A 230,686-nucleotide genomic window follows, 5' to 3' on the forward strand; every position below is an offset into this window, starting at 1 on the left:
GTTTCCATTTTAACCGACATTCACGGAAATGTTTACAGGAGTTCCTTATGACAACACCAAATATCTTCAAGCGTATAAGCATTTGAACGTTCCAGATAAAGATTTTATTTTAAAAGCATTTCATGGGAGTCGACTGTCGACTCGAAAAAGAAAATAATTAGCGAACAGGGGCGATCTGCTGAGATCGCCTTCTCTCGTTCAGTATAGGAGGAAAGAAATATGATATTTGGCATAATTATTTGTTTACTCATACTTTTGGTTTTAGGTCAATATGTCATCAAGACGGCTATTGATACTTCAAAAAAATACGAAGCATACGAAAGAGATTTTGGAGGAGTTGAAGGAAATTAAGTCTTTATTGAAAGAGAGACAGTAACGATAGCCTAATGAAGAGGTGAGGGTATGATTCATGATTTAAAAGGGGAGGACAATATGTCTTCTTTGACGGGTATGCTTTTCGCCGCGGTTAAAGAGAACAGTGATCGCCTGAAATTTATCACGGATTTCATGTCACAGGAGGAGATCGATTACAAAGGGCCTGGTAACCTATACAACAGCACAGCGCAGTTACTGAGACATATTACTTTCGTTGACCTGAACTGGGTGTATCGTATCAAAGGACAAACGATTCCTTACGATATGTTGGAGCAATATGGTCCCATGATTGATAAAAATAACAAACTTCCGTTCATGGAGGGGGTATCCAGAGACACACTTATTTCACAACATCAGTTGATAATGAACATGCTGCAGGAAACATGCACAAATCTTACGGATGCGGATATGGATATCGTGGTCACTTTCGGCCATAGGAGTGAAAAGCAAGCTTCTGTTCGCTGGGGACTTTGGCATATGGCTGACCACAATCGTTATCATCAGGCACATATAAATCAGTTGCGGAAATGGTTCCACACCCATACATCTGATCAATGAAGGGGAGGCCGCCATTGGATAAATGATAAAATAGGTTGTAACTAAAGTTCAATTCAGTTTGTTTTTATTATAAGAACAGTGGGAGCCCGTTGAAACGTGGAACAGCAGATTATTGAACATCATAATTCGGTGCTGAGCATGTTTGCTCATGTGGTGGACATGACACACATTACGAGGTGATGGAGGATGAATAACACACGTAATATTAAACGATTCTGGTTGGTTATGGGTACTGTAGCTGCTGCTTTAGCCCTGTACTTCTCGTTTATGAACAATCGGTTCGTGAATATCGATACCCCGCTCTCCAGTGCGGAGGTTGTCCGTGCAGACACGAGTAAAACGATATATACCAAGGGTGGCGGCGGGGCTTATATTCGTTTTGAGGATGCTATTTTAAATGAAGAGGAAGTAAACAAAGTTGTTGATTGGGTGAATGAAGCTCCAGCGTCTGCGAAGACAGCTGTGGATCACATCGAGGGTAGCATTCATATGGGCATCGCTTTGAGAATGAAGCATAACACTCAGGTCATGATACAATACAACGGCAAACAGATATACGTTACGAAGATTGGCCGTTTTAGCAAAAATTCGAGGTATTCGCTGCAACATCAGGCGTTGGAGAATTATCTGGATCAAGAGCTGGAAGGAACCTATTACGGAGGAAATCTGGCGAAGGAGGAACAGTAGGAGACGTAATGAAGATACACCAAAAAATATTGAACTGGTCCGCTTGGCTTGCTGTATTGGCTGTCTTTTTTCTTCCAGGAACGCTGAATAACGATAACAAAATTTTACGAACGGAATATGGATTCCCGCTTCGTTTTTTGACAGATTATCATGTCTCGGATTCGAACGGATCAATCTGGTTTATATCCGATATGCATATTAATGTACTGATATATTTCGTGAATGTTCTATTTATTTATGCTGGAATGCATGTGATTGTGTATATCAAAAAAAGATTAACTAAGAAATCAGTGGAGTGAATAATAATGAAGCATCTTCCTTCAAGCTGGAAATCAGAAAGGCTAATTATTTCAGATGTAAAGCCTTTCGAGATTGTTGAACTTCAAAAATTATATGATACAAGCCGTTATATACAGGAATGGGATGGACAAGAAAATGATATAAATTACGTTAAGAATTGTATAGAACAAGGAAACCTTCCCCCAGGTGGAATATTAGCCAATTATAGAATTCAAAGTATACGTACGCTTGAGGGAAATCAAACGATCGGGATGTTAAGTGTATATCATGGCTACCCTGCTGAACATGTATTGTATTTGGAATTTTTATATATTCGGAACGTTGTTCAGAAACAAGGATACGGCCAGGAAATGATGTCTGCTTTAACTAATCAGCTGACCATTCTGGGTTATGATGAGATTAGAATTAATGTCGCACTCAAAAATTGGCCAGCCTTACGCTTCTGGTTTAGGTCGGGTTTTAGCCAGATCGGCGGCATCTATGGTGATGAGAAACATTCATCAAACAATTTTGCAAATATAGAACTGATTAAGAAGCTGTAATCAGCTGATTACAGCAGAATAGGAGGCTAGACTGATGGAAGTCTTTTTTCGATACAACTGGATCGTGCGTGAACAGTGGTATGCTTGGTGCGAAGAACTGCCAACAGAAGAATTGCTTCGTCAACGTACAGGTGGCGTAGGAAGTATCCTGAGAACTTTTTTTCATGTCATCGATGTGGAGTGGAGCTGGCTTCAACTGCTACAAGGAAAACCGGATACTGCGGAGGATTTTGCAAACTACCAGACGCTCGAAGCCGTTCGTGAGCTGGACCGTAAGCTGCATCAGGATGTAGAAGCATTCGTATTAGCTTGGGAGCCGGGCATGGAGAAGAGAACTTTCATTGACCGCCGGAGTGATGGACGCGTGGATATCGATGCTTGGGGTGAAATTATGCGTCATGTCATTGCGCATGAAATTCATCATATGGGACAGTTATCCGTATGGGCTAGAGAACTTGGCCGAGAGCCCGTATCTGCTAATGTCATAGGTAAAGGATTGATCGAGCCAAACCATGATGAAGGGCCGTGAGTATAAGTGATACAACTTAGCTGTATCCACTGGGTTCAACTGGATGAAGCGATTCGGCAGGGAATAGGACAGGAGCATCGGATGATCCCGCTTAAGCCTGGATTGGAAGCGGATGTTACGCGTGTTGAACTCAATGATCAGCCGTATGTACTGAAGATCTGGAATAAGGAGTCTCGTCCGAATATTGAACAACAGTATCAGTTATTGCAGAAGCTGATTCAAAGCGGGATTCAGGTATCCAGGCCGTATGGCTGGGGGATAGATCAGCATCGGAATCAAGTATTGCTCACAAGTTACGATGGTGTGCCGGTTACCCGGCTAGATCAAGAAATATTAAGACAAATGGCTCAGACTTTACATGATATCCACCAGTATCCAGTCCGTGTTAAAGAGCCGCAAACAGAAGAAGCAAAACAAGATTATATTCCTCGGTACCATTTTGTCGACTATTTCTTTCCTCAGGTTGCCAAGCACCAAGATATCCATCACATTGTTCATAACTTGATAAAGCAAGTAAAGATCAGACAGGATCACTTCATTCATGGCGACTATAATCTGGGGAATATCGTAGAGATGAATGGAAAATACACCATTATAGACTGGACCAACGGACAGTACGGAGATCCGAGATATGATGCGGCATGGTCTGTTTTTCTAATCACGATCTATAACGGAGAAGAGTATGGAATGTTTTATCAATCCGAATTACAAGCGGTCGCCGGCAACATGCTGGATGAGGAAGAGGGCTTTGAAGCATTGGCCTGGTTACGCTGGGTGTTACTTTCGCGTGAAGGCGATGTTCCGAGAAATTCAGAAGTTATGCGGCGTGTGCAGCATATAGCTACTCATAACTTTTACCTACAAGCCTGTCCTAAATTCTCATCTTCTGCATACCTATGGTAGTAGAGGAGCGTGATGAGTAATGGAACAGAAGGTACAGGCTTACTTCGAACTGAAACAGCAGCAGAAAGAGATCGAACAACAGTTATGTGTATTGAGAGACGAGATTGTGGCGTACTGTGCGCAGCAAGGCGTATATGAGACCGAAGTAGGCGGATATAAGGTGAAAACGGTACTCCAGCACCGCAAGGAATATGACGATCAGAAGCTGTACGCATCGTTGCCTGACCCGGAGATCTGGAGGCTGCTGTCCAAGGTGGACAGCCATAAGCTGAAAAGCCTGATCAAGCTTAATGTTCTCTCTGAAGAACAAGTGAGCCCAGCATGTACCGTGAAGCAAGTGACTTTGCTGCAGATAGACAAGTTATAACGTATATTGTTGTAATTCTTCTTTTTGTGCTGAAATTGGTAGAATTTCAGGGGGGAGAAGGTTTATTTTGTTCAGGGAAAGCGCATTCATTATCCGTTATGATGAAGAAACAAATCTGCGAGGAGGAACCAGGATGTCTACCGAAATTCCGTCCCTACATACTGCTTATGCCGATGCGTTTAAAATAGGTGCAGCAGTACATACGAGAACGCTACAATCCGAAGGGGAATTTATTGCAAAGCACTATAACAGTGTTACTGCGGAGAATCAGATGAAGTTTGAAGAGGTTCATCCGAGAGAGCATGAATATACATTTGAGGCAGCAGATGAGATCGTTGATTTTGCCGTTGGCCGTGCGATAGGTGTTCGGGGTCATACCCTGGTATGGCACAACCAGACGCCAGCGTGGGTGTTTGAGGATGCTTCTGGCGGCCCGGCTTCGAGAGAACTGATGCTGTCCCGGTTGAAGCAGCATATCGATACCGTCGTTGGTCGTTACAAAGGACAGATCTACGCATGGGATGTGGTGAACGAGGCCATCGAAGATAAGACCGATCCGGTTATGCGAGATACAAAATGGCTGCAATTGCTTGGAGAAGATTACCTGGCGCAAGCATTCAATATGGCTCATGAAGCCGATCCTGACGCACTGCTGTTCTACAATGATTACAACGAGACTAATCCGGTCAAACGGGAGAAAATATACAATCTGGTTCGATCCTTGCTGGATCAAGGGGTTCCGGTTCATGGGATTGGCATGCAGGGACACTGGAATACTCATGGTCCGTCCATTGAAGAGATCCGTGAAGCCATTGAACGTTATGCTTCACTGGATGTGCAGCTTCACGTCACTGAATTGGATTTATCTGTGTTTCAACACGAGGATCGGCGCACTGATCTGACAGAGCCAACGCCTGAGATGGCGGAGCTTCAGGAGAAAAGGTATGAGGACATTTTTAGGTTGTTCCGGGAGTATAAATCCAATATCACTTCTGTAACATTCTGGGGTGCGGCTGATAATTATACGTGGCTGGATCATTTCCCGGTACGCGGCCGCAAAAACTGGCCATTTGTGTTCGATACCAAGCTGCAACCCAAGGATTCATTTTGGCGCATTCTCGGGCAAAAGTAAGAAGAAGCTTCGGCATAAGCTCAGGCTCAATTGAGGTATAAGTTCAGTTAGGCATACAGCGCTCTCTGACCGTTTCGGAATTACAGCCTTACATGTAGACCCCAGAAAAAGGGTTAAACATGTAAGGCTTTTTTGAAGTATCTTATATAGAGAGCAGATTTATTTGAATCTTAGCATTGTCACATGGACGGTACGATGCCATACTGGAGAAAAAAAGGGGAAATGGCAGGTGAATCCAATGTACAAGGTCATTGTAGCTGATGATGAGCCGTTTATGCTGGAAGGTTGGAAAACGATGATCGATTGGCAAGGCTGCGGATATGAGTTGTGTGGAACTGCGACCGATGGAGAAGAAGCACTAGATCTGATCAATCATGTAAATCCGGATTTGGTGGTAACCGATATACAGATGCCGGTGCTTGATGGACTGGGCTTGATTCGGACCATGCGTGAAGAGTTGAAATATGATTCCCAGATCGTGATCGTAACCGGTTATTCCGAGTTTGGTTATGCGCAGCAGGCGATACGATATCGGGTGAATGAATATGTGCTCAAACCTTTAGTGCCAGAAGAAATTCACGAGTTATTACGGAACCTGATCATACCGCTGGATACACAGCGACAGGAAATAGAGATCAAGCTTGCGGAAGAACAATATGACGCCATGGAGATGTTGGACACAACTATGGATGAGGGCGGCATGCTGGATGAGGCGGATCTGGAGAAAATGGCATCGCGCGCCCGGCAGTTTATCGCTTTAATCGAGGCAGGAGATGTAACAGGCGTTGCTCGCACTGTTGATGATATGCTACAGGAGATGCAAGAATCACGGGCCGTGATGATCTGGGCTCAAAGCGCAGTTAGATACATCCATGGAGAACTGCTACGCAGATACAGCATGATCGGAGCAGATCAGACTGTTCTCCAAGTGCGGACCTGGCATCATACAGAGAGCTGGTTCATGGGAGACTTGAAGAAATTGTTTATTCGGATTACGGAAACTTTTGCCTCGATGGCTCAGGCCGACCCGGGTTCCAGTGGGCTGGTGGCAGAGGCTGTCCAGTATCTGAAAGAGCACTATCGCACAAAAATCAAACTGCAGCAGCTCGCCAATCACATTCATGTCAATGCGGCTTATCTAGGCCAGCAGTTCAAACGTGAGATGGGAGTCAGCTTCAGTGAGTATGTTCATCGTCTTCGTATTGAAGAGGCACGCAGGATGCTCCGCCGAACCAATATGAAAATCTCAGATATTGCATTCGAATTGGGCTATCATGATGCGGAGTATTTTACAGAAAAATTTAAAGCGCTTACAGGAGAACTCCCATCTCTATATAAAAACAATAACCAAGGGTGATTATGTGCATAAGAAAAAGAGGACTTTTCATACGGTAAACGACATCCCCCTTCGATATAAATTTTTGCTGATCTATGTCGTCAGTATTCTTCTTCCGATTATTGCGATTAATTTGTTTTTTTATCAACGAACATCTGCAGATATCAAAGTGCGGGAACAGGAAAATCTGCGCAAATCGATTGACAGGGCTGCAGGAGAATTGGTCGGTATGATTGATGAGAGCGTGGCGCTAAGCCGTATGATTGCAGCGGATGATTCCTTGTATGAGGCCTTGGATCGTACCTACGCGTCACCTGTGGAATATTACAACGAGTATCATGTTTTCTTGCGTGACAAATTGACACGGTATATGTCGGCCAATATTTTGGAAGTCCGAATTTATACGAATAACGATACCATTCAGACGGGCAGTCACTACATCGTCATGAAGGACAAAACGACATCACTGCCGGGCATGGAGCAGTTAAATCAAGCAAACGGCGATATTTTAGTTATTGATTACGAAGAACAGTCTGGATTTAGCCGAGGGAAGCGAATTAGTGTCATCGGGAAAATGAAGACCTTTACTTCATATGCTAACTATGCGAAGTATTCCAGAATTGATCTCGAAGTGAATCGTATTTACAGCATCCTTAATCGGGAGACAAACAGCCTGCAGCTCAGACTTGTGGACGGAAACAGCCGTCCGGTTGTTTCCAGTGCGCGCTTCCCGGCAGAGGGATGGTCTTCCGATGTGAATTCCGAATATATCATGGAGAAGTCACTTGGTAATCTGGCTTACCTGGACGGCTGGAAGCTGATTGGTGTTGCGGATACGCGGCATGTAGATCAGTTGTTGGACGAAGCGCGTAATTCTATTTTGTGGCTGGCGGTCATCAGTGTCATCGTACCCTCGGTGCTCATTTACTTTATTCTGCGTTCGTACCACTACCGTATCCGTAAATTGTCACGGCATATGGAGAAAGTGCGGAATGAACGTTTTGACCTGATCGAGATCCAGGAAGGCCGGGACGAGATTGGCGGGTTAATTCGCACTTTTAATATGATGATCAGCAAAATCCATTCCCTGATTAATGACGTATACAAACTGGAGATCAGGCACAAGGATCTGGAACTGGATCAAGTCCGAACGGAGTTATCTATGCTCCAGAGCCAGATGAATCCACATTTTCTGTTTAATACACTGAACGCACTGCTCGTCGTGAGCACTAAGAACGGCTATACCGAAGTATCTGAAATTATTAAAAGCTTATCATTACTCATGAGACAGTTGCTCAGCAGATCAGACAACCTGATTCCACTCGAAGAGGAGCTGCAGTTCACAACACTTTATCTTCAAATTGAGAAGTTCAGGTTCGGAGAATTATTTGATTATACTCTGGATATTGATCCAAAGGCTGCAGGCAAACGTATTCCACGTATGAGTATTCAGCCGCTGGTGGAAAATGCGTGCAAACATGGATTGCAGGCACGCAAGACTGGACGATTGATTCATATTACCGCAAAGCTAGGTGAATCCGGACTGGTTATTCGTGTCATCGATAACGGGATCGGGATGGAACAGGATAAACTGCGGCAATTAATACAGGACGTACGCTCGGATCAGGCGAAGGACGGATCACATGTGGGCATTCGTAATGTCTATCGTCGCCTGGAATTATTTTATGAAGGAGATGCAACGTTCACGATTCGCAGTGAGAAGGGTAGCGGTACAGAAGCCGGATTCCATATTCCCACAGATAGACTGTGACTGATGAACAAAGGGGGACAGCAAGATGTATAAAGTACTATTGGTGGATGATGAGCCGTTTGCGATTGAAGGCTTGCAGTTGTTAATTGATTGGCGAAAATTCGGGTTTGAAATTAACGGTGTGTGCACCAATGGAGAAGAGGCAGTCGAAGCGATCCGTACGAGTAAACCTGATCTGGTTGTCACGGATATTCATATGCCAGCGATGAACGGGCTCGAATTGATTGAAGAGGCACGTCGTCTGGGGCATGATTCCACAATGTTTGTCATTACAAGTGGTTACAGCGATTTCAATTACGCAAGGCAGGCCATTCGTCTTGGCGTAAGCAATTATTTAACCAAACCTGTGGATACGTTGGAAGCGGACGATATGCTGGCGCGACTGGCGCAGGAGTTGAAGGAGAAGCAACTGCGCGCGAGTGTTCGTGAACAGGCCAAAGTGCAGGAAACCCGGCATGTTTTGGCTGTACTGGTCACCGGACAGGAAGTTGATGATGCAGAACAGATGGCTCACGATATCGCTCATTTGTATGAACAAGCTCAGAGGTGGACGTATGTGAAAGTAAGATTTCAGCGTGCTGATTCTGGTCAGATTCGCTCGATGATTCATGAGACCGTAAGCCGTGAACCGTGCTGTTATGTGGTGGAAAATGAACTGGATACCTGCGGCATTGTATGGGGTGAAGGTTCTTCAGGGCCAGAATCATGGCAGGGAAAAGGCCATCGGGATTTTGCGGAAAGGTTGTTGTCTGACTTAAATGAAGTTATTCCAGACGGAGTTCAGTTTGCCGTCGGTTTACCTGTGCAGCAACCGGAAGCTTTATCTCTTTCCAGAAGTATGGCTGTCGAGACGGAGCGTTTTTTGTTTCTGCACCAGGGGAATTTGCTATTCGCCGAAGATATTCAGGAACAACGACTGAGGTTTAATCCCGAATCTCTCCGTGAAGTGGATCTCATTATGGAGCACCTGGAGAACGGTTCGCCAGAACAGCTCAGTCTGTCGATTAGAGAGGCATTCCATCAATTTGTAATGAACAAGGCTGCACCTGAATTCGTACACATATTCATGACCCAGATTTTATTCCGTGGTTTTTCTCTATGCAAGGAGCTTGGAGGAGAAACGAAGGATATGTTGCTAGATACAGCCTTTGATTCTGATGACCGGTACCGCTGGAACATCGAAAAATCAGCGAGTATGCTGGAAAATTTTTGCCTGAAGTGTCAAGCTGCGGCATCATCTCTTCGTCAAAAACAGCTCGGCGGAACACAGGCGATGGTAGCTGAGTATTTGCAAGAGCATTTTAGAGAGACGTTTACCATTAAGGAGCTTGCCGAACGATTCTTCATGCATCCTGTTCATCTGGGCCAATCTTTTATGCGCAAATATGGCAAGGGTGTTCTCGATATGGTGCATGATCTAAGGATAGAGGAAGCGATGAGACTGCTAAGAGATTCCGACGATGCTTCATGTGCGATTGCAGAGCAGCTTGGTTATAAGAGCTACCAGCATTTCCTAAAACAATTTGAGCGTAGAACAGGGATGAAACCGGCTGAGTATCGCCTTAAGCATGCTAAGTAGAGCACACATAAGGAGGTATAAGCCGGTTCAAGACCTCCTGCAATTAAGGGGGGGAGATGCTTAAATCTGTTTATTTTGAAACCGCATACATTTCTTCATAATGAAATCAGTAAGGAAAACCACTTCCAAGGAGGCGCAATACATGGGGGGATTGAAGAAAAAGAAACTTTGGGGTTCCGTTTCTCTTGTTATGGCATTAACTCTGGCACTGGCAGGATGCAGTGGAGAAGAAGCCAAAACGACGACACCCGATGGTAAGGAAATATTAAACATCTCGGCATTTATTAGTGAGCCGAATCAGGCACCGGCAGCGGATAACCGGATATACAAAAGGATTGAAGAAGAGCTGGGTGTCAAACTAAACATGGAGTTTCTGGTCGGTGACCTGCAACAGAAGCTGGGGGTTATGATTGCGGGTGGAGATTACCCGGATCTGATCACGGCAGATACCAAATTGGTTGCGGCTGGTGCGGTGATCCCGCTGGAAGATCTGATCGAGGAACATGCACCAAACCTTAAAAAGCATTATGCAAAAGATTGGGAACGGATGAAAGATTCCAGTGATGGGCATATTTACTGGTTGCCTAACTACGGTGTATATACTGGTGAATTCATTAGTAACTATTATTCCGGACCTGCGTTCTGGATTCAAAAGCAGGTGCTGAAAGAAGCCGGATATCCAACACCGAAAACACTTGATGAGTACATGAAGCTGATTCGTGATTATGCGGCTAAGCACCCGACGACATCGGATGGTCAACCAACCATTGGTTTCACAACACTGGCTTCTGACTGGAGAACATTCCCTCTGCTCAATCCGCCAGAGCACTTGACCGGTCATCCAAATGATGGTGGTGTTGTTGTAGATGACAAAGGTGTTGCAACCGTATTCGCGGATAAAGACATTTCAAAACGATACTATAAAGAGCTGAACAGTCTCTATAACGATGGACTGCTCGATAAAGAAGCCTTCGTTCAGAACTACGACCAGTATTTGGCGAAAATTTCTTCGGGCCGTGTTATCGGCATGTTTGATCAGCACTGGAACTTCCAGCAAGGGGAGGACCCGCTTGTAGCTCAGAACAAAATTGCTCAAACATATGTTGGCTTTCCGCTGGTTTATGACACAAGCATCAAGGATCATTACCTGGATCGTCCGGTAATTAACTTGAACAACGGTTTTGGTATCAGTAAAGATGCTAAAGATCCTGTTGCAATTCTGAAATTCCTGGATAAGTTGATGGATGAAAAGTATCAAAAGTTGCTGTCCTGGGGTGAAGAGGGCGTAGACTACATGGTTAACGATAAAGGCAGATTCTATCGTACACCTGAACAACGTCTTCAACAGGACGACCCGGCATGGAAACTGGCTAACAAAGCGGAAGGTTTCTACAAAGCATCACCGAAGCTGGAGGGAACTTTTGAGGACGGTAATGCTGTAGGAGCGCTAAACCAGCCTGAGGAATTCTACGATAGCTTGAAGCCGGAGGATAAAGAATTGCTGGATGCATACGGTTTCAAAACATGGAGTGATTTCTTCTCTCCTGCACCTGAAAACCCAGTGTATTATCCAGCGTGGCAAGTGGACTTGAAAGAAGGTTCAGATGCTTCGGTAGCCAACAAACAAATGACCGATACGTCGCTGAAGTACTTGCCTAAAGCAATCATGTCCAATGCAGATCAATTTGATTCGATCTGGAGCGAGTATGTGGACGCTTACAAGAAAATCAACGTGAAAGCGTATGAAGACCGAATCAATGAGCAATTACTATGGCGGATTCAGAACTGGACCGTGAAATAAATAAAAGCGGTTGTTAGATTGGCTCGGAAGGTGTCAGGTACATGAATATAAATCATGCCCTGTGCCCTTCCGAACAATTTATCCTCAAAATCCGCTGTACGTTGATAGGAGGAGTGAAAGATGGCGAATACGCCAGGAGCCATACAGGAAAAATCTGCTCCAACCGTTGTGACCAAGACGCCTCTGATGAAGCGCCTGCGCAGTCAAAAACAACTGATGTTTATGTCTCTGCCCATCGTCGCTTATATTTTGGTTTTCTCGTATTATCCGATCTGGGGCTGGGTTATGGCGTTTCAGAATTACAGTCCAGCGAAGAAATTCTCGCAGCAGGAGTGGGTCGGACTTAAGCACTTCAAGTTTCTGCTTACGGACGACGCGTTTCTGAACGTGCTTCGCAATACGATCGCGATGAGTTTAATTAACATGATTCTTGGCTTTGTGACAGCCATTGTTTTTGCGATTTTGCTGAATGAAATCAAACACAAGCTGTACAAGCGCACGATTCAAACGATCTCATATCTGCCTCACTTCCTGTCATGGATCATCGTTACGGGCATTGTAGCCAGTTCGTTATCTGTTGATGGCGGGATTGTGAACGTGGTACTGATGAAGCTCGGATTCATTAAAGAACCCATTATGTGGCTCAGCGTTCCAGAGTATTTCTGGGGTATTGTCGGTGCATCACACGTATGGAAAGAAGTCGGCTGGAATGCAATCATCTATCTGGCGGCGATCACTTCCATTGACCCTTCACTCTATGAAGCGGCTGAGATTGATGGAGCTAACCGGTATAAAAAAATGTTGTATGTTACGTTGCCCGGCATCAAGTCCATCGTCATTATCTTGTTGATTATGAATATGGGATGGATTCTGGAAGCCGGATTCGAAGTACAGTACTTGCTTGGAAATGGTGTAGTTGTTGACTGGTCTCAGACCATTGACATCTTTGTCTTGAAATACGGGCTACAGATCGGTAACTATTCACTTGCTACCGCAGCCGGTATATTCAAAACCGTCGTCAGTATCACCCTGATATTTGCAGCTAACTCAATATCCAAACGATTCGGCGAAGACCGATTAATATGAGGAGGACACATCGATGGGAATAAACAAATCTCGAGTTGAGCCGATTGTCTTCCACACATTTAACGGCTTGCTGATGATCTTTATTGCAGTAGTGACCTTGTATCCATTTTTGAACACACTGGCTATTTCTTTTAATGCGGGTAACGATACGATTCGAGGCGGAATCTACTTGTGGCCGAGGGAGTGGACCAGCCAGAACTACAAAGCCGTATTTGCGGGTGGAACCATATTCGCGGCTTTCGGGATCTCGGTTGCCAGAACTGTACTAGGTACTGTGCTCAGCTTGTTCCTCACTTCCATGTTGGCGTATACGCTCAGCCGCAAAGACTATATTCTGCGTAAACCGATTACGATTATCGTTGTAATGACGATGTATTTCAGTGCAGGTCTCATTCCAACGTACTTCCTGATCAAAGATTTGCACTTGCTTAACAACTTCTTGGTATACATCATTCCGGGTCTGATCAGTGCGTTTAATATGATCGTTATTCGGACGTATATCCAGACGTTGCCTGAAGGACTGATTGAGTCAGCCAAGATTGACGGCGCGGGCGATTTCAGAACGTTTATGTCGATCATTTTACCACTCTGTCAGCCGGTACTTGCGACTGTCGCGTTGTTCATTGCGGTAGGGCAATGGAATTCTTGGTTTGATACGTTCCTGTATGCTTCATCCAAGCAAAACCTGAGTACGTTGCAGTACGAGTTGATGAAACTGCTGTCCTCTTCTATGAACACCAACAGCAGTGCTGCGGTATCCAGCGGAGCAAATATGGGGCAAGCGCGTAACATGGTTACGCCAATATCAATCCGGGCAGCGATCACCATTGTTGCAGCATTGCCAATCCTCGTCGTGTATCCGTTCTTGCAGAAGTACTTTGTACACGGATTGCAACTGGGTAGTGTGAAGGAATAGTAAGAAGCAGCAACGATGAGTTATCATCGTTAGGAAGCGAATGATTGTAGGATCTAAAGAAGTCGGCCGAATGAGGTCGGCTTTTTTGGTATACGTAGGTAACGGAAAAATGAGTAGAAAAAGACATCTAATCATTTGCTGTATATGTTATAATTTTCAATAATACGGCGTGGTCTTGTGAGTCAGCGGTCAAGCATTCGATAGGTGCTAAGTTTCTAGATCTGCAGCAATTTCCTGTCTCTGTTCATATTCAATGGAATGAAGATCGAGCCGAAACGATATATCCTCAAGGGTCATAAATCTAATTCAAGATGGAGTTGAAAAAGATGGAAAGCATCCGTAATAATGCGTTACGTTTATAGGGAATTTCGCGATGGCCTATTTTATTTTTGGAGAGGGAACAATCGGTAAGCCGCTAATATTTGCGTTTTGGATGCTTATGTTGATGATGGGGTTGGACTGGTACAAGAGTAGGAAGAGTCACACACTAAATTAGCATACGGTACCATGGAGCCGGTTCTGGCAGAGGATCGGCTATTTGATGTACAATTTTGGAGAGGAGGTGCTGGATTGCTGTCACGACCGCTTTCGCTTGACTCATTCCGATGCTGGATGCAACGGAAACAGGAACAGCTGCAGGTGCTCCAGATCTCAACGGAAGAGAGAAAAGAGAATCCTGAAGATGAGAAGAAGTGTACTTCCGATCCTTTCATTGGATATGTTCATGAATCGGAGAGAGCTATGGGGCAGGTCACCTTATGGGCCTCTCGGCAGATGGAATTTGAGGTAGTAAACATCGACACAGAAGAATGTTTAATATGGACGTATGTTGAGCAGATTGAAGAGCAAGAAGACTATTTCGAAACGATATTGGAGCCTTACTTTGGCGCTTTGCAGTCTGGGGTTAAAGTCTAACAAAGCTTGTGACAACGGTGTATCGAGGAGAGAATGAGGACAACCATTTACATCCGAGCCTTTGTTCATTACACTTGATAAGTAATGCTTATAAATAGGATATACGTAATATCAATTCAGATGATCGGGAGGACGTTATTATGCATCAATCAGCACACATTCAGGAAGCACGCGATTACATATTAAACCGGATCAACACCAAGCCAGTAGTAGGTATGATTCTGGGTTCAGGACTGGGAGCACTTGCGGACGAGATTGAGAATGCAACAGTGATCCCTTATACAGAGATTCCATATTTTGCTCAATCCGAGGCTATCGGGCATGCCAATGAATTGGTGATTGGAGAATTAATGGGGAAGACAGTTGTAGCCATGAAAGGCCGCCTTCACTACTATGAAGGTTTTACCTTAGATGAAGTAACGTTCCCGGTTCGCATTATGAAGGCACTGGGCGTTGAACAACTGATCGTCACCAACGCTTGTGGTGCAGTCAACACCAGTTTTGAACCAGGCCAGCTCATGCTGATTACGGATCATATTAATCTGGTTGGCAACAATCCGCTGATTGGACCAAATAATGCTGATCTGGGTGTGCGCTTCCCGGATGTGTCTCAAGTATACAATCGTGAATTGCGCAGTATCGCACTACAGGTTGCCGAAGAGCAAAATGTAAGCCTGCAACAAGGGGTATACGCGTGGTGGAGTGGCCCAGCTTATGAAACACCTGCGGAGATTCGCATGATTCGCACGATGGGCGCGGACGCTGTAGGGATGTCTACTGTACCTGAGGCGATTGTTGCCATTCATGGCGGCATGAAGGTGCTCGGTATTTCCTGTCTGACAAACATGGCTTGCGGTATTCTGGATCAACCGCTCAGCCATGATGAAGTTATTGAGGTAGCCGCGAAAGTGAAGACAACTTTTATTGGCTTGGTTAAAGGCATTTTGCAAAAAATGTAATACAGCATCGCGCTATACTAGTAGAATCCATTCGCAGGCATTGTCTCATCAGAAACCTCTGGTGGGGCAATGTTTTTTTTTACAGAAAAGAGGATGCAGGAATATATCCCTGCATCAGATTGTGCCACTCATAATTTATAAGTGGAAATATGTAAATAGGTATAAATTAGCCGATCCATAGCGGTCATACGACCTACTTTATTTAATTCATGAGAATGACTCTTCTTTCTTGAGTTTTGATAAATCTCCATCCAAAAATTTCAGATTCGGCAGGAAGGATGCGGCTATGGAGCAGAATATAGGAAGCAATCCAATCGTTAGCAATAGCGTGGGGATTCCGAATCTCTCTGCTATTGCTGCACCTGCAAAAGCACCCACAGGCTGTAACCCCCCGCCGATCAAGAAGCGAATTGAATTCACCCTACCTTGGAGCGAGACAGGTACAAGTGTGCCATGGAGTGAGGAACTAAGCACACCAAAAAAAGGTCCTGCTGCCCCAGCGATACATAAAATAAGAAGTGCAAATGGATAACTGGGAAATGCCCCGAGTAAAACGTAGCTGAGCCCAATCGTAGCTAAACTGCAAAGCATAACGACTCTTCTCTTTTTAAACTCACCTAGCTTGGATATGATCAGTAACCCGCCGAGGGTTCCGAATGCAGAAGCTGAGGTCAAGGTACCCATCGTCGCAGCATTTTTATGTAGCACTTCACGCACAAAAGGGATCATCATCGTCCAGACAGCTATAGAAGACATATTACTTATGGAAACCATGGCCATGATGGTTAACATTGCGGGGAACTTTCGATAGAAGGAGCAAGCTTCGCCAATATCTTGGATATATTTTTTAAATGAAAATGTAACGTTAGAAACGGCTTGTTGATGGATCGTAGGCATATAGAGCAGGGCAGTTAATGCTAAAAGGTAACAGGCAGCATTGACGCCCAATGTGGGTAAGGAACCTGCAAGTGCGATCAGAGCTCCAGCCAAAGCGGGGCCGATCAAGGCAGAAGCATTACGGGCGCCATCGATTACAGCGAAAGAGCGTATCAATTGATGCTTGTCTACTACACCAGGAATCACAGCCATGGCTGTTGGCATAAACAGTGCAGAACAGGCACCGCTAAGTGCTGCTGCTATGAAGAGATGCCAGATGTGCAGGTGGCCAGCAATACTCATGGTCAATGGAATCAGAAGAGCTGCTAGTCTAATGACTACAAGTCCGCTCATGAATTTCCCACGGTTCAGCCGATCGGATAATGGTGACCCAAGCAGGCGGAATAAAACCTCAGAAATACTGAAACATAGTGCCATAGCACCCATAGCCAGTTTGGAAGCTGTTAATTCATAAACGATCCATTCCATGGCCAAGAGACCAAAAACGTCTCCGAAGGAGCTTAGAGTAACCGTGGCTAATAAATAGTAGTAACTTCGCTTCAGCATGAAAATTCCTCCGTAGATGTCAAATAGAGCTTAGTAAGCACGAAACAAATGAAATGGAGAATGCTTAGTTATGAAAATAGTCGTCGATCTGCTGAGGGAGTTTATTCAAGGCCTCCAACCGCAAGCTATATTCCGTATTTTTGTGATCATAGTGAACGAGAACTAGACCTGCAGCTCGCAGAAAAATCAGATGATAGTGTATTGTGCTCTTCGAAAGCTTGACTTCACGGACGATCTCGGAAAAGGATAGTTGCTTACCCGCAAGCTGACGTAAAATAACTAATCGCGTCTCATCGGACAAAGCTCTTGTTAGACGCAGCAATTTAGGATCAGGCCGTCCCGGTTCTGTTGGCATGATGTCACAAGCGTAATTCGTGAAAATGACCTCGTCAAAGATGGTTGACGTGACAAAAGGACGAGCATGGTATTGGGGAATCATAATGATCTTTTTCAACTTAGAGGTGGGATAAATGCGCATGCCTTGTGTTGCATCTTCATACACCTCTTTATCATTAGTACCATCAAGGAGGGCACGTCTTTCCTCTGCTTCGCGAATGAGCTCATCTATGATGACTGAATGAACTTGACTGAAATACTGGCTATTCCATTCTCTTAGCACCTCTAAAGTTTGGCTGCGAAGTGACGATAAATTAGAGGGCACAGACATGTGAAACTGGGATGCAATGTCGAATAACTCTCCTGTTGACAGGTTCTCAAGCCAATCCATAAACCCATTCACCGAGCGTTCTCCAGGACAAGTCCAAATGTAAGGTGCAAGAGTAAAGTGGTCTGTCGCTTTCATCATATCGCGCATCAGTTGAAGCTTGGCTGGGGTGAAACGATGCTGGACGTCACGAATCCAAGATTTCCCCGCGTCAAGGGCATTATGATTTTGTTTGTTCGTAAAAGCAATCAGGCTGTTTACGCACTCGTACATCGGAGAGAAATCAACCTCGACTTTATATTCCATAAATGTAGAACCTCCTATTTGTTCTATAATTATAGAACTAATTGTTTTTCATATTATATGATCCAGAGTTTTTTTTCAACTGGCATTTCGTATATATGGAATAAGCACGTGAAGGGCGAAGGGATGATTAAGGAATTGACCAAGGCAGGACTTGGCAAGCTGGAGTCAGATGAACAATATACTACGTATGCATCCAGGTATGGTTTTGGGGCAGTTGATTTGAATCCGCTCTCATTCGTACAGACGTATGGCATAGAACAAGCGCAGCATTTGCTGGAAAGCAATCAAGTTATCATTGGCTCAGCGGATTTTCCAGTGGAATGGCGTTCAGCCGATGAACAATTCGGAGAGGGGCTGCCGAACCTGGTATCGATGGCCGAAGCATCTGCCGCACTGAATGTAGACAAGTGCTGTACCTACATTCTGCCCTCTACGGATTATCCTGCTGCTACATTTATGGCTGTAGCGACCAAACGACTAAGACTTTGTGCTGATATTCTGGATGCTTACGTTATACGGCTCGGACGCGCATGATCTGCCCATTGAGGAATTGAAGGATGGCGAACGGCTTTATCCGGGAGCAGGTGTCATTGATCTGAGTGGTTTTCCGAACAATCTGAAGGCCATCGGTTACAACCATGTTGTGGCTCAGGAAGTGCTGGCACCTGTATCCGAACTGGATGTGGAGTCACGGTTTGCCAAGTCGAAGAAATTCATTTGATTCAGTCGTTTTGTATTTTATTTCAGGATAATGCGCGTCATGTTCAGTGAATGTTAAGAGCGCCCTTGTATTATTAAAACGGTATGGAAGTACAGATTAAGGAGGAGACATTTTGAGTCTACAGATTGGTAAAGGTTCTCAGATAAAAGGGAGATGGAAACTTCTGGTGCTTGTCATGACCTTGCTTGCCAGTGTGATTTTTTCATCATCCACTGCCATGGCTGCCGTAGTTCCTGTCACATTAAATCAACCTAAAGACATTCAGTTTTTTAAGATGGATGCTGGTGAAACGGAGATGCTCATCGCAGATAGCGGCAATAATCGTGTTATCCGGGCAACAACCGAAGGAAGAGTGCTTGCGACTATGGAAGTCCCACATTTGACGGCGGCGACAATGGGGAGTAATGGGCTGATTTACGCTGCTGAATCAGGTGCGGAAGCCAAGGTACATATTTTTAATCCTGACGGAACTGAGCATGCGCCACCTATAGACATTATGAGTAAATTCTCATTAACTGCTGGTACAGATGAAAATAAACAACCCTATATTAAAAGTATGGTTCTATTCACAAAGAACAATAGTGAGCAGTTGGCCATGTTCTACAGCACATATGTCGTGTTTATGAATGCTCAACAAAAAATGATCACCCTGGCGACAATCAGATTGGATAGTTCGGGGTACGGATCATCGGGCGGAGGATATTCAGAAAACTCAAATGTCATATTAGGAGATAACAATGAGTTGTGGTATACACAAACAACGGGATTAGTTCTTAACAACTTAACCAATGCATTCAACTCATCTGATGATTACGGAGATTTGGCAATAGACCCGGATAAGAAGTTGTTATATGTTGTGAACCGTAATCAGATCATGCGAACAAGCTATGAAGGAGTCTCTTATTATAATCGGCCTGTACTGAGCCCATGGTTGAGTTCAAGTGACAATTACCCTATAGATATTAGCAATTCAATTGCAGTTGGCCCAGGCGGAGAAGTATATATGGCTGATACAGTGAGGAATAGGGTAGTTATTTTCAATTCGGATGGAACCTATAATCGGCTTTTAAGTCTTATAGAAATTACTACCCCCAAGCCTGTTACTAGTCCATTTTCCAAAACGATTAAACACGGGGCTCCATTGGTTTTTAGCGCTACGGATTTTGTTAGTAATTATGCCGATCCGGAGAATCAGCCTATGACAGATATTCGCATCATATCTTTGCCTGACAGCGGTAAGTTACAGTTGAATGATACGGACGTTGTGAAGGATCAGGTTATTCCTGTTACGGAACTAGAGAGGTTGAGCTTTATTCCTTCTTCGGTTTACACGGGGATGAAGACATCTTTTAGCTGGCAAGCCAAGAATGGATCTGTTTTCTCAAGTAGCGCGGATGTAACGATTGCTCTTCGAATTAAAGGAGATGCGAACGGGGATGGTGTGATTACTCCGGCAGATGCCTTGTTAGTCAATAAATATATCAAAGGTTTAATTACTTTACCCCCAAGTCAGATTGAAGCATTGGACATGAACGATGACGGTGTGCTTGATGCTGAAGATTCAGCCCTAATTATGGGCATTTACTTGGGAATCAAATCATAGAACCTGGGAAGGAGTGAATACTTTGCAAAACAATAAAGGGTATCTTTTTTCAGCAAAATACAAACGTTCAATGAATTCGCTTCTGGCTGTGCTGCTTATGGTTTCCATGATTTTTTCGTGGCTTCCTCAGGCAGACGCCAGTATAGATGCTGTTATTCATATCGGAGAAGTATCCGGAAAAAAGGGAGACAGCATTGAAGTGCCTATATCCTATGATTCAAAAGGTACAAATTTTTCTTTTTATCAATCTGAACTGTCCTTTACCTATGACCCGGCAGTGCTTGAACTGGTGAATGAGGATGAGGTCGTAAACAACCAGGCGTATGCCAAATATCAGGGAGTCAGCCTGACCCAAAATACATCCACTTCTGGTGTCATTCGGATTACGATGACGACGCAAAGACACATTGATGAACCTGGAGCATTGTACTCCCTTCATTTCAAAATCAAGGAGAATACAACAGTCGTCGGGGAAAGTTCAGTGAACCTCGGTGAAAGCACATGGTTTCAGGACGGTGATCCGCTTCCGGTGACGGGAGAAAACGGGAAAGTTACAGTGAAGGCAGATGAAAAACCGGTTGGGAAAGCGGTTGTCTACATCGGATCTGTAAAGGGAAAAGCAGGTGAGAAGGTAACGCAATCCGTTGATACCGTGTCGCTGGATCAGCCGATTGGCTCTTACGGGGTACACTTAAAGTTCAATCCGGCTGTCCTCAGGGTGACAAATGTTACGGGAAACAGATCAGGAGTACAGTACAACGTGAACAATGAAACAGGATCGCTCATCGTGGGCTGGAGTGATGCGGATGGCGGGCTTAATCCTATTCCAGCATCAGAGATCCCACAGACACTGTTTAAAATTGAATTCACAATTGCCTCTGGTGCTGTGGCAGGAGAATATCCGGTGCAGACCATTGATGCAACTGTACCTGAACACTTTACGGTGACGGATGTCGATGCGATTGAAATGAACAAGCAGTTTGTACCGGGCAGTATTACAGTCCTTAGCGCTCCGGTTACGCCAACAACGCCAACAACGCCAACAACGCCATCAAATCCAGGTTCATCCAATTCGGGGACTTCGTCCTCTGGCTCTGCAACGCCAACAACAATACCGTCTGCAAGCACTTCCGAGAAGATTACGGTGAATGTGACGAACGAACGGAATGTGGGTGCCATTGTATCGGCAACGACTATTGAAAGAACAACTGGTACAGATGGACGCAAAAAGGATGAGGTGAACCTGACGGCTGAACAGACCTCAAAAGCAATTCAGAGTTTGAAGCAGGCGGCTTCAAACATCGCCCGAATCCTGATTCCGGACGTAAAGGATGAGGTATCCGAACTGAACGTGAAACTTCCGGCTGAGTCTACCTCGCTGATGGCCAATGAGAAGATGAATCTGTATATCGAAACGGTTAATGCTTCATTGCAACTTCCGGCGAGTTCTTTACAGGGACTGGGATCGGATGTATTCTTTCACCTTGTGCCGATCAAAGATGCCACAGAGCGTGAAATGGTGAAGCAACGAATCCAGAACGATCCATTGTTAGCTCACTCATCGGCGAATACAGCGGACTTTCGCTTGGCAGGTCGTCCAATGACGATAGAAACCAATATGAGCAATCGTCCGGTGACGGTTGTACTGCCAATCACAGAACCAAATCTGACACCGAAAGAACTGGATAAGCTGCAGGTATTTATTGAACATAGTGATGGAACCAAAGAACTTGTTAAAGGGAAAATCGTCAAGTTTAATGGAACAGACCAATCGGGGATTGAGTTTGAAGTTACCAAGTTCAGCACATTTTCCATTGTTCATATTAATGATTCCAAAGGAGCCTCTTATATTCAAGGGTATGCGGACGGCATGTTCAGACCCAATCAGACTGTGCAACGTGCTGAAATGGCTGCCCTTATATCTCGTGCACTCCTATCTGACAACAGTGGGCAAATACCCGCTATTACTTATAAGGATGTGCCTGCTGCCAGCTGGGCTCGCGATGCCATCACAAAGGTTTCACATGCAGGATTGATGAATGGCAATGCGAACGGCATTTTCATGCCGGGACGTTCCATTACACGGGCTGAGATGGCTGTAATTATTGATCGGGTTCTGAAAAAACAGGAGTCGCCAGCTACTGCGATGACCGATGCTACACAAACTGACGGTGCAATCGATGCTTCTGACATTACACAACATTGGGCGAAAGAGGCGGTTCAGCACGTAGTAGCCTCCGGTATTATGACTGTGTCTGGGCAAGGCAAGTTCCGTCCAGAAGATGCCGTTACACGGGCAGAAGCTGTGACCATGTTGAATCGTTTGTTAAACATTAAATCTGATGGTGATAATTCTCCTATGTGGAAGGATGTCCCTGTAAGTCACTGGGCGTATGGAGCAATCCAGGCTGCATCCCAAAATTAGCACGAAGTTTGCTGACTCTCTCAGTCTGTTCATCCATGGTAGATCATTCTATTAGGGCAGATGGTATTACGGAAGGCATTTGCGAAGGCATCCTCGGATGCCTTTTTTCCATCTTGTATGCAGATTATCTGAATAAGCATAGACAGTTTCAGGTATGAGTGCGAAAATAACGCTAGATTGCTATCGGTAAAGATAGATGTTACTGGAGAAAGAGAGATGAAGGTCATCAGAAAGGATCGATTTTTGTTAGGAATCGGATTCATGACTTTGTTGCTCGCACTGGTGGTCGTGTGGCAAACTACATCTGAACAGGAGAGGCCAGAGGCTAAAAAGGGCGTGATGGACTTGACAGGTCTGGAGTGGACAAACAGGTCCGTTATCCCGCTGGATGGAGAATGGGAGTTCTACCCGAAGCAACTGCTTACTCCCCAGCAGATTCATCTCGCACATATAAAGCCGATCATGATGCAGGTTCCGGGGAATTGGGACGACAAAAGCAACAGTCACGGATCGGTAATGAACGGTAAAAGTTATGGGACCTACCGTTTGCTCGTGCGAAACGTGCCTCAAGGAGAAATGATGGCCATCGCCAAACGATATGTTCGCTTCTCGGATGCAATGTACGTTGATGGAAAATTAATGAATCGGTCCGGCATCCCGGGAGAATCCGCTGCCTCCTATGTCCCGAGGAATGAACCGTACATGGTCTATTTTCATCCGGATCGTTCTGAGATCGAAATTGTGTTGCAAGCTGCTAATTTTGATTTTCGCAGCGGCGGAATCTACAATTCGATTGATCTGGGTCAAGGCCGATATATGGAGAACAGGGCAATGATTCAAGCGGGGCTTGAGCTGCTGATCATTGGGATTTTGGGGATTTTCAGCTTATTATTCATCTATTTATATGTGCGTTTGCATCGGGATGGCATTCAACTTCTGTATGCATTGTTCTTTATCGGTTTTGCCTTGACCGTGGTAACCAACGGTGAGCGTTTGCTGTTACATCTGGTGCCGGAACTTTCTTTTGAACTGGTTTACAAGTTGAAATATATAGCTGTGTATGGCCTATCCATCATTGCAAGCTTGATAACCTGGAGACTTGTTCCAGATGATCGAGTATGGTGGAAAAAGTGGAAGAAGATCCCCAGTGGAATGTTGACTGTGTATCTCGGTTTGATCACCATATCTCCATTCCGCGTATATTCATCGATCCAGGAAGTGATGTATGTCGTTAATGTAGGCTCCTATGCAGTGGCTTTCTTTGTCATTCTTCGTCAGTATATTCGCACAAGTGATGAAAAACGGACCCGATCTGAGGCTCAGTTGCTGATTGTCTGCATCTGGCTCATGCTGGTCAATTATGTTCTAGGCATCATCGTAACGTGGTATCCGGTCAGTCAGGTACTATTGAACTGTACAACCATCGTGATCCTGGGCACATTTGCAATGCTGCTGATCTATCAGTATGTGCAGGCGTATGCATCCATGCAGCGCCTTACTCTCCAGCTTCAACTGGCGGATAAGGCAAAGGATGAGTTTTTGCTGCTGACTTCACATGAGTTAAACTCCCCGCTGCACAGCATTATTCATCTATCCCGTTCTCTTTTGACGATGTCCATGAAACGAACGAATGAACTGGAGGTCAGGTCCAAGCTTCAATTAATCCGGAATACGGCTTATCGGATGTCCAATCTGGTTAACGATCTCATCGATGTGTCAAGGTTCAGGGATGGTGTAGTGAAAATCTCACTGGGTACCGTTGATCTGGTTTCATGTCTCTCGCTTGTTACAGAGGTGTTAGGGTTTCTGGCGTCCGGCAAGGAGATCATCATCGTCCGAAGAATGGAGCCTGATGCAAGGTACATTACAGCCGATGAGAATCGATTGCTGCAAGTGTTGTATAACCTGGTCTATCACATGATGGGACAGTATTATAATGGAGAGTTGATTTTTTCCAGTGAACGAGATCAAATGGTCATTCGAATTACGCTGCATATGAAAGCAGAGAGGGGATCAGGTTCTCGGCTGGGTCCAGGTGGTCTGGATACTACTTCAGCACAGGCAGAGCGAACAGCTGCCGGATTGTCAGCAGCATACGAGATTGTCAGTGCAATGGGAGGAAAACTCACAATTAATGAAGAAAAAGCATGGATTACCCTTGAGCTTCCGCCGGCTGCAGATGCTGACATGATTCTATTAGAAGCAGCAGTTGGTGAAGATACATATATGGGAGAGGAAAAAAAAGTGGAGAGCATGAATTCAGGTCACGTATTCATTGCAACATCTGATCTCGTAGACCTTGAACAGCTAAATACATTGCTTTCTGCGGAAGGATTTCAACTGAGCTTTGCAGACAACCATACCAAAGTGCGCTCTGTTCTGGCTGGCGGCAGACAGCCAGACCTGGTGATTCTGGATGCCATGCTGCCTGAAATAACAGGGTATGAGATGTGCAGACAGATACGTATGGAGTTTAGCCAGGCCGAGCTACCGGTGTTGTTTATAAACACGCGGAGTACACCAGCGGACATTGAGGCCTGCATTCAGGCTGGCGGTAATGATTTTATTACGCGTCCATTGGATGCCGGGGAGATTCTGGTTCGTATCCATATGCTGCTAGGCATGAAGCAGCTTGTGAAGCAGGCTGCGAATAACGAGATGGCTTTTCTGCGTTCGCAGATCAAACCGCATTTTTTATATAATGCTCTGGGAACGATTATGTCCCTGTGTTTTACAGATGGACCAAGAGCTGGAGAATTGCTTGGCAGTTTCAGTCGTTATCTGCGAATTTTGTTTCATCTGGATAATACAGAAGAGCTGATTCCACTTCGTCAGGAGATGGAGCTGATTCAAGCTTATGTCGAGATTGAACAGGAGCGTTTTGGCTCACGTCTTCAGGTGGAATTGGATGTGGACAGCACGCTGTATCTCTGCAAAGTGATGCCGCTTCTGATTGAGCCGCTGGTGGAGAATGCCATTCGTCATGGTGTATCCAAAAAAATTGATGGCGGTAAAGTGACCCTCTCCATTCGTAAACATCAGGAGCAGGTTCAGGTTGTAGTAGAGGATGATGGTATAGGCATGTCGCAAGAGCAGGTTACACTTGTTCTAAACAGAAACCAATCGGATCAAGGCATTGGCCTGCAAAATGTGCAGAGGCGCCTGAAACACTTGAACGGGCAAGGGCCTGTGATTCAGAGCGAGCTTGGTCAGGGCACTAAAATCAGGATTGAATTTCCTTATCAATAATAGAAGGAGGGAGGATTATGTTACAAGCCTATTTGGTGGACGATGAGCTGCATGCGCTAAATATGCTGGAGATGTTCCTGGACAAAACAGGGGAGGTTCATGTAGCTGGCCGCTGGATGAATGGTTTCGAAGCCCTGAAGGCCCTGGACAATGCACGTCCTGACATCTGGTTCGTGGATATCGAGATGCCAGGCATGAGTGGATTGGAGCTCGCAGCCAACATTCATGAGGTAGATCTGGATGCGGTTATTGTGTTTGTCACCGCGTATGATCAATACGCTGTTGCTGCTTTTGAACATGAGGCACTGGACTATCTGCTTAAACCGATCGAGATGGGACGTTTATCTCGCACGATTGAACGAATTTTAAGAGAAACTGAGAAAGAGAATGGAAAGCAGAAACAGAAGCAGACTACAACCTTGATTGATTCAGCCGAACGCGATGCGAATCGGCAAGATGCAGACAACCGTGAGGAAGAAAACTACTTATTTGTACAGATGTTCGGAAAATTGCGAGTGACGCCGACGAGTGGTGATTCAGTCATGTGGCGTACAGCGAAGGAAAAGGAGCTGTTTGCTTATCTTCTTTTGCAAGACCCTGACGCCAATGAAGTTCACAGGGATCAGATTATAGAACATTTGTGGCCAAATGAGCGTTATGAAAAGGCCAAAATTTATATGCATACCTGTGTCAGCCTGCTGCGTAAAAACCTCAAGAAGCTGGGTTTGGAACAGATGATCAGTTATAAGAATGAACAGTATATCATAGACAAAAAGAGAATCCGTGCTGATATCTATGATGTGCTGGATGTTCTGCAGCGTATGCAGCGTGAGGGGCATGTGCCGCTGGAGCAGATGGATCGGACCTTGTACCTGTATCAGGACGAACTTCTGGCGCAGGAAGATTATCCATGGGTGTATGAGCTTAGTCAGAGGCTGGAGCGAAATGTCCTGGAACTGCTGCTGAACCTGTCGGAAAAGCATTTGGCGCTGGGGAATGGGAGGAAAGCAACGGAGGCAGCCGAGCGGGCTATGGTACATTCGCCTTATGAGGAAGAAGCCTATCGGTTCGCTATGAAAGCTTACTTATCCTTGGGAAAGCATGATCAGGTGCTGCGAATTTATCGCGATCTGGAAGCGAGGCTGAGCGAGCTGCACATCGCCCCTTCAGCGGTAACGAAACATTTATATGAACAAATTAAAGTCTAAGTTGTGAGGGGGAATCTTGCTAATACAGCATTATATACAATCAGACGAATTCAATAATACGATCCAATAGTTGAATAGAACGTGTCCGGATGAAACCATTTCACCGGCACGTTTTTTTTTATGGAAATATTGACATTACGTTAACAATTCCAAGATTTCCCGTTTACAAATCCCTCCTATAATTACAAACGTGATAGGTCATTTTTACTATGAACGTGGATAGTTTGGGGGGATGAGGCGAACAAGCTCTCATATAGACGATACATGCAAGCATACCAAGCAGGGCACAGCAGCATCAGGCAAGATTATATGGAGAAAAGAAGGGTGACAAGAGCCAATGTCAATGAAAAAAGTGCTTGTAGTGTCCATGGTAGCCACAGCGCTAACAACTTCTGTGGTTGGTGCAGTATCGGCTGCTCCTGCAGCAAAACCTGCGGCTAGTACGAGTGCAGCACAGGTGAAAAACTCCACGTTTACCATAAACGGTAACAGTGTCATGGTACGTTCCATTGTGAAAAATGGAGAAACCCTGGTAGCGGTTCGCGATGTTATCCAAGCGATCGGTGCTCAAGCTGAAGTTGCAAACGGGGCGACGGTGATTCAATGGAATGGTCACACAGTCAGCTTACAAAACAAGTCCAAACAACTTGTCGTAGACGGTACAAAGGTAAATTTGAACCAGCCGGTTACGATCATTGGAGGAGTGAGCTATGTTGCACTTCGTCCGTTGGTATCTGGTGTAGGTGGAACGGTTGGTTTGAAAAACGGTCAGCTTGAAGTCAGCACGATTGCTCTGATTGAAGGTACAGAGAACCCGCGCTTTGCCGGAGCAAATGAGCTAATCGTCTCCAAAAATGACGATGAGGGCAGAAGTGATTATCTCGTGAATACAGCCACTGGAAAATATGAGCTGTTGTTAACGACTGAAGGTGGTTCAGACCTCGTTGTGTCCCCAAGCGGCAATCAAGCAGCCTATACGAATGCAGAAGGAGCCGTATACGTTATCGACCTGACAACGAAGGCTTCCAAGCTCATTACGAAGGACACAAGCATCAAACCGGAACTGGTCTGGTCTGCGGATGAGAGTTCAATCTATTTCCTGCAAGGAGATAAAGGCTCGGTGATTGCCAACCTGAATCTGGCGGACGGCTCCATCAAGAAACTGGTGGAAGATAAAGTGGATTATAAAGAGAACCTGAATGTGTCGCTGAGCGGCAAACGATTCATCTATACCGTAACTACTCTGGGTAAAGTAACCGCAGATTCGACGAATGTAGATGAAGACAATGTGGACATTGATTTCTCGGCAAATCAACAGCAGTTATTTTCGTATAACAACGGTTCTGACAAACCGGTGGCGGTGAAGTTAACTACTTCAACGGATGATAAAGTATTTATTTATTCTGCAGATGGTCAGAAAGCCTACTACGTGAGTGTACCGTCCGAGGATGGTAATGCTGCACTGATGTCTGTAGATGCATCCCAGAAACCAGTTACGGTGTATAACGAACATGATGTAGAACAAGCCGTTTTGTCAGGCGGTAACTTGTATCTGCTTGCTGCGCAGGATGACAAGAACAGCATGATTCTGTCGATCGATACGCTAACCGGCCAACAATCCAAGCTATACACGGTATCCTCTGACGTATCGTCCATCGTTGTGAAGGGTTCACAGCTTGCTGTCGTTGAGAACGGTCGAGTACTGGTGCAAGCGGATGGCAGCTGGAAAGCTGTAACGAAGTAAAAACATACATTTTGATGCGTAAGTAAAATGAATAAGCGTAATTAAAAAAATGAAATGAATAATAAACCGCGAAATTCGAGAGGAGCTTTTTACAATGAAAAAATGGATCAAACCGTTCACAGCGATGCTCATGGCTGTATCCCTGGTTGGAGGACTTGGTGGTGCAATGACAGCATCGGCTGCCAAAAGCACGGAGAAAGGCAAAATTATCATCAATGGATCTTCCGCATTGCTTCCATTGACGCTTCAAGCTGCAAGTGAATTCAAGAAAGACAATCCAAAAGTTAAAATCTCGGCATCCGCTGCGGGTTCCGTCACTGGCCCACAATCTGTTCGTAAAGGCATCGCAGATATCGGCGCGGTAGACTGGGATGCATCCAAGGATGTTCCTGGCTTCAAAAAATTCGACGGACAAGTTGCTCACCCGGTAGCTGTAACCGTGTTTACAGCGGTAGTAAATACAAACGTAGGTGTAACGAATCTGACTACCAAACAACTGCAAGACATCTTCTCCGGTAAAGTAACGAACTGGAAAGAAGTTGGCGGTTCCGACGGTAAAATCGTTGTGGTTAACCGTAAGTTCGGATCAGGTACACGTGTTAACTTTCAACAAAAAGCACTCGATGGCAAAGACTTCATGAGCAAAGGTGACAACTACAAAGAAGTAGGTTCGAGCGGTGACATGAAAACGACCATCGAAACGACGCCTAACGCGATTGGTTATATCGATCTGCCGTACGTAACAAGCAAAATGAAAGCTGTATCCATCAATGGCGTAGCTCCAACAGAGAAAAACGTGCTGAACAAAACATACAAAGTATGGGGTATCGGATACTACATGACGAAAGGTCAACCAACGGGTGCAACGAAAGCATTCATCGAATACATCCAAAGCAACAAATTCCAGAACGGTTCTCTGAAAAAGCTGAAATTCATTCCGCTGGCAGCCGTTAAGTAAAACGTTCAGTCTGGTGCTGATCAGACTTCAACTCAACATCCTGCAATTCCATAAGAAAGGGATAGCCAGCTTCCGCGCGTGGTCGCCAAGCTGGCTTCTCTATGTGAAAGGAAGAGTCCTCTATGATGGAAATGAATCCACCGGCGAACAGCCCGGCTCCGAATGAGCTGGGTTCAAGTCTTGGCAAAGCGCCCGAGAAGAGACGACGTTTTGACCGTAAAGCCCGGCTCCGGTGGTCTAACCGCATGTTTCGCATCCTCTGCAATAGCAGTGCGGCCTTTGTCTGCCTCGTTCTGTTCTGTATTTTGGTGCTTATGCTTCGCACAGGTGTCCTCACTTTTGCAGACGTCTCGCTGAAGGAATTCTTTTTCTCTACGAACTGGGACCCGGAAAATGAGCACTATGGTGCGCTGACCTTTATTCTGGGTACGTTTGCTCTCACTGGACTTACGATGCTGATGGCGATCCCTCTATCCGTAATCATTGCTGTATTTCTGGCGGAAATGACACCAAAATGGCTTCGTCGCCTGTTGCGTCCGGTGCTGGATCTGCTGGTGGGTATCCCGTCCGTCGTATACGGTTATCTTGGTTTGACGGTATTGATCCCATGGCTTAGAGACTTGAGTGGACGTGATCTGGCAGATGGTCTGCTTGCGGCGTCTATCGTGCTCACCATCATGGTGCTGCCGACAATTAGCCGAATTAGTGATGATGCCATCTCCGCCGTGCCGAACAAATACCGGGATGCGGCGTATGCACTCGGTACGAATCGGTTTCAAACGATTACCCGGGTTGTGCTTCCTGCGGCAAGAGGCGGGATCATGTATGCAGTCATTCTGGGCATGACACGAGCCATTGGTGAAACGATGGCGGTGGTTATGGTCATTGGGAATACAGCGCAGCTGCCGACGAGTCTGTTCACACCAACCGCCGTGCTGACCAGTAACATTGTGATGCAAATCTCCAGTGTAGAATTCGATTCGATCTGGAATCATGGCTTGTATATGATGGGCTTTATTTTGCTGGCAATCTCCATCCTGATGATTGTTGCCGTGAGAATGCTGCAGAAGAGAGGGGGACGTCACCTGTGAGTGTGAAAAGAGAGGTTCATCCGGGTACCGCGTATTCCTTTGGCAAACGGCGAGCATCCTCGGCATGGATGGATCGGCTGTTTACGGGTACGGTGTGGGGCGTAGGTATTATCGTTATTTTATTTATTGTGGGATTGTTGTTCCTGTTGCTGCAAAAAGGGTTGCCGATGCTCAGCTGGGATTTCCTGTACGGTGTACCGAGTGAGATTGAGGAGGGCGGAGGGATTGGCCCGGCACTCTTTAACTCTTTTTACGTGTTGATTCTGTCCCTTCTCATTTCGATTCCAATCGGACTTGCAGCAGGCATTTACCTGGCTGAATTTGCGCCAAACAACAAACTGATTGAGGTTGTACGTATTTGCGTGGAGGGACTATCGTCCGTGCCATCGATTATTTTTGGTTTGTTCGGGATTGCACTGTTCGTGGAGTATTTCGAGATTGGTCTGACCATTCTTGGAGCCGCGGTTAGCCTTGCCTTCCTGAACTTGCCTGTGTTGACCCGGGTGACAGAGGAATCGGTTCGTGCTGTACCAACCGAGCTTCGCAATGGTTCATTTGCACTGGGTGCAACGCATCTGCAGACGATTGGGCAGGTGGTTCTTCCCGTTGCGCTGAACGGAATCATGACAGGCATCTGTCTGACCGCAGGCCGTGCTTTTGGCGAAAGTGCCGTTATTATTCTGACTGCGGGTGTATCCACGTCCGGCGAGATGTGGGATTTCAATCTGTTATCGCCAGGCGGAACGCTGGCGGTGCATCTGTGGTATATCCAGTCCGAGGCCATTGTGCCGGATGCGGAGCAGATTGCCCAGAAATCTACGGCGGTGCTGATCTTTGTCGTGTTGCTGATCAATATTTTGTTCCGTGTGCCACTATGGTTTAATTCTCGTAAAAATCAAATGTAACGTAGAACTAAAGTCTGTGCGGGCAAACCTGTTATATCTGCTAGATTCGGGCTCAGGATAAGGATACGGCGTATGTTCTAGAACTGATCATGACAGAACTGAACCGCAAAGAGCACGATAATCTAAACAATCGGTTTACAGCACTCGATGCAAAAATAGTATATTTTAATTCATCGCCAGGAGGACACATGGTGCAATCGATTATTGAAACGAAGAAGCTGAACTTATTTTACGGTACCTTTCAAGCATTGAAAGACGTTTCTATTGAAATCCCGGAACGTGCCGTTACGGCATTTATCGGTCCATCCGGCTGTGGCAAATCCACCTTGCTGCGCACCCTGAACCGTATGAATGACCGGATACCTGGCACGCGAATTGAGGGAACCGTGGCTGTTGGTGGAACAGATATTTACAGTGGTGACGTGCATGTAGAGACACTGCGCAAGAAGATCGGCATGGTCTTCCAGTCACCGAATCCTTTTCCGAAATCGATCTATGACAATATTGCGTTCGGACCAAGACAGCACGGGATTCATGGCAAAAAAAAGCTCGATGAGATCGTTGAACGCAGCCTGCGTTCCGCCGCTCTCTGGGACGAAGTGAAGGACAATCTGAAGCGCTCGGCGCTTAGTTTGTCAGGTGGACAGCAGCAGCGTCTATGCATCGCTCGTGCTCTAGCGGTCGAACCGGATATTCTGCTGATGGATGAAGCGACAGCCTCTCTTGATCCGGTCTCCACCTTCAAGATTGAGGAATTGACGCATGAATTGAAGGAACGTTACACCATCGTGATGGTTACACATAATATGCAACAAGCCGCTCGTGTTTCCCAACAGACCGTGTTTTTCCTGAATGGCGAGGTTATAGAATATTCAGCTACGAAAAGTATGTTCTCCGAACCCGTCGATGCGCGCACACAGGATTATATCAGCGGCCGATTTGGTTGAGCTGAGGTCGTTGGAAAAATTAAAGGTGCAGTCTTTCATAAAATGTCTGAACGCTAAAGGGCTGTTCCCCAGAAGGAATGGCCTTTTAGCGTTCAGTGCTAGTGGAGAAAATTAGACATCATTCAGCCGCAGAAAATCCTATTCCTCCTGTTCTGTAATCTCGACATCTGTTTTATTGGAGGACAGAAACGAAGGCAGTAGGCTACCATTGGGCAGAGCAAAATAGAATTGAAGTGAAGCCTGATTCACCAGCCTGTAGTTCTCAGATATGCTATGAACCAACACATTAAATTGAACGTCAACGGTTTCACTTGGGGGAATGGTCCCCAGTGACAGACCTTGGGTAATGTCAGCATCCGGCTTGAGTTGCCCGTTTACCACTATACTTCCCGCGATAAAAACAGATTCTGCTTGAATGATATCCCTTAACGTCACCTCGGTTGCAGATAATGAACTTTCGTTCTGAATGAGAATTTTATAACGCAGGTGAGTGTTGACCTCGACTTCTGGTTTGTTCACACTTTTCACAATCGTTAGTTGAGGCAATCGGCTTGATATCACCACAGTATTGGATTGAAGCGACCCTGTTACGGTTTGGCCCTGGCCCTGAAATACAGCTGTGAATTGATTAATGATATTTCCGCTCACAGGCTGATTGATTACAATGACCTGGAACGTCACATTAGCTATCCCACCGGGCTGAAGGGATGCAATGAAGATGCCTGCAGCCGGATTGGCTCCAGCAAGCGGCTGTCCATTCAATCGTACACTTCCTTCAACAAATCGGGTTCCAGCCGGAATCGGATCGGTGATCGTAACCTGAACGATTGTATTTCCTGTATTGGTAACGGCGGCTTGATATGTGATGGTGTCGCCTACAACAACCGAAGTTTTGTCTGCTGCTTTTTGAAGCGTAATCTGTATAGTCGAAGTGGACGTCACGAGCACGCTGACCGGATTGGATTGGATGGTAAAAACCGTCTGTCCCAACGCATAGCGAAGTTTCGCCTGATTGATAATCGGTGAAAGAGTCGTGCTCGCGTTCACGCTGACTTGAAAGGACACGGTCACAGTGCCTCCTGGCGGAATGATACCAAGATTGATTCCATTCGCAGGGTTTCCTGACGGGGCGGCTACTCCGTTAACGACAACACTGCCTGTTACCAAGGATGTCCCTGGGGGAATTGAATCAGTTAATATAACGGAACTTATAAGCGATTGATTATTGTTGCGTATAAGTATGGTATAGGTAATGACATCGCCAGGTAAGGCATCAGGTCTGTTCGTCGTTTTGTTAATAGATACATTGGGATTATTTACATAGAGGATTATTGGATTCGATTGTGAGTTGTCTGTGAGTGTTCTTCCGTCTGCGGTAAGGAAAGTAAAGGTTGCAGTCGCTTGATTTATAATCTCCAGATTCGGAGGTATGGAGGTAAGAGTCACCGAGAAGGCTACTTCAATCTGCTGCCCCGGAGCAATTGTTCCCAAAGGAATGCCGGTAATCGGATTTGCTGAAGGCAAACCGATGCCATTGGATACGACACTGCCCTCTACAAAGGCCGTATTGGAAGACAGTGTATCGAACAAGGTCACCTGAGCTGGAATCTGCCCTGAATTACTGACGGTAAACAGATACTGAACCGTATCTCCAAACTGTACATTCTGAGAGCTTGCCGCTTTGACAATTGTGATACCCGGAATATCCACAGGTGTTGTCACTGGATTGGTCTGCACGGTGTCTGTGAAATTTCCTGAAGTGAATTGAACTTGGGCCTGATTGGTTACAAGGACAGGCACAGGCTCGTTAAGAACAATTTCATTAACAATAATTTGGAAAGTGACACTGACGGTGTCATTTTGCATGATTGAACTGATCGCTATGCCTGCAGCCGGATCGGCGTCGGGGATAACCGTGCCATCTATGGCAACACTTCCGGCAACGAATGTGGTACCGGCCGGGATCGGGTCCGTAAGCACAACATCTATAATTGGTGTTGATACATTATTTTGGATCAAAATCGTATAGATGATGGTTTCCCCAATCTGAACATGCTGGGCAGGCGTTGATTTCACTACGGATATAATATTATCAGCCGTAACCGGGATCGAGACAATATTGGATAATACACTGTCACTGAGGATGCGGCCGTCTGGCAGAAGAGCAATATAGTCAGCTCTGGTTTGATTGTTCAGCACAGGCGGATCAGGAAGTGAAGTGACTGCAGCCTGGAAGGTGACATTTACAGGGAATTCACGAGATATCGTACCTAGAATAATGCCTGTCAAGGGACTGGTTCCGCTCCAACGATTGCCGTTAATGAATACACTGTTTTGCACAAACGTCTCTCCCGGCGGAAGCGGGTCAAACAATATGACATCTGCATTCAGATTCCCTGTGTTGGTGATGAGTAAAGAGTAAGTAATGGTATCTCCCACAACTGCAATGGATTCGGAAGCGGATTTCTCGATCGTAATTATTGAACTATATACGGGGATGGTCACGATATTGGACAAGTTCTCGATAGCGGTTGTTCCAACAGTAAAATTGATGGTTGCCTGGTCTATCAAGTTAAAAGGATTGGGCAGAGGCACGGGCAGATCGGTAACACTGACCTGAAAGGTAACGACAACCTGGCTATTGCCGGGAATGCTGCCGATATTAATACCGACGGAAGGATTAGCTCCCGGAATGACTGACCCATCCAGGGTTACACTATCTGGAACAAGTACGGAGCCGGCTGAAATCGAGTCTGTAAAAATAACATTATTGACTACGAAGCTTTCAATATTGTCGATAATAACGGTGTAAGTGATCACATCTCCGTCCACAGCATCGATCACATCAGTGCTTTTGGTTACAATCGGGTCCGGGGCAGATATTGGTATAATGATCTCATTGGATGGGGAGCTTCCCGAAATGACCCGGCCATCCGGTGGACTAAATGTATAATCCGTTGCTGCCTGATTGGTTAACAGCTGATTGGCAGGCAGTGTATTCACGATGATTTGAAACGTAACGAACAGGGATTCTTCCGGAGCCAGCGTTCCTAACGGAATGCCAACATTAGGATCAGCTGCGGGCAATGGAATGCCATTAGATATCACAGTTCCCGGTACAAAGGCAGCATCAGGAGGAATTACATCTGTCAGTGTCGAGACTGCGGCAATATTGCCGGAATTCGTGACATTGAATTGGTATGTCACCGTCTGACCGACAGTAGCAAAGGTAGGATCGGAGCTTTTAACTGTTGTAATGATGGGCTGATATACAGGGATTACCAAAGGATCAGAGAAGGATGCTTGCTCGAACGGTCCACTCGTAAATGTAACCTGTGCCTGATCAGCCAGCTCGGGTGGCTCAGGTAAAGTAATAACGTCAGTGCTGAATGTGACGGTGACAGATATACTAGGATCAATAGTCCCAAGACTAACTCCTGTGACCGGATCTGCTGTCGGCTGCACAATTCCATCAATGGTTACACTGCTTGGAATAAATGCCGATCCGGTTGGAATGGCATCTGCAAATATAACGTTGTCAATTGGATTAGTGTCTGAATTTGTAATAACAACGGTGTAGGTTAGTATATCTCCAACAACAGCATCAATGGTATTGGCTGTTTTGGTGACACTAACCAGCGGAGTGGATACAGTCACTGTTACGATGTTGGAAACGGATGTGTCTGTAATCACACGCCCATCAGGCAGTTGAGACGAATAGTTGGCCGTACCCTGATTCGTTAAATCAAACCCGCGGAGCAGTCCATTCACCAGTACCTGGAATGTGACGGTTACCGTATCACCAATGGCGACATTTCCAACATTGATTCCAGCAACGGGATCATCTGCGGGCTGCACAGTCCCGTTAACCGTAACGCTCCCAGGTACAAAGCTGGAGCCTTCCGGAATCGGGTCAGTTACTGTGGTGACCGCATCAATATTTCCGACATTCGTTACGACCAGCGTGTACGTAACCGTGCTGCCAACTAGTGCATTGGCTGTATCTGCGCTTTTCACAATCGTGATGTCCGGTTGAAAGACGGGGATAGTGACCGCATTAGACGGAGCCTCATTGGAGATGATGGGGCCATCCGGAACGGTAGGAGCTGTATAACCTACTTTCGCCTGGTCAAACAGACGAGGTGGCGTAGGCAATGAGGTTACCTGCACCTGAAATGTAACGACGACCGAGGTTCCTGCCGGAAGATTACCGACGAAAATGCCGGTTATGGGTTCAGTTCCTGGCTGGGAGACACCGTCAATCGCCACACTGTCAGGGATAAACGAGCTTCCCCTTGGAATATTGTCGAACACAACTACGTCCGTAGCGTTCGAAGCGGAGGTGTTCTCTACAAGAACTGAATACGTAATAATATCTCCAACAATGGCGTCCTCTTCACTTGCTGTTTTCGTAGCAGTGATCACAGGAGTATTAATATTGATCTGCAGCGCAAAGGAATCGACCAAATAACCGTCACCCGATGTGGTCAGACGCAATAAAGCTGAAGTCTGGGTGTTTCTTAAAGTACTGCTCACATCTACATTTGTAATATCCCAGCCTTGACGTCCACCAACAATATCTGTACCCGGTGTACCGTTAATCTGGTTCCGATTGCCAAAGGTGCCCGTGGTGTCGAGTGCCCCGGTGTCTCCGTTGATCTGGGAAGCGAAGAAATTGGTAGCAAAATTGTTAGGACCGGATAACGCCGTGAGATTTGACACCGTAGGACCAAAGAGGGCTTGATCTCCTGTTATTCTTGCATCTCCCTCTTGTGCTCCGAGTAAGGCTCTGCCTGCTAAGGGACCAGAGAAGGGGGTCGCGAAGCCCTCGATCGGTGTAGTAACAGGACCTGATGTGGCAAGAATAACCTCGGCTCCTACTCGAATCGATAGATTACGCAGGGGAAGAGAGGGGTTACGATAAATAACGCCAAGAGTCCAACCCGCATGATTGGAATTAGGGTCCGGTATAGACAGTGTCCCTACAACACCACCTGTGACATAGGTACCCCCACCTCCGGCTCGAATCAAATCGGTAACGTCGGATGACCTTACGTAAGCGAAGGTTCGTGGAAATCCAGATGCCGTTGATAGTAAAACTTCTCTAGCTGTGGCTGGATCGGGAGAGACGGTGGTTACACCTACAGGCGTTGTTAGAATGACATCTTTGTTAATAAACGCCGAATTGTTCTCCTGATTATCAATATACGTTCCACCCCAGATTAATTCGGCATAGAGAACGGTGCTGCCTGCAGGCAAATTCAGAATGGCAGCGGAGCTATTGTTTTGAAAAAGATTAGTTGTTCCAAGGGGATAAGAGCCAAATTGTATGCTGGTATCCGTGATAATATAAGCACCAATACTGTCCACCGTACCCGGAACACCAACGGTATTGGATCGACTTAGCCCCAGCGTATTTCCTGTAAAAGTAATAGCACCGGTATCATTGATTACATATCTTTCAATGAAAGCCACTATTTTCACACCCTTCATCATAAATTCCACTCTAATCAATATATTGAGTCGAAAAAAATTTATGTGGAAGGTACAGGCCGATTTTGGGCAGGAATGCAATACGTACATTATGAATAAGGTTTAATTCACAAAAATAAAGAACGCGTTGCTATGATAAAAAGGGTTAAGTCTGGGTGAGGTTATAAAGTAGGATTTGTAGAATGACGTTAGAAAAGTTGAGTGGGACGGGGAGGCGTATACCTAGGCTAATACAGTAGAATTTATGTAGTATGTCGCCTATCCAGTGAGCCTGTGTACGAGACGAAAGCCTTTCAGATGTAATCCGAAGGGCTCTTTTATCGTTTACATTTTCCAGGGGAGATGAGGGTATTTGTAACGAAAAACGGTATTATTCTCATATTTAACATAAATCCATGGAGGTGGTACAGGGGTGCCGATGGCTTTGTATAAAGTTATTCCGTCATCACTTGTCGAATATGCTTCTATGCTGTCCAGAATGTCCTCTGCATGCATTCTTCCTTGATAAGACAGGGTCTGCCCTTGCGTGCTAATATGAGGTGCATCTGAGATGAATCGGTAGGTTGTATTGATCAGGCCAACCTTTTCGGAAGACAACATCATGAATTCGCTCAGGAGTAGTATGCTGATGAAAAGCATAAGAATTACACTTACAATCCAGCGTTTTTTCTTCATTTGCTGACCTCCAGTAGGATGATTTTATGTCTGGTTTAGCTAATTTTCTCTCACCAGTATGTATTAGAGGAAGAGGAATTGTAGAAGGATCGAGAGTATTCTTGTACTACTTCCGTTCTGATCATACCAAAGTCAGGGTAACAAGTGCTGTTGAACACTTAGCTCATTGATAAAACCAACCGATATATAAACAAGAATCACAATACTTCCGTTGGGGGTTGAAGATCATTAAAATTTGGATGGTTGTGCCTTCACATAAGGCGATGAGAATTGGGCTTGAATCTTATGATCGGGATAGTGACAGGATGGAGGCTTATATTAAGGGAAAGAACGAGCATTGGGAACCGCCAGTCTTTGTAACGCAGCGAAAGGGTAACAAAAGTGATTGCATTAAATACTCGATTACCTTTCTGGTTTTCTCAAAAAAAGCAAAGGAGATTCTCACACCGTTAATCGGAATGGATGTCGAATTTCTCCCATTAATCCACGCTGAACAAGAGATGTTCGCTGTTAAGGTGAACCGGATACAAGATTTTATTGATATGAGTAATCCTATTGAGCGAAAGACGGGATACGGTTTTTTCTCAGAATACGTACATATTCTGCCGGAGCGTATTGAAACAGATGCACACTTGTTTTGTTTACCGCAGCATCATCACCTTCAATTTTATGCCACAGATACATTTAAACAAGTGGTGGAGGAAAATAAACTTAAGACTTTTGAATTTATTGAGCTATGGGATACAGAAAACACAGAAGATATGCAAAAAGAACGTCTAAAGGCTTATGATACATATTATGCAGACATTGCTGCAAGGCAGCAGGTGTCTTATGAAACGGCGAGAAGCATCGTTGAATCAGGAAATATTTGTCGTCATGATGATCACATTTTAATACAGAGTAGCGGCCAGTTTCTGATTGGGAAAATACTTGATAATGAATCAATTCAGTGGATAAGTCTAACACATATCCCGCCGATCTATTTAGTGTGGCAATGGTACGTATATGAGGCTACTGAACTGGAGAGAGTGAAACAGGAATATTATGCAGAAGTTTCTTACAAGGTTCACGGGCCTAGAGGGAACAAGGTTTCTTTCAAGGACGAACACTTGGAACAGGCTATTCGGTCTAAGCTTCAAGTGTTTAAAGAAGATTTGACGGATATGAACCTGCTGGAATTGAAAGATATCATCAGCTATTACTTCAAAGGACCAGTGTATCATCTGGATGGCATTCAGTATGCCAAAAATCTGCGAAGTTACAGTGTGGAAGAAAATCCGGATTTTGATCTTGCAGAACTCTGTTATCTGCCTGAGAGTGTCGAAACATTATGTATCAACAATATGAAATTGAACAGTATATCGGAATTGACCAGGCTGACCCATCTTTCTAATCTGGAAACTATTAACATTGAGAATAACAAGCTGGTCGACTTGTCTCCATTGTTGACATTTCCTCATCTAGACTGGATCAGAGCTGATTATAACCAGATAGAGGATATCACGCCACTTAATCAGCTCAAGAAATTACGTAATTTGATATTGAGTCATAACCCGATCAAGAATATTCATTTGTTAGCTTTACCGGAGCTTCTCAACTTGCGCATTGAGGGAGTGCTTACGGAAGACTGGGAATTTTTGCTTACACAGTTTCCAAAACTGGAGTACTTGGAAATTTCGCAGAGTGGCATGTCAGAGGCTTCGCTTAAAAGTATGAGAGCGGTCATCAAAATTAAGAAGTTTGAGGTTGAATGGGGATTGGCTGGTGGGGGGAGTAGGAGGTATAACCGGAAGAGATAGAGGTGAAAATTTTGCTAGATTTTTGACATTCTCTTTTTTCTTTACCAAATGAATACCTTGTTGTAGCCGTTTACGGCAACGATGGTTTCATCCATGATATGATTAAACATGTACCGGAAGCATGGAAGTAAACCATAGGGGACTGAGTTAACATGAACAAAACAGAGCGACAGCTCGCCATTACCTTGGAACTACAACGAACAAAACTGATCAGGGCGGAGGATCTGGCCGCTCAGTTTGAGACAAGTGTTCGTACAATATATCGTGACATTCAAGCATTAAGCGAGGCTGGAGTGCCTATTGCAGGTGCACCGGGTCATGGGTACTCTCTGATGGATGGATACTTTCTTCCCCCGGTTAGTTTTACTGCGGAGGAAGCCGTGTCGCTGCTCATGGGAGCGAAGTTTATCGAACAGAGATGGGATACCGCGTATGGTATTCAGGCTAAGTCTGCACAGCGTAAGATTGAAGCGATTTTACCAGAAGCTGTTCGCAAACAGTCCACACGTGTACAGGAAACGATGCGTGTGCTTCATCCGATGGGGCCTGATACAACCGGGATGGTGAGAAGTTACCTTAACGATATACGTAATGCCATTCTGGAGCAACGCAAAATCAGCTTGATGTATCTGAAAAAAATGCCGGGAGCGGATGGGAAACGCTCGAATCAGCGTGTGGTGTCTCCCTACGGGCTCACCTTGGTGAGGGAAAATTGGGTGTTGATCGGAAGGTGTGATTTGCGGCAAGACATTCGTCATTTTCGTTTATCACGCATGTCTGAGCTTTCTGTTCTGGAAGAGAAATTTAGTCTGCCGCCAGATTTTGATCTGAATCGATATCAGCCGCCGGAAGATCGTAGCGAACATGTGATTGTTCGAGCAAAATCAGAAGTTGCTGACAAAATGATGGAGGCACTTCATTTTTATATCGATCACGTGGAAGATCAAGAGGACGGCATTCATTTCCACTTTCGTGTCCGCTATCCTGAGGAAATCCTGCCTCATCTACTTGGCCTAGGTGGAGATATCGAAGTGATGGAGCCGGAATCACTGCGTGCTGGTATGCGGGAGATGGCGACAAATATCTTGAAGCACTACTGACATACCCTTGTCAGTAGTGCTTTTTTATACTGGAATTAATCAAGATGAAGAGGAGTTGTTTGTAGGATGAAGAGCACAAATGAAATATTACAATCTTTCGAGACTACAGTAGAGAGGTATGTAGCAGAATTAAATCTTTTGAATATGGATGAGTTACTACGAAAAGAGGATGAAGAGGAATGGTCGATCGGGCAGATGTACATGCATTTGATTCAATCGGCGCTGTTCATGCAATTGCGTAACATCGAGCATGGTTTGGCCAAGAATGAGAACACAGTAGATTTTGATGCTGAAAAAACAGAACTGGGCAGTCAGGTATTCGAGGCAGAACAATTCCCTCCTGTTCGGGTTAAAGTACCTGCTTCTTCGCAATATACACCATTGCAACCCGAAAGTAAGGAACAACTGGCCCAGGGGCTTCAGCAGGTTGTGGATCGGATGCGAAGTACAGCTTCTGTTCTTGCGCTAGAAGAATCGGCCACAGGCTCTAAAGTGCCTCACCCCCGTCTTGGAGCGCTAAATGCTCATGAGTGGTTCCACTTGATCGAAATGCACTACAAACATCATTTGTTACAGCTGGATCGCTTGAAAATGAATCTGGGAAAGTGAATTTAATAACTAGTACGGATTGGAGTGAATTGTCCTTGATTGAGTTCGGGACAGAAAGAAGGGGATGGTTAAGCGTTGTCGAATGAAGTAGTAATACTTCAAAGGAGTTGTCAGTTTATGCGTTATGATCCGGATGTATTAACGGCTCAGGATGTTTTTGAATATGAGTCTCATGAGGTAAGAAGTGTGTTACGGTCTGTTAAATATAGCATAAGGGTAGGAGACCTTTTTTTTATTATTACTCCTTACGACGATAAAATGTATGTTGTAGAAGAGATCGAGGAACATTATGACAGTTGGACTATTATCTATAATGGTGGAAGAAGAGTAGCAGAGAAAGATGTATTTCCCCTATTCACCGTGGGTTCATTAATAAATATGTTGTCTTATGATAATGATTTTGATTTACGGACTGCTGGGGCTAAGTGGATTGTAATTATTGATCATTGCCATGAGTATGCTTCAGAGGAAAGTGAGCTTCTTGTTACATTTTTATGGTATGTGCTTGTTGATTTGAGTGTACGAGGACTAATTAGTCGTGATTAAGCAGACGAGAGGAAGATACCTGTGGCAGTCCAGAATACCAATCCCAAAGTAGATGCGTATCTAAGCAAAATCAAAACGTGGAAGGATGAATCTGTGAAGCTGAGAGAGATCATCCTGGATTGTGACCTGACCGAAGATTACAAATGGATGCATCCGTGTTACACGGTAAAAGGGAAAAACGTAGTGCTGATTCATGGCTTCAAGGAGTATTGTGCGATCATGTTTCTCAAAGGCTCTCTGCTCAAAGACCCGCATGGTATTCTGATTCAGCAAACGAATAATGTGCAGGGAGGTCGCCAGATTCGTTTCACCAACCTGGAGCAGATTATTGAACAGGAAGAAATTCTGAAAGCTTACATTCGGGAAGCGATTGAAGTGGAACAAGCCGGATTGAAAGTGGAGAAAAAGGAAGTAGAACAATTCGCTGTTCCAGAGGAACTTCAACAACAATTCGATGCAAATCCTGCCTTCCAGGAGGCATTTGAAGCGCTAACCCCTGGACGCCAACGGGCGTATCTATATCACTTTTCACAGCCAAAACAATCCAAGACCAAGACATCTCGCATTGAAAAATGTATGCAGCCTATTATGGAGGGCAAAGGGTTGAATGACTGATTAATACTCCCAACACTAACTCTATTCTAATCTGTTTAGACTGCTTCATCCACCTTGGCGACACTCACGCTGGCTGATTTCACTCGCTTGATGGTGTAGTAGATTAATCCTGCTGCAATCCATCCTGCACCCAGCATCAATGAGGAAAGGTCGAGTAACATGATGAGATAAAGTACAAATCCTGCACCGACTAACGGACAAAGCAAACGTATGAACAGATCCCGAGAAGCGCGCTGCTTTTTATGAATAATATAGTGGAAAATGACCGACAGATTAACGAACAGAAAAGCGGTTAATGCGCCAAAATTAACGAATTTGATCGCCGTCCCCAGACTAATGAACATGGCGGATAATGAAATGACGCTCATGAGTGTAATGTTGAACGCCGGCGTGCGGTATTTCGGGTGAATAGATGCAAATACACGTGGTAACAAAGACGTTCTTCCCATTACAAACATCAATCGGGTTACGGTTGTCATAGAGGACATGCCTTGGGCAAGTACGGAGAAAATGATCACAAACGTGAAGATGGAGGAAAGTATGGGACCGCCAATCACTTGCATCAGTTCAAAGCCGGCAGAATCCACATTGCTTGATTTAATGGACGGGTACATCTGCTGAATCAGATAAGCCGTGATGAAGTACATCACACCTGCCATCAGCACAATGATCAGAATGGCGCGGGGGATGGTTTTCTTGGGATGTTTGGTTTCCTCAGTCATTGTGGTAATGGAATCAAAACCGAGGAAAGAAAAGCAGACCAGTGAAGCCCCGGCGAGAATTGTCGAAAACGGTACACCTTCCTTCACAGCTAACGGGTTCCAGCCGGCAGTAAATCCATCTTGAAGCGCTCTATATACAAGCAGGGCGCAGAAGCCGGCAATGAAAACAATCTGCATTAGTACAAATACTTTGCTGACGTTAGCCGAAGTTTTGATCCCCACAATATTAATGATCATTACGATAAGGGTACACAACAGGATCCAGACAAAAGAGGGAATTGAGGTGAACTGGGCATGAAGATTAATGCCAAACATGAGTACCGCGATGATACAGGAGAAGAGATAATCGAGCAGTATCGCCCAGCCGACGAGGAAGCCGATGAAGGGGTTCATGGACTTCGTTACATAGGTGTAAGCCGAGCCTGACACAGGGAATGCCTTGGACATCTGGGCATAACTAAGCGCGGTGAAAAGTATGGCGATAAATGCAAGTATATATGCAGCAAGCAGCATACCCTTTGACCCTTCATGAAGAACGCCAAAGCTGGTGAAGAAAATCATGGGAGACATCCAGGATAAACCCATGGTCACGACATGAGACAACGATAATTCTCTTTTTAAAGTAAGTTTATCTGACATATTATCTTCTCCTGATTTCGGAATGAGGAAATGTTTTCTAAATCATTAACGTGACACCTCACATTTAACCAAGGTTTCTCAGAAAGTACAAGCTTTTTCGTAAAAAGCGTCAACAATCCAATGAAAAATGATACGAGATGGTTTAATTTTTACTTGACGCTGACTTCACCACACGGCATTAAGAACCTCATCTACCTCTTTGATGCGTGTCACGGAGGGAGTCTGGATCAGATTGCCTTTGACCATAACCATTGACATGTTGGATAAAGCTTCGATTTGTTCTAGCGGATTGTGATCCAGTACAATCAAGTCGGCCTGTTTGCCGATATTCAACGTACCTGTCACGTCGTCGATCCCGAGAATTTTGGCATTGTTGCGGGTAACCATGTCGATGACTTCTTTATTGGTCAGTTTGGTCTGTCTCATGTAATGATCCATTTCTCTCCACATATCATAGTGGGTCACGTAGGACATGGCCGCATCGTTTCCAATTCCAATAGTGATGCCGCTGTCTATTGCCTGTTTCACTCCTTTGAGCATGGAGTCGTAGACCAGTCTGGCGTTTTCTTTTACCGTCGCACTTAACTTCGTCACACTTGGATCGAGCGAAGCGGATGGATAAGCGGCTTGTAGGGTAGGGATTAATGCGGTGTAACCATGAAGGGCCTTGGGGTTATTTTTATACAAACGAATAATCTCGTCATCCATCTCAGCCCCATGCTCAATCGTATCCACGCCCCCTCGAAGCGCAACACGCACACCTTCCGTGCTCTCCACATGAGCGGCAACCTTCATTCCAATCTTATGTGCTTCATCGCAGACCGCTGCGACCTCGTCCACCGTCATCTGCAGACGCCCAGCTTCACCAACCATTTTCGCATCCGTTACGCCACCCGTCACACAGATTTTAATCCAGTCCACACCGTTCTTCACATTAATCCGTGTATTCTTGCGCATCTCCCAAGGTGAGTCACCCACCAGTGCCAAGTAAGGAGCACCATGTCCACCTGTGACACTCAGGAAAAATCCCGAAACAAGCAGATTCGGACCCACCCACTCCCCACGGTTAATCTCATCTCGCAGCTGCACATCGGTATAAAAGAATTCGCCCACACTGCGCATGGTTGTCACACCCGAATGGAGTGCGGTAAGAGCATTGCGTTTCATACGTTTTTTCAAAACATTTCGACCAAATCGGGTATTCAAAATCCGATGATAGGCAAAATCGAGCAATCCTTCACTGACGGAGAGCGTGAGCGGTTTACCATCTGCAAACAGATGCACATGTGCGTTGATCAGCCCTGGCATCATGTATTTTCCAGTAAGGTCGATTGTTGTATAGTGACTGGGGATATGCAGTTCCTGATCTGGAGCGATGTTCTCGATAAGTCCTTGTTCGTTGACGAGAAGGGTCATGTTTGGCTGCAGATGACGGCTTGCGTCGCCGTGGATCAGGTTAACATTTTTCAAAGCATAAGCGGTGTTCATGGGGTGTTCCTCCTTGGGTGTGGGTGGTGTTACATGATGCATCAGTTGAGTGATACGGTTCTGTGCTATTTGGTTTCTCGGTGAAAAGTATTCTGGTGGTCTAAAAGTGAATTTATAATTCATTTTTGGATTAAAAAAATAGATCGGCTTGCCTATGCTTATTTTTTGCGTGCAAATCAGAGGAAAGTACAACTGATCTGCACGCTGTGTGGTGCGTAGTGATCTATGGTAAAATGGATTTTTGCTTTGCAGCGACCAAGCACTATTCCTTATTCGTTCAAGCTTTTCATGCCGTACAGTCGGTATATATACAACGCTTCAAAGATTTGCTTCCGGCTGTCCTCGCTCATATCTCGTTTCAATAAATCCAGATTCATGTCGATGACGTTATGTGCCAGAATGTTCAGCAGAATCAGGTTCTCCTCGGTGCCGATCTCATAGTGTTTGTATTGATTTTTGAGATAGGCTTTCTTCGTTTCGATCATCAGCTCAACCAGCTCGTTTTTGGCGTTGGTGTAGATGGTGCCTTTGTTCTTTTCAAAAATAATAACGATCTGATTCCGATACTTCCGTAGCACATCTATCTGTTCTTGCATAAGGACGGATCGCTCCTCACTGTTCGTTTCCACAAACGCGTTCTGGTTATCAAAATGAATCGTCTCCACCAGTACCTTTTTCAGATAATCCACCAAATCCGGCGGAACAACGGCGTAGAAAAGCTCTTTCTTGTTCTTGAAATAGGTATAGATGTTGCCGACCGATATATTGATCTCGTTCGCAATATCGTTCATCTTGGCATCCGCATATCCCTTCTCAAAAAAGACCTTAAGCGCCGCGTATTCAATCTCTTTCCTGACTTCGTCTTTCTTGGCCTGCACCATCGGGAACGACTCCTTAATAGTGAATGGATGATTCGTTATTAGGATAGACCTTTTTGGAGGGGGTGTCAAATTCCCATATATGGAAAAAAGATTTTGTGTTATCATTTGATTACACTAAATCAATGATTGTAGGTGAAGTAATGATAGAAGATGAGAAAGACACAATTGATATTATTGAACCGAAATTAAATATTAAATTATCTAATACAGATTTACTATTAGGTAAGCCTATCGAACCAATTAATAGACTTCAAGTTATTTCTGACACTGATTTTGAAGATTTAGTTAGAGAATGGTCATGTGATTATTTGAAAAGTATATATAAAAAAGTAAGAAGATGCGGTGGCGCTGGCGATATGGGCAGAGATGTTGTTGCTTATGTAAATGAAGGCAAAGGAGAGGAGTTAGTATGGGACAACTATCAGTGTAAGCATTATAATGCACCATTGTCTCCAAGTTCTATTTGGATTGAAATGGGAAAGTTGTGTTACTATACTTTCGAAAAGAAATATCCAGTACCGAGAAAATACTATTTTGTGACTCCTAAAGGTGTATCCACAAAGCTTTCAAATTTAATTGATAATCCAGAGGAGTTAAAACAAGGACTAATTAAAGAATGGGTAAATAAATGTGAAAGTAATATCACGTCTGGAAAAAAGATAGAATTGGTCGATGAGTTCCTTACATATGTTGAGAATTTTGATTTTTCTATTGTTGATGACGTTGACCCTCAAGAATTAATTCAACAACATTCACAAACGAAATATTTTTACTATAGATTCGGCGGAATTCACAAAACACGTCCGGAAGCTATTGAACCTCCGGATAGTATAGTTCCTGATGAATTACTTTATGTGAAGAAATTACTTGAGGCATACTCTGATCATCATAAATCTGTTATAGAAGATATTTCCAATCTATCTACTCATTCTAATTACATTAATCATTTTAATCGGCAACGCAAATGTTTTTACTCAGCGGAGTCTTTGATGAAGTTTGAAAGGGATACTCTACCTCCAGGGGTAGAGGCTTTTGAGGATTTAAAACAAGAGGTTTATGATGGGATAATTGATATTTTAGAATCAGATCATTCTGATGGGTTCGAGAGAGTTAAAGAGGTGTGTAAATCCGCTAGAAATCTTAATATACCGAGTTATCCATTATACACTTCGATAAAAGGAAATGACTTAAACGGATTATGTCATCACTTAGCGAATGAAGATAAAATAAGTTGGGTGGATTAAATAATGAATATTGAAAAATCAAAATATAGTGAAGGATATAATTCTCCTTTCGAAGTCGGGTTACGGGCTTTAGCGATCATTATTGTAAATTCACCAATGAGTCTTAATCTTCAAAGGCTTATTTATTATGATTATTTAATTTTGCATTCCAATGATATTGGCGTGGAGAATTGTCCCCCGTCGTTACATCCTGATATTCCTCATAGATCAGGAGGACTTCTTATTAGAAGAAGAGCAATGCAACTCGGTTTAGATTTAATGTACAGTAAGAGCCTTATAGATATTATTTATGATGATGATGGAGTCTCGTACGTAGCTTCTCAATTAACCGAGCCATTTTTTGATTTGATAGACTCAAATTACAGCAATAGACTCAAGAGAAATGCTTTATGGGTTATGAATTATTTCTCAGCATATTCAGAAGAAGAAGTTAAAAATTTCATTGACAGTAACATTGAGACATGGGGTGGAGAATTTATGTATGAAGCTTACGTTAGGAGTGGTATTGAATGACAATGACTACCAAAGGCTTTTTTATTAGTAGATTGCGTCTAATTAATGAGAATAGAGTATATTCAGAGATTAAGTTTCAAAAAGGCTTAAATGTCATAGTCGGTCCAACAAATACAGGAAAGTCTTTTATATTTGAATGCATTAACTTTATGTTTGGCGGAAAAGATGTCCCTGAACCTATTGAAGAAGTTGTTACAAATGATTACAATGTTGTCCTTTTAGAAATAGTAAATGCAGAAGGACATACATATACAATAGAGAGAGATATCGAAGGTAAAAATGTAAAAAAATATAATTGTTCTATGGATGAAATTTATGATGGGGTCGCCCCTGAAGTGCTCTCCACTAGACATAGCAAGAATAAGGAAAGCATCTCAAACTTTCTTATGTCTTTATCGGGTTATCAAAACACCGATTTATTCATTAAGAGGAATAAATCTAATAAATTGAACAGATTTACATATAGAAACTTTAATGATTTTATCCTAATAGACGAAATTAATATAATTTCTAAGCAGTCGCCGGTTCATTCAGACAATAATAAGACTAAAACATCAGAAGAATCTGCCTTTCGGTTAATATTAACTGGAACAGATGATAGTGGTTTAATAGAAAATATGGAGAATAACAGTTTAGATTCATCTTACCTTGAACAGATCGGATTAATAGAAAAATTAATTGTTGATTTGCAATTGAATGCACCTAAGGTCACAGAAGAAATAGAAGCAAACCTAGAAAGACAAATAAAGGAATTAGTTTTAAAAAGAGGCGGTATCAGTTCTGAAATTGAACAGTTATCTAATTCAAGGAGCACTTTGTGGAAAGAGATTCAACAAGTAAATTCAAAGATTTTATCCACTAAAGAATTATTAAATAGGTTTCATTTGCTAAAAGAACAGTATGAGACTGATATAGAGAGAATGCATTTTTTAATAGAAGGAGAACATTATTTTTCATTGTTAAGTGTAGAGAGATGTCCACTTTGTCTTCAACAAACCGATAATTCAGAACTAGAGTGTTCCCATTACGAATTTGACCAGAGGAGAGAATCCTATAAAATTGAACTTAATAAAATATTGATTCATCTTGTGGATTTAAAAAATACTATCATTTCAATGAATGAAGAATTAGAGGTTCTAGCGAATGAATTATACACAAAGGAAGTTAGCTATACAAAAATAAGTAGCAAACTAGATGAGCAATTAGCACCTCAAAATTATATCCTAGAAGAAGAAATGCGAAGTGTTTTAAAGTCTCAGCAAGATATCAATGAGTTCAAACAAAAACATATGTTTTTGACGAAATTATTAAACGAGAAGGGTAGAATAGAAAATATACTAGGGGGAGAAGTAAAATTATTATCAGAAGAAGAATCAATAGAATCAACGTTAAATGATCCAATTAAAAATTATGAAGAGCTTTCAAAGTCTATTAAACATTATTTAATGGGGTGGGAATACCCAGGTTTTGAGGAGATTAGCTTTGATATTAAAGAAAAAGATATAATAATTTCGGGTAAGCCTAGAAGGTTATTTGGTAAAGGCTATCGTTCTATATCTTACAGTGCTTTTATATTAGGGTTAATGCGTTATTGTGACATTAAAAACCTTCCACATCCTGGAATAGTGGTTCTTGATTCACCAGTAACTTCTTATAAAGAAGAAGATGATGTCGAAGATAAAACATCTGAGGATTTGCAAACTAAATTTTTTGAATTTATTTCAGAAGATGTTACTTCAAAACAAGTTATTATCTTTGAGAACAAGACCCCTCCTAAACAAATTATAGATAAAATTAATTATATTGAATTCACAAAAAATCGAAATAAAGGAAGGTATGGTTTTATATAGAGCTGTCATTGAAAATAAACTAGTAGTTACGAATCTCAATAATCTCCCTAATATCATCAATATCCAACGCTTCCGCAATCCGCTCAATATGAGCAAAGTTGATATTCTCACGTTTTCCGGATTGCAGCTCACTTAGTGCGGCATGGCGGATATCAGCTAACCGTGCTAATTCTCGCAGTGAGATGTTATGTTTCTCTGTGAGTTTGTGAATATTGACCACTACCTTCTTCGCCATCATAAATCACTCCTAAAATTTCCATATGGTCTTGACGTTACGCATGAGCGTACCATATACTTTTTGTATATCTGGTACTCTTATGCGTACCAATTTTAGGAGTGGTGACATGACAAGTACCCACAGCGAAGAGCTTGCTTCGCAGTACGCACAACTCGTAAAGCAAGAAGACGATTACGTCGATCAACTGGTCACGTGTAACAAACTCATCCTGGATGCCATGGACATTATCGCGAAGCGGGCAGGGGTGTTGCATATGGACACGGTAAAACAGGCGGCGTATCACCTTCACGCGATGGAACAGGATCTGAACCGCAAGTTATTTGAAGTCAGGCTGGAGAAGAGCATCTTGGCCCATCACATGAGCCAGTCTACATAAACAGTTGAACCAAAGGACAGCAAAGGAGTATCGCCAATATGATCCTGCCTGTCCTTTTTCTCTTTTTACCTGCCCTCAAACCATTACCAAATAAGCATTGACTTTCCACACCATTCCCCCTAAACTTCAATTATTAAAATACTTTTAAAAACTCCCCTCCAATACTTTCTCGAATACGCGATCGCCCTCACACATACAAAACGAAAGGAGGCACCAAACAAACAATGTTACCCACTTCCCACAACACCCAACAGGTCAAACGGATTAACGTTGAAATTGTAAAAAATACACTTCGGTCGATGGGTGTAGGCACGAAAGCTTCCATCGCAAACCTGACCAAACTCAGTGTGGCGACATGCGGCACAATTCTGAACGAATTACTCCAGACAGGGGAGATCATTGATCTCGGCCCGGATGAGTCGAGTGGGGGCAGACCGGCAAGTCGGTATCAGTTTAATGCGGACTATGCGAGTGTGCTGTGTCTGATTATTCGTACGGAAGGCGGCGTTCACTCCATCACGCATACATATGCCAACCTGAACAGAGAGATGGCGGACGAACAGACGCTTGTTTTGGAAGAGATTAACGTCACGGTGGTGGAGGAACTCATTGCCGGGCTGATTGAGCAGCATCACAATGTGCAGGCTATCGGAATCGGGATACCGGGGGTGGCCCACAATGGTGTGATCGGTATCTGTGACGTACCGGAACTGGCTAACCAGCCGCTCGGTTTAAGGCTCAAAGAGCAATATGAAGACATCGAGGTGGTCATTGGCAACGATATGAATCTGACGGTGTACGGACTGTACAATGAACAGCAATTTGAGGAAGAGAAGAACTTTGCGGTGGTGACGTTCCCTGAAAATCATTATCCGGGGGCAGGTTTTATTATTGATGGTCGCCCACTTACCGGGAATACGCAATTTGGGGGTGAGGTATCATTTCTACCCTTTGGCGTGTCACGGGATGAGCAGCTGCGCATGTTGCAAACGAAAGACGGATTGCAGGAACTCGTCGTAAAGACGCTGGTCTCCATTATTGCAATTATCAACCCGGCGGCCATTGTAGTGACGGGTGACACGATGGACCCGGCCATGCGGGATGACCTGTTAAAAGGTTGCCGGGATCACCACATTCCACAGGAGCATATGCCTGAGCTAATCATTCGCCGCGACACCCGGCGTGAGTATGTTACCGGGCTGGTAGCCGTAACGCTGGAAAGCCTGACCTACCGTATACAGGTAGTTGAGAAGCAGTGGTAGGAACGACTTATTATGAAGTGAAGTTAAGCAAAATTTTTTACACGAGAGCGGAGAGGGCAGAGCCAATCTGGAGAACGCCTTTATCACTGTATTTTCACCTTTAGAAAGAAATTCAAAAAATACAGAGATAACAGCGGGCGGAAGATGGCACTGCAATCGGAGGTACAGCGTGTAACCATTTTTCTGGACACAATGGGGGAACTTATTTTGAATCAACAAGCAAATACGCAAGGCAACAAACGAAAGTTTAACAAGCTGTACGCCATGCAGCTGGCAACGATCTTTTTAGGATTTATCGTATTTGGCATCTCGGAAAATATTAAAGGCCCGGCCATTCCGCGCATTCAGTTTGACTTCAATCTGGATGAGAAACAGCTTGGCACGTTGTTGTCCCTGAATGCTCTGGGATATCTGATCGCCTGCTCGTTCACGGCTATATTGGTTCGCAAATGGGGCATCAAGGCGGTCAGCATCATTTCATTTGCCTCGATGATTCTGTCGGGTGTGTTCATCTATGTATCCCATACGTACCCGCTCTTTGCGTCATCGTACTTCTTCATGTACATCGGCAACGGGATGTTGGAGATTGCGCTGGCGATTCTCGGGGCGCGAATTTTTGTGAAAAATACAGGCACGATGATGAACCTGTCCCATTTCTTCTATGGACTCAGTTCAACGGTGGCGCCATTGCTGGCGACAGGTGTCATGTCGCTGACGGTATTTGGGTACCTACTAGATTGGCGCGGTATGTATCTGGTCATGCTGTCACTCTGCCTGCTGCCAATCATTGCGGCACTGCGCAGTACATTCCCCGGAGATGATCTTGCCCATGAAGATCGAACCTCGCTCAAGACGTTAACACGTGATCCGGCGCTGTGGCTGATGGTGCTTATTCTTTCTTTTGGCGTGGTATCCGAACTGGCGGTTGGTGGTTGGCTTGTTAACTTTCTGGAGAAAGCCTACACATGGGATACGGTTAAAGCTTCGGGACTATTGTCTGCATTTTTCCTCACATTCTCACTTGGACGTTTGCTGCTTGGACCGTTGACGGATCGCATCGGATTTGTACTTTCGTTGATCGTGTTCTCGGCTTTCTCGGCGGTATGTACATTTGTCGCGCTTGCTGGTGGAGAGAGTCTGGCGATCTTCTTCGCGATTTCGGGCGCAGGTATTGCGATGATCTATCCAACGGTGATGGCCTTTATCGCGCGAAGATATCCGAACGGCAGTGATACAGCAATTACGTTTACGGTCACGCTTATGGGTGTCGGCAGTGTGATCGGGAACTATGTGATTGGCTGGGTCATTGAAGGCGTGAAGAACATGTACGGTGCCACTACTCAGCTCGGCTTGCTACGCGGACTTCAGGCGGGATATGGATTTATTGGCTTATGCGCGGTCATCTGTGCGGCATCTGGTGTGGTGTTGTATGTGTATTTGAAAAGAAGAAGGGAACTGATCTAGAAAAATCGGTTTAAGTTAGGAAATGAACTAGTTGCTAAGCTGATTTAATAACAAGCAAACATGGTTTGAACTCTCTCTTTTACCTTTGTGTGGAAGAGAGTTTTTAGTTTATAAACTCAAAAAATAGGACTGTGATTTTTATTATAGAAAAGTTGACAAACATTATTTATGCATACATGATTAGGAATAATAGTATAAAGGAGAGTGAGCGCAACATGGAGAAAAAATTAGAGATTCAAACTCCCTCTATTCAAACATTTTTAAATCATGCATACCCGCTAGCAATATTAGAGAAGGACGAAGCTTTCTTAGGTTGGTATTATACAAACTACACTCAGCTTTATACTTTTAACAATAGGAAAAACCCCGTAGGAGACTTTAAAATCGATTTCTATTCTCACAATGGAAAATACCCTAATATCCCTTTTCTTGCGTCTGCCAATATGGATGGACATATTATCAGAACCTTCGAAAAAAGTATTCTGGATATAGTAATAGAAAATATTGACTTGAATTACTATTTAGAAGTCGGCATCGATGAATATTACTGGTCTAATAAAAAAAGTTATATGCAGGAACATTTCCATCATGACAATTTAATATATGGTTACAATGATAATGATAGAGTGCTGTATTATCTTGGATACAATCAAGACATGATATTTGGTCAGTATTCTGTTTCATATGAAGAGTTTGTTTCATCATTCACAGAAGATCCGGACTCAACGATTAAATTCATAAAAAATATAACTCCTGAATTAACAAGTACGACTACCAAATATGTTTATCATTTTAATTTAAATTTTGATCTGGATATTTTCCGAATTTATTTAGAAGACTTCCTTCAATCCAGAAATTCTTTCCTTACACATAGAGGCAGTGAAGACTCTGTTTTCGGATTAGCAATATATGATGAGTTGATAAATAGATTTTCTGATGACATCCTTCTCAGTAAGGATATGAGATTATATAGAATAATATGGGAGCACAAGAACGTTTTCAATAAAAGAATAGATTATTTGAATTCTAAAGGGTATTTGAAAACCGGGAGTTATGAAAGCTTATCAAGTAAGTCTAGATCCCTCTGTAATGAGAGCTTGTTGTTAAAAAATTTATCAATGAAATATTCCATTACTAATGATATGAAAGTTTTTCTGAAAATCTCAAACAAATTAAAGGAAATACAATTGTTTGAAGAACAATTGGTAAACGATTTATTAGTATCTATTACATAGTCGTTTTTTGGTTTATCTGAAAAGCTCATATGCAAAATATTTTTGGTTCAGTATCCAATGTTACATAAGAAGAGATCTACTTATAGCGGAGATGCTTCTTCTTTTTTTTTAAAACAAAGGCCCCGCCGATTCTCACAATCGCCGGGGCTTTACTATTATTCTAACAAGTTGAAGGTTAAGCTAACCGTAACGTCCCATCGCCCTTCCTTACTTCAACAAGCCTCTGCCTTGTCTAAGCCGGTCTTTTTTTCCAACGTTTCAACAGCATGTACAGTCCAAAACCAATCAGGAAGATCATGCCTGCCGGGATGACATACGGTTTAACAACTTCGCCGACTTCTTCCCATTGTGCGCCCAGTTTGTAACCGAGGTAGACGTAGATGGATGTGATCGGAAGCATGGCCAGGAAGGTAAAAATACTGAATTTGAATACGTTCATCTTCGCCATTCCGCAAGGGATGGAGATGACGGTTCGAATGCCGGGTACGAAGCGTCCATAGAAAGCGACTCCGCTGCCGTATTTTTCGAAAAACTTATCGGAAGCCTCAACATGGTGGGGGCGAATGAGGAAGTATTTGCCGTACTTCTCGACCATCGGTCTGCCGCCGTAGCGTCCAAGTGCATATAACGTCAATGGGCCAAATGTGCCGCCAACGGTTCCTGCCAGAATAGCCAACCACAGCTTCATATCCCCGAGATATACCCAATATCCCGCCATGGGCAGAACGAGTTCAGCAGGGACAAATTCAAAGGACAAGGCAATAACGAGACCTGCGTATGATAAATCTTTAAAAAAAAGTATAAATTGCGTAATCCATTCCGTCATGCTTTCCCTCCACGAATCTATCTATTTTTGATATAAGTAGATATTGCTCTCTTCAGAGTAACAAGGGTGAATAACGCTTGTCAAAACTCACAGGCGAGGCCATTTTTTCTTTCACCACCGGATATGTTAGCCTATACATAAGCCTGAGAGAGCCCCTAGATAGATACGGACGACCACGGTCTAAGGTTTCTTATTTACTTATAATCGTTCTAGAGCCAATATGAATCTATGAGACGAAGACGCTCTGAAAATGTTTCCAAATATAGTATGATAAGACTATCGCTAGATTTGCTACATATAACCTTGATTACTTCAATAGCGATCAGACGAAGGCCAGTTAGTGTTCACGAAGACCATCCTATACATATAGAGAAGGAGAATGGAACATGAACGTACAATCACAAACGATCATCGATCAGATCCGCATTGTTGAATACAACGCTTCTTATGCCGCCAGCTTGGCAGATATGTGGAATCGAAGTAATGAGAGCTGGGGAGGCGGCACGAGGCAGCGGACAGAGGAAACGATTCGCCAGGAGATGGAAAATTCATCTAATTTGCATGTGTTTCTGGCTGTTCATGAGGAAGAGGTCGTCGGCTTTTGCAGCTTTGCCCATTACCGTTTTGACGAGAATGCACTATATGTACCACTACTTAACGTACGCCCGGACTACCACGGGTACAAGATTGGCCGCAATCTGATCTTAAAAGCAGTGGAGAAAACAGTCGAGGCCGGATGGCCGCGCCTGGATCTATTCACATGGCCGGGCAATATGAAGGCGGTGCCGATGTACAAGAAATGCGGTTTCTTTTGGGAGAAAAAAGACGACAGCGTACATCTCATGAACTTTATCCCGACCGTACTACAGACGGAGGCGCTGGTACCGTACTTTGAAACATTAGATTGGTATGCCGACAGCACCCGTGAACTGGTGATCGAGCCGGATGGACGTCAGGACAACGGGTTTGATTTCTTGGATTATACATGGGAAAAAGGGGAACTCTCCCTGCGGGCAACTTTTGAAAAAACAGGCCGCGGCTTGGCCGCTCTCGAAACGCCGGATTACCACATCCACACCGAAGTAGATCATCATGATCTGGTGTTTGGTTCGAGTTACCCCGTGCGTTATCATATTCAAAATAAATCCAATTTCAATCTTGAGTTCGAGATCAAAGGACAGGACGACAAAAATATCCGTTTTGCTATGGATGTCGCGCAAACGTTGCAACCAGGCGAAACGATTACCGTAGAAGGAGAATTTTACCTCGATCCGGTGACCGAAGAACAGAACAAGAACAAAACACATCCAGTCATCTGTAGTGCTTGGCTTATTGGCGGCAAGAAAGCTCAGTTCCGTCTCGGCGTTCATCCTAAATTCCCTGCGAAGATTACGCCAGTTCTCCCCGTAAAGGAACTATATCCGGGTACTTCAGCAGAGCTGATCCTGAACGTGGAAAACAATGTGAATACAGAAACAGAATTCGTTATGGAACTGCAGGCAGACGCTTTTCTAGACTGGACTGAGCACACACTGCGCTTCACTGTACCTGCGAAGGGCAAACGCTCCGTGTCCGTTCCGTTTACATTGCATTCGTATGGAATATATGCCCAGGACGTGGAGATTACCGCTGTTCCGGCGGGGGGATCAGAGATTACTTTTACAAGAAAACTGTCTGTACTGATGAAGGGCATTGAAGGCAGGTATGGCGGAGAGGCGAATGGACAATGGATTGCGGTGAACGGGGCGTACTCCCTCCATATGAATAAACATGATAATGTCATGTGGATCGAATATCCGGGGTCGCGTCACTCCTTCTGGTGGAACTATCCGAAGCTAGGGAAACCGTACTCGGAGGAGTTGTCCCTGAAAGAAGCCAAAGAAGTACAGATTGTGGCTGAGGGGAATCATCAGGTTATGGAAGCGGTCTATGAATTGGAAAATTTCCCGGGATTACGGCTGAAGACGGTTGCCAAGCTGTCCGCTAACGGAATCGCTACGTTCTCTCACGAGGTTGTGAATACACGTGATACGGCATGGGAGGAAGAACTGTTCCTGATGGATCACTTCGGTTTCTTCGGCAATCGGCTCATTCTGCCCTATCAGGGTCGTTTTGTGGATATGGGGGATGATTATGCCGGCGATCCGAACCATTGGGATACGGGACAGATTACGGAAAACTGGCTGTTTTGCAAGGAAGAGCATGGTGCGTGCGGCATCTACTGGGACCCTTCGCTGAAGCTGATTAAGCCTGAATATACATTGGCATTACAGCATGAGCTGGGACGTTTGGAAGCCGGAGCTTCGGTAGCCACGAAGGAAACGGTATTTGCGCTCAATACGTTTGCCAAGTGGTCGGATTTCCGCGCTTTCGCCCGTAAACAACCTAATGGGATTATTCCGATGCTGGACAGTCATCTGGATGTGACGCTGAATGATGGCGATCCATTTGCTGCGGATGTACTTCAAGCTGAATTAGTCGAGCGTAAGCTTGTTCCGCTTGTAGGTACATTGGAGCTGTACGTACAGCAGGGTGGTGATTCGGAGATTAAAGCTCGTACGATAGAATTTAATGCGACGGAGCAGTCGAACTCGGTTAAGCTGGAGTTTTCACCTGAGGATACCGAAACGGCAGATGATATAAACAAGCGCATGAACGGCTGGAAAGTCCGCGGGGTCTATCGTGGAGAGGATCGGATTCAGGAACGAACGTCTCTTTGGTTTCCGAAGACACGATCCGAGGTGCAACAAGGGATTGAAGAAGGAAAAGAAGGATCAGGGACGTTATATACCGTAAACAATGGTGTGTTATCTATTACGGCTGATCCAGCATTCGGGGGGATTGTACACTCTCTGAAAGTTCAAGGCGAGGAATGGCTAGACAGTTCATATCCTGAACCTACTGCTCGTTCGTGGTGGAATCCTTGGTACGGCGGGATGGCTGTCGATATTCCAGGTATGAACGGATTTAGCCGTCAATTGGAGCAAACGGGTCTATCCTGGTCAGAGCAGAAGGATCAATTCGGTAATGTGTGGAAAGGCTTGAAGGTGACTACCCGCATTGAGAAACATGAGGCGAACCGGGGACTGACCATTCATCAGCATTATCTGATGTTACCTGGGGTTCCTGTACTCTGTACCTTGCTGGCTGTGACCAACAAGTCTGGTCTCACACGAGCGAATTATGCTCTTACAGAAGGTCATTTCTTCAAACCTTCGGATGTGTATACAGAAGGTTGGATCGAGCAACCGGGTCAAGATCGTTTTCCGCTCGGCAAAGTAGACATTGGCCTGCCTTTAAAAGATATTTTTCGGACAGGCTCGCTTTCACGTCAAAACATGCTGCATGCGGTGAATCGTTACCCGAACCAGAATGCCTGGGCTTTTGCTAACAATTTGGTGACAGGACATAACGTAACACATGAGCTTACGATGCAACATGGCGAAACCGTCTGGACGGAGCCAACCTATCTTGTTCTGGGGCCGATCCCACTCGATACGGGAGATGTACATGATCTGTTGAAGCTGAACTTTGTAACATCAACAAGCGAAGAGGAGGCCTCCGATGCCCATCATTGATATTCACATTCATCTATCGGATATCGACAGCTTTCACCGTACCGCAATTGACCTGTCCAAAGTAGACTACAGCGCGGCGGGTCTCAAGGCGGAATTTGACCGAAATGACGTCATTCTTGGCATCGGCATGGGGGTGAGCGAGCAGACGAAGGGTGCCTTCCCCGATTCCAGTTCGCCTAACCCGATGGGTCTGGATCTGGAAGAACAGGTTCCATCGTTTCTAATGGAGTGTGTTGGAATTAATCCGAACAGGCTGGGTGGTAAACAAGCTCAAGACGAACTGGACAGGATCGAAGCCAGATTGCAGTCGCCCGAAGTTGCTGGAATCAAGCTGTATGCTGGATATTATCACCACTATGTGTATGACAAAATCTATACCCCGGTCTATGAGCTGGCGGCAAAATACAATCTGCCTGTGGTCATCCATACCGGAGACACCTACTCCATGAACGGGCTGCTCAAATATTCGCATCCGCTAACGGTGGACGAGCTTGCGTTGCAACAACGAGGTGTAAACTTCATGATCTGTCATCTGGGTGATCCCTGGGTCATGGATGCTGCTGAGGTGGTTGCTAAGAACCCTAATGTGTACGCAGATTTATCTGGGCTTGTAGTGGGGGATCGCCCTCACTTCGAACGCTTTATGAACGAACCGCTGTTTATGGATCATTTCCGCCGGGCGTTGGTCTACTCGGATCATTATGAGAAAATGTTATTCGGAACTGACTGGCCGCTTGCGCCTATCGATCTGTATGCCGAATTCGTCCGCAGGCTTGTGCCGGAGCAGCACCATGAGAAGGTTTTTTACGAGAACGCATTTGGCCTGTTTCCTCGTATTGGGAAGCGTATTGCGAATCTATAGCCCCCGAACAAGCTCTTGCCATTTTGCGGCAGGAGCTTGTTTTCTTTTTAAATAAGAGAAATTGCTGTTCATTGAGTTCACTACCACCATTCATTCCAATTTGTAATAAATTTAGATCGTTAAAATTTTTTTTGTACAAATGCTCCATTCACTGTCAGATTATTGGATTCATGCCGATATTAAAATATCAAATATTATATGGGTTCATACAAAATCAGGATGGATGGTGGAGGTATTCATGTTTTTTGCAAAAGCAGGACAGCGACTAAGAAATATGTCTTTTCGGGTCAAATTACCATTAATGATCAGTCTTCTCGTGTGTATCGTACTGACCGTAACAGCTGTGCTGTGTTATAAGATAGCTGAAGGCATTACTCAGGATAAAAGTAAAGATGAAATTCATGCGAATTCTGATCGGATTGGAGCAGGGCTGTTTACTTCCTTGCAGTTGTCTAAGCAAGCGGCATTTCTCATGACCAAACATAAGGCCTTTGAACAATTGCTTTCCATACGGAGTGCAAATGAAGGACAGGAAGCAAATGTCTTTTTTGAGGAAAATCAAACTCTAATCAATGAATCTAATGATATCTTAGCCCAAAGCTTGGAAGGCATTGAGGGCGCCGTTGTGCTTATGCTGATTGATAAGAATGGCACGGTAGTCGCAGCGAACGACCCGAAGACCGTAGGCGGAGATCGCGCGGATCGAGGCTACTTTAAGGAAGCGATACAAGGGCGTCAGGTGATCAGTGATGGTATCATTTCCAAAACGCTGGGTACACTTGGCACTGTATTTGCTTCCCCGATGTATGATGAGAATAAGCAAGTAAACGGGGTGCTCATTGCCACGATATCCACTTCATTTTTTGTGAACCAATTGCAGAACGTCAAGATTAACGATGAAGGTAAAGTGATTGTTCTGGATCGGGTGGGTAAAGTGATGTATCACTCGGCAGATGCAAATCTGGCAGGGAAACCGCTGGAAACCGGGGAATACAAGTCTCTTGTAGATTTGCCTCCAAGTAATGAATTACAACAGGGCGAGGTAAGCACGGACGAGAAAGTGGTGTTTTATTCCAAAATTCCGCAATCGGACTGGACGATTATTGTTGAGGATTCCTACGTCGATGTCAATCAGCCTCTAACAAGCATGGCGAATAAAATGTATATCGTTCTGTTCAGCTCCATTGCCTTCTCTGTCATTGTGGGTATTCTACTCTCACGGGTGATGACAAGACCGGTTACATCCATTACCGCACTGTTTAAACAGCTTGCGGGGGGAGACTTGACGGTACAGGCGAAGGAAAAATACAGCGGGGAGTTCAGCGAACTGGCGGATAGCTTCAACACGATGGCTGAAGGGAACAGACAGCTAATCGCCAGTATGAACGCTTCTATTGGTGTTTTGAATAAAAGTACTGCGGAACTGGATAAGTCTGCACAGCAGACAGCTGCATCGATTACCGATACCACTGCCACTGCACTTGAAATATCCCGTGCAATGGAGTCGCAGGCTAACGATACAGAGGCGATCGTGGATCAATTTATGAACGTGGGTAGCAAAATTGTAAAAGTCAACGGGATGTCCCAGTCTGTCATGGCTAAGGCTGATGAGATTACGGATGCATTCCGAGATAATCATGAAGTGATCGATGCCCTCATCGCCGTTAATGATCGGAATGAAGCAGAGGTAAATAACATCTCAAAGATTACGGTTCAACTTGCAGCGAGCTCATCCGGTATTCAACAGATCACAAGCACCATTGCCGAGATTGCGAATCAGACTAAACTGCTTGCGCTGAATGCGTCTATTGAAGCGGCACGGGCAGGAGAGCAGGGGCGTGGATTTGCCGTCGTGGCCTCCGAAATACGCAAGCTCGCCGAACAGACAACGGCGCAGTCCGAAGACATTAACCGTATCGTCATGCAGACGATTGAACATGTGGAGCAGAATAACCAGAGTGTACAGGCCATTGAGGCCATTGCCGAGCAGCATAAGAGCAGTGTGATGCAAACGAAGGAAACCTTTAATTTTGCGACGCGAAATATGCAAAATATGATGAATCAGGTGCTGGCGATTGCCTCCGAGATTGAGTCCATTGAACGGGATAAGGACGAAGTCCTTGGCGCTGCACAGAACTTGTCCGCTTCGGGTGAGGAAGTATCTGCATCCATTGAAGAAGTCACCGCAACGATGGAGGAGCAGTCTGGAATGACCGAGCATTTGGCCGAACTTGTGCAGACCATCGATGCTTTGACTAAACAGCTCGCTGAGGAATCGGCACGGTTTAAAACGAGCTAGTAAGGATTGAATGAAGCGAACCTAACTTAATACTTCAATGACTTGTCATTAAACGATTAAACCTCCTATCTATTACAGTAGATTGGGAGGTTTTTTATTCTGGTACCATAAGAATAGTAACAATACCAAGGGATCAAATCTCATTTTTTGACAAACTCCGATACCAGCGTGAAGTTATTGATGAACCCTTCTTTTTGTAAAAAAACAGTCTCAATCTCGTCCGTTTTCATATCATAATAGCGCCAACGAAACTACGGTCAAGGGATATTGAGAGTTATATGGCAAGTCAGTCATTTTATCGAGAGCTTTGGACTGTAAATCATAAGTATATACATTCATTTTCATTCCATCAGTTGAATCTGTCCCATTGACGTATTCGGTATTAGTAATGGAAAGGTATTCACGTTTCTGTGCTTCACCAGGCTTAATTGCTGGTGGAGGGACTTTAATGCTGCTTTCACCACTACTGCATCCTGATATCAACATGAGTGAGATTATGAGTACGAAAATAGCTGGGTATAGAATATAGCGCTTCCTCATCGTTAGTCCTCTTTTCTTTGGTCGTACCGTGTTTAGGGAGTTTGTAAAATAAACGTTACAAGTTGGAGAAGGGTTTGGTTATCAATCAACATAACAATATAAAGAACTTGCTCTGGAATTTGGTTAATAAACAAATTCACCAACAAAACCTCCCTTTCCGCAAAATTGTGGGAGAGGGAGGTTTTGTTCCTAATCTTCATAAATGCAAACTGACTATTTAATAGACCATTCCGTAGATTCGGACGTTACATTAGCTACATCCCGGAGATCATGTACCTTTACGTTGTTTCCGTAAATCGTCGAATCACTGCTCAGACGGAAGGAAGGGAAGTTATTTTCGGTTTGAAGACGTAAACAGGGTTCAAAGTGAATTTTTTGCTCTTTATTAATCACAAACGGAAGCGAACCTGCCTCAATAGGCACGTCATCACTGTCTCGTTCATTTAAGATCAGAAGTACCGCAATTCCATCACAGCCGCAACCATCGGTATCATAAAACAATTTGAAAAAGCCGGGCCGTTCGCCCAGTTGCTCCATAAGTCGTGCTTCTGCCTGCGGACTCACTTGAATGATCATGGCGTCGTCACACTCCTTTGTTTCCCAATGAATTCGCTTACAACTTAATATATGGACCATAATTGCCGATTAGAAGGTAAAATAATATATAAGGAAAGGGGAGAGCTAATTTGAAAATACGGCGACTAAATGATGATCCCATTGAACATTATGCGTATTGGAATGCGATTCCTGGCGGCGAGGTCATTCAGGCTCAGCTGCCGATCTATCATGGCACATTAGCTGGCTTGCCAGACGGCCTCGATGCACTGATTGTCACTTCAGATTTGCAGGGAATTGTACCTGTAATGGAGAAGGAATCTGATGCCGCCTCTGACACGGGGGCCACGGATAAGCTTTTGGGTGAGATGTTGCCTGCCTATATTCGCCTACTGATGGAGGTGGAATGGCCTGAGCTCGATCCGCATAAGACAGGTGTGCTGTTATGTGGAGATATGTATGCCCTGCGCGGGAAAAGAGGAGCGAGCGGCAATCCGGTTCCCGTCTGGCTTGCCTTCAGGGAAGCCTTCGGCTGGGTTGCCGGCGTCCACGGCAACCACGATATAACCGATGATGCAGACGCTCATCGGTTACACCGCAGCGAGGGCATCCATTGCATGGATGGCCCAGCTGCAATTATCAGCGCTGGCCCCCTACCGGGTGGCCTTGCGCCCCATGCCGCAAGGCTCGGCCAGCTGCGCATCGCGGGCCTTGGCGGCATCATCGGCAGGCCGGACAAGCCGAACCGGCTGCCGGCAGAGCCGTACCTGCAATCCGTACGCAAGCTGCTGAAGCAGCAGCCGGATTGCTTGCTTTTGCACCAAAGCCCGGGCATCGCCGAGCTTGGGCTTAGGGGTGAACCGCTCATCAGGCAGGCCTTGGAGGCCGGGCCGGATACGCTTGTGTTCAGCGGGCATACCCATTGGGATATGCCTTTGGTTCAACTGAGCAACGGCACACAAGTGGTGAATGCCGACAGCAGGCTGTTTATTTTCACGCGCTAAGCAGTTTATAGAATGAAATGCATTTCATTCGTGATATCTTATCTGGTATGATAAGCAGGTAAATAGAGAAAAAAGGAAGGTTTCCCCCCTATGACATCGATCACCATATATGATATTGCGAAAGAAGCAAATGTATCTGTATCGACCGTCTCCCGGGTGTTGAATGATACGGCTCCGGTTCGTGCCAGCACGCGAGAGAAGATCATGTCGATTATCGAGAAACATCAGTTTCAACCGAACGCTCAGGCACGCAGTCTGATCAAGAAAGAGACGGGAACCATCGCTATCATCTTGCCGGATATCACCAACCCCTTTTTCCCAGAAGTGTTCTGGGGGGCAGAGAATGAAGCACGTGGACTCGGGTATACGTTCTTTTTATGTAACACAGCGGGGGACTCTAATCGTGAGTCCGAATATCTCTCCATTTTGCGGGAGAAACGGGTGGATGGAATTATCTTTCTCGGCGGACGTATTAACTTGCAGGTCTGTCCGGATAATATGGCACAGGAATTGATGGATATGAGCAGGCATATGCCCATTGTGCTGGTCAACGGTAACATTGCCAAGAGTGGACTTCACCGGGTATACACAGATGAGGGAGCCGGAGCAGCTATGGCTGCAGAGCATCTACTTGAGCTGGGGCATCGGGAGATTGCTTTTGTCGGGGGATTGAAGGAGTTATCTACCACGATGGTTAAGGTGAAAGCAGTACAGAAGAAATTACGTGAACATGGGATTGAAATACCGAAAGAACGCCAGCTGTTAGGTGGTTTCTCGATTGACGACGGCAAGCGGGAGATGTCCAAACTTCTGCAGCAGGACAATCCGCCAACAGCAGTGATTTGTGTCAACGACAATAGTGCGATTGGTGCAATTAAATCGACCATTGAGTATGGTTTGTCGATCCCGAAAGATATTTCGATCATCGGTTTTGATGATACACCGCTAGCGAGTGCCGTGATCCCTGAGCTGACAACGATATCCCAGAATACGTATCAACTGGGCAAACAGGCCGTGGATGTGTTGCATGAGCTGATCAATCAAGGCAAACCGAAGAAACAGAATGTATTGGAACCTAGGCTGATTATCCGCCAAAGTACAGGACCTGCCGCCCGGTAGTGGGTCTGGTTCTCAAAAAAAGAAAGCGTTGACATTTCTTTGAAGCGTGAAATATAATGAGGGCGTAAATGAGACCCTTTTCATCCTGTGGAACGGGTTTTAGTTTTCGATCTAATGAAACCCATTTCATGAAATCGGTTTCAAAAAGTTTAACTAACAAGAACAATTTCACAAAAGGAACTACATCAACTTAGAAGATCAATGGATCACGAAAGAAGGAGTCACGATGGCACATCATGAACAGCGTTTCAGGGGCAGACGAGGTTTGGTATTCGCAGGTACAGCTTTGCTTGCCTTGGTGGCGGTAGGAGGAATGGCTATCAATCATTATATGAATTCATCTCCCAAGACACTTGTATTCCAGGAAGATCCGGTGCATCTCAAGCTGGAGCAGTCGTATGATCATTTTGAAGGCTGGGGTACCTCACTGGCTTGGTGGGCGAATGATCTCGGCGGCTGGAAGGATCAAACGAAGGTGGATGAGGTTATGGATCTGATATTTGACCCTGCCAAAGGTTTAGGACTGAATATCGTTCGTTACAATATTGGCGGCGAAGAGAACCCAGAGATGAACGCGCTTCGTCCAGGCGGTGACGTTCCAGGTTTTCAGCCTGAGCCAGGCAAGTGGGACTGGGAAGCGGATGCGGGTCAGCGTTCCGTCATGCAGGGTGCGATCAAACGCGGAGTCAACATCACGGAGGCCTTCTCCAACTCACCTCCGTATTGGATGACAATTAGTGGTTCGGTCACTGGTTCTGAGGATGCCGGTAATAATCTGCGTGAAGATCAGTATGATGCGTTCGCTGACTATTTGACTGAAGTGGTGAAGCATTATCGGGATACGTGGGGCATTACATTTCGTTCCCTTGATCCGCTGAATGAACCTTCTGCCAACTGGTGGAAAAAGGGCAATCAGCAGGAGGGCAGTCATTTCAGTACCGAGAAACAGGCCGAAATTATTAAGAAAACGGCCGCCTCGCTCCAAAACAAAGGACTGGATGGCACGGTAATCAGTGCTGCGGACGATAACAGCATCGATGAGACCGTATTTAATTTCAGCTTGTATGACCAGGACACGCTTGATGCGGTGCAACAGATTAATACCCATTCTTATAACGGCAGCAAAATGGATGAACTGCGTGCAATGGCTGATAAACTCGGCAAAAAGCTCTGGATGTCCGAATATGGTACCGGCGGCAGTGAGCCGCACAACCATGAGGACATGACCTCGGTACAGGAACTGGCAGACAGGATCATGTTTGATCTCAAAATCATGCAACCGTCCGCCTGGGTATACTGGCAAGCTGTTGAAGACGAAGGAGCGAACAACAACTGGGGCTTCATTCATGCGAATTTTAACGGTGATGAGCAATACGAGTTGACCAAGCAATATTACGGCATGGCCCAGTTCACGAAGTACATTCGTCCAGGTGCGGTCATTATTCCGACAGATGAAGGCAGAACACTTGCGGCTTATGATGCCAAGGCACAGCGGCTTGTACTGGTGATTCGGAATGAGCTGTCAGCGGAAAACAAAGCATTTGACCTGACTGGCTGGGATGTTGCCAAAACAGGCTCGGCCCAGGTGTACCAGACATCACCGGAACTCAATATGGAGAAGCTGGAGGATATCCCGGTATACGCCAACGGTATTGAAGTGCCAACCGCAGATAACTCCATCACTACTGTCGTGCTTGAAGGTGTTATGCCATCTGCAGAGTAATAGCACAGAATAACAGCGATCTGCAAGTTATTCTGGCATCGGAGTGCTCCGTGTAAATTCGCAGTTCAATAGAGAGCGTTCTTTATTCATAAAAAGAGAAGGAGGGAATTACGTTGATAGAACCAACATCCCTTTTGTTTCAGGAACAAGAGAATAACAAACTTAGCAGCAAGGATGATGTTCAAACGGAGCTGACGTATGATGCACGCAGCTTTTATCTAAACGGTGAACGTATCTTCCTGAATAGTGCGACCATTCATTATTTCCGTATGCCCAAGGAAGAATGGCGTGATGTACTAATGAAGGCCAAGCTGGCAGGCATGAACTGCATTGATACCTATTTTGCATGGAACGTGCACGAACCGGAGGAGGGACAATGGTCCTTCGAAGGAGATAACGACTGCGGTGCATTTCTCGATCTATGTGCAGAGCTGGGCATGTGGGTTATTGCACGTCCAGGACCGTTTATCTGCGCGGAATGGGATTTCGGCGGCTTTCCATACTGGTTGGGTATGAAGGAGGGCGTAAAATTCCGTGAAAATAACGAAACGTACCTTCATTATGTGCAGCTTTACTTTGATCAGATCATCCCGCTGATTCGCAAGCGTCAGTTGTCTGCCGGAGGTACGGTAATCCTCGTCCAGGTCGAAAATGAGTACGGTTATCTGATGGATGATGAAGCCGCAAGCCCACATATGAAAATGCTTAGGGACGGGATACTGGAACGTGGGATAGACGTCCCGCTTATTACTTGTGTTGGCGGAGCGGAAGGAACGATTGAGGGGGCGAACTTCTGGTCTGGTGCGGATGGACATTATGCCAACTTACGAACGAAACAGCCAGACACACCGAAAATCGTTACTGAATTCTGGACCGGCTGGTTTGAAAATTGGGGAGGACCTTCGGCAATCCAGAAGACGGCATCTCTGCTGGATCGAAGAATCATGGAAATTCTGAGAGCAGGATATAGCGGGATCAGTTATTACATGTTCTATGGGGGAACTAATTTCGGCGGATATGGTGGAAGAACGCTGGGTGACAGCGATATTTTCATGATCACATCGTATGATTACGATGCTCCGCTAAGTGAATATGGACGCGTTACGCCGAAATATGCAGTGACGAAAACCCTCTCTTATTTTGTGCGTGCGTTTGGATCACTGCTGATGGAATCTGAGGAAATTGCTGCTGAACAGATTCAGGTTCGGCACCCGGGCGGCATTTCTGTGCGCGGGAGGAAGGCGGGGGAAGAAAAAATCTGGTTCGTGGAGAGTCACAAGGATGAGCGTGAGACGGTGAACGTTACGCTTGAGGAAGGCCGTACGTTGCCGATATCGATTCATCCTGGACAGATTGTTCCTTTGCTTGATCGCGTGCAAATTGCAGAACAAGTGTACCTTACCGCAGGAGCTTTAATAACTGGTAATGAGATGATTAATGGAGAACTGACGTTGTTCATCACAGCTGACAGAGGACAACGCTCGGTGATTGAGCTGGAACTGGGTACAAAGGGGAATGCGATAGCAGGAGGTTTTCTCCTGAAAGAAAGCACGATGCAAGTGCTAATTGAAGAGGATGCGGGGAGAAATGCATATCGTTTTGACATGTTTCATTTTCAGGAGCCAGGCATGATGCGTTTCGAAGCGAGTGGTACCGCCATCCGTTTCATCATCCTGGATCGTGACACGATGAACCGCACATGGCGTGTGGAAACGGCTGATGGCCAAAGCTTGCGTTATGCCATCGGTTTTGACGATGTGGATGTCACGGCGTCCGGTCAAGTGCAGGGAATGGTCTCTGATCCTGAGCGTACAATGATGTTGCTGGGCGACTGGCGAGATGGCGAACGGACACAGACTGGACGTGAGTTTTTTAATCAAAAAGTGAAGGCACAGACTGAATCGGCGTCTATTGCAGTTAAAGATCAGCCTGCTTGGGTGGTTTCCACTGCGCCGCTGGCTCCGGTGTTGTCTAAATCTCCTGACTTCTCCCGTGTTACATTAACGGCAAAGCAACGTTCAGCGAGCGGGTATCCGATGGATTTTTCGGAGTACGGTCAGGACTTTGGCTATCTGCTGTATGAATGTGATTTCGACAGTGCGGTGGGTGGAATGATGAATCTCGTGCTGCCCAAAATACAAGATACTGCGAGAATTATTGTAAACGGTGCCGAGCAAGCACTTGTGCGTCAGGTCGGTGCTGCAGTTGTTCCCGTTCAGATAATTCAGGGGCAGAATAACTTGCAAATGCTTGTACAGCATATGGGCCGACTGAACTTTTCACCGTATCTTGGGGAACGTAAAGGTGTGGCTGGACCGGTGTACCTTGGTGGGCAAGTACAGGATATTCGCCGGAATTGGCATATGGAGTCAGAGACAGGGAAAGAAGGAGGAACAGGAACAGGTACAGGTACAGGAACAGGTACAGGTACAGGTACAGGTACAGGTACAGGTACAGGTACAGGTACAGGTACTATTCATTTGGACGAAGTCAACTCGATTCAAGGAGGAACGGTGCTCCGTCGCAGCTTTACGCTGGATGGTATGGATCGGGCAGTGCTTGTGGGGGCCTTGAGCAAAGGTTTGCGTATTAACGGCATTGAAATTCCGATGCCTGCTTATCAGGACTGGTTTGCGTTCCAGACGCTGGAGCTATCCAGCTACGTTAAGCCTGGAGTTGCAAATACGCTTGAGATGCCATATAGTCGGTCACCACTCACTCGGCTTGAGCTGATTACTTATCTGCATGAGGGTGAGCTTCAGGATTGGCGAATGGCTGGTACGGATGCGCTACTTCCTGCGTCATGGGAGTCATATGATCTCACAGAGGATACACCAGGAGTGACTTCACCGGGCGCTTCATACGGTCAGCCGGTATGGTATCGTTGGCGTTTTGCCAAACCTGTCACAGCCGGACATCACAAAGTAAACCTGATGCTTCGCTTGACGGGCATGAGCAAGGGATCGATCCATGTGAATGGCCATCATCTGGGTCGATACTGGCAGATTGGACCACAGGAGGATTACAAAATTCCTTTTGCCTGGCTGAAGGAAGAGAATGAACTGCTCATTTTTGATGAAGAAGGCAGAACACCGGAACGGGTACGATTGCTGCTGGACGAGATGTCACGATATCCGTGGATCACAGTGGGGAAACAGAAATAGCAACTAAAAACAGCAACTTAAAATAGCTTGTAGAGATAAAAGAAAAAATAAAAGTGAAATATAGAAGCAAGAATAGAATTAAAAATTAGAAGTCTATTAAAAGCCATTGCATCTAAGATGTATGTAATAGAGCAAGTATAAATAACATTAGATAGCGATAACCCTAGGAGTTAGCAATAGCCTTAGACCGTAGGAAATTTCCCCTCATTCTTATATAGACCTGAATCATTGAGGAGAGTTTGGTATAGATAGCGACTCTTGTTTCAAACTGGTTTTATAGGAGAATGAGGGGATTTATACGAATTCATAAAGAAAGAAAAGTAGCAGCGCTTCATCTCTATGTTCAAGAGAGAGACCAATGTCACGTTTTGTAAGCGTATACATAAGGCGGATATATCTGTAAAGGGGGTGATGTTTCATGTAAATGGGACGGGAGCAGATACCGTAAGGTGCTTCTTGGCAAGAGGAAGTATGTTTAAGCACACACTTCGTTCAGTCAGAAGGCAGTCCAATATGATCTTATGCAAGATAAGGAGTTGGGTTCATGTTAAGCAAAAGGAAAGGCAGGGCACAGCGATGGGGCAGACATAGGGCTGTACTCCTACTCACGTTAGGATTGTTGATGATATTCACGGTCACATTCCCGAATACGGTGAAAGCAACAACCAGTGTGTATACGATGACGGCCTTTACGAACACAAGCGAGTCCAACATGTATATCTATGAGTCATATAACGCGAAACATTACGGTTTGCTGAAAGGTCCAGCGTATACCCCACCTGCGGCGGACTTGATTCGCGATCCCAGCATCATGAAGCACACGGATGGTTTGTACTATGTGGTGTACACCACAAACTGGTCAGGCAATACGATTGGCATCGCGTCCAGCCCTGACAAGATGAACTGGACGTTTGTCCGCAACATTACGCTGTCTACCACAACCCCGATCGCCCATGCCTGGGCACCGGAATGGTTCAAAGACACGAGCGGCAGTGTGAGCATCATCGTATCCCTCTCTCCTGGCAATTATCAGAACTTCAAGCCACATGTCATCACCGCATCCGGAAGCAATATGGCATCCACACCGTGGTCTGCACCTGCGGTGCTTACAGGACTTGCTCCCAACTATATTGACACCTTTGTAGTAAAGACAGGATCGACCTATCACGCGTTTACGAAGAACGAAACGACCAAATACATTGAATATGCCACGTCCAACTCGCTGAAAGGGCCATACACGTTTAAAGGCACAGGTAATTGGGCCGGCTGGGGTTCCGGGGTAGAAGGGCCGGCATTGATCCAACTGGATAACGGTTCCTGGCGAATTTATTTTGATGGGTATGCAGATCACAAATATTATTACAGCGACTCGGGGGACCACTTTCAGAGCTGGAGTGGCAAACAGGAAATCGCGGGTTTATCCGGTATGGTTCGCCATATGACGGTGCTGAAAGAGTCCGGTCAGCCGGGGTATATTCGTAAGCTGGAATCGTTTAACGTGCTGGGTAGTTTCATTCGCCACTTCAACTATCAAGCTCGGATTGATGCCAGCGTGAGTCCGGTAGAAGATGCTGAGTTTCGTATCGTTCCTGGTCTGGCGAATGCGATGGGCATCTCGTTTGAAGCGATGAATTATCCTGGTTATTTCCTGCGCAATAATAATGGTAATGTCGTGCTGGTTAAAAATGACGGCAGTGCTGCGTTCCGCAATGATGCGACGTTCAAACGGGTCAAAGGGCTGGCGAATGCAAGCTGGACTTCGTATACCTTATTTAACAATCCGAATCTGTATCTGAGACACTACGATCAAGTGTTACGATTGCAATCTGTTGTCACGGCTCTGGATAAATCCGATGCAACTTTCCGGGAGATCACTCCATAGCTCTTGGCAAGTGTCGAGACTCAGCAGACGATTTCGGTTTTAATCGTAATGGATTGTACCCGAATGTTTTTACCCAATGACTTATCTAAAAATGTCTAAGGAGTGAAGTAGATGAAGTGGTTGAAACGAGTGAGTGCGGTGCTGCTAAGTGGAACACTGCTGGTCGGAAGCTTGGGTTCAGGGTCCGAAGTATCGGCTGCTGGAGCTTATACGGCTGTGGCTGATCCATCGAAACAATATCAGACGGTGGAAGGTTGGGGAACATCGCTGGCTTGGTGGGGCAAGGTCGTTGGTGAATATTCAAATCGGGATGAATATGTGGAGAAAATGTTTAATCCTGCGACAGGAATTGGCATGAACATTCTGAGATATAACATCGGAGGCGGGGATGATCCTTCATCCAATGTCCTTGAATATCGTAAAGCGGTTCCTGGTTTTCAACCTACTCCAGGCGTATACGACTGGACTGCCGACGCAAATCAGCGTTATATGTTGCAAGCTGCCAAGGCACAAGGGGTCAACATCATTGAAGCTTTTGCTAACTCCGCACCTTACTGGATGACGATCAGTGGCAGTGTCTCGGGTGCGGCGAATGGCGGTAATAACCTCAAGCCGGATTATTATGATGATTTTGCTGATTATTTGACGGAGGTTGTGAAGCATTTCCGGGATCATTGGGGCATTACATTTGATACGGTGACCCCACTGAATGAACCCATCTCGAATTGGTGGAAGCAAGGGAATGATCAGGAAGGCATGCACTTCGGCCTTGCTGAGCAGAATTCGATTCTAAGTCAGGTTCAGGCATCTTTGATTGCCAAAGGACTAACCACCAAGCTGAGTGCACCGGAAGAAAACAATCTGGATGATGCCAACACCTCCTATAAAAGCTACAGTAATGCCGTCCAGTCAGCAATCAGCCAGATTAATACACATACGTATAATGGCAGCAACCGAACGGCACTGCGTAATACGGCAGCATCTGCAGGCAAACATCTATGGACATCCGAATATGGAGATGGGGATGCAAGTGGTCTTACCATGTCACGTATCATTCTGAAGGATATGCGTAACATGGGCGCTACGGCTTGGGTGTACTGGCAGGCCGTAGATAGTGCGGAAGGCTGGGGATTTTTCAAAAACGTGCTGAACAATACGAAAACGACCAGTTATACCGTAAATCAGAAATACTATGTCATGGGAAATTACAGCAAATTTATTCGTCCGGGTTATAAAATCATCGGCATGAGTGATGCGAATACACTTGCGGCGTATGATGCAACCTCCGGCAAAGTGGTATTGGTTACGACAAACTCGGAATCTACCGATACTTCGGTAACCTATGATTTGAGCCGCTTCTCAAGTGTAGGCTCGTCCGTACAAGTGTACCGCACTTCGGGAACGGAGAAATTACAACAGCTTACGAACATATCAGTTCAAAACAAAAAGTTTACAACGACGGCTAAAGCGAATTCGGTAACCACTTATGTGATCTCTGGCGCATCCTACAGTGGCAGCACAGGGTATGAAGCAGGGGCTATTTACAAGCTTGTTAACCGTAACAGCGGCCTTGTATTGGATGTGAATGGTGCTTCATCAGCCGGAGGAGCGACCATTATTCAATGGAGTGATAACGGAGCGGCCAATCAGCAATGGAAGCTGGAGCCTGCAGGTAACGGGTATTACAACATTCGGAACGTTGGCAGCGGACTGTTGCTTGATGTCAATTCCGGTTCCACACAGGGCGGAGCATCGCTGATTCAGTGGCAGGCTAACGGAGGTTATAACCAGCAGTGGCTGCCGATTGATGTAGGCGGATATGTCGTTTTGGCGAATCGTAACAGCGGCCTAACCGTAGATATCAACCAAGGATCGATGAACGCAGGAGCGTCCACCATCCAGTGGGAAGATAACGGAGGAGCGAATCAGCAATGGAGTTTAGTTAAGGTGAACTAGAATATGATCTCCCCGGTAATAGCATGATGAATGAGGAACAGCTTGCTTATAGCAGGCTGTTTTTCATTTGAGAGGATTTACTGGAATAGCAATTGCGGGATTGGACAACTAATCCCCATACTGTGCAGTCATGGCTTGTAACTTGGTGCGAATCTGGTCACGAACCTGAGGAGGATGTGTCACATGGGCATCGGTTCCCAGGCTGAGAAAGAAACTGACCACCCATGGAGTATAACTCGTGGCCATCTGAGCGTGGATTGTTCCTGAGCCATCTTCGTTAACCTTTATGTACTGCGATAACCACACATCAGATTGACATCTTCGGACGCCTTCTGGTGACAGTAACACCTTAAGCTCCAGTGGAGTTTCCTCATCATTTCTCATGATCCATCCTTGTATGTTCTCTCCAGTCAGGTCTACTTTTTGGCTTTGATCCACTTCACGTTGCAGTACGCTAATCCGGTCAATACGAAATACACGATAATCCACTGCACGGAAACAATAGGCCCTGCAATACCATAAACCATTCATCGTATACAGCCCAAGAGGTTGAATCAATCGTTCCTGCGCTGCGCTTGCTTCATAGCAAATCTGTATGATTCTCTGTTCTAAAGCCGCCTCCAATAGATCCTTCAAGTAAGGAACATCGAGTTCATGCGGGGGTACCCAGAAGGTGAGTCTTTGTTGCATGCATTCAATTTTACGTTTAAGGTCACTAGATAAATAATGAAAAAATTTGCGTAACGCACTTTGTACTTCATTGTTAAAAGGAAGGGATTTATAGTTCTGTAAAGATTGAGCGGCAAAAAACAAAGCCATAGCTTCATGCTCGGAAAAACTGATGGGTGGGAGCACCTTTTCTCGTAAAACACGATAACCACCATGAGGACCAACTTCGGAATAAAGGGGGATGTCCAGCTCGCTTAATTCCCCAAAATCTCGAATCATGGTTCGGCGTGATACTCCGCACTCATCAGCCAATATGGAATCGCACAGCGACAAGAGCAGATTCCATTGTTGAAAAAGGAGCAGTACTCACATCTACGGCAGCTGAAGCGATTCGTGCTAGTCAAATATCGATTATCTGTGTGTCTGATTACAAGACTTCATATGAAGTACTGGATGTAGAAGACGTACATGCGGCCTTGTCGGGACGAGTGCTCATCCAACTTACTACAGGAAGCCCTGAACAGGCCCAAAAGCAGGAAATCTGGGCAAACACCCATGGTGCTGCATATATAGATGGAGCAATAGCGGCTGCCCCTACCCAGATCGGTGGATCTCATGCGACCATTTTCACTTCTGGATCGATGGAAGCTTTTGATAAAGTAAAGCCGGTTCTCCGTGAACTAGCAGGTCATGTTCCTTATTACGGAGAACAAGTTAGTGCGGCTGCTTCAATTGACCTGGCATTCCTGTCTTATCTGTTTGGGTCATATCTTGGATTCTTCCACGCATCACGAATTCTTGAGTCCGATAAATGGAAGAAATTTCGCATGTAAAGGAGAATACGTATGAATATATTATTTGAATTTGACACGTTTCCGCAAATAGAAACAGAGCGATTTGTGCTCCGTGCAGCAACAGATCGTGACAGTGGAGATCTACTGGCACTGTACTCAGATGAGACGGTTGTCGAATATATGCCTCTCGATCCCTTCGAATCCGAACAGGATGCCCTTGACGAAATGAGCTGGTACAGGAAGATTTTCAAGGAACAAACGGGTTTACGCTGGATGATCGAAGATAAACAGTCTCATCGAGTCATTGGAACGTGCGGATATCTGGGGTATGAAGAGGGACATCATCGCGCAGAGATCGGTTATGATCTGCTTTCATCATGCTGGGGCAAAGGTGTGATGACAGAAGTTGCGCGTGCTGTGCTGGAATTCGGATTCAACCAGATGCAATTAAACAAAATTGAAGCGAAGGTGGACCCGGGGAACGAGGCGTCCATTCGTTTACTGTACAAGCTTGGTTTCCAGCAGGAAGGTCTGCTGCGGCAGCATGAGTTTGAGAAGGGCAGATACGTCGATCTCGCTCTTTTCTCGAAGCTACAGAGTGACAACTAGCCCATGTGTTCCTTCTTCAACCTCATCTACATGTTCATTTCCCATCTCAGTCCTCGTATCCAACATGTGATGTCTTGTCCCGTGAATTAGGCTCATGTTATATTGGAGAGATGTGAGGGGATGAGAATATGAAGCTGGTGTCCTGGAATGTGAATGGACTTCGAGCGTGTGTGAATAAAGGATTTATCGATTATTATCAACAAAGCGAGGCCGATATTTTCTGTCTTCAGGAGACGAAATTACAGGCTGGACAGATCGAGATGGATTTGGGCGAAGACGTCTATCAGTATTGGAACTATGCGATCAAAAAAGGATACTCCGGTACGGCTGTATTCAGCCGCATCAAGCCATTGTCTGTGTATTACGGTATGGAAGAGGACAGTGAGCCGGAAGGCCGGATGATTACGCTGGAGTATGATGCCTTTTATCTGATTAATGTATATACACCTAATGCCAAACGTGATCTGACCCGGCTGCCTTACCGTCTGGAGTGGGAAGACCGATTCCGTTCCTATGTCCTGCAATTGGAGCAGACGAAGCCTGTAATCATCTGTGGGGATCTGAACGTGGCTCATCAAGAGATTGACTTGAAAAACCCGAAGCCGAACATGGGCAATTCCGGATTTACGGATGAGGAGCGCGGCAAGATGACCGATCTGCTTGCATCAGGATATGTGGACAGTTTCCGTCATTTGCATCCAGATCAAACCGATGTGTACAGCTGGTGGTCGTATATGCCTAAGGTTAGAGAGCGGAACGTGGGCTGGCGCATTGATTATTTTCTCGTGTCTAATCAGCTTGCACCAAGTGTAGCCGAAGCCTATATCGACTGTCATGTCATGGGCAGTGATCATTGCCCGGTAGGCGTGAAGCTGAAACTGTGAGAACACACACTTAGCAAGCAAGCAGAACCTGACAACCGTTTGTATCCCGAAAAAGGGATGCAGGCGGTTTTTTACGTCATACTGTGCCTCAGAGGTAGGGGAGAGGAACTGGACTTTGGTAGGGGAAAGGACTGGACTCCGGATTGTTTCAATCCCGCCATTTCTTGGGTACGATTGAAGCATACATATATTATAAGTTGATGATTCATTGATACAGAGCGGAGAATAAAAGCATGGGACTATCCCGTGTGAAAAATATGAAATAGTTCAAGCAGTTCAAGCGTAAACAACCTGTATATAGAAGGAGGAGGGTTGTATGAAAAAGCTCAAAGTCATCACCCGATTCCTATCGATCCTTGCAATAAGCTGCCTGTTATCCTTGACGGTGTTATCGTTGTCGGTCATCTGGATTGACATACCGTAGAAACGTACACGTTATTCAGCAGACAAGGGAGTTCGACTAAACGAAGGAGGGATGTGCAAGTTGCATATAAGCGTTCTTCTGAAGTACGAATGTGATTTTGAAGAATGACAACATAAAACAACTAAAAGGAGTGATTTTAATGGCGAAAAAGAAAAAATATTTGCTGGCCTGCGCTGCGCTGGCTATGATGGTGGCATTAAGTGCGTGCAGCAGTGCTGCTGACCAGCCCAAAGGTGAATCTGAGAAGGTAAATAGCGAGGCAACATCTGGAACCTCCAAGCCAGCTGTCACAGAAAATACAAACGAAGCTGCGACAAATACAGATACAGAAGCCTCATCCACGCCGGCAACTTCGGAAACATCTGCAAGTAAAGGTGAAAGTAGTACGGCGGAAGGCATGCCGGAGTACTTGCCTAAAGATTTCCCATTACCAGACGATGCAAAAATTACTACAGCGACTTCCGGAGAGGATGAAGGGAAGAAGTCAGCCATGATGATCTTCACCACGGAACAGGGCATGAAGACGGTATCGAAGCTGTACAAAGATTATTTTACAGACAAGAAACTGGCAGACTCAGGACAGCTGATTGATGAAAAAAATATTGTTATTCAAGGGACTGAACCGGACACGAAGCAACATTGGTCTTTGATCGGTGGAGCACTGTCGAGTCAGGAAGGTGTCGTTGAACTCACGTTAACCTGGTCCGAATCGTAAAAAGTTGCCGCCTGAATGTCAAAGCTTTCTTTGATAAAATAGAATCTTTATACATGAAATTGTTTATTTACCCATACCTTGTGGCAGTACAGCGTTAAAGCTGTCCCTCTGCAAGGTATTTTTGATTTGCATCTGGAAACCTGACAAGTTACATGGTATGTTATATCCTTAGATAGACTTATAGACAAAAAGATTCAGACAGGGAGAGGATTAAATATGATTAAAGTTGGTATCGTAGGTTACGGTAACTTGGGTAAAGGTGTTGAGAAAGCAATTGCACAGAATGATGATCTGGAGCTGATTGCCGTATTTACACGTCGTAATCCAGAGCAAATGGTGGCTGAAGGTACAGAAGTTCGCTTTGAGCATATCTCTGCGGCTGAGCAGTACATAGGCAAAATCGATGTCATGATTTTGTGTGGGGGGTCTGCAACCGATTTGCCGGAGCAGACACCTGTCATCGCCAAGCTGTTTAATACGGTAGATAGCTTCGATACCCACGCGAAGATTCCGGAGTTCTATGAAGCGGTGAATGCGGCGGCTGAGCAAGGTGGGCATGTAAGTGTGATCTCAACAGGCTGGGATCCGGGCTTGTTCTCGATGAATCGTCTGCTGGCACAATCTATTTTGCCGGAAGGGAAAGAGTATACGTTCTGGGGCAAAGGAGTTAGTCAGGGTCACTCCGATGCCATTCGTCGTGTACCCGGCGTGAAAGCTGGTGTTCAGTATACGGTTCCTGTAGAAGAAGTGATTGATCGCATTCGTTCAGGCGAGACACCGGAACTGTCGACACGCGAGAAACATCTGCGTCAGTGTTATGTTGTGGCAGAAGAGGGTGCGAACCAAGATGAGATTCGTGAAACGATTGTGAATATGCCTAACTATTTCTCGGACTACGATACGACAGTTACCTTCATCAGTGAAGAAGAACTGAAATCCGAGCATGCAGGTATGCCACATGGCGGTTTCGTAATTCGCAGCGGAATTACAGGTAACGGGCAGAAACAAATTATCGAATTCGGTCTGAAGCTGGACAGCAATCCGGAGTTTACCGCGAGTGTACTTGTGGCATATGCCCGTGCAGCACAGCGTTTGAGTAAGGAAGGACACAAAGGCGCGAAGACGGTATTTGATATTCCGCTGGGTCACCTTTCTCCAAAATCCGCTGCGGATCTCCGTCGTGATCTGCTGTAATCTTAGTTAGTTCGGTAAGTAGTCTTGGAAAAATAGCTCGTCCTTCGGTGGAAGGACGAGCTATTTACATTGCGCACCTTTAGCGCCAATGAGAGGGTTTGTTCAAATGACTGGGGAGCAAGGTATCCGTGCTTCCCATGGCCGCGTTCAGCTGAGCCTGCGTCAAGAAGATAGCACCGCGGAGATCGGCTCCGCCTAGCTCTGTATCCCGCAAGTCTGCACCAATCCAATCGGCGTTTCGTGCATCGGCGTTACGCAGGTTCGCTGCAATCATAAGTGCGCCCCGGAAGCTTGCGCCTCTCAGGTCTGCTCCTTGCAGATTAGCCCCCAGAAAATCCATGCCACTGCGTTTCTTGCCTTTGGGCTTTCCTTTTGCTTTTGTAGATGCTGGGGCACTGTTACGTACGATTTCACTAGCCTGAATTAGTAGTGTATTCACAGTTGCTCGATGGCTCGTGATGTCCAACTGCAGCAGAGCTGCCGGTTCCAGATCACTCAAACGCGCTACATCTGGATAGACTTTTTCAAGTGAGGCATGCAGCGAAGACGTATCGGGCCGCATCATAACCTCTCTCATATAACTGATCAACTCATGAATTTGACGCAGTACAGGCAGGCAATCATACATTTCACGGGCCGTTTCGGGATGGTTACGCCAGCTTCTGTCCGCATACGTCACTTGTGATAGCTTCTGACCTGCACCAAAACAATCATACACGGTGCAACCTTTGAAACCCTTCTGTCGAAGCTGGGTGTGGATACCACATCGATAGTCCTCCTGCAGATTGGGGCAAGGTGTACCGCTGGACTTGTCAAAAGCAAAGTCCGAGGATTTGCCATAAGGCAGGGCCACACAACATAATCCGTAACACTGCTCGCAGTCTGCTTGCAGATGAGGACGTTCAATGTGGTTTAAAGAATGGTTAGACAACATACACACTTCCTTATCATAATAAGAACCTGCTGATCTCAAATGTAACGATAAAATCATGTCATGTTCACTTTACCATTGTAAGGAAGTCACTTCAATGAAATGGATACCCTCTATATATGCCTGGTTCAAATAAACATACAAAGAAGTGCATTATGTTAAAATGTGAAAAGAGTATGATGAATAAGAGAACATATGGACGGACCAAGAATGGAGCTAGCAGAACATGGATGAATTCAAGATACGTCAAGCTACCCAGGAAGATCGGGAGCAACTGGCCAATTTACGAGCCTTGGTGCTGTATGATGATTTGACGCGTTTGGGGCGTTATGATGAGATTCGCGTGAGGGAGCGTTTCCGAAATACGTTCCAGCCGGAACATACACAAGTGTTGGAGCTGGAAGGTGCTTTAATTGGATGTGTGTCATTAAAACCGGCAGATGGAGAGTTTTTGCTGGAGCACTTCTACATTGATCAGGACTATCAGGGCAGGAAACTAGGTACAAAGGTGCTTAACATGTTGCTCGAACAGGAATCAGTCAAGGGTAGACGTGTGACGTTAAACGTGTTGAAAGGAAGTCCGGCGAAGCGTTTATACGAACGATTTGGCTTTACGGTGGATGATGAAGATGAAGTAGATGTGTTCATGTCTAGAGCTTATCAAGGGATCGAAACCTCCAATAGTTGAGTATATTGCACGATAAAAAAAGAAGCCTCTTCTCTGCATGGCCGCTAAACGACCATTGCATGAGAAGGTAAGGCTTCTTTTGTATGAACCATTAAAAATGCGGTAAAAAAAGAATTACACGACGCCTTGGGCAATCATCGAATCCGCTACTTTGAGGAAACCAGCAATGTTTGCTCCAGCAAGCAAGTTGCCTTCGCAGCCGTATTCTTCAGCCGCTTCTACGCAGCTTTTATAAATATTTTTCATAATGTCATGCAGTTTGGCATCGACTTCTTCAAATGTCCAGGACAACCGCATGCTGTTCTGTGACATTTCAAGAGCGGACACGGCTACACCGCCGGCGTTCGCAGCTTTTGCAGGGCCAAACAGCACGTTAGCGCCAAGGAATACATCAATGGCAGCCAGTGTGGACGGCATATTCGCGCCTTCACCAATGGCTTTGACACCGCCTTGAACCAGAAGGGTCGCTGCTTGCTCGTCGATTTCGTTTTGCGTTGCACACGGCAGTGCGATATCACAAGGGATAGACCAGATGCCCTCGAAACCTTCGGTATACGTCGCATGCGGGTGTTCTTTGACGTATTCGCTGATCCGCAGACGCTCAACCTCTTTCAGGCGTTTTACCGTATCCAGATTAATGCCTTGCGGATCATGTATGTAACCGCCAGAGTCACTGCAAGCCACAACGCGAGCACCAAGCTCTTGGGCCTTCTCGATGGCATAGATGGATACATTGCCGGAACCGGAGACAACAACGGTGCTGTCCTTGAAGCTAAGTCCTTTGGAGGCAAGCATTTCATTAACAAAGTATACGCAGCCATAACCCGTTGCTTCTTTACGTGCGAGACTTCCTCCGTACAACAGACCTTTGCCTGTCAGTACACCTGCTTCATGACCGCCACGAATGCGTTTGTACTGACCAAACATATAACCAATTTCCCGAGCGCCCACACCAATGTCACCCGCAGGTACGTCTGCGTCCGGACCGATGTATTTGTACAGCTCTGTCATGAAGCTTTGCGTGAAACGCATCACTTCCTGATCCGATTTTCCTTTTGGATCAAAGTCAGACCCGCCCTTACCGCCGCCGATTGGCAGGCCAGTCAGTGCATTTTTGAAAATTTGTTCAAAGCCCAAAAACTTGATAATGCCCGAGTATACGGATGGGTGGAAACGAAGTCCGCCTTTGTAGGGGCCAATCGCGCTGTTGAATTGTACACGGAAACCGCGATTCACCTGAACTTTACCCTGATCATCGACCCAAGGCACACGGAACGTGATGACCCGTTCTGGCTCAACAAGTTGCTCTAGCAGACTGTGGTTTCTGTATTTGGGATGTGCTTCGATGACGGGGATCAGTGAATCCAGGATTTCCTTAACAGCCTGATGAAATTCATTCTCGTTCGGGTTTCTCGCGATAACTGACTCATAGACGGAATGAACATATGCTGCTGCAGTAGTAGCTTGAGATGACGTTGAACTTTCTTTAGTAATCGTGGACACTTTTTCAATGCACTCCTTTATCGTGTTAAAGTCTCTAGATACCTATTTGTATAAATTGCATAAAAGTTTGTAGTTAAATATACAGGAAAGGAAATAAAAATACGAGACAAAAATCCATAAAATGTTTTTTATGAGGCAATTAAAATGTTCTATAGATCTATCATTAAATGTAAAGAATATCGTGAGACGTTGGATAATATACCCAAAGTATAGAATTAAAACCCAAGTTAGCGGAATTGATTGGATTAATAATTTCATTTTGGTAAGATGGTAAGAGGGGCTCGTAATTCGGGCCCTTTTATTATAAGAAGGAGGACAACAGGATGATGAAGAGTAACAACAAGCGAATCAATGTGGAGAACAAGGCGTGCATAGGAGGTGAGATCTACTATGAACCGTAGGACTCCACTTGACAATTGCAGAGAAATGCTGGTGAGTCAGCTGTTGACCTTGGGCGAAGAGAAAAGAACTTTTCTTGACGCTTATTTTGACGTGCGTAATCCCGAGCGCATACAGCTGGATAAACAATTGACAGCCTATACAGACCGAATAGAGCAATTACTTGCTGGTCCGGATGAGCTGTTAAATTCCGTTGTGCTGATCGGTAGTCAGATTGAACTGGAATACGTTGATTTTCATACATGTGACACTTTAACCGTGGTTATGCCAGAGGAAGCAAATCCGGATGAGGGACTGATTTCATTCCTTTCGCCTGTGGGACGTCAACTGCTGCTTGGGGAAAAAGGAGAAATGCGAGCCATCTCTACGCCTTCGGGTTCCATGAGAATACGAATAGCAAGCATCGGATGGGCTTCGCAGCAGAACATAGAGCAGGAGCAACAACCGGAGCATTTGGATGAGCCGAGTGGAAATACGCTGCAAGGTTTGTCTCGGGGAGGTGCGAATCATGCACTTTAAAGAAACGGATCTGCCCGGCATTGGACGTAAATATTGGCTACACACCCGTAGCGGAGAGCACCTAGTCATTGTGGTTCATAACGATGAGCGGCGTGATTTGTTTCATATGGAATCCGGAGATCAAGCGGAAGAGCTTGGCGATATGGTCTCATTGGTGACGCTTGATGATGATGAAGCAAGAGCTGTAGCAGCTATTGTCGGCGGTATGACATATAAACCGCAGTTCCAGAACGACCGTGAGGTCATGCTGGAAGGGCTGCTGATTGAATGGCTTCGCATTGAACCTCACGCTGCTTGCATCGGGAAGACCATTGGAGAGATGAACATCCGGCAGGTGACTGGTGTCGCGATTCTGGCGGCAGTTGACAAGGAGAAGGAAAAGCAATTTAATCCGGGGCCAGAGTACGTTTTTACCAGTGGAGCAACGATCGTTGTTGCTGGTGAACGTGACCAGCTCAAGCAGCTCAAACAATGGTTAACCGATGGGCGGATGTAGCGTATGGATATGCTCATATTCGAAGTGGGGGTTGCCGTTGCGCTGATTACACTTACGGGATTAATATCTGCACGACTACGATTTTCGGTTATTCCATTTTACATTCTGGTCGGTATGGCCGTTGGACCGCATGCACCACAGTTTGGCATTGTGGATTTACGATTTATCGAAAGCTCGTCTTTTATTGAATTTATGGGCAGGCTGGGTATTTTATTTTTATTGTTTTATCTGGGATTGGAATTTTCGGTCTCCCGGTTATTAAAATCGGGTAAAGCCATCCTTACCGGTGGTATATTCTATGTGGCTCTCAATTTTGTATCAGGCTTGCTTCTGGGCTGGTTCATGAATCTGCCACTTCAGGAAACGATGGTCGTATGCGGGATCATGACGAGTTCATCGACGGCTATTGTTGCCAAAGTGCTCGTGGACTTGAAACGTACCGCGAATCCAGAGACAGAAATTATTATGGGCATGATTATGTTTGATGACTTGTTTATTGCCATTCATATTTCCATTCTGACTGGGCTTGTGCTTAGCGGGGCAACTTCATTTGTAAGTGTGCTGCTGGTATCTCTCTCTGCTCTGCTGTTTATTGTACTGTTCCTGATTATCGGCAGGAAGAGTATTAAATATATCGATAAAGCATTGAACATTAAGTCCTCGGAGTTATTCCTGCTTACGATTATGACATTGCTCTTCCTCGTAGCCGGATTCTCGGAAACCTTACATGTGGCTGAGGCGATTGGTGCGTTGATGATTGGCCTTGTGCTTGGTGAATCCAGACATGTCAGCCGAATTGAGCAGCAGATTATGCCGTTCAAAGATTTTTTTGGTGCCCTGTTTTTCTTCAGCTTTGGCCTCACGATTGAGCCATCTTCTCTCGGCGGAGCTGTAGGGATGACGCTGATTGCCGTCGTTCTAACGATTCTAAGTAACTTTGGTGCAGGTATGATTGCAGGGAAAATGGCTGGAGTATCGAACAAGGCCTCGTTAAATGTGGGCTTTACCCTGGTATCTCGGGGCGAGTTCTCGATCATCATGGCGAACATCGGTAAGGCCGGAGGTCTGATGGCATCCATTCAATCCTTTGCTGTGTTATACGTGCTGATTCTGGCTGTCCTTGGGCCTATTCTGACGAAAGAATCTCCTCGCCTCTATGCGCAATATGAACGATTCCGTAATCGGGAGAAACGCAAGGAAACAGGATAAGGGTAAGAGAAGCGCGTCGCACGTTGCTGGAGAATGAATTTTCTCCCAAGTGCGGCGCTTTTTTATGAATGATAAAGCAGGACTTTAGATGTGATTTTTCGGAAACATATTTAAATATTTTAAAAATTATGTAAAATAATGTTATTCGTTGTCTGTGACAATGAAGAGCTATATTTTAGAATCACAGCCAAAATGATAAGGAGGAGTAACACAATGAGCAAGAAAAGTAGATTCCAGCGTTTAAGAAGGTCTGCCACAGGTATACTGCTCGGCCTTGTCTTGTTTGCTTTACCTGCATCTGCTGCCTGGAATGATACATATCAAGGGTATGCTACGTACACGGGCTCGGGTTACTCGGGTGGTGCCGTACTGCTAGATCCGATTCCAGCAGACATGAAGATTACCGCACTCAATCCCTATCAACTTAATTATAATGGTGTCAAAGCTGCTTTAGCAGGGGCCTATCTAGAAGTTCAAGGGCCCAAAGGAAAAACCGTGGTTTATGTAACGGATTTATATCCGGAAGGAGCCAGTGGAGCACTGGATCTCTCACCGAATGCGTTCAACCAGATTGGTGATCCTCAAGCAGGGAAGATCAATATCCGTTGGAAAGTAGTCAAAGCGCCGATTGAAGGGAACGTATCTTATCGGATTAAGGAAGGCAGCAGTCAGTGGTGGGCAGCCATTCAAGTCCGTCATCACAAATATCCGGTGCTGAAGTTTGAAGTGAAGCAGAAGGACGGCTCATGGCTTAATCTCGAAAAGCAAGATTATAACCATTTCCTTGGTACGGGACTGGGTAAGGAAGAATTAAGTATTCGGATCACCGATATTCGTGGTAAAGTGGTGTATGACACCATTCCAGCTCTGCCGAATGATGGATCTGGCGGTGCATACATTGTACCGGGTCATGTGCAGTTCCCGGATTAGATGAAATGTGAATCAAAATAAGTATGATCATAGAGGAGTTTTAAAGTCGTACATCGTACGGCTTTTTTGATGTAGTGAAAAAGGAGCGTACATATGCGAGAAAGCTTGCCATCTTATAGAACAACACATTTATATTGGAAGCAATATCAGTCATTTTTTCCTGAAGAAGTCAGGTTGGATGAGAATACCGTCCCTGAGGAGGAGTGGTGGGAAAGCCATGGAATCCATCTTCATATTGACCGATTACCTGTTGCAGACTCGCCTGTGAAAATACTATTTATTCATGGCGCTGGGGGGAATGGCAGGTTACTCGCTCCTTATGCACGAATGTTGCAACAACATGGATACGAGGTGATATCACCTGATCTGCCGCCGTACGGTCTTAGCTACGCACTGCATGGCACGCGAATAAACTATGAGTTATGGATTACACTGTTAGATGACCTTATGGAGAGGGAGTATGAGAAAGACGGCATACCTTTCGTTGTATTGGGCAGCAGTATTGGTGGTATGCTGGCTTATCACGTCAGTGTAAGGAACAAACATGTGAAGGGGTTAATTGCAACAACATTTGTAGATACGAGTGATCCGTATATGCGCGATCAGATTGCTCCGAATCGGTTCGTCAGTCGTGTGGGGAAACGCATGATGGATATTTTCCCTGCTGTATTAGATGCTGTACGAATCTCGGTTAAACGGATTTCTCGAATGGATCTGATTACGAACAACAAGGACCTAACCCGTCTCATTATGAATGATCCACAGGCAGCGGCTACGTCTGTGCCTCTGGAATTATTAAGAACTTTCCTGAATAAAACGCCGGAGGTTAGCCCGGATCGATTCAGTCAGTGTCCGGTTTTGCTGGTTCATCCTGAGATAGACCCAATGACTCCGTTACAGTTCAGCCAACCCTTTTTTGACCGTCTGCCCGTGGAGAAGGAGTGTGTCATTTTGGAGGGAGCAGGTCATTTTCCGATAGAGCAGCCCGGCTTGAGTCAATTGGAAGAAGCGGTTTTAAGATTTTTGCGAAAAATTCATTAGCTTTGAACTCGTGTCTGATTTATCGAATGAAAATGCGGTGACTTCAAGTCAAGTCAACCGATGAATGGGGTAATCATAAATAGAGAAGAGTATGAGCATAACCCTTCACATGTCATTCCATTTAAAGAAAGGCAGGGATTCAACATGAAAGCTATTGTCATTGAAGCATTTGGCGGACCCGAACAATTAAAGGAAAAGGAAGTAGAGAAGCCGGCATGCGGTGTGAATCAGGTATTGATCCGCACACATGCAACTTCTGTGAATCCGGTGGACTTCAAAATAAGACAAGGTCACTTGAAAGAAGCAGCGGATCAGCTGCCGATGATTTTGGGCGGTGACGTGGCAGGTACCGTGGTTGAAGCAGGTTCGAACGTGACTCGTTTCAGAGAAGGGGATCGCGTATTCGCCCGCCCACGTCAATTCGGAACCTATGCGGAATATGTTGCTGTAGATGCAGATATCGTGGCTCGCATTCCTGAACAATTGAGCTTCGAGGAGGCAGCAGCGATTCCACTCGCCGCAATGACAGCCTGGCAAGCACTTGTTGATCATGGCCGTTTGGGCAAAGGACAAAAGGTGCTCATTCATGCCGGTGCGGGTGGAGTAGGCACATATGCCATTCAAATTGCCAAATCGTTAGGCGCTGAAGTGGCTTCCACGGCGAGTGCAGCAAACGAAGAATTGCTTCGCTCGTTGGGAGTGGATCATTTCATTAACTATAAGGAACAGGATTTCTCGCAAATTCTCTCAGACTACGATGTCGTACTGGATACGATGGGCGGTGACATCCAGCTAGACAGCTTCAAGGTGTTAAAGTCTGGAGGACGTCTGGTATCACTTGTGGAACAGCCAGATGAGAAGCTAGCGAAAGAAGCTGGGGTAACAGGTAACGTGTTCATGATGGAACCCAAAGGGGATCAACTGGAACAGTTGGCCGAACTTGCGGCTGCCGGAAAACTGAAATCGATCATTGATGAAACGTATCCGCTCACTGAACAGGGTTTGCGCGATGCTCACGAAAAAAGTGAATCACATCATACGCGGGGCAAGCTGGTCATTACTGCGGGTTAGTCTGGAATGGGTGAGATGACCGAGTAAGCCGAAGATGGACGTTGGATTAAATATCAGAGGAATTACGTTCTTCAGCCTGTAGTTCAGTCGCCGTTCTCCATACAGGAGAGCGGCTTTTTTGTCTTTCTTGTTTGGTTATATGTATTTTTCAAACCATATTATTTGTACAAAGAATCAATGCAACATGGTGAGCACATACTTTTCAGTGAAGAGGAATACTGGAGCGGTTTCAAAACGGAAATCAGGACATGAACTGACTGCGGATGTCACAGCAAATTCGGTCATTATGAAGGACAAGCGGCAATATCTAACAATGTCCGTTTTGCAATAAATAATCTAATAGATCCCTACGAAGGAGTAGTAGCAAGATTGTTATTCTTGGAAGGAAATTCAATCGGACATTGGATTTTGTAACAATTTATTATGGAAGAGGACGAAATGATGAAGGGGAAATAGGTTTACTTATGCCGAGATAAAGAAACTAAATTTGAGAAACAGTGAGAATGACGAAGTTTCATTGCTACTAACTTAAGGTGGTCTTAAAGAAAAACAATAATCATATTTATGAGAAAGGGCCTACGGGCAGATCGGGGAAGGCATGGCTGCATCATGAACGCTCCGCACTGTTTAAGCATTTTAATGATTGTGATCATATAACATAAAATTAACTTTAATCGTAAATAATGTTAATGTTATGTCATTTTTAGGTTCGTTTGCTCTGATATAATTTCTGCTATGTAGACAAAAGGAGATTTTAGGATTGAAAAAAGTAATCGGTGTATTGATGGTGTTGAGCTTTATCTTGCTTTCAGGATGTGGTGGATCAGTTAAGCCTGCAACCGACACGCAAGGTTCCGGCGAGTCTCCCAGGAAACAAGTAACAACACAGCAAAATAGTGATTACTGTTCTGCAGAGCGTACAAGTTTGGATAGTGAAACTGAAAATTATTTTTATGGAACTTGGAAAGTTGAGAAGCATTTAGGATTTGCAAATTCATATAATGATGCCTCTGAATATCCAACAGGTCAAAAATTTATTGGGGATGAAATCCTTATCAAAAAAGACTTATTTTCATCAAAAGGAATTAAAAACTACAGTCAATATCAAACTGAACTAAGAAACCCAATATATGAGATTACAGCGACATGCAATAATAAAGATTCCTTTTATAGATCATATAAAATAGATATTCCAGACTTAAATGAAAATGATGTAGTAAAAGCAATAGGTGTAAGCAACCCTTCTACAAAAATGAGTATACCTGTAAGTTTAAGTTTTTTTGTTGTTAATAATGAGAGGCTTATCTTGTTATCAGAGGCAACTATTTTTGAGATTAAAAAAATTTCGGAGAAATAAAGAATGTCAGCTTCAAAGGCTGACATTCTTGTTTATATCGTAAAACGGTTAATGCGCAATTTAGTTAGAGCTTTTAAGCGGTGTTTCGAGATGTTTTGTTGAGATACTCCCAATATTCTGGCTATTTCTTTGTCATTTAGTCCTTGTACGTAAGATAAAATCCATATTTTCTTTGAATATACGCATATTTTTACAACCAACTTGATTTTTTACCTTTTTAGAGCACGAATTTATAAAAAAATCACTTACCAAAGAAAAAAAGGGGGTTGATATGTGTTAACAAGTTCTTCGCTCCGTATGCTCAAAAAATGCAAGAACTAATTCTAACAGTGAAGTGGATGTTGTTTGCGATAATAGTGGGAAAATATATCTTTAAAATGTGAAGCAAATACGAAGTTATAGCATGTTATCTTAAATCGTTATAATAACGTAAATAAGAAGGTCGCTCATGTGAGCGGCCTTTTTGTATTGGAGGCAAGAGTATGGAAGGTCACTTTTACAGCAGAAATGAGCCGGCTATTCCGAGGGTTTCAGAGAAACAACCTGAAAAATGTCGGGGTTGCTGCGTGGGAACATGGACGGGTATTGTTCAGTTCTGTATCGTGCCGCGTTGCTGGAAGGAAAAAGCTTTAGAGAAGGTGGCGAATACGCTTGTTAGCAACTCTGTTTATATTCAGGATGATGTGCCTTAGCATATCACTGATATGGGATGCAATAAGGATACAGACTTTCCCAAGTATCCACCGGCTGAGATAGCGGCCCGCCGCGCGCGGCATTTATCGACACCGCCGCTGTCTCTTTATCGGAATAAGTGCTGAACTATGTTAATTTTTGGAGGTCAACAATGCTTATTAAAAACAACTATCAAAAGATTATTCCAGTGTTGGGTTCCTTGGTAATATGTAAGAATTCGCTTCCTAGGATAGGCAAGGCATGTACCTACTAACAAATTAACTTAGATTCTTCACCAATGTGCAACGTTGATATATAATAGGGGGAATTTATTCTATTCTGCATATGAGGTGAAACGGATGACCAATGAACTTATTCAAGCGATTCAGCTGTTAAAAGAAAAGAAATGGGTAGATCTGACCCATACCTTCGGTCCGGCATCGCCGCATTTTTCTGCTTTTGATGCTGCGGAGTTTGATACGTTGTTTAATCATGATCAAGGTTTCTTCGCTCAAAGCTTCAAGTTTCCCGGCCAGTACGGCACCCATCTGGATGCACCGATTCATTTTGTGCGCGATACACGTTACTTGGACGAATTGGGACTCAAAGAGCTGGTCTTGCCGCTCGTCGTAATTGATCACTCTGCTGCTGTAGAGAGTAATCCCGATTTCACCTTGGAAGTAGAGCATATCCTCGAATTCGAGCGGGAGTATGGCAAGATTGAAGCAGGCAGCTTCGTCGCTTTGCGAACCGATTGGAGTAAACGCTGGCCGAACCATGAAGACTTTGACAACAAGGATGCCGTTGGGAATAGCCATGCGCCCGGATGGTCTGTTGCTGCATTAAAATTCCTGTTCGAAGAACGCAATATTCAAGCGATTGGTCATGAAACGTTTGATACAGATGCCGCGGTAGATTACCAGAAGAACGGAGCCCTGTTAGCGGAGTATTATGTGCTTGCACAGGATACTTACCAGGTCGAATTGTTAACGAACCTGGATCAGGTTCCCGCTAAAGGAGCTGTCATATTCAACATCGTACCTAAAGCGGAGAAGGCATCAGGATTCCCGGTTCGTTCATTTGCCATCCTGCCTTAAAGGTGCATCTGACCATACTGTAAGTAGGAACTACTTTAACATTCTAAAATATATGTAGTGAATCAAGGGAGGCTTATGTGGCCTCCTCTTTTGCTTTGAAGTCTATCTATTTATTTATTTATCTATTTATGACTCGAAGACGAATCAGAGCTAAATCGCTCAGAGATGTTTTTCTTCGTCTTTCGCCGCCGCATCCATCGCTTCAACAAACCTTCCTCTTTGCGTTCCTGTAATGTTTCCTTCAAGCCCTGAATCATGAACTCGGATCGGCGTCTGTCGTCACGGCTGATCTTACGTAATTCCTTGATAAATTTGTCATCCATCGTATTATGCCTCGCTCATTCAGTGTATAGAAACATTATACCGAACATACGTTCTTTTATCAAGTTTTACCATAAGGAATGGTATGATCCTGCTAGTGAAAAGGAACACAGGTTTATCTCCTTGTTTGTGAGAAAATGAGTATAGCGAGTGTCGCTTATGTTAATCGAACGATAGCATGTGCAAAAGAAGATACGGGGAGTGATGGATGATGACACAGCCTGCAAACAAATCATACCTACTTGCAACAATGCATGGCTTGCTTGGGGTTGGAGCAATTGTGGGAGGATTGATGCTGACGATTGATCCATCCGGAGGTATGTTGAATATGCCTGTTTCGTTGCTGGAAAACTCCCCTTTTGCTAATTTTTTTATTCCTGGAATGATATTGTTGCTGGTTCTTGGAGTTTTTCCTGTAGTGATTGGTATGGCTCTGTTGAAAAGGTCTCATTGGTCGTTAGCGGAAAAGTTGAATCTTTACTCCGAACGTCACTGGGCGTGGACTTTTTCCTTGTATACAGGAAATGCTCTGCTCGTTTGGATCTTTGTGCAAGTGTACTTTATCCAATGCGTAACTCCCGTTCATTTGCTCTATTTTGCTTGGGGGCTGGGCATCCAGGTCGTAACATTGCTGCCAGAAACACAACGAAGATACACAGTATAAATGTTACTGGATACATCCATTTCTGCTGAATCAGTTAGTAAAGGGCAATGAGATACCTTTTACAACGATTAGCTTGCTTTTCCTTGTTGACAATGATTAATCAAGTCTGCATACTTATAAAATAAACTTTATAAAGTAAGTTTATTAAGAGGGTGCATTCACTCACAAACAAGTGAAACAAGAAATAAGGAGGAGAACGATGGCATATTTAATTATGGCTCTTATCATCTGGGCAGGTGTTTATGCAAATATGGCTCTTTCCAATCAGTCGATGGACGTGCAACCTGTACGATCTATAGATGACCTGTTTGAATGAGCATTATGTGCAAAGCGATGTATAATGTTATGATATGGAATGCAATAACATCAATACAATTGCTTTGGTCTGTTGAACCGGAGTAGAAACGAGAGGCTTATGAAAAAAGCGAACGCTACAATGATGAAACACATCAATATGAATAATGTGCGTGAAGTCATGCAGCAACAGGAAACCGCAACGAAACCGCAGCTTGCTTCATTAACGAACCTTAGTGTAGTTACCATTAACGCTCTAATTCAGGAGTTATGTGATGGCGGAGAGCTGATTCAAGATCAGATCGTTCCATCGAACGGCGGTCGCCCTGCCCAAGCATACCGATATAATTACAATTATAGACTTGCGCTAGTTTTGTCCATGAAAGAAATGAAAGGTCAGGGGTTAATCTCGGCCACGGTAATCAATCTCGAGAATGAGGTTGTGTTGAAGGAGGAGAACATGCTGCCTGTTTTTGATAAAAAGCATGTGTTGCAACTTATAACACGTTTCATCGCGGCACATCCTTCCATCCATATGATCGGAATAGGTATCCCGGGTCAGGCTGTCGACGGGGATATCACGGTAAGCAGCCATGATGAGCTTATTCATTCCCATCTGATTCGGGAGATCGAGCGTGAGTTTCAGTTGCCTGTTATTGTCGAGAATGATGTCAATGCAGCGGTTAGCGGCTACTACACACAGCATATGCATACAAAGGGGCAGGATGTGGCAGGCATTTATTTTCCAAATCGTTACCCGCCTGGCATGGGCATGGTGTTGAACGGACAAATCATTCGTGGCAAAAACGGGATGTTCGGTGAGATCAAATATCTTCCGTATTCACCCGACTGGAAACAGGAAATGAGCAACGAGGACTATACGGGTCATGTGTGCCGGATTATACAAACGGTTAATGCTGTTGTTGCCCCTCATCAGATTGTGATCTATCAGGACCGAGTGAAGAGAGAGGTGCTCGACTCAGCGTGGAGACAATATGTAAAAGAGCATGAGATGCCGACGTTGCCGGAGATTGTACACCAGAGCTCGTTCCAGGATGACTTTGATGCGGGATTGAGAGGTGTGGTTCTTCGAGCTTTGAAATCCTCTATCTTGTCTGAAGTCTTATAATCCGCAGGGCAAGTACTGTGGATTTTTTTGTGCTGACATAAGTCCACGAATTGCTTCGGAAATTTCTTGTTGACATGAAACCAGTTACACGGGATAGAATCTATTAGGGGAAGAAGAACTTTCTGCACACTTTATAAATATTGTTTATAAAGATGTTTGATAAAGATGTTTGATAAAGGTGACTTTGAATTTTCACGGGCTACAGAGGTTCTTTAAGACGCTTAAAGACGTTTGCCAACATCACCTATCAATCAACTGGAGGGACACATCATGATTAAACTGGTTGTAACCGATTTGGACGGAACTTTTCTAAACAGTCAAGGATCATTTGATATGGAGTTATTCAACGAAGTTCATGAGGAGATGAAACGTAAAGGCATTACTTTTGTAGCGTGCACCGGAAAGCAGTGCGAACGGGTGGAGAAATTATTCGGCGAACATAGCAGAGGTGTTTGGATTCTTGGGGACAGTGCAGCCCGTATCAAGAAGGATGGGCAGATGGTTCGGGAGTTTAGCATGGAGCCTACGCTAGCACTGCAAGCCATTCAGGAAATTCAGGCATTTGATCCCCAAATGACCATTATCGTTTGTGCAAGCGATACCGCTTATGTGCATTCTTCCATTTCGGATGAGATGTATAAGGTGGTGAAGAGTTCGTATGAGCAGGTCATCAAAACGGACTCTTTTGCAAACATCAGTAGCTCTTTTATAAAAATTACGGTGTTCGATCCCCAGGGACGCTGCACAGCGCTGCGAAAACATGTGGAACAGACGATGGAAGGACAAATCTATATTGTTGATTCGGAACCCCGGTGGCTGGATATTACGGCGCTGCATACGCACAAAGGTGAAACGGTCAAAAAATTGCAGGATATGCTGGGCGTAACTTCGCGCGAAACGATGTCCTTCGGTGATGGAGAAAATGATGTTGAACTGATGGCAATTGCCAAATACAGCTTTGCTGTGAGCAATGCATGCGAGAATACCAAACGTGTCGCACAATTCATTACGAAATCCAATGACGAAAATGGTGTATTGCGAACGATTCAGGCGATCATGGATTTACAGCAATAAACATAAGATGAGGGGAAATCGCGATGCGTGAAGAAGAGAGAATTATGAAGGGCATGTTATTCAGTCCGGCTGATCCGGAACTGAAGGAAATCAAAAGGAAAGCTCATCATCTCAGTCAGCGTTATAGCCAAACCTTCGAAGAACAGACGGAGGAAAGACAGCAAATTGTACAACAGTTAATAGGTGAGATGGGGAAAGGCGGATTTATGCAGGGTCCGATTTTCTTTCACTATGGGGTGCATACCCGGATCGGTCATCACTTTTTCGCGAATTACAATCTGACCATACAGGATGATGCACAAGTGACGATTGGAGACTACACCAGCTTTGGTCCCAATGTCACGATCGTTACGCCTGTTCATCCTTTGATTGCGAGTGAACGGAGACAGATGCTGAATCAACATGGTGAGCTGAAATCACTCTGTTATGCCAAACCCGTTACGATTGGTAATGATGTGTGGTTGTCCGCAAACGTTACCGTGTGCGGCGGCGTCACGATTGGAGACGGATGTGTCATTGGGGCAGGTAGCGTGGTTACGCGTGATATTCCACCGCATTCGCTTGCCGCAGGTGTACCTTGCAGAGTGATCCGAAGCATTACAGAAGCGGACAGCATGAGGCATTATCCAGACATTTTGGCAGATTGCCAAGTGCCGGAATGATGAATAGGAAAAAGGCTGTCACCGATGGATCTGCATGATCCTGGTGACAGCCTTTTGTGTTCGGACGGTTTATTTTGACGCGTTATACTTGCTCAGGAGTTCTTTCACTTTGGCAGGATCAGCCTTGAGTTCATTCCCGGTTTGGACAAGCGGGCTTACGGTGGAGTAAGCCTTCAGTTTGTTGTTTTTGTAGAATTGCAGAATCTCATCCTGATTGATGGAATACAGCACTGCTTTTCTCAGATCACTGCTCTTGGCTACTTCACGATTAGCTGTGTTGAACAGCAGATACGATACGGCATTGCTTGGAATGCTTTGCAGCTGCAATTTGCTGTCATTTTGGATAATATCGTATTTCGTCTCAGGCACCCCGTAATACAGGTGGATTTCACTGCTGCGAAGAGCAGAAAGAGCGCTGTCTGCATCTGCAATGAAGCGTACGTTTACCTGATCAATCTTCGGTGCGAAGTCGGAACCTTTGCGATATCCCGGGTTTTTCAGGAAGACGCCTTCGTAATCATTTTTATAAGAAAGAATGTAAGGGCCGCTTGTATAAAGTGTGTTGTTATAGTTGGCACCCTCGGTCACGGTGTTCTGATCGCCATAAGGAATATCCTTGTTCACATCGAAGGATGCGACGTCATACGTATTGATGCTTTCCACTTGTTTCTTGGATACGATCCCGGCCGATTGGTGCGCCAGATAGTTCAGTACTTGCGGGAAAGGTTCAGTGGTCGTTACTTTAACCACCTGGTATTTGCCTGCTCCGTTATTCGCTTGTTTTTTATCGCTGACCAGTTCCTTAATATCGCTGTCAAGTCCTTGGTTCAGAGCCTCAAGCACGGTTCCGCTACCCCCGGATTGTTTCGCTGACTCCAGTGCGCTCAGATCTGTTACCAGTTCCGCTTGTTTGATATGTTCATGCAGACTGTATGTGCGGTGATCCGGGACGGAATCTTTATTTTTGGCACGGTCGAGGGAGAAGATAACGTCATCTGCGCCCACACGCTCTCCGGTATCGACAGCCTTTTTATTCTCGATTTTGGCAAAGTTGATATCGTCACGAAGTACAAAATAGTACTCGGAGTTGCCATCTGCAATCGTGAAATTACGTGAAAGCGATCCATCCGCTGTCAGTTGATCGTCATCCGTCAGGTTCACCAGGCGGACATACATATTGGTATTAAGTTGGTTGATGGAACCGTCGTTTCCTTTGATCGGATCAAGGGAAGTCAGTACGGATGCTGCTTGTGTCAAAATCAACGGATCTTTACTGTTTTTGGAACTGTCCTTGAACTCAATCGGTTCCCACGCCAGCGCACGGGATTTGGACAGACGAACGGTATCGACATTCAGAATGTCCTTGTTCACAGCCTGACTTTTCAGAGAAATATACAGGGGAGCGATGTACGCCTGATCGGTAACCAAACGGTCTTCCAACTTTTTATACGTTTCTTTGTATTCATCAGGTGTCTGCGTAGCGGCCTGATCGATCAGCTTATCGATCTCTTGATCCGCCAGGATACTGTAGTCCCCGCCTGTTTTGAAAAGGGAGCGAACTGCATAGTCCGGATTACCTGTTACCGTTGTCCAACTGGACAATGCGATATCATAGTTGCCTGCGTCCTGCTGGGACTTAAAGCTGCCGTAATCCGGTTGCAGATTCAGCTTCACATTGAAGCCGTTTTTGGTTAGCTGATCGCGGATAATATTGACATCATTCTCAGATGAGCTCATGGCGAGCAATTCGATGTCCACCGCTTTTGGTGCTGTCTCCGTCGTATCGGAAGGTTGGTTCTGCTCTTGCGATTCGGTTTTGGTTTTCACATTGCAGCCGGAGATCACCAGCACGAGAATCAGCAGCAAGGCGACAAGTGTACGTTTGTTCATGGGAATACCTCCATTATATTAATAGATGTGATGTATGATTTTTTTTTTTGAACTATTTCATTTACACAAAAACGGAGAGGACAGAAAAAAACCTGGAAAAACGGAGTAGTCGCCTTTATCACCGGATTTTTCCCTTGAGAAAAGGGAATCAAAAAAATCTGGGGATAACAGCGATTGGAAGGTTATTCTGTCATCGGAGTGCTTCATGTAAACATCTTTTAGTTCAACTTTTAAAAATCATGTAAATTAATAATCATCGTCACGCCTCCTCCAGCTTGGGATCAAGGGCATCCCGCAATCCGTCACCGAGAAAGTTAAACGAAAGAACAAGCAGAATAATCGCGAGCCCTGGATAAATTGCTAGATACGAATGAGTCTCCAGATAGGTGCTGCCCAGCTTCAGAATGTTGCCCCATTCCGGAATATGTGGTTCTACACCGAGTCCAAGGTAACTCAAACTGCTGGTTGCAATGACAGCTCCGCCAATCGTCAATGTGGATTTGATAATCATCGGTGCTAGCGAGTTGGGAATGATGTGTCTGAAAATAATCGTACGATTGGTATATCCCAAGGCACGCGCCGCTTCAACAAACTCAAAGGTCGACACATAGAGCACACTGGCTCGCATCGTGCGGGCATAAGTGGGAATCGAACCGAGGCTCAGAGCCACGATCAGATTTACCGTGTTAGCACCGAAAGCCGCGATAATCGCGATAGCGAGCAAGATACCTGGAATGGCATACAGGATATCCAGCAGTCGCATGATAATGTTATCCGTATGTCTTCCGTAGAAACCTGAGAAGGCACCCAGCACACCGCCAATCACAACCGGAATCAGGGTTGACATAAAACCGACAATCAAGGAAATCCGTGCCCCAAACACGATTCGTGAAAATAGACATCGACCGAAATCATCCGTTCCTAGCGGATAGGCCAGAGAAGGTGACTGAAGCAGGGCCGAATAATTATTTTCCACAGCCATGCTGTAGTCGAAGGTAAAGAAACTGCAGATGGAGATGGAGAACAGGAAGATGATGAAAAAGAGTCCGGACATCGCGGTCATATTGGGAGCAAGACGTTCCCACAGATCATTCCAGAAATTCGTTCCATGCTTCCCTTGTCTGCGGAGCCGGCGAAGGATCGAGATCCCCAGTAGCAACGCGAAAACGTTGCCCGTAATCACGCTAACGATCATCACTCCACCTACCACCATCATCCAGCGAGGTAGAGGAGAGGTCGCATCAAACCTTGACACAATGATCAATACGATCAAATCCATGACGAGAATACATAGCAGGGCTGCCATCGAAGGCAGAAAGGTATCCGCAACATAAGGCTTGAACACATTCAGAGCCGATACACCGATCACAAATAACTGGGTTAACAGTGCGTATACAGCGAATGTATACTCAATACTTTTTCGTTTTCGAATCAGATGGAAGGCAGCCGTTACAATAAAAATATTACCTGTCAAAGCAGCCAGCAGCTGTACCCATGCGAGTCTACGTGTCAGAACACGTATAACCCCGCGATGTGTTAAGTCCTGCCTGATTAGAATCACAAGCAGACTCTGAATGAGGGTGAAGAACAGATAAATGCCGGCTACTCCAGCTATAAAAGGCTTGAACGTCTGCCCGCTCCAGTCATAACTGTTCAGTAGCAAGAACAGGGTCAGCAGAACTGAAGTGATCCATGCGAAGCTGGCTTGACTGTATTCACGCGAAGACTTGAGCCGGAAACGCATTTCTTGCGTAAGGGAGCTTGATTTTGTCATAGTACACCTGCTTTAATATTGTTTCATTTTGGAGCGAACCCTTGGATTGATAAACGCGTAAAACAGATCAACCGCAACATTCACAATGGAAATCGTGATCGCTGTGTAGATTACTCCGCCCATGATACTTGGAATATCGGGTATGAATTGCTTATCCACGATGTAACTTCCCAGTCCGCTGATATTAAATACCTTCTCTGTTACAGCAGCCCCGCCAAGCATAGCTCCGAATTGAAGCCCCACAACAGTAATGATAGGAATCAGAGCATTACGCACCGCGTGCTTCAGCATTACTTGACGTTCACTTAGGCCCTTGGCCCGGGCAGTCATGACATAATCCTCATGAATGACCTCCAGTGTAGATGAGCGGGTCATTCGTGCAACCGCAGCCGTAAGTCCTGTCCCTAGCACAATGACCGGCATAATCATGGACAGCCAGTTCTGTGGATTAAAGGTAGCGGGAAGCCACTGCATTTTAATTGAAAAATTCAGGATGAAAATCAGTCCCTGCCAGAAGTTTGGAATAGACAATCCAATCAGAGCGATGAACATAAATGTGTAATCAAACCAGGAATTAGGCTTAAGCGCCGAGATAATGCCAATAGGCAAAGCGATGACAACGGCGAACAACAGGGAAATCACGGCGAGTGTCAGCGTAATCGGGAACTTTCGGGCAATAGTATCCGTCACGATCTCATTCCCTGCAAACGACTTGCCCAGATCAAACATCGCAATACCCTTGATATTATTCCAAAGCTGTGTCAGATAAGGCTGATCCAGGCCGTATACATGATTAAAGGCTGCGATCTGTTCTTGTGTTGCCGTTACGCCGAGAATGTTGGCCGCCGGGTTGAACGGAGATAAGTACAGAATCGTAAATACTAGTGTTGCTACACCCAGAATGACAAAGAGGGTCATGAGCAGTCTTTCAAATATGTATTTTAGATAAGCATTACCATAGAGAAACAGGATGAAAAACATCAAACAGCCGGGGATGATCGATAAGGCAAGAAACCAAGGTTTCTCTATTAGCATACCGAATGTATCTTGAATCGCGAGACGATGCTTGCCCTTTTGTTCTAACTTTTGGGACGTTCGTTCCAGCAACTCTTTCTGAAACGTTTCCTCAAGCCAGCTCTCGGCCTGCTGTCTGAATGCTGCCTCGCTGACCTCTTGTTTGAAAAAACGATGCTTGCGCCTCAGTTGTTCTTCCAGTTCCAATCGTATGGTATCCCGGTAGGAAGTGGTGAGCATCTCCTGTTCAGCTTGTTTTTTTGCAGCTGACCAGTCATCTTGTTTGCGTTTGGAACGCCAGACCATATAAACGATCAGGTTGATCGGTAATCCGAGAACGATCAATACATATCGATAGACGGGATGAAGCAGCATTTTTCCATAAATAAAACGTAGATGATTCACCAGACGGGTGGTGTGATGACTTTCTACTCCAGTAGTCAAACGGTAATCCTCCTTTCACTGAAGTTTAAATTGCATTATTCCGATCAATATAGTATATATTATGTAGGGTAGGTTTAATTGTCAAGGTATGGAATTGGTTACATATGAGAAGATAGAGCAGATATGAAAGGAATGGTGCACATCGTGGAACCTTTGCTGAGAGTAAATGATTTGTCCGTCTCTTTTTACACGGGTGATAGTGAGTTTCAGGCGGTCAAGCAGGTCAGTTTTGAACTGCAGAAAGGGGAAACGCTGGGCATCGTCGGGGAATCAGGTAGTGGTAAAAGCGTAACCGCACGCTCCATTATGAGGCTGCTTGCCTCTCCACCGTCTCAGATGAAATCGGGTGAAATTCGTTTTAAAGGTATGGATCTCGCCGGGAAATCACAAAAAGAGATGGAGCATATTCGTGGTCGGGACATTGGCATGATCTTCCAAGATCCGATGAGCTCGCTTAATCCAACGATCAAAATTGGTCAACAAATCTCGGAAAGTCTGATCAAACACCAGAAGTTATCGAAAAGGGAAGCGAAAAAACAAGCCATCGCCATGATGGAACGAGTAGGCATCAAACAAAGCGCTATCCGTTATAATCAGTATCCGCATGAATTTTCCGGTGGCATGCGTCAGCGGGTGATGATTGGTATTGCCCTAGCTTGCCGTCCTGAACTATTAATCGCCGATGAGCCGACTACAGCTTTGGATGTAACGATTCAGGCTCAGATTTTGAACCTGATGAAAGATATGCAGGAGCAATTGGGGACGTCGATTATTCTTATTACACATGACTTGGGTGTGGTTGCTGGCATGTGTGACCGGGTGGTTGTAATGAAAGAGGGAGAGATCGTGGAGACAGGTACTACAGCGGAGATTTTTGAAAGTCCAAAACATCCGTATACCGTCCGTTTGTTAAACGCGCTACCTCGGCTGGATGAGAAGAAGAAACCTAAATTGGTCTCTCAGGTACCCAAAGATCTGGAGGACGATCAGCCGCTGCTGGAGGTCAAATCTCTGAGACAGTATTTTAACCTCGGAAAAGGCAATACGTTAAAAGCAGTGAATGATATCAGTTTTCATATCCGTCAGGGGGAGACACTTGGCGTTGTAGGCGAGTCAGGCAGCGGAAAATCCACGACAGGAAGAGCGATTCTTCGCTTGCATGAGCCAACGGGAGGCGACGTGCTGTTCAAGGGCATTCCGTTGCAGCGACTCTCGCCTGGAGAGATGAAAACGATGCGACGACATATGCAGATCATTTTCCAAGATCCATATGCTTCACTGAATCCCAAAATGAGAATTATGGACATCATTGGCGAGGCGCTTGATATCCATCAGCTGGCAGGTAATGCCGCACAGCGACAGAAGCGAGTGGAAGAACTGCTGGAGATGGTGGGGCTTGATTCATCGCATGCACAGCGATATCCACATGAGTTCTCGGGTGGACAACGTCAGCGAATTGGCATTGCAAGGGCGCTGGCGGTAGAGCCAGAGTTTATCGTTTGTGATGAGCCGTTGTCGGCACTCGATGTCTCTATTCAGGCGCAGATTGTGCAGTTGCTTGAAGAGCTGCAGCAGCGCTTGGGTCTAACGTATTTGTTCATCGCGCATGATCTGTCGATGGTCAAACATATCAGTGATCGGGTCGCTGTCATGTATAACGGCAAAATCGTGGAACTGGCCGAGAGTGAAGAACTGTATGCTAATCCGCAGCACCCGTATACGAAGGCGTTGCTGTCAGCCATTCCGGTTCCTGATCCGGCGGTGGAGAAAAATAAGCCACGTATCGCTTTGGTAGATCAGGAGAAGGAAACCAGTGGCACGGGAGACCGATATAATCTGGAGCATTCGCGCTGGGTCGAAGTGAAAGAAGGACATTGGGTCGCCCTGTCTAGTTAAACGCTTTTGTTTAGTTATGTAAAAAAGAAAAAAGAACCCCGGCGTGATCTGTTTCAGATCGCTACCGGGGTTTCGGTTTTATTTGAATTGAACCGACTTCTTAATATTGTCGATCTCGGCTTTGCTTTCTTCATCGAGATAAGTGAAGATGAAGTTGAACGCATAACCTTCAATGATGGTGCTGTAGTATTCCTGAGTGATTTTGCTTCCGTCAGCTGCATTCGTCGTGATCTGCATTAGATCCATTTCTTTGCCACCGATGGTTTCTTTTGTGAAGTCCTTGTATTCATAAGGGAAATTGCTGTCTTCCATGAACTTCTTGGTAGCTTTCAGATAGTCCTCTCCTGTACGAATGCCTTGCAACAAGCTAACCTTCTCGGCGATGACCATTGCAGATGGACCAACTTTGCCGCCATCGAGCGGATATTGGGATGCCATGAGCAGGTTCAATGTCTTGGCTTGAGACAGTTCCATCTGCTTTTTCTTCTTTTCATCGTCACCGGCAATGGCTTCAGAGGAAGCACTCGTCAGTTGATTCATGCCCTCGGCATCCTGATACTCCCATGCCTCGGGGAATTTCAGGGATACGCCAAAATAGTCATTAGTGTAAGAACCCTTTTGTGTTGTCCCCAGCTCTATTTTGGATGAGTTGTCGGTTTCTTTGTTATCTTCGCTGGACGCTTCTGATTTGTCGGCATCATCTGTTTTGGCTGTGCCAGAAGCTGCGCCTGTAGTTGTTTCGGCGGCAGCAGGTTCGCTTGATTTTGCATTGTTATCTGCTTTGTCTCCGCAGGCAGCGACTACGATCATCATCATGATGAGCATAGCGAATAAAGATGTTTTTTTCGTAATAGACATAATACCCTCCTGAGATGTGTGAGTTATTCTCTCTCTTTGTTGTGCGCACTAAAATTGTAGCACGTGTGTTCTCCATTTCCACCTATAGGAAACTATAGGGGTCTCCTATAAATAAGACAATTGACTAGCCATTGAAACAGATTCTGTGATGCAATTCCGTTGATTAGCCGATCGTTTTGATCACATTCCCTTCCTGATCTTTAATCTGCGTGGGCACAATCTCAATAAGAAGCTTGTCCAGTGAAGGGACCTGAAAGGAACCGGCCTGCGGGCGAAGCTGTTCTGTAATTTCAAGCACAGCTTGCTGATTCACGGTCAGTCTCACCTCTCGCTCCGTTTCTACCAGAGATGGATGCTCCCCAGCTTCAAAGACAATATTGATATTTGGCCCGATCAGGGACAATGTTGCTTTTTTGGCGATTCGGCTCCGCAGGATGCTGGCTAGAAGGGTTGCTTGTTGAGCGCCCAACTGAAGCTTGGCAGGAATGTTTTTCTGTAGCAGTTTTTTGCGTGCAGACTCCCAGCTCAATTGTTGTATGAACAAAAAGGCGGTGCTTGAACCGTCTTCCTCAATGCCGCGCTCCGTCGCTTGGATCACCGAAGGGATATCTGCATAGGAATTCCTCATCAGATCCGTTACATATTTAGGCATATAGCTTTCACAGGCAGCTAGGAAACCGCGGGTATTCCAGCTCTGAATCATTTCCAGTTCACGGCAGGTGATGCCGACCATTTGGATAAATTGAACAGAACCATTCGGCGTATTCAGTTCAGGTAAATCTGGATCTTCTACGAATGCGAGTGCGGTCAACAGCGTATCGGAGTTCAGGCAGATCGGGCCGTTGGCATCCAGATAATCTCCGGGCTGAAACAGGTTACCGCTGTTAAAGACGTATCGCCCCATATTTTGGAGCAGATTGAGTGCCCAGACCGGCGGCTCGGATTCATTTTCACAGCGTGTAAGGCGAAATGTAAGTTCAAAACCATATCCACTTCTGGATGCATCATCGCCCTCTTTGCCGTAAAGCTCCGAGAAGCCATAGGTTACAAAATGCCAATGAGGCATCGGCGTATCTACCGCATAGGCACTTATCCCGTCCAGTGGGTCAGGTCCGCCAAGCATATATGGAATGGCTGTGCCATAATGTTTAGGTTCCTGCTCTCCGTATAGTTGCTGCGCAGCTTGGTCAATGGCGTCCCAACCAGATGTGTTTTCTTCTTCGGCCATGATGTGTTCCTCCTTGATTGTTCTCTCCCTGAAAATCATTTAAAATTAAGTCTACTAGTTATAACAGCGACTACAAGCGGCTTAAGTCTGAATTCTCTGAGATAGGACCAGGGAGTTACACATCTTAATGTGAAGGAGAAATGTTACATGAGTATGCAAGATATGTATTTTTCTGTGTTTAAACAGGAGCACTGGGATTCCTTCGTCGAACTATTTGATGAATGGTACGCTCAATTGCCCAATGAATGGAAAGAAGAGGCACGATTAAAAGGTATTCCAGAAGATATAAGCCGGGTGCTTTTGTGTGAAATGAGAGATTCCGCGTTGAAGTGGATAGATAAAAAGGTTCCAGCTCTGGGGGACCAAAGTCCTGCAAGTTATCTGGAAACGGAGGAAGGAGCCAATGCCCTACGGGCAGCAATTTTGCGAATGCCACGTTAGAAGTAGCTTTAGAAATGACGTTAGAAATAAGATATTATTCATTATAAATACGTTGTATAGGTAATTTTAAAGAGGATCTAGACCGTACGTTTTGGGTGAATTTGATTTTACGAAATAAATATGTTACGCTTACATCACAAGAGCAAAACAACAGAATATGTTATAACATCTTTTGATGGATTGTAACTGTGAAGACAGGCAAAACCTAAACTGATGGTGAAATGAAAGCCCCTTTTTTGGTGCTATTTTACCCTGAGTTTAGGTTTTTCTTGTTTTCTGCTCTGTTTTGGAGTTGTTCTTGCCTATGGAAAACCAAAAATTATTTCGAAAAGAGGTTGTTATGATGACCACGGCAAAAAAAGGATTCCCTGAAAACTTCCTGTGGGGCGGGGCTACAGCTGCGAACCAACTGGAAGGCGCATTCGATAAGGACGGAAAAGGTCTCTCCACAGCGGACATGATCGCTCATGTGCCAAAAGAAAAGCGTACGGGTGGACATGCCATGGAAATTTCCTCTTCCCGAATCGAAGAGATTCTCTCTGGCAAAATTGAAGAACGTTTCCCGAAACGTTTTGGTATTGATTTCTACCACCGTTTCAGAGAAGATATCGCACTGTTCGCTGAAATGGGCTTCAAAGTATTCCGTTTGTCCATTCACTGGGCACGTATTTTCCCGAACGGTTATGACCAAGAGCCAAATGAAGCAGGTTTGAAATTCTATGATGAAGTATTCGACGAATTGCATAAATACGGGATTGAACCGCTCGTTACACTGTCTCACTATGAGACTCCACTTGGTTTAACGCAAAAATATAACGGCTGGGCAAGCCGTGAAGTGATTGGACACTATGTGCGTTACGCGGAAACCGTATTTAACCGTTACAAAAATAAAGTGAAATACTGGCTGACATTTAACGAGATTAACGTGATGGTATTCAGTCCGTACACTGGCGGCGGTATTCTGATTGATAAAGTAGACAATAAGCTGCAAACCACTTACCAAGCCTTGCATCATCAATTTGTAGCAAGTGCTATGGTAACAAAGCTGGCACATGAGATTATCCCTGGCTCCCAAGTGGGCTGTATGCTTGCGCGTATGGAAACCTATCCGGCGACTTGCAATCCGGTCGATGTACAACTGGCTCAGCATGAGAATCAGCTTAACCTCTTCTTCACGGACATGCACGCTCGCGGTAAATACCCGAACTACATGGCACGTTATTTTGAAGAGAATAACATTGTTATTCAAAAAGAAGCAGGCGATGATGAGATTCTGCTGAATAACACGGTTGATTTCATCTCGTTCAGTTATTACATGTCCGTGACCAAATCGGCTTCTGCGGATGCGGCTGAAACTACAGGCAATCTGACGGGCGGCGTGAAAAACCCTTATCTGGAAGCTTCCGACTGGGGTTGGGAGATCGACCCGATCGGTCTGCGCGTAACGTTGAACAACTTCTGGGATCGTTATCAGAAGCCGCTCTTTATTGTAGAGAATGGTCTGGGTGCGTATGACAAAGTGGAAGAGGATGGCTCCATTCATGACTCTTACCGGGTAGATTACCTCAAAAAGCACATCGAACAGATGAAAGAGGCGATCAAAGATGGAGTAGAGCTGATTGGTTTTACTGCATGGGGCCCGATCGACCTCGTGAGTATGTCTACCTCCGAAATGTCCAAGCGTTATGGCTTTATCTACGTGGATCTCGATGATGAAGGTAACGGAACACTTGCACGCTCCAAAAAAGATTCATTTGATTGGTACAAAAACGTCATTGCGAGCAACGGTGAGCAACTTTAATTCTTTCGCTCTGAAAGAGAATATACATCCGCAATAAACACCTGAAATAAAGAGATATTCAGTGATGACATTCTTAGGATTGTTACCGCACAGGAGCGGGCAAAACCTGACTTAAAAGTGTGATATGAGCTTTCGCTTCATACAACCCTTTTGGTTGGCGCTTGTCCGCTTTTTACTTTGCAATCAACCATCATATGAGCTGGAGGGGTTCTTTTGAAGAAGCGGAATAGAGGCGTTAAACATGTTTCTTGTATGTTGGCATTAACGCTAAGTCTGAGTGTGATCTGGCCTGGGACAACAGGTGCAGCAAGCGCACAAGTGACGCAAATTCAGGCAAATACGTTTGTTGGTGATCCGGGTGAAATGGTCGAATCTTTTGACATTACGGTTTCAGACGTGGAAAAATACAAAAATCTGAAGGCGTCGGACTTTGATATTACAGGGAACTATGACGGTTATCCGTTAAATGCTGCAGGAGAAATTGTGCAAGACAATTACGAAGACGATGGCATCACGTTGTCCATGAAAGATCATACCATTCATATGACCGTGAAACCTTTCAAATATCCTGGAGGTCTGAAATCCGAGTTTGCCGTAACCAGCCAATTGTATCCAGAGCTTTCTTTTGATAAAAAAAGTGTAAATCAGGTAAAAACCCGCACCGTCGATGAGTTTGAAAAAGCAGAATTTACTGCAAGCAACGGTGTAACGCTATCCTATAACCTGAAGCGCAGTCCTTCCAAGGAAGCGAAGCCGCTCATGGTATGGCTTCACGGCGGTGGTGAAGTTGGAACAGACGGACGCAATCATCTGACTGCGAATCGCGGTGCAGTAGTCTGGACAGAATCAGGGCATGATACTTCTGTACTAGCGGTGCAATATCCTGAGAATTACAGCTTCAAAATTTACAACAATGCAGAGCAGCTACCCATAATGAAGGTATACTTTGAAGCTCAGGTTGAGTTGATCCAAAAGCTTGTTGCCGAAGGAGAAGTAGACCCTGACCGCATTTATCTGTCTGGTGTATCTAGTGGCGGTGGAGGTGCATTCCGCTTCCTGATGCAGTATCCTGATCTGTTTGCTGGAGCAATCATCGTTGCTGCCAAAGATACCGTTGCGGATTATACAGGTTCCGTTGACGCCTTCAAGCAAGAACTGAAAGGCATTGTGGATGTACCGATGTGGATTATGCACGCTCAAAATGACCCAACAACAGATAGTCGTACTAGTTCACTTGCTTATCAGGCTTTGACCGAAATGGGAGCCAAACAGGTACATTTAACGTTATACGATGATGCATATATGGACAGCCGCAGATTCTACGGAGGTTTGAAACACTGGTCATGGGTGCCTGCCTTCAACAATAAAGAGGTTATCGCGAGTTTGTTCAGACTTCATAAAGGTACAGCTGGAGAGCAGACAGGTCCCTCATCGGAGCATGGTGTAAAGCCTACGGAACCTGTAACTCGTGCGCAGATCGCTGTGATACTATCGGATGTTCTAAAGCTTTCGGAAGGAACTGAGGATTATCCTTATGTTGACAGCGCTCCTGACTGGGCTACTCAAGCCATTGCGAAGGTGACCAAGGCAGGTCTAATGAAAGGTATCGGAAACCAAAGGTTTGCCCCAGAGAGCGAAGTAACACGTGCGCAAATGGCAGTTATTGTAGACCAAATCCTGACTAATAAGGATTGGAAGCCTGCTACAGATTCGGTGGAACTCGTGTTTGGCGATGTCGACAGTAAGCATTGGGCACATGCAGCGATTCAGAATAGTGCTCGCGCTGGTGTAATGACGGGTGTGAGCAAAGGGAAGTTTGATATGAAGCAAACCGTAACGGGTGCACAGCTTGAGCGGATCATGGAGCGTTTAGAGCAAGTGGGGACCAAGTAATCTTAGAGCGGATAATAAATAAATTCTAATTATTCAATTGTCGAGAGGATGAAGCAAAATGACAACGCCATTTCCGAAGGACTTTTTATGGGGAGGTGCAGTAGCGGCCAACCAGCTTGAGGGAGCATATAATGCCGATGGCAAAGGTTTATCTGTACAGGACGTTATGCCACATGGCATTACAACCCCAAGAACTGAAGGGCCTACCGAAGATAACTTGAAATTAATCGGGATTGATTTCTATAACCGCTACAAAGAGGATGTCAAACTGTTTGCCGAGATGGGCTTTAAGGTGTTCCGTACATCCATTGCCTGGTCTCGCATATTCCCCAAAGGGGACGAGCTGGAGCCGAACGAGAAGGGTCTGCAATTTTACGATGACCTGTTCGATGAGTGTCACAAGTACGGCATTGAACCGCTCGTAACGATCTCTCACTACGAGACGCCGCTGCATTTGTCTAAAACCTATGATGGATGGGTTAATCGTAAAATGATCGAGTTTTACGAACGCTATGTTACCGTGCTGTTTAATCGTTTTAAAGGCAAAGTGAAATACTGGTTGACGTTTAATGAGATCAACTCCATTCTGGAAGAACCATTCATGAGCGGTGGTATCTATACACCGAAATCCGAGTTGTCCAAACAAGATCTGTATCAGGCGATCCATCATGAATTGGTTGCCAGTGCCCTTGCTGTCAAATTGGGACATGAAATTATGCCAGAAGCGAAAATCGGGTGCATGGTGCTGAGCATGCCGACATATCCGCTTACACCGAATCCAGACGACGTTGTTGCAGCGATGCACGCAGAGCAGCGTAATGATATTTTTGCTGATATCCATGCACGTGGTTATTATCCGAAATACATTAATCGTTATTTCAAAGTGAATAACATCAACATTAAGTTCGAAGACGGGGATGAGGAAATTCTCAAGCACACCGTAGACTTCATCTCCTTCAGCTATTATGTAAGTATCTGTGAGACCGGTGATCCGGAAAAACGTAAAGAGGGCAAAGGAAACCTGTTTGCAGGAGTTCAGAACCCCTACTTGAAAGCAAGTGAATGGGGCTGGCAGATTGATCCTCAGGGCTTGCGCGTAACCCTCAATAAATACTGGGACCGTTATCAAAAACCATTGTTTATTGTCGAAAATGGTTTGGGCGCCGTAGATGAGTTGGCTACAGACGAGGACGGCAATAAAACGGTTCATGATGACTACCGCATTCAATACTTGAATGATCACCTGGTGCAAGTTGGTGAAGCTCTCGAAGACGGTGTCGAAGTGATGGGGTACACGTCATGGGGCTGCATTGACTTGGTGAGTGCATCTACGGCAGAGATGAAGAAACGTTACGGTTTTATCTACGTAGACCGTAATAACGACGGTTCAGGAACGCTGGAGCGTTACAAGAAAAAATCGTTCCACTGGTATAAAGAAGTTATTAGTACTAATGGCGCAAGTCTTATCGATAATAATGCAAAATCATAATTCCAAAGTCATTGTTGTATGAGTGCCTTTTATGTCGCATTAACGCACATTAACCGCTTTCAGAAAAACGTTGTCACATGCGATTTAATATGGTAAGATAGGCCCAAGGCTAAAGAATACTGGATTGTTACTGTTCAATCAGGCAAAACCAGAGGCAGGCATACTTTGTGACCTGTTTTGGTTTTGCCTTTTACTACTTTGACGGTGCAAGGTGATGTGAAGAAATGAAAATTGAGAAGGTACTCAACAACAATGTAGTCACTGTAATTGACCCGGGAGGTAACGAACTGGTCGTTATGGGACGTGGAATTGCCTTCAAAAAGCATACTGGTGAATTCATCGATGAGAGTCTCGTCGAAAAAATATTTTCGCTCGAAAGTAAAGAAGTTTCTCAGAAATTGAAGACGCTTCTGTCTGATATTCCGGTTGAATATGTAGAGTGTTCAGATGAGATTATTCGTTACGCTGAGACGGTACTAGGTGAGAAGCTTCATGAAAGCATCTACATTTCACTGACGGATCATATTCATTTTGCTATTGACCGACATCGTCAAGGATTGCAGATCCGCAATGCATTATTTTGGGAGATCAAGCGCATGTACCGGAAGGAGTATGCGATCGGTCTCAAGGCATTGCAGATTATCGAAGAAACGTTAGGTGTTCTTCTTCCCGAGGACGAATGTGCATTCATCGCGATGCATCTGGTTAACGCCCAGATGAATGGTGAGATGAGAGAAACGATCAGCATTACGAATATCGTGAAGGATATTCTGAACATCGTTCGGCGCAGTTTCGTGATCGAGCTCGACGAAGATTCACTAAGTTATTACCGATTCCTGACCCATTTAAAGTTCTTTGCTCAACGCGTATTGCAAGGTACAGCGATTGAAGACAAGGAAGAGGATAATCCGCTTCATGACTTGGTGAGCAAACAATATCCGGAAGCACATGCTTGTGCAGTCAAGATTAATGATTATACACGTAAAATCTATAATCGGGTCTTGTCAAAGGAAGAAGTATTGTATCTCACGATTCATATCGAACGCATTGTCCGAAATGAACAAACAATCGAATAATTTGGGATTGTTACTGCAAAAAAGGCAAAACCTAAACGTTGAATCATGATAAGCTATTCTGCTTTGTCATGGTCCAGTGTTTAGGTTTTTTTTAAACCTTCAATACACATAAAAGGAGCAAAACACAATGGATAAACAACAATTGTCCAAAGATATTCTGAAGCTTGTTGGTGGCGAAGAGAACATTGATCAAGTGACCCACTGTATGACAAGGCTCAGATTTAACTTGAATGACAACAAAAAAGCCGACAAAGAAACATTAAAGAACACACCTGGGGTTATGGGTGTTATGGAGAATGGTGGACAGTTCCAGGTCATCATCGGTAATGATGTACCGAAGGTATACAACGCGCTGGTAGGCAACATGTCCAAAGGTGCAAACGCCGGATCTTCTACGGCTTCTACAGGCCCGAAACAAAAGAGAAATCCGATAAGTGCCCTGTTTGACTTCATCTCAGGTGTATTTACTCCAATCCTCCCAGCGATTACCGGCGCAGGTATGATCAAAGGGATCGTGGCGATCCTTGTAGCGTTTGGCTGGCTGTCTGATAAGAGTTCGACTTATGTTATCTTATCTGCGATTGGTGACGGTGCTTTCTACTTCCTGCCAATCATCCTTGCCATCAGTGCTGCTAAGAAATTGGGAAGTAATATGTATATTGGTGCAGCGCTCGCGGCCGGGATTATGCATCCAACCATTACAGCTTTATTGGCAGAAGGAAACTCATCGTTCGCGGGGATTAAAGTCGTCGCAGCAACCTATTCTTCAACGGTTATTCCGATTGTTATTGCGATCTGGATTGCTTCTTACGTGGAAAAAGCGGTTGACCGCATTACCCATTCATCAGTAAAACTCATCGTCGTACCAACGGTGACCTTGCTGATCATGGTTCCACTTACATTGATTGCGATTGGACCACTGGGTTCCATTATCGGTAACGGTATGTCTGGCGGTATTGCTTGGTTGTTCGAAAATGCGTCCATCCTTGCAAGCATTCTGATTGGTGGTACGATGTCACTGTTAATCATCACAGGTATGCACTATGCCTTGTTGCCAATCATTGTAGGTTCCATGACAACATTAGGTTATGACTTCATTATTCCTTTGATGCTAGCAGCGAACTGGGCTCAAGCGGGTGGAGCGATTGGTGTAGGACTTCGTTCCAAAAATGGACAAACGAAATCTCTGGCTTATTCAACAGGTCTGACAGCATTTATGGGGATTACTGAACCGGCGATGTATGGTGTTAATATGAGATACAAAAAACCGTTTATTGCTGCACTCATCGGTGGGGCAATTGGTGGTGGCTTTATGGGTATTGTCAAGGTAAAAGCATTTGTACTAACAGGCCTTGTAGGTTTGCCAGGACTTGCGGCATTTATCAGTCCGTCCATCAGTACATTGATTTATGGTATACTGGGTGGTCTCATTGCGATTGCTTCTGCAGCAATAATTACGTACATCCTGGGATTCCAGGAAAATAATGCGCCACAAGCAGCTGCAACTTCAGCTTCTACAGAAACTGCAACGACAGCAACTTCAGTTCCAGTGGTAGCGGAAGAAACACAAGCAACGGATGAGCAAGTATTCAGCCCGATCACAGGTGAAGTGAGACCGCTTAGTGATGTTCCTGACCCTGCATTTTCTGAAGAAATTATGGGTAAAGGTTTTGCGATTCAACCGGCGGAAGGCCGAGTTGTTTCTCCAATCAACGGAACGGTATTCTCATTATCGAAGAGCGGACATGCTATTGGTCTCGTAAGTGATACAGGTGCAGAAATGCTGATCCACATCGGGATTGATACGGTGAAGCTGAAAGGCCAGTTCTTCTCGCCTAAAGTTCAGGCAGGAACCAAAGTGTCTGTGGGTGATGTCTTGATGGAGTTCGACCGGGAAGAGATTGAAAAAGCGGGTTATACAACGATTACACCGGTAATCATCACCAACATGCATCAATATACTTCGATTGAGTCTGCTGGTCGCACGACTGTTAAGGAACAAGAACTGCTGTTCACGGCAAAAGCATAATTCAATATAACAAAAGCAGTTGCTTTCCTGGAATATTTCCAGAGGAGCAACTGCTTTTTTGATCTTTTTTAACGATATAAAGATGTCTCTATTTCGTATGTACATTGTATTTATTTGACGATGATTTTACCTTGTCCTGCTAGCATACGCATTTCCCGAGACAGACGATCCTGATCTTCAACTGCGACTTCAAGTTGAACACCGTAACGCCATACCATGTTATGTTCCATACCCCAGCGAAGTGTGCCTTCAATATATAATAAATCTTCAAACAGCTTCAAGTTGATGCCGATGCGAATATCGTTATGCTCTACAGGGAGGGACAGTGGAAAAGCAAGCTGACAGCCCGAACGACTGATATCACGTAATTCGGCCTGAATAGGCTTGGAGGGACCGTCCATGCCATTAATGCTCAGGATATAGATTTCGAAATGCATAGGTTCTTTCAGAGTATAACGAAAAGGTTCTTTCCTATTATTAATTGGCATAGATTCCTCCATCAAGTTCAAAAAAATTCCGTTATGGATATATCGTCAATTGTTAACCAGAAATGAAGAGTAACGTTACAGAGATGGTTCGGGAGTTCGATTTTATGTGTGGGGCGGGCTTGTTATAATAAAAGATGAAGGAGAGGATGAGCATGCAAGGAACATTTCAGATGGATACAGATACAGCGACATTATGTTGTTATGATCTGGCGTCATTAGAGCATCGTCTTCAGGATACACCTGACTGGTGGTCGATCCCGGATGATGAACTGGAGGAGGTCAACGCAGGTCATTGTCTGTTTCTGAATCTGGGTGAGGACGGAACGTATGAGGTGCACTGGAAGGTGCAAGCAGCTGTTCTGGAACCAGAGAGTGAGGCGGATCAGGCAAACATATATTATTTTCAGGTTCCTTCGGGTAAGGTTTATTTAGGATCAGCAGATGATGTCAGCGGCGGTGAACTGGAGCCGGATGAATTATCTCAAGGGATCTTCTTACAGCTAAACCCTGGAAATTATGCTTGTACTGTATTTAAAAAGGAAAATCAGATATCGGTTACGATCCAACCTAGTGACCAGGGGAAGAACAAGGTACAGGATTTGATCCGACTATAGCGTGCCTTACATAGATTGAATAAATCACATACCTAGATCATTTTTAGGAGAGATGGATATGCATCAATGGAGCGGGACACCGATCATGAATGCTTCTATTTTGCACCAGCGGATAAAGGCACTTGCCGCACTAGATATCATTCTGTCTGAAGAGGACTGGCTCCGCGTACATCGTTATCACCATAACACATTACAGCCAGATACAGCATGGGGAAGCGTGAATAACGGGGCAGGGGATCATCTGCATGTATTGTTTACGAATACGGGCACGTTACTCAAAGGGTTTGATCATGAATCTCCGCTTAGTCCGCATAACCGTGAGGATGGTGAGATTTACCCGGGGATGTATGATGAGGTGCCAGAGGTGTTCATGCGTATTTTGAGTCAACACGAGGAAACGCTGGCTCGGAAGGATGTAACCTTCTGTATCTGGCAGGAAGGGCACAATCTGGATTGGAAAACAGGCAGCTCAGTTGGACTTGCCATGGCTCAGGAAGACCAATCGGATGCTGAGGGTGGAGTAGCATTTCTGTTCGGTTATATCGAGGAAACACCGAAGTCATACATCGATTGGGCAGAAGATTACTACGATATACAGGATATGTCTTTGACAGCTGTAACTGAAATATATAACAATGCACCGATTAGTGCCGACCTGATTCGAGAATTGAATCCGAAGCGTGATGTGCTCGCTGTGATGGATGAACTCCAGCAATATGGATACGCAGTACGATGAAGTGAAGTCGAGTAAACGATGTATGATGGAGGAACTTCATTATGGGCTGGGAGTATGGGATCAGAACGAAGGAGCAGGAGTACACCAGGTTGCATGAGATCATGCTTCGACTGGCGGCATCACTGACACATAGCAGGATGTATAGTCTGGAGCAACACACCGATGGTTTTAGTCTTTTGCGTGACGATGCATCATGGCCAAGAGCTTTGGAGGTAGTGTTGGAGGAAGCAAGCGGGTTGGATGAAGTAGCGGATGGTGAACGATACATCTACTGCCTGTTCCATATCTGGGGGGAGGAAGGACGAGCCTGGAAACAACAGATGGAGGGTGTGACGAATCAGTATCCAGGAGTATTTGAATGGTTTGAATTGTGAGTGCCTGAAGTGGTGATTCGGAAAGGAGTGAATGTTGTGCAAAGACAAGCCAAAAGCAAAATTCCGGTACTCTTGTATCAGTATGAAGGCACTGAGAGGAACATAGGGTTTACCTTATCCCCTCTATATATGAACGAAGATGTGCGTGAGATAAGGCAGGAAGATATGCTGTTCATCTATGATGAGGATTTTAAACATATTCGTCCAGCAATCAATCGTGTTTTCCCTTTAACGGACCCGCGGAGTGGAGAAGAATTAGAGGCATTTGATCCATGTTGGGACAATCCGATTGTGAAGAAGGTATGGGCTGTTGTTTTATCTGAGCTGGAACAGGTTAAAGTTGCTGAACCGGAACTGCGGGTGTTTTTGGATTCGTTGACAGTTTGGATTCGGAACGTTCTGGAGTCAGCTGATGGAATTGAGATTACGGGCAATCTGTGAGTAGATGTAATTCGATTACGAGTGCAGGAATAGTAGCTCCTATCTATAGATGGTGAGCTTTTTTTCGTGCAAAAAAATGAAAACGGTTTGGTCGGTTCTTCCGTCTTATACCAAAGAGAGAGAGAGAAGGAGGGGAACATTGTGGATAGCGAAACAGGGATGGAGCAGATGAACTGGATACATGTGCACGATGAATCAGCGTTTATTCATTCCGTTATGGAGCATCAGGATACGTTGTTATCTATAGCTTATAGCTATTTGCGGAATCGGCAGGATGCGCTGGAAGCAATACAAGAGATGACCTGCCGGGCCTGGATTAAACGTCGTTCGCTAAATAATGAGAAGGCATTTAAATCATGGATCATTCGAATTTTGATTTATGTCTGTATTGATGAACAGCGTCGCCGCAAGCGTACTATACCTCAGCCGGATGAGAGGTTGGAGAAAAATATCCCAGCTTCATGGATGATTAGTGCCCAAGATAATCGTATAGCCATGCAGTCCCTTTTGCTGAAAATAAAACCGAAGTATAGGCATGTATTATTGCTTAAGTACTACAACGATATGACACTTACGGGTATTGCTTCAATCCTTGGCAAACCGGAAGGTACGATTAAGACATGGCAGCATAAGGGTCTTGAACAATTACGGAAGCTGATGAAGAATAGGAGGGATTGGCATGACAACTAGCCCGGAGGAAAAAGCATTGCTGGCAGATGCATACGAGGTTAACAAGGAGCGTAGAGAATTAGATCCGGCGAATATGACTGCTGCCATACAACGAGGCTTGGCGGAAGCCAGAACGAGTAGATCAAGTAAAAGAAGACGAGGAAAATGGATCACGGTGCTATGCGCTGTATCACTTGCCGTGGCGAGTATTCTGTTCGCATCACTTGGAGACTTCGGGCAGCAACGGTTGACCTCTTCCGAGTCTGAAGTTCATTGGGGAGAATTGGAGCCTTTTCGTGAATTGCTGCGCAGAGATCAGGAGAGTGCTACCCTTACCTCAGCCCTCAACCACAATTATGTTCAGCGTTTAGATCAGACGGTGACGATGGGGAAATACACGTTTACGCTGGATGCATTGATGGCAGATGAGAATCGAGTGATTCTCTTATACTCTGCTAAGACGGATACACCGAGTGGTGTATATTCCATAGAGAACACGAAATTAATGGATGCATCCACAGGATACGTGATTGATAATGGCAGCATTAACGGTATCCGTTTCTCAGATGAGAATCATATTCTTCGAGGCCGAACCACATTTGACCGAAGTCGCAGCAAACCGCTTCCGGAAAAATTAAATTTTGAATTTCAGCTTTCCTCTGTCGTTCCTGATCGCCTCGATGATGGAAAAGGGAAGGGAAAAGAAAAAGAGCAGGAGCAGCAGGGGGAGAATTCGCAGGAACGAAAGTACGAATTTTCTAAAAAAATGAATGTTGTCGTTGCATTAGACCCGAAATTTTCAATTCCTAAAACGGAGATTATTCCTGTGAATCAAACGTACAAGTTTGGGGAGTACGAAGTGTTGATCTCGGACGTGGAAATTTCGCCGCTGGTTACACAGGTAAGGGTTGATTATGATCCCAAACAAAAGCTTGACTATGAGAAGGAGTCGTTCATTAGCGATATCATTCAGCCGTTGGAGATCGTAACGATCTCCCAAAAAGGGAAGCAGACAACCTTATCTAGGAATGGAGGCAGAGGCACAGGGAATGGCATGATGTATTCGTTCAGCAGCAATTTTCTTGATGAACCCAAATCGATCATATTGAAGATGCAAGGAAAACCCGGTAAGGTTTACGGAAATATAGAAGATGCTGCAAAAGATCAATTCGAAATTAAAATTAAATAGATGCTTAAGAATAGATAGGATGAGTTCATGGGTTACGTGTGACATGGTCTCATCTTTCTGTTTTTTCACGATATCTGACCTCCTGTTGCAAAAAAGATAAGATAATTGTCTTTTTGCAATAATTGTATTGTCACAATGCAGGTTACAAGCTATAATCGAGTTGTTTGAAGGGACAAATTACAAAGGATGGTGATATTTTGAAGAAGTTTTCATTGCTTTTACTCGCAGTCACTTTATTGTTGTTAACGGTTTCAACAGCCCCCGCTACATATGGTGCAGCTAGCTTTCCTAACACGGGCACAAATGGTTTGACTGGTTTTGCAGGTAATGCGAAGAATGAGAACGGTGTATCCAAGGCGGCCACGACAGGGGGGCGGAACGGTCAGGTTGTGTATGTCAGTAATCTGAATGATCTGAGAACACACATGGCAGGCTCTACAGCCAAGATTGTCGTTGTGGAACAGAATATTTCTTCATCCAGCTTGCAAAAAGTTGAATTTGGTTCCAACAAAACACTGGTAGGTTCTTTTGACAGACATACGTTAACGAACATTCACTTCAGATCCACTTCGGGATCAAGCAATGTGATTTTTCAAAATCTGACGTTTAATCACTCCGCGAACATCAACGCCAACGATGATATCCAGATGTATATTACTTCCGGCTCCAACTATTGGATCGATCATGTTACATTCTCGGGTCATAGCTATAGTTCTGGCGGCAGTGACCTGGATAAGCTTCTGTATATCGGTGACCGCGCAGACTATATCACGATCAGTAACTCCAAATTTGCGAATCACAAATACGGCATTATTCTAGGACACCCGAATGACGGTAACAGCAGCTATAACGGTGTGCCTCATGTGACCATGTCCAATAACTATTTCGAAAACTTGTATGTACGTGGTCCTGGACTTATGCGTTATGGTTTTTTCCATATCAAAAACAATTATGCCAATAACTTTAACCAAGCAATTACCATCGGAGAAAAAGCGCGTATTTATTCGGAAAACAATTACTTTGGCGCCGGAGCTGAAAAAGGCGGCATTCTGGACGACAAAGGAAAAGGAGAATTTACGGATACAGGTAGCACACCTGCTCTGAACAGCCCGGTTTCTCCAAAAACCAATTGGAGACCAAGCAATAATTACAGCTATCAGGTTGAAAGCGCAGCCTATGCACGTGAGTTCGTTACGAAATATGCCGGATCATCGAATACAACACTGGTATTTGGCAAGTAACAGCCGGACAGCATGTTAAAGGTTCCTAATAAAAGGTATGACAGAGTCTGCTTTATGCGTATCTACGCATGGGCAGGCTCTTTATATTTTGTTTATGATAATATGCAATGATATTATTTTTTAGATGATATTTCATTTACATGATGTACAGCCGATATATTGTTAAGTAGCGCTGTGTGTATGTTTATGAAGCCTATATGCACTATAGTATGACAGGGTGATTTTTCGAAGCAGGGATCATTACCAGTCACTTCATATCCATTCATCGCAGCTTACATCTGGTTAAACCTACATCAAAGGCGGGGTACTCATGAATCGGTTGGACGAAATTATTTGGAAAAGAAATAAAATGATTACAGTGATGTTGTGGATTGTCGTGACTTTTGGAATGATTATCGCTTTTACAGATCCCAAGTTATTCGTTTCTAACGCTCTAGTCATTGTGTATGGTATTTGGCTTATGTATGCCAATGCCAAAAAGAAGCATATTCATCTTATTCCATGGATCAATGTTACACTGATTAGTGCTTGTGGCATTTTTGCCGGTTGGGGGACTGTGGATCCGTTTATAGCAATTGTTATAACGAGTCTATTATTAATGTATCCTGATAAGCGAGTGTTCCTTACCGGTTTCTCGGTTTTACTTGCAAACAACATTTTACAGCTTGTAATCGTTCCGGTTTCTACCCAGGAGCAGTTTATAGAAAATATTACGAATGTGGTACTTTTTGCAGTAGCAGGTGTGATTTTAGTCCTTGTATCTACATTGAATCAAAAGTTATTTCAAGAGAGTGAGCATAGATGGAATGAAGTAGAACATTCACGGAAGCGTGTAGAAGAAATGCTGGAACGAGTGAAAAAGTCCGTTGTTGGACTTTCCCACTATACTGAACAACTCAAACAAAAGGTGGATGCTACAGGGTCCATAACAAATGAAGTAACACTTGGTTTTGGAGAAGTTGCCAAAGGAGTTGAGTTCCAGGCAACAAGTATTGCCGAAATTTCAGAGTCTCTTGCTCTGTCTGACCGCCAGATTCAAGATGTAGCGTCCTATTCCCAGCAGATGAAAGAGCTATCTGCAGACATGGCTTCAAGCACCCAGTCGGGCAGTGCTCAGATGGATCAATTGAATATGCAGATGAGCGAATTGGATACAGCCATTCATACAACCGCCGATGATATGCAGAAGTTTAATGAACAAAGTGAAGCGATGACGTTGATGCTGAACAGCATCTCCGATATTGCCACACAAACCAATCTGCTGGCATTAAATGCGGCCATTGAAGCTGCTCGTGCAGGCGAGCATGGACGTGGATTCGCTGTAGTATCGGAAGAGGTCCGCAAACTTGCTGAAAGTTCTGGCCAATCCGCTAATGAAATTACAACAATCCTCACGGGGCTGAGAACGCAGACCCAAGCATTAACCATGAGATTTGAAGGGATTCGCCAATCTCTACAGCGTGGAAGGAACAGTGTGCAGACAGCAGGGGAAGTGTTTCAGTCCATTCATCATAGCTCACAGGACGTCCTTACTCATGCAACCGATATGGAGACAAGCTCGACCACAATGAAGACTTCCTCAACACGGGTAGTGAATGAGGTTTCGGAAATTTCCAGTGTAACACAGCAGTCCAGTGCAGCAACAGAAGAAATCCTAGCGAGCATGGAAGAACAGCGCAGCCTGACACAGAATATGGTGGAAAGCTTTGGGGAGTTGGAGATGCTAATCGTGGATTTGAGCTTATTGGTGTCCGATCATCAAGTAGCTAGTATGGGGACAGGTCAGGAAGCGAATGCGCAAAGGAAAGCAGTTACGGCAGTAGCTTAAAGTTATAAAATCGGAAGCTCCTTAAATGTGGATCAATCGCAGGGATTGAAGATGTGCGGGAAATTCAGATCAACTAAATAAGTTTACTTAGGAGTCCGGAAACGCGTAAATAGACGTGTTTCCGGACTTTTTTACGTCTAAAGAACGCATTGAACCGCTTCATTAAGGTGGGCATGTCGTGAAAATATATATTTTCTTAACATATATTAATTTTAGACATAAATTACCGATATACATAAAGTGGCGCTGACTGCACGTTTATGAAGTTAATATGTACTATGCTAAAGGCGCAGGAGTTACGGAACTACGTATAAGCAGGACTATGGACTGAGATTAAACTTACAGTGGCCTACATGTGTTGAATTTTTTAACTTACATAAAGGACGGGGTAAGCATGAATCGTATCGATGAGATCACTTGGCAGAGAAACAAACTAGTAAGTTACATGATGTGGGCCATAACGGCTATCAGTGCGGGGATCACGATTATTGTTCCCGATCTATGGCTATCCACGCTACTCTCCGTTGTAGTTACTTTAGCAGTTACCGTATGCAATTTCATGAAAAAAGGTATACATATCATTCCATGGTTTGTGACCGTAGCGGTGATCGCCAGTGGAATTTACGTAAGTCGTGACGCGATGAATGTTGTGCAAGGCATACTTATTGTTTCACCGCTGCTGTTGTATCCGAATAGTAAGCACTATAACATTGCTTTTTCGGTGATGCTTGCTTTTTTCACCGTTCAACTTGTTCTTGTATCATCGGCAAGTATAGAGTTACTCTTTGCTGACTTGATTAATTTCAGTATGTATATCGTAACTGGAATTATAATGATCACCGTGTCTAGGGTGAACAAACGATTGTTCATGGATAGTGAAGCACGAGGAGCGCAAGTGGAAGAGTCACGCAACCGTGTGGAAATCATGTTGGAGCGGGTCAAAGAAGCTGTTGTAGGGCTGTCCCGCTATACAGAACAATTGAAACAAAAAGTAGATGAGACCGGTGCCATCACCAACGAAGTGACGGTCGGATTCAGCGAAGTTGCGAGAGGTGTCGAGTTTCAGGCGACCAGTATTGCTGAAATCTCCGAATCGTTATCCCAGTCTGACCGCCACATTAAGGACGTAGCGTCCTATTCCCAACAGATGAAAGAGCTGTCCGTAAGTATGGCTTCAAGTACACAGACCGGTAGTGCACAGATGGGTCATCTGAACGAGCAGATGCATGAATTGTACCAGACCATTAGCACGACAGCTGATGATATGAAGAAATTTAATGATCAGAGTGAATCGATGACGTTGATGCTGAATAGTATCTCGGATATCGCCACTCAAACCAATCTGCTTGCGCTGAATGCAGCCATTGAAGCTGCTCGTGCAGGTGAGCATGGACGCGGGTTTGCTGTCGTTTCGGAGGAAGTTCGCAAGCTGGCTGAAAGCTCAGGGCAATCGGCGAGTGAGATTACCTCGATCCTCACCGGTCTGAGAACACATACGCAAGCATTGACAAGCCGATTTGAAGGGGTTCGTCAGTTGTTGCAAGTTGGAGCAGAAAGTGTTCTTACAACAGAGCGGGTATTCCAGTCCATTAATAACAATTCACAGAATGTGTTGACTCAGGCTACAGAAATTGAGACAAGTTCAGCAACGATGAAGGAATCCTCGACTCGGGTGGTTAATGAGGTGTCCGAAATTTCCAGTGTAACGCAACAATCCAGTGCTGCAACGGAAGAGATTCTGGCGAGTATGGAAGAGCAACGTAATCTGACACAAAATATGGTGGCAAGTTTTACCGAACTGGAGAAACTTATTGTCAATCTCGGTGATCTCGTATCGGATCAGCATGTTCGTCAAGCCGATAAGACATCTCAGGCAGCCTCTGTCCCTGTGTCAAAAGCTGTTCCAACTGAAGCGATCCCAGCTTAAGTCGGAATTCCGTCTTGCAAGAGATCACTAACCGTTCATATTAAATTTATCCAACTAGGCCTGTCCGGTGCGTAATTACTCGCTTTGCGGGCTTTTTTGGCGTTCAAAGGTCTCTTGTAGCGACCTATATTTTTAGATAGAGTAGGTGTAGAAGATGTCGGGAGCGTATGAGGGATATGGGGGACGGAATAGAAAATAGTAAAGGAGAGATCATTTTGAATTGGACAGATATTAGTAAAATCAAAGATATGGAGCACCTTTGTGAAGTTATAGCTTCATCCTCATTGGATGTCAATGAACGGGATGAACGCGGACGAACACCTCTTATGCTCTTTTTGACTCAGCGTGCGCCTCTCGAGGGTATTCGCTATCTGCTGCAAGCCAATCCCGAACTGGAAGTGGAGGACAAACTCGGGGATACTGCTTTGAAAAAAGCCGTAAGGTTCAACCAGCCTGAAGCAATCAGTCTATTGCTGGAACATGGGGCTAGACTGGATTCGCCTAACGGCATTCTGGCTACAGCTTGGAACTTGGCAAGAGATCGTAATCCAAACCTGGCAGAGATGCTGTTAGATACACCTGGAGCCATACGTTTGAAATTGACGGCTGAAGAGCAGCAGATTGTGGATGACATCATTTACGAGGAGTCTTCCGATGCAGCCTGTGAGAAAATTCGGATGCTGGATTCAGAAGTGCTGATACATGCAGTGGTGAATGGCTTTAATTGGGATGATAGTCCCGGACCGATGGTTGTAGCAGCTGAGCATTCAAAATGTGCCGAGATTACAAAGCTTGATATGGCTGAATTGATGGAGGCGGATTACTGGCTGGAGATGGATCTGGAAGAAGTGAACAGAAGAGTAGATGGGCCTACATATCGGCATCTCGCAGTATTTTTGACTAGAAAGGGTTGATTCAAAAATGGTGCATGACTCTTTCCATGAGCAGAACCAAAAGCTAGAGCAGTTGCAGCAGGAACTGAAGGAAGGCAACATCGAGCATTTTTACATTACGGAGCCTATACAGCATCAGAGCCAGCAGTTGGTGCTGGCAGGCAGTTTTGACTTTTCGTATTATCACAATGTGGAGATTACCTTTAGTGAGGTAGAGTTCATTCTGTGTCCGGCGACGATATTTATCGTGGAAAGGTTTCGGCTGGCCACGGAAGAAGAGATCGTTCAGTTAAATTCCATGATGTATGGTTTTGAAAGGAATGGTACAGTCTTTTGCCTGGAAAATGAATTTGAAGAGCAACGATTTTATATCGTGGCGAAGCAGATGACCTATCAGTTTGGCATGGTTTATTACTATGATCGGCCGAATCTGCAGCCGGGAGAGCGAATTGCTGAGTTTGTAACCAAATCGGAGAACGTTCATGAGTAAAGCTAATCAGGAGACTCGCGTTCGATTATACGATCGACATTCGCTTCATACCATGGATTGGCCCGATACGGAGGATGCGAGGTACGCACGGGCGTATTTGGAACCGATGATGATGCATGGGACTAATGAATACATGGCTAACGTAAACACCACGTTGCTCCTTGCTCGGATAGACAATCTTGTGCTGCCGGTGACCGTGAATGCTGAGGAATACGATAATGCTTATGTCTGTTCCCCGTATACTCACTATGTGCGGTACGCCAAGCAGGAACTAACCATGTTACAGAAGCCGATGCTGGAAAAAGGACTCTCCGTGCTGCTTAGTTTCATTGGCTGGGGCATGAAAAAGTCTCAGATCAACAAGGTTGTACATGTGAACAACTGGCTGTTATCAACTAACCTGTATCCTGCTATGAGTGCCGAGCAAGCCACGCATTTGCTTGAAACAGTAAGGGAGAACTATCCGGGGCATACGGTTATCTTTCGTTCTTTGAGTTCCGAACTGCACTCGAACCTGATAACAGGGCTTCAGGAAGCGGGATGCCGCTCTATACCGAGCAGGCAGATTTATTTGTATCAGGCGCATGATCCGAATTTCGGCAATGCCAAGTCTCGTTGGTTGCTGAAACGGGATCAGGCAATGATGGACAAGCATGGCTATGAGCTGGTTTCTGGTGCAGACCTTAGAGAAGCGGATATCCCGCGAATTGTGGAGCTGTACCGGATGCTTTATTTGGAAAAGTACTCCTATGACAACCCACAGTTCAGCGAGCGTTTTATTGCTGGTGCTATAGTGAACGGCACGTTAAGCTTACACGGATTGCGCAAGGAAGGGCGCTTGGATGCGGTAATGGGTTACTTCTGCCGTAATGGGGTGATGACCACACCGCTGTTCGGTTATGACACAGATATTCCCCAGTCTGTCGGTCTGTACCGCATGCTGTCGGCATGTCTCATTGGACAAGCCAGGGCGAACGGGAAGTTGCTGCATGAGAGCGCTGGTGCAGCGCAGTTTAAACGTAATCGCGGCGCGATAGCGGATTTTGAATATTCCGCTGTATACGACCGGCATCTCTCATTCCGCAGACGGTGGTGCTGGGCATTACTAGACCGATTGTTGAACAGCATAGGCGTGCCTTTGATGCGCCGTATGAAGCTGTAAATCCAAGAAACCAACAAGCCAAACAAGGAAGCAAAGTGCTCTACTCCTTGGTACGCTTTACTGTCTTTTACTACTTGAGTGACTAGCACCGGGTGCTTTCAGCTGACCTCTTGATATGTAGTCTTATTCCAGATGTTCGGCGAGCTGTACCTCGAACCCATCCGGGTCAGCAATGTACATAAAACGCAGACGTGGGTTCGGCTGCACAGGTTCACGCAGGATGGGGATTTGCATTTCCGTTAGACGCTCCATAGCTGCTTCCAGTGATGAGACTTCGTAACCAATGGAGATGCCAGCCTCGGGCTTCAGTACCTGCTCACTACCTTCAATTAACTCTAGTGAGGTCTCACTCGTCTCACCCAGACCAAGCATGGCAATCTGCCGCCCGCGGCTTTCAAATCTGCGCTGAACGGTAAGTCCTAGTAAATTGTGATAGAAGTGAATGGATGCTTCCAGATTACGCACACGTAGTGTAATCCAGTTGAGTTTGATTAACATGTTGGTTCTCTCCTTCGGAGTTGCGTAGTGTCAGTTCTTGTTTATTATACAAGAAGAAAGCTGATTCTTCTGATTTTATTGAAAAATTTTACAAAAATATATATGTAAGCGTTATTTCAAAGTGTATAATACAAGTTAAATTGAGAGGAGGAATGAAATGAAGACGAAGGCGTTTGAAAAAATGAGTTCAACCCTGCTGGCAACGATGCTGGTGATGACGACGGTTCCTTTTCAGCAGGTTGCTTTTGCACAAGAACAACAGATTGAACAGGGAGCAAGTTCTGGGGCTGCGGCGGTTTCTGAGCAGAACCTCAAGGTGCTTCATACCGATTTTGAGGATGGGACGTTACAAGGCTGGCTTCCGCGTGTTGGTAGCGAAAGTTTGACGGTTTCGCAGCAGGCAGCGCATCAAGGTACTCGGAGCATGCTTGTCTCGAACCGTCAGCGCTCCTTTCATGGGCCGATGCTGAAAATGAAAAGTCTGTTAAAGCCTAACTCTACGTATAACATTTCATTCTATGTCAGGCTTACGGAGAAACCTGCTTCAGATCAGACGATTCAGCTAACAGCCTACAAGAAGAATGGGGCAGAGAGTTGGAACATGCTGGACAAGGTCACGATTCCCAAAGACGACTGGCAACAATGGCATAAGGTTTCGGCCACGTACCAATACAGCGACAACCCTGAGGAGTTGAATTTTTTTATTGAAACACCTTATATCTCCGATGATACGGTAGATACCTTATCCTTTTATGTGGATGATGTGACGATTGAGGAAGCTGCACCACTCGCTATTGAGACCGATATTCCTTCCTTGCAAGATCTGTACCAGACCGAATTTCCGATTGGGGCCGCGGTGTATCGCTGGCAGCTTGAAGGAGCTTATGGTCAATTGTTAACCAAACACTTTAACAGTTTGACCGCAACGTACGAGATGAAACCGAAGTTTGTGTCCCCTTCCAAAGGGGTGTATGACTTCCAAGCCTCGGATGAATATGTGGACTTTGCACAGAAAAATCAAATGGGTTTACGTGGACATGCCTTGCTCTGGCATATTGATGCAGCTGAGTGGATGTTCAAGGATGACCAGGGCAATCCTGCGAGCAGGGATCTGCTACTCAGTCGGGTCCAGAACTACGTGGACACAGTCATGAAACGATATAAAGGTAAAATCTATGCTTGGGATGTCGTGAACGAAGCTATTGCGGATAGCAACGGGGATGCCAATGGTTTGCGCAAAAGCCCGTTCTACGAGCTAATCGGCCCGGATTATGTTGAGAAAACGTTTGAGTTTGCACGCGCTGCTGACCCGGATGCGAAATTATATTACAACGAGTATTTTACCGAAGTTCCTGAAAAAAGAGAGCATATGTACCAACTGGTCAAAAGGTTGAAGGAAAAAGGGCTGATTGATGGTGTGGGTCTGCAATCTCACTATAACCTTGAATCTCCGCCGATTGATGAGATAGAGAAAACAATCAATCTGTTTGCTGGTCTAGGTCTGGATATCCAGATTACCGAGCTGGATGTCGATAGCGGTATTCCTTATGGTGAGACATTACCTCAGGATGTTGCGGTGAAGCAGGCTTATCGATACAAAGAGCTGTTTGACCTGTATCAAAAACATAGCGATGTCATCTCATCGGTGACTTTATGGGGATTACAGGATGAGAAATCGTATAACAATCAAGCCTTTTTGTTCGATAGTGCTCTGCAATCCAAACCAGCCTACTGGGGATTGGCAGATGAAACAAGCCTGCCTGTTCTGACGCAGCGTGCGGTTACATTGTCCGGTACGCCGAATACGAAGGCAGCGAAACAAGACCCTCTATGGAACAAGTCTGTTTCAACATCTTTGAAAGGCAATTCAGGTTCAGCGGCGTTCCGTACATTGTGGGACAAAAATAATTTGTATGTTCTGGTTGATGTAAAGGATACGACCAAACATGCCAAAGACAAAGTGGAGTTGTTCGTTGATCTGAACAATGGCAAAACCCCTGTGTATGAGGCAGATGATCGACATATCACCATAAGCCGTGAAGGCAAAGTGACAGGAGCTAAGCCGAATACGTATCGTGTTCGTGAAACGGCGGGCGGTTATCAGGTTGAAGTATCTATACCATTAACTAATGCACAAGGAGCAGTTTCACGTGAAGTTGGCCTGGATGTAAGGGTGAAGGATAGTGTAAATAACAGTTCAGAAGAGCAGCGCGTTCTGTATTGGAATGACCGCACATTATCCCAGGATCAAGATACCAGCAAATATGGCGTTATTCAGTTTGCAAGTATGCCGAAGTCTGCGAAAGCCTTGAAAGGAACAGTAACGATTGATGGTGAGAAGGATACGAAATGGAATAAGATTACTCCATTCCATGTTACACCACTGAATCAGAGCGGAGGAGCATCGGCTGAGGCCTGTGCAATGTGGTCTGGTCAGGACTTATATCTTTTCATTGATGTCACTGATCCGCAAATTATAACCAACGCCACCGATCCATGGGATCAGGATTCGGTTGAGATTTTCCTGGATGAAAATCATCAGCGCACGCCGTTCTATCAATATGATGATGCCCAGTTCCGGATCAGCGCAGATAACGTGGCTACGTTTGCGGGCAGTGCCTCGCCAGGACGGCTCCAAAGTGCTGTGAAGAAAACCTCCAAGGGATATCAAGTGGAAGCCAAAATCAGATTTCAATCCCTCGTTCCGAAGGAAGGTCAAGTTATGGGATTTGAACTTCAAATTAATGATAATCAAGGAAACAACAACAAGAGTACGGCAAAATGGAATGATCTCACCAATGATAGCTGGAAGAACACTTCCCAATATGGCATTCTGACGTTTTCAAAATAAACCGATAGAGTGACTGTGAAAGAATAAGTAGGCAAGATGATGGGCTTGTTCATCAATGATCCATTAAATCAATCATCTAATTATCAGAAAAACACCCAAACACGGCGAGGTCGTCTCGCTAGGTTTGGGTGTTCTGTTTATGCGGTATGTCGATTTTATTGAATCAGATCCACAGCACCTTGCGGTACAAAAGCATCTACGCCGTTATACACGATTACACCCTCAAGTGCTGTCTTTTTGCCATTTACAAGTGCAACATTTTTGTAGATTTGCAATTCAAGCTTGGTGTTGTTTTTTGTTACGAGAATCTTCGGATTTTTAACATCGGTTAAATCCAGTTTGTATGTGGCACCTTTGGCAGTAAACGCCTGTTTGGCAGGTACGAACAGTTGCTTGCTTACACTGTCCAGATCCAGATTGAGCACACGAGCCATGTATTTGGCTACGTCCGTGTTATCAATGACACCAAATGGACGATCATTGTTAGGGGCATACGTGTAAAGTACTACGTCTCCACCGGTGTGTCCGCCTGTTGTCCAGCCGATACCCGCACGTTTGCTGATCATTGGGCCTACCACATAGTTCAGGCTGCCCTGCTCAGCGGCTTTAATCGCAGCAACCTCTTCGGAAGTCAGATCGGAAATACCGTAGTATTGTTTCATGACAGCCTTGATGTTGGTGCGTTTCGCATCCAGCTTCGATTCTACACCCTCACCTGTAAGCTTGGCCTTTTTCAAAGGTCCGATAAAAGTGGACAACGGCTCTTTGTCATACGTACCTGTTGTAGCTGCATTACCAATCGTAAGTCCGCCATTCTGATGGTCAGATACGGCAATAACCGCGGTTTGTCCATCTGCTTTGGCAAAATCCATCGCTGCTTTTACCGCATCATCAAAAGCAAGTACGTCACTGATAATCCCAATCGGATCATTGGCATGAGCAGCCCAGTCTACCTTGCTGCCTTCGACCATCAGGAAGAAGCCATTCTCATTTTTGGAGAGAACTTCAATCGCTTTGGATGTCATCTGCGCCAGACTTGGCTGCTTGGCCGGATCACGATCCATATTGTATGACATGCCGGCTGGAGAGAACATGCCCCACAGCTTGCCCGAAGTAGATGCTTTCATCGCCGCAGGCGTAGTTACATAATCGTAGCCGAGTGCTTTAATGGAGGCAACGAGATTGTTACCGTCTTTGCGCCCGGCAGGTTCCAGATACTTACTGCCACCGCCCAGTACAACATCGATGCCATTGAAGACTTGTTGTTTGCTGAGTGCGTCGTAGTTTTTACGATCAGGGTAATGCGCCGAGAAGTCTGCTGGTGTTGCATGCATAATTTCGGATGTGGCTACAATACCCGTGGCTTTACCCGCAAGCTTGGAAGCTTCCAATACCGAAGCAACAGGTTTTCTTTCATCCCCTTTTGCAATCGGTTTTTGTCCAGGCATGGTGGCTTTGTCCGGCAATACACCGACAAAACCGGTATGAGATTTATGTCCTGTCGCAAAGGCTGTTCCTGCAGGAGCCGAGTCCGCAATCGGCGCATCCGCAGAGTGTGTACGCACCATACCGCTTGCCATGGAATCAATGGTCAGAGAAGAACCTTTGTACCAACGAGCCAGAGCGGTAGCATCATTAGCCATACCGTCAGGAATGAGAATGATTACATTTTTGATAGGTGAACCAGAAGTTGTTGAAGTACCGTCTTCCACAGCCCAAGCTGCACTACTGCCTCCCAGCGTAGCCGTAACAATGGTGGTCACCGCGAGCATCATTTTGGCTGCACGGGTACTGAAGCGATTTAACATGAACATCCTCCTAATAAATATGTATAGTTTATCCAGAACCCAGTGTATAGGGCAATTGCTAAACGAGCGTTAGTTTTAGGTTAATTAATTGTAAAAATTACGATTATAAGTCAAAGGTTACATAATAGACGAACTGGACAAAACGTAGAGCACTCTTGTATGGTAAGGATGAAATCGGACATGAATGAACAAGTCCAATGATGGTTTTGAGGTGGTTCAACATGAAAGAATGGTCAGAAGCCATTCGGTGGTGGAATAACAATCAAGTAAAACTTATCGATATCCGCCATAGCGTATTGCATTCAGAACAAGAGTTATCGAGAACCATTTTGCCAGCTCATGCTTTTTTGATCATAAGTAAGGGCGAGGCGGACATTCAATTCGGGATAAACAGATTCACATCGGACCAGACTCACATTCTACATGGTGAAAAAGGTACGTCACTGCGGATTCGTTGTATGCAACAACCACTAGATTATTATTTACTTCTATATAAACCGCAATCGGCTGCGTTACGTTTCGACTCATCGAAAGATGATAGTACACGAGGCGTAAATTCGTTTCAGGGCGGAGAACCCTATTATTTTGCAGCATCATACCCACTAACGCTTCTTACGATCGTGGAAAAAATGGCGGAGTTCTGGATGTCTAGTGATGAACTGGATCGGTTGCAGGTGACGGGATTGTTCTATCAATTTGTGTACGAGCAATTTCGCCAGTGGAACATGGCACGCCAGCGGCAGGTCGAATCGCTAGAGCTGGCGGAGCAGATTGAAGCCTACATTCAGGAGCACTACGCTCATTCTATCTCCATGGAAAATATGGCTACGCATTTTCATTACAGCACGCATTATCTGGCTAGGGTATTCAAACGCAAGTACGGATGCAGTCCCATGGATTATGTCATTCAGACTCGAATCAAACGAGCGAAACATTTGCTTACCGAGACAGAAGCACAGATCCGGGAGGTGGCTGAAAGCGTTGGGTACAAGGATTTGTACTACTTTAGCCGTATTTTCAAACGCACAACAGGTGAGACACCGGCACAGTATAAAATGCACAGTCATCGAATCAAAGGTTCAAATCGTACGAACAAGAGGTCTGAATCGTTCATTGCTGACAGGGACATCCGTAGTTATATTGGTAATAACGATAATCATTATCAATACAACATATGGAGTGTGGACGAGTTGAACCTTCGTTTTAAGCCTACATTGGCGGTTAGTTTATTATTTAGTTTATCGCTGCTGCTCGCGGCATGCGGGGCGGGAACTGAACAGCCAGAGCCTGCAACGAGTGCAGAACCGGTACAGGAATCTACTCGAACGTATACCGATGCGACAGGAAGAAAGGTTGAGATTCCGGCACAGCCTTCCAAACCAGTTATCATAACCTATGGCGGATATCTGTTACCTCTCGGGATGAAACCGGCCGGAGCAAACACCGAAACGCTGGAACAATATCCAGAAGAACTGGCAGGTGTACCGGACATTGGCTCAGGCAATGGCAACGTTGAAATGATCTCAGGTCTGGAACCGGACGTGATCATTGTACCGGACTATACAAGCAAGGAAATTGTAGACACATATGCCAAAATCGCACCAACCATTACAGTGGCATGGGGCGGTGATCCAGATGTCATAAATACCCTGAGAACGATGGGTGACATTATGGATCGTAAGGATGAAGCTGAGCAATGGATTTCGAAGTTTGAAGATAAACTGAAGAGCATTCGCAGTGAACTGAACATTAATATTAAACCGGGCACAACAGCCATGTCGTTTGTAATCTACAATAAAGAGGTATTGCTTGGCGGTGAGGGCGGTACCTTAGGCAAGTTGATCTATGAGGATTTTGGGTTCTCCATGCCTGAGCAGTATAAAATTTATTCGGATGGCGGCACAGTGTTGTCTTTGGAAAAACTGGCGGACAAGCCTGCCGACTACTTTTTCACTCAGATGGAAGATGAAGAGATGGATCAGATGATGGAACTGTTTGAGGAACCGGTATATCAGAGCATTCCCGCGATCAAACATAATCGAATTATCAACGTGTCCAGGAACTACTGGAACTATGGGCCGTATCTGGCGGATAAAGGTCTGGACAGTTTGATTGAGCAAGTGAAAAAGCTGCAATAGCTGTAAAAACAATAACTGAGCGGTCGGCTATAACAGCCTGATCTCAACGAATACCCGAACTTAAAACCATGAATGTATCCATCCGGATGCGTTCATGGTTTTGTTCATAGCGTGAGCTGGAATCTGTAAGTAAGATGTGGTATTTTTCTAAAAAGATATTGCTAGCGCTTTCATTGTGTGCTAATATCACGGTAATAACAGGATTGTAACCGATCTCAGGGCAAGACCTGTTCCAGTTCATTCGCTTCGTTCGGAAAGATCAGGCGATTGATTGCGTTTTGACTATATAAGATGAATTATTTCTTTTACACGTTAACGAAGAGGGCAGAAAAAACCTGGAAAAGCGAAGCGTTCGCCTTTATCACCGGATTTCCCCTTTAGAAAAGGGAATCCAAAAAATCTGGGGATAACAGCGATTGAAAGGTTATTCTGTCATCGGAGTGGATTGTGTAAAATCTTTAGTTTAACTTAAATAGAGTAACAATAATTCCATATCACACCTCATTTTCTCAGGGTTGTTACGTATTGCAGGCAAAACCTGAATTGAGGGCAACAGACGAAGTGATCCAACGTCTGTGTGCCTTTGATTCAGGTTTTTTTATATAAAAATCCGCCTGAATGTCATAACCGAAGGGTTGCAACAGTTCATGTCAGCAGAAAGGAGGGCCGTCTTCCATTTACCCACGATCAAGAAATAGAATGATCCAAACTTTGGAATACTGTATCGAGCGGTGCGATATTTCGAAACTATTTTGCCATCATACACGACTAGACAGCGAGGAGATTAAACCCATGAAAAAATTGAAACGTTCTATTGCAGTAGCGGCGATTCTAAGCATGTGTGTATCGGGTCTACCCGCATATGCAGCAGGTAATACAGCTTCATCCTTGTCCCCGGCTATGGACAAACTGGTAAAAGCAGAGCTTATTCGGGGGAATGGGCAAGGCGTGAACGCGGCTTACCTGAGTAAACATGCCACACGTATTCAAGCCGCAGTGCTATATTTGCGTTTATCTGGTCTGGAAAAAGAAGCACTGGCCTATGAAGGAACCGAAACGTATACGGATGCCGCGCAGGCAGGCAAGGTGTTGCAGCCCGTCGTTGGATACTTGAAGCAGCATCCTTATTTGGCTGGCGTGGTTACGGAAACGGAACGTTTTACCCCTAACGCTTCACTGACCGCAGAGGAATATGCGGCGCTGCTGCTCAAAGTTCTTGGTTATGAAGCAGGCACGGATTACAAGTCAGGAGAAGCTTCCGCGTTTGCGGCAAGCCACGGTATCAAAGCCCTTCAAGGAAAAGGCACGACACAGTTGACCAACCGTCTGATGGCTGAAGCCACGGCACAGGCTTTGCAGGCTCAGCTCAAAAATGGTACAGGTACGTTGGAACAACTCTGGTCCAAACATAAGCATGCGGGAGCATTCAAACCTCAAACGTTGCAACAAACAAAATACGGTGCCATCGATGGCAAAACCTATGAAGAATATGGCACGCTTGGCTGGCTTGGTGTTCCATATGCGGCACCTCCGGTAGGCGAACTACGCTGGAAAGCACCGCAAGAACCGAAGGCTTGGACAGGAATAAGAGAAGCTAAAGAGTTCGCGGCAAACAGCCTGCAAATATCCGGTAAAACAACAGCAGGCAGTGAAGATTCCTTATATCTGAACATCTGGCGTCCGAATACAACCAGCACAAAACTGCCGGTCATGGTATTCCTGCACGGCGGCGGTAATATGACCGGATCAGGGAAGGACTTTCAGGGGGAACAGCTAGCACGAAATACGAATAGCATCATCATCTCGGTGAACTACCGTCTGGGAGCGCTTGGTTTCTTCCAGAATGCCGCGCTGAAAACAGGCAACCCGCTGGATGATTCCGGCAACTACGGCCTGCTGGATGCATTCCGTGCACTAGAGTGGGTGCAGGATAACATTGCAGGTTTTGGCGGCGATACAGGAAACGTGACACTTGCGGGTCAATCTGCTGGTGCGCGGGATGTTCTCGCAACGCTTATCTCCCCGCTTAGTAAGGGATTGTACCAAAAAGCGATCGCGTTCAGCGGTGGTTTGACGACGGCTTCACCTGAAGAAGGACAGCAGAAATCCGAGGATGCGATCGTGAAGCTGCTTGTGCAAGAAGGCAAAGCTACGAATGCTGACGAAGCCAAAGCTTGGATCAGCAAACAAACACCTGCACAACTGGAAACGTATCTGCGTGCATTGCCTGCGGATAAACTGGTGACTGTATTTGGTGCAACGGCCATCCGTATGCAGCCATTCCCGCATTTGTTCCGTGATGGTACAGTCATTCCAAAAGAAGGTTTTGATGCGATCAACAGTGGTAAATATACGAAAGTGCCTGTATTGCTCGGCAGCTTGGAAACGGAATTCTCCGCTTTTGCTTTCGGTGATCCTAATTTTGCTCCATCCATCAATGATGGTACATTGTTTACTGATCAGACGAAAGCAGCTCAATATGCGGCTGCAATCAAATATGGTAGCGAGGCGTACGCAGGTTTTAATGCGGAGCGAGTCGCTGAAAAATTAACGAGTGCGGCAGGTCAGCCGCCAGTATATGCATATCGTTTTGCATGGGGTACCCAACCTGGTGTCATCTCTGAACGTTTGCGCACCCTGTTAGGGGCTCCGCACGGTGCCGATATGGACTTCTATACAGGAAAAGCAGCAGGTATTGCGGCTTACTTCCCTGAAGGTTATTTCAGTGATGCCAACAAGCCGGGACGTGAGCAACTGTCTGCTGCGATGGCAGCTTACCTGAAGCAGTTCCTGTATACGGGCAAGCCAGGTACGGGCGGAACGTCTGCACTTGCTGCATGGACGCCATGGACGAAAAATGCCAAAGCACCGATCATGCGCCTGGATGCGAATAACACAACTGCTGAGATCGGCATGTCCTCCCAATATAATCAGGGCAAAGAAGCTGTAAATGCGAAGATGAAGCAAGAATTGCCTGAAGAGACGTACAAACTGTTGAACGAAAAAGTGCTTGCAGGCCGTTTCTTCTGGGAGTAATGAAAAATGACAAGAATTAAGTTGAGAAAAATCATAGGAATTAATTTAAAATGAGAAGGAAGGACAGGGGAACGTTGCTCCTGTCCTTTTTCTGTTGTCTTTAGAATCGATGACATAACTCTACTTATCTCACATGCTACCCTTGACTTTCCCCTGCACGGGAGACTATATACTCACGTTAAGCTAATGGATTGGAGATGATATATTGTTCAAAATCAGTACGTTTGCCAAACTCAGCAAGCTTTCTTTAAAAACGCTGCGCTATTACGACCAGATCGGTATCCTCAAGCCGCGTAAAGTAGACGAGGACACGGGCTACCGATATTATTCCGCAGATCAGTTGCTCGAACTTAACCGGATTCTGATCTACAAGGAATTGGGCTTTACGTTGCCGCAGATCACGCAGCTACTAAAGGAAGACATTTCGCATGAGCAGATTCAGGGCATGTTGAGACTGAAGCGAAGTGAGATTCAACAAATGATTGATATGGAACAAGCCAGGCTTGTCCGCATTGAGGAACGTATCCAGCTTATGGAGAGCGAAGGACAATGGGAGACAGGGCAGGAGATCCGAATTAAAGCCGAGGTTGCTCAGACCTTTATGTTCTTTACTGCAAACGGGGGAGAAGAGCGTATCCCAGAGCTTCTTCGTCATCTGGATTCACTGCTGACCAAAGACCTGCGCCAATGGATTCAGGGCCCACAGGTTGTGTTGTGGCGAGAGGTGGATGGAAAAGAGGATGAATTCGAGTACGAAGTCGGTTACTTCTTGACGGGTGAGCCTCCTGCAGTTGCTGAGCCATTTCAGCTTCGGAATTTGCCGCCGGAACCGATGGTCGCCTCTATGGCGTTTCATTCGCATTCAACCTTTGATGGGGCAGCCTGCGTGCATTTAGCACGGTGGATCGAGAAAAACAACTACCAGATCAAAGAGAACGAGCCGGGCAGAGAATACTATTTGCCCTTATCTCCTGAACAGGATGCTCAGTACATCGAGATTCAGATTCCTATCACATGCAGGTAACGATATAAGTTGAACTAACTTATATCGAAGGCTTAAATACAAAACGAACATAAAGAAGATGGAGTGAGAACGATTGAAAAATAAAGGCACGATTTATATTCTGGCACTGGCTGTATTTCTGATCGGCACCATTGAATACATTATTACCGGGATCATTGCGATGATGGCGACCGATCTTGGCGTATCGACGGCGGAAGCTGGCATGCTTGTCACGGTATTTGCCCTTGCAGCAGCTATCGTTGCACCTATTCTGATCGCTGCAACAATCAATGTCGATCGCAGGAAACTTTTGCTGCTCACCTTTGGGGTATTTATTGCCAGCAATGGCATCATGATGTTGGATCTCTCGTATGAAGCGATGATCTGGATACGCATCATTCAGGGAGCAAGCGGTGGCATGACAACCGTTGTTGCGATGGCGGTAGCGACAAGGCTTGTAGAGAATGAAAAGCGAGGTAACGCGATTGGAATTATTCTGATGGGGCTAAGCAGCTCGCTTGTACTTGGTGTGCCGATCGGTACATTTTTCAGTGAAATGTTTGGTTGGAGAATATTATTTATTGTCATAGGTCTGCTCAGTGTTGCTCCATTTCTGATTATCTATAAAAAGGTTCCTTCCATCCGAGAACAAGAGAAGGTTACAGCGGGCATGCAACTCTCGATTTTGAAAAATAAATCGATTCTTATCGCATTGATGATGTCACTGTTATATGTGGGCGGCTACGCAACCTTGTTCACGTATATTACGCCGTTTTTGCAAACGACTTCGTCCCTTACCATGACAGAAATTAGCCTGATCTTGTTTTTGGCAGGGATCTGTAGTTTTATCGGTTCCAAATTGGGCGGACAACTGGCGGATGCCAGAGGATCGAAGTTCACTATTTTTCTTGGATTAGTGTTGCAAGGTCTGACGCTTCTGTTATTTGCTGTAACGGGTGCACATCTGATCTTGCTGATCCTGGTTCTGATGATATTTATGTTGGCCACATGGAGTATCTCTCCTGCCCAGCAATTATATCTGGTGACGCTCGCGCCTCGTAGTCCGGACATTGCGTTAAGTTTGAATACGTCATTTATTCAATTTGGCTTTGCATTGGGTTCCGGGTTGGGCGGGCTTGTGATTAGCCGTTCATCGGTTCTGGCATTGAATTGGGCCGGTTTTGTTGCTGTAGGTTTAGCAGTTTTATTAGCAGTACTACAGTTTAGGGGAGCAAGTACAAGACAAGGAGTAGCGGCTTCTGCACAGGAAATCAATACGCAGTGAGATGCGGTGAAGTATCGAAAATTGGTCAGACAAAGTCAGAAGGTCAGATTTAGTCAAAATAAACGGTAAAACGATCTATGTTTATTTATTTAGCCAAAATCGCCGATCATTGCCTTATATCGCTTTATATCGGCTTTGAACCTTCGTAGCAACATGAATACAATAATAGATGTAAGGAACAACAAACCCAACCACATTTAAGGAGATGATGTTCATGTTTGATCTGATTCCATTTCGCAGAAGAAATGATGACCCGTTCGGACAGATGCTGAAATCCTTCCATGACATGGTTGACACTTCATTCCTCTCTTCGTTTGGAAGCAGTATGCAACCATTCCGTACCGACATTCGTGAGGAAAATGGCAAATATCTGGTCGAAGCCGAGTTGCCTGGCTTTGCCAAAGAAGACATCGATATTCAGGTGCAAGGCAATGAACTCGTCATTCGCGCCAAACGTAACGAACTGGTCGAGCAAAAGGACGACGATAATCGAATGATTCGTCAAGAACGTCGTGCCGGCGAATTTGTCCGCCGTTTCTATGTAGACCATATTGATGAGGAACAGATCAAGGCAAGGCTGGAAAATGGTGTGCTGAAGCTGGACATTCCGAAACGTCCGGGCGATGAACAGATACGCAGACGTATTCAGATTGACTGATGAAGACATAATCAGAGTCGTAGGATTGCAAGACAGGATTCAAGACGTAAAATGAAATGAAAAGGAAGGACTTAACATTCGTTCACTGATGTTAAGTCCTTATTTTATGTAATTCATGTTTCAAGTTCCACAGGCAGGAACGAATTCCCTGTGAGGAGAAGGGGAGTCTGTACATGAAAGGACTCTGTTCCTGAATAGGAGCACTGGTTTTATTTTTCAGCAGCGGCTTGCATAAGTGCATAAATTTTACGTGTCGTATTGACGTTTCTAACAGTCATGTACGAATAAACCTTCGAGCTTGCGAGTTTATTCATACCGCTTTTCGTTGCTTCCTCTCGACTAACCGAATACAGAAGTGCACCAGGTACATAAATAAGCTCGCCTATACCTGGTTTCAGAGGCAGTTTCTCCAGAATATCGACATCGTTAATTTCCTCCCACAAAAAGAAAACATCACTTTTGGCCTGATCATCATTTGTCCAATGGGAAGGCAGTGCCTGCATGACAGCTGCTATCTCATCCATGTCCCGTACGAGCACTTTAATCTGTAAGCCAAAATCCGCAGCAATGGCCTGTTCCAAAATGGCAGATATTTCGGCATGGGCATCGCTTCGTGCCTGATCGTCGGCAAAGATGATATTGCCAGAATTGATGTACGTCACCACCTTGTGCATCCCTGCTTGCTCAAAGGTTTCCTTAAGCCGTTTCATGCCGATTTTGTTATTGCCACCCACATTAATGCCCCGCAACAAAGCGACGTAGATCATGGATATATCCTCCTAACCACTTGAAAGGTTTTAAAAATGAAAAGCGCTACTGACATACTGTTGGACTCGGTGAAGACACTCAGCCCGGGCTGGGTGTCGCTCCTTCTCATTCTCATATACTTCATAAAGATAGATACTCGATAAGATGTTTTGTGTGTGCTTCTCCGAGCAATTCCCTTAATTTTGGCTGCACCTGGACAAGGTATTCGGGTTTGGTTTCATAGGTTTCTTCGTCCTTCACTTCTCCTGAAAATGAACGTGCGTTTTCAATCAAGATGGCAAGAGCATTGAAAAAGTCTGCTAGGGAATCTGCAACTCGTTTCGGTTCCCCACCCTCAAACGCAGCATAGACAGGAGAATCGGGAGCTTCTACGTCAACGATAATGGGATCATCATTCACATTGGCAATGACAACATGATTGGGTGACCAAGAATCGGATTCTTTGTAAGGTTCCTGCATACCGACCCAGCGAAACCCCAGCTGCTGACGATGCAGATGCTCGGGAGCAACGAAAAAAAGCAGAGCGGCATCGCCGATTTCGACAGCTGCACTTTTCATTTTCAGTGTTCCTTCGGCCTGAGCGTCTACCATCTCGTAGTGACTATAGAAGTATTGAAGTTCCGACGAAAGGGTAACACGTTTGTCCACTTCCGGCTGAACCGGAAGCACCCGAGGCCGAAGGTCGTGATTTTGAAAAAGTCCGTAGGCTTCATTATATAAGTCTTGTTGTTCCACAAAACGGGTTAAGGCTGCATTCAGTGATTGCATGATATGCCTTCCTCCTAATCAGTTTGTTATGACTCATGTAATAGTTACGAAGGGGCTGCTTTAGCTTTGGATGCCAGACCAGAACACATTCCAGGTAATTGCCATCGCTTGCTCGTACGATTGCCTTGTCTCGTACACGAGCTGTATATCAAGACCGTCCATCAGAGTGACAAAAGCTAGTGTTGCTTCTTCCGGGCTCAGACGAATCCCCACATGACTTGCGAACAAAGCGGTTACTTCTTTTTTTAAGGTGCCGAGATATGTCCGGTATTGAGCCAAAACAAAATCATTCACTTCCAGCGGCGCCATAAAGGACAGAATGTACATAAAGGCTACATTGGGCTTCGTAAGGAAGCGATTTTTATGTTCCAGCAAAAAGGCATATAATCTCTGCTCCAGCGTATCTCCTGCAGTGGAAATCCCCAAGAAATCTTGTACAAACTGTTGCTCCTCTTGTACAACTTCCTCGTATACTTCCAGCAGCAAGTCCTTTTTGGAGGAATAATGATAAGCCAGTGATTGTTTACGGATACCGGCTTCTTCGGCAATCTGTGCCATCTTTGTCCCTTCGTAACCGAAACGATTAAAATGCTGAATCGCAATCTCTTTAATTCGTTTTTTACTCAATGTGTACCCCCAGTGATCGATCTTCGTACTGCTTCTGCTTCAGAGCGTATACCGAATATAACAAGATGTATATCACTAAAACAGCGATAGAGATAGTATACACTACCGCGTAGGAGAATGCAGATGCCACCAGACCCAGAACCAAAGAGCCGCCGCCGATTCCGAGATCAAAAAAATTAAAGAACGAAGCCATCGCATTCTCATGCTCATGTTCTTCCACGAGATTGACACACCATGTTTGGATGGCGGGGAAAATGGCACCAAACCCAAAACCGTACAGTGCGCCAGCAATCAGAAAATGGATCTGGTTCTGTGAGAGGATCAGAACGAGGAGCCCTGCGATCGCGAAAACCGCCGAAGGAAGCAGTACAGACCCTGGACCCAGGCGATCAAACATAGTTCCTGAGAATAGTCTGACGACAAAGCTGGCAATCGCCACAATAAAGAAAAACCAGGCAATATTGCTGAAACCCTTCTCCGCAGCAAACAAAGCGACAAAAGACATGATCGAACCGGCTGCAACGCCAACCATCAGGATGAGCAATGAAGGAAATAATACCTTTTTCTCAATAAGTTTTACGGAAGCTGCAAGATGACCGGAAGGATTGTCCTCAGACTCTGTCTGAGAGTTTCTGGATACAAAAACGGTCATCAGAAGTGCCAATAATAAGATGCACATTCCGCCCAAGAACAGGCTCTGGTAGTTGTATTGAAGGAGCAGGCTTGTTCCAATTAATGGACCAACGGATATAGCGACGGTTTCTCCAACTCCGAAATACCCCATGCCTTCCCCACGCCGGCTTTTCGGAATGTTTTCCGTAGCAATCGTTGCAAAATAAGTCGTTGCCAGACCAAAACCGAATCCGTGGATTACACGTAGTACAAGAATTATCCCTATACCTGACGAGAGGTAGTATGCGCCAGTAGCTAATGCACAGATGGCGATGCCAATAATCAAGAGGAACTTTTTGTTCATCTTTGTTGCCAAAACGGAAGTGAAAGGTCGAATTAATATGGCTGAAAACATAAAAATGCCGGTTACAAGCCCGATCTGTGAAGCATTTCCTCCCAAGCTGGAAACGAATAAAGGTAAGGTGGGAAGCAACATTTCAAAGGCCATAAACAAAAGTGCATTGGCCAGCATGATAAAGATAAATGATTTTCCCCACAGTTTCTGTGGTGATATGTCTGATGTCAGGGTGTTCATGATATTCCTCCAAAATATGTTCTAATATCTCGCGATATGATGATTGATTTTATCTGACGACGGTCAGATTGTAAAGGTGTTTTTTCAATTGGAGACAACTATTTCATGTCACATAGAGTAAAAATATTAATATTTTTTACCCTAATCCCAACATTTTCCGATATAATATTCTGATAAATTAAAATTATAATCTCTCTGAGAGGTGAGTCAGATGAGTGTTGATATTCTTGTACGCAACAATGTAAATGTTATGGGAACGGGCAACCAGACGATCATGTTTGCGCATGGCTTTGGGTGTGATCAGGATATGTGGCGACATATCGTGCCTGCTTTTTTTGAACAGTACCGTATTGTTATCTTTGATTATGTAGGTTCCGGACAGTCCCAAATTAACTATTATGATGCGCTTAAATATAATGATCTCCATGGATATGCTCAGGACGTGCTGGAAATTATGGAAGTACTTGAACTTCGGGATGTGATCTTTGTTGGTCATTCGGTCAGCAGTATGATTGGCATGCTAGCCTCCATTAAGGCACCGCATCTTTTCAAAAATATCGTCATGCTTGGGCCTTCTCCGCGTTATTTGAACGATCTGCCCCATTATTATGGTGGATTTGAGCGACGGGATATTGATGAACTGCTGGAAATGATGCAATTGAACTTTATCGGCTGGGCAAGTTATCTGGCTCCTATCGTGATGCAGAACCCGGAACGAAAGGAACTAACGGAGGAGCTGGAAAAGAGCTTTTGCTCCCGTGATCCGCACATCGCTCGGCAATTTGCCGAAGTGACTTTCCTGTCCGATTGCCGGATCGAACTGGATTTGGTGTCTGTGCCTACCTTGATTCTGCAGTGTTCAGATGATAGTATCGCTCCTGTGGAAGTGGGGGATTATTTACATTCCCATCTGAAAAACAGCAGGCTCACTCAGATGAACGCCAAAGGGCATTACCCTCATCTAAGTGAACCTGGCGAGACGATTCGATTAATTAAAGATTATCTGGCTAGTGCATAACGTACAGAGGAAAGGCTGTTTTTTATGGACATTCAATTAGATACGGCACCTTGTGGATATTTTTCAATATCGGATTCGGGCGTCATTATGTCGGTAAATCAAACGTTACTGGACATGATTGGGCGTGAACGGGATGAATTGATGGGCAAACATATTGAATCCGTGATGTCGGTCACCAATAAAGTGTTTTTTCATACGTATTTCTATCCGTATATTCAGCTGTATGGTCATGTGGACGAGATGTATTTTTCGTTTCGCAATCGTGACCAGGAGGACGTCCCGGTGTTGCTCAACGGGGTGCGTCAGATGCGGGACGGGCAACGTGTAGTGGACTGCGTAGTCGTCATTATGCGGAAAAGGATTGAACATGAAAAGGACATTTTAAATACCAAGACCAAGCTGCAGGAGTTATATCAGGCAACACAAGAGGCGAACAAAGAGTTGGAGCGTCTGCATGAAGAATACAAAATCAAAGAGCAGGCGCTGATTAAAGTCAATGAACAATTGGAGTTGATGGCGTCTACGGACCTGTTGACAGGTCTCAAGAACCGAAGGTTTTTCCAAGAAAAAATGGCTCATTTTCTATCGCTCTATCATGAGGAACAGCGTGAATTTTCCCTGCTTGTGATGGACATTGACCACTTCAAAAGCATTAACGATACCTACGGACATCCCATCGGTGATCTGGTACTGGGTAATTTGGCTACGCTGTTGTTATCCATCTCCCGTGAGGTTGATGTGGTGGCACGTTACGGTGGTGAGGAGTTTGTGATCATTCTGGCGAATTGCGGAGAGGAACAAGCCATCCGTATCGCAGAACGATACCGGTCACAAGTCGCTTCGGCGGATTGGGGGGAATATCACGTTACGGTGAGCATTGGCGCGGCGACGATCTCGGTAGCGGATACGGAGTTGTCTGTGTTTCAAAAAGCAGACGATGCGCTCTATGCATCCAAGACGGGCGGGCGAAATCGGGTAACCCATGCCGCTGGTTTGATCCAGCGTTAGAAAGGGTTAAGCATCATAAAAACGGATCAGCAGGCAGAGAATCTTTGCTTAGTCGATCCGTTTATTTATTATTGCTATTCATCTTTGTTCTGGAAGGGGAGAGGAAAGTTCACGGCGTATAGACGGTGGTTAAAAAAGGGAGACAATGTCTATCTCGGAGCCAGATAGCCGTAGGAGTGGCCGGAGAGCCTGTTCGCAGGCGATAATCTCCTTTAATTACAATGTAAAAGCTAATTATATCAGATTTGAATGGTAGAATAAGCCATGATATGCTTGGAAAAGTCATGAATTGGAGAGGAGTCGTCGAATGATGAATAATCGGTCTGCTGATGAATTAATCGATCAGGAAAATCATGCCTGGCCGGAGCTTAAAGCGCTTATGGATCAGGGGGGAAATACATATACCTATGTTCCGGCAAAGCCGGAGATGGGCAAGAATACGCTGCACCAGCTCCAAGTGAGCACTCGTTCTTACCTGGGGGCTGTCGCCTATGAGACAGAGGGCATGGTGGTGGATCATGGATGGATTACGCTGCTGGGCGCAGGCGGTGAGAGTGTATATGGCAGTTTGACCAGCTGGAATGGCTTGAGTGCTGAACTTGCTGTAGAGGCATTGCCGGGCATGATGGTCGTGGCCTATGATGTGGCTGGTGGTTTTTTTGCACTGGATACCGGCAAATATGGCGGGACAGGACAGATTTATTATTTTGCACCGGATGCCTTGGAGTGGGAATCGACAGAGCTCTCGTTCTCCGAGTTTATGACCTGGCTGGCTGAGGGTGATCTGCAATTATTTTACGAAACGTTTCGCTGGAAAGGCTGGCAGGAAGATATGGCGCAACTGGACAAAGGCCAAGTGTTTGCTTATTTTCCTCCGCTCTGGACGAAGGAAGGTAGCGGAAAGAAAAGCAGTAGAGCGCCAGTTCATATTGCTGAAGCCTGGAAAGCAGCACTCGAAGCGAAGTGAAAGGTACTGGCAGCGCAGGTGAGTTGAAGTTGGCTGGGTGAGTTCATTTAAAATTGATCAAGCTTAGAGAGGACGAACAGGAATGAGTGACCAGAATGATCGTGCAAGTGTGACGCGTATTCAGTCTCATTATGGTATTGTTTTTCCACAGGACTATCTGGACTTTATTCAGTTGCACGGCGATGCTTCTTTTGATCTGATCCAGGGTACAGAGACGGAAGATTGGGAGATACGTTTTCATGCATTGGATGATCAGTTTATTGCGAATAATACGACATTGGTGGATGAAGTCAATCCTGATCCGCAGCGGATTATTCCGATTGCGTGGAGTATCAGTAGTGGTAACAACTATTTGCTCGATTATCGTGGGAGCGAAGAGACGCCTTCTGTACTGGTGATGGAACATGAACTGGCGATGGTGCGCGAAGATGCGGAGAGTGAAGCTGAGACGATGGAAGAGGCACAGCAGTTGATGGAGGAAAATGTGGAGCCGCTTGCTGCCCATTTCCAGTCCTTTGCGGCCCTTCTCCGAGTGCGGCCATCGCAAGCATAGTTTTTTGTTAGAGATAACAAAAATTCAGCAAAAAGGCTCGCAAACGATGCGAGCCTTTTTTTACATGAGTTCAATTTATAAGTTTTAGCCAGACACTTCGACGATAGGAGCACGCTTCATTAGCGACCCGATGGTACAGAGGTTAAATCACGATTAGAAAGTGAAGAAGCTTTACTATGCCATAGCGTCAGTCCAAGCGAAATGAGACATACGACCAGCAGGCAGCCATAGACCACGTGATAAGCTTCTTGTACCGTTACGCCGGGTATGGCGTGCAGAAGCAAACCGCACACGGCTACAGACACCGAACCGCCAAAGAACTGGATCAGTTGCAGTAAGCCCATGCCAGAACCAATCTGGTTTCTCGGCAGTACACGTGAGGCTTCGTTATTCAGGGAGGCCATGGAGGCTGACAGTGCTGGCGAGAAGAACACATAACCGCCTGTAATGATCAGGGCGGACTGGTCAAGTCCAAGCATAAATAATACCAGAACTGCCGCCAGCATACACTGCCCAATCAGCATAAACCGCATATTGCCATACCGATCTATCCAGCGCCCGACATAACGGGTACAAAATGCCGAGATGATCGCTCCTGGGGCAATGAGCAAGCCGATGGCAAGGGCAGAACGATGATACAGATCCGCAAGCACTAACGGCATAAGGAACAGATTTCCGAGATTAACCACGAGTACGCAGAAACCAATGATAATAAGCCTGGTGAAGCCTGGTGTTCGAAATACCTGTGGGTTCACAAAAGGCAACCTTGCTCTGCGAATATACAGAATATGAGCAAACAGAGAGGCTATGCCGATGCCAAGCCATATCCATGACCGCTGTGTAATGGCTACCAGCAGGGTGGTTGCATTAATGATGGTGAGCAGTGCGCCTGTAAGGTCAAAAGGCTGTTCTTTGTTCACGGTCTCCCGTGGTAAAAAATAGAGCAATACCGGCAAGGCCAGCAGCACCAGCACCGTAATCGCAAACAATCCGTTCCAGCCCATGTACTCACTGATCAGTCCGCCAACAATGGGGCCAAGACCGAAAGCCATTGCGCTGCCTGATGAGATGAGTGCCAGGGCTGCTCCGCGTCGTTCAACCGGAATGTAACGGCTTGCTATGACTAGACCGAGGCCAGCCATAACCCCAGCCCCAGCGGATTGTAGAATGCGCGTTGTGAGCAACAAAGCAAAGTTGTGTGCGAACAGACCAAGCACGGACGAGCAACCGAGAATCAGCAACCCAACCGTGACCAGCTTGCGTACCGGAATCCGGTCAGACAAGCGGCTGTAGATTACGGTTGACAGGGCATATCCGATGGAATAACTGGAGATAACCCAGGAGCCCAGGTCAGAAGTAATCTGAAGATCACGGATAATGACAGGCAACGAAACATTAAACATGGTCGTGTTCATTACCACGATGAAGAGGCAACACGTCCAGAGTGGCATTACAATTTTTTCTTTCACATAACCATTCCTGTCTTGTATAGAGTTATCGTATGATATGAACAGACCTTGGCATTAGCATTACGTAGGATGGAGACAAAACAATATTCTATTTTACTCCCCCAATGTTAATATGGCAATAGTGTCATAGTTATTCGAGTGACTACATATTCAGGCGTGAACAGGTTTAAGAACGATGAGGATGAAGGAGATTAGTTATTATGAAGCCAAAATTATTAGAGTCCCACAGTGTGTTCCCAACCCTTGATATGAGGAGAACGGCTGCATTTTATGAAGAAAAGTTAAAATTTCGTGTCGTTGAATACTTGGACGTCGCAGAGCCGCATGTGTGTCTGTACCGTGATTCTACCGAGATTATTTTAACCCAAAGCAATGGACAGAAAGTGATCCCCAACAGAGAGTTATACGGCTACGGATATGATGCCTATTTCATTACGAAACAGCAGGAAGAGCTTGAACAAGAGTTGATCGATGCGGGTGTAACGATTGTTCGTTCTTTCCATCACTCTGACTATAATAACAAAGAATTTGTGATCGAAGATATCGATGGACGATGGATTGCCTTTGGCATCAAGCAGTAAAATGAGGAGCAAGGTGCAGGAATAGAAGCAATAAGCAAGAATCGCAAATCAATCTATCTATGGTGTGAAAAATAAACCCGATAAACAAACAGGCGCCCTTCCAAAAAGGGGCGCTGTCTGTTTATTCAATCTATAGTGCACATGGCGATGTCCATCGGTACATCTTGTATCAACTAAGCCGTCGCGGTTTGTTTGCCGCGATTGCGAATCCATTTGATGACATCCATCAGGATAACCGCGCCGAGCGCAAGCCCACCTGCGATCAGGAGCTCATCCCAGCCGAAAGTGTCAGGAATGGCAAAGATGCTGCGAACACCCGGAATCAGTGTTATGCCGTAGAGGCAGAGGCAGACCACAATCGAACCAAGCACCAACTTGTTGGTCAGGAAGCCCACCTGGAAGATGGTCTGGGTGTTGGAACGTGCAGCAAAGGTTTGGAGACTGCGCGCCAGAATAAGTGTAGTAAACGCCATCGCGACACTCATCTCTTCCGAGATACCAAGTCCGATATACTGCGACAAAATCACGGCAACGCCGATGAGCAACCCGCGGGTAATGACAGCCTGCAGCGTTCCGCCTGCAAAAATACCTTCGTTAATGTCACGCGGCTTGCGCCGCATCACATCCGGTTCGGCTTTTTCCGTGCCGAGCGCAATGGCTGGCAAGGAGTCGTTAACCAGGTTGATAAACAGCAACTGGAGCGCTGTGAATGGATTGACCCAGCCGACAACCAGTGCGAAGAGGATGGCGATAATGGCGCCGAGATTACCGGCGAATAGATAGGCGATGGCCTTTTTAATATTATCAAACACCATCCGTCCAACACTGACCGCATTTACGATGGATACAAAATTATCATCAGTCAGAATCATCGCCGCCGCATCTTTGGCGACGTCCGTTCCGCTGCCCATCGCTACGCCAATATCGGCTTGTTTCAGTGCAGGTGCGTCGTTGACGCCATCTCCGGTCATGGCTGCAATTTTACCTTTACGCTGCCACGCACGCACGATCCGAATTTTGTTTTCTGGGGATACCCGTGCATACACAGAGATGTGCTCCAGCTGCCCATCCAGCTCTTCATCTGACATCTTATCCAGCTCGGCACCGGTGATCGCGAGATCATCTTTATTTGCCAGCCCAATGTCGATGCCTATGGCCTGAGCTGTTGTTTTGTGGTCACCCGTAATCATGATGGTGCGAATGCCTGCTTTTTTCGACTCTTCAATGGAGCCATAAACCGCTTCACGCGGTGGATCAATCATCGCGGTCAGACCGACTAATGTAAGATCGGATTCGTCATCAGGCGTGACCTCTTGTTTGTCATCAAAACGTTTGTAAGCGTAGGCTAGCACCCGGAAAGCGCGTTTGGAGAAGGCTTCATTTTTTTCTTCGAATTGAGCACGAATTTCAGGGGTCAGCGGTTGTGCCTCACCGTGAATAAATACATGACTGCATCGGCTGAATAATACATCCGGGCCGCCTTTGGTTAACAAAGCAGTCTGCCCCTCAAAGGTATGCACCGTGCTCATCAGCTTGCGATCCGAGTCAAACGGAAGTTCGGCTTCCCGTGGGAACTGATCACGGATTTCGTTGTAATCCTTGTTTACGCTATTGCTGAACGCAATGAGTGCAACTTCGGTGGGATCACCAAGTTCCTTGCCCTCCTGATTGATGTTCGAATCATTGCAGAGTACGGCAATATGTAACAAACGACGTTCTTCTTCCGACCATTCGGCAGGGTCATCGGGAAACTCGTCTTTTGTACCATGAGGAATGTAATAATCCACAACGGTCATTTTATTCTGAGTGAGTGTGCCGGTTTTATCCGTGCAAATAATGCTTGCCGACCCCAACGCTTCCACCGCGGGCAATCTGCGAATAATCGCATGTTGCTTGGCCATCTTGCTGGTGCCGAGAGACAGTACAATGGTGACGATGGACGAGAGCGCTTCAGGGATGGCGGCTACAGCGACAGCTACAGCAAACATTAATGCATTAACGAGCGATGGACCAATATTTTCGGAGCCTTCCGTCAGCCACACACGTCCGGCTTCAATGGCAAAAATAAGAATGGACAGACCTAGGATGAAAAAGCCCAGCTTCTTGCTGAACGATTCCAGCTTGCGCTGCAACGGTGTTTCCTTGGCTTCTGCATTGTCAATCAATTCGGCAATTTTCCCGATTTCGGTTTTCAGTGCCGTACCTGTAATGACAATCGTGCCACGACCATATACGACCAGCGAGCCGCTGAACGTCATGTTGCGCCGATCCCCAATTCCAGCCTCTTCTGATACCACATCCGCATGTTTCTCTGCAGCCTCGGATTCCCCAGTCAGCATGCCTTCGTTGATTTTGAGGCTGCCGGATTCCAGAATGCGCCCGTCTGCTGGCACGTAATCCCCGGCATCAAGCAATACGATGTCGCCGGGAACGAGTTCCCGCGCAGGAAGCGTTTGTTTCTGACCATCTCGGATTACTTTGGCTTCGGGCGCAGACATCTGCCGCAGGGCATCCAGCGAGCTTTCCGCCTTCTTGGTCTGCACCACGCTAATGACAGCGTTAAGCAAAATGACGAGAAAGATGATCAGGGATTCGATCAGATGTCCAAGCACAACTTGCACAGCGGCTGCGATGAGCAGCACGATGACCATCGGATCTTTAAAATTTTCAAGGAACAGTCTCCAGATCGGTGTTGCATCTTTTCCTTTTAACTCGTTATATCCTACGGATTCTAATCTCTTCGTTGCTTCGGATGTGGAAAGACCTCTTTCGGAACTTTGTACCTCCTGCAATACTTCTTCTGCACTGCGCCTGTAATGTTGCAATCGACCAGCTCCTCGGCATGTGATTTTATATGTGTATTACCCGATCAGACGAAAACTAGAATCGCCTATGGATGTTGTTTTTTCAACATTTGATATGTAGTTTGACGATAGGACTCGGCAGCGTCCGTTACCTATGTCATTATTCATAATTCCAGTGATACTTATGCGTAGATTATAGCATCACTGGAATGAAAGTTTTCATTTTACAGCAGGAGCATCCGTTACTCTTTAAATCAGGCGATATCCAGGAGGCAATTGCCCCGTCCGCTGGATTCTTCGAATCTGTACCGCTGTCAAGCGCTGGTTGGAGGAAATCAAGGATTCAACATCGCCTCTCCTTAGAAAGTTATCCAGATCACGGATACTACGATTTCCCCGAAGGATCACAAAGTTACCCCGGATGATAGTCTGATATAAGTTCGAAAAGGGATAATATGGGTGTTGATTTGTAAAACTGTGTGTAATATCACAATTGTGTGCCTCCAGCTCTGTTACGCTAGTTCATAACAAAGAGTTCATTTGGTTTGGAGGGAATTCATATGTTTTGTTATCAATGTGAACAGACGCCGAGTGGTGGATGTAAAGTAATTGGGGTATGTGGTAAAAATGAAACGATTGCCAGCTTGCAGGATACGATGATCTTTGCACTGAAAGGGATTGCGGCTTACGCAACACACGCACGGCAGCTTGGTTATACCGATCCTGAGGTGGATCGGATTACACACGAAGCTTTATATATGACGCTTACGAACTCAAACTTTAATCAGCAGGAACATTTAGAGATGGCGATGAAAGTCGGAAATGCTGCCATTCGAATCATGGATGTACTAGATCGTGCGCATACCGATCGATTTGGTATACCACAGCCGATCACGGTGAGTCAAAACCAGATTGAAGGTCATTGTATCGTTGTGACCGGTCACAATCTGTATGCTCTCGAAGAATTGCTGCGTCAGACAGAAGGCAAAGGCATTAACATCTACACGCATTCCGAAATGTTACCGGCGCACGGTTATCCGGCTTTAAAGAAATATGCTCACCTTAAAGGCAATATCGGTAAAGCCTGGTACGATCAACGCAGACTGTTTGAGGAATTCCCGGGTGCGATTCTGGCAACAACCAACTGTGTTATGCCGATCAAAGGCACGTATGCGGATCGTTTCTTCTCCTATGAAGTCGCTGGTCTCGAAGGAGTAACGAAGATTGAAGGAGAGAATTTCTCACCTCTTATTGAGCGAGCGTTGTCACTGCCTGTAGCGAACATCAGATCCGAGCAAGTATTAACGACAGGTTATCACCATGAGACCGTGATTGGGCTTGCACCTGAGATTATCCAGGCCGTCAAAGACGGACATATCCGTCGCTTCTTCGTCATTGCAGGCTGTGACGCACCAGGTAAGGGTGGCAACTATTACCGTGAACTCGCTACGTCCCTGCCGAATGATACAGTTATACTCACCACGTCTTGCGGCAAGTTCCGTTTCAATGATGTGGATTATGGTACCGTAGGAGACACAGCCATTCCGCGGTATATTGACCTCGGACAATGCAATAACTCGGGTTCAACGGTGAAAATTGCGATGGCTTTGGCCGATGCTTTTGGCTGTACGGTGAACGAGCTTCCTGTAAGCATCGTGCTGTCATGGTTTGAGCAAAAGGCGGTAGCCATTCTTCTTGGATTGTTCAGCCTCGGCATCCAGGATATCCGGATTGGGCCTAAACCGCCTGAATTTATTTCGGAAGGTGTACTGGATGTACTCGTGGACATGTTTGGCCTGAAACTGATCACGACAGCAGAAGAAGATATGAACGCGATGCTGGCGTTGTCATAATTCTAATAAAACCAAGGAACGAGAGCCTGCACCAGATGCAGGTTCTTTTATTTTTTAGGTCATAATGCCTTCGCAACGTATAAGCGCAACTGACAAGACACTCTTATCTGCGATCCTGACGTATCTGAAATTTATAGCCAAGTCCGCGTACAGTCACGATATATCGATGAGAGTCAAGCGGATTCTCGATTTTGCGTCTCAGGTGGTGGATATGCACCATGACCGTGCGAACATCACTCCAGTTGTCGAGCCCCCATATATGCTCAAACAGGTAATCGGTGCTAAAAACATATCCTGGGCGATTTGCCATCAGGAACAAAAGCTGAAGCTCTTTGGTAGGCAGTGATACCTCTTTCCCTCCAACGTAAACTTCATAACGCTCAAAATGTAATTCCAGCCAGCCGTCTCGCCATACTTTTTCGTTGGGATCAATCAGATTATTGGAAGAATACCTCCGTACAGACTTAAGTCTCTTTTTCACTCGTGCTGCCATGATGTCGGGATCAAACGGTTTGGTAATATAGTCATCCGCGATTTCCAATCCTTGAATAATATCTTCAGTCTCCTGCCGACTACTCAGGAAAACAACAGGCAGGTCTGTCCTTTCCCTGAGATGTTTTATCCATACCGTTCCCAGGCCATCGGGCAGTACGATATCACACAGGACAAGATCGGGGGTACGCTCTTCGAACAGCTTGGCGGCATCCTTTAACGTATGTGCTACAGACGTACTGTAATTTTGATGATGTAAATAAATCTGTACCAGTTCCGCAATATCCGTATCATCCTCTACGATGAGAATATGACGTGTCTCTTCACGGCTTGTCATTCGGTGACACCCTTCCTTTCCACGCAGGTAACCGAAAGCAAAATTCGCTGCCTAGACCCGGTTCGCTGGTTACTCCAATGTCTCCATGATGATAATGCATAATTTCCTTACAGATGGACAGGCCAAGTCCTGACCCTTTGTGTTCATCCTGAACGGATGGTGGTCTCGCCTGTTCGAAACGGTCAAAAATTCGTTCCTGCCACTTAGGCGGGATACCCACACCTGTATCTTTGACACAAATGTACGCTAACCAGCCCTGCTCGGTATCAGGAGTTTCTGCCAACCGTAGTTGCACATGAATGATGCCCGCAGGGGAAGTGAAGCGCAGTGCATTGGAAATCAGGTTGGATACGACCTGTTCCAGTCGAATCGGGTCCAACTGCACTATCCAATCTTCATCCTTGGGTTCCAGCAAGCCTGATTTTTCAGGCATATCAATAACATACTGAATGCCTTGTGCGTGAACATCCGTTTCATATTTAAGAAACAGTTCTAGCATAAATGGGATCACGTAGACATCTTGCATCTTGAATTGTACTTGATGCGTTTCGAGCTTGGTCAGGTCAATCAGATCATGGATCATTCGTTCAAGCATGAGAGAACGAGTATAGATCCGATTCACATATTTCGGAGCATCCGTTGTAATAATTCCATCCCTGAGTGCTTTGGCAAAGCCTTTAATCGAAGTAATCGGTGTACTGAGTTCGTGAGAGATGTTGGACAGCAGCCGGGTGCGAAACAATTCGGAATCCGACATTTTTTTATTGGCTTCCTGAAGTTCCTCGTTTGTTTTTCGCAGTGACCGTGTTCGTTCCTCAACGATCTGCTCTAACCGTTGGTTCGATTCCTTGAGCTGCAGCGATAGTTGCTCTGATTCGTATAATGCCCGTGAAAAACGAGACGAGAGATTGTATGCCTGAGTCAGCAGGAACACGAGTAACCCTATGGACAGCATATCCTCCGTGGGCAGATGAACTGTGTAGAAGAGCATATCATTGAGAGCAAAAGCCATAAAAAACAGAAAGCCAATCATGCTCGTAAGAGCCCCTTTACTCCGGTTTATCGCAGATCGGAGATAGATATACAATGTGTACAGCAGAGACGGAAACAGGACTCCCCATGTAAAAGGGGTCAACATATACGTGTACACATGAGCCGGCGTGAACAGAAAGAGAGACATGCAACCCGGGAGAATGATCCCTGCCAGCACTGAACTATGCCGGACAGCTTCCGCAGGGTATTCTCGATTGATAAACAAAATTAGTAATAAAGCCGTCATGGCTACTGATATGTATTCTGCTTTGACTGCCCATTCCCAAGGCAACCCAGGCAACAAATAAAGCGCGGTTGATTCCCCAAGCACTACAGTACGCACACCAACCGACATACAGAGCAGACTGTACAGCAGGGCAGAGGTTTCTTGTTTGCGATTCCAGAAGACGAATGCGTAATAGAGGGACATTACGCCGAAAATACCAACAATACCAGATTGTGCAGAGACATGCAGGATACGTTCCCATGAGATGGTGTCGGCTGTACCCAGCTCCATACGCTGCCATATTCCTGCGTTGCGCTGAGAAAAGTTCGACACTTGAATAATAATCTCGTTCCATCCCGTCCGCGGTTGAAAATAAACAATTTCAGGATAGCTCTTTGGTGTTTCGGAGATTCGATCGGAACCTACGCTGCCATTCCCGCCAACAAGCTGTCCATTGATCCAGATGCGGTAAGCGGATGCGATACTTTTGGGATACAGTGCCAGTGTACGTGCTGCTTCGCTGACATCCTTCGGCAGCAGGACGCGCAGTCGATACGTTGCATAGCCCTCGCTTGGCAAAAACGAACCATGGCTATCCGAATAGGTTGTCCATGGTGCTGGCAGTTGTACGAGTTCGGAGACTGGTGGATAAGCAGATTGAAAGTGTATCGGCTCGAGCAGTTGCCGCCAGTAAAATTCCCATTCCCCATCCAGCGCGATACTCTCCGCTTGACTTGTGATTAGACCGGACCCATCCAGCGTGCCTTGTTTGGCGATAGGAGGAGCGGTGTTTATTGTGGTTGAAATGGCATCATTATTGCCCCACTTATGGAATAGGACTATCGCAGCAAAAAGTAACATAAACAAGCTGATCAGCATGACAGGATGTTTGCGGATAGGACTATATGCTGACTTGTTTTGTTTCATCAAGATTGACCTCCGGCCAAGGTGAATTTGTATATTTTATTATAGATGGATGTTCGACTTGTCGAAAGGGAATTTTGCTAAATTTCGATAAACTTAAACAAAACTTAAACTACTCTGAGTACAATAGTCCACATGATACATAGGAATTAAGACCCGGTAATAGGAAGGAATCTGTTGATGAAGTATTACTTCTCTGACTGTAAAACTTTGATGTACCAGCATCGATATATGGACTTTTTACTGGCTCATTATAGTGAGTTGAATATGCCGTATTCTTTTTCCACAACGCTAGGTTATATCTCTAGTCCGCTATTTATGACCGGGAGCACTATTTTGTGCTTTGATGATGAAGATGAGACGGCGGGGGCGTTTGGATTTATTCATGGTACAGGAGAGCATAATTATGAGGATCAGCATGTGATACAGTTGCAGGTCGCTTTTGTTGTAAGTCAACATCGCGGAAGCCGAATTTTTATAGAGGGACTACGGTTTCTGGTACAGCATCTGGATGAATACGCCGATGAGGTTGTACCTGTAGAGGAAATCCGATTTTGGGCTCTTCATGAAGTGAGTATGCACCGACTTTTTTCCAAATTCGCAGCGAGAGTGTCCAGTACGACGGTTGAAGCGGGTATGCTGAATGCGTATGCTGTGGAACTTGTTGAGCTTCGTGCGTATCTTGCATCTTTTGAACGAGAAGATTGTGTGAACAAGGTAAGGAAAGGATGAAGTCATCTTGATTTTGCAGCTTAAGGGCCAGGATTCATTACAAGACGAAGATTATGCTCGTTTTGCCCGTTTTTATCTGGCGAACTGTGATGAGTTTGATGAGCAGTACATGCTTCATGATGCCTTACTTCATTTGATTCATACGATTCAGCAGACGCATTTGCTCTTATTTGACGATGAGCAGGGGCATGTTAGCGCGTTTATCCAGTATCATTATACCGAAGATCAGCGTACAGCATTTATTGAATCAGCTGTATTGGCTAAAAAGTATCGAAGCAGCCGAGCGTTTTTTGCAGGCCTCAGAGATGTCGTGTTATGGATATGTCAGGAAAACCCTGAGGTGCAAAGCATACAGTTTTACGCAGTTGCAAATAACCGCTATACGAATCGATTATATAGTAAATTCGCTGTATGGACTGATATTCAAGTGCGGAACGGTAGAACGGAGCATGTGTATACGGCTGATTTAGATCCTTTGCTGATCTATCTGAAGATTCAAACGAAGGGTTAACCTGATCCATACACAATTCAAACTGAAAGGAGGTGAAGAGCAAATGGTTCCAATGCCGAGTTCGTACAACAAGCCTGAAAAAGGTGGACGTATTTTTAAGTTTGAAAATGTGTTGAAGCTGAATGAACAACTTCGCGTGAGCACAGCCCCTACGAAGTAATCTTCGCCAAGCAATCCTTCATATTCCTGCTGAGGAACACGAAAGAAGAAGCAAGCTGATCACAAATGTGATGGGCATGCTTCTTTTTACGTATCACCATGAACCAGAATTGTGAAAATCTGGTGAACGGTACTGGGACAGGTCCCGTTTTGGCTTTTTTTTATATATAATCAGAGGAAAGAAGAAGGGAGCTGTCCGATGAAAAAGACACTATGGATCATTGCCAGTGCTGCTGCTGTAATCCTGCTTGGAACATATCTCATCGCTAATACATTAGGGAGAGAGCAGGCTGCACAGGCCGAGGAATCTGATATTCCAAAGCTGGTTGAGGATATCAGTACAGGCCGTGCGAAACCGCAGTCTGCTTCAATCAATGCAGCAACGTTAACAGTAAAAGAGGCGGACGGTCAAAAAGTAACTTATGACCTGCCAGAAGATAAATTTTTCCTGTCGATCGCTCCTTATGTAGAACAGACACATCCCTGTGAGATTCATAGTTTAACGGGTTGCCAAGGAGAGATGGCGAATGAACAATTCAGTGTGACGATTCATGATTCCGAAGGCAACACCTTGATGAAAGATGAAGTGTTGAAGTCCGGTGCCAACGGATTTATGGATTTTTGGGTGCCACGTGACAGAACGTATTTAATCCGTATTGTTCACGGCGGAAAGGTGGCTGAAACACAATTATCTACATACAAAACGGATCAGACCTGCATCACGACAATGCAGTTAATCTAAGCTGAGGTTCAAATCGGGCAAGCATCAAGCAAAGAATAGGCAGAACAACGTACAAACTGATGCTGTAAAGATACAATAAAGACGAGGAAAGGCAGCCCCAAGGGTCATGTCTTTCCTTTTTCTATTGGTAAATCAAGAATGTGAAAATTATGAGGCAACGTTGACAAAAAAGAAGTTCATAGGTGATAATGATAATTGTTATCATATAAATACATACAAACATAGAGGAGATTAGAGATATGAAAAAAGGGTTACATGCACTATTCATCATGATGGCATTTGTTTTAGTGCTGGCAGGATGTGGTAAAAATGCTACAACAACAGAACCAAGTAAAAATACTAATTTGGGCAGCGCTCCTGCTGAAGAGTCAGCTGGGCCGGTTACTGTACAGCATAAACGTGGGGAACTCACACTGGACAAGCCAGCTAAACGTGTCGTGACTCTGGAATGGACATATACAGAGGATGTTGTTGCTCTAGGGGTTCAGCCTGTCGGTAACGCAGATAATGCCAACTATAAAGTTTATGTAACGGATCAAGCTGCTCTGGATGATAGTGTTACAGATATCGGAACACGCAGTGAGCCGAATATGGAGGCTATAGCAGCTCTGAAGCCGGATCTGATCATCGCTAATGCAGACAACAATTCAAACGTATATGATCAGTTGAAAGCCATTGCTCCAACGCTGGAGTTCGATCCATATGACGGTGATGGATATAACTATGACAAAATGACGACCATTTTTAATACGATTGCAACAGCTCTGGGCAAAGAAGATAAAGCAAAAGAAGTGCTCAGCAATCTGGATCAGCATTATGCAGAAGCCAAAGAAAAACTGGCAGCTGCAGGGAAAGAAAACTTCCACTTTGCACTAACACAGGCATTCACGTATCAAAATGCAGCTTCCCTGCGCATGTTCAGCGACAACTCGGTTGTAGTGGGTACGTTGAACAAAATTGGCATGGTCAATGACTGGCAGCCGGATAAACTTGAAAACTACGGTTTCTCTACAGTTGGGATTGAATCTTTATCCACAGTGCAAGATAGCAACTTTATCTATATTACACAGCCAGACGATGATGTATTTGGCACAGCGATAAAAGACAATTCCGTTTGGAACGGTCTGAACTTTGTGAAGGATAAGCGTACGTATCAACTGGGAAGTACGACATGGACATTTGGCGGCCCGATTTCTTCCAAAGTGTTGGTTGACGGTGTAGTTGAGGCGATTACCAAATGAGTCTGACTCAACAAGGAACGAAGCCAGCCACGAACTGGCGTATGATAAGCATCTATGGGGGCGGTCTTACCGCCCTTATCGTGCTTTTTTTTGTAAGTCTGTGTTATGGGGAAGCGGCCATTTCGTTGCATGATGTTTGGGGCGCGCTTACAAATAGACAAGGTACGCTCGAACATAATATGGTATGGGATTTGCGTATGCCGCGTACGGTGATCGGTATTCTGGCAGGGGGTGCGCTGGCTGTTGCGGGGGCGTTGTTGCAGACCATTACTCGCAACCCGCTTGCAGCCTCAGACACGCTTGGAATTAATGCGGGCGCGTATTTTGTTGTGGTGCTCGGTGCCATTCTTTTTCCATCTTTACTCAGCCAGTCACCGTTTCTTTTTGCCGCTATGGGCGGATTGGTTGCGGCGTTCGCAGCTTATTTTATGGGCGGTGGGCGTACGTCAACGCCGGTACGACTAGCATTATCGGGTATGATCGTGTCCATGGTGCTAGGTTCATTTACAAGTGCCTTGCATATTTTTTTCTCGATGGAAACTCAGGGTTTATTCCTGTGGGGGTCGGGAACCCTTGTCCAGAATGACTGGACAGGTGTGAACTACGTCTGGCCTTGGGTCACAGGTGTAACGCTGCTGGCTCTGATTCTGTCCAAACAGTGGGATATGCTGGAGCTGGATGAATCAACCGCATCTTCTTTGGGCCAGAGAGTTGGACTTGCTCGAACAGGTGGGCTGATCATTGCCGTTATTCTGGCTGCAGTGATCGTCAGCGTAATTGGGCCGATCGGCTTTGTAGGTCTGGTTGCTCCACATCTGGTTCGTCTGAGTGGTGTTCGCTCCAATCGGCTTTTGATTCCAGGTGTATTCATCTGGGGGGCAGCGTTGCTCGTAGGTGCGGATGTCCTTGCTAAGATGATACACAACTCCAGTATGGAATTGCCAACTGGTGCTGTGATGGCGATTATTGGTGCACCATGGCTTATCTGGCTCGTGCTGACTCGAATGAAAGCAGGAAATGGTGCTGGCATGACGACATCGATGAGTACGGGGGGGCTTGTACGCCGTTTTGCCTTTACGCCTATCGCTACTCTGTTTTCTGCCATTACGATCCTATTGCTGTTGCTCAGTACGATGTTCGGTGGAATGCGTATTCCACTAGCCGACCTGCTGCCGAGTTTGTTTCAGTCGGATGGGTTATTCTCCGGAATTGTGCAGCTTCGTATCCCGCGTACTTTGGTGGCTGCAGGGGCAGGGGCGGCTCTCGCAATCAGCGGGGTGCTGATCCAGATGGCCGTTCGTAATCCACTGGCGGATGCATCGATTGTAGGTGTATCTTCCGGCGCAGGACTTGGTGCCATGATGGTATTCATTCTATGGCCTGGGCTGCCTATGTATGTGTTGCCTGTTGCCGCTATTGCAGGTGCCGCCATTGCGGCTGCGGTCGTATTCTCGCTTTCTTGGAAAAAAGGCTTGAATCCTTCCGCTGTTGTATTGCTGGGGATTGCCATGTCGGCCATTGCTGGCGCAGGTATTCAGATTCTGATCGTACGAGGTGCCGTGTATGGCAGCAGCGGTTATATCTGGCTGACAGGCAGCACGTATGCCCGTACATGGGACCAAGTCAAAGTAATCGGTGTATTCCTGCTCATTTTGGTGCCAGTGGCTTGGTGGCTTGCTCGCAAATTTGAACTGCTTGTCTTTGACGACAACAGCGCTTCCGGGCTTGGGGTGAATGTACGTCGCACTCGCTTGCTGGCCATGACTGTAGGAGTACTGCTCGCGGCTGGCGCGGTCGCTTGTGTTGGAACGGTTGGATTTATTGGTCTGATTGCACCACATATGGTTCGGCTGCTGACAGGACACAAACTGAGACAGTCGATGTTTCTGTCCGCGCTCGCTGGAGCCGTGATGCTGGTGCTCGCAGATACGATTGGCAGAACGGTGATGGCGCCAACGGAAATACCGTCAGGCATTCTCATTGCGATCATCGGAACACCATACTTCTTGTATCTGATGTACCGATCGAACTGGCGCAAAGCAGTGAAGTGAAAGTGGATGTGAAAAAGCACCAAACCCGTTTTCAGAAGGGTTTGGTGCTTTTATTTTTGTTTCAAAACCAATCTGTATCACATGTGACATAACAGCTCATCATAGCTCATCAATCCTACTTTTCAGGAATTAGCATACAGCTCGCTTCTACGTAGTGAAGGGCTTGTTGCAGTTGTTCCATATCCTGAACGAGTGCAAGTCTGACGTAACCTTCACCTGAAGGCCCAAAGGCACTGCCTGGGGTAACAATGACACCTGCCCGTGTGACGAGATCAGTAGCAAATTGCTCGGAAGTGTCGTAATGTGCGGGAATGCGTGTCCAGATGAACATCGTAGCTTCGGGTTTGCTAATCGGCCATCCCAGCTTGGCGAAACCTTCACACAGCATATCCCGTCGTTCTTCATAGACGGATCTTACCCGCTCCACATCGCTTTGATCACCCGAGATGGCTGCTATTGCTGCCTTCTGAATCGGGATAAACATGCCGTAATCCATATTGGATTTCAGCTTTTTCAGCATGGAAACAACAGCCGAATTTCCCATACAAAAACCGATTCTTGCCCCAGCTAGTCCGTACGTTTTGGACAAGGAGTTGAATTCAATCCCTACATCCATGGCACCGGGAAAGGCCAGAAAACTACCGCATGTTTGTTGGTCAAACACAAGCTCGCTATACGCGTTATCATGCAATACGATAATATCGTATTTTTTGGCAAAAGCGATTAAATCCTCGTAAAAGGAGTCCGGAGCCATCGCTGTTGTTGGATTGTTCGGATACGATACAAGCATGAACTTAGCCCGTTCGGCTATTGCCTCAGGGATGTCTTGCAATTGGATAACATAATGATGTTCCTCTTTTTGCGGCATATAATATAGTTCAGCCCCAGCCAGAAGGGGGCCATCTGCAAACACCGGATAACAGGGATCAGGTACCAGAACAAGATCACCTTCATCGACAATCGAGAGAGAGATGTGCGCAAGTCCTTCCTGCGAGCCGAGCAACGAGCAGATTTCTGTCGCCGGGTTCAACTCGACTTGATATCGCTGCCTGTACCAGTCACTTGCCGCCTGAAGTAGTTCCTTCTGATCGTTCACAGCATAGATGTAATTAGCCGGATCAGCGGCGGCTTCACCGAGTGCTTTCATAATGTGCGGAGCTGGCGGGATATTTGGTGTTCCGACGCTAAGATCGATGACGGGTTGCCCGTTCTCCAACCGGCGGCGCTTAATGTCCAGCAACTTGGTGAAGATGCCTTCACTAAAGTGATCCATTCGTTTTGCAAATCTCATGATAAGTCCATCAGCCTCCAGTGCTCTTCGTACACAACTATTTTAATAATAAATGGATCGCGTACAAAAGAGAAGAGCAGGAGGGCAGCACAGCTTATTCCACTTTAAAATGACTCAGTTCTTCCTGCAGTCTAGCAGACAGTTGATTCAACTCATTGGACAGATCGGCCACTTGTTGAATACTTTCCAGTTGTTCCTGTGTGCTTGCGCTGACTTCTTCGGTTGAGGCAGAGTTCTCTTCCGTAGTGGAGGAGATAATCTCCAGGGCCTGGAAAATCTCATCTTTGTGCTGATGCACACTAGAGGTGCTGTTCGTGATCTGTGCCATACGAAGCTTCAGTTCTTCCAAATCTTTATTGATGTTGTAGAATACCTGCTTGGTATCTTCTACAGACTTGGTGTTCTCTTCGGCAATTTTCATTCCTCGCATCGTGTGTTCTACAGACAAGGATGTTTTTTCTTCGATGACACTTACTTTTTTGTTAATCTCCTCTGTAGCCAGAGCTGTTTGTTCTGCGAGTTTACGAACTTCTTCTGCAACGACAGCGAATCCTCGGCCATGTTCCCCGGCGCGTGCAGCTTCAATAGAAGCATTAAGGGCAAGCAGATTGGTCTGAGAAGCAATTTGTTTTACCGTATCTACAAAACTGGAAATCTCATTCCGGCTCTGATCAATCTCTTGAATAATGGAGGAGATGGATTGAGTAGAACTGTGGTTCTCCGCTGACCATTTGGACAGTTGCTCCACTACCGCGAGTCCTTGACCGCTTTGATCAACAGAGGTTTGCACCATGGACCCCATCGCTTGTGCATCAGCAGCAATTTCATCAATTTGGCTTGATAATGAGCCTGTTTTACGTAAAATGTTCTCCGTCTCAATCGACTGATAATTGGTTGCATTCGCAATCTCATTGATCGCCGTAGATGTATCGTTCATGGTTACAGCGGTTCTGGAGGATATTGACTGCAAGTCATTGGATGAATGATTCAGCACTTGAGCTGAATTGCCAACAATCTTCAACATGCCTTGAATCTTCTGCACCATGGAATTCAGGCCAGTCGCAATTTGTCCAATCTCGTTATTGGATTTGATATCCAGTTCAACGGTTAAATCACCTTGCTCAATCTGTTTGATCTTACTCAGTAGCTGCGGGATGGTGCGCAATAGACGACGAAGCGTAATATAACTGATAATGACCAGAAGAATTGCAGCTGCCGTGAACCCGCCAAGGGTAATCCAGGTGAATGTTCTGAGCTCTGCTAAGACTTCCTTCTCCGTAATCGTCAGACCTACAGACCATCCGGTGTCTTTACTGGTTGCATACCCGATGTAACGACGTTCCCCATTGTCGTTTATCAGCTGTATGCCGGATTCACCAGCAATCATTTTTTTACCGACTTCTCCCATATCACCTGTAATGTTCTTGATATTTTCCTTCAGTACTTTACTCTCGTCCGGATGATACAGAATATCCCCATTCTTGGATAACAATATGGAATAACCTGTGCTGCCCAGAGAGTAACTCTCCATAATACTCGGGATATTACTAAACAGAATATCTGCTGCGGCGAAACCGATCATGTTGTTGTTATCATCCTTGATTGGATAGAAAATACCCATGAGCACTTTGCCTGCCGAAATGTCAATGTACGGATCGGAAAAGTAGAGTCCATCGGCGTCTTTGACCGGTTGGTAGTAAGGACGTGCCTGGATATCGAAATCCGGTGCGGAAACGACACCGTCATTTTGCAGCCAGAAGCCTTTACCATCCATGCCAGCAATCCAAGCATCGTTGAAGGAAGGCTCTGCCTCTACAATCTTAGCCAGTGTATCCCTTGTTTCTGCAGCATAAGTAGAAGTGGCTGCTTCTGCCGCTGATTTCGTTGTTTCTATGTATTGCCTGAATAATTGGTTAGTGGACATTTGTTTAACCAGTGAGCCTTTTTCTTTAAATAGTGCGTCGAACTCACTGACAATGGCTTGTGTTTTAGTCTTGAGCATGGCTTCTTGCTGTTGCACCAGTATGTTTCTTGTGCTTGTAAACATGAATGTTCCGAGTACAGCGAATACGACAACAATGATGACGAGCAGTACAGCAGCGAGAGTATTGGCCATACTGGAAGTCCGCGCGCCTGTTTTCCCCCGTTTTTTTAGAATGTTTAACATGGTTCCATCTCCCCAGATTCTTAATAAGAAGTTCCCAACTCCTGAGTTATATGTCGGCATATAATATAGATTTATGTATATTTTTGTCGAATGAAAAAAAATTTAATGAAGAGCCAGAACATCGTTGGGTGGTTCGTTTAGGGAAGGTTGTTTATAATGGAATGGAGTTAGGATAGGATGTAAACCAAACAGAATGGGAGGATGGAAAATGACCTCGATTTGGCATGCTTCGATACAGGGAATGCCATGGAATGAAGAGAAAATGAACCAGGCCGTGCAGCATTTGCGCCGCAGGGCGACGGTTCATTTTCGTGTTGGGGTGGATACGTATGAGAATTTGGCCGAATTGGACATGAACGTTTTCGCAACTAGGTCTGATCTGATTCTCCATATTTCGAATGCGGATCCTAAAGCGGAGTATCCACCGAGCTTTCTTGGGCGATTAGCGCAGTTGAAACATGTATCCGCTTTACAGCTTGACTGTCCACAGGTGCAGGATCTGACGATTCTGGGAGCGTTGGAACAACTGGTTTTCCTAAGAGTGAATTCACCCGCCAAAGCGATCGATCTGAGTTTTATTGAGCACTACAAACAATTAAGGTATCTTGAACTACACGGTAAATGTAAAGGCATGACCGCGATAAGAAAATGTCAAAGTCTAGAGACCGTCATTCTGAATTGTCCGGTGGACTGCCTTGAGATATTAACAGAATTGCCGAAGCTACAGTTTTTGTCCCTTGATCATTGTGAGTTAAAGAGCGAGCTGGAGGTACTGGCACAGTCCACCATTTCTATGCTTAAGCTTAGCTCGGTGCGGAAACTGATGAGTATCCAGGGACTAGAGCAGATGCACGGACTTGAGTATTTGCATGTATCCTTGCCGAAGCTGGAGCAATGCTGTGATTTCTCGCAGATGCCCCGGCTCAGACAGATTGAACTGGTTTACATGAAGTCGCTTCAAGATATCGAGTGCTTATGGACAGCCCGTGCACTGGAGGTCTTGGAGTTGAAAGAGATTAATACAGCCCTCAAAGCAGTATCTTTTGCTAGAATGGCAGAGCTTGAGCAGCTTCGGCAGGTGGATTTCCGTTTTATTGACTTTAATAAAGGGCGCATTGCAGCCATACGGGAACAGCTGATCCAACAGGGGAAGTCACATATCATCTATGAACATATTCCTGAACAACAACGAGTACAATCGATGGCGATCGAACATTTATCCCAATATTTAATGTGAAGAAACGTGAATTCAATCCAATCAAATCCAATCAAATCCAATCAAATCCAATCAAATCCAATCTATCCTTCTTACTACGTATTCATATCCGTAAGGGCAGGGACGTTAATCTCTTTCACACAGGCTGCATTGGACAGGCTGACGATACACCGGACAATTGAAACCATGTCTTGAAGCGGAATGCGTGTCCCGCCATACTCGGATAGTGCGCGTTCCATTCCTTCTTCATAGGGAATCCCTGCTGCCAGTTCTCCCGGATTAATGCACGTTACGGCGATGTGATCCCGCCGGGTATGTTCTCTGAGCGCTTCTGTAATTCCACGGATGGCAAATTTGGAGGCAACAAAAGAAACCTGAGTGTTGCCCGCATTGCTTAAACCTGCTGTGGAGCCGATGAGAATGATCTTGCCTGCGGCAGACTTGCGAAGCTGAGGCAGTAGAGCTTGAATGCATACAATGGTGGACGTTATGTTCACATGGATCAGCTCTTGAATATCGGAAGGCTCATCCTGATCAAAGGTGTAATGTTCTTCAAATCCTTCCTTTTCCCAAATACCTACGTTATATATAAGCACATCCAACGTTTCGTTGCGTAGCTGCTCTGCAATCTGTTTGGCAGCCTGAAGCTCCGAGAGATCGGCCTGAATCCATACGCGCTGTATACCGTCCTCCAGTTGCAGACTCTCGGGTTTGCTGCGGGATACAACCCACACTTTATCTCCTGCCTGCGGCACTCCGCGGACAAATGCGTCCCCCAATCCTTTACTGGCACCAAATACAATATATTTTTTCATACGTTAAAACCTCCTGATGACACAGTTTGGACCCATTACTCAAGCGTCCTGTTTGCTAAGGCAAAGGAGTTACTCAATGAGTGTGGTATAAGAGGAATCCAACCTACATCAAAATTAATAATCATAATGATAGTTTACTACATAGGTGGGATATGGAAGGTGAAGGTTACATGAGAGATGCTTCATTCTTAGAACTCCGTTTGTTCATATATAGAAGGGCAGGACTACGGGGCTATAAAATAACTTCATCGTTATTATCATCGGATAACAAAACAATGTCTTCCCCGCGTTGCTGCCTGAGCGCAATATTTTCTCTTCCCCAGGTACACATGACATCCACAATCGTATTTGCTGTGACACCATATTCCGTAAGACTATACTCGACCTTGGGAGGCATTTGCTGATAGACATGTCTTGTGACAAGACCATCACGTTCTAATTCACGTAATTGTTGAATCAGTACTTTTTGGGAAATGCCGGGCATGCTGCGCTCTAGTTCTCCTGTTCTTTTGACACCGGACATTAATAAACAGATGATGATAGCTTTCCACTTGCCGCCAATAATTTCGAGTGTGGCTTCAATGCCCAAACGATATTCCTTCATTCATATCACCTCGCTGTATTTATACGTGTTTACAGGGATAACTATTTATTTTCTCATAGTTACAAAGCAGAAGTCCATACACACCTTGAGGTAAGTATCTTACTTCATTGTGTGTATTTTCTTTTGGGGTGACGGGGTGGATAATGATCCGTAATCAAGAAAAGAAATCAATCTGTTTTGGAGAGAGGAAGGGATTAAATGGAAACACTGGTTATTTTGGCACATCCGAATATGACAACTTCAAGAGTGAATCGCCGCTGGAAAAAGGAGCTGGAGCAGCACGCAGAGCAGATACGTATTCATGAATTGTACGAAACTTATCCTGACTGGAACATAAATACTGCTCGTGAGCAGGAGTTGCTGGAGGCACATGATCATATTATTTTGCAGTTTCCGTTCTATTGGTACAGTTACCCGCCGCTGCTCAAAAAATGGCTGGATGATGTGTTCACGCATGGATGGGCTTATGGATCAGAGGGCAACCGATTGCATGGAAAGCGGATGGGACTGGCAATAACAATCGGGGATCAGCGGGAGAATTACGGAAAAGGACAACCGGTAGGTTGTAGTGTCGAAGAACTGATTGCACCATTCAAGGCAAGTATGAATCATGTGGGCGTTACGGCACTGCCGCACTATGCTGTCTTTGGTGCCTCATTTCAGGCAAGTGATGAAGAGATTGACCAAAGTGCTGTAGCGTATATTCAATATATTAAAGCGTTCAAGTGAGATATTTTTATAAAATAGTGAAAATGGCCTGGTTCCGCACATAGCGGAGTTCCAGGCCACAGTTGTACTTCAAGTGTACTTCAATTCGCAGTACTGATCCTAAAGATCAGCAGTACTTTCATCACGCTTACTCCACACGGAAGAAGTCAAAATCAGCATAGCCTCCGGTAGATTTGGTAGCGTAGTTAAACAATGCAAAGCGATAACCCATAAAGTGTGGCAACGTATACGACATCTGTAGCGTATTGCCAATGGTTGTCCAGTTCGTTCCATTCAGACTATAGGCGAAATAGGCTTTATCTGTCTGATTGGTGAAGTCACAGATGACCCGCAGATAAATTTTGTTCTGGTTCAGGGGCACACTTGCCACTTCAGTCATCGTGCCGGAACTGGCGTTTGTCATGACGATTGATTTGGTATTGCCTGTCATCTTGACGCCCACAAAACCATATCTGGCCTGAAAAGCGGCTAGGCCGGCATAATCGCCATCCTTCATACCTGCCGTTTCCAAGGCGGTAATGCCTGTACTTTTTGGCCCAAACGTGCGTTGTGTCAGCGTATTGCGAGCTTCCAATATATTTTTGCTGAGCTTGCCTATGGTCAGCCGCATGAAGCCGGGACGCTGGCTCAAGGACCATTTCGACGGGTCAGGATTATGATTCCACTGCCAGAACTTCGAGAGAGTAGATGTGCCCGAAGGTGCATTAAACTCATCTGAACCGAAGATTTTAGCGGCTGGCTGTCCTTCCACAGGCATGTTCATTGTCAATGGAACTTTGCCATTCACCCCGAACACAGGCCAGTTATCCGACCAGCTTACCGGTACAAGATATGGAATACGCCCAACGGCTCCTCGGTCGCGAAACAGGAAACCGTACCATGCACCAGATGCGGTATCCACGATACCACCTTGCGCGATGCCCGAATCTCTGAGCACCACTTTACCAGTATACGGCCCTGTTAACGTATTTGCGCGATAGGCGAGCTGGATACGTCCATCACCGGAAGGCCAAGCAATCAGGAAGACGTAATACATGCCATTAATCTTCTGGATGTGCGCGCCTTCTGCTTTTACAATCATATTAGAGCCAGCGATATGACTGGCATTCGGGATCAGCACCTGGTTCAGACCGCCGGATTTTACAGCTTTGGCATCAGGCGTCAACTCGACAATGCTGATGTTATCACTGCCATGGACAAGAAACGTACGGTTCCCGTCGAAGAGCAGGGATGGATCGTGGTAATAACTGTTCAAAGTGTAAGGCGTCCAAGTTCCGGTTTCGATGTTGCTGGTCTGATAGATGTAAGTCCTTCCTGTGGAAAGCGAACCGAATGCGACGTAATAGGTGCCATTGTTGTAGCGAAGGCTACTGGCCCAAGAACCGCGCCCGTATTCGTTCTGACCGTTATTCAGGTTCTGTACATCACTGTTGCCGAGTGTGTCATATACATAGTTCACAATGCTCCAGTTGACCAGATCGGTTGACTTCATGACAGGAACGCCCGGGTTCATATGCATGGTGGTACTGGTCATATAAAAGGTATTGCCTACACGAATGACGTCACTGTCGGGTACGTCTGCATAAAGCACCGGATTGTTAAAGGTCGCCGCAGAGGCGGGCTGATGAGTTAGAGGCAATGCTGTCAACAGCAAGGGAATGGTGAGCAGAAGCGCTCCGATTTTTTTCCACATAACGATGCCTCCCTGAATGTCATGATCACAAATTATAGAGAGTATTCCAGATAATCAATGTAAGCATCCCAGGTTCCATTATCTGTTGTTACAACGAGCTTTACTTCCTGATTCCCCGTAGCATGTGTGATGTTTGAAAGCGTCTGCACCGTTGGTTGTGTTCCGGTAAAATAAAATGAACCTGCCGTTACACCGCCGATCACCAGATCGACACGGGCTGTACTGTTATTGTTGGAAGCGCCTCTTAGAGAGAACTGATGGGTTGGGAAAGCAAAGTATTGATTGTAAGACGCAGAATCATTGTTCGCATAGAGCGCCACGCCGTTAAAAGGAGAACTAATCAGCCCGGCATATTGACCGGCAAGGGTCATGCTCTCTGCTTCAACCCGAGTAACATCGGGATTGGGGTTCGGATTTGGATTAGGGTTACCTCCAGAACCGGAGGTGAACTGCCAATAATCCAGATTGAACAGGTTTCCGTTACCTGAGCCTGTAAACACCAAATACAGATGATGTCGTCCTGTTGTATTGGTAATATTGGTTTCGAGTTCACGCCAGTTCTGTACGCCACCCGTTGAAGTGACGTTAAGCGTGCCGATCAGTGTGCCTGTCGGGCTGCCAAGCCGGAGTTCAATGTTACCATTTCCGGTAGAAGCGACATTTGCCTTGAATTTCGATGCACCTGTTGAACCAAAATCCACATTGCTTACAGCGACCCAGTCCCCGTTATTGATATTCGTCACATTTTGGTTGGCTGTTGGTCCACCGCTTGCTTGAGTCGGCTGCGTATTGATGCCAGCTTGCCAAGCAATCGTCTCGGCTTCTACTCTGTTATACGGATTAAGGTTAGCTGTTTGAGGAACACCGGTCATGTTACCCTGTACTTCCTGAATTGATCCGTCCGCGTTATGCGTCAGCCTGTTGATGTGAGTAGAACGGTATCCTTTGCCATCACCGAGGAAGGCTTTGCTCACTGTTTGTGCATGATACGCAACATACCACTGGTTATTGAACTGGAACACGGCATGGTGGTTGTTGCCACCTACACCGAAGAACGTACCCGGATTTTTGAGGAAGTGTCCTTTGTATGTGAAAGGCCCCATGGGGCTGTCACTTACCATATATCCGATTTCACCTTTTGGGTAGGCTGCCGGATGGTTTCCAGCAAAGTTAATGCAGTACGAATAGTAATATTTGCCGTTGTACTTATGAATACCTGAATCTTCGAACATATAAGGTGCATCAATGGTCGTGGCACTGCCAACTACACTGGTCATGTCGGCGCCAAGACGAATAACACGCGCTGTTTTTGGATTTGCAATGGAAGCTGCATTATTTTCGTTCGGAATACCGCCGCCTGCATAAAGATAAGCGGAGCCATCGTCATCAACAAGCACAGCTGGGTCAAAGAGCCAAGTTACGCCCGACATGCCAGGCGTCCCATGTGTGACAAGTGCACGTCCGATAGGATCAGACCAAGGACCGATTGGAGAATCAGCAGTCAGAACACCGATACCTGCCCCTGAATTGGCGAAATACAGGAAAAATTTATCTTTGCCTGCGATCGTTTTCTTGGCCATCGCTGGCGCCCAGGATTGGCTTGCCCATCTGGCAATGCCTTGTCCATTGTTGGCATTGTTTGTACCGGCTACCGGAATGTAGCCGTGGTCGGTCCAGTTCACCATGTCAGCTGAGGAGATTACGCTGATTCTGCCGATGCTGCCGTAGTTATTTTCGCGGACAGAGCCGTCGTTGTTGTAGAGGAAGGTATCCCCTGTCATATACACGTAGACCCGGTTGTTGTGTACGAGCACGTAAGGGTCAGCTCCCAATTTGTGATCGACGAGCGGATTGGCATTCACAGGCGTTTTGGCAACGGCATTATTAGCTGCATGGCTGGACTCGGCGGGTAGAATGGAAAACACCAGAATTAGTGACATCAGCAAAGCTAATGGTTTACGGATGATCATGCGTTCGCCTCCATTGAATTAGTGTGGAATAGTGTGATTGGGTGTTACGCTAATTGGTTGAACAGAGCTGTTGGATGAGAGAGTTACAGTGAGAAGAAAAAGAAGAATGATGAGTTAATGTTCTTTATTACACCTCCTTTCAAAGATGAGATGGATGGTATCGTTCATGATGGTGATCTATGGCTTAAGCTAATCAACATGTACAGAAGAGATTGATTTACTGTAGCAAGTTGATAGCTGTCACCCGGGAATAGGGGGAGGAACTTGTGAGTGTGAAAAAAAGTGTATAATTTGTCCTGTTGTTTATTGTAATCGCTTTCAATAAAATGGTTTTAAAAGGGAGAAAGAGGAGTTGTGACTTAATTTTATGTAATTATTTTTCATTTTTGTTTTAAAATGTTTTTTGTAGTTGACGATATCATATCACATTTCTGCCACAATACAATCATTTTCTATCACAATTTGTAAGAAAAAGTGAGATAGGAGTTTGATTGCTTCAATCGCAACCTATCGTGCAACATATCAAGTGGGTAGTTTTCACAATTCACATGTTTTTATCATTCATTTGGCCAAGTTGAAGCAGTAGGTTTATTTAATGTTAAGAGTGACATCAATACGATCTATCCAATGCTGGCCGTAGCTCCTTCATTTCGTGAGGAACGGTCATTTTTGGGTTGAAATACATTCAGATTATACATATTTACAAGCTTTGTATGGATGAAATTTTAGATGTTAATGGTACTTATCGTTAGATAATGGTGAACTGTCCTCTGTCTATAGTCCACACCGCTGATCTAGTGAATGAATATGACTAATATGTGATCCATGATGCCAAGTAATGCTAGAGTAAGAGGTTCACAAAAGGTGGGATGGGAAAATGGCTATATTATCAACTGGACCGATCGAAAATAATGCTGTTTCCGGGGGTAGGCCGACGAAACAGGTAACGATCAGATTGGTGAGTCGGGCTGTTGCAGATGCGGTAAGTGTATCTGTTCAGGGGTATGTGCTGAGTACAACAAGAACGCTGTATGTAAGTGAATTGATCAGTATTGCACCTAATGAAGCAGTGACCCGAAATTATTTTGCAGATGTAGACGCCTTTGAATTTGAGTTTGGAGTAAGTAATGAACGTGTGGGAGAAGTCGGAATTTCAGTGTGGGGCAAAGATGCGTCAGGTCAATTGGTGGATGCACACCGGGTAGTGGAACACGAAAAAACAGTTAAAGATCTTTAGAAAATAAGACTTTTTTCGAAAGAAGGGAATGTAGCGATGAGCTTTTTATCGACAGGGCCGATCGAAAATAATGCTGTTAGTGGGGTAAGACCCACTCAATCCGTTACGGTTAGAATTGATAACCGCAGTGAAGTTACAGCCTCGTCTGTACAAATACAAGGGTATTATATGAGTGGCGGGTTGAGAGTTTTGTATGTCAGTGAATCTTTGGAGATCGCGCCAAATCAAGTAATAACGAACAACTACTTTGCTAATCTGGATGCCTTTGAATTCACGTTTACTACAACAGCGACGGTTAATGATCCTGTTCAAGTTTCCGTATGGGGAAAGAGCAGCACAGGCTCTTTGGTAACAGCACATCGTTTGGTTTCTTCCGAATTGCTTGGTACCCCTGGAGTCACAGGCGCGACAGGAGCCACCGGAGCAACAGGTCTGGCGGGAGTGACGGGTGCGACCGGAGCAACAGGCCTGGCAGGAGTGACGGGTGCAACCGGAGCAACAGGTCTGGCGGGAGTGACGGGTGCGACCGGAGCAACAGGTCTGGCAGGAGTGACGGGTGCAACCGGAGCAACAGGTCTGGCGGGAGTGACGGGTGCGACCGGAGCAACAGGTCTGGCAGGAGTGACGGGTGCGACCGGAGCAACAGGTCTGGCGGGAGTGACGGGTGCGACCGGAGCAACAGGTCTGGCGGGAGTGACAGGTGCGACCGGAGCGACAGGTCTGGCAGGAGTGACGGGTGCGACCGGAGCAACAGGTCTGGCGGGAGTGACAGGTGCGACCGGAGCAACAGGTCTGGCGGGAGTGACAGGTGCGACCGGGGCGACAGGTCTGGCGGGAGTGACAGGTGAGACTGGAGCAACGGGTCTGGCGGGAGTGACAGGTGCGACCGGAGCAACAGGTCTGGCGGGAGTGACAGGTGCGACCGGGGCGACAGGTCTGGCGGGAGTGACGGGTGCAACCGGAGCAACGGGTCTGGCGGGAGTGACAGGTGCAACCGGAGCAACAGGTTCCGGAGCTATTATCCCTTATGCATCAGGACTGCCAGCTTCGTTAACTACAGTACTGGGCGGACTTTTAAATACCTCCAGCCTGGTTGGTTTTGGTAATAATGCATCTGGAGTATCGATTAACGGCGGAGTTATTGATCTCACAGGTGCTGCAGGAACCTTGCTTAACTTTGCTTTCTCGGCATCCCGTGCGGGGACGATTACTTCACTGGCTGCTTATTTTAGCACGACAGCGGGACTTAGCTTGGTCGGCTCTACAATAACGCTGACGGCACAATTATTCCGTTCCACTACACCGAATAATACCTTTACGGCTGTACCAGGAGCAGTTGTAACTTTGTCACCAGCACTGACAGGCGTATTGTCATTAGGCACGATCTCCAGCGGGTTGACTACAGGCTTGAGTATCCCGGTAGCCGCCGGTGACCGTTTGCTTATGGTCTTCTCTGCATCAGTAACCGCCGGACTTGATGTGGCTTCAACGATTGCCGGATATGCAAGCGGTGGTCTAACCATCACTTAACGAAATTTCTATAATATATGATGTGCAAAAATCAGAGCCTCTTGCCATTATGGTGGGAGGCATTTTCTAATTACAGCGAGAATTTGGAGTGAAATGATTGTTCTATTTACGAATCCAATTTACAATAGCGATGTAGGAAAATACATATTTTAGGGAGAAGAAAATGAGAAGAAAGTGGTTAGTGGCGTTATTAAGCGTGATCATGTTGTTTGGTGTTGTACCTGCATACGGGGCTGAGGATTCCGGTAAAACTTTAGTATGGGAAGGTTATGAAGATGACGGAGATTTGATGGGCATCAACGTTACAACATTCACAGGTAATAAAAGCAAAACAGAGTCTATATTCCCTAAGCAAGTTTCAGATGTGAAATGGGTTGGAGAGTGGATATATTTTCTGATTGAAAATGAGCAAGACCCTTGGAATCGACAGATGGCTAAAATTAAGAAAGATGGTTCGACATTAACCTTACTGAACAAAGAGGATAATTTTGCAAGGTTTACTGTTGTAGGGGATACGATTTATTTTGTTAAAGATGAAAGGACTGCGGAAACGCTTGATGCGTTGTCTTTTGGCTCAATGAGAACAGATGGTTCAAACGAACAAACGATATTGTCTAAATCTCCTTTTTATAATTTTAAAATAAACAACGGATATATCTATTATACAAACAGGGATAATGACAAGTTTTATCGTATGAATTTAGATGGTACAGGGTTGAAGAACTTATCTTCTAAAGGTGTGGAGTTATACGAATTTTATGGGAATGTTATGTTCTTTTTGGAGATCGTAGACGGAGGCTATAGTTACAAAGGTCATTTTTCCGATTTAAATGCAAGTAGAAACAAAACATTTGCCTCTAAAGAGTATATTGATCCCGTAGCATATATAAATAATAAGTTTTATTATCGAAGTTTTTCGGTAGACAAGAATGGCAATAATAAGAGTGACTTGTATATTTATAATCGTTATACAGGCAAGAAGAACAAGCTGCGTTCTTTAGACGCAAATGATCGATTTATAGGTACAGTAGGGGATGGTCTTGCACTCCTATCGTTTGAGAAAGGTACGATTTATAAGCTTGGATATGATGGTAAAATCAAAAAGTAATGATTAGCCTAACGATGTGGCAGTTTACCATATATCACAAGGAAACAGGGATCTCTTGCCGATCGTGGCTTGAGGTCCCTGTGCTTTTTTACATCTTTAGTTATGAGATGTGCTAAATATGAGTCTTTCAAGGTTTAGCATAGCTTCAGCGTATCAACGGTACAGCTTCAATTCAGCAATAGACCACCACCATTCGGCAGTGTCAGCAGTCAAAGCGATTTTGACATATCGTGCCTTCTGGTTCGTGAACATCACGGAGATGACAGGATCTGTGCCCACAGCATTTGAAACCATATTCCATTGCTCGCCATCCGTCGAAGTGACGATTTTAAAACTGCGGGCGTAGTCATTGGTACTGCTGCCTGAATCCATAGTTAACCGGCTGAAATTCTGGATGCTTCCCAGATCGATCTGAATCCACTGGTCTGTTTGTTGTCCAGATGCAGAGGTCCAGCGTGAGTTCAGATCATCATCCAGCAGTGCACCAACGTCCTCAGACGTGGAAGCTTTAGCTGTCCAAGACGTCCGATCCAGTTCCGTAGGCAGCAGCTCATCCTGTTCCCCGGGTGTCCAAGGCGTCTGATCAGCGGTATAAACTGCGATTTCAGCTACAGACCACCAGTGAGAGTCCGTTCCAGTCTGAACTATTTTGATATAGCGGGCCTCATGAGGAGGGAATGCAATGGATAGCATGGCATTTTTCCCTTCACCTGTAGCTACAGTTTTACCCCAATCCATGCCATCCAGAGAGGTGAATACTTCATAACCACGAGCATAATCATCACCGCTGTGAGCACTATCCAGTACAATCCGGTTCACCGTCTGTGAGTGGCCCAGATCCAGTTGAAGCCATTCGCCGCCTGTTTGTGTCTGGCCGGAAGTCCAGCGTGTTTGGTCCGAGCCATCCAGTATCGACGATGAAGCTTCGTTACCTGAAGACGCTGTGACGGACCATGCATCCGGAAGCAGACGTTTTTGTTTTCCTGTTCCATAGTGCTGAACGAACAACTCAGAGACCGACCACCATTGGTCGGATTCACCCGTCTGCACGATCTTCACATAACGTGCCTGCTGCTCAGAGAAGGAGATGGAGAGACGTCCTGACACGCCTTCACCTCCTGCAATAGATGTTCCCCAGTTTTGCCCGTCATCGGACACGAAAACGCGATATTGCCGTGGATAGTCATCCTTGGCATTCCCCGGGTCCAACTCTACCGCGTCAAAAAGACTCGTTTGCCCTAGATCAATCGTAATCCACTGTCCGCCCGTTTGCTTTCGTCCGTTCGTCCATAACGTCTCTTTTTTTCCATCCAGCATGTGAGCTGCGACATCCGTTCCTTGTGTGGAGGAAGCGGTCACGTTCCAGGTTGACCGATCAGGCAACGGGACTGGAGCTGGATTTGGATGCTCAGGTGCTTGAGCCGATTTCCCAAATCGGGCAAGCTTGAGTTCCGAGATGGACCACCAACTGTCTGCGGGAGCAGTCAATACAATTTTGATATAACGCACAGTCTGCATCCCCAAATCGACGGACAGGCTTGGAGATGAGCCTGTTCCCTGTGCAATCGGCTTGCTCCAGTTCTCATCGTCTTCCGAAACGTAAACTTCATACCCGTGGGCATAATCACCCCAGTTATTGCCGGAGTTCATAAAGAGTGTATCCATCATCTGCTCGCTGCCCAGATCAATATGGAGCCAGTCTCCAGGCTGTTGCGTTTGTCCGGATGACCAGCGGGTAGCCAAATCTCCATCAATCATGCGTTCCACTGCTTCCGAACTGGAGGAGGCGGTAATCGTCCATGTGCTGCGATCCAGATAAGTAACGCCTTGTGAAGCATCCGGCTGCTTGACTACCGTATGCTCCAATGGATTGACCTTCACTTGAGCCTTCGCATATACAGTAGCTGACCCTAAAGCCCCGCTCGCATTATAAAAGTGAACCGTTTTGGCGGTATCGGACGGATTCCAGATTTGTGCTGTGTAGACGCCGTCCTTTTCGTAGACAGTTACTGCCGGAGAATCAGCCCAAATATCCATTGTACGTGTTCCTGTGGATGCCATACTATGCATGAACCAGTAGGCGTTAAAGACTTCGTTTTGCTGCATCTCTTTGGTATCCCACTTCGCAAGAGCAGCCTGTGGGTCCCCGATGGATTGGAAAGGCCAGATGATGTGCTGCCATGTGCGCTCCAGTTGACCACCAAGATCCTTGATCAGACCGTTGTAGAGTGCCGCGGTATTCTTCGGATCACGGCCATAATAGGTCATCCACTCCGCCGGCGGCAGCCAGTGAATGCCGTAAATATGCTCTGCGTCGTTGGAGAAGTACGTGCCATACAGGTAAGCACTGCCGTATACATGACCTACAGTAGCGTGTTTGTATCCTTCTAGCCAGTTGTCTCCATCGTAGTTGAACCAATATTGCTCAGCCGCTTTTTCCTCGGTGACAAAGCCCCAGATGCCTGTATCGCGATAGGCTTTATTCCCTGTTACCTCGCCCCACATATATTGCCCGACCCAACTGAACAGAGCTTCGCCTGCAGCTTCCTGATTGTTTCCGCTGCGATTGTCGGCATAACCGCCCGCCCAGGAATGGCCTGCATAAGGATCAAAATTACGCATCCATGGAAATTGATCGTCTGTGCGCGAAGGATTGGCATAATCCCGGATCAGCAATTCAACCATATCGCCATAATCTTCTACAAAAGTTGGATCATACATAGCCAGCACCGCAGATGCAAAGACGTAATAGCCGTACGTAAAGTGATGATCCGTCAGCCCGGTATTGACCCCGAACCCGCTTCCATAAGGGAAGATCGTTCCCCATTGCTCCGAGTAATAAAAATAATAGGAGTGCAGACGTTCATCCGGTGAATAGGTGTACCAGTCCGTCAAAATGCTCCTTAACAGGGACAAGTAGTGGTCCCGACGTTCCTGATCCCCAAGCTGATCGCTAATGAGCACACCCAGAGCAAGCGGATGAAGCTTTTTCCCCTGCCAGTACGGATCTTCACTCATTAAATTGCCTGACGTATCCGCATCAAGCTGGTCCAGATAACTGATTAATTGCGCGCGTGAGTATGTCGGATCATCCGGCTCCACAAATTGCGGAATAATGCCGTAGAAACGATCCTGTGTCGTAAAACTGTTGCCTTCGCTCACTTTCATCATTCCACGAATGGAAGGATACGTGAGCTCCGTGAGTGGAGTTGTTGCAATTTTCCACTGGTGCGGAAACAAAGCCATTAATGTGTTCGCTGAAAAGTTGGCACGCTTCGTTTGTGTAACGGAATTGAAGGTCGTTGTAACTTGTGAAGTGCTCTCGTTATAGTCGTAGTTCACCTTCGTATCCGTCACAAAAGCATAGGCATGCTGGTAATAGTATGCTAATTCTGACGCAGACGGCAGGGTAGCCAGCGATAAATAATTTCCGCTTGATCCCAGCTTAATCTTAAGTGTATTGCCAAGCTTTATAACTGTGGTTCCTTCTGTTGCATAAAGGCCATAGTTTTTTATAAAGGTTTGCGGCGAAGGTGCTCTGTCCTGATTGGTGACTTCTACACCGATGTGATCCCCAGTCCAGGATTCCCCATCCTGCAGTACAATCTCACGGTTTTGATCATCAAAGAGGCGTGTGATGTTCGGTGAACGGAGCAGGATGGTGTCCGGGTTCTCGAACGTGTTGTACAGGAAAGGGGAGCCTTTGACAAAGGTTGTATTGACCTTCGCCGTGTCATCATCACTCATGATGATGTTTGCGGAATAATCCCCGTATCCTGCTACCTTGGTATTGACCTTGGCCGGGTTCATATTGCTTGTCGTCAGGATAAGGTCAGCTTCACCATCGGCATCCATCGAGTTGCCGTCAGCAGAGAGGTATCCCGCACCAGGATTCAAAATATGAAGCCCTTGCTTGGTGTATCGGTTTTTGAACGGAAGTGTAACCAGACTGTTTCCATCTCCTAAATCCGAAACGAGAATCGACTGCCACCAGTCATTGGATGGAATCGGCGCGGTAATGTCGGCTGTGCGATTTTTCGGGTTTTTCGGTTGCAGCATGGTGATGTCATTAATGGCGTAACTGCCAGCCCCAACCTGTACCGAAGACATTTCAGGCAGGGTCGGAATGGTATAGACCGGTTTTTCATCACCTTGAATATACTCATACACATCAAAGGCATATAGTGAATAGCCGTTGGTTGTACCTCGGCCAAGTCCTGCGAACTTTACATATCTGGCTTCTGCATACACAGGAATGTCATCTCGTCCACCGTTGCTGTGTAACTCTCGAACCAACGTAGTCCATTGCTTTGCGTCGTTGGATACTTGAATGTCATAAGCACGTCCAAACGCATTTTCCCATAGCAGCGAAATTCCACCGATTTCATGAGGCCTGCCAAGGTCCACAACAATCAATTCCTGATCCTTGTAAATGGAAGACCAGCGTGTACCTGGGTCACCATCCGTCACATTGCGCGCTTCATAATTGCGCTTCTCCATCTTGGCCTTGTCTTCGGCGGAGCGGCTAGGTTCATCTATCTCTTCCGACGATGCCATAACCGATTTACCAAGGGCAAGGTTGACGGCAACTGGCTTTGGAGGCGGATTTGCTCCGCCCGTTCCATACACATCGAACGCGTACAGAGAAACACCGTAGGCTTGCTGTGCCCGTTCATGACTGAATAAACGCACATATCGTGCATCGGCGGAAACCTCCACTTCCGTCAAACCGCCCTGACCCTTCGTTGTGGAGTATACTTGCTCCCAGTTAACTTCGTCATCCGACACTTCAAGGTCGAAAGCGGATGCATAAGCATTTTCCCACTGAATCGAAATGTTCGAGATGGAGGCAGATGCGCCAAGGTCAACATAGATCCACTGAGGGTCCTGCTGCCATGCACTTTCCCATCGGGTATTTAGGTTTCCATCCACGGCAAGATCGGCTGTATTCCCACCAAGGGATGAGGAGCTATACACCGGTCTGTTCAGGGATAAGAGATATGACCCTTCTGCTGCAGCGTTCGCTGCCTTGCTTGGCCATAGCGGCAAGCTGCTAACCAACAATAGCATGGATAACAGCAAGTTCACGCAGATGCTGCGTTTGTTTCGTTGGTGACTCCTTCGTCCCTTCATATCTTCTTCTCCTTTGTTAGCTCTTGTCCGTTCACCAGACAGAACTTTCTCTTTTTTTCCTAACAACCTGTTATATGTATGATTCTGTTCTCCCGTGCCGCATTCCTGAGATCGATTTCAGGTTGAAAACATGGGGTAAGCGGATGTTCATTTGTTGTATATCGATCATTGGGAGTGGATTATAAAGTTTTTTTAATCGTTTTCGTAGAAAAAGAGACATATGTCCTACAGGAGGCAAGCGTGGTGTGTAACTATGAAATGCCGAATTAGGATTACGGTCCGATAGCAATATCATATTTCTTTCTGCTGTTATCTAAGTGGAATATGCTTCTTCCTCAAGCACATCTGATCGAGGCAGGTTGTTTACAGGGAAGTCAAAAAGCTCGCTTATCGCGAGCTTCAAGATTTTCTATAGGAAAGATTGAAGTAGGTCATTAAACATGAATTAACGGTTATCTTTACAAAAACTTATTTTACAGAGCAACCCCGATACATAAGTTATTACTCTAGCATAGAGATGATTGCTTGCTGCACAAGCTCAGGTTGTTCAAGGTACACATAGTGTCCTGAGCCTTGCGCAGTGACATGAGTAGCCTGATTAGACAAGGATGCTAAATCTTGTTGCATTTCAGCCCATTTGATTTCCATTTCTGGACCCATGCCGTGTTCTGTTGCAGAGATTACAGTTAATGGTAAATTTCTCAAAGCATCCTTCGAACGCAGTTTTTCAATGTATTTAAAGCTCTTGGTCACTTCCGCGTAATTTCCCTCCGCAGTAAACTGTGATTGATACATTTCAATAAATTCGGGTGGCAAGGTTGCCAAAACAGCTTCCTCTTGCTTTTCGTGAGAAGCATCGATCAGCACAGCTCCTGCAACTTCATTAGTATAACGGTCAGCAAATCCTCTCACATTTAATCCGCCAATGCTGTGTCCTACCAGTACATATGGACCTGGAATATTAGCCTTTCGAAGTAGCTTATGTAACTCTTTCACCTGTTGTTTTGTTGTTTTATCTTTGGTAGTATCGTCACTAAGGCCGAGTCCAGCACGATCATAAGAAACAGTTAACGTTTTTTGGGATATCTCGGATTGGATACCAGACCAGACGGATGAATCGTCACCATATCCGCTAACGAAAACAACGGTAGGAAGAGACGTTTTCACTCCTTGAATATTCGCATACAAGGCAACCCTTGTACTTACTTCATAGAGCCCGCTAGAGCCAACCTGATTCGTTTTCCCTTCTGCAAGTGGAGCTGTCATCAGAAAAACCAGGCAAAAACTTAGAGATAAAGATAGCCAGCGTTTCATCATACATACCCTCCTAATGTAGGAATGATTAAGATATTCATTCATATTAGAGTATATCCTTCGAAGGTAAAAATGTAAATAATTATGTTAATTATATAAAATTTTAATAAATATTGTGCAATCTAAAATTGAGCCTTGGAGGAATACTATGAAGCATGCTTACCTTGTTTTATTGTTCGTAGCGATGTGGCTCACTAGTGCATGTGAACAATCTGATCGTAGTATGAACAAAGGGGACCATGGGGCTTCTGCTACTCAGACAGGGACGGACACGATCCACAATCTAAGTATAACTACTTTGGATACTGAAAAGGCTTATGAACTCTGTGCAGAGGCTTTATCTGGATATTACAAAGCCATATGGAACGGTCTGGAATTTGACGTTAGTAGATATGTAGATAATCAGAATTTCCAACGTTATACGGAAAAAAAGATTAAATCACAATATAATCTTTTTCGGAAGAACAACCTAACCTATAACCAAGTAAAAGAGGTCAAGATGGATGCTGAAAAAGTAGACATTGTTGAAGGAGAGCAAAATGTTTACTATCTAAAAATGAATGCACGTATTATAAAGGATGTAGGTGAATATGCGGAGTCTACCGAATTCTTGGTACAAGATCTGAAAGGCAAGTTAGTTATTGTGGACTGGTATACATCTGGAAAGGATAGTTACGATTCCATTATGCGTGGGGAGAGTCAGGTGATTAATAATCCTGCCATCTGGGAGAACAGTGAATGGGCAGGTAAATTGAAATAGTGGATAGGTAAGAGCCGTGATCCTTGTTATTTACTACACCCTAGCTTCAAAACGTGAAATCTGTGTTATGGCCTTCAGGCTGTCGGTAGCGTATAAACAAGAATTAGTCTCCGAATGTAGGCTCTTTTGCTTCATCTGCTTGGCCCTGCAGTATATTGCACGATCAGTGATTCGGCGTCAATGGTCACCGTAAGATCGAAAAAATGGTCGCTGTGTCCCTTTCTCCAGTCCTCAGGAATATCTTCGGAATAAAACCAGAAGCGAAGCAGTCGCCGCTCTACATGTTTCATGATATGACTCCGGCATAGTCGTTCACCTCTCAGACACATGGATTTCTTCATATTCTCCACTATATCTGATATGTGTATTTTGAAACAGGACGAACAAGCCATATCAAGAACATTTTCATTTATTTTAGTAGGGACATTTCCGGAATTATTTCTCTTTTCATTCTTTTCTATTTTTCAAAATAAATGAAAGCAGGTGTAAACATTAATACTCATGTCTTAATTTACGATGGATTTGTCAATTTCGAAATCATGCTGGCAACCTATCTAATGAAAACGCAAGGGGAAATTATAACAGTGGGTTTAAGTTCCGAGATGGTCAATTCCCACGAAGGTTTTGCAGTTAAACCCCAAAAAGATATAAATGAAGTAGATTGGGACGAAGTAGAAGTACTTATTATTCCAGGAGGAGATATTGGAGCAATTGAAGGGAATAAGCAACTAATATCAATTATCAAGAAGTTAGATATTAACCGAAAGTATATTGGTGCTATATGTTCAGCAGTGGAACTTATTAAACAAGCAGGGATATTAGAAGGAAGAGAGTATACTGACAACCATACAAACCATGTCGATACATATAAAGTTAGTCGAAATATAATAACTGCAAAAGCTAATGGATATGTAGATTTTGCGATTGAGTTAGGGAACATGTTGAACATTTATTCCGACAAAGAAGATTATAATGAAACCGTTAGATTTTTTAAGTATTTTGAAAATAATTAGCGTATGTTTATAGTTCTTTTAATATGAACAAAAAGGAGTGTGGAAAAATGGATATTCAAAAAGCTACGGAAGAAAAGCTTGAACGTGCAATGCAAATGGGTGTTCCAATCGATGCTTCAATTCTTGAGGATCTTATACAAAAAAATTTACTTACTGAAGAGGCGGTCCAACGTTTATCAGCTCAAAAAAATTATGACAATAAAGAGGCTGGAGAAAATATAGTTCCAGTGCGTATTTCAGATGATGTTATGAATATTATCGATGATTTAATTACAAGTGGCCATATAAACAGTCGCTCTGAAGGCGCTCTATATTTAATAATGTTAGGTATAAAAAGCCATTATTCTTTCTTTAATCAACTCTCAAAAGAGGTAGTGGTTATGGAAGAACAGCAGAAAAAAATTAAAAACCTCATCGAGAATTCATTCATACTTCCAGAGTGACTGACCTTCCTACCTCAAGCCTTAGAAGGAATCGAATTAAGTCTATAGAATGAATTCGCGAATTGTAATCACTGACGAATGCCTAAATCATAATTGAGCATATTTATTCAAATATCCGCAATGCCAAAGAGCCCGCGTTCTTCGCAGGCTCCTTGTTTTATCGAGGAAACGTTATTCATCTCTGCCGCCATTTCATTCCCTCATAACTGATTCAGTTGCTCGGCTTCCGGAATATAGCTTCACATTCGAGAATCCGGCTTCACGAACCGTTCCTCTAATGCTTCAACGCCTGATCCACAACCATTTTCACCAAGCGCATCTTTCCGAAAATAGTTAAGGCCTCTGGAACATGTCCGGCCCTTCGAGTATTTAAATTGAAGAGGTTTGAAACCACGACATGTGCCTTCACTAAATAAAATTGCCAACCAAAGCCCGTGAAAAAGTACGGCCTTTGGTTGGCAATTACGTTAATCGACAGTTGATTAATTAGGAAGGGGAGTAATCTCCTGAAATTATAAATTTTAATTCCAGAATCAATAATTCTCTCTCATTATTGTATTCGAGCAGGTACTGAAGTAGCATTTTCGTATAGTACCATTCTTTTGATGAAGCGAATCCGATCTGGTATATTAGCCAATTGCTGTGCTATTTAAGTATATATTTTGCAAGGGTATTGCGAAACCAACGGTCTGTAAGATAGAGTTCGCCGTTACCCGCATAAATATAATCATGGCCAACATCGATGTCGTACCACAACGTGGCAAGGTGGTATTTAACCTGTAAATTCACAGGGTCAAGCACGTAGAAATCCTCCCGAGCTGAATCCCCTTTGAAATTATTTTCGTCGATAATAGCCGGACGCTCCTGCCACTGATACTGCTTCTCCACAGTGATATCGCCCGAAGATGTGATGCGGGAAAGCCAGTCAGTGTCACCGATATTCCCAAGCTGTTGCTTGCCTAACAACTGGTTGTCTTTGTTGTAGAGGCTGAATACAGTCCCGTTACTTTGGATTAGATAGTTGTTGCCGGTAATGCTGATCTTATCCTTGGGATGAAGAGAACGCACCCATTTCTTTTTGCCTTCGGAGGTAAATGCGATTACTGTAGCTTCATTTTTACTAAACTGGTATACCAAAAAGGAGCCTCCACGAAATGGCATCACTTCGATTTTATTAGTGTTGTACTGAACTAGCGGGACTTTAAGGGCATTGAGGTTAGGGTAGATCCTAGTGTGATTTTGGTCAGAAGTATGAAGAATGAATCCATTGGACACCACTTGAAGTGCCCCTGTAGTTAACAGGCCTTTATCAATCTTGAGCTTCCGTACAGGATATCCGTTATTAGTGTACTCCTCAAAATAACGGATAGAGGTCTTACTTGTTGAAGAATAGATAGAATAGTAAATTAAGATATTTCCGCTATCCAGCACAAACAAATGAAATGGATTGTTAATTTTTTTCGTCCACTTTAGCTTCCCGTTCGGATCGACTCCTGTGAGTCTATATTCTGTTCCATTGTCGTTTCTTTTGTAAAAGTAGCTGTAACCATCCTTGCTATAATATGGTTCAGAGCCACTGAAAGGTTTATCCTTTTTGATGTCCGAATAGTCGTAAATCCAATGAGTACCTTTTTGGCGATCGACGGCCCCATAAAGAAAATTTGTGAAAACGAACTTTGAAGGCGAGAGAGCCACTTTCTTCTGTACATCAAAGAACACACGGTTCGCGCTCTGTACACTATTGTATGAACTACTGAGTGTGTACCCCTTTGGTAGCTTAAAAGTCCATTCAGGCTCAGGTAACGGCTGCTCCGTAGCCTTTGCAGACACGGAAGAGCCGCCAATGACTGAAAGTTGCACAACAAGCAGAATTGTGAGTGCCACGGCAGCACATTTGAATCGTTTTAAATTCATTACTATTACTCCTCTTTTTATATATGTAAACCTCACTTTGATTTTATTATAAGTATTAGAAGAAAATGGGACAAGTAAATGAATGTAAGAAAACAGGATCAGTATGGATGCAGTAAACAAACGAAGATGTCAGCTGGATCGTTTGGTTATTTTTGATCATGAATGTTCGTAATATGGGCGCAAAGTGTCCATTACTGCATCGGTACAGCAGCCTCCACATAATATTGTCAAAGTTGTATCTCGAATCTGTCTGCATGAGGAGCGAATTGGCGACCATGAGTTTTTTTATGCTGGACTACATAAATATCTTCAAACCTATCCTATCAAACAACCTTTACGAAGTATGCCGAGAAAACAATTTAAATCTTAATGTTACAAAAGTAGGGGATATTAGCATCTGAAGTTATACAGAAGCAATGGAAGCACAAAGAAGCCCACGGTTTTGACGCGGGCTCTTAGTCTTTATTCTTCCGCCGTCGCCACCGCGTTCCCCTCTTAACTGATCAAGTCGCTCCAACTCACTTGATTTTGTTTGTTCAAATCTCTGAAGGGTGTTTATCAAGTTTTCGAAATGTATTTAAGTTTTATATGTTTTTGTGTTTTATATGTATTTTAGTGTTAGGTATATTTACATTTTTTTTGTTTTTATCAGTTTTTCTTGGTATGCATTTATTTAATGTTATATTTACTGACAATAATATATTGTTGAAAATGTAGTTATATGTTATTGTTTGTTTGTGTTAGGAAATATTACATATCACAGAGGGGGAGCGTAATGTTTATTAACCGAACAATTAGGAAATTTGGGGTTTCAGTAGGGATTATAGGTATGTTTGCATTTGCTCTACCTTCAGTGGGCTTTAGTATGCCGCTGCAACCAACAACCCTTGATAAGGTAGAAGGTGATTATTATGTAACGTCTGCGATTGGGAACATTCGCTGGGGATCACTGCCTAATCGAGATAGCTCTCCGATTCTTACTGTACCATCAGGAAGTGCTGTAACATTTGATACGGTATCGCATGAGGGACTGATCGAGGATCAAGGGAGAAATCCAGTGGAGTACTTCGGCAAATTCGGTATCTCTCCCGATGGAGTGTTGAATGATGCGAAGGAAATTGCCTCTTCTGCGATTCAGCATGATTATGTAAAAGACGGACCTCATATTATCACTGGGCCAGTAGCGGTTGAGGGAGCGGTGCCAGGAGATGTTCTTAAAGTAGAAGTCCTTTCGTTGCAAACTCGAGTTCCCTATGGTGTCATTTCTAACCGCCATGGTAAAGGTGCCCTTCCTAACGAATTTCCAGAAAATACAGGCCCACAAGAGGGAGCTAGCGCAACAAAACCGGAATTATATAATAATGTATCTATATTTACTCCTATTGAAGAAATCAACGGTAATTGGTATGGTTTATTACCAACAAAAACTGGAAAAAATGTACGTTTCCCAATTAACCCGTTTCTAGGTGTTATGGGGGTTGCACCAAATACCAGCGAAGTAGTGAGTTCTATCCCACCTATAGAAACAGGAGGGAACATGGATATTAATGAGTTAGGTGTCGGTGCAACTATTTATTATCCGATTCAAGTTAAAGGCGGTCTATTCTATACTGGAGATCCGCACTTTGCTCAAGGAGATGGAGAAGTAGCGTTAACTGCATTGGAAGCTTCCTTAAGGGGGACAGTTCGGTTAACGGTGTTAAAGAAAGGTGATCCATCAATACCACATCGTGGAGAATTCACGCAACCCTTTGCTGAAACAGAGGATTATTGGATTCCCATTGGACTGGACCCTGATTTGGATGAAGCAATGAAAGAATCAGTGCGTGAATCGATTCAGTTCTTATCCGATAAGCTTGATATGGATAGAAGTGTAGCTTATGCGTACCTATCGGCCGCAACGGATTATGAAGTATCTCAGGTGGTAGACCGAACTAAAGGGGTTCATGGACTCATTCGAAAGACCGATTTCCTTGAATATGTTGACGTTGCAATGAATGTAGGTGGTACGTTAATCAAACCGGTTGTTCATAACGATGAGTTCTACGTACCGATTCGAACAATTTCGGAGCTATTGGGCGGTACAGTAGTGTGGGATAATAAGACGCGTACAACGCAAATCAAATTAGGCACGAAAAATATAAGTGCTCAAATTGGTTCAGATGTGTATTCAATTAACGATAAACTAGTGTTCAATAGTAAAGTGCCAAAGCTTTTAAATGGCGAAACCGTAGTTCCGGTTTCCGTTATTAATGAAATACTGGGTGCTTATGTAAACTGGACGACGATCGACAAGACGTTAACAGCAAATGTATCGTTAAGTAAAAAGCAATAATAGATTTCATTATTCAACCGTGGTGGACAGATGTCCATCACGGTTTTTTGTTATGATGAATCAAAAAAAGCTGCCACCTGTCTACGATGGGTAAGAGGAAGTCGTTGAATGATGCGTATGTAGGAGATTTGGATACATTGCATTAGATAATTGCTCAGTAGCATCTAAAGCTACCTTTGCACTGCCATGTGTTACGTACAGAAAGGCGCTTGCTGGAAACAAATTTTCTCATCCGAAAAAGAAGACCTAATGAACTGTTTTTTTAGCATTTTAGTGAATCACGTAAATTTATTTTTATCCTACATATAACCTTTTGCTGTGTTTGTCCATCTAATTTAATAGAGGGCCCTCAGAAGGAGTGAAATTCGTGCATCAAACTATGGAGCAAGAAGTCAAAAGAGCACAGCAGGGAGATCGTGAAGCTTTTATTCAGCTATTCCGGAGGCTGGAGCCCGAGCTGTACAGTTTGGCAAAATCCATTGTGGGACGGGATGAGGATTGCGCGGATGCTCTTCAGGAAACAACACTGAAAGCATATAAAGGCATAACCGGTTTACGGAATACAGCTTATTTTAAAACATGGCTTATTCGCATTCTCATTAATGAATGTAATCAGGTGCTCCGTATGCGCAAACGAACCGTTGTCATGGCGGAGCTGCCTGAGCAGACTGAAACACGCGGCAATCTAACACATTTTGTAAACAGCAGGCAGCAAGATTTAAGGGAAGCTGTTGAGAATCTGGACGAGTCGTTACGTTTGGTTATTCATCTGTGCTATTATCAGGATTTGCCGATCAAACAAATAGCGAGTGTTCTGAAACTGTCGGAAGGTGCTGTCAAAGCACGATTACACAGAGCACGCGGGGTGCTTGCGAAACAAATGGATTGGAAAGGGGAGAGTGCGATTGAATCAACGTGATCTTGATCAGGAACTGCGGGAATTGGGTAAAGCGAATGCGGGTAAGGTACCCGACATGATTCGCCACCGTCAGGAAGAGGTCTATGCCGCACTGGAGGTTCTCCCGATGCAAAAACGCAGTCACCACCGTAAAAAGTTTGTTCGTTCTGTGTCCCCGGTTTACAGGTTCCTTTTGACAGCTGTAGCGGTGATGATTGTTGCCATAGGCAGCTTGCTGGGCGGTGCCGCTGTATCACCAACCATAGCAGCATCACTGCAAAGTGTTCCACTCATCGGCAGTCTGTTTAAACTGGCCGCTGACGACTTAGGCCTGCAAACCTTGGAGGAGAGCGGTCTTGCAGATGTCGTGGAAGCCAGCGCCACCCATGATGGAATCACTCTCCGTATTCCAGAGCTTGTCTACGATGGCATAAGGCTATCCATGATAGTTACTCGTGATGGAGAAAAACGAAGTGGCGGTATTCTTGACCAAATTTCTACGGGAAACGGAACAAAGTCAAAATATCCTAAAGGAGCCATTCATTCCTTCGATGCACAGATCGATGGACGTCCCATCGATCGGCAGGACAATGGATGGAATATGGGCTTTAAAGTAATACCCACTTCCGATCCAAATACAGCTATTTATGAATTAACACCACTTTCCGCATCGCAACAGTTCACATCAGCACTTCCAGATGCATTTACGCTGACAGTTCAGATTGGTCTGGAGGGGATTGAGGAGCCATTTGTGATGGAATTTCCAGTACGTAAACAGCAGGCCAAAGTCATGTCCACCATTCAGAAGTCGAGAGAATGGAGAGGCCACAAGCTGACCTTAAGCGAAATCCAGTTCACACCGATTACAACCCAAGTATTGTTAAGTGTTGTTTCGGGTGATCAGGAATGGCAGCGCCGGCTATGGTTCGAACTTTGGGATGACAGGGGCAATGTGCTGGGTTTCATTAGCGGATATGGTGCGCATGAAACCGGCCGCGCAGGAGAGCTTCGTTATAATGTGCTGTTTGAACGTATGGCAAAGGCTCCTTCATCGATCAAACTGAAAGCTTTTTTGCCTGAAATGGAGGATCCTTCATCCTCTTCAGGACACTTCAAGCTAAACGAGCGCGGGGAAGTCATTAAAAATTATATCAACGAGCTGGAGATCACCGTTCCGGTGGATCAAGCAGAGATACAGAAACTATACGAGATTAGAGGAGACGATAAACCATGAAAAACACATCTAAAATGATTGCGGTAACAGCTTTGGCAACAGGATTGTTAGTTGGAGGCGGGGCTTGGGGATACCAAGCAACAACGGTTGATGCTGCGGCAGCTCAAGCTACTGGAGAAAAAGGGAAGAATGCGATTAAAGCGGACGCGGTTCGAGTGACTCAGAGTGGAATTACGCTTGAGGTGAAAAAAGCTGTGTTTGACGGAAACCTTATTGATATTTCAATCGACCGGACGGGCAAGGGACTAAAGAACAGCTTCGTGTACAACGGTGCAGGAGATGAAAGCAAGCCTATGGATGAAGGGACTCTTGAGTCTATTGACGTTTATATTAACGGAAAATCTATTATGGAGCTTGGTGGAAAAACTCTTGGGCAAAGGCCTAACCTGGGGTGGGGGCCTGGAGATCATTCTAAAAGTGTTCGTGTTAAAATTACGGATCCTTCATGGTTAGGCGGCAAAGGCTACACTTTTCCAGAGAAGTTTCAGCTTAAACTAAAGGTAAAACTTGCAGGGGTGGATAAACCTTACATTGTTGAACTTCCAATGCAAAAGACAGCAGACAAACCAGTGGTGTTAACAGACAGCTTGACCAAACAGGCTGGGAACATAACTCTTGAGCTTGGTAAAATAAGTCTTACATCAACTTCAACTCGTATTCAACTGATTGGGAAGGGAGATACAACCGAGCAGCTTTCTCGTATTCTGTATGAGTTTGTGGATGACAGCGGCCGTCAGCTGGATTGGTGGACAGCATTTGGTACAGATGTAAACAATAAAGAAAAAGCACTATATAAGGACATCGTGTTAACTCCGATTAATGGTGATGCTAAATCGATAACAATCAAACCGTTTTATCCCGAGATGGAAGTACCTGGTGCAACAAGTGGAGCGTATAAGCTGGATGCCGATGGGGAGATCGTGAAAAATTATATTCAGGAGCTGGAGATGGAGGTTCCGTTAAAATAAAGTTAATAACGATAGATTAACTTTGGAAGCCATACGAAGTTAATAGCCGAGTTAATCAGGTTATGACAGAAGCCCGCGAAAAACGCGGGCTTTTGTTATATCTAATAGGCTGCTTAGTTTTCGATGATAATTCTGTCCAACTTGAGATTAACCGGATGTGCCAACGTATCTCCAACCGGGCACTTGCTCTCCAGGAATTGTACAAATGCTTCAACCTGCTCTTGGGGAGAATCTGTTTTGATACGGAATGTATACCGAATATCGGAATAGCCCGGACGCACCTCTGATTTGTCGAAAAAGCCATCCAGGTCAATATCGCCTTCTACATCCACAAAGAAATCCTTGAGATTCACCCCGAATTTGGGTGCATATACCCTAGCTACGATCGACTGACATGCCCCCAGCGAGGCGAGTAAAGCTTCCACCGGATTCATGCCGGTATCGGTTCCACCCAAGTTTTTGGGCTCGTCGATAATAAACTCGAAGTTTCGAGATGCTACTTTCACTTGAACTCCGTTTTGCAGATGAGCAGATGCTTTAAACGTTTGGAGGGCAGCCATTTTGTAGTCTCCTTTAGTGGGTTTATTGATACTGATTTTATTCATAGTTTTCCGCTATGATTATATTAAATTGAATGACTCGCTCTGTCAATCCTCAATTTTCCAATATTTTGATCTCGGGAACAGCGCAAAGAAGCATATGCTGGTCTCTAAAGTTGCTTAGGCGGATATTCAGTGTGTTTTGCCGCCGTTCGTATTCGTGATTTGAAAATACGTATTTAATTCGAGATAACTGCTTATTACATGTAGAAGCGGGTGATTACCAAAAAACCACCCCTGTTCCGTAAAATTGAGGGAGAGAGGTGGTTACACGAACGATATTTAAATCCTTAGATTAATGATTAATGATTTTTTAATTCTGCGTAAAATTGATGTTTTTTTAATTCAGCGTATCAATGGTACAGCTTCAATTCAGCAATAGACCACCACCACTCAGCATTGTCCGTAGTCAAAGCAATTTTGACATATCGTGCCTTCTGGTTCGTGAATGTCACTGAGATTAAAGAATCTGTTCCCACAGCTTCTGAAACCGAATTCCATTGCTCGCCATCCGTTGAAGTGACGATTGTAAAGCTGCGGGCATAGTCATTGGTACTGCTGCCTGAGTCCATAGTTAACCGGCTGAAATTCTGGATGCTTCCCAGATCGATCTGAATGCACTGGTCTGCTTGTTGTCCGGATGCAGAGGTCCAGCGTGAGTTCAGATCATCATCCAGCAGTGCACCAACGTCCTCAGACGTGGAAGCTTTAGCTGTCCAAGACGTCCGATCCAGTTCCGTAGGCAGCAGCTCATCCTGTTCCCCGGGTGTCCAAGGCGTCTGATCAGCGGTATAAACTGCGATTTCAGCTACAGACCACCAGTGAGAATCCGTTCCGGTCTGAACTATTTTGATATAGCGGGCCTCATGAGCAGGGAATGCAATGAAGAGCGAGGCATTTTTCCCTTCACCCGTACGTGACTCCGATACCTGCGTTATTAAAAGCAGCATCAAGACGGCCATATCGTTCCACTGTAGCTTTAACAGCTTCTTCAACATTGCCTGCATCTGACAGCTCGGCTGTGAAATATGCAGCATCTCCACCCGATGTCACAATTTCATTCCTGACTTTACGCAATTCAGACTCTGTCCTCGCGACGAGCATCACAGAAGCTCCTTGCTGTACAAACAGCCTTGCTGCCTCAGCTCCAATGCCTCGCCCCGCACCTGTAATCATTACTACCTTGTTCGCCAACATTTGTCCTGCAATGGTTGTCATATTCATTCTCCTTGCCTAGAATTGTTGATCTCATCAACTGCCTTCAGTATACTTTGACTACTACATGGTCACGAGAACCTGCTTGATGGTAGGCTTGCAAGTGATAGGATAAGGGGGAGGTTTTAATTGAACGACAGTGAGCGCCGTTTAGCGCTAGGTAATTTCTTAAGAGATTTACGATCCTCAGTTTCTCCCCTTGATGTTGGCCTTTTGCCTGGCAATCGTCGTCGCACACGAGGCTTGCGGCGAGAGGAGGTCGCTGGGATCGCTAATATAGGACTCTCATGGTACACGCGCCTTGAGCAAGGTCGTGATATTCGTCCGTCGGTAGGTGTACTGGAAAGCTTGGCTTCAGCACTCAAGCTGACACCCAATGAGCGAAGACATCTCTTTCTGCTTGCTGGAGAATCACTGCCTCCTCAATCAACTATCATTGAAGAGAAAATCAGCCCATCCATTCAGGATATGCTGAATGAATTGAATCCTAATCCGGCCTATGTCATCGGGAAAAAGTGGGGTTTTTTAGCTTGGAATAAAGCGGCAGATGCTGTATTTATGATTAATAGGGTGTCACCCCCGCATGATTATAACTTGATGTGGCGCCAATTTACCGACCCTATGTGGAAAGAAGGATCGGAGGATTGGGAAAGTGTCTCACGAAGAATGATTGCTGAGTTTAGAACGGCAAGAGCACGTTATCTGAACGATGATTCATTCGACAAGTTAATTGAAGATCTGAAGAGGACAAGTGCTGATTTTACAAGGATGTGGCAGTATCATGAAGTACCAGGCTCCCTTGACGGCTACAAGAAGCTTTTGCACCCCACTTTTGGAGTTATTGAATTTGAGCATGTCACCCTTCAATTCCCAAACGAACCAGATCAGCGAGTTATGATTTATATGCCTCACCCGGCAACAAAATCCCGTTTAGAGCATTGTTTCACGCGCGAGTAGACAACCGTGATGAAAGAGGATCATTTACTGCTATGGGATTATGCGAACATTCAGCTGAAGGATATTCGCCACAGAATTTTGGATGCAGGGGAAAGGGGAAGTGCTTATTGTTAATTCAGACTCTTTAAGGACACCATGCTGATTAAATGGAGCAATCATTGGGTCTAAATGATTATGTACGGAGGTCTTAAAGCAAACACATGGTGTGTTATACGATGATTATGTCTGGACTCGATTTCTAATGAGGAGTTGTCTTGTGCTGGTGTCCATCCCCATTGTGCAGGTGAGAATAAAGACAGCGCTACCTGAATCATTCTGGTGGGCGCTGTTTGTGTACTGTTTTTTGAGCTTGATAAAAAGTGTTGAAATCTGGATTGCCGTTCTTGGCGAATGGACAGGCGATTTTGTAAGGAACTCAGGAAATCTTAATTGGCCTTCAGTTCCTCTTTTCAATTGTAAACTTTCAATAGATTTATAGACTTGCTCTAATTCAGCTCAGTCTGCCCACTTGCGAGTCGATCTGCGATCTCTTCGGCTTGTAGAATGGAGGTGTAGGGATCAGCGGTGAAATATTTATGGATATCCAGTTTGAAGATATGGTTGTTCTGCACCGCAGGCAGGTTGTCCCATACGTTAGGCAACAGGGAATGATCCTTTGTGCCTTCTGTAACCATCATCAGCAGGTAATCACCCACGTACTCTCCGAACACCTCTGCGCTAGCTTCCAGGTTTTCTTTACCTTGGTCCAGAATATCGGACTTCACCTTGGGTGCCGGAGTCAGTCCTAGCAATTCATAGGTTGCTCTTCCACCACGATTGGCACTGTTGCCGATAATGGCTGGGTTCTTCAAAAAGTTAAAATCGGCAACGGTGAAGGTGGCATCGGCCGGAATTACACCTTTGATTTTGGCCTGAGCCGCTGCAATCCGTTGACTAAACGATTCGTTCCACGCAATGGCTTCTGCTTCGCGATTCAGAATCTCGCCCATGGCGGTCACCTCGGCTTCCATGGAATCATACTGATCGGGTACGAATACAACAGTCGGAGCTATTTTGGAATAGGTCTGAAATTTCTCCTGGTCCCATGTGATAATCAGATCCGGTTCCAACTCTACCATTTTCTCAAGTGAAACCTCACTATGGTTACCCAAATCCGCGCTATCCACAAGTTTATCACGCAGGAACATGCCATAATCCAGCAGGCTGCTCGGTACACCAACAGGTGTTACGCCGACAGCCAGCACATGTCCTATATTCCAGTCGACGACAACCCGCTCCGGAGTGAGGGGTACAGTGACGTCTCCCATCATTGTGGAGAGTGTTCTTGTCTGTGGTGCGGTGTTTTCTTTTTCTGTCGCGGCTGGCCCCACTGCCTCGTTCCGGGTACAACCACTCATGAATAGGACCATGAACAGCAAAACAGGCAGGGATATACGATACCAAGCTTTCTTAAACAAAATGACGACCCCTCTTTCTAATTGATAATGATTTTCATTTAATATAACTCTAGAGGGAAACTTGCGATTGCACAATAACCGATTCGGAAGCGAAAGCATAACCATTTCAGAACTCAATCGACAGGTTGAATTGAGAATGGTTATCATATATGATGAGGCAAAGCTTTGGATGGTAACGAGAAATAAAGAAAGGACCATGACGATGAACATAGAAGAATACGGGGCATTATGGGAGCATATAACAATCCGATTACTGGATATTCGAATCATGACCGTTAACATCAGTAAAGATCCTAGTACGTGGACGCTTCCCTCGAATGCTTTTTTATTAGTTACGAATGGCAAGGGAAAGATCCTGCTTGGGCAAGCGATGCATCAGATTAAAGGAACTTATATTCTGCACGCCTCCAAAGGAACGCGTCTGGATTGTCTGGTTAAGAGTCCGATGGAAATACATATGTTGTCTTATTCGTCATTAGAGCCAGAGAAGGCAAATACAGAAAGTTCCTTAACCAATACTGGGTCAGATTCTCTGCAAGTAAGTTTCGGGTTTGAACCAATGCATCCATTGCCTTTAATTGAAATCATGCAATTGATATACAGACAGTGGAATGAACTACAGTCAGCAGGCCGGATTCAAACCAAGGCATTATTCTACCAATGGCTCGCCGAGATGCTGAAACAAATGCAAGAGCAGAGAAAGAACCGTACGAAGCTGGATCGGGTAGATCAGGCGGTGCGATATCTGACTCGTCACTACGGGGAACCACTCAAAATGGAACAGGTAGCTGACATGCTGGATTGCAGTCCGAGGTATCTGAACCAATTGTTTCAGCTTCAATTGAACACAAGTCCCAGTCGTGTACTGTCACAGATTCGGATGGAACAGGCGTTGAAACTGCTGGTAAGCACGAAAGGAACCTTACAGGAAATCGCAGAGAGAGTAGGCTATGAGAACGGTTATACACTAAGTCGCTATTTCAAAAAACATTACGGGGTTTCTCCGGGCGATTACAGAAAACGTCGAGACAGTAGCATTCCGAATTCAACCCCGAATATATTCCAACCACACGCTCTTCAGAAAAGTCATTATTCGGAATGGAGCCAACGAACGGTATCCTTAGTTGAAGCTAATCAAACTCGGCCAGCTCAAGAGAATACAGACCTGACAGGAGTTCAAGCGAGGAAGTCCTCGGCGTCTGCCGTGCCAGGAGCCAGAACTCGGATGTTTGCCACAGGCTCAGGCGAGATTAGGATACCTGAAAAACCTAGTCGTGTTGTCGTGGACTGGCATTTGGGAGAAGTGCTGGCACTGGGTGTGACACCTCTTGGAGCACCGCATTCACTCATTGAAAGCAACCAAATGCTGGGGCCTTATATCTGTGATCAAGTACAGGATATCGGCAATCACAATTTTATCTCGATTGAAAAGGTGGTTGAACTGGAACCGGATCTGATTATCACCTGGAATCATGCTGCCAACGCTTCCTATGCCCGGATTGCACCTACAGTTGTCTATGGAGGGAGTGGGTACGGCTCTGTCGAGGAGGGGGTCCGTGAGATGGGGCGTATTCTGAATCGCCATATAGAAGCCGAAACATGGATTAAGGAATACGGGCGAAGAGTACATTCTATACGACAAACGATCACGGACAAGTTCTCCACAGAGAAGACATTTACGGTCATTGATCCAAATTGGGGAGAACATATTACCCTTGTGGGAGATACGGGGACTCGTGGAGGTAAGGCAGCCTACGGGTTATTGAACTTGAAGCCAGCAGCCAAGGTTCGCCAGGAACTGCTGGAGCCAGGCCTGGAATACCTGGATGTGGTGCGGAGTGCGGTAGGTGGGTATCTGGAGGACTACCTGTTAGTGTTGGATAACGGTCCAAGTCATGGGTCTGATGAGCAATCTACAGTCAAACCATGGCAGAAATCGATCGAGACAGATCACTGCCGGATTATTAACCTTGATTGGAATAGGTATTTTCTCTCCGACCCGTTGTCTGCGGTGCTGCAAGCCGAGGAAATGGCAGAGCGGATTATGACACATGAATTGTCTCTCACGCAATGAGCAGTAGGACTTATCGATTTATATTTCATATATTCTTATCCCGAAATGTGACAACCCTATACAAGTATGGGCACTGAGAGCTGGATACCGTCGTATCCGGTCGTGGGAAAAATAAAGGTTGCGTCACCACGCTCGTTGAACGGTGGATACGTCTGTATACAGCAATTCTCATACCCAATGGTACCGTATTGTCTAGGGATATTGCACTCGGTGTAGCCATCTCACAGCACCCCCTAGGGACGTTCGTTTCAATATTTGATATCTTTATCCTGTTGCTCACTTTTGCAATGTATCTGTACAGTAAATATTTACTCCGGTGTGGAGTATTGAGGTAAATACTTAGATACATCAAAAACACCACGATGAGCTTTCAAGCCTATCCTGGTGTTTTTGCATATCTCAAGCTAGGTGTATTTTACCTATTCGAGCCGTCATTATTCAAAGTCAGACTTCCCCGGTAGCCACCGCATTCTCCTCATAACTGATCCAGTCGCTCCAGCTTCCGGAATACAGCCTCACATTCGTGTATCCCGCTTCCTCCAGCGCAATCACGTTCGGGCAGGCGGAGACGCCTGATCCGCAGTATACAATAATCGCATCATCTTTCCCCAGCTTCGCGAACCGCTCCTCAAGCGCGCCAACACCAGACCAGCTACCATCTGCACCAAGCACGTCTTTCCAAAAATAGTTCACAGCCCCCGGAATGTGTCCGGCCTTGGCATCGATCGGTTCCTCCAGCCCTGCATAGCGGCGGGCATCGCGGGAGTCGATGAGCACGGCGCTGCCGCTTGCCGATGCTTGTTGCACATCCTCTACACTCACCAGCATCTGCGGATGCAAACTCCACTCGAACGAAGACGGAATCTGTACCGGCACGTCTGTTGTCACCGGGAACTTGGCATTCTGCCAAGCCGAGAAACTCTCATCCATGACATAGACTTGCTCATGTCCCAAGTAGCGGAGCAGCCACCACAAACGTGATGCGTTCATGCCGCCTTGATCATCATAGGCAATGATGCGGCTGTTAGAGCTGATGCCTGCTTTGGCGAGGCGGTTTGCCAGAACAGCCGGATCAGGAAGTGGATGGCGTCCGCCGTGCTCGGTGACCGGAGCGGAAAGATCCTTTTCCAGATCAAGGTAGACAGCCCCTGGGATATGTCCGGCTTCATAGGCTTCACGTCCGGCATCGGGTTGCCCCAGCAGGAAGCGGCAATCCACGATGGCAACATCGGTTTCGTACATTCTGGCGAGCAGCCAGCGCATGGATACAATATTTTTCATAACAACACACCGCCTTCATATGTAATGGTTCAAGTTATATAGTCGGGGTCTGCGGCTGGCAGACCTGACCGGGTACTTTCATTTTTCATCGGTACAAGTTTCATAGAAAACAGGGTTAAATCATTAAATCATTAAGCCATTAAAACATCTACACCGTCTTCGGTTCAACGGGAACCGAAGACGCGATCGGCGCATCAGCCGGAATGGGCTGGGGTTTGGTTTTGCCATACCGAATGAAGATCCACACCCCGAACAGGATCACGACACCTGCCGACATTTGAAGTGTACTCAGTGCCTCACCCAGCAGCACCCAAGCCAGCAAGGATGAGAATACAGGCTCTCCGAGAACACCCATAGATACGGTGGTAGCATTCATGTATTGCAGCAACCAGTTGAAGAGGTAATGTCCAAAGATGGTAGGGACGATGGCCAGTAGCAGGAAAATCCCCCACTCCGAAGCCGCATACCCGCCGAACGGATGCCCCATGAACAGATTGTACACCGCGAACGTACAGGCAGCGACAAGAAACACCCAGAAATTATACGAGAATGCACTGAGACCTGTTCGCAAAAATTGACCCAGCAACATATGCACAGCCACTGCCATCGTGCCAAGTAACGATAAAATATCTCCCTGCAAAGCAGTACCCGCCACCTGAAAATCTCCTGCACCAATAATGATTGACCCGAACAGCGCAATACCCATGCCGATGAGCATCATGCGGTTAATTTTGGCTTTAAACAACCACACCGACCCAGCAAGAATCAGGATTGGCTCCAGAGCAAGGATGACGGTGGAACTGGCGACACTGGTTAATCTCAGTGATCCCATCCAGAGCAGGAAGTGTAGCGCAAGCATCACGCCTGAAGCTAGTAACAAGATCCACTGGCGAACATTCAGACGAAGCATCTCATGCCTGTGTGGCCAAACGAAAGGCAGCATGAGCACATTGGTTAGAAACAGACGATACATGGCAATGACCGCAACATCTGCGTCAGACCAGCGTACAAAAATAGAAGAGAAAGAAATGGCAATAATGCCAACAAAAAATAACAAATAGATGGATCTGCCGGCACGGTTCATGCTTGTCATAGGTGTAGCTCCTTCTTGTAAATAGATAACCTAAATCACCTCATTATACAGGAGAAGGTCAGCGCAGGGAAGATCAATAGCAGGCATGAATTCAGTTGCATATCAGGAGCTAGAGAAACATGGAAAAGAGATAAGTAGATTGTAACCGAGCTTGTAACTATTCTGTCATTCACAGGGACGGTTTTTCTATTAATCTTCTATATAGAGACGTGAATCGATATAATATTCCATTCATCGGGAAAAAAAGACAGTTGGGAAGTGGCTAGGTCGTGAGAGTACAACAAGAAACAACGCGAGAGTATGGAAATGCGATTCGCAGTGTCAGTCGAAAACAAACTCATAAAAGAAGGAAAATCCGCTACGGCAGATTGAGCGTGGCGATCATGCTCTTGCTTGTGTTTGTTGCGGGCTTGACATATGTGTTTATCGGTATGACTCATTGGATGAAAACGGTATTGGCACCACCTCCTATTGCTGTCATTGAGCAACCTGCCAAACTGGGGATGATTCAGGCCACACCGGAGGCGAAAGAGGAGCCGGCACGATTTATGGGTCAGGTTCGAAAAGTGGTGTACATAACATTTGATGATGGGCCAAGTCAATATACAGATCAATTGCTTGATATTTTAAAACAACATGAAGCGAAGGCAACGTTTTTCATGATTGGGCGGCAGTTGAATGAACATCCGGATGCGGTGAAACGTTTGGTGAAGGAAGGCAGTTACCCTGGATTACACAGCATGACACATAACTATAACAAGCTCTATAAGAGCGGAAGCTCGGCGAACTTTGTGAATGAGTTCAAAAAGGAACAGAAAATGGTCGAGAAACTGATCGGATACACACCGTATCTCATCCGCGCTCCATACGGAAGCAGTCCGCAAATTGGCGAATCATTCAGGGGAGACATTGCAGCGGCGGGTTTCAAAATGTGGGACTGGACGACAGATTCCCTGGACTGGAACCTTCCCGGTCAGCCGGATAAAATCGTAGCCCGAGTGAGCAACAGTGTGCACAGGGATAAGGAAGTTATTTTGATGCACGAACGGGAACAGACTGTGCAGGCGCTACCGCGCATTATGAAGCTGCTTGAAGAACGGGGTTACGAATTCGAGGTGTATGATCCGAGCGCACACTGGGTCGCCAATTTTAGTGGGGATACCCGTCTGTGAACGATAAATGGCGCATAGTAACCGTTGTATGTTACAAGATGACGCCGGGTGTAGTATGTACATGAGAAGAGCATAATGATGGACCTTTAATGGTTATGGCAAGAGAGGGAGAACACATGTTAATCACGAGCAAAAAAATTACACTTGCAGTATGCAGCCTATTGCTGATGCTTTTACTTAGCGGGTGTGGAGAGCCGCAGGAGCCTGCGGCCAATCAGGTAAATCGTTTGGTGCAGAGCGGTCAGGAGATCGAGAAAAGCCTGAAGGCTTTGACACGTTATGAAGCAGAGGATATGGAATTATACAAAACCATTTTAAGCAAAGGCAAGAAAAAGAACAGCAATATCGAAGCATTGCTTGATCAAGCAGAGGCTGATATTAAGGAACGTCGAGCGTTGCTTGAACAGACGGGGAAGGTTATGCAGGACACAGGAAAGAAAATTGAAGCACTGCGCAGTTCTCTGAAGGAGCTTACTATTGAGAAGGAAGAGACGCTTGCTCATGCAGGTAAAGTGCTGGATCAATACGAGGCAAGAGCCAAAACCTTTGAGCTATTTGTAGTTTCATATGAGCATAGCCTGAATGCTGAGGAACAACTGTACGGGCTCATGCGAGCAAATGTTAAGCCGAATCTGGTTAAAATCAAACGTGCCATCCGTACACGTAATGAAGAATACGCCAAGCTTGCGGAAGTACGCAAACAATTCAACTTGCAGACGCAAGCATTCAACGCTGCGAATGCGCAATTGGTCAAGCTGGATCAAGCGGGTTAAGCTGGAGAATTGGCCTTTGAATACCGTTTATGCGTGATTGAGCTACCTGATTCCCGTGTAAGTAGATATTATAGGAAGCTATATAAATAGAACGAATCGTCTTTGCACAAATCAGCGATTGAAAGGGTGCTCTGCTACCTGGATTGATCGTAGTGTGAAGCATCGCTGGTTCAATGGATGTAGCAACATGGACAAGCAGCATTGCGTTTAAGCTAACGGAGGTGTTCATATGCGAAAAAGGAATAGGGCAAAGGTCAGCACTACATTAGTGGTTCTGCTCATGGGATTCTCGCTTGTGGCTTGCGGGAGTAGCGCGCCTACACTTCAACCATCTGTGAACAATACAAAGGAAACATCGCCAGTTCCGGAACAGAAGCCCGAGGAAAGGGATGTCATTGAAACAGAGGGCATTCTGACGGGTTGGGCGGACCCGCACACGGTTGAGATTCGTGTAAAGGATAAAGCGATGTCTTTTCAGGTGGGCGAGGATATGCAGAAATTACTGGACGATATCGATGATGAGGATTCGGTTCGTTTCAAATATGTAGAAAAAACGGTGGATGCATCAACCAAACAACTGGTACTCACTGGTATTACTAAAATTGCATCTGCGGATGACAATGAAACCGGTACTGGGGCGGGAAACATCGTTACATCAGAACGTCCACAATCGTCAGAGCTGGAAGTGACGGTAGAGGGAATCACGGAGAAGCGGCCAGTAACTCTGGTACAGACTAAAGGGTATTCGTTATATATCTTTGAGCCGATGGCTTTTGATGCAGAAGACCATGAGTTAACGATGAAGATTGATCCTGGATACAAGGTAGAGATCGAAAAGCTACCTTCCGACTTTAATCTGGATTATTTAAAGATGGACGCGAAGGCGGAGTTGTCCGAGGTGGGAGAAGTCAAAGAATTAACGCCTGAGCAGCTCAGCAATGGGCCGATGAAAGATGCAAGACTATTTATGATGTCTCAGAATGGGAAGAAAACGCAATATTTCATCGTCAAAGAACTGGACAGCAATGGATTCATTTTCCACATTGATGCGCCAGTGGGTGAACCTTCCGAAGGGTTCCTGCCTATGGTATATGCATCGGTGAATTCCATTAAGAATGAATAAAGCAATAGCTGTGGGCAGCGTGTCTCCTGATCAGAGGGGATGCGCTGTTTTGCTGTTGACGGAGAGAGGATGAGCAGGTGAGCAGATCTTAAAGCATAGGGTATTTTGAAAAAGAAACATAGCAGAGCCGGAAGGAACAGGACCAAGCACAAGTTCCTCCCGGCTGTTTGCCGTGTTCATGATGTTGTTGGTCAACGGACATGGTCGATCCACAGACTGAGCTCAAGCTCAGGTAAGTACCTTGTGCCCTTGAAGCTCTTCATAACGGGTGATGATGTGATGATGAAGGACATGTTCTTCGGGAATGCCCATACGTTCGCGGATAAAAGGAGAGAGTCCATCTTCACGGATATAACGTTGCAGTTTCATGGCTTCCTCATCGCTTTTGTCATCAAACAGCATAGCGGCCGCCATCGCGGAGGTTAAGTGAGGAATAGCGATTCCGAATTCACTGGCCTGCATCGCTGGGCGAACAAGCCGGTCATGAGGTGAAAGCTTGCGAAGTGGAGAACGAGCGACCCGTGTTACTTGGTCGGTGAGATTGGGGTTGGCGAACCGTCCCAATATGGTATCGATATATTTTTGATGTTTATCAGCGTTGAAACCGTGTTTACGGATCAGCATAGCTCCCGTCTCTTCCATGACATAACGTACCTTGGCGCGAAGAGCCGTGTTGCTCATAACCTGCCGAATGGTCTTCAAGCCTGCGAGGTAACCGAAATATGCGGCGACACAATGGCCCGTGTTGACCGTAAACATTTTGCGCTCAATATAAGGTTCCAGTGAATCAACATAGTGAACGCCCTCGATTTCTTTAAACCCATCCAGCATTGCCGGGCGGTGAACGACCCATTCATAAAAAGGTTCAACCGTGACCTGCAGCGGGTCTTCGTGGTTCTGAGCCGGAACAATCCGGTCCACAGCTGCATTGGGGAATGAAACAAAACGTTCGGCTTTGGCACGGGTGGACTCATCCAGAAAAGGATAGATACGCTTTTTCAGCCGGGTGCTCCCGCCAATCGCATTTTCACAAGCGATAATGTGCAGAGGATTATGATTATTGGCTTTCATGCGCAGATAGATGCCTTTTGCAATCGGTTCGGCGATATCCCCTAAGGCAGATACACCTACTGCTGTTGTAATGAGATCAGCGGATGCAATCTCTTCCGCGACACGATGCTGCTCGTTTACGTTAATCGCGGTTACGTTGTTTACAATAGTTGTATCCTGTTCGTTATTGGCAAGAGTGATCGGATACTCTTGCCTCTGTTGAAGCAACGATATATTCTTTGGGTTACGAGCGACAAAGCAGACGTCATAGTTGGAAGCGGACAACATATGACCGATAAACCCGCGGCCTATATTGCCCGCACCAAAATGTACAGCTTTCATGTGTGAACTCCCCCCTTTAAGATTGGATGACGAAATTCGTTCAGACCTACACGGTGGTGACGAGTGGCTTCGAGATCAAATCGTTAAATTGCAGGTCGGTCAGGCAGGATAGCCGCTGGTGAGGCATCTCGAATTCCAACGTTCCAGTGATGGTATTCGAGATGACAACGCAATGCATACCCGCAGCAGCAGCTGCACGCGCGCCGTTAGGTGAGTCCTCAATGGCTACGGCCTCGTCTGGAGTTACTCCAAGGGCTTCAAGTGCATGATTGTACAGTTCCGGATCGGGCTTTACATTGGCAACATCATCTGCCGTGCGAATCACTTCAAAATAGTCTTTTAATTTCAGTTGCTCCAGATGTTGCTCTACCCATTCACGTTTGGAACTGGAAGCTACAGCGAGCTTTATACCGGCTTTGCTTGCTTGTTCCAAATATTCCTGTATACCTGGGCGAACCTTTTCTTTGTTCATTAATGCAGCATGTTGCAATTGAATCGATTCCCTGAACGCATCCCGATCAATCGGAAGGTTCAAATCTGTGATGAGGTACTCGTACGGATTGAAGGTTTTGAGACTGGTACCAATGCACTCAGAATACATCTCAAGTGTCAGATCAACACCATGTTCTTTGTACGCATCACGAAATGCAATATACCACGCTGTCTCTGTGTCAATAATTGTTCCATCGAAGTCAAAAATCAGTGCCTTAATCATACATTTGTTCCTCCTGTTTTCAGAATTTGCGTTGGGTTTGAAAAATAAATCATTTCATTTTGTAAACTTTCTGCAAATAAATTCCCGTATATTCATTAACATGCGGAACATTAGTTGACGCGAAAAGCTGAAAATGAATATTAATCTGGGAAAAAATATGCGTTCGAACTAACAAAACCGTATCATAGGACGAAGAATAGGGTCAAGTGTGTTACGAATGTTTACATTGAAAATTTTCATATATGTGATTTGTTTTCAGAAAGTATCATTCCTCGCAAACCGTTAAGCCCGTTGCATGTAAGCGATATACTGGATGAACTTTTTTTTCAGCACAAATAAAATAATATTTTTTTATGAAAATGGATTGGATTTGATCATTCAACAGCTTTCGACACGTTTATAATAGAAGGAATGATTCAGCGTGTTTGGTTTAATTTGCTTTACGCCAGATCAGCGCATGTGGGAAAATAAGAGAATGAGCTTGTAAAGCTGGGTAGGAGAGAATGGGGTTTGTAAATTTAATTGAGGAAGCACAATGAGGCCATGAATTGCCTGTTAGATAAGTGATGTGAAGGAGGAAGACAACATGTTGCAAAGAGATCGTTTTGAGGGCAGTTTGATCGGGCTCGCAGTAGGAGATGCGCTAGGAACAACCGTTGAATTCAGCAGTCCGGGCACCTTCGAGCCTGTTACAGATATGGTAGGCGGCGGAGTGTTTGGATTAAAAGCGGGAGAATGGACTGACGATACCTCTATGGCTCTTTGTTTGGCGGAAAGTCTGGTGCGTCAGCCTAATTTTGATCCCGCTGATCAGATGCGCCGCTATACGAATTGGTATAAGATCGGTTATATGAGCAGTACTGGAGATTGTTTTGATATTGGTGGAGCTACGCGAAGCGCACTGGAACGATTTGCTCGAACCGGTGAAGCCTACAGTGGATCAACTGACCCCATGACTGCCGGGAATGGCTCTATCATGAGACTTGCTCCAGTTGCCATGGCTTATGCGCTTCAACCGTCGGAGGCGGTTCGTTACGCAGGGCTGAGTTCGCGGACAACACATGCAGCGACGGAAAGTGAAGAGGCCTGCGAAGTGCTGGCAGCTATTCTTGTGGCGGGATTCCGAGGAGCAGACAAGGCCGCAATGTTATCTCCAGAGACGATGAAGCGCTGGCGGACGGAGCAAGGGAGTTCTTTTTCACCTGCCATCGAAGAAGTGGTTATGGGATCATATGGGCGTAAAGAACCACCCGAGATTCAAGGCAGTGGGTATGTGGTTCGTTCTCTGGAAGCCGCGCTCTGGGCGTTCAACAAGTCATCCAGTTTTTCAGATGGCGTATTGCTTGCCGTTAATCTGGGAGATGATGCAGATACAACCGGTGCTGTCTATGGACAGATAGCGGGTGCATATTACGGGCGAAGTGGGATTCCATCGTATTGGCAGGACAAGCTGGCGATGAGAGATACGTTTGATCAGTTAAATGAGGCATTATGGCTAAAAGCATCGGGCAGCGCCGCGCAGGAGAAGTAGGAAGTCCAGGCTTACGGATCGTATGTTAGGCAGGTAACAAGAGATGAAATGAAGAGAAGATCATAGAACATCATAGAACATGGAGAGAAAGAGCTTAGCGTAAAACAATAGATACATGAAGGACAGGAGAAGAGAAAACATCATGAGTAAGACAGAACATTCCTTAGAACCTACGGCGGGTGAAAAGGCAGCATCCGCGAGTACGTCACAGACTCCAGAGTCTGGTAAACGAAAACCGTTTCCTTTGTCACTGTTATGCTTGACGATTGGAGCTTTCGCCATTGGCATGACTGAATTTATTATTATGGGTTTGTTGCCTAATGTGGCAACGGATCTTAACGTCAGCATACCACAGGCGGGACAACTAATTACGGGATATGCACTCGGTGTAGCCGTCGGCGCTCCCATTCTAACTGTATTCACGCACAAGATTCCGCAGAAAAAACTATTGGTGCTACTGATGTGTATTTTCATCTTGGGTAACGCGTTATCTGTCATTGCACCCACCTATGGGCTGCTCATCTCGGCACGTATTCTGACGGCATTTGCTCACGGTACGTTCCTTGGTGTAGGTTCAATCATGGCTACCAAGCTTGTAACACCAGACCGGAGGGCGGGAGCGGTGTCGGTAGTGCTTGCGGGACTGACCATCGCCAATATTATCGGTGTTCCATTTGGTACATTTATCGGTCAACAGCTCGGCTGGCGTTCCTCTTTTGGCGCGATCACAATTCTGGGCATTATTTCACTGTTTGGGATTATTCGTTTTATCCCGGTTATTCCGCAAGGTACACCAGCTAACCTGGGACAACAGTTCCGCAATCTGATCCGTCCACAGGTATTGCTCGTGCTTCTAATCGGAGCGCTGGGTTGCGGAAGTTTGTTTGCAGTTTTCACCTACATTACGCCGATGCTGGTTGATATTAGCGGCTTTGCGGAGCAGAGTGTAACCTGGATTCTGGTGTTGTTTGGCTTCGGTGTTACACTAGGGAATATGGCTGGTGGTCGTCTGGCGGACTGGAAGCTTATGCCTTCGCTTATTGTAAACTTTGGCATTCTTGCAGTATTGCTTGCTGCATTAACGCTGACGCTGCACAATCCGGTGTTGGCCGTAATCACGATCTTCTTCTGGGGGGTCGCAGCCTTTGGCATTATGCCAGGACTGCAGCTTCGCATTATGAATATGACGCGTGAAGCTCCGCTACTGGCGACAACATCCAGTCACTCTGCGTTTAATCTGGGGAATGCGGCGGGGGCTTATCTCGGCGGATTCGCTATTACACATACAGGGCTGATCTCAGTGCCAATCTATGCTGCAGTAATTGCAGCACTTGGATTGCTTGGACTTTTACTCAGTTTCTTTAAGCAGGATCAGAAATCTTCGCCTGAAGGTGCAGATGCTATTCGTCCCGTATCGGTACATTAGATTACCATAGATGGACTAATGACAATGAAGAAAACCTCAGTCTCTTGTTAGAAACAAGAAAACTGAGGTTTTTTGTACTTTATATTAATAGATTTCAAGCTCGTTAATTCGAACATAGGTTGGCTGATGTGAAGGCCCTTTGCTAGCGACGACACGTACCTTGGAGGTGTTAACGGCTGCAAAAGTATGTGATCGTGTCGTTTCCTGGTTGCCTGTGACTTGAACGAGATTTACCCAGCTTGAACCATTCCAGTATTGCAGGTCGTAGTTGGCAAGGACATAACCCTTGGTTGTGTATAGATCGATTCGCTGGATGGAACTGGATGCAGGCAGATCAAGAATGACATATTGCGGTAATGACGAATTACGATTATTTGCCCAGCTATAGCTTTCCCCGAGTGCCGTGTTACGGTGGCCATCATTGATTCGGGCTGTGGAGTACCCTGGATAGGTGGAGGATGCCGTTACGGTAGCATTTCTCGCCAGGTTCTGCCCGGTTCCCGGATTTGTAGGGTTTTTCACCAGTCTTACGAGGTTCCAGCGTAGCTCAAAGAGTTTGAAGGACTTATTAAATACAGCTCCTTCTCCTTTCACAAGCGCATCAATGGTAAGGGACATGGTACTTGGAACGCTGTTGCTGCTTGTCCACTTTCCTGTAGCCTCAATGCCTGCGAACACACTGACCTCTAATATTTTTTTGCCTGCAATTTTCAAACTCACTTCGGCTTTGGCTCCTGCCCAAGCCGTAACTTGTCCTTCAATTTTATGTGTGACGGTAAGATAACGGCTCACATTGCTGTAAGGCTTGATTTGTACAGGAATATAGGCCCGTGTTTTACCTTTTACTCCTAAAGTTACGGTATACCCCTGATCCACTTGGAATTCAAATGTGACATTGCCATCGATACCAATGACAAGGAATACCCCAACGGATACGGAGCCCAGACTACCTGCACCGATATTGAAGCCCATAATCGGCACTTTAACTTCTTTTTTGAATTTGGCGTCGCCTTTAATGTAGACGTTCGCTTTCTCGCCTGCTGTGAATTTCAGATCGTATTTTCCCCAGAAACCGTATTTTCCCGTTACTTTGGGTGCGATCAATGTAAGTTTGCCGCCCGCTTCAACGTAAACTTTGTTACCGTTTGCATTTTGTTGATTCACAAGCACTTTTTTGAAATCACAGACAAATTCGTTGCCCGATTTTTTACAAGTGGCAAAATCACCTGCTCCAGCGGTGCGAATAAGTTCATTCATATCAATGGCGTTTGCTTCAGTAATGTCTGCGGAATTTGCTTGATTCAAACCTGCGGAAGCTTCTTCACCCTCATGGATCAAGGTTTCGTCATTCTCATGAATCGAAGTTTCATCACTTTGATCTAATATGATGCCACCCAGGTCCGTAGGAGTAGCGGCTGTAAGGGCTTCATTGGTCTGAAAATCTGGATTAGAGAGATTAGCCTCTTGCTGGAGCGTGTTATCAATGTTGAAATGTTTGATCTCTTGATCCATGTTTGTCTGCTCATCAGATAGGGAGGATGCTCCGAGCCGTTCATTGCTTTCCAGCACCATATCCAGATCAGGCATGACAATATTTCGCTCTTCCAAAGAAACTTCCTGCTCAGGAATATCATAATAATCAAACAGTTCATCTACACCAGGTGTAGTGTAATCCACCAGTAATCCATCTTTGCTTTTGCTGGTGCTAGCCACTTTGATTGCCCTGGCGGAGGACTCATCCAGAAAAATCTGACCAGGTGAAAGCAGGTTTCCAATCTGAGCGGCTTCTCGGGAATTCAGTTCGATTGAACCTTTTTCTTCCACCGTTTCGAAGACGGAATTAACGACGGGTAGTTTTTGTACAATGGAAGATGGCATAGGTTGCGTCGGTTTTAATTGGTAATCGACCTGTTCAAACTGACCGGAGGATGTAATCGGATTACTGACCCCCAGGCCGTCTTCCGAAATGGTAAATGTAATGCGGAAATAAGCTTCCGCAATGGGGGCATCCACATTTGTTTTGCCTGCCCAGATCCAACGTGCACTTGTTTCTTCCGGCATACCTTGGATTTGTCTCCACGGGTCAATGCCATAACGTCCAAAATCGGAAGCACGTGCCCAGGATGTATCATCGAATCTAGGTTGTTCCCAACCCTCAACGTATCGTTCAGATACTTTCCAGTTGAAGTCGGTAACCAAATTTTCATCTTCATAACTGAGATCTGCCAGCAGTCCGGCGTACGAACCCCAGTCCTTGGCTTGAACCGCAATCACATTTGTACCCGGTTGAATGGGGACAGGGAACGTATACGCTTTGGTCCAGTCATCCCCTTTACCTGCTTGTTTGCCGTTTACAAAAAGTGAAAATTCATTGTCGGCTGTTATGTATAGTTTTCCCTCGTTGTTAGAAGCAGAGTAGGCATTGGTAGGCCAAAGGCCGACAAGTAAAGGCAGCAATAACGTGAAAACCAAAAATGAGGCCCATGTCTTTTGAATAGATGAGCGAAGTTTGTTCACAATCATTTCCCTCCCAAGAAATAGTTGGTTTGCAGAACAATCAATCATGCCGCCTGACTTGGTGAAATAAAATGCCTTGAAGGAAGAAAAAACGAGAAAAAAGTGTGAATTGGTATAGACACCTCCTTGTTTGAGATTATAATAAGGTAAAATATTCAATTTAACAACAGTAATTTACATTTTTTATAGTGAGGTTTGTTAGAAGAGAGAAGCGTGAATTCTTTGCTTTTATATAAAGGTAGATTACGCGTAGATACAAAGTGTCGAATATAGTTGCAAAAAATGGATAAATAAGTTTAAATATACTATATAAGTAATTTTAAAAAGAGAAATCAAGTTTAATCTACAATTTTCAACGTATTCTACCCGCATTGCGTATGACGGAAGGGAGGTGGTGGATTTATTTGTAAGGGCTTTCATGACAGAGGTATTGCTTGTGATTAACCCAATTGAGAGGAGAAAAGTGAATGAAGAAACGTATTTCTATCCTTTTAAGTCTTTCTATGGTTGTTGCTATGCTTGCTCCAACGATGGCGTCTGCCACGGAATCTAGCGAAATTTCTGCTCAGAACACTGCATATGAATCTACCAATGCTTCCAACAATGAGGTAAACAATACTCTAAATTCAACGCCGGTTGTACCGGCACCACCGGGGTATGATGGCTACCGCAATAACATTCCGCATGGGAATATGAACCTCATTACCTATAATTCTACGACGGTTGGCAATGCACGGAAAGCGATGGTGTACACGCCGCCTGGATATTCACCTAATAAAAAGTATAGCGTGCTGTACCTCCTGCATGGTATTGGCGGGGATGAGTACGAGTGGGCTAATGCAATGAAACCGAAGAACATTCTGGACAACCTGTATTCTGAGGGCAAACTGTCGCAGATGATCGTGGTTATGCCGAATGGCCGTGCGATGAAGGATGACCGCCCGATAGGTGATATTTATGCACCGGATAAGGTCGCCGCGTTTGAACGGTTCGAGCAAGATTTGCTCAAGGATCTCATCCCTCACATTGAGAGAAACTATCCCGTCTATAAAGATAAGAACAATCGTGCACTTGCTGGTCTGTCCATGGGTGGCGGACAATCTCTCAACTTTGGATTGAAGAATCTGGATACGTTCGCTTATGTAGGTGCCTTCTCGGCAGCGCCGAATACGAAGCCTGTGAACCAATTGATCACGAATCCTGGACAGGCAGCCAGCAAACTGAAATTGCTCTGGATTTCCTGCGGAGGAAGTGATGGCCTGTTGTGGGTGAGCCAGAACTTTAAAAATGGTCTCAGCAGTATGAACGTTCCACACATTTGGTATCAAGATGTTGGCGGACATGAGCCAAAAGTTTGGAACAGTGGCCTTTATCAGTTCTCGCAACGCATTTTTAAATAGTACACTAGCTCCCATCCAAAAGTAATCATCTGAACGTGCCATCCACACTATTCTCTAATAAGAGTGTAGCGTTAAGATGGGAGTGTTCGGATGAGCATCAGCCTCAGGCATGTCTTGTACATGGCCTGAGGCTTTATGTATTTTTGGGTGTAACAGATTCAGATCGGAAGGGTAAACAGTATAGTATAAGATGAGACGTACATAGGTAGTTTCATGAAAGAGGAGGAACCAATTACGATGTTTTATTATAAAGGTGCATTTCGGGAAACGGATAACGTTATCTATTTTAAAAGCGAAGTTCCGCTGGTGCAGCATGATGTGATTTTGTTTGGGGAGAGAACCTATTTTATTGAAAGTGTGGAGAAAGAGTTTTTGCTGCTGGAGAGAGTGGGTTCAGTTGTAACGGTGAGCGTGTAACGTGTTTATTTTGGTGCGGATTTAATGGTACGTGCACTTCTAGGCCTCTGCCCACATACAATAGATCGACCCTGTTCCCTTATGTGCTCAGGCCAGATCGTTGTAAAACTGCAGGAGGTGTCATCTGTGCCCGGATTGTTTACCGCAATAGCCCTGTTCATCAAAGAATTAACGTTACTCGTTTCGTATGTCAAAAACAATGCGTTTCCTCAGCCGCTCGCTGAGGATGACGAAGCCAAACACCTGCGCCTCATGGCTGAAGGTAATGCCCACTCGCGCAATCTGCTCATTGAACACAATCTGCGTCTTGTGGCGCATATCGTCAAGAAGTTTGACAATACCGGAGAAGATCAGGAAGACCTGATTTCAATTGGAACGATTGGATTGATCAAAGCTATCGAAAGCTTTCAGCAAGGCAAAGGCACAAAGCTTGCTACATTTGCAGCGAGATGTATTGAAAACGAAATCCTGATGCATCTCAGATCCCTGAAAAAAACACGAAAAGACGTATCCCTGCATGACCCCATTGGGACGGATAAAGAAGGAAATGAATTAACCTTCAATGGTTATCCGTATACGGGGTCATTTTATCTTCACATCCAACTCAATACTGAAATTGTCTTTAAACTCATGCTTCTCTTTGGTATACACGATTTTGTTAATAACACTTTTGAGCAATGCGTTTTGTTTCGCCGGATCGTCCGTCTTCTTGTATAACTTGATCACGTTTTTCACCAAAGGAATGATGTTCAGTTGTGCATCCTTCTGTTTCAATTCCTCGACAATATCGGCTTCTGTTCGAACAATCGCTTGTTGAGTTGAGGAAATCCGTTCAGCCAGGGCAGCAGAACGCCCCAAATAAGTTTCCTCGTCATATATTCCACGTTCAAGAAAATCGTGCAACCTTCCTTTTTGCTGTTCCAGTTCTTCGGCTTCTTTCTGGAACGCCTTAAGTTGTATTTCCTTCAAATCCAAAGCGTTCGATGATTTTTTAACGGGCTTGTGTTTATCCCACTGAATTCGGTAGTTTTCTAGCCACTGTTGCAGACCGACGATAACTGCATCAAATACATATTTGGCTTGTACGCTTTTGCAGTCACATGCTTTATTCGGACACATTAAATGGCTTGGTTGGTCAGTGTATGGGCGCAGTACAATGGCATAACCACATTTTCCGCATTTGATCAATCCAGACAAAGGGTTAACTATCCCACTTAATTGTTTGTATGGCACATGATAATTCTCTCCAAGCAGATCCATAGAACGGTAATATAAAGCTTCAAATTCCGGTGTTACATATTTACGATGCTTACCATATACCTTGGTGTATGTTCCTTCTTCCTGAGTTTTAACGACACGTCCAGTCGTCGTCTTTTTTGACCGTTTCTTTCCCCAGACGACATATCCGATGTTTACGGGGTTTTTCAACACAGTAAGCACCAACTCTGCCTTCCAGAGTTTGCCTGTGTATGTCAGAAACCCGAGTTCGTTTAAGTGATTGGCAATCTTCGCAGAACCCAAACGTTTTTCTGGATCTTCGTGTGCATATAATTCATACATCATCGTCATAATTTTATGTTGTGTAGGGTGAGGAACCAGGTATCTAGATTTATATTCCTTTTGTATCTCCCATCCATAAGGAGGACGAGTTCCAATGTAATTCCCTTCTTCGACTGACCGCACACGACCACCTTGTAGCCGGCGGTTGATAATCTTTAATTCTTTGCGGGCCATGAAAGCTTCAAACTCGCTGTATTCTTCATCAAATTCATTATTAAGGTCATATACTTTTCGCGGCGTAATAATCTTCGTGTTTGACTCTCGAAATGTCTCCAGGATCAGACCCTGTTCTTGCATGTTACCGCGTCCGAGCCGGTCAACATCCATGACTAAAACAGCGTCGTACTCTCCCAACGACACTTCTTTCAACAATTCATTCATCTGAGGGCGGTGAAGCAAACTCTCACCGGAGACGACTTCTTCACGTATCTTGATTATATTAAGACTCATTGATTTGGCGGTGCGCATTAAGGACTTTTTGTGCTTCGCTAATGTTTCTCCCTCGCCACGTGCTTCGGCCTCCATGTCCTGTCTGGATTTACGTAAATATATAGCGACTCTTTCCATGTCTAACCTCCGTGCGTTAATTGTTATCTTCTATGTCTGTATTGTAGGGTATATGCATGAAAAAAGCACCCCGGAGGGTGCAGATTATTGGTTTGAATTATTATTTCTCGTAAATAACGATGCGAAAGAACCTAAAATAGAAGCTAAGGCTATCAAAGAAATGTAGATAGCATATATAAATGCCGCTGCCGCTATAATCCAGTTAAGAAACGGAATGTCTTGCACCCAATCTATAATATTTGCTGTTCCTCGAGTAAGAATGTTAATCGCTGGTCTCGGGTCGAATATAACATATATATAGAAGATCATTTCAATTAAGATGACCCAGTATTTAAAGTTTAATGTTTTGTATGTACTGAAATCATAATTTTTTGCCGCCTCTTGCTTAGCCAATGTTACTCCCCATACTTCGTTAAAAAACAAGAATAATCCGCCTATTGTTATTAGAACCCAATCCTTTTCGTTTCCACTTATCCCGATAACGGTAAACGCTGTGAAAGAAGCGAATAAATAATGTGGCAATAAAGATAAGATGTTAACCACAAATACACCCGCTCTATCATTTAACAGTAGAATCACTAATATAATCACTACTTTTTCGATAATCTTCCACAAAAATGAAAACACTAAAATCACTGCTGCAATTGAATAAATAAGATAAAGCCAATCCCAGTTCCAATTCATGTTTCATATTCTCCTCATTAGTTCCGCATCGGTTGCGGTAGTTTACTATTATGCATGCCAAACTATTATATCATTTCCCGTTATTTCCTTGGTATATTTTGTCCGATGCTTCCATGACTTTCTTGCATTACTATGTATACATAGCATCTAAGGGGGTACATAGTTGGAAATCATAGGTATTAAAATGCATGGTAGACAGGACGATGATTCAGATTTCGTTCTATTTTCGCTGGAGGAAGACGTGAATTTCATCGAACCCTGGCAGATTAGTGGTAATGCCGGGCGCACACTGGCCTTTCATGGTCGGAAGGGATCATTTATCGCCATACATCTGATGAAGGACGCAGACACAGCCTACAGTCCATATGGATTCGAGTCTATGGATAGGTCTACAATTGTTAATACAACTAAAATTAAGAGTAAAGAAGCAACTGATAAAGGTACATGGATAAACTTTTCTGACGGATCTCGCGTACATGTTCGAAAAAAGTTCACGAATTAACACTGTCAAGTGGGGTTTAACACCATTAAAGGTGCTATTTTTTTGCACGATTCGACAGCATGTGACATGTAAGGTCTGATATAGTATGTGTACCAACTAAATCGAGGTACATAATCTTATGACTACTCGATTTTTGTTGTACCCAAGTTCGCTATATAGCGAACTCTCACCCCGGTCGGAGTGACAGAAACGTCACTCAATGCTGCTGACTTCGATGCGCTCGTACAGATCATCAATATAGCAACCAATCGCCGCGGCAATGGTCATAGCGGTTGCTAATGACATGGTTCTTCTGTTGGTGGCGTATTCTGATATTGAAGACTTAGGAATGCCAGTTACGTCACTTAACCATTGTTGTGTACGTTTAATCTCGCGTAATCTTACTGTCAGCAGGCAACGACCAGGTTTGTACACCATGATCTGGCCTCGCTATATATTTTTTTATCTTGTAACAGAACAAACGTTCCCTTAAAATGAGTATTACCAAATGGCAACTATGACACGGGAGATGATCAGATGGACACGGAAGAAATTTTTGAAATACTACAGAGTTGTGATATCGATCAAATAACTAGATTAAAATCCGTTGCCCAGACTCTTAATTTGGAACGCATTGAAAATCGTTTGAACCAGCTGATCTCTCTATTAAAAGAGTGAGGCTGGTTGCTTCATTTTTTGTTTTCTTCTTTTAATGCATCCAACATATCAAGCAGTATCTTTCTTTTATGATCCGGTAAGTTGTTAATGTCCTCCGCAAGTTTTCTTGTTTCTTCTGTTAAGTATTGTTCCCTCGTTTCGCGAATCGTGTTCGATTCTGTTTCCTCAAAACCAGTTAACTCAGACGGTGAAATCTCAAATAAGGTAGCTAATTTATTTATCATATCCAAATCTGGTTCTCTCAGGTCGTACTCCCAGTTTGCATATGTACTGCTCCTTTTTAATCCTAATTGTTTTGAAACGTATACTTGAGACCATCCGAATTTCTCTCGCTCTCTTCGCAGACGCTCTCCTAAAGTAGACATTTGCACACCTCCTAATATTTAATCTTACCACTCTTACACAATAAAAATAATTATTTACACGAAAAGTGTTGACTTACACGGAATGTGTATGTATTATAAAGACATGAGTTACACAATATGAGTAAACGAGGTGAGAAAATGAGAAAAAAACTTCGACAACTTCGAATGGAACGTGGCATCAGCCAAACATTCCTTTCTAAAGCACTAGGTTATCGTTACCCCAGCGGATACGGAAACATTGAAGCAGGGCGAAACAAACTCGGTTACGATCAAGCAGTTATTATTGCCAAGTTATTCGGTGTTGATGTTTCCGATCTAGAAGAAGAGGAACTTTTTTTTGAGAAAAACTTACACGAAACGTGTAATAAAAAATTAGCTTAACAAGGAGCGAATGAAAATGAGCCAATTAAACATTGTTAACAACCAGGGAAAGTTACTGGCAGATAGTCGCGACATTGCAACAATGATTGGTAAGCAACACAAGCATTTACTCAGAGACATTGATGGTTACATGAGTGTTCTCATTGAGTCCAACTTTGGGCCGAATGATTTCTTCATTGAAACAACATACAAAGACTCGATTGGAAGAACACTCAAACGTTACGACATCACAAAACTCGGTTGCGACATGGTAGCCAACAAAATGACCGGGCAAAAAGGCGTACTCTTCACCGCCACATATGTATCACGATTCGCTGAAATGGAACGCAAGCTTGCATTGCCTGCTCTACCACTGAATTACAAAGAAGCATTGGTGGCTTTAGTAGAGCAAGTCGATATGAACGAGAAACTACACACGCAAAACGTACTTCTTGAACAGAAAGTTTCGGAGTATGAGCCAAAAGTCACTTATGTTGACCGAATCCTGAAATCAAAAGGAACAATGACGATCACACAAATCGCTAAGGACTACGACCTGACAGGGCCAGCATTGAACAAAATCCTTCATGAAGAAAAAGTTCAGTACAAACAGAACAGACAATGGCTCTTGTACGCAAACCATATGAACAAGGGATATACAAGATCAGAAACAATTGACATTACCCGTAGCAACGGAGATCCGGACGTGACGCTTAACACACGCTGGACACAAGAAGGACGACTTTTCATCCATAAGGTACTTAGCAAACGCGGAATCATCCCGTACATGGATCGAGAGAATCCCGGAGCCTAAAGGAGGCTTTACCTCATGAAAGTTGTCCAATCCAACTTAGCGCATAAGATCATTCGAGGTGATTCGATGATCGAAGCAGAGTACAAAGTCGGTAATGCTCGGGTGAAGATCAACACAGAGAACATATGTAAGACTGATGAAGAACGCGAACAAGTGGATCGTGAAGTTGCACTTGCGGCATGGTCGATTGTTGAAAGCTTGGTAGCTAAAGGGGAGGCGGTTTAACCCTCCTGTGATGGACAAGCACAACATTTTGATATGTACGACATTACAAACCCTATATATTGTACACAAATTCATTTGATACGAAAAGGAGTGACCCATACAATGCCTAACCTGAAACTGATCCGCAAGAACAGTAACAACCTGATCCCCATCGTTAACCCTGCTACAACATGCGGATGCAATAAGCCAGCAGAATACGAAGTATACAGCGGAAACAGCAAGCAAGGGCATTGCCTGACATGCATGCTGGAGGCAGTAGACAACAAATACGCCGTGAATGTACGGAAGATTGGAGGCGGAGGGTATGACGATGCCAGCTAAGGGTCTGAGAAGTAGTGAAACGCCATTGACGGAATACCGAGTGGTGACCGAATCTGGCCGCATATTTTGCTGGAGCGCATTCGATTATGACCACTTATTCCGTAGCATGCGGGATCGAGGACATACACCTGTTTACGCCAAGCCAATGAGCGAATACGAAGCTGAGGTTGCTGATCGAGAAGAACAAGAACGTTTGCATCATGAACTGGTACAAGCCATCGAGGAGGAACGAAAGACAGCGTGAAACAACAGACATTCAAGAGTGTGGACGATATCCTGCGGCACTACGGGTGGGAGGCTCCTATAAAAGTAGTGGAGGTGAGAAAGGATGAAGGTTCCGCCAACAGATCGCAGACACTTCGAACAGCTGGAGAAAATCGCAAGCCAGAGAGGGACGCTGACGGAGACACTGAGACGAGTGTATCAAATGAACTGCGCCATAGCGATTAGACGAGAAAAGGCCGCCGTAGCATCGGCAGCCCAAGAAAGACGATTTGCAAATTGAATTACACCCACTATACCACAACGAAAGGAAGAATGGAATGCCTACACAATACAGATACATCCCACAGCATAAGGACGGACATTACTTGGATCGTGTTGCTCAGCCCACTGAGGACTACATGCATGCAATGAGATTCAGCAGACAAGACGATCTGGAGCATTGGTTAACCACTCGTCACTGTCCAGATGCACCACATAGATTCGTAATACGCCGCGTTCGCGTGGACTATGAATTGGAGGCTGAGGTACTTGAACATCTACCAGAAGCTAATTGAAGTCCGGAAGGAAGTTCCGTATCTCCAGAAAGAAAGTGAAGGGCATCAATATAAATATACTGGCAGTTCACAAGTCCTGGCTGCTGTACGCAAGAAACTGGACGAGCTCAATCTACTGCTCATACCACGGATCGTTGATACTAATATCCTTGCAGAAACAGTAGATAGCACTGACAAGTACAACAATCCAAAGAAAACGACAACGTACTTCACGGAATTAACTATGACCATGACGTGGGTTGATGCTGACAATCCAGAGGATAAGATCGAATGTTCATGGTATGCACAGGGTGTTGACATAGCCGGGGAAAAGGGCGTAGGAAAGGCGCTCACTTATGGAGAGAAATATTTCATGCTGAAATTCTTCAACATCGCTACAGATAAAGATGATCCAGACGCATTCCAAGCCAAGCATGATTTGGTCGAAATGATTAACCAAAAACAAATTACTGAAATTAAAGAACTATGGACTGGCCTTGGATATAAAGAGCCAGACCTCAATAAACAGACATCCAAGCTATATAAAAAGTCATTAGTTCAGCTAACAGAGAAAATGGCGCAAGAATTTATCGAAAATTTAAAGTCCATGAAGGACGCAAAGGAGACTGCTTAACATGCTCAATCGTTCAATTCTAATCGGAAGACTCACCCGTGATCCCGAGTTGAGATATACACCAAACGGAACAGCAACAGCTTCATTTAATCTTGCGGTGGATCGACCATTTGGTGACAAAGAAACAGATTTCATCCCTGTGGTTACGTGGCGACAAACTGCTGAAGCTTGCGCCAACTATTTGCGCAAAGGACGCTTGTGCGCTGTAGAGGGTCGCATTCAGGTGCGGAACTACGAGAACAACGAGGGCAAGCGAGTATACGTGACTGAGGTAATCGCGGACAACGTGCGGTTCCTAGAGGGACGAATCCAAGAGAAAACGGAAGATCAGATTGAACAGACCAAATCTGACACTGGTTACAGTAACTATCCTTCTTCAGATGACGACCTACCATTCTAATGAGATACCAAGACACCCTATTCTACGACGACGGCAGTCCGCTGAAACCGCCAAGCATAGGCCCATTTACGAAGGAGGAAGATACACATGGCACTGGCACGCAAGAAGGAAAAGATCATCATGCCGTGGCGCATGAACCTGTTCACCAACCACAACCGCAAGGAGAAAGCGCCAAAGAAACGCCGTAACCACGCTCTGGACGATCCAGAGTATATGACCAAGGAAAAGGTGCGGCAGGCGGTAATCGAGCGTGAGGGAGGCAACTGGTGCGCCATAAGCGGCGTGCCGGGCCCCGGCCTACACCTTCACCGCATTGTGTACGGATCACAGGGCGGAAAGTACGAGGTAGACAACTGTATCTTACTCAGCACGGAAATGCACGAGTTGGTACACAAGAGCAAGAAAACATGGATGCCCATATTACAGGATCATGTACGCTGCATGAAGTTAGGTATGCCAGAGAAGTCACCAATACAACGTATAACCCACAGGGAGGAATAGAAGATGGATGTATATTGCACCTACTGTGGGAACCTTGCTGGTTGTAGGTCATCCAAAGAGTGGTACGGCAGAGACTACGGATCAAACATTTACTATTGCCGACCATGTGACGCATACGTAGGGACTCACAAGGGATCAATGACGCCGCTTGGAACGCTAGCCAATAAAGAGTTAAGAGCGTTGCGTTCCAAGGCTCATGCGGTCATAGATCCGTACTGGAGACGTATGGGATACAACCGCAAGACCATATATCGGTTACTGGGCGAGTACATGGGCACGGAGCCGAACGATACGCATATCGGAATGTTCAACATTGAGCAATGCCAGAAGGTCATAGACGGGTTTCAGGCATTCATGAAGCAACCGGTTAGGGGATAGGGAGGGGATAGAGCATATCCCCGGATAACAGAGGAAGGGAATACCCTCCCTTCCCACCACATACCAAAGGAGCGAATGAACATGGGATTAGATATCACAACATACAAGCGATTGGCGAAGGTGGAGAAACCTCAATTGGACGAAGATGGGGATGTGCTTGATTGGAATACGGAATGGCGTACAGGCGACATGCAGTGGCAAGAGGAGTATTGGCCTGGGCGTTCCGAAGGTGTTGATTCCGATACGGTGTACACCTTTGAAAAAAGCGAAGATTTCCGCGCTGGAAGCTACAGCGGGTACAACTGGTGGCGGCAGAAGCTTTCTGAATTTGCAGAAGGAGACGCATTCCGAGAATTGATTGAGTTTTCGGACTGTGAAGGGGTTATCGGATCGGTTGTATCTAAAAAACTCGCTGCTGACTTTGCCAAATTCGAAGATGAAGCCAAAGAATACGCTGAGAAGATCGAAACCGGAGAGTATTGGTTCAAGATGTACGGGACATGGAAAGAAGCATTTGAGATGGCGTCAGACGGCGGAGCAGTAAATTTTCGATAATTCGGGGGTTTAGGCCCACCAAAGGAGAGATAACACATGATACTTTTGATTGCTAAACGCAAGATAAAGCTTCCGTGCGCTATCTGTAACAAAAAGATTTCCAAGGGTGAATGTTACTGGAAAGACCGACGCTATTATAACGACGATGACGGCTTTGGGACTGTTGAGTGGCATTACTGCCCACGTTGCAAGTACAAGGAAGAGGATAGGTCTTTCAGGATGATTGACCTTCATATGCGCTGTTCTCACCCTCCGGCATTCGTTCACTATGAAGGTGACCCAGATAATTACAACGGTCATGTATGTGGGATATGCAATGCAAAGCACTTAATAAAAAGAGGCGATGTCTATACGACGTCCTTAGAGGATGTTGTTTGGTAATAAATTTGAGGCCATACGGCCTCTTACCAAGGAGGGATAATATGGATTACGCAAAGCTCACCGAAGATCTGAAAGCCGCACAACGTGAAGTATGGCTTGTTACAGGCGAAATGGAAGACGGAGGCACAGCGAACTTGGACAAAGTGTTTCTAACCCTGCCACGAGCACATGAAGCTAAGGTACTGGAAGCTATCAGAAACGCTGGACTGTATTGCAGAGCAAAGCGGCGTTGGATCGGTGACGGATATATGCTGACGGTCAGCAAGGGGCAGGGAGACGTAAATACAAAGGCTGTGACGGTGTTTGTAGCTGAGATGGAACGAAGAGGTTACGAAGTGCTTGCGTATCGCCAAATGGATTAAGGGAGGGATATACCATGCGTTACCTAAAATGTATCGCCCCATGTAGATGTTTCACCGCAGGCGAGTTGTATCCCATTATCAAAGAATTCGAAGACAGATACACATTGATCGATGATACCGGAGAATGGCACATCATGTACAAAGAAAGCATGATTTTCAAAACGAGTTTTGGGGAGGAAGAACAGTCGTGATACAAAAAGGTGATCTGGTAATGTTTTCGGCTGGTGGAGTTGGCAAGATAAAGCGAATGTCAAAAGATCGGAGTTGGGCGGATGTCAATTGTGGAAGCTGGTCAAAAAGAGTTCCTGATCCAGATAAGAATCTCCAGCTATATAAAAATAAGGAGGAAGAACAGTCATGAGTAAGCAGGAAGAAATCAAGTTTATGTTGGGCATGCCGAACGAAGATTTTGGGTTATGGGTAGACGCTGGAGAGTATTCGGATCAGAACGTGATTGATCTCCACGGGGAAGCGTTGCGGCTCCTCAATGAACTTGATAAAGCAACAACCTTAATCGGGCAACAGGCAATGGCAATGAATAGGCTGCAAAATCTGGCGAACAGGCAAGGCAAGGAACTTGGAGAGGCAAGATACGCATTGAACGCAATTCAAATGGGTGAATGGGCATGTACTCACGATAATCATGGATTGGAAGTGTGGACAACACGGCGGATTAACCCGGGTCAGATAGCGCGTGAAGCTTTGGGTCAGGAAGGAGAGGGGAACCAAGATGCTTGAACAATACGACAAGGAATCGGTGTATGACGAACGTATCTCGCCTCTCATGAAGGAAATAATCCAGATTTGCAAAGATGAAGGAATACCGATGGTATCGAGCTTCTATCTGACGTCAGCTCAGAGCCATCCGAACGGTAAAGAACTGTTTTGCACAACGACGCTTCCTGTTGAAGGTAACACACCAGAATTCATATCTGATGTAATTGGAATGTTTTCGATTCGCCGTACAGACATTTAAGGTGAAGGCCTTTGGGACTCTCACCACTAAGGAGGATATAGTCTATGACGATCAAATGGGAAAACTACAATGTTGTGTGTACTGCATTAGGCAACCAACTTGTGATAGCAAAAGTGAATCAAAGCGGAAAGTTCCCGTCCATTTCAGATAAAAGTACGGACAGAACAAAAGAGATTGTGGGAGCAGTGTACCAACATATGCAAACAGCTTACGAGAGGGTTAAGGCAGATGACAACAAAGCGGTAGGGCTGACATTCACATTTCAAGACGGAGGGAAATTGGTCTACGAACCAGCAGATAAGGTTAGGGAGGATATAAAGCAAAACATCAAGGGATGAGGTTTGGTCCTCTCCCTACTAAGGAGGATATAACATGCCAGTCATTCATAAATACGTCATACATCCATCCGAACAGATTCAGCACATAACAGTCCCGCACGGCAGTAAAATCGTCTCCTGCGGCGTACAGGACGGTCAGATGGTCAAGTGGGTGATGAAGATCGAGGATACAACAAACCCGGACAAAATGGATCATCTGCGCTTCATGGTGGTTGGAACCGGATGGCCCATAGATGGGCGAGAGTACTTCCCTGATTTCAAAGGAACGATCCAGATAGACGGATATGTCTGGCATGTACTTGAAATGCAAAAATACGATTTTGTTAGGGAGGATATATAGACAGCAGTAACCAAAGAAATCATTCTCGGAATGATGCCGAGCCGCGAATTAGATGCTCTTGTTGGAAAGTACGTGGTTGAAGAAATTCCAGAAATTAAATGGTACGCCGTTAACAAGGAAGAGACTGTGATCCATCAAGATTTTAACTATCAATCTGAAGCGGATGAATGGCTTGAATTCGATAAAGAACATGGTCCAGAAAGAGGTCTTAAAATTGTGCGGCGTGAACTGTACTCGAAATATTCAGAAGATATGTTTGATGCATGGGCAGTAGAAGAGAGAATCGCGGAATTGAGGTTACAGGCTAAATATTGCGAATCATTAAAACAGGTTGTGGTCGGTACAGGCGAGTATGTTGGAATGTTTGATTTCATCCACACAACTCCAGCACAACGCTGTAAGGCAGCTTTATTGGCTGTACTGGACTTATAACAACAAATTCAAAGGAGATAGATACCATGAAATATTTCGAATTCAACGGTCCTTACTGGGCACTGATTAAAGCGGAGACGGAAGAGCAAGCCATTGAAAAGTATAACGAGATCGTAGCAGATTACGATGAAGAAACGGACGATGAAATCAAAGAAGTTGAGCGTGATTATGCTCTTGTGGTTCACGCAAGAACTCAATCTGATGATGGCGGACTGGTACGGACTGTAACTGAAACGTTAGAAGATTTTAATAAGCCAGAAGCGGACATATTGGCTATAACAAGTGAACTCTGCTAGTTGGTTGGACTTATAACATAGGAGGGATAGACGATGTCACGCCTTAAATTTCAAATGTGGAAAGCTGAGCCGCGTTACGGTGGATACATGTCCTTATTCACGGATGGAAAAGGAGTATGGACGGAATCGTGGTGGAGTTCACCACCCTCATCCATTGACCACGTTGGCCGGGAGTACATCCCAAACAGGCATCCTAATGTCAAGAACTTGCGTCATGATCAGTTTGTTAAACAGCAGTATAAGCAGGAAATGGCGAGACTTAAATCATTGGCCGAAGGCGACCAATCGACTGAATAAACTTAACGAAGTGGAGGCCGGATAAGGTCTGGTCTCCCCAAATAGGAGGATATACAAGATGCGTGAGATTAAATTTGCAGCATGGCTGACGGAACACTGCCAGATGGGCAAAGCATTCACTATCAAAGATTTGATCGAAATGGATTCTTTGCCCTTCAATGGAAACGTGAAGTGGTTGCAATACGCAGGCTTCCATGATGAATCAGGCGACCAAGTCGAGGTATTTGAAAGTGATATCGTCGAATTGGAATATGAAGGCGAAACGCACATTTGTGAAGTGAAGTATGAGGGCAGCGGATTCATGTTTGTAGCAGATTCCTTGGCAGACGGGTACCTTTGGGCATCTGAAGTGATTGAATTTGATAGATCATACTGCTGGGCAGAAGGCGTTAGGGTGATCGGAAATTTACACGCTCGTCAAGTGTTGGCTCCCAAGGAAGGAGCGGATAAGCATGATTGACTACTCTGATTTAAAACTGATCGATTCCTACGAATACGATATTACTCCCAATGAGAAGGGCGAAATGATGATAGTTTTCAAAGTTGGAGAGGGCAGCTATATGCTACCAATCACGATAAAGGAATTGCGACAAATTCTGTGGTTCGCAAAGCAAAAATTGGGTGGGGAAGGAGCGGATACAGAATGAACAAAACAGAATTAGAACTCAGATTACTGATGAATAAATACTGTGATGAGTTAGCTGAAATAAAAAAGGACATCAAAGAGGCTCAAAATGATAAGGATGCAGAGGCTGAGGTCATCGGAAGAACGCTTGAACGTAATATGCGAAGGGTAATCTCTAGTCTATTTAATACAATGAAAACGCTTGGAGAACTGGACGAAGAAGAAATTGAGTTTGGTGCAACGAAGAAATTGCTGCTTATCAACCTACCTGGGTAGGGATGAAGCATGAAACCACGAGACATCCAAGAAGGACGCACCTATCACAATGGCAGGGTGAAGTTTCGCAAGGTTGTACTGATCGGTAATCGACACAAAGACGATGCAGACCTGTATTACCAGCCGGAAGGTAAAGACTATTGGCTTACGATGACACTTGTGGGATTTGCTGAATGGGCAAAAGGAGAGGGTAGAGAGTCTATACCCAAGGAGGATACAAATGATGGCAGCTAACAACGTACATCTACACTCACAGTTGATGTTTTGGGACGACGAATTGGCTCGGGCTGTGTCCGATCTGCATCATGCAGAGAAGTATGACGACCGGGGAGCAGTCGATTGGCACGAAGAACGGGTACGGTGGGCAAAGATGAAGATAAACGATATACGGGACAGCATGGGAAGTAAAAAAGGAGCTTAGGTGGTGCAATTATGGACGGTTGGATACGGCTACACAGAAAAATCATCGAGAGCGCTATTTGGGACAAGCCACCCCTTTACATCAAGGTATGGATGTTTCTGCTCATATCTGCGCAGCATTCTCAATACAAAGGGTTGCAGCGAGGGCAGATGAGCCTATCCATACCGGACATAATTGAGGGCTGCAAATGGCGCGTGGGGGCTCGTACAGTCAGGCCCACAAAGGATCAAGTCTATCAAGTAATTGACTGGCTACGAAAACCCAATGAAAGGGGTCACGAAAGCAACGCGAAAGCAACGATGATCACGACGACGAAAGCAACGCATGGAATGTTGATTGAAGTCGTTAACTACGCGGTTTATCAGGATTCGGAATCTGACGAAAGCAACGACGAAAGCAACGACGAAAAGGAGACGAAGCCTGCGCGAAAGCAACGACAACCCAACAATATAAACAAGAATGTAAAGAATGATAACAATGTTAAGAATGAAAAAGATAAAAAGAGTGTACCCAAAATCCAATTTGCTGAATTCGTTTCTATGACTCAATCGGAATACGACAAGCTGGTAGAACATCATGGAGAAGATAGAGTCAACAGAATGATAGAGATATTGGATAACTACAAGGGTGCAAACAAGAAAAAGTACGCAAGTGATTACCGAGCCATTTTGAACTGGGTTGTTGATCGGGTTCAAGAGGAGGAACGTAAGCTAAAAGTAATACAAGGAGGCGGTCAAAGTGGAAGGTCGAGGATCAATGAACGGAATTTTAGCCCGGATCGAGCGTCTCAGAAGTCAACAGAATACATCGGAACTCCAGGAAGTCGGAAGGTCATTGTTCCCGACGACTTTGAACAGCAGCTCCGAAACTTCGAATGAGGGATGTCCCAAATGCAAATACACAGGAACGATAACTGATCTTCGCTGGGTAGAAGACGACGAATACAAGAAGCCTGATGGCACACCCATGAAACGGGAGGTTACAACGGTAAAATTATGTGACTGCTTTTATGAGCGGCAGTTTCAGAACTACAACCCAACTGATGGACTGGCGGAAAAAGAGAAGGGATACACGTTTAGTGTGGCTGTGATTGATGAGGAGAATAAAACACAACTCAAATTAGCTACAGACTTTGTGCGAAACATCAAGGAACACATGGAAAAGGGCAGCTGGATGTACATCTTTGGTGACGATCTCCGAGCACGGGAGAAGAATGTATCAGCATTTGGAACAGGGAAAACGTATCTGATGGTTTGCATTGCTAATGCGCTGGCTCACCGGAAGATACCAGGAATCTATGTGACTGAGGATGACCTGTTTGGTGCAATTAAAGAGACATATGGTAAAAAAGCCGATGAAAGTGAGTCAGAAGTGCTCAAACGTTTCCGACAGGTACCCATACTCATGATAGACGACATATTCACCGCACAGTACAAGGATTGGGCAGAAGATAAGCTGTTTAGCATCTTAAACGGCAGGGAGCGCGAAGGGAAAGTAACTATCATGACCAGCAATTATGAGTTAGAGAGAATCCCATCGCGGCTGCCAATCAATGGGGCCAAGTTGGTAAGCCGTATCAAGGGACGAATTGGTGAACGTGAGATAGAAATGATCGGCCGGGACCGCAGGCCAGAACAACACAATCAATCAGCATAGGAGCGATAACCATGAAACCAATAGACGATTACGACCTGATAGACCAAGACTACGATGAATTCCTGCGCCGGGGCCGAGAGGCTTTCGGCATGGAAGGGAGGATTGGGGATGAATCACAAAGAGATGCACGACATCTACGCACCATGGGAGTACCTGCTGCGCGAGAAACTGGAGGATGCCGACCGGATCGCATCGCGAGTTGATTCCGAAGCCGCGATGTTTGGGATACCTGCATCGGTACGCAGGCAATACATTGCAGATAAAGTGCTCAAATTGATCGACGAGATCGCAGAAGAACGGGAAAGCCACTACAGACGAAAGAAGGACGACGACATGAGAAAAAAGCACTGGGCAGCCGGAGGACAGATCAAGGAGCGCAAATCCACACGTAAGGGCCGGCAGAAGGGAGAGCAATACAAGATGTACGTGAAGACAAAGGTGGAACCGGGGCCGGACTTGATTATACAAAGCTTGGAGGTGCCACTTACCACGGAACAGTCAAACCGGATCGTCGAACTGGCTGAGTACGGCTGGCTACGGTCAGACATTGCCAAAGAGGTGGGTATACCAAAGACGCGCGTCAATCATGAGCTGGTGAAACGGAAGGGAGGTGGTGCAGCTTGAGGGGCAACAAGTACGGCGCCAAGAAGACAACGACAGACGGGATCACCTTTGACAGCAAAATGGAGGCTGAGAGATATCGGATGTTGATGTTGCTTGAGCGAGCCGGAGAGATAAGTGAGTTGACCCTGCAGCCGGAATTCCAACTGGTGGAACCTTTCACCAAGATGGGCAAGAAGAAAAGAGGCATAAAATACACAGCTGATTTCATGTACAAGGAGAATGGGGAAGTCATCGTGGAGGATGTAAAAGGATTCGCAGCACGGGACTTTTCGCTGAGAAAGACGCTGTTCGATGTGAGAAACCCAGATATCATTTTGCGATTGGTGACCAAAACTGATGGAAGGTGGACAGTGAAATGATTGGACGGTACGTACACGTGGGAGACGGATGGGTGCTTCTGGACGATTCTGGGGCGTGTAGAGGACGTTTGATAGAGTTTGACGGTAGATTGGTAGGATCAACTCAAAAACGTCTCTACGAGCCTACAGGGTGGTTTAAAATGGATGGTTGGAAAGTCGGAAAGCGAGATATTGCATGATTCGATTTGTCAAATGTGACATGTTGCAGATAAACCACAAAATATTGTGTAAAGCGTAGAAAAATGTACTTTATAACCACTAAATATGCTATAATAAGATATATAACTATTACTATCGGAAAACGGGGTGTATGTAGGTGGAAAAGCAAGATCGTATTAGCGAATTACGGTATGAGTTGAATGTCGAAAAGCAACGCGGTGCTATGGCAGATGCAGGTAAGTTGGCTGATCTACAGGCGGAGATTGACTTCTTGGAGCAACAAAACGTGGAAGAGGCACAACAAGAAGTAGCCTACATCATGGATAACCTCGACTTGGAAGGCGTAACAATGCGAGAAATGTTTAAGAATGAGTCAACGGAGTCCGCAGAAGCAGCGTATCAGGTCGTGCGGATCGCTGTGCAAAATGCATTGCTGCAACGTGACGAGCGCTGGATGACTGAGGTTAAAGACCTGCGCGAACGCCTGGCATCAG

General features: G+C 45.2%; 215 protein-coding genes and 2 pseudogenes (1 of these 217 only partly in view). 162 read left to right on the forward strand and 55 right to left on the reverse strand.

Translation table 11 applies throughout. The features are described 5' to 3' along the window. Positions 1-219 precede the first annotated feature (219 nt). From ABIE27_RS00790 to ABIE27_RS00870, 17 genes are all read left to right on the forward strand, one after another. Positions 220-351, forward strand: a complete 132-nt coding sequence (locus tag ABIE27_RS00790; protein ID WP_275670020.1) for a hypothetical protein — start codon at positions 220-222, stop codon at positions 349-351. A 51-nt stretch (positions 352-402) separates the two neighbouring features. Then, positions 403-933 (forward strand): DinB family protein, encoded by a 531-nt coding sequence (locus ABIE27_RS00795; protein WP_429349688.1) that lies wholly within the window; start codon positions 403-405, stop codon positions 931-933. Between the two features lie 186 nt (positions 934-1,119). Further along, complete coding sequence (locus ABIE27_RS00800; protein ID WP_429349689.1) at positions 1,120-1,620, forward strand: hypothetical protein; 501 nt, start codon at positions 1,120-1,122, stop codon at positions 1,618-1,620. Between the two features lie 8 nt (positions 1,621-1,628). After that, positions 1,629-1,919: a hypothetical protein gene (locus tag ABIE27_RS00805; RefSeq protein ID WP_123062801.1), complete on the forward strand. Its 291-nt coding sequence runs from the start codon at positions 1,629-1,631 to the stop codon at positions 1,917-1,919. 6 nt (positions 1,920-1,925) lie between these two features. After that, positions 1,926-2,462, forward strand: a complete 537-nt coding sequence (locus ABIE27_RS00810) for a GNAT family N-acetyltransferase (RefSeq protein WP_429349690.1) — start codon at positions 1,926-1,928, stop codon at positions 2,460-2,462. Positions 2,463-2,496: 34 nt separating this feature from the next. Then, positions 2,497-2,991 carry a DinB family protein gene (locus ABIE27_RS00815; protein ID WP_123062799.1) on the forward strand — a complete coding sequence of 165 codons (495 nt, stop codon included), beginning with the start codon at positions 2,497-2,499 and terminating at the stop codon, positions 2,989-2,991. A gap of 6 nt (positions 2,992-2,997) precedes the next feature. Beyond that, positions 2,998-3,894: an aminoglycoside phosphotransferase family protein gene (locus ABIE27_RS00820; RefSeq protein ID WP_429349691.1), complete on the forward strand. Its 897-nt coding sequence runs from the start codon at positions 2,998-3,000 to the stop codon at positions 3,892-3,894. Positions 3,895-3,913: 19 nt separating this feature from the next. Further along, complete coding sequence (locus ABIE27_RS00825) at positions 3,914-4,261, forward strand: hypothetical protein (RefSeq protein WP_123062797.1); 348 nt, start codon at positions 3,914-3,916, stop codon at positions 4,259-4,261. Between the two features lie 133 nt (positions 4,262-4,394). Continuing rightward, positions 4,395-5,393 carry an endo-1,4-beta-xylanase gene (locus ABIE27_RS00830; protein ID WP_429349692.1) on the forward strand — a complete coding sequence of 333 codons (999 nt, stop codon included), beginning with the start codon at positions 4,395-4,397 and terminating at the stop codon, positions 5,391-5,393. 238 nt (positions 5,394-5,631) lie between these two features. Then, on the forward strand, positions 5,632-6,750 hold the full coding sequence (locus ABIE27_RS00835; RefSeq protein ID WP_123062890.1) for a response regulator transcription factor: 1,119 nt from the start codon (positions 5,632-5,634) through the stop codon (positions 6,748-6,750). Positions 6,751-6,754: 4 nt separating this feature from the next. After that, entirely contained in the window at positions 6,755-8,500 is a 1,746-nt protein-coding gene (locus tag ABIE27_RS00840; protein WP_240036632.1) for a sensor histidine kinase, read from the forward strand. Positions 8,501-8,525: 25 nt separating this feature from the next. After that, on the forward strand, positions 8,526-10,079 hold the full coding sequence (locus ABIE27_RS00845) for a response regulator transcription factor (RefSeq protein WP_123062794.1): 1,554 nt from the start codon (positions 8,526-8,528) through the stop codon (positions 10,077-10,079). 142 nt (positions 10,080-10,221) lie between these two features. Beyond that, positions 10,222-11,880 (forward strand): ABC transporter substrate-binding protein, encoded by a 1,659-nt coding sequence (locus tag ABIE27_RS00850; RefSeq protein WP_123062793.1) that lies wholly within the window; start codon positions 10,222-10,224, stop codon positions 11,878-11,880. Between the two features lie 186 nt (positions 11,881-12,066). Further along, positions 12,067-12,966: an ABC transporter permease gene (locus tag ABIE27_RS00855; RefSeq protein WP_090915693.1), complete on the forward strand. Its 900-nt coding sequence runs from the start codon at positions 12,067-12,069 to the stop codon at positions 12,964-12,966. A gap of 13 nt (positions 12,967-12,979) precedes the next feature. Further along, complete coding sequence (locus tag ABIE27_RS00860) at positions 12,980-13,882, forward strand: carbohydrate ABC transporter permease (protein ID WP_123062792.1); 903 nt, start codon at positions 12,980-12,982, stop codon at positions 13,880-13,882. Positions 13,883-14,389: 507 nt separating this feature from the next. After that, positions 14,390-14,797 (forward strand): hypothetical protein, encoded by a 408-nt coding sequence (locus ABIE27_RS00865; RefSeq protein ID WP_429349693.1) that lies wholly within the window; start codon positions 14,390-14,392, stop codon positions 14,795-14,797. Between the two features lie 140 nt (positions 14,798-14,937). Then, positions 14,938-15,756 (forward strand): purine-nucleoside phosphorylase, encoded by an 819-nt coding sequence (locus tag ABIE27_RS00870; protein ID WP_123062790.1) that lies wholly within the window; start codon positions 14,938-14,940, stop codon positions 15,754-15,756. Positions 15,757-15,963: 207 nt separating this feature from the next. Here the strand turns inward: ABIE27_RS00870 and ABIE27_RS00875 are convergent, their stop codons facing one another. Both ABIE27_RS00875 and ABIE27_RS00880 read right to left on the reverse strand, forming a co-directional pair. Continuing rightward, positions 15,964-17,199: an MFS transporter gene (locus ABIE27_RS00875; RefSeq protein ID WP_429349694.1), complete on the reverse strand. Its 1,236-nt coding sequence runs from the start codon at positions 17,197-17,199 to the stop codon at positions 15,964-15,966. A gap of 64 nt (positions 17,200-17,263) precedes the next feature. Continuing rightward, on the reverse strand, positions 17,264-18,169 hold the full coding sequence (locus tag ABIE27_RS00880) for an ArsR/SmtB family transcription factor (RefSeq protein WP_429349695.1): 906 nt from the start codon (positions 18,167-18,169) through the stop codon (positions 17,264-17,266). Between the two features lie 123 nt (positions 18,170-18,292). On the opposite strand from ABIE27_RS00880, the gene ABIE27_RS00885 reads away from it, so the two are divergent. From ABIE27_RS00885 to pstB, 11 genes are all read left to right on the forward strand, one after another. Next, on the forward strand, positions 18,293-18,703 hold the full coding sequence (locus ABIE27_RS00885; RefSeq protein ID WP_240036631.1) for a hypothetical protein: 411 nt from the start codon (positions 18,293-18,295) through the stop codon (positions 18,701-18,703). After that, on the forward strand, positions 18,672-18,890 hold the full coding sequence (locus ABIE27_RS00890) for a hypothetical protein (RefSeq protein ID WP_240036630.1): 219 nt from the start codon (positions 18,672-18,674) through the stop codon (positions 18,888-18,890). Before ABIE27_RS00885 ends, ABIE27_RS00890 begins: the two co-directional genes overlap by 32 nt. A 112-nt stretch (positions 18,891-19,002) precedes the next feature. Next, positions 19,003-20,493, forward strand: a complete 1,491-nt coding sequence (locus ABIE27_RS00895) for a dockerin type I domain-containing protein (protein WP_429349696.1) — start codon at positions 19,003-19,005, stop codon at positions 20,491-20,493. 22 nt (positions 20,494-20,515) lie between these two features. Next, positions 20,516-22,918 (forward strand): S-layer homology domain-containing protein, encoded by a 2,403-nt coding sequence (locus ABIE27_RS00900; protein WP_429349697.1) that lies wholly within the window; start codon positions 20,516-20,518, stop codon positions 22,916-22,918. A gap of 216 nt (positions 22,919-23,134) precedes the next feature. Next, a complete protein-coding gene (locus ABIE27_RS00905) occupies positions 23,135-26,167 on the forward strand; it encodes a hybrid sensor histidine kinase/response regulator (protein ID WP_429349698.1) in 3,033 nt (1,010 codons plus the stop codon). A 17-nt stretch (positions 26,168-26,184) separates the two neighbouring features. Continuing rightward, positions 26,185-27,375 (forward strand): response regulator, encoded by a 1,191-nt coding sequence (locus ABIE27_RS00910; RefSeq protein ID WP_429349699.1) that lies wholly within the window; start codon positions 26,185-26,187, stop codon positions 27,373-27,375. A gap of 343 nt (positions 27,376-27,718) precedes the next feature. Continuing rightward, a complete protein-coding gene (locus ABIE27_RS00915) occupies positions 27,719-29,119 on the forward strand; it encodes a stalk domain-containing protein (RefSeq protein ID WP_429349700.1) in 1,401 nt (466 codons plus the stop codon). A gap of 94 nt (positions 29,120-29,213) precedes the next feature. Then, on the forward strand, positions 29,214-30,077 hold the full coding sequence (locus tag ABIE27_RS00920; RefSeq protein WP_429349701.1) for a phosphate ABC transporter substrate-binding protein: 864 nt from the start codon (positions 29,214-29,216) through the stop codon (positions 30,075-30,077). Between the two features lie 122 nt (positions 30,078-30,199). After that, a complete protein-coding gene (gene pstC, locus ABIE27_RS00925; RefSeq protein WP_429349702.1) occupies positions 30,200-31,168 on the forward strand; it encodes a phosphate ABC transporter permease subunit PstC in 969 nt (322 codons plus the stop codon). Then, positions 31,165-32,073: a phosphate ABC transporter permease PstA gene (gene pstA / locus ABIE27_RS00930; protein ID WP_123062781.1), complete on the forward strand. Its 909-nt coding sequence runs from the start codon at positions 31,165-31,167 to the stop codon at positions 32,071-32,073. The genes pstC and pstA overlap by 4 nt, the downstream gene beginning before the upstream one ends. 188 nt (positions 32,074-32,261) lie before the next feature. Beyond that, entirely contained in the window at positions 32,262-33,020 is a 759-nt protein-coding gene (gene pstB / locus ABIE27_RS00935; RefSeq protein WP_429349974.1) for a phosphate ABC transporter ATP-binding protein PstB, read from the forward strand. Between the two features lie 138 nt (positions 33,021-33,158). On the opposite strand, the gene ABIE27_RS00940 is transcribed toward pstB, so the two are convergent. Both ABIE27_RS00940 and ABIE27_RS00945 read right to left on the reverse strand, forming a co-directional pair. Then, positions 33,159-38,495 (reverse strand): DUF7507 domain-containing protein, encoded by a 5,337-nt coding sequence (locus ABIE27_RS00940; protein WP_429349703.1) that lies wholly within the window; start codon positions 38,493-38,495, stop codon positions 33,159-33,161. Between the two features lie 342 nt (positions 38,496-38,837). Then, positions 38,838-39,188, reverse strand: coding sequence for a hypothetical protein (locus tag ABIE27_RS00945; RefSeq protein ID WP_429349704.1), 351 nt, complete (start codon positions 39,186-39,188; stop codon positions 38,838-38,840). 458 nt (positions 39,189-39,646) lie between these two features. Here ABIE27_RS00945 and ABIE27_RS00950 point away from each other — a divergent pair, with 458 nt between their 5' ends. The 5 genes from ABIE27_RS00950 (at position 39,647) to ABIE27_RS00970 (ending at position 43,857) form a co-directional block, all read left to right on the forward strand. Continuing rightward, the gene (locus ABIE27_RS00950; protein WP_429349705.1) at positions 39,647-40,987 is read left to right on the forward strand and encodes a leucine-rich repeat domain-containing protein; all 1,341 of its coding nucleotides are present in this window, start codon (positions 39,647-39,649) and stop codon (positions 40,985-40,987) included. Positions 40,988-41,139: 152 nt separating this feature from the next. Beyond that, positions 41,140-42,087 (forward strand): helix-turn-helix transcriptional regulator, encoded by a 948-nt coding sequence (locus ABIE27_RS00955; RefSeq protein WP_429349706.1) that lies wholly within the window; start codon positions 41,140-41,142, stop codon positions 42,085-42,087. Between the two features lie 66 nt (positions 42,088-42,153). Next, on the forward strand, positions 42,154-42,696 hold the full coding sequence (locus tag ABIE27_RS00960; protein WP_429349707.1) for a DinB family protein: 543 nt from the start codon (positions 42,154-42,156) through the stop codon (positions 42,694-42,696). A 117-nt stretch (positions 42,697-42,813) separates the two neighbouring features. Then, positions 42,814-43,242, forward strand: coding sequence for a hypothetical protein (locus tag ABIE27_RS00965; RefSeq protein ID WP_429349708.1), 429 nt, complete (start codon positions 42,814-42,816; stop codon positions 43,240-43,242). Positions 43,243-43,263: 21 nt separating this feature from the next. Further along, positions 43,264-43,857, forward strand: coding sequence for a YdeI/OmpD-associated family protein (locus tag ABIE27_RS00970; protein ID WP_429349709.1), 594 nt, complete (start codon positions 43,264-43,266; stop codon positions 43,855-43,857). A gap of 35 nt (positions 43,858-43,892) precedes the next feature. Here ABIE27_RS00970 and ABIE27_RS00975 read toward each other — a convergent pair whose 3' ends face one another. The 3 genes from ABIE27_RS00975 to ABIE27_RS00985 all read right to left on the reverse strand — a co-directional run bounded on the left by ABIE27_RS00975 (position 43,893) and on the right by ABIE27_RS00985 (position 47,587). Next, positions 43,893-45,218 carry an APC family permease gene (locus ABIE27_RS00975; protein WP_123062773.1) on the reverse strand — a complete coding sequence of 442 codons (1,326 nt, stop codon included), beginning with the start codon at positions 45,216-45,218 and terminating at the stop codon, positions 43,893-43,895. Between the two features lie 165 nt (positions 45,219-45,383). After that, entirely contained in the window at positions 45,384-46,706 is a 1,323-nt protein-coding gene (locus ABIE27_RS00980) for an amidohydrolase family protein (RefSeq protein ID WP_429349710.1), read from the reverse strand. A gap of 269 nt (positions 46,707-46,975) precedes the next feature. Then, positions 46,976-47,587, reverse strand: coding sequence for a TetR/AcrR family transcriptional regulator (locus ABIE27_RS00985; protein WP_429349711.1), 612 nt, complete (start codon positions 47,585-47,587; stop codon positions 46,976-46,978). A 95-nt stretch (positions 47,588-47,682) separates the two neighbouring features. On the opposite strand from ABIE27_RS00985, the gene ABIE27_RS00990 reads away from it, so the two are divergent. The 3 genes from ABIE27_RS00990 to ABIE27_RS01000 are packed head-to-tail and all read left to right on the forward strand — an operon-like array spanning position 47,683 to position 51,194. Next, positions 47,683-48,831 (forward strand): ABC-three component system protein, encoded by a 1,149-nt coding sequence (locus ABIE27_RS00990; protein ID WP_429349712.1) that lies wholly within the window; start codon positions 47,683-47,685, stop codon positions 48,829-48,831. A 3-nt stretch (positions 48,832-48,834) separates the two neighbouring features. Continuing rightward, positions 48,835-49,344: an ABC-three component system middle component 2 gene (locus tag ABIE27_RS00995; RefSeq protein ID WP_429349713.1), complete on the forward strand. Its 510-nt coding sequence runs from the start codon at positions 48,835-48,837 to the stop codon at positions 49,342-49,344. Then, entirely contained in the window at positions 49,341-51,194 is a 1,854-nt protein-coding gene (locus ABIE27_RS01000; RefSeq protein ID WP_429349714.1) for a hypothetical protein, read from the forward strand. The genes ABIE27_RS00995 and ABIE27_RS01000 overlap by 4 nt, the downstream gene beginning before the upstream one ends. Before the next feature lie 19 nt (positions 51,195-51,213). On the opposite strand, the gene ABIE27_RS01005 is transcribed toward ABIE27_RS01000, so the two are convergent. Continuing rightward, positions 51,214-51,429, reverse strand: coding sequence for a helix-turn-helix domain-containing protein (locus ABIE27_RS01005; RefSeq protein ID WP_429349715.1), 216 nt, complete (start codon positions 51,427-51,429; stop codon positions 51,214-51,216). A 109-nt stretch (positions 51,430-51,538) separates the two neighbouring features. Here ABIE27_RS01005 and ABIE27_RS01010 point away from each other — a divergent pair, with 109 nt between their 5' ends. The 4 genes from ABIE27_RS01010 (at position 51,539) to ABIE27_RS01025 (ending at position 55,769) form a co-directional block, all read left to right on the forward strand. Continuing rightward, complete coding sequence (locus tag ABIE27_RS01010; protein WP_429349716.1) at positions 51,539-51,808, forward strand: hypothetical protein; 270 nt, start codon at positions 51,539-51,541, stop codon at positions 51,806-51,808. Positions 51,809-52,032: 224 nt separating this feature from the next. After that, a complete protein-coding gene (locus ABIE27_RS01015; protein ID WP_429349717.1) occupies positions 52,033-53,070 on the forward strand; it encodes an ROK family protein in 1,038 nt (345 codons plus the stop codon). Between the two features lie 264 nt (positions 53,071-53,334). Then, the gene (locus ABIE27_RS01020; RefSeq protein WP_429349975.1) at positions 53,335-54,534 is read left to right on the forward strand and encodes an MFS transporter; all 1,200 of its coding nucleotides are present in this window, start codon (positions 53,335-53,337) and stop codon (positions 54,532-54,534) included. Between the two features lie 215 nt (positions 54,535-54,749). Further along, complete coding sequence (locus ABIE27_RS01025; protein WP_429349718.1) at positions 54,750-55,769, forward strand: hypothetical protein; 1,020 nt, start codon at positions 54,750-54,752, stop codon at positions 55,767-55,769. A 232-nt stretch (positions 55,770-56,001) separates the two neighbouring features. Here ABIE27_RS01025 and ABIE27_RS01030 read toward each other — a convergent pair whose 3' ends face one another. Beyond that, entirely contained in the window at positions 56,002-56,595 is a 594-nt protein-coding gene (locus tag ABIE27_RS01030; RefSeq protein WP_123062763.1) for a DedA family protein, read from the reverse strand. 386 nt (positions 56,596-56,981) lie between these two features. On the opposite strand from ABIE27_RS01030, the gene ABIE27_RS01035 reads away from it, so the two are divergent. The 3 genes from ABIE27_RS01035 (at position 56,982) to ABIE27_RS01045 (ending at position 63,334) form a co-directional block, all read left to right on the forward strand. Next, entirely contained in the window at positions 56,982-60,173 is a 3,192-nt protein-coding gene (locus ABIE27_RS01035) for a GNAT family N-acetyltransferase (RefSeq protein WP_429349719.1), read from the forward strand. Continuing rightward, entirely contained in the window at positions 60,160-61,035 is an 876-nt protein-coding gene (locus tag ABIE27_RS01040) for an amidohydrolase family protein (RefSeq protein WP_123062761.1), read from the forward strand. Before ABIE27_RS01035 ends, ABIE27_RS01040 begins: the two co-directional genes overlap by 14 nt. A 238-nt stretch (positions 61,036-61,273) precedes the next feature. Further along, positions 61,274-63,334 carry a methyl-accepting chemotaxis protein gene (locus tag ABIE27_RS01045; RefSeq protein ID WP_429349720.1) on the forward strand — a complete coding sequence of 687 codons (2,061 nt, stop codon included), beginning with the start codon at positions 61,274-61,276 and terminating at the stop codon, positions 63,332-63,334. Positions 63,335-63,565: 231 nt separating this feature from the next. Here the strand turns inward: ABIE27_RS01045 and ABIE27_RS01050 are convergent, their stop codons facing one another. Both ABIE27_RS01050 and ABIE27_RS01055 read right to left on the reverse strand, forming a co-directional pair. Continuing rightward, positions 63,566-63,874, reverse strand: a complete 309-nt coding sequence (locus ABIE27_RS01050) for a hypothetical protein (RefSeq protein ID WP_123062759.1) — start codon at positions 63,872-63,874, stop codon at positions 63,566-63,568. Positions 63,875-64,087: 213 nt separating this feature from the next. After that, positions 64,088-64,450, reverse strand: a complete 363-nt coding sequence (locus ABIE27_RS01055; RefSeq protein ID WP_123062758.1) for an iron-sulfur cluster biosynthesis family protein — start codon at positions 64,448-64,450, stop codon at positions 64,088-64,090. A 110-nt stretch (positions 64,451-64,560) separates the two neighbouring features. Here ABIE27_RS01055 and ABIE27_RS01060 point away from each other — a divergent pair, with 110 nt between their 5' ends. From ABIE27_RS01060 to ABIE27_RS01085, 6 genes are all read left to right on the forward strand, one after another. Then, positions 64,561-65,433 (forward strand): metallophosphoesterase family protein, encoded by an 873-nt coding sequence (locus ABIE27_RS01060; RefSeq protein ID WP_429349721.1) that lies wholly within the window; start codon positions 64,561-64,563, stop codon positions 65,431-65,433. A gap of 90 nt (positions 65,434-65,523) precedes the next feature. Further along, positions 65,524-66,552, forward strand: coding sequence for a LacI family DNA-binding transcriptional regulator (locus ABIE27_RS01065; RefSeq protein ID WP_123062756.1), 1,029 nt, complete (start codon positions 65,524-65,526; stop codon positions 66,550-66,552). Between the two features lie 226 nt (positions 66,553-66,778). After that, entirely contained in the window at positions 66,779-68,275 is a 1,497-nt protein-coding gene (locus ABIE27_RS01070; protein ID WP_429349722.1) for a glycoside hydrolase family 30 protein, read from the forward strand. A 113-nt stretch (positions 68,276-68,388) separates the two neighbouring features. After that, positions 68,389-71,439, forward strand: a complete 3,051-nt coding sequence (locus tag ABIE27_RS01075; RefSeq protein ID WP_429349723.1) for a beta-galactosidase — start codon at positions 68,389-68,391, stop codon at positions 71,437-71,439. Between the two features lie 544 nt (positions 71,440-71,983). Then, entirely contained in the window at positions 71,984-73,321 is a 1,338-nt protein-coding gene (locus tag ABIE27_RS01080; protein WP_429349724.1) for an AbfB domain-containing protein, read from the forward strand. 111 nt (positions 73,322-73,432) lie between these two features. Beyond that, a complete protein-coding gene (locus ABIE27_RS01085; RefSeq protein WP_429349725.1) occupies positions 73,433-75,277 on the forward strand; it encodes an RICIN domain-containing protein in 1,845 nt (614 codons plus the stop codon). A gap of 108 nt (positions 75,278-75,385) precedes the next feature. On the opposite strand, the gene ABIE27_RS01090 is transcribed toward ABIE27_RS01085, so the two are convergent. Then, positions 75,386-76,225, reverse strand: coding sequence for a helix-turn-helix transcriptional regulator (locus ABIE27_RS01090; protein ID WP_429349726.1), 840 nt, complete (start codon positions 76,223-76,225; stop codon positions 75,386-75,388). 8 nt (positions 76,226-76,233) lie between these two features. Between ABIE27_RS01090 and ABIE27_RS01095 the strand changes: the two genes are divergently transcribed. The 5 genes from ABIE27_RS01095 to ABIE27_RS01115 all read left to right on the forward strand — a co-directional run bounded on the left by ABIE27_RS01095 (position 76,234) and on the right by ABIE27_RS01115 (position 80,566). Next, positions 76,234-76,779 (forward strand): NAD(P)-binding domain-containing protein, encoded by a 546-nt coding sequence (locus tag ABIE27_RS01095; RefSeq protein ID WP_429349727.1) that lies wholly within the window; start codon positions 76,234-76,236, stop codon positions 76,777-76,779. A gap of 12 nt (positions 76,780-76,791) precedes the next feature. Beyond that, positions 76,792-77,349 (forward strand): GNAT family N-acetyltransferase, encoded by a 558-nt coding sequence (locus ABIE27_RS01100; RefSeq protein WP_429349728.1) that lies wholly within the window; start codon positions 76,792-76,794, stop codon positions 77,347-77,349. A 128-nt stretch (positions 77,350-77,477) separates the two neighbouring features. Further along, on the forward strand, positions 77,478-78,233 hold the full coding sequence (locus tag ABIE27_RS01105; protein WP_429349729.1) for an exodeoxyribonuclease III: 756 nt from the start codon (positions 77,478-77,480) through the stop codon (positions 78,231-78,233). Positions 78,234-78,796: 563 nt separating this feature from the next. After that, a complete protein-coding gene (locus ABIE27_RS01110) occupies positions 78,797-79,372 on the forward strand; it encodes a hypothetical protein (RefSeq protein ID WP_429349730.1) in 576 nt (191 codons plus the stop codon). A 216-nt stretch (positions 79,373-79,588) separates the two neighbouring features. Continuing rightward, the gene (locus tag ABIE27_RS01115; protein WP_123062747.1) at positions 79,589-80,566 is read left to right on the forward strand and encodes a diaminopimelate dehydrogenase; all 978 of its coding nucleotides are present in this window, start codon (positions 79,589-79,591) and stop codon (positions 80,564-80,566) included. A gap of 79 nt (positions 80,567-80,645) precedes the next feature. On the opposite strand, the gene ABIE27_RS01120 is transcribed toward ABIE27_RS01115, so the two are convergent. Next, the gene (locus tag ABIE27_RS01120) at positions 80,646-81,500 is read right to left on the reverse strand and encodes a pentapeptide repeat-containing protein (RefSeq protein ID WP_429349731.1); all 855 of its coding nucleotides are present in this window, start codon (positions 81,498-81,500) and stop codon (positions 80,646-80,648) included. 223 nt (positions 81,501-81,723) lie between these two features. Here ABIE27_RS01120 and ABIE27_RS01125 point away from each other — a divergent pair, with 223 nt between their 5' ends. Further along, entirely contained in the window at positions 81,724-82,185 is a 462-nt protein-coding gene (locus ABIE27_RS01125; protein ID WP_123062745.1) for a GNAT family N-acetyltransferase, read from the forward strand. Positions 82,186-82,299: 114 nt separating this feature from the next. Here ABIE27_RS01125 and gdhA read toward each other — a convergent pair whose 3' ends face one another. Continuing rightward, complete coding sequence (gene gdhA / locus ABIE27_RS01130; protein ID WP_192895046.1) at positions 82,300-83,688, reverse strand: NADP-specific glutamate dehydrogenase; 1,389 nt, start codon at positions 83,686-83,688, stop codon at positions 82,300-82,302. Positions 83,689-84,078: 390 nt separating this feature from the next. On the opposite strand from gdhA, the gene ABIE27_RS01135 reads away from it, so the two are divergent. The 7 genes from ABIE27_RS01135 to ABIE27_RS01165 all read left to right on the forward strand — a co-directional run bounded on the left by ABIE27_RS01135 (position 84,079) and on the right by ABIE27_RS01165 (position 90,710). After that, entirely contained in the window at positions 84,079-84,606 is a 528-nt protein-coding gene (locus tag ABIE27_RS01135) for a GreA/GreB family elongation factor (RefSeq protein WP_123062744.1), read from the forward strand. Then, positions 84,596-85,102 carry a cation:proton antiporter regulatory subunit gene (locus ABIE27_RS01140; protein WP_192895045.1) on the forward strand — a complete coding sequence of 169 codons (507 nt, stop codon included), beginning with the start codon at positions 84,596-84,598 and terminating at the stop codon, positions 85,100-85,102. The genes ABIE27_RS01135 and ABIE27_RS01140 overlap by 11 nt, the downstream gene beginning before the upstream one ends. Before the next feature lie 3 nt (positions 85,103-85,105). After that, positions 85,106-86,311 carry a cation:proton antiporter gene (locus ABIE27_RS01145; protein WP_123062743.1) on the forward strand — a complete coding sequence of 402 codons (1,206 nt, stop codon included), beginning with the start codon at positions 85,106-85,108 and terminating at the stop codon, positions 86,309-86,311. Between the two features lie 213 nt (positions 86,312-86,524). Beyond that, the gene (locus ABIE27_RS01150; RefSeq protein WP_123062742.1) at positions 86,525-87,241 is read left to right on the forward strand and encodes an expansin EXLX1 family cellulose-binding protein; all 717 of its coding nucleotides are present in this window, start codon (positions 86,525-86,527) and stop codon (positions 87,239-87,241) included. Between the two features lie 93 nt (positions 87,242-87,334). Further along, a complete protein-coding gene (locus ABIE27_RS01155) occupies positions 87,335-88,282 on the forward strand; it encodes an alpha/beta hydrolase (RefSeq protein WP_123062741.1) in 948 nt (315 codons plus the stop codon). Between the two features lie 144 nt (positions 88,283-88,426). Beyond that, the gene (locus ABIE27_RS01160; protein ID WP_123062740.1) at positions 88,427-89,353 is read left to right on the forward strand and encodes an NADP-dependent oxidoreductase; all 927 of its coding nucleotides are present in this window, start codon (positions 88,427-88,429) and stop codon (positions 89,351-89,353) included. 760 nt (positions 89,354-90,113) lie between these two features. Then, positions 90,114-90,710 carry a hypothetical protein gene (locus tag ABIE27_RS01165; RefSeq protein ID WP_123062739.1) on the forward strand — a complete coding sequence of 199 codons (597 nt, stop codon included), beginning with the start codon at positions 90,114-90,116 and terminating at the stop codon, positions 90,708-90,710. A 32-nt stretch (positions 90,711-90,742) separates the two neighbouring features. Here ABIE27_RS01165 and ABIE27_RS01170 read toward each other — a convergent pair whose 3' ends face one another. Next, the gene (locus ABIE27_RS01170; protein ID WP_161556846.1) at positions 90,743-90,910 is read right to left on the reverse strand and encodes a sigma factor-like helix-turn-helix DNA-binding protein; all 168 of its coding nucleotides are present in this window, start codon (positions 90,908-90,910) and stop codon (positions 90,743-90,745) included. A 366-nt stretch (positions 90,911-91,276) separates the two neighbouring features. Between ABIE27_RS01170 and ABIE27_RS01175 the strand changes: the two genes are divergently transcribed. Both ABIE27_RS01175 and ABIE27_RS01180 read left to right on the forward strand, forming a co-directional pair. Continuing rightward, positions 91,277-91,402, forward strand: a complete 126-nt coding sequence (locus ABIE27_RS01175; RefSeq protein ID WP_275670019.1) for a hypothetical protein — start codon at positions 91,277-91,279, stop codon at positions 91,400-91,402. A gap of 339 nt (positions 91,403-91,741) precedes the next feature. Next, positions 91,742-92,479: a cyclase family protein gene (locus ABIE27_RS01180; RefSeq protein WP_123062736.1), complete on the forward strand. Its 738-nt coding sequence runs from the start codon at positions 91,742-91,744 to the stop codon at positions 92,477-92,479. 122 nt (positions 92,480-92,601) lie between these two features. Here ABIE27_RS01180 and ABIE27_RS01185 read toward each other — a convergent pair whose 3' ends face one another. Further along, positions 92,602-92,802: a hypothetical protein gene (locus ABIE27_RS01185; protein ID WP_429349732.1), complete on the reverse strand. Its 201-nt coding sequence runs from the start codon at positions 92,800-92,802 to the stop codon at positions 92,602-92,604. 209 nt (positions 92,803-93,011) lie between these two features. Between ABIE27_RS01185 and ABIE27_RS01190 the strand changes: the two genes are divergently transcribed. From ABIE27_RS01190 to ABIE27_RS01205, 4 genes are all read left to right on the forward strand, one after another. Further along, on the forward strand, positions 93,012-93,464 hold the full coding sequence (locus ABIE27_RS01190; protein ID WP_240036627.1) for a hypothetical protein: 453 nt from the start codon (positions 93,012-93,014) through the stop codon (positions 93,462-93,464). 439 nt (positions 93,465-93,903) lie between these two features. Then, positions 93,904-94,887, forward strand: coding sequence for an ROK family protein (locus ABIE27_RS01195; protein ID WP_240036626.1), 984 nt, complete (start codon positions 93,904-93,906; stop codon positions 94,885-94,887). 270 nt (positions 94,888-95,157) lie between these two features. Further along, positions 95,158-95,961, forward strand: a complete 804-nt coding sequence (locus ABIE27_RS01200; protein WP_123062732.1) for an HAD-IIB family hydrolase — start codon at positions 95,158-95,160, stop codon at positions 95,959-95,961. Between the two features lie 23 nt (positions 95,962-95,984). Beyond that, the gene (locus ABIE27_RS01205; RefSeq protein ID WP_123062731.1) at positions 95,985-96,623 is read left to right on the forward strand and encodes a sugar O-acetyltransferase; all 639 of its coding nucleotides are present in this window, start codon (positions 95,985-95,987) and stop codon (positions 96,621-96,623) included. Positions 96,624-96,692: 69 nt separating this feature from the next. Here the strand turns inward: ABIE27_RS01205 and ABIE27_RS01210 are convergent, their stop codons facing one another. The 3 genes from ABIE27_RS01210 to ABIE27_RS01220 form a co-directional block, all read right to left on the reverse strand. Beyond that, positions 96,693-98,513: an ABC transporter substrate-binding protein gene (locus tag ABIE27_RS01210; protein ID WP_123062730.1), complete on the reverse strand. Its 1,821-nt coding sequence runs from the start codon at positions 98,511-98,513 to the stop codon at positions 96,693-96,695. A 259-nt stretch (positions 98,514-98,772) separates the two neighbouring features. Then, a complete protein-coding gene (locus ABIE27_RS01215; RefSeq protein WP_123062729.1) occupies positions 98,773-100,287 on the reverse strand; it encodes an ABC transporter permease in 1,515 nt (504 codons plus the stop codon). A 12-nt stretch (positions 100,288-100,299) separates the two neighbouring features. Next, positions 100,300-101,676: an ABC transporter permease subunit gene (locus ABIE27_RS01220; RefSeq protein WP_429349976.1), complete on the reverse strand. Its 1,377-nt coding sequence runs from the start codon at positions 101,674-101,676 to the stop codon at positions 100,300-100,302. 213 nt (positions 101,677-101,889) lie between these two features. Here ABIE27_RS01220 and ABIE27_RS01225 point away from each other — a divergent pair, with 213 nt between their 5' ends. Continuing rightward, a complete protein-coding gene (locus ABIE27_RS01225; protein WP_123062883.1) occupies positions 101,890-103,641 on the forward strand; it encodes an ABC transporter ATP-binding protein in 1,752 nt (583 codons plus the stop codon). 78 nt (positions 103,642-103,719) lie between these two features. On the opposite strand, the gene ABIE27_RS01230 is transcribed toward ABIE27_RS01225, so the two are convergent. Together ABIE27_RS01230 and ABIE27_RS01235 are read right to left on the reverse strand one after the other, a co-directional pair. After that, positions 103,720-104,499 (reverse strand): hypothetical protein, encoded by a 780-nt coding sequence (locus tag ABIE27_RS01230; protein ID WP_429349733.1) that lies wholly within the window; start codon positions 104,497-104,499, stop codon positions 103,720-103,722. Between the two features lie 163 nt (positions 104,500-104,662). Next, positions 104,663-105,727 (reverse strand): suppressor of fused domain protein, encoded by a 1,065-nt coding sequence (locus tag ABIE27_RS01235; protein WP_429349734.1) that lies wholly within the window; start codon positions 105,725-105,727, stop codon positions 104,663-104,665. Positions 105,728-105,874: 147 nt separating this feature from the next. Here ABIE27_RS01235 and ABIE27_RS01240 point away from each other — a divergent pair, with 147 nt between their 5' ends. The 6 genes from ABIE27_RS01240 to ABIE27_RS01265 all read left to right on the forward strand — a co-directional run bounded on the left by ABIE27_RS01240 (position 105,875) and on the right by ABIE27_RS01265 (position 114,456). After that, on the forward strand, positions 105,875-106,168 hold the full coding sequence (locus ABIE27_RS01240) for an MbcA/ParS/Xre antitoxin family protein (protein WP_123062726.1): 294 nt from the start codon (positions 105,875-105,877) through the stop codon (positions 106,166-106,168). 343 nt (positions 106,169-106,511) lie between these two features. After that, positions 106,512-107,969 (forward strand): glycoside hydrolase family 1 protein, encoded by a 1,458-nt coding sequence (locus tag ABIE27_RS01245; RefSeq protein WP_123062882.1) that lies wholly within the window; start codon positions 106,512-106,514, stop codon positions 107,967-107,969. Between the two features lie 252 nt (positions 107,970-108,221). Next, a complete protein-coding gene (locus ABIE27_RS01250) occupies positions 108,222-109,862 on the forward strand; it encodes an S-layer homology domain-containing protein (protein WP_151458038.1) in 1,641 nt (546 codons plus the stop codon). A 58-nt stretch (positions 109,863-109,920) separates the two neighbouring features. Beyond that, positions 109,921-111,351 carry a glycoside hydrolase family 1 protein gene (locus ABIE27_RS01255; RefSeq protein WP_429349735.1) on the forward strand — a complete coding sequence of 477 codons (1,431 nt, stop codon included), beginning with the start codon at positions 109,921-109,923 and terminating at the stop codon, positions 111,349-111,351. Positions 111,352-111,575: 224 nt separating this feature from the next. Beyond that, positions 111,576-112,427: a BglG family transcription antiterminator LicT gene (gene licT, locus ABIE27_RS01260; RefSeq protein ID WP_090915167.1), complete on the forward strand. Its 852-nt coding sequence runs from the start codon at positions 111,576-111,578 to the stop codon at positions 112,425-112,427. A 127-nt stretch (positions 112,428-112,554) separates the two neighbouring features. Next, positions 112,555-114,456: a beta-glucoside-specific PTS transporter subunit IIABC gene (locus ABIE27_RS01265; RefSeq protein ID WP_123062723.1), complete on the forward strand. Its 1,902-nt coding sequence runs from the start codon at positions 112,555-112,557 to the stop codon at positions 114,454-114,456. Positions 114,457-114,566: 110 nt separating this feature from the next. Here the strand turns inward: ABIE27_RS01265 and ABIE27_RS01270 are convergent, their stop codons facing one another. After that, positions 114,567-114,944: a PilZ domain-containing protein gene (locus ABIE27_RS01270; protein ID WP_123062722.1), complete on the reverse strand. Its 378-nt coding sequence runs from the start codon at positions 114,942-114,944 to the stop codon at positions 114,567-114,569. A 152-nt stretch (positions 114,945-115,096) separates the two neighbouring features. Here ABIE27_RS01270 and ABIE27_RS01275 point away from each other — a divergent pair, with 152 nt between their 5' ends. The 12 genes from ABIE27_RS01275 (at position 115,097) to ABIE27_RS01330 (ending at position 126,508) form a co-directional block, all read left to right on the forward strand. Then, entirely contained in the window at positions 115,097-115,558 is a 462-nt protein-coding gene (locus ABIE27_RS01275; RefSeq protein ID WP_123062721.1) for a DUF6386 family protein, read from the forward strand. A gap of 58 nt (positions 115,559-115,616) precedes the next feature. Further along, positions 115,617-116,294: a hypothetical protein gene (locus ABIE27_RS01280; protein WP_123062720.1), complete on the forward strand. Its 678-nt coding sequence runs from the start codon at positions 115,617-115,619 to the stop codon at positions 116,292-116,294. 41 nt (positions 116,295-116,335) lie between these two features. Continuing rightward, positions 116,336-116,668 carry a hypothetical protein gene (locus ABIE27_RS01285; RefSeq protein ID WP_123062719.1) on the forward strand — a complete coding sequence of 111 codons (333 nt, stop codon included), beginning with the start codon at positions 116,336-116,338 and terminating at the stop codon, positions 116,666-116,668. Positions 116,669-116,704: 36 nt separating this feature from the next. Then, on the forward strand, positions 116,705-117,109 hold the full coding sequence (locus ABIE27_RS01290) for a hypothetical protein (RefSeq protein ID WP_151458037.1): 405 nt from the start codon (positions 116,705-116,707) through the stop codon (positions 117,107-117,109). Between the two features lie 141 nt (positions 117,110-117,250). Beyond that, positions 117,251-117,799, forward strand: a complete 549-nt coding sequence (locus ABIE27_RS01295) for a sigma-70 family RNA polymerase sigma factor (RefSeq protein ID WP_240036625.1) — start codon at positions 117,251-117,253, stop codon at positions 117,797-117,799. Further along, entirely contained in the window at positions 117,789-118,967 is a 1,179-nt protein-coding gene (locus ABIE27_RS01300; protein ID WP_123062717.1) for a DUF4179 domain-containing protein, read from the forward strand. Before ABIE27_RS01295 ends, ABIE27_RS01300 begins: the two co-directional genes overlap by 11 nt. 197 nt (positions 118,968-119,164) lie before the next feature. After that, on the forward strand, positions 119,165-120,208 hold the full coding sequence (locus ABIE27_RS01305; RefSeq protein WP_123062716.1) for a pectate lyase: 1,044 nt from the start codon (positions 119,165-119,167) through the stop codon (positions 120,206-120,208). Between the two features lie 310 nt (positions 120,209-120,518). Beyond that, a complete protein-coding gene (locus tag ABIE27_RS01310) occupies positions 120,519-122,036 on the forward strand; it encodes a methyl-accepting chemotaxis protein (protein ID WP_123062715.1) in 1,518 nt (505 codons plus the stop codon). A gap of 394 nt (positions 122,037-122,430) precedes the next feature. Beyond that, positions 122,431-123,963: a methyl-accepting chemotaxis protein gene (locus tag ABIE27_RS01315; protein ID WP_429349736.1), complete on the forward strand. Its 1,533-nt coding sequence runs from the start codon at positions 122,431-122,433 to the stop codon at positions 123,961-123,963. 215 nt (positions 123,964-124,178) lie between these two features. Next, a complete protein-coding gene (locus ABIE27_RS01320) occupies positions 124,179-124,877 on the forward strand; it encodes a DUF4274 domain-containing protein (RefSeq protein ID WP_240036624.1) in 699 nt (232 codons plus the stop codon). Between the two features lie 7 nt (positions 124,878-124,884). Continuing rightward, positions 124,885-125,346, forward strand: a complete 462-nt coding sequence (locus ABIE27_RS01325; RefSeq protein WP_123062712.1) for a hypothetical protein — start codon at positions 124,885-124,887, stop codon at positions 125,344-125,346. Continuing rightward, positions 125,339-126,508 (forward strand): GNAT family N-acetyltransferase, encoded by a 1,170-nt coding sequence (locus ABIE27_RS01330; RefSeq protein WP_123062711.1) that lies wholly within the window; start codon positions 125,339-125,341, stop codon positions 126,506-126,508. Before ABIE27_RS01325 ends, ABIE27_RS01330 begins: the two co-directional genes overlap by 8 nt. A 123-nt stretch (positions 126,509-126,631) precedes the next feature. Here the strand turns inward: ABIE27_RS01330 and ABIE27_RS01335 are convergent, their stop codons facing one another. Next, positions 126,632-127,006, reverse strand: a complete 375-nt coding sequence (locus ABIE27_RS01335) for a VOC family protein (RefSeq protein WP_123062710.1) — start codon at positions 127,004-127,006, stop codon at positions 126,632-126,634. Positions 127,007-127,163: 157 nt separating this feature from the next. Here ABIE27_RS01335 and ABIE27_RS01340 point away from each other — a divergent pair, with 157 nt between their 5' ends. Next, a complete protein-coding gene (locus ABIE27_RS01340; protein ID WP_429349737.1) occupies positions 127,164-129,857 on the forward strand; it encodes an endo-1,4-beta-xylanase in 2,694 nt (897 codons plus the stop codon). A gap of 155 nt (positions 129,858-130,012) precedes the next feature. Here the strand turns inward: ABIE27_RS01340 and ABIE27_RS01345 are convergent, their stop codons facing one another. Next, positions 130,013-131,632: an alkaline phosphatase gene (locus ABIE27_RS01345; protein ID WP_192895053.1), complete on the reverse strand. Its 1,620-nt coding sequence runs from the start codon at positions 131,630-131,632 to the stop codon at positions 130,013-130,015. Positions 131,633-131,886: 254 nt separating this feature from the next. Here ABIE27_RS01345 and ABIE27_RS01350 point away from each other — a divergent pair, with 254 nt between their 5' ends. The 5 genes from ABIE27_RS01350 (at position 131,887) to ABIE27_RS01370 (ending at position 139,785) form a co-directional block, all read left to right on the forward strand. Continuing rightward, the gene (locus ABIE27_RS01350; RefSeq protein ID WP_123062707.1) at positions 131,887-133,803 is read left to right on the forward strand and encodes an AraC family transcriptional regulator; all 1,917 of its coding nucleotides are present in this window, start codon (positions 131,887-131,889) and stop codon (positions 133,801-133,803) included. 792 nt (positions 133,804-134,595) lie between these two features. After that, positions 134,596-136,839: a carboxylesterase/lipase family protein gene (locus ABIE27_RS01355; protein ID WP_123062706.1), complete on the forward strand. Its 2,244-nt coding sequence runs from the start codon at positions 134,596-134,598 to the stop codon at positions 136,837-136,839. 205 nt (positions 136,840-137,044) lie between these two features. Continuing rightward, the gene (locus tag ABIE27_RS01360; RefSeq protein WP_123062705.1) at positions 137,045-137,863 is read left to right on the forward strand and encodes a MerR family transcriptional regulator; all 819 of its coding nucleotides are present in this window, start codon (positions 137,045-137,047) and stop codon (positions 137,861-137,863) included. 73 nt (positions 137,864-137,936) lie between these two features. After that, a complete protein-coding gene (locus tag ABIE27_RS01365; RefSeq protein WP_123062704.1) occupies positions 137,937-139,127 on the forward strand; it encodes an MFS transporter in 1,191 nt (396 codons plus the stop codon). Positions 139,128-139,341: 214 nt separating this feature from the next. Then, positions 139,342-139,785 carry an Hsp20/alpha crystallin family protein gene (locus ABIE27_RS01370; RefSeq protein WP_429349738.1) on the forward strand — a complete coding sequence of 148 codons (444 nt, stop codon included), beginning with the start codon at positions 139,342-139,344 and terminating at the stop codon, positions 139,783-139,785. Between the two features lie 209 nt (positions 139,786-139,994). Here the strand turns inward: ABIE27_RS01370 and ABIE27_RS01375 are convergent, their stop codons facing one another. The 4 genes from ABIE27_RS01375 to ABIE27_RS01390 form a co-directional block, all read right to left on the reverse strand. Continuing rightward, a complete protein-coding gene (locus tag ABIE27_RS01375) occupies positions 139,995-140,552 on the reverse strand; it encodes a DUF1697 domain-containing protein (RefSeq protein ID WP_429349739.1) in 558 nt (185 codons plus the stop codon). A 121-nt stretch (positions 140,553-140,673) separates the two neighbouring features. Further along, entirely contained in the window at positions 140,674-141,321 is a 648-nt protein-coding gene (locus tag ABIE27_RS01380) for a hypothetical protein (RefSeq protein WP_429349740.1), read from the reverse strand. 60 nt (positions 141,322-141,381) lie between these two features. Further along, positions 141,382-141,948 carry a TetR/AcrR family transcriptional regulator gene (locus ABIE27_RS01385; protein ID WP_123062700.1) on the reverse strand — a complete coding sequence of 189 codons (567 nt, stop codon included), beginning with the start codon at positions 141,946-141,948 and terminating at the stop codon, positions 141,382-141,384. Further along, on the reverse strand, positions 141,941-143,155 hold the full coding sequence (locus ABIE27_RS01390; RefSeq protein ID WP_429349741.1) for an MFS transporter: 1,215 nt from the start codon (positions 143,153-143,155) through the stop codon (positions 141,941-141,943). The genes ABIE27_RS01385 and ABIE27_RS01390 overlap by 8 nt, the downstream gene beginning before the upstream one ends. 211 nt (positions 143,156-143,366) lie before the next feature. Here ABIE27_RS01390 and ABIE27_RS01395 point away from each other — a divergent pair, with 211 nt between their 5' ends. The 4 genes from ABIE27_RS01395 (at position 143,367) to ABIE27_RS01410 (ending at position 146,701) form a co-directional block, all read left to right on the forward strand. Further along, entirely contained in the window at positions 143,367-144,173 is an 807-nt protein-coding gene (locus ABIE27_RS01395; protein ID WP_123062698.1) for an alpha/beta fold hydrolase, read from the forward strand. Between the two features lie 24 nt (positions 144,174-144,197). Then, a complete protein-coding gene (locus ABIE27_RS01400; protein WP_429349742.1) occupies positions 144,198-145,181 on the forward strand; it encodes a sensor domain-containing diguanylate cyclase in 984 nt (327 codons plus the stop codon). Between the two features lie 310 nt (positions 145,182-145,491). Then, entirely contained in the window at positions 145,492-146,148 is a 657-nt protein-coding gene (locus tag ABIE27_RS01405; RefSeq protein WP_429349743.1) for a DUF2625 family protein, read from the forward strand. A gap of 82 nt (positions 146,149-146,230) precedes the next feature. Then, complete coding sequence (locus ABIE27_RS01410; protein WP_123062696.1) at positions 146,231-146,701, forward strand: SMI1/KNR4 family protein; 471 nt, start codon at positions 146,231-146,233, stop codon at positions 146,699-146,701. Positions 146,702-146,820: 119 nt separating this feature from the next. Here the strand turns inward: ABIE27_RS01410 and ABIE27_RS01415 are convergent, their stop codons facing one another. Then, positions 146,821-148,152 carry an MFS transporter gene (locus ABIE27_RS01415; protein ID WP_429349977.1) on the reverse strand — a complete coding sequence of 444 codons (1,332 nt, stop codon included), beginning with the start codon at positions 148,150-148,152 and terminating at the stop codon, positions 146,821-146,823. Between the two features lie 218 nt (positions 148,153-148,370). Here ABIE27_RS01415 and ABIE27_RS01420 point away from each other — a divergent pair, with 218 nt between their 5' ends. Further along, positions 148,371-148,751 carry a VOC family protein gene (locus tag ABIE27_RS01420; protein ID WP_123062694.1) on the forward strand — a complete coding sequence of 127 codons (381 nt, stop codon included), beginning with the start codon at positions 148,371-148,373 and terminating at the stop codon, positions 148,749-148,751. Positions 148,752-148,924: 173 nt separating this feature from the next. Here the strand turns inward: ABIE27_RS01420 and ABIE27_RS01425 are convergent, their stop codons facing one another. Then, positions 148,925-151,576 carry a cation-translocating P-type ATPase gene (locus ABIE27_RS01425; protein WP_429349744.1) on the reverse strand — a complete coding sequence of 884 codons (2,652 nt, stop codon included), beginning with the start codon at positions 151,574-151,576 and terminating at the stop codon, positions 148,925-148,927. Positions 151,577-152,115: 539 nt separating this feature from the next. Here ABIE27_RS01425 and hcp point away from each other — a divergent pair. Further along, positions 152,116-153,408 carry a hydroxylamine reductase gene (gene hcp, locus ABIE27_RS01430; protein ID WP_429349745.1) on the forward strand — a complete coding sequence of 431 codons (1,293 nt, stop codon included), beginning with the start codon at positions 152,116-152,118 and terminating at the stop codon, positions 153,406-153,408. A gap of 103 nt (positions 153,409-153,511) precedes the next feature. On the opposite strand, the gene ABIE27_RS01435 is transcribed toward hcp, so the two are convergent. Together ABIE27_RS01435 and ABIE27_RS01440 are read right to left on the reverse strand one after the other, a co-directional pair. After that, positions 153,512-154,237, reverse strand: a complete 726-nt coding sequence (locus ABIE27_RS01435; RefSeq protein WP_123062691.1) for a response regulator transcription factor — start codon at positions 154,235-154,237, stop codon at positions 153,512-153,514. Further along, complete coding sequence (locus ABIE27_RS01440) at positions 154,224-156,422, reverse strand: sensor histidine kinase (protein WP_240036622.1); 2,199 nt, start codon at positions 156,420-156,422, stop codon at positions 154,224-154,226. The genes ABIE27_RS01435 and ABIE27_RS01440 overlap by 14 nt, the downstream gene beginning before the upstream one ends. A 177-nt stretch (positions 156,423-156,599) precedes the next feature. On the opposite strand from ABIE27_RS01440, the gene ABIE27_RS01445 reads away from it, so the two are divergent. The 5 genes from ABIE27_RS01445 (at position 156,600) to ABIE27_RS01465 (ending at position 161,855) form a co-directional block, all read left to right on the forward strand. Then, positions 156,600-157,151 (forward strand): hypothetical protein, encoded by a 552-nt coding sequence (locus ABIE27_RS01445; protein WP_123062690.1) that lies wholly within the window; start codon positions 156,600-156,602, stop codon positions 157,149-157,151. A 13-nt stretch (positions 157,152-157,164) separates the two neighbouring features. Beyond that, positions 157,165-157,662 carry a hypothetical protein gene (locus tag ABIE27_RS01450; RefSeq protein ID WP_429349746.1) on the forward strand — a complete coding sequence of 166 codons (498 nt, stop codon included), beginning with the start codon at positions 157,165-157,167 and terminating at the stop codon, positions 157,660-157,662. 358 nt (positions 157,663-158,020) lie between these two features. After that, positions 158,021-158,563 (forward strand): CueP family metal-binding protein, encoded by a 543-nt coding sequence (locus ABIE27_RS01455; RefSeq protein WP_123062688.1) that lies wholly within the window; start codon positions 158,021-158,023, stop codon positions 158,561-158,563. Positions 158,564-158,802: 239 nt separating this feature from the next. Beyond that, positions 158,803-159,804 (forward strand): ABC transporter substrate-binding protein, encoded by a 1,002-nt coding sequence (locus ABIE27_RS01460; RefSeq protein WP_123062687.1) that lies wholly within the window; start codon positions 158,803-158,805, stop codon positions 159,802-159,804. Positions 159,805-159,806: 2 nt separating this feature from the next. Beyond that, positions 159,807-161,855 carry an iron ABC transporter permease gene (locus tag ABIE27_RS01465; protein WP_429349978.1) on the forward strand — a complete coding sequence of 683 codons (2,049 nt, stop codon included), beginning with the start codon at positions 159,807-159,809 and terminating at the stop codon, positions 161,853-161,855. A 115-nt stretch (positions 161,856-161,970) separates the two neighbouring features. On the opposite strand, the gene ABIE27_RS01470 is transcribed toward ABIE27_RS01465, so the two are convergent. Both ABIE27_RS01470 and ABIE27_RS01475 read right to left on the reverse strand, forming a co-directional pair. Further along, a complete protein-coding gene (locus tag ABIE27_RS01470; protein WP_429349747.1) occupies positions 161,971-163,146 on the reverse strand; it encodes an aminotransferase class I/II-fold pyridoxal phosphate-dependent enzyme in 1,176 nt (391 codons plus the stop codon). Positions 163,147-163,240: 94 nt separating this feature from the next. Next, positions 163,241-165,313 (reverse strand): methyl-accepting chemotaxis protein, encoded by a 2,073-nt coding sequence (locus tag ABIE27_RS01475; RefSeq protein WP_123062684.1) that lies wholly within the window; start codon positions 165,311-165,313, stop codon positions 163,241-163,243. A 208-nt stretch (positions 165,314-165,521) separates the two neighbouring features. Here ABIE27_RS01475 and ABIE27_RS01480 point away from each other — a divergent pair, with 208 nt between their 5' ends. Continuing rightward, positions 165,522-166,550 carry a hypothetical protein gene (locus ABIE27_RS01480; protein WP_429349748.1) on the forward strand — a complete coding sequence of 343 codons (1,029 nt, stop codon included), beginning with the start codon at positions 165,522-165,524 and terminating at the stop codon, positions 166,548-166,550. Positions 166,551-166,624: 74 nt separating this feature from the next. Here ABIE27_RS01480 and ABIE27_RS01485 read toward each other — a convergent pair whose 3' ends face one another. Both ABIE27_RS01485 and ABIE27_RS01490 read right to left on the reverse strand, forming a co-directional pair. Continuing rightward, positions 166,625-167,344 carry an SDR family NAD(P)-dependent oxidoreductase gene (locus ABIE27_RS01485; protein WP_429349749.1) on the reverse strand — a complete coding sequence of 240 codons (720 nt, stop codon included), beginning with the start codon at positions 167,342-167,344 and terminating at the stop codon, positions 166,625-166,627. A gap of 232 nt (positions 167,345-167,576) precedes the next feature. Further along, complete coding sequence (locus tag ABIE27_RS01490; RefSeq protein WP_123062682.1) at positions 167,577-167,948, reverse strand: winged helix-turn-helix transcriptional regulator; 372 nt, start codon at positions 167,946-167,948, stop codon at positions 167,577-167,579. A 198-nt stretch (positions 167,949-168,146) separates the two neighbouring features. Here ABIE27_RS01490 and ABIE27_RS01495 point away from each other — a divergent pair, with 198 nt between their 5' ends. After that, positions 168,147-168,677 carry an NAD(P)H-dependent oxidoreductase gene (locus ABIE27_RS01495; RefSeq protein ID WP_429349750.1) on the forward strand — a complete coding sequence of 177 codons (531 nt, stop codon included), beginning with the start codon at positions 168,147-168,149 and terminating at the stop codon, positions 168,675-168,677. A gap of 127 nt (positions 168,678-168,804) precedes the next feature. On the opposite strand, the gene ABIE27_RS01500 is transcribed toward ABIE27_RS01495, so the two are convergent. Together ABIE27_RS01500 and ABIE27_RS01505 are read right to left on the reverse strand one after the other, a co-directional pair. Then, positions 168,805-170,370, reverse strand: coding sequence for a glycoside hydrolase family 43 protein (locus ABIE27_RS01500; protein ID WP_429349751.1), 1,566 nt, complete (start codon positions 170,368-170,370; stop codon positions 168,805-168,807). A 32-nt stretch (positions 170,371-170,402) separates the two neighbouring features. Next, positions 170,403-172,340: a carbohydrate-binding protein gene (locus ABIE27_RS01505; RefSeq protein ID WP_429349752.1), complete on the reverse strand. Its 1,938-nt coding sequence runs from the start codon at positions 172,338-172,340 to the stop codon at positions 170,403-170,405. Between the two features lie 877 nt (positions 172,341-173,217). Between ABIE27_RS01505 and ABIE27_RS01510 the strand changes: the two genes are divergently transcribed. The 3 genes from ABIE27_RS01510 (at position 173,218) to ABIE27_RS01520 (ending at position 176,215) form a co-directional block, all read left to right on the forward strand. Then, the gene (locus ABIE27_RS01510) at positions 173,218-173,577 is read left to right on the forward strand and encodes a hypothetical protein (RefSeq protein WP_123062679.1); all 360 of its coding nucleotides are present in this window, start codon (positions 173,218-173,220) and stop codon (positions 173,575-173,577) included. A gap of 36 nt (positions 173,578-173,613) precedes the next feature. Next, positions 173,614-175,107: an exosporium glycoprotein BclB-related protein gene (locus ABIE27_RS01515; protein ID WP_429349753.1), complete on the forward strand. Its 1,494-nt coding sequence runs from the start codon at positions 173,614-173,616 to the stop codon at positions 175,105-175,107. Positions 175,108-175,270: 163 nt separating this feature from the next. Next, a complete protein-coding gene (locus ABIE27_RS01520; RefSeq protein ID WP_429349754.1) occupies positions 175,271-176,215 on the forward strand; it encodes a DUF5050 domain-containing protein in 945 nt (314 codons plus the stop codon). 153 nt (positions 176,216-176,368) lie between these two features. Here ABIE27_RS01520 and ABIE27_RS01525 read toward each other — a convergent pair whose 3' ends face one another. Together ABIE27_RS01525 and ABIE27_RS01530 are read right to left on the reverse strand one after the other, a co-directional pair. Next, positions 176,369-181,348 (reverse strand): discoidin domain-containing protein, encoded by a 4,980-nt coding sequence (locus ABIE27_RS01525; protein WP_429349755.1) that lies wholly within the window; start codon positions 181,346-181,348, stop codon positions 176,369-176,371. 501 nt (positions 181,349-181,849) lie between these two features. Continuing rightward, complete coding sequence (locus ABIE27_RS01530; RefSeq protein WP_161556843.1) at positions 181,850-182,662, reverse strand: alpha/beta fold hydrolase; 813 nt, start codon at positions 182,660-182,662, stop codon at positions 181,850-181,852. Positions 182,663-182,810: 148 nt separating this feature from the next. On the opposite strand from ABIE27_RS01530, the gene ABIE27_RS01535 reads away from it, so the two are divergent. Continuing rightward, positions 182,811-183,422 (forward strand): hypothetical protein, encoded by a 612-nt coding sequence (locus tag ABIE27_RS01535; protein ID WP_123062674.1) that lies wholly within the window; start codon positions 182,811-182,813, stop codon positions 183,420-183,422. A 131-nt stretch (positions 183,423-183,553) separates the two neighbouring features. Here ABIE27_RS01535 and ABIE27_RS01540 read toward each other — a convergent pair whose 3' ends face one another. Beyond that, the gene (locus ABIE27_RS01540) at positions 183,554-183,712 is read right to left on the reverse strand and encodes a hypothetical protein (RefSeq protein ID WP_161556842.1); all 159 of its coding nucleotides are present in this window, start codon (positions 183,710-183,712) and stop codon (positions 183,554-183,556) included. 183 nt (positions 183,713-183,895) lie between these two features. On the opposite strand from ABIE27_RS01540, the gene ABIE27_RS01545 reads away from it, so the two are divergent. Together ABIE27_RS01545 and ABIE27_RS01550 are read left to right on the forward strand one after the other, a co-directional pair. Then, on the forward strand, positions 183,896-184,435 hold the full coding sequence (locus tag ABIE27_RS01545) for a DJ-1/PfpI family protein (RefSeq protein WP_275670016.1): 540 nt from the start codon (positions 183,896-183,898) through the stop codon (positions 184,433-184,435). 47 nt (positions 184,436-184,482) lie between these two features. Next, positions 184,483-184,878, forward strand: coding sequence for a hypothetical protein (locus ABIE27_RS01550; protein ID WP_123062673.1), 396 nt, complete (start codon positions 184,483-184,485; stop codon positions 184,876-184,878). Between the two features lie 645 nt (positions 184,879-185,523). On the opposite strand, the gene ABIE27_RS01555 is transcribed toward ABIE27_RS01550, so the two are convergent. Continuing rightward, complete coding sequence (locus ABIE27_RS01555; RefSeq protein ID WP_429349756.1) at positions 185,524-186,792, reverse strand: hypothetical protein; 1,269 nt, start codon at positions 186,790-186,792, stop codon at positions 185,524-185,526. A gap of 775 nt (positions 186,793-187,567) precedes the next feature. Here ABIE27_RS01555 and ABIE27_RS01560 point away from each other — a divergent pair. From ABIE27_RS01560 to ABIE27_RS01575, 4 genes are all read left to right on the forward strand, one after another. Next, positions 187,568-189,127: an acetamidase/formamidase family protein gene (locus ABIE27_RS01560; protein ID WP_429349757.1), complete on the forward strand. Its 1,560-nt coding sequence runs from the start codon at positions 187,568-187,570 to the stop codon at positions 189,125-189,127. Positions 189,128-189,494: 367 nt separating this feature from the next. Continuing rightward, complete coding sequence (locus tag ABIE27_RS01565) at positions 189,495-190,046, forward strand: RNA polymerase sigma factor (RefSeq protein WP_429349758.1); 552 nt, start codon at positions 189,495-189,497, stop codon at positions 190,044-190,046. After that, positions 190,033-191,259 (forward strand): DUF4179 domain-containing protein, encoded by a 1,227-nt coding sequence (locus tag ABIE27_RS01570; protein WP_429349759.1) that lies wholly within the window; start codon positions 190,033-190,035, stop codon positions 191,257-191,259. Before ABIE27_RS01565 ends, ABIE27_RS01570 begins: the two co-directional genes overlap by 14 nt. Further along, positions 191,256-192,227: a DUF5643 domain-containing protein gene (locus ABIE27_RS01575; protein WP_429349760.1), complete on the forward strand. Its 972-nt coding sequence runs from the start codon at positions 191,256-191,258 to the stop codon at positions 192,225-192,227. Before ABIE27_RS01570 ends, ABIE27_RS01575 begins: the two co-directional genes overlap by 4 nt. A 113-nt stretch (positions 192,228-192,340) precedes the next feature. Here the strand turns inward: ABIE27_RS01575 and ABIE27_RS01580 are convergent, their stop codons facing one another. The 3 genes from ABIE27_RS01580 to ABIE27_RS01590 form a co-directional block, all read right to left on the reverse strand. After that, positions 192,341-192,787, reverse strand: a complete 447-nt coding sequence (locus ABIE27_RS01580; RefSeq protein WP_091028202.1) for an OsmC family protein — start codon at positions 192,785-192,787, stop codon at positions 192,341-192,343. 392 nt (positions 192,788-193,179) lie between these two features. Then, positions 193,180-193,833: a discoidin domain-containing protein gene (locus ABIE27_RS01585; protein WP_429349761.1), complete on the reverse strand. Its 654-nt coding sequence runs from the start codon at positions 193,831-193,833 to the stop codon at positions 193,180-193,182. Beyond that, positions 193,733-194,044 carry an SDR family NAD(P)-dependent oxidoreductase gene (locus tag ABIE27_RS01590; RefSeq protein WP_123062667.1) on the reverse strand — a complete coding sequence of 104 codons (312 nt, stop codon included), beginning with the start codon at positions 194,042-194,044 and terminating at the stop codon, positions 193,733-193,735. The genes ABIE27_RS01585 and ABIE27_RS01590 overlap by 101 nt, the downstream gene beginning before the upstream one ends. Positions 194,045-194,170: 126 nt before the next feature. On the opposite strand from ABIE27_RS01590, the gene ABIE27_RS01595 reads away from it, so the two are divergent. Beyond that, on the forward strand, positions 194,171-194,998 hold the full coding sequence (locus ABIE27_RS01595) for a helix-turn-helix transcriptional regulator (protein WP_429349762.1): 828 nt from the start codon (positions 194,171-194,173) through the stop codon (positions 194,996-194,998). A 485-nt stretch (positions 194,999-195,483) separates the two neighbouring features. On the opposite strand, the gene ABIE27_RS01600 is transcribed toward ABIE27_RS01595, so the two are convergent. Beyond that, positions 195,484-196,455 carry an ABC transporter substrate-binding protein gene (locus tag ABIE27_RS01600; RefSeq protein WP_429349763.1) on the reverse strand — a complete coding sequence of 324 codons (972 nt, stop codon included), beginning with the start codon at positions 196,453-196,455 and terminating at the stop codon, positions 195,484-195,486. Between the two features lie 196 nt (positions 196,456-196,651). Between ABIE27_RS01600 and ABIE27_RS01605 the strand changes: the two genes are divergently transcribed. Beyond that, positions 196,652-198,529, forward strand: a complete 1,878-nt coding sequence (locus ABIE27_RS01605) for a helix-turn-helix domain-containing protein (protein WP_429349764.1) — start codon at positions 196,652-196,654, stop codon at positions 198,527-198,529. Between the two features lie 77 nt (positions 198,530-198,606). Continuing rightward, positions 198,607-198,774: pseudogene (locus ABIE27_RS01610) on the forward strand (IS30 family transposase); the annotation flags it as partial. A 199-nt stretch (positions 198,775-198,973) separates the two neighbouring features. On the opposite strand, the gene ABIE27_RS01615 reads toward ABIE27_RS01610, so the two are convergent. Together ABIE27_RS01615 and ABIE27_RS01620 are read right to left on the reverse strand one after the other, a co-directional pair. Beyond that, positions 198,974-199,810: a sulfurtransferase gene (locus tag ABIE27_RS01615; RefSeq protein WP_429349765.1), complete on the reverse strand. Its 837-nt coding sequence runs from the start codon at positions 199,808-199,810 to the stop codon at positions 198,974-198,976. 148 nt (positions 199,811-199,958) lie between these two features. Further along, positions 199,959-200,903 (reverse strand): DMT family transporter, encoded by a 945-nt coding sequence (locus tag ABIE27_RS01620; protein ID WP_429349766.1) that lies wholly within the window; start codon positions 200,901-200,903, stop codon positions 199,959-199,961. Positions 200,904-201,172: 269 nt separating this feature from the next. Between ABIE27_RS01620 and ABIE27_RS01625 the strand changes: the two genes are divergently transcribed. The 3 genes from ABIE27_RS01625 (at position 201,173) to ABIE27_RS01635 (ending at position 203,971) form a co-directional block, all read left to right on the forward strand. Further along, on the forward strand, positions 201,173-202,075 hold the full coding sequence (locus ABIE27_RS01625) for a polysaccharide deacetylase family protein (RefSeq protein WP_240036620.1): 903 nt from the start codon (positions 201,173-201,175) through the stop codon (positions 202,073-202,075). 116 nt (positions 202,076-202,191) lie between these two features. Then, positions 202,192-202,848: a YkyA family protein gene (locus tag ABIE27_RS01630; RefSeq protein ID WP_429349767.1), complete on the forward strand. Its 657-nt coding sequence runs from the start codon at positions 202,192-202,194 to the stop codon at positions 202,846-202,848. 229 nt (positions 202,849-203,077) lie between these two features. Continuing rightward, positions 203,078-203,971, forward strand: a complete 894-nt coding sequence (locus ABIE27_RS01635; RefSeq protein ID WP_429349768.1) for a hypothetical protein — start codon at positions 203,078-203,080, stop codon at positions 203,969-203,971. A 228-nt stretch (positions 203,972-204,199) separates the two neighbouring features. Here ABIE27_RS01635 and ABIE27_RS01640 read toward each other — a convergent pair whose 3' ends face one another. Both ABIE27_RS01640 and ABIE27_RS01645 read right to left on the reverse strand, forming a co-directional pair. Further along, positions 204,200-205,363 carry a mannitol-1-phosphate 5-dehydrogenase gene (locus tag ABIE27_RS01640; RefSeq protein WP_429349769.1) on the reverse strand — a complete coding sequence of 388 codons (1,164 nt, stop codon included), beginning with the start codon at positions 205,361-205,363 and terminating at the stop codon, positions 204,200-204,202. Positions 205,364-205,409: 46 nt separating this feature from the next. Beyond that, positions 205,410-206,078 (reverse strand): HAD family hydrolase, encoded by a 669-nt coding sequence (locus ABIE27_RS01645; RefSeq protein ID WP_429349770.1) that lies wholly within the window; start codon positions 206,076-206,078, stop codon positions 205,410-205,412. 586 nt (positions 206,079-206,664) lie between these two features. Here ABIE27_RS01645 and ABIE27_RS01650 point away from each other — a divergent pair. Beyond that, on the forward strand, positions 206,665-207,609 hold the full coding sequence (locus ABIE27_RS01650; protein ID WP_123062657.1) for an ADP-ribosylglycohydrolase family protein: 945 nt from the start codon (positions 206,665-206,667) through the stop codon (positions 207,607-207,609). Between the two features lie 142 nt (positions 207,610-207,751). Next, entirely contained in the window at positions 207,752-209,035 is a 1,284-nt protein-coding gene (locus ABIE27_RS01655; RefSeq protein WP_429349771.1) for an MFS transporter, read from the forward strand. Between the two features lie 84 nt (positions 209,036-209,119). Here the strand turns inward: ABIE27_RS01655 and ABIE27_RS01660 are convergent, their stop codons facing one another. Then, positions 209,120-211,552 (reverse strand): hypothetical protein, encoded by a 2,433-nt coding sequence (locus tag ABIE27_RS01660; RefSeq protein ID WP_429349772.1) that lies wholly within the window; start codon positions 211,550-211,552, stop codon positions 209,120-209,122. A gap of 692 nt (positions 211,553-212,244) precedes the next feature. Between ABIE27_RS01660 and ABIE27_RS01665 the strand changes: the two genes are divergently transcribed. The 3 genes and pseudogenes from ABIE27_RS01665 to ABIE27_RS01675 all read left to right on the forward strand — a co-directional run. Next, complete coding sequence (locus tag ABIE27_RS01665; protein ID WP_429349979.1) at positions 212,245-212,952, forward strand: alpha/beta hydrolase; 708 nt, start codon at positions 212,245-212,247, stop codon at positions 212,950-212,952. Positions 212,953-213,189: 237 nt separating this feature from the next. Further along, positions 213,190-213,369 (forward strand): hypothetical protein, encoded by a 180-nt coding sequence (locus ABIE27_RS01670; RefSeq protein ID WP_123062654.1) that lies wholly within the window; start codon positions 213,190-213,192, stop codon positions 213,367-213,369. A 126-nt stretch (positions 213,370-213,495) separates the two neighbouring features. Then, positions 213,496-213,927: pseudogene (locus tag ABIE27_RS01675) on the forward strand (sigma-70 family RNA polymerase sigma factor); the annotation flags it as partial. A gap of 24 nt (positions 213,928-213,951) precedes the next feature. On the opposite strand, the gene ABIE27_RS01680 reads toward ABIE27_RS01675, so the two are convergent. Next, positions 213,952-215,496: a recombinase family protein gene (locus tag ABIE27_RS01680; RefSeq protein WP_429349773.1), complete on the reverse strand. Its 1,545-nt coding sequence runs from the start codon at positions 215,494-215,496 to the stop codon at positions 213,952-213,954. Between the two features lie 84 nt (positions 215,497-215,580). After that, entirely contained in the window at positions 215,581-216,180 is a 600-nt protein-coding gene (locus tag ABIE27_RS01685) for a hypothetical protein (protein WP_429349774.1), read from the reverse strand. Between the two features lie 163 nt (positions 216,181-216,343). Between ABIE27_RS01685 and ABIE27_RS01690 the strand changes: the two genes are divergently transcribed. Beyond that, on the forward strand, positions 216,344-216,682 hold the full coding sequence (locus ABIE27_RS01690; protein ID WP_429349775.1) for a LytTR family transcriptional regulator DNA-binding domain-containing protein: 339 nt from the start codon (positions 216,344-216,346) through the stop codon (positions 216,680-216,682). Positions 216,683-216,874: 192 nt separating this feature from the next. On the opposite strand, the gene ABIE27_RS01695 is transcribed toward ABIE27_RS01690, so the two are convergent. Beyond that, the gene (locus tag ABIE27_RS01695; protein WP_221789828.1) at positions 216,875-217,099 is read right to left on the reverse strand and encodes a helix-turn-helix domain-containing protein; all 225 of its coding nucleotides are present in this window, start codon (positions 217,097-217,099) and stop codon (positions 216,875-216,877) included. A 99-nt stretch (positions 217,100-217,198) separates the two neighbouring features. Between ABIE27_RS01695 and ABIE27_RS01700 the strand changes: the two genes are divergently transcribed. Next, on the forward strand, positions 217,199-217,339 hold the full coding sequence (locus ABIE27_RS01700) for a hypothetical protein (RefSeq protein WP_429349776.1): 141 nt from the start codon (positions 217,199-217,201) through the stop codon (positions 217,337-217,339). Between the two features lie 11 nt (positions 217,340-217,350). Here ABIE27_RS01700 and ABIE27_RS01705 read toward each other — a convergent pair whose 3' ends face one another. Further along, positions 217,351-217,704, reverse strand: coding sequence for a helix-turn-helix domain-containing protein (locus ABIE27_RS01705; RefSeq protein ID WP_429349777.1), 354 nt, complete (start codon positions 217,702-217,704; stop codon positions 217,351-217,353). Positions 217,705-217,821: 117 nt separating this feature from the next. On the opposite strand from ABIE27_RS01705, the gene ABIE27_RS01710 reads away from it, so the two are divergent. From ABIE27_RS01710 to ABIE27_RS01870, 33 genes are all read left to right on the forward strand, one after another. Further along, positions 217,822-218,085 (forward strand): helix-turn-helix domain-containing protein, encoded by a 264-nt coding sequence (locus ABIE27_RS01710; protein WP_429349778.1) that lies wholly within the window; start codon positions 217,822-217,824, stop codon positions 218,083-218,085. Between the two features lie 16 nt (positions 218,086-218,101). Further along, positions 218,102-218,878, forward strand: a complete 777-nt coding sequence (locus ABIE27_RS01715; protein WP_429349779.1) for a Rha family transcriptional regulator — start codon at positions 218,102-218,104, stop codon at positions 218,876-218,878. A gap of 15 nt (positions 218,879-218,893) precedes the next feature. Further along, positions 218,894-219,103 carry a hypothetical protein gene (locus tag ABIE27_RS01720; protein ID WP_429349780.1) on the forward strand — a complete coding sequence of 70 codons (210 nt, stop codon included), beginning with the start codon at positions 218,894-218,896 and terminating at the stop codon, positions 219,101-219,103. Between the two features lie 102 nt (positions 219,104-219,205). Beyond that, entirely contained in the window at positions 219,206-219,424 is a 219-nt protein-coding gene (locus tag ABIE27_RS01725; RefSeq protein ID WP_429349781.1) for a hypothetical protein, read from the forward strand. Continuing rightward, complete coding sequence (locus ABIE27_RS01730) at positions 219,408-219,668, forward strand: hypothetical protein (protein ID WP_429349782.1); 261 nt, start codon at positions 219,408-219,410, stop codon at positions 219,666-219,668. The genes ABIE27_RS01725 and ABIE27_RS01730 overlap by 17 nt, the downstream gene beginning before the upstream one ends. An 84-nt stretch (positions 219,669-219,752) precedes the next feature. Continuing rightward, positions 219,753-219,929 carry a hypothetical protein gene (locus ABIE27_RS01735; protein WP_429349783.1) on the forward strand — a complete coding sequence of 59 codons (177 nt, stop codon included), beginning with the start codon at positions 219,753-219,755 and terminating at the stop codon, positions 219,927-219,929. Between the two features lie 37 nt (positions 219,930-219,966). Next, positions 219,967-220,203: a hypothetical protein gene (locus ABIE27_RS01740; protein WP_221789821.1), complete on the forward strand. Its 237-nt coding sequence runs from the start codon at positions 219,967-219,969 to the stop codon at positions 220,201-220,203. After that, positions 220,178-220,816: an ERF family protein gene (locus tag ABIE27_RS01745; RefSeq protein WP_429349784.1), complete on the forward strand. Its 639-nt coding sequence runs from the start codon at positions 220,178-220,180 to the stop codon at positions 220,814-220,816. The genes ABIE27_RS01740 and ABIE27_RS01745 overlap by 26 nt, the downstream gene beginning before the upstream one ends. 1 nt (position 220,817) lies before the next feature. Then, positions 220,818-221,216: a single-stranded DNA-binding protein gene (locus tag ABIE27_RS01750; RefSeq protein WP_429349785.1), complete on the forward strand. Its 399-nt coding sequence runs from the start codon at positions 220,818-220,820 to the stop codon at positions 221,214-221,216. Between the two features lie 87 nt (positions 221,217-221,303). Continuing rightward, positions 221,304-221,717, forward strand: coding sequence for a hypothetical protein (locus tag ABIE27_RS01755; protein WP_429349786.1), 414 nt, complete (start codon positions 221,304-221,306; stop codon positions 221,715-221,717). A gap of 3 nt (positions 221,718-221,720) precedes the next feature. Continuing rightward, positions 221,721-222,095 (forward strand): zinc-finger-containing protein, encoded by a 375-nt coding sequence (locus ABIE27_RS01760; protein ID WP_429349787.1) that lies wholly within the window; start codon positions 221,721-221,723, stop codon positions 222,093-222,095. Positions 222,096-222,176: 81 nt separating this feature from the next. Continuing rightward, entirely contained in the window at positions 222,177-222,650 is a 474-nt protein-coding gene (locus tag ABIE27_RS01765; RefSeq protein WP_429349788.1) for a hypothetical protein, read from the forward strand. Between the two features lie 422 nt (positions 222,651-223,072). Next, positions 223,073-223,393 carry a hypothetical protein gene (locus ABIE27_RS01770; protein ID WP_429349789.1) on the forward strand — a complete coding sequence of 107 codons (321 nt, stop codon included), beginning with the start codon at positions 223,073-223,075 and terminating at the stop codon, positions 223,391-223,393. Between the two features lie 14 nt (positions 223,394-223,407). After that, a complete protein-coding gene (locus ABIE27_RS01775; RefSeq protein WP_429349790.1) occupies positions 223,408-223,584 on the forward strand; it encodes a hypothetical protein in 177 nt (58 codons plus the stop codon). Beyond that, complete coding sequence (locus ABIE27_RS01780) at positions 223,581-223,754, forward strand: hypothetical protein (RefSeq protein WP_429349791.1); 174 nt, start codon at positions 223,581-223,583, stop codon at positions 223,752-223,754. The genes ABIE27_RS01775 and ABIE27_RS01780 overlap by 4 nt, the downstream gene beginning before the upstream one ends. Then, complete coding sequence (locus ABIE27_RS01785; protein ID WP_429349792.1) at positions 223,751-224,131, forward strand: hypothetical protein; 381 nt, start codon at positions 223,751-223,753, stop codon at positions 224,129-224,131. Before ABIE27_RS01780 ends, ABIE27_RS01785 begins: the two co-directional genes overlap by 4 nt. Continuing rightward, positions 224,124-224,369 (forward strand): hypothetical protein, encoded by a 246-nt coding sequence (locus ABIE27_RS01790; protein WP_429349793.1) that lies wholly within the window; start codon positions 224,124-224,126, stop codon positions 224,367-224,369. The genes ABIE27_RS01785 and ABIE27_RS01790 overlap by 8 nt, the downstream gene beginning before the upstream one ends. A gap of 44 nt (positions 224,370-224,413) precedes the next feature. Then, positions 224,414-224,707: a DUF7446 family protein gene (locus ABIE27_RS01795; RefSeq protein WP_429349794.1), complete on the forward strand. Its 294-nt coding sequence runs from the start codon at positions 224,414-224,416 to the stop codon at positions 224,705-224,707. Between the two features lie 34 nt (positions 224,708-224,741). Then, the gene (locus ABIE27_RS01800) at positions 224,742-225,047 is read left to right on the forward strand and encodes a DUF7352 domain-containing protein (protein WP_429349795.1); all 306 of its coding nucleotides are present in this window, start codon (positions 224,742-224,744) and stop codon (positions 225,045-225,047) included. A 30-nt stretch (positions 225,048-225,077) separates the two neighbouring features. After that, positions 225,078-225,479 (forward strand): BC1872 family protein, encoded by a 402-nt coding sequence (locus ABIE27_RS01805; protein ID WP_429349796.1) that lies wholly within the window; start codon positions 225,078-225,080, stop codon positions 225,477-225,479. Between the two features lie 26 nt (positions 225,480-225,505). Next, entirely contained in the window at positions 225,506-225,775 is a 270-nt protein-coding gene (locus tag ABIE27_RS01810; RefSeq protein WP_429349797.1) for a hypothetical protein, read from the forward strand. A 33-nt stretch (positions 225,776-225,808) separates the two neighbouring features. After that, positions 225,809-226,072 (forward strand): hypothetical protein, encoded by a 264-nt coding sequence (locus ABIE27_RS01815; protein WP_429349798.1) that lies wholly within the window; start codon positions 225,809-225,811, stop codon positions 226,070-226,072. Between the two features lie 58 nt (positions 226,073-226,130). Next, positions 226,131-226,532 (forward strand): YopX family protein, encoded by a 402-nt coding sequence (locus ABIE27_RS01820; protein WP_429349799.1) that lies wholly within the window; start codon positions 226,131-226,133, stop codon positions 226,530-226,532. Next, a complete protein-coding gene (locus ABIE27_RS01825; RefSeq protein WP_429349800.1) occupies positions 226,525-226,719 on the forward strand; it encodes a hypothetical protein in 195 nt (64 codons plus the stop codon). The genes ABIE27_RS01820 and ABIE27_RS01825 overlap by 8 nt, the downstream gene beginning before the upstream one ends. Next, a complete protein-coding gene (locus tag ABIE27_RS01830) occupies positions 226,716-226,973 on the forward strand; it encodes a hypothetical protein (protein WP_429349801.1) in 258 nt (85 codons plus the stop codon). The genes ABIE27_RS01825 and ABIE27_RS01830 overlap by 4 nt, the downstream gene beginning before the upstream one ends. A gap of 9 nt (positions 226,974-226,982) precedes the next feature. Beyond that, complete coding sequence (locus ABIE27_RS01835; RefSeq protein ID WP_429349802.1) at positions 226,983-227,207, forward strand: hypothetical protein; 225 nt, start codon at positions 226,983-226,985, stop codon at positions 227,205-227,207. After that, on the forward strand, positions 227,197-227,394 hold the full coding sequence (locus ABIE27_RS01840) for a hypothetical protein (RefSeq protein WP_429349803.1): 198 nt from the start codon (positions 227,197-227,199) through the stop codon (positions 227,392-227,394). Before ABIE27_RS01835 ends, ABIE27_RS01840 begins: the two co-directional genes overlap by 11 nt. 11 nt (positions 227,395-227,405) lie before the next feature. Next, positions 227,406-228,272: a hypothetical protein gene (locus tag ABIE27_RS01845; RefSeq protein ID WP_429349804.1), complete on the forward strand. Its 867-nt coding sequence runs from the start codon at positions 227,406-227,408 to the stop codon at positions 228,270-228,272. Positions 228,273-228,360: 88 nt separating this feature from the next. Further along, entirely contained in the window at positions 228,361-229,050 is a 690-nt protein-coding gene (locus ABIE27_RS01850; protein ID WP_429349805.1) for a DnaA ATPase domain-containing protein, read from the forward strand. A gap of 108 nt (positions 229,051-229,158) precedes the next feature. Next, on the forward strand, positions 229,159-229,674 hold the full coding sequence (locus ABIE27_RS01855; RefSeq protein ID WP_429349806.1) for a hypothetical protein: 516 nt from the start codon (positions 229,159-229,161) through the stop codon (positions 229,672-229,674). Then, positions 229,671-230,033, forward strand: a complete 363-nt coding sequence (locus ABIE27_RS01860) for a DUF1064 domain-containing protein (protein ID WP_429349807.1) — start codon at positions 229,671-229,673, stop codon at positions 230,031-230,033. The genes ABIE27_RS01855 and ABIE27_RS01860 overlap by 4 nt, the downstream gene beginning before the upstream one ends. Further along, entirely contained in the window at positions 230,030-230,212 is a 183-nt protein-coding gene (locus tag ABIE27_RS01865; RefSeq protein ID WP_429349808.1) for a hypothetical protein, read from the forward strand. The genes ABIE27_RS01860 and ABIE27_RS01865 overlap by 4 nt, the downstream gene beginning before the upstream one ends. Positions 230,213-230,349: 137 nt before the next feature. Further along, positions 230,350-230,686, forward strand: partial view of a hypothetical protein gene (locus ABIE27_RS01870; RefSeq protein WP_429349809.1) — the beginning only. It continues 728 nt past the right edge of the window; the window shows 337 of its 1,065 coding nt (coding positions 1-337); the start codon lies at positions 230,350-230,352; its stop codon lies off the right edge, out of view.

The organism is Paenibacillus sp. 4624 (assembly GCF_050435065.1).
GTDB lineage: Bacteria > Bacillota > Bacilli > Paenibacillales > Paenibacillaceae > Paenibacillus > Paenibacillus amylolyticus_D.

What these genes read in the sequence shown, in the direction of transcription:
- ABIE27_RS01525 (WP_429349755.1), bottom strand. Translation starts at nt 181,348, where the DNA reads ATGAAGGGACGAAGGAGTCACCAACGAAACAAACGCAGCATCTGCGTG.
- ABIE27_RS01355 (WP_123062706.1), top strand. Translation starts at nt 134,596, where the DNA reads ATGAAAAAATTGAAACGTTCTATTGCAGTAGCGGCGATTCTAAGCATG.
- ABIE27_RS01790 (WP_429349793.1), top strand. Translation starts at nt 224,124, where the DNA reads ATGCTTGAACAATACGACAAGGAATCGGTGTATGACGAACGTATCTCG.
- ABIE27_RS01685 (WP_429349774.1), bottom strand. Translation starts at nt 216,180, where the DNA reads ATGAATTGGAACTGGGATTGGCTTTATCTTATTTATTCAATTGCAGCA.
- ABIE27_RS00845 (WP_123062794.1), top strand. Translation starts at nt 8,526, where the DNA reads ATGTATAAAGTACTATTGGTGGATGATGAGCCGTTTGCGATTGAAGGC.
- ABIE27_RS01835 (WP_429349802.1), top strand. Translation starts at nt 226,983, where the DNA reads ATGAAACCACGAGACATCCAAGAAGGACGCACCTATCACAATGGCAGG.
- ABIE27_RS01815 (WP_429349798.1), top strand. Translation starts at nt 225,809, where the DNA reads ATGTCACGCCTTAAATTTCAAATGTGGAAAGCTGAGCCGCGTTACGGT.
- ABIE27_RS01080 (WP_429349724.1), top strand. Translation starts at nt 71,984, where the DNA reads ATGTTAAGCAAAAGGAAAGGCAGGGCACAGCGATGGGGCAGACATAGG.
- ABIE27_RS01090 (WP_429349726.1), bottom strand. Translation starts at nt 76,225, where the DNA reads ATGATTCGAGATTTTGGGGAATTAAGCGAGCTGGACATCCCCCTTTAT.
- ABIE27_RS01795 (WP_429349794.1), top strand. Translation starts at nt 224,414, where the DNA reads ATGACGATCAAATGGGAAAACTACAATGTTGTGTGTACTGCATTAGGC.
- ABIE27_RS01580 (WP_091028202.1), bottom strand. Translation starts at nt 192,787, where the DNA reads ATGGCTGCCCTCCAAACGTTTAAAGCATCTGCTCATCTGCAAAACGGA.
- ABIE27_RS01420 (WP_123062694.1), top strand. Translation starts at nt 148,371, where the DNA reads ATGAAGCCAAAATTATTAGAGTCCCACAGTGTGTTCCCAACCCTTGAT.
- ABIE27_RS00880 (WP_429349695.1), bottom strand. Translation starts at nt 18,169, where the DNA reads ATGGAATATAAAGTCGAGGTTGATTTCTCTCCGATGTACGAGTGCGTA.
- ABIE27_RS01520 (WP_429349754.1), top strand. Translation starts at nt 175,271, where the DNA reads ATGAGAAGAAAGTGGTTAGTGGCGTTATTAAGCGTGATCATGTTGTTT.
- ABIE27_RS01345 (WP_192895053.1), bottom strand. Translation starts at nt 131,632, where the DNA reads ATGATGCTCGCGGTGACCACCATTGTTACGGCTACGCTGGGAGGCAGT.
- ABIE27_RS01530 (WP_161556843.1), bottom strand. Translation starts at nt 182,662, where the DNA reads ATGAAACGCTGGCTATCTTTATCTCTAAGTTTTTGCCTGGTTTTTCTG.
- ABIE27_RS01030 (WP_123062763.1), bottom strand. Translation starts at nt 56,595, where the DNA reads ATGACGGAATGGATTACGCAATTTATACTTTTTTTTAAAGATTTATCA.
- ABIE27_RS01160 (WP_123062740.1), top strand. Translation starts at nt 88,427, where the DNA reads ATGAAAGCTATTGTCATTGAAGCATTTGGCGGACCCGAACAATTAAAG.
- ABIE27_RS01805 (WP_429349796.1), top strand. Translation starts at nt 225,078, where the DNA reads ATGATGCCGAGCCGCGAATTAGATGCTCTTGTTGGAAAGTACGTGGTT.
- ABIE27_RS01440 (WP_240036622.1), bottom strand. Translation starts at nt 156,422, where the DNA reads ATGAAACAAAACAAGTCAGCATATAGTCCTATCCGCAAACATCCTGTC.
- ABIE27_RS01190 (WP_240036627.1), top strand. Translation starts at nt 93,012, where the DNA reads ATGACACAGCCTGCAAACAAATCATACCTACTTGCAACAATGCATGGC.
- ABIE27_RS01375 (WP_429349739.1), bottom strand. Translation starts at nt 140,552, where the DNA reads ATGATCTACGTCGCTTTGTTGCGGGGCATTAATGTGGGTGGCAATAAC.
- ABIE27_RS00865 (WP_429349693.1), top strand. Translation starts at nt 14,390, where the DNA reads ATGGAGCCGGTTCTGGCAGAGGATCGGCTATTTGATGTACAATTTTGG.
- ABIE27_RS01705 (WP_429349777.1), bottom strand. Translation starts at nt 217,704, where the DNA reads ATGTCTACTTTAGGAGAGCGTCTGCGAAGAGAGCGAGAGAAATTCGGA.
- ABIE27_RS01390 (WP_429349741.1), bottom strand. Translation starts at nt 143,155, where the DNA reads ATGAACACCCTGACATCAGACATATCACCACAGAAACTGTGGGGAAAA.
- ABIE27_RS01145 (WP_123062743.1), top strand. Translation starts at nt 85,106, where the DNA reads ATGGATATGCTCATATTCGAAGTGGGGGTTGCCGTTGCGCTGATTACA.
- ABIE27_RS01350 (WP_123062707.1), top strand. Translation starts at nt 131,887, where the DNA reads ATGAAAGAATGGTCAGAAGCCATTCGGTGGTGGAATAACAATCAAGTA.
- ABIE27_RS01550 (WP_123062673.1), top strand. Translation starts at nt 184,483, where the DNA reads ATGGATATTCAAAAAGCTACGGAAGAAAAGCTTGAACGTGCAATGCAA.
- ABIE27_RS01605 (WP_429349764.1), top strand. Translation starts at nt 196,652, where the DNA reads ATGACGATGAACATAGAAGAATACGGGGCATTATGGGAGCATATAACA.
- ABIE27_RS01035 (WP_429349719.1), top strand. Translation starts at nt 56,982, where the DNA reads ATGAACGTACAATCACAAACGATCATCGATCAGATCCGCATTGTTGAA.
- ABIE27_RS01275 (WP_123062721.1), top strand. Translation starts at nt 115,097, where the DNA reads ATGCAAGGAACATTTCAGATGGATACAGATACAGCGACATTATGTTGT.
- ABIE27_RS01760 (WP_429349787.1), top strand. Translation starts at nt 221,721, where the DNA reads ATGGATGTATATTGCACCTACTGTGGGAACCTTGCTGGTTGTAGGTCA.
- ABIE27_RS01335 (WP_123062710.1), bottom strand. Translation starts at nt 127,006, where the DNA reads ATGTTAATCAAACTCAACTGGATTACACTACGTGTGCGTAATCTGGAA.
- ABIE27_RS01670 (WP_123062654.1), top strand. Translation starts at nt 213,190, where the DNA reads ATGTTTTATTATAAAGGTGCATTTCGGGAAACGGATAACGTTATCTAT.
- ABIE27_RS00920 (WP_429349701.1), top strand. Translation starts at nt 29,214, where the DNA reads ATGAAAAAATGGATCAAACCGTTCACAGCGATGCTCATGGCTGTATCC.
- ABIE27_RS01215 (WP_123062729.1), bottom strand. Translation starts at nt 100,287, where the DNA reads ATGACAAAATCAAGCTCCCTTACGCAAGAAATGCGTTTCCGGCTCAAG.
- ABIE27_RS00965 (WP_429349708.1), top strand. Translation starts at nt 42,814, where the DNA reads ATGCGTTATGATCCGGATGTATTAACGGCTCAGGATGTTTTTGAATAT.
- ABIE27_RS01185 (WP_429349732.1), bottom strand. Translation starts at nt 92,802, where the DNA reads ATGGATGACAAATTTATCAAGGAATTACGTAAGATCAGCCGTGACGAC.
- ABIE27_RS00870 (WP_123062790.1), top strand. Translation starts at nt 14,938, where the DNA reads ATGCATCAATCAGCACACATTCAGGAAGCACGCGATTACATATTAAAC.
- ABIE27_RS00945 (WP_429349704.1), bottom strand. Translation starts at nt 39,188, where the DNA reads ATGAAGAAAAAACGCTGGATTGTAAGTGTAATTCTTATGCTTTTCATC.
- ABIE27_RS01810 (WP_429349797.1), top strand. Translation starts at nt 225,506, where the DNA reads ATGAAATATTTCGAATTCAACGGTCCTTACTGGGCACTGATTAAAGCG.
- ABIE27_RS01200 (WP_123062732.1), top strand. Translation starts at nt 95,158, where the DNA reads ATGATTAAACTGGTTGTAACCGATTTGGACGGAACTTTTCTAAACAGT.
- ABIE27_RS01235 (WP_429349734.1), bottom strand. Translation starts at nt 105,727, where the DNA reads ATGGCCGAAGAAGAAAACACATCTGGTTGGGACGCCATTGACCAAGCT.
- ABIE27_RS01340 (WP_429349737.1), top strand. Translation starts at nt 127,164, where the DNA reads ATGAAGACGAAGGCGTTTGAAAAAATGAGTTCAACCCTGCTGGCAACG.
- ABIE27_RS01005 (WP_429349715.1), bottom strand. Translation starts at nt 51,429, where the DNA reads ATGGCGAAGAAGGTAGTGGTCAATATTCACAAACTCACAGAGAAACAT.
- ABIE27_RS01115 (WP_123062747.1), top strand. Translation starts at nt 79,589, where the DNA reads ATGATTAAAGTTGGTATCGTAGGTTACGGTAACTTGGGTAAAGGTGTT.
- ABIE27_RS01635 (WP_429349768.1), top strand. Translation starts at nt 203,078, where the DNA reads ATGCGAAAAAGGAATAGGGCAAAGGTCAGCACTACATTAGTGGTTCTG.
- ABIE27_RS01230 (WP_429349733.1), bottom strand. Translation starts at nt 104,499, where the DNA reads ATGTCTATTACGAAAAAAACATCTTTATTCGCTATGCTCATCATGATG.
- ABIE27_RS01135 (WP_123062744.1), top strand. Translation starts at nt 84,079, where the DNA reads ATGAACCGTAGGACTCCACTTGACAATTGCAGAGAAATGCTGGTGAGT.
- ABIE27_RS01140 (WP_192895045.1), top strand. Translation starts at nt 84,596, where the DNA reads ATGCACTTTAAAGAAACGGATCTGCCCGGCATTGGACGTAAATATTGG.
- ABIE27_RS01435 (WP_123062691.1), bottom strand. Translation starts at nt 154,237, where the DNA reads ATGACAAGCCGTGAAGAGACACGTCATATTCTCATCGTAGAGGATGAT.
- ABIE27_RS01655 (WP_429349771.1), top strand. Translation starts at nt 207,752, where the DNA reads ATGAGTAAGACAGAACATTCCTTAGAACCTACGGCGGGTGAAAAGGCA.
- ABIE27_RS01750 (WP_429349785.1), top strand. Translation starts at nt 220,818, where the DNA reads ATGCTCAATCGTTCAATTCTAATCGGAAGACTCACCCGTGATCCCGAG.
- ABIE27_RS01640 (WP_429349769.1), bottom strand. Translation starts at nt 205,363, where the DNA reads ATGAAAGCTGTACATTTTGGTGCGGGCAATATAGGCCGCGGGTTTATC.
- ABIE27_RS01840 (WP_429349803.1), top strand. Translation starts at nt 227,197, where the DNA reads ATGGCAGCTAACAACGTACATCTACACTCACAGTTGATGTTTTGGGAC.
- ABIE27_RS01510 (WP_123062679.1), top strand. Translation starts at nt 173,218, where the DNA reads ATGGCTATATTATCAACTGGACCGATCGAAAATAATGCTGTTTCCGGG.
- ABIE27_RS01560 (WP_429349757.1), top strand. Translation starts at nt 187,568, where the DNA reads ATGTTTATTAACCGAACAATTAGGAAATTTGGGGTTTCAGTAGGGATT.
- ABIE27_RS01725 (WP_429349781.1), top strand. Translation starts at nt 219,206, where the DNA reads ATGCCTAACCTGAAACTGATCCGCAAGAACAGTAACAACCTGATCCCC.
- ABIE27_RS01830 (WP_429349801.1), top strand. Translation starts at nt 226,716, where the DNA reads ATGAACAAAACAGAATTAGAACTCAGATTACTGATGAATAAATACTGT.
- ABIE27_RS01270 (WP_123062722.1), bottom strand. Translation starts at nt 114,944, where the DNA reads ATGCCAATTAATAATAGGAAAGAACCTTTTCGTTATACTCTGAAAGAA.
- ABIE27_RS01445 (WP_123062690.1), top strand. Translation starts at nt 156,600, where the DNA reads ATGAAGTATTACTTCTCTGACTGTAAAACTTTGATGTACCAGCATCGA.
- ABIE27_RS00915 (WP_429349700.1), top strand. Translation starts at nt 27,719, where the DNA reads ATGAAAAAAGTGCTTGTAGTGTCCATGGTAGCCACAGCGCTAACAACT.
- ABIE27_RS01045 (WP_429349720.1), top strand. Translation starts at nt 61,274, where the DNA reads ATGTTTTTTGCAAAAGCAGGACAGCGACTAAGAAATATGTCTTTTCGG.
- ABIE27_RS01010 (WP_429349716.1), top strand. Translation starts at nt 51,539, where the DNA reads ATGACAAGTACCCACAGCGAAGAGCTTGCTTCGCAGTACGCACAACTC.
- ABIE27_RS01395 (WP_123062698.1), top strand. Translation starts at nt 143,367, where the DNA reads ATGAGTGTTGATATTCTTGTACGCAACAATGTAAATGTTATGGGAACG.
- ABIE27_RS01765 (WP_429349788.1), top strand. Translation starts at nt 222,177, where the DNA reads ATGGGATTAGATATCACAACATACAAGCGATTGGCGAAGGTGGAGAAA.
- ABIE27_RS01770 (WP_429349789.1), top strand. Translation starts at nt 223,073, where the DNA reads ATGGATTACGCAAAGCTCACCGAAGATCTGAAAGCCGCACAACGTGAA.
- ABIE27_RS01410 (WP_123062696.1), top strand. Translation starts at nt 146,231, where the DNA reads ATGAGTGACCAGAATGATCGTGCAAGTGTGACGCGTATTCAGTCTCAT.
- ABIE27_RS00810 (WP_429349690.1), top strand. Translation starts at nt 1,926, where the DNA reads ATGAAGCATCTTCCTTCAAGCTGGAAATCAGAAAGGCTAATTATTTCA.
- ABIE27_RS01085 (WP_429349725.1), top strand. Translation starts at nt 73,433, where the DNA reads ATGAAGTGGTTGAAACGAGTGAGTGCGGTGCTGCTAAGTGGAACACTG.
- ABIE27_RS01505 (WP_429349752.1), bottom strand. Translation starts at nt 172,340, where the DNA reads ATGATCATCCGTAAACCATTAGCTTTGCTGATGTCACTAATTCTGGTG.
- ABIE27_RS00885 (WP_240036631.1), top strand. Translation starts at nt 18,293, where the DNA reads ATGATTAAGGAATTGACCAAGGCAGGACTTGGCAAGCTGGAGTCAGAT.
- ABIE27_RS01755 (WP_429349786.1), top strand. Translation starts at nt 221,304, where the DNA reads ATGGCACTGGCACGCAAGAAGGAAAAGATCATCATGCCGTGGCGCATG.
- ABIE27_RS00815 (WP_123062799.1), top strand. Translation starts at nt 2,497, where the DNA reads ATGGAAGTCTTTTTTCGATACAACTGGATCGTGCGTGAACAGTGGTAT.
- ABIE27_RS01300 (WP_123062717.1), top strand. Translation starts at nt 117,789, where the DNA reads ATGACAACTAGCCCGGAGGAAAAAGCATTGCTGGCAGATGCATACGAG.
- ABIE27_RS01555 (WP_429349756.1), bottom strand. Translation starts at nt 186,792, where the DNA reads ATGAATTTAAAACGATTCAAATGTGCTGCCGTGGCACTCACAATTCTG.
- licT (WP_090915167.1), top strand. Translation starts at nt 111,576, where the DNA reads ATGAAAATTGAGAAGGTACTCAACAACAATGTAGTCACTGTAATTGAC.
- ABIE27_RS01065 (WP_123062756.1), top strand. Translation starts at nt 65,524, where the DNA reads ATGACATCGATCACCATATATGATATTGCGAAAGAAGCAAATGTATCT.
- ABIE27_RS00975 (WP_123062773.1), bottom strand. Translation starts at nt 45,218, where the DNA reads ATGTCAGATAAACTTACTTTAAAAAGAGAATTATCGTTGTCTCATGTC.
- ABIE27_RS00835 (WP_123062890.1), top strand. Translation starts at nt 5,632, where the DNA reads ATGTACAAGGTCATTGTAGCTGATGATGAGCCGTTTATGCTGGAAGGT.
- ABIE27_RS00825 (WP_123062797.1), top strand. Translation starts at nt 3,914, where the DNA reads ATGGAACAGAAGGTACAGGCTTACTTCGAACTGAAACAGCAGCAGAAA.
- ABIE27_RS01055 (WP_123062758.1), bottom strand. Translation starts at nt 64,450, where the DNA reads ATGATCATTCAAGTGAGTCCGCAGGCAGAAGCACGACTTATGGAGCAA.
- ABIE27_RS01730 (WP_429349782.1), top strand. Translation starts at nt 219,408, where the DNA reads ATGACGATGCCAGCTAAGGGTCTGAGAAGTAGTGAAACGCCATTGACG.
- ABIE27_RS01535 (WP_123062674.1), top strand. Translation starts at nt 182,811, where the DNA reads ATGAAGCATGCTTACCTTGTTTTATTGTTCGTAGCGATGTGGCTCACT.
- ABIE27_RS01740 (WP_221789821.1), top strand. Translation starts at nt 219,967, where the DNA reads ATGCCTACACAATACAGATACATCCCACAGCATAAGGACGGACATTAC.
- ABIE27_RS01495 (WP_429349750.1), top strand. Translation starts at nt 168,147, where the DNA reads ATGGAAACACTGGTTATTTTGGCACATCCGAATATGACAACTTCAAGA.
- ABIE27_RS00950 (WP_429349705.1), top strand. Translation starts at nt 39,647, where the DNA reads ATGGATGTCGAATTTCTCCCATTAATCCACGCTGAACAAGAGATGTTC.
- ABIE27_RS01150 (WP_123062742.1), top strand. Translation starts at nt 86,525, where the DNA reads ATGAGCAAGAAAAGTAGATTCCAGCGTTTAAGAAGGTCTGCCACAGGT.
- ABIE27_RS01820 (WP_429349799.1), top strand. Translation starts at nt 226,131, where the DNA reads ATGCGTGAGATTAAATTTGCAGCATGGCTGACGGAACACTGCCAGATG.
- ABIE27_RS01480 (WP_429349748.1), top strand. Translation starts at nt 165,522, where the DNA reads ATGACCTCGATTTGGCATGCTTCGATACAGGGAATGCCATGGAATGAA.
- ABIE27_RS01825 (WP_429349800.1), top strand. Translation starts at nt 226,525, where the DNA reads ATGATTGACTACTCTGATTTAAAACTGATCGATTCCTACGAATACGAT.
- ABIE27_RS01020 (WP_429349975.1), top strand. Translation starts at nt 53,335, where the DNA reads ATGCAGCTGGCAACGATCTTTTTAGGATTTATCGTATTTGGCATCTCG.
- ABIE27_RS01310 (WP_123062715.1), top strand. Translation starts at nt 120,519, where the DNA reads ATGAATCGGTTGGACGAAATTATTTGGAAAAGAAATAAAATGATTACA.
- ABIE27_RS00875 (WP_429349694.1), bottom strand. Translation starts at nt 17,199, where the DNA reads ATGCTGAAGCGAAGTTACTACTATTTATTAGCCACGGTTACTCTAAGC.
- ABIE27_RS01490 (WP_123062682.1), bottom strand. Translation starts at nt 167,948, where the DNA reads ATGAAGGAATATCGTTTGGGCATTGAAGCCACACTCGAAATTATTGGC.
- ABIE27_RS01415 (WP_429349977.1), bottom strand. Translation starts at nt 148,152, where the DNA reads ATGCCACTCTGGACGTGTTGCCTCTTCATCGTGGTAATGAACACGACC.
- ABIE27_RS01865 (WP_429349808.1), top strand. Translation starts at nt 230,030, where the DNA reads ATGATTGGACGGTACGTACACGTGGGAGACGGATGGGTGCTTCTGGAC.
- ABIE27_RS01110 (WP_429349730.1), top strand. Translation starts at nt 78,797, where the DNA reads ATGGCGAAAAAGAAAAAATATTTGCTGGCCTGCGCTGCGCTGGCTATG.
- ABIE27_RS01630 (WP_429349767.1), top strand. Translation starts at nt 202,192, where the DNA reads ATGTTAATCACGAGCAAAAAAATTACACTTGCAGTATGCAGCCTATTG.
- ABIE27_RS01370 (WP_429349738.1), top strand. Translation starts at nt 139,342, where the DNA reads ATGTTTGATCTGATTCCATTTCGCAGAAGAAATGATGACCCGTTCGGA.
- pstC (WP_429349702.1), top strand. Translation starts at nt 30,200, where the DNA reads ATGATGGAAATGAATCCACCGGCGAACAGCCCGGCTCCGAATGAGCTG.
- ABIE27_RS00860 (WP_123062792.1), top strand. Translation starts at nt 12,980, where the DNA reads ATGGGAATAAACAAATCTCGAGTTGAGCCGATTGTCTTCCACACATTT.
- ABIE27_RS01015 (WP_429349717.1), top strand. Translation starts at nt 52,033, where the DNA reads ATGTTACCCACTTCCCACAACACCCAACAGGTCAAACGGATTAACGTT.
- ABIE27_RS00995 (WP_429349713.1), top strand. Translation starts at nt 48,835, where the DNA reads ATGAATATTGAAAAATCAAAATATAGTGAAGGATATAATTCTCCTTTC.
- ABIE27_RS01715 (WP_429349779.1), top strand. Translation starts at nt 218,102, where the DNA reads ATGAGCCAATTAAACATTGTTAACAACCAGGGAAAGTTACTGGCAGAT.
- hcp (WP_429349745.1), top strand. Translation starts at nt 152,116, where the DNA reads ATGTTTTGTTATCAATGTGAACAGACGCCGAGTGGTGGATGTAAAGTA.
- ABIE27_RS01585 (WP_429349761.1), bottom strand. Translation starts at nt 193,833, where the DNA reads ATGCAGGCAATGTTGAAGAAGCTGTTAAAGCTACAGTGGAACGATATG.
- ABIE27_RS01325 (WP_123062712.1), top strand. Translation starts at nt 124,885, where the DNA reads ATGGTGCATGACTCTTTCCATGAGCAGAACCAAAAGCTAGAGCAGTTG.
- ABIE27_RS01720 (WP_429349780.1), top strand. Translation starts at nt 218,894, where the DNA reads ATGAAAGTTGTCCAATCCAACTTAGCGCATAAGATCATTCGAGGTGAT.
- ABIE27_RS01735 (WP_429349783.1), top strand. Translation starts at nt 219,753, where the DNA reads ATGAAGGTTCCGCCAACAGATCGCAGACACTTCGAACAGCTGGAGAAA.
- ABIE27_RS01180 (WP_123062736.1), top strand. Translation starts at nt 91,742, where the DNA reads ATGACCAATGAACTTATTCAAGCGATTCAGCTGTTAAAAGAAAAGAAA.
- ABIE27_RS01315 (WP_429349736.1), top strand. Translation starts at nt 122,431, where the DNA reads ATGAATCGTATCGATGAGATCACTTGGCAGAGAAACAAACTAGTAAGT.
- ABIE27_RS00905 (WP_429349698.1), top strand. Translation starts at nt 23,135, where the DNA reads ATGAAGGTCATCAGAAAGGATCGATTTTTGTTAGGAATCGGATTCATG.
- ABIE27_RS01855 (WP_429349806.1), top strand. Translation starts at nt 229,159, where the DNA reads ATGAATCACAAAGAGATGCACGACATCTACGCACCATGGGAGTACCTG.
- pstB (WP_429349974.1), top strand. Translation starts at nt 32,262, where the DNA reads ATGGTGCAATCGATTATTGAAACGAAGAAGCTGAACTTATTTTACGGT.
- ABIE27_RS01645 (WP_429349770.1), bottom strand. Translation starts at nt 206,078, where the DNA reads ATGATTAAGGCACTGATTTTTGACTTCGATGGAACAATTATTGACACA.
- ABIE27_RS01120 (WP_429349731.1), bottom strand. Translation starts at nt 81,500, where the DNA reads ATGTTGTCTAACCATTCTTTAAACCACATTGAACGTCCTCATCTGCAA.
- ABIE27_RS00910 (WP_429349699.1), top strand. Translation starts at nt 26,185, where the DNA reads ATGTTACAAGCCTATTTGGTGGACGATGAGCTGCATGCGCTAAATATG.
- ABIE27_RS01665 (WP_429349979.1), top strand. Translation starts at nt 212,245, where the DNA reads ATGAACCTCATTACCTATAATTCTACGACGGTTGGCAATGCACGGAAA.
- ABIE27_RS01265 (WP_123062723.1), top strand. Translation starts at nt 112,555, where the DNA reads ATGGATAAACAACAATTGTCCAAAGATATTCTGAAGCTTGTTGGTGGC.
- ABIE27_RS01460 (WP_123062687.1), top strand. Translation starts at nt 158,803, where the DNA reads ATGAAAAAAGGGTTACATGCACTATTCATCATGATGGCATTTGTTTTA.
- ABIE27_RS01800 (WP_429349795.1), top strand. Translation starts at nt 224,742, where the DNA reads ATGCCAGTCATTCATAAATACGTCATACATCCATCCGAACAGATTCAG.
- ABIE27_RS01400 (WP_429349742.1), top strand. Translation starts at nt 144,198, where the DNA reads ATGGACATTCAATTAGATACGGCACCTTGTGGATATTTTTCAATATCG.
- ABIE27_RS00855 (WP_090915693.1), top strand. Translation starts at nt 12,067, where the DNA reads ATGAAGCGCCTGCGCAGTCAAAAACAACTGATGTTTATGTCTCTGCCC.
- ABIE27_RS01850 (WP_429349805.1), top strand. Translation starts at nt 228,361, where the DNA reads ATGAAACGGGAGGTTACAACGGTAAAATTATGTGACTGCTTTTATGAG.
- ABIE27_RS01540 (WP_161556842.1), bottom strand. Translation starts at nt 183,712, where the DNA reads ATGAAACATGTAGAGCGGCGACTGCTTCGCTTCTGGTTTTATTCCGAA.
- ABIE27_RS01070 (WP_429349722.1), top strand. Translation starts at nt 66,779, where the DNA reads ATGGCACATCATGAACAGCGTTTCAGGGGCAGACGAGGTTTGGTATTC.
- ABIE27_RS00850 (WP_123062793.1), top strand. Translation starts at nt 10,222, where the DNA reads ATGGGGGGATTGAAGAAAAAGAAACTTTGGGGTTCCGTTTCTCTTGTT.
- ABIE27_RS01280 (WP_123062720.1), top strand. Translation starts at nt 115,617, where the DNA reads ATGCATCAATGGAGCGGGACACCGATCATGAATGCTTCTATTTTGCAC.
- ABIE27_RS01380 (WP_429349740.1), bottom strand. Translation starts at nt 141,321, where the DNA reads ATGCAATCACTGAATGCAGCCTTAACCCGTTTTGTGGAACAACAAGAC.
- ABIE27_RS01475 (WP_123062684.1), bottom strand. Translation starts at nt 165,313, where the DNA reads ATGTTAAACATTCTAAAAAAACGGGGGAAAACAGGCGCGCGGACTTCC.
- ABIE27_RS01195 (WP_240036626.1), top strand. Translation starts at nt 93,904, where the DNA reads ATGAAACACATCAATATGAATAATGTGCGTGAAGTCATGCAGCAACAG.
- ABIE27_RS01700 (WP_429349776.1), top strand. Translation starts at nt 217,199, where the DNA reads ATGGACACGGAAGAAATTTTTGAAATACTACAGAGTTGTGATATCGAT.
- ABIE27_RS01405 (WP_429349743.1), top strand. Translation starts at nt 145,492, where the DNA reads ATGAATAATCGGTCTGCTGATGAATTAATCGATCAGGAAAATCATGCC.
- ABIE27_RS00985 (WP_429349711.1), bottom strand. Translation starts at nt 47,587, where the DNA reads ATGGTGCAGGCCAAGAAAGACGAAGTCAGGAAAGAGATTGAATACGCG.
- ABIE27_RS00795 (WP_429349688.1), top strand. Translation starts at nt 403, where the DNA reads ATGATTCATGATTTAAAAGGGGAGGACAATATGTCTTCTTTGACGGGT.
- ABIE27_RS01575 (WP_429349760.1), top strand. Translation starts at nt 191,256, where the DNA reads ATGAAAAACACATCTAAAATGATTGCGGTAACAGCTTTGGCAACAGGA.
- ABIE27_RS01245 (WP_123062882.1), top strand. Translation starts at nt 106,512, where the DNA reads ATGACCACGGCAAAAAAAGGATTCCCTGAAAACTTCCTGTGGGGCGGG.
- ABIE27_RS01040 (WP_123062761.1), top strand. Translation starts at nt 60,160, where the DNA reads ATGCCCATCATTGATATTCACATTCATCTATCGGATATCGACAGCTTT.
- ABIE27_RS01620 (WP_429349766.1), bottom strand. Translation starts at nt 200,903, where the DNA reads ATGACAAGCATGAACCGTGCCGGCAGATCCATCTATTTGTTATTTTTT.
- ABIE27_RS01680 (WP_429349773.1), bottom strand. Translation starts at nt 215,496, where the DNA reads ATGGAAAGAGTCGCTATATATTTACGTAAATCCAGACAGGACATGGAG.
- ABIE27_RS01155 (WP_123062741.1), top strand. Translation starts at nt 87,335, where the DNA reads ATGCGAGAAAGCTTGCCATCTTATAGAACAACACATTTATATTGGAAG.
- ABIE27_RS01545 (WP_275670016.1), top strand. Translation starts at nt 183,896, where the DNA reads ATGAAAGCAGGTGTAAACATTAATACTCATGTCTTAATTTACGATGGA.
- ABIE27_RS01285 (WP_123062719.1), top strand. Translation starts at nt 116,336, where the DNA reads ATGGGCTGGGAGTATGGGATCAGAACGAAGGAGCAGGAGTACACCAGG.
- ABIE27_RS01240 (WP_123062726.1), top strand. Translation starts at nt 105,875, where the DNA reads ATGAGTATGCAAGATATGTATTTTTCTGTGTTTAAACAGGAGCACTGG.
- ABIE27_RS01485 (WP_429349749.1), bottom strand. Translation starts at nt 167,344, where the DNA reads ATGAAAAAATATATTGTATTTGGTGCCAGTAAAGGATTGGGGGACGCA.
- ABIE27_RS01695 (WP_221789828.1), bottom strand. Translation starts at nt 217,099, where the DNA reads ATGGTGTACAAACCTGGTCGTTGCCTGCTGACAGTAAGATTACGCGAG.
- ABIE27_RS00960 (WP_429349707.1), top strand. Translation starts at nt 42,154, where the DNA reads ATGAAGAGCACAAATGAAATATTACAATCTTTCGAGACTACAGTAGAG.
- ABIE27_RS01330 (WP_123062711.1), top strand. Translation starts at nt 125,339, where the DNA reads ATGAGTAAAGCTAATCAGGAGACTCGCGTTCGATTATACGATCGACAT.
- ABIE27_RS00800 (WP_429349689.1), top strand. Translation starts at nt 1,120, where the DNA reads ATGAATAACACACGTAATATTAAACGATTCTGGTTGGTTATGGGTACT.
- ABIE27_RS00830 (WP_429349692.1), top strand. Translation starts at nt 4,395, where the DNA reads ATGTCTACCGAAATTCCGTCCCTACATACTGCTTATGCCGATGCGTTT.
- ABIE27_RS01050 (WP_123062759.1), bottom strand. Translation starts at nt 63,874, where the DNA reads ATGAGGAAGCGCTATATTCTATACCCAGCTATTTTCGTACTCATAATC.
- ABIE27_RS01250 (WP_151458038.1), top strand. Translation starts at nt 108,222, where the DNA reads ATGTTGGCATTAACGCTAAGTCTGAGTGTGATCTGGCCTGGGACAACA.
- ABIE27_RS01105 (WP_429349729.1), top strand. Translation starts at nt 77,478, where the DNA reads ATGAAGCTGGTGTCCTGGAATGTGAATGGACTTCGAGCGTGTGTGAAT.
- ABIE27_RS01470 (WP_429349747.1), bottom strand. Translation starts at nt 163,146, where the DNA reads ATGAGATTTGCAAAACGAATGGATCACTTTAGTGAAGGCATCTTCACC.
- ABIE27_RS01785 (WP_429349792.1), top strand. Translation starts at nt 223,751, where the DNA reads ATGAGTAAGCAGGAAGAAATCAAGTTTATGTTGGGCATGCCGAACGAA.
- ABIE27_RS01455 (WP_123062688.1), top strand. Translation starts at nt 158,021, where the DNA reads ATGAAAAAGACACTATGGATCATTGCCAGTGCTGCTGCTGTAATCCTG.
- ABIE27_RS00955 (WP_429349706.1), top strand. Translation starts at nt 41,140, where the DNA reads ATGAACAAAACAGAGCGACAGCTCGCCATTACCTTGGAACTACAACGA.
- ABIE27_RS00790 (WP_275670020.1), top strand. Translation starts at nt 220, where the DNA reads ATGATATTTGGCATAATTATTTGTTTACTCATACTTTTGGTTTTAGGT.
- ABIE27_RS01205 (WP_123062731.1), top strand. Translation starts at nt 95,985, where the DNA reads ATGCGTGAAGAAGAGAGAATTATGAAGGGCATGTTATTCAGTCCGGCT.
- ABIE27_RS01775 (WP_429349790.1), top strand. Translation starts at nt 223,408, where the DNA reads ATGCGTTACCTAAAATGTATCGCCCCATGTAGATGTTTCACCGCAGGC.
- ABIE27_RS01710 (WP_429349778.1), top strand. Translation starts at nt 217,822, where the DNA reads ATGAGTAAACGAGGTGAGAAAATGAGAAAAAAACTTCGACAACTTCGA.
- ABIE27_RS01025 (WP_429349718.1), top strand. Translation starts at nt 54,750, where the DNA reads ATGGAGAAAAAATTAGAGATTCAAACTCCCTCTATTCAAACATTTTTA.
- ABIE27_RS01500 (WP_429349751.1), bottom strand. Translation starts at nt 170,370, where the DNA reads ATGTGGAAAAAAATCGGAGCGCTTCTGCTCACCATTCCCTTGCTGTTG.
- ABIE27_RS01590 (WP_123062667.1), bottom strand. Translation starts at nt 194,044, where the DNA reads ATGACAACCATTGCAGGACAAATGTTGGCGAACAAGGTAGTAATGATT.
- ABIE27_RS00890 (WP_240036630.1), top strand. Translation starts at nt 18,672, where the DNA reads ATGCTTACGTTATACGGCTCGGACGCGCATGATCTGCCCATTGAGGAA.
- ABIE27_RS01220 (WP_429349976.1), bottom strand. Translation starts at nt 101,676, where the DNA reads ATGCTGCTTCATCCCGTCTATCGATATGTATTGATCGTTCTCGGATTA.
- ABIE27_RS01845 (WP_429349804.1), top strand. Translation starts at nt 227,406, where the DNA reads ATGGACGGTTGGATACGGCTACACAGAAAAATCATCGAGAGCGCTATT.
- ABIE27_RS01210 (WP_123062730.1), bottom strand. Translation starts at nt 98,513, where the DNA reads ATGAACAAACGTACACTTGTCGCCTTGCTGCTGATTCTCGTGCTGGTG.
- ABIE27_RS00805 (WP_123062801.1), top strand. Translation starts at nt 1,629, where the DNA reads ATGAAGATACACCAAAAAATATTGAACTGGTCCGCTTGGCTTGCTGTA.
- ABIE27_RS01515 (WP_429349753.1), top strand. Translation starts at nt 173,614, where the DNA reads ATGAGCTTTTTATCGACAGGGCCGATCGAAAATAATGCTGTTAGTGGG.
- ABIE27_RS01100 (WP_429349728.1), top strand. Translation starts at nt 76,792, where the DNA reads ATGAATATATTATTTGAATTTGACACGTTTCCGCAAATAGAAACAGAG.
- ABIE27_RS01615 (WP_429349765.1), bottom strand. Translation starts at nt 199,810, where the DNA reads ATGAAAAATATTGTATCCATGCGCTGGCTGCTCGCCAGAATGTACGAA.
- ABIE27_RS01650 (WP_123062657.1), top strand. Translation starts at nt 206,665, where the DNA reads ATGTTGCAAAGAGATCGTTTTGAGGGCAGTTTGATCGGGCTCGCAGTA.
- ABIE27_RS01000 (WP_429349714.1), top strand. Translation starts at nt 49,341, where the DNA reads ATGACAATGACTACCAAAGGCTTTTTTATTAGTAGATTGCGTCTAATT.
- ABIE27_RS01255 (WP_429349735.1), top strand. Translation starts at nt 109,921, where the DNA reads ATGACAACGCCATTTCCGAAGGACTTTTTATGGGGAGGTGCAGTAGCG.
- ABIE27_RS00980 (WP_429349710.1), bottom strand. Translation starts at nt 46,706, where the DNA reads ATGAACACCGCTTATGCTTTGAAAAATGTTAACCTGATCCACGGCGAC.
- ABIE27_RS01125 (WP_123062745.1), top strand. Translation starts at nt 81,724, where the DNA reads ATGGATGAATTCAAGATACGTCAAGCTACCCAGGAAGATCGGGAGCAA.